The organism is Achromobacter sp. 1L-A-4-B-C2 (genome assembly GCF_057291955.1).
The window spans coordinates 278,726-505,170 of sequence record NZ_JBXAWP010000001.1; the positions used below are offsets into that span (position 1 = coordinate 278,726).

Consider the following 226,445-nt stretch of genomic DNA (forward strand, 5'->3'; position numbering starts at 1 on the left):
CCGCCACGTCTTTGACCGGGATGCGCGTGGACACGACCATGATGGTGGGCGAATCGGCCACCATGCCGATTGGCGTGAAGTCCTTGACGGGGTCGTAGTTCAGTTTCTGCATGGCGGGATTGATGCCGTGCGTGCCGATGTAGCCCAGCATCAGCGTGTAGCCGTCAGCCGGCTGACGCGCCACGTAGTCGGACGCAATGGCCCCTTGCGCGCCGGGCTTGTTCACCACGATGACGGTCTGGCCCAGCAGCTCGCCGATCTTCTGCCCCACCACGCGCGCCAGCACGTCGTTGCCGCCCCCCGCCGCGGTGGGGACGACCAGCGTGATGGCACGCTCGGGAAACTCGGCGTGCGCAAACGCACTGAACGCAAACAGCATGGCGGCCGCGCAGGCGGTCTTGACGTGAGGGTGCTTCATGGTTGTCTCCTGATTCAGGGGTCGTCGCGCGGCACTTCTGTGTCATAGCCACGGGTCGCTTCGACGGTAGGGAAAGATCAAGGGTCCGGGGCGGTTTTGCCCTTTTTGCCGGACCCGATTACCCGTTGACTGGTATCAACGGGCTAAGCCATTGCGTGGGATTCCTCCACGCAGACGGGTGCATCGGTGTACTGGCCGGGCACGTACAACTGCCCTTTCATGATCTTGCGCGCGGTGCGCACCAAGCCCGCCCTGCGCACCACGCCGCTGGCCGGGTCCAGGTCGACATCGATGCTCATCGCGCCCGATGGGTGTTCGATACGCACGCTGCGATACCCCGCCTGTATCGGCGGCCCGCCACAATCGTGGGCCACCGTGCCGGGCATGAGGAAGGCGCTGGCGACGCCCACCGCGCCCGTGGCGGCATGCGCCCGATGGCAGGCGCGCGGCGTGAAATAACGCGATTGCAATGCCAGCCCATCTTGGGTTGGGGACGGCGCCACCAGCACCGGTTTCGGAATGACGCTGTTCGAGACGTCCCCCAGGCCCATGAGCAGGCCGGCTTGCAGCCGGATGCGCTCGATGCGCGGGAGCAGGTCGGCGTTGCCGTCCAGCTGCGCGGCGCTTTCACTGCCCGACAGGCCAAAGTCGGCGGCCTGCATCAGCACCATCGGCATGGCCGCATCGATCAAGGTGACCGCCACGCCATCCACGGTGTCCTGCCGCCGGCCCGTGGGAAACAAGCGGCCGGTGACCGCGCCCCAGGCGTCCAGGAAGTTCAGCCGCACGGGCGCCGCCGACCCGGCCACGCCGTCAATGCGCGCATCGCCTTCGTAAGTCAGGTGGCCGCCCGGGGTTTGCACCACGGCTTCGATGACGGCGCCGGTATTGACGTTGTGCACCCGCACCGAGGTGACGCCGTCCTGCGCCTGGACCAGGCCTTCCTCGATGGCGAACGGCGCCGCGCCCGACAGCATGTTGCCGCAATTGGGGCGGGTGTCCACGCTGGCCTTCTCCACCGACACCTGCGCGAACAGGTAGTCGATATCGCAGTCGGGCCGGGTCGAACGCGACACGATGGCCACCTTGCTGGTCAGCGAGTTGCCGCCGCCCAGGCCGTCGATCTGTAGCGCGTGGGGCGAGCCCATGGCCATCAACAGCAGGCGGTCGCGTTGCACGGGGTCAGCCGGCAACCAGTCGCTCAGGAAGAAGGGGCCGCGCGACGTGCCGCCGCGCATCAGGACGCAAGGGATGATGGTTTCCATGCAAGCCATTCTGCGCGGGCCTGGCTATGATGTGAATTGCAACTTACGGATGGATTAATGCATGGCACGCATCAATTTCGATTTACAGGAATTACAGGCGTTCGTGGCCGTGGCCGAGCGCGCCAGCTTCCGCGCGGCGGCCGATGACTTGCACCTGTCGCAGCCGGCGCTTAGCCGCCGCATCGACAAGCTGGAAAGCATCCTGGGCGCGCGCCTGCTGGAACGCACCACGCGCCGCGTATCGCTGACCCAGGTGGGCCGCATCTTCCTGGAGCGCGCCCGCAGCGCCATCGATGAACTGGAAAGCGCCGTGCTCAGCATCGGCGACCTGGCCGCGCAGCGCGGCGGCCTGGTCACCGTGGCCTGCGTGCCTTCCGTGGCGTATTACTTCCTGCCCTCGGTCATTCGCGACTACACCGAACGCTTCCCGCGCATCCGCGTGCGCATCATCGACGAAACCGCCAACACCGTGCTCAACAGCGTGGTGACGGGCCGCGCCGATTTCGGCATCAGCTTTTTCGGCACGCAGGAACCCGATGTGGACTTCAAGGCGGTGCTGCGCGAAGACTTCGTGCTGGCGGTGCGGCGCGACCATCCGCTGGCGACTCGCCGCAGCGTGTCGTGGGAAGACCTGTCGCAAGAACGCTTCATGACCGTCGCCAAGGAAAGCGGCAACCGCCTGCTGATCGACGATGCGCTGGCCAAGAGCGGCAAGCGCACCGTCAGCGCGTTCGAAGTCAGTCACGTGATGACCCTGCTGGGCCTGGTGGAAGCCGGGCTGGGCGTGGCGGCGGTGCCGCAACTGGCGATGCCGCTGGCCGGCCACGCCACGCTGACCAGCGTCAAGCTGGAGCATCCACGCGTCACGCGCACGCTGGGCCTGATCGCGCGGCGCGGCCGGCCGCTGGCGCCGGCGGCCCAACAGCTCTATAACCTGATTCATCAGACCGGCAAGCTGGCCAAACGCAAAACCCCGACCCCGCCCTGAAATCACCCCGAAGCCCCATGAAGACGTCCCAAGCGCCCCGCGCCCCTGATCATTCCCTGGCCTTGCAGCCCGCCACCGAAGAAGACGTGCCTTTTCTGCTGGCGTTGCGCAAGGCCACCATGCAGGAACACCTGGAACGCGCCGGCGCGCCGACGGCCGACGCCGACCACCTGGCCCGCATCCAGTACCACTTCGACGACGCGCACATCGTCTGGGTGGACGGCCGCCCCGCCGGCCTGTTCAAGCACTACCGCGACCCTGCCGGCTGGCACATCGTGCAGATCCAGATCGCGCCGGACTTCCAGGGCCGTGGCCTGGGCCGGCGCCTGCTGGAAAGCATCCTCGATCAGGCCGATGCGCAAGGCGCGCCCGTGACGCTGAACGTACTCAAGAGCAACCCCGCCCAGCGGCTGTACGCCGCTTTGGGCTTCACCCGCGTCAAGGAGACCGACCTGGAATATGAAATGCGTTACGAACCCGGCGCGGTCCGGCCGGCCGGCTGACCCTTGCAGCAACGACCGATGCAATTTCTTTTTTCCCGCCTGGAATAAAGCCCCGGCGGCAGGCGTCTGTAGTGGGCAGTCACCCCTTCCCCCACATCGTACGAGGCTCAACATGCGCAAACATATCGCCGCCGCCCTGGTTCTTGGCTCCGCCGCCCTGTTCACGGCCGGCGCCCACGCCCAAGCCGTCAAGACGCAAGACGGCATGCTGGTCAACAGCGCGGGCATGACGCTCTACACCTTCGACAAAGACAGCGGGGGCAAAAGCGCCTGCAACGACCAGTGCGCCAAGATCTGGCCGCCCGTCGCCGCGCCCGCCGACGCCAAGCCCATGGGCGATCTGACCGTCATCACCCGCGACGACGGCTCCAAGCAATGGGCGTACAAGGGCAAGCCCGTCTACCTGTACGCCAAGGACACCAAGCCTGGCGACAAGACCGGCGACAACTTCAAGGACGTCTGGCACGTCATCAAGCCCTGACCCGCGCCTGACGCCGCCCCAGCTTGACCATGCGCGCCGACGACGAGGCCCTGATCCTGGCCTGCATCCCCAGCCTGCGGCGTTACGCCCGCGGGCTGACGGGCGACCCGCACCGGGCCGATGACCTGGTGCAGGACACGTTGGAGCGCGCATGGAGCCGCTTTTCCCGCTGGCAAAAACGCGGCGAGCTACGCGCCTGGATGTTCGGCATCATGCACAACCACTTCATCGACGGCGTGCGCGCCACCAACCGGCGGGCCGACCAGACCGCGCCGGGCGACTTGCCCGACGCGCCGGTGCGCGCCACGCAGACCGACCATCTGGAGGTACGTGATCTGGACCGCTGCCTGCAAGCCTTGCCCCCCGAGCAGCGCGAAGTGCTGTTGCTGATTTGCGTGGAAGACCTGTCCTACCAGGACACGGCCCAGGTGCTGGACGTGCCCCTGGGCACCGTCATGTCGCGCCTGTCACGCGCCCGTGAAAAGCTGGGCGCGTTGATGCAGGGTCGCGACACGGTCAACCGGCTGCATCGCGTGAAATGACATGAACGACAAATCCCTTCATCCGGTACCGAACACCGGCAGCCCCATCACCGAAGCCGATCTGCATGCCTATGCGGATGGCCAGCTGCCGCCCGCGCGGCATGCCGAAGTGGACGCTTTCCTGGCCACGCATCCGCAGGACCAGACCCGCGTGTCCGACTGGCAGGCGCAGCGCCGCGCGCTGCACGCGCTGCTGGACCCGGTGCTGGATGAACCCCTGCCCTTGCGGCTGCCCTTGAAGGCGCCCGCGCGGCAGTTCCCATGGCGCGCGCTGGCGGCCAGCGTGTTGATCGCCACCGTGAGCGCCGGCGCGGCCTGGACGGCGCGCGGCGCGATGGACGCGCAGCGCATGCAAACGGTATTGGCCACCGCCAGCCCGGAACGCGCGGCGGGCGGCTATGCCCAACGCGCCGCCATCGCGCACGCGGTGTACGCGCCGGACATGGGCCGCCCTGTTGAAGTGGGCGCCGACAACGAAAAAGGCCTGGTCACGTGGTTGACCAAGCGCATGGGCGCGCCGGTGCGCGCGCCGTCCTTATCGCAGGCGGGTTATGAACTGGTGGGCGGCCGCTTGCTGCCCGGCGGCTCGGGTCCGGTCGCACAATTCATGTACGGCGCGGCCGATGGGCAACGCCTGACGCTGTACGTTACGCGCGAAGCCGCGGGCGGGCAGACCGCCTTCCAGTTCACGCAGGAAGGGCCGGTCCGGGTGTTTTATTGGGTGGAAGGCCAGTTTGGCTATGCCCTGTCCGGTGCGGTCAGCCGCGACGAACTGCAACGGGTATCGCAAGAGGTCTACCGGCAGTTGCAGGGCTAGCCCCCGCCCTGGCGCGCTTCATGCAGCATGTGCAGCGTGATCTTGCGCACTTCCGCCTTGCTCATTTCGATATGCGAACGCAGCATGCGCGCGGCCTCGTCGCCGCGCCTTGCCAGCACCGCGCGCAGGATCGCCGCGTGTTCGTCGTAGGTGGCATCCACCCGAAAATCCTTGGTGAAATCCAGCCGCCGCACGATGCGGATCTTCTCGGTGACGTCGCGGTGTATCTGCGCCATCTCGGGGTTGCCGGCGGCGGCTACCAGCGAACAATGAAACGCCTCGTCCAGCTGCGCCACCAAGCGGCCATCCAGAATGCGCTGCGGCGGCGGCACCAGCCACACGTCTTTCAACGCGCCCAGGATGCCGGAGTCGTCCATCGGCTCGCGCGTGCATAGCTTGTCCACCGCTGCCTGCTCCAGCACCACGCGCACGTCGTACAGCGCCTCGAAGCGTTCGAAATCAAACGGCCGCACCTGCCAGCCGCTGCGCGGGCGCGCCAGCACGAAGCCTTCGCGCTCCAGGCGCGCCAGACCCAGCCGCACCGGCGTGCGGCTGACGCCCAGCCGCGCCACCAGATCGGCTTCGGTAAAGCGTTCGCCCGGCAGCATGCGAAAGTCGAACAGGTCGTCCTTGATGCGCTGGTACACCTGGTCGGCCAGCGATCCGGCCAGCGCCGGCGCGGGCCGGATCGCCGGGCTGACCTGAACGGATTCCAGCCGCATCATCCCGCCACGGTGCAAGCGGCGTCTTCGGCCAGCACCACCAGCGGGTCGCCCGCGTTGACGGGCTTGCCCGGCACGCAGCGTATCGCCGTGACCGTGCCCGCTGCGGGCGCGATGACCGACAGCTCCATCTTCATCGCTTCGACGACCACCAGCGTGTCGCCGGCCGATACGCTCTGCCCCACCTGAACCGGTATCTTCCAGATGTTGCCGCACATGTCGGCGCTGACCAGGCGTTCGCCCTCGCGCAGCGCGGTGTCGGCCTCGGGCTCGGGCGCCGCGGCGGGTTGCTCGGCCGCCACGTCTTCCGTTTTCCACAAGGCCACTTCGGCATCGAACGCACTTTTCTGACGCGTCTGGAACAAGGCGATGCTGTCGGCCTGCTCGGCCAGGAAGCGCTGGTGCGCGGCGAAGTCAAAGACTTCTTCTTCGATGCGCACCGTGGCGCGCCCTTCGCGGAAGTCTTCGCGCAACACGTCCAGCTCTGCTTCGGTCACCGGGTAGAAACGCACCTGGTCGAAAAAGCGCAGCAGCCACGGCTTGCCGTCCTGGAACACGGGGTTTTTCAAGAACTTGTTCCAGATCGGCAAGGTGCGGCCAACCAGCTGATAGCCGCCCGGCGAATCCATGCCGTAGATGCACATGTAGACGCCACCGATGCCCACCGTGCCCTCGGCCGTATGGGTGCGCGCGGGGTTGTACTTGGACGTCAGCAGGCGGTGTCGCGGGTCGATCGGCACGGCGCACGGCGCGCCCAGGTACACGTCGCCCAAGCCCATAATGAGGTAGCTGGCATCGAACACGATGTCGCGCACATCGTTGCGGCTGGCCAGCCCGTTGATGCGCTGGATGAAGTCCACATTGTTCGGCAGCCACGGCGCGTTGGCGCGCACGGTTTCCTGGTAGCGCCGCACGGCGCCCAGCGTGGCCGTATCCTCGAACGCCATCGGCAGGTAGACCACGCGCGTGGGCACTTTCAGCGTGGCCACGTCGGCCAGCCCCGCTTCAATCTTCAGCAGGCGCTCGATTAGCGCGCCTTGCAGGATCTGACGGCTGTCATAACGGATCTGCAACGAGCGCACGCCCGGCGACAGCTCTTCCACCCCGTGAATCGGATCGGCGTTCAGCGCTTCCATCAGCAGGTGGATACGCATGCGCAGCGCCAGGTCCAGCACGTTCTCGCCGTATTCCAGCAGCAAATAGCCGTCGCCTGCCTGGCGGTACGACACTGACGGGCGCGCGCCCTCGGCGGGCAGCGCCGCCACGATGGTCTCGGACACGGTGGCCGGCACGGGGCTGGGCTGGGTCGCGGCGGGCGCCACGCCCGCCAGCGCGGCCACGCTCTGGTCCTGCGCCGATTGCAGCGCCACCGCCCGCGGATAGTCCATGCGCACGAAGCGGATGCGGTCGCCGGGCTTGACCTGCCCCACCTTCCACAGCTCGGCGCTGGCGATGGTCACGGGGCACACGAAGCCGCCCAGGCTGGGGCCGTCGCGCGTCAGGATGACGGGGCTGTCGCCCGTGAAGTTGATGCTGCCGATGGCGTATTCGCAATCGTGGATGTTGGACGGGTGCAAGCCCGCCTCGCCGCCGTTCTCGCGCGCCCAGGTGGGCTTGGGGCCGATCAGGCGCACGCCCAGGCGGTTCGAGTTGTAGTGCACTTCCCAATCCGCCGCGAAGAACGTGTCCATCGCTTCGGGCTGGAAGAAATCCGGCGCGCCATGCGGGCCGTACAACACGCCGATTTCCCAGGTGTTGCCATACGCGGGGATCAAGTCGGCCGGCGCGGCCATGGGTTCGGCCAGCGGCGCAGTGGCCGTCGCATCCAGCTCGGGACGCACGATGGCCAGCATATCGCCCACGCGCAGCGTGCGGCCGGCATGGCCGCCGAACTGACCCAGCGCAAAGGTCGAGCGGCTGCCCAGGTAGACGGGCACGTCCAGGCCGTTGCGCACGGCCAGATAGCTGCGGCAACCGGACAGCGCGCGGCCGGTGGCCAGCACCTGGCCCGAACGCACGGCGATGGGTTGCCACATCGGCACCGGTTCGCCGTCCAGCGTTGCCGCGCACTCGGCGCCCGTCAACGCCACGATGGTGTCGCCATGAAAGCGCAGCGTCGGGCCGACCAGCGTGGCCTCGATGCCCGCCGCGTCCGGCGCGTTGCCGACGATGCGGTTGGCCAGCCGGAACGCGTAGTCGTCCATCGGGCCGGACGGCGGCACGCCGATGTCCCAGTAGCCCGTGCGGCCCGGATAATCCTGCACGCTGGTGTAAGTGCCCGCTTCCAGCACTTCGATGGCGGCGGGCCGATACGCAAAGCTGTCCAGGAAACGCGTAGACAGCTTGCCCGCGCGGAAACGTTCGTCGGCCACGATCTGGCGCAGGTAGTCCAGGTTGGTGGCGATGCCGTGCAGACGCGTGCGCGCCAGCGCGTCGGCCAGCTTGTCCAAGGCCGCCTCGCGCGTGTCCGCATGCACGATCAGCTTGGCCAGCATCGGATCGTAGAACGCGGGCACCTCGGTGCCGGTCGCCACCCAGCCATCGACGCGCACGCCCTCGGGAAAGAACACTTCGGTCAGCACGCCCGGCGACGGTTGAAATTGGCGCAACGGGTCTTCGGCATACAGGCGCACCTCGATGGACGCTCCTTGCGGCGCGCGCGACATCGCGGCGATGTCCAGCGCTTCGCCTGCCGCCACGCGCAGCATGCATTCCACGAGGTCCAGCCCCGTGACGGCTTCGGTGACGGGGTGTTCGACTTGCAGACGCGTGTTCACTTCCAGGAAATAAAAACTGTCGCGCGCCGGGTCGTAGATGAATTCAACCGTGCCGGCGGACCGGTAGTTCACCGACTCGCCCAGCTGCACGGCGGCGGCCAGCAGCGCCGCGCGCGTTGCGGCCGGCAGCAGCGGCGCGGGCGTTTCTTCGATCACTTTCTGATTGCGCCGCTGCACCGAGCAATCGCGTTCGCCCAGCGCCAACACGCGGCCCGCGCCGTCGCCGAAGATCTGCACTTCCACGTGCCGCGCGTTATCCACATAGCGTTCGATAAACGCGCCGCCATCGCGGAAAAAATGTTCGCCCATGCGCTGCACGCTGTCGAACGCCACGGTCAGTTCCGCTTCGTTCTCGCAGCGCGACAAGCCAATGCCGCCACCGCCCGCCGTGCTCTTTAGCATGACGGGGTAGCCGATGCGCTCGGCCTGCGACAAGGCTTCGCCCAAGCTGGCCAGCAAGCCCGTGCCCGGCGTCATCGGCACGCCCGCTTCGGCGGCCAGTTCGCGCGAGCGGTGCTTCAAGCCGAACTCGCGAATCTGCAAGGGCGTGGGGCCCACGAACGCGATACCGGCCGCCTCGCAGGCCTCGGCGAATTCAGCGCTTTCCGACAAGAAGCCATAGCCGGGGTAGATGGCTTGTGCGCCGTGCTCGCGCGCGGCGGCCAGCAGCAGGTCCATGCGCAGGTAGCTGTCGGCGGCTTTCTCCCCACCCAGGGCCACGGCCACGTCGGCTTCGCGCACGTGCGCGGCGTTGCGGTCAGGGTCGGAATACACGGCCACGCTGCGGATGCCCAGGCGCTTCAGGGTGCGGATGGCGCGGACGGCGATTTCGCCTCGGTTGGCAATCAGAACGGTATCGAACACGGTTCGGCTCCCAGTGGCTTGATGGGGTTAGCGGGGGGTGGCGGCGTTGGCGGACAGGCTGGCCAGATACGCGCGCCAACCGCCAAACGCGGTGATGTCACGCGCGCCGTCCAGGCCGCGCGGTTCGCAGATAAAGCCCTTGACCAGCCGGCCGTCTTCCAGCTCCAGCGTGCCGATGCCCAGGGGCGCGGGGATCTCGGCCACGAAGGCGCCGAACGCCGTCACCGGCACGTCCCACAGTTCCACCTCGATGGGGGCACCGGACTCGGACTTCACCAGCCCGGGCTTGGGCGGCGTGGTGTTGGCCAGCGCATACAAGCGGTAGTCGCTTGCGGTGCGCGTCTTTTCCACCAGCACCGCGTGGCGCGAGGTCAGTTGATGGTTCAGCGGCATGCCGGTCAGGTGTGCGCCCACGACCGCCACGCGTACCGTATCGACGGGCGCGCGCGCGGCGTCGATGCCGGCGGGCAGCGGTGCGCCGGTAGCGCCCAGGGGCAGCCCGCGTTGCGCTTGCCACAAGCGGCCAAACTGCGCCAGCGCGCGGTCCTGCCAGGCCAGGCCGATCACGGTAATGCCCGACGGCAAGCCGTCGGCGCGCATGCCGGCGGGCAAGGCCAGCGCCGACAGGTCGGCCAGGTTGGCAAAGTTGGTGTACACGCCCAGACGCGAATTCAGCGTGACGGGGTCGGCCTGCAACTGGGCAATGGTGTAGATCGACGGCGAGGTCGGCACGACCAGCGCGTCGAACCCGGCCAGTGCCTGATGAATCTGCCGCGTCAATTCCGCGCGGCGGTATTCCGCCTTGAACGCATCCAGCGCGGTGTAGTTCGCGGCCTGCTCGACAATGCCGCGCACGACGGGGTTGATCGCGTCGGGCTGCGTTTGCCACAAGTCTTCCACGGCCGCGAAACGTTCCGCCACCCACGGCCCTTGATACAGCAGCGCGGCCAGCTCATTGAAGGGGGCAAAGTCAATGGCCTGCACTTGCGCGCCCGTGTCCTTCAAGGCGCGTACGGCGTCCTCGAACACGGCGGCGGCCTGCGCATCGCCAAAGAACTCCAAGGTGGCGGGCACCGCCAGCTTGGGCGCGCGCGGCCACGGCAGCGAGGCGCCGGCCGGCGTCTGGCGCGAATACGGATCCCGTTCGTCGTAGCCGCCCGCAACCTCGGCAACAAGTTCGGCGTCGGCCACGGTCAGCGCAAAGATCGACACGCAATCCAGCGTGCGGCACGCCGGCACCACGCCCGCCGTGCTGAGCCAGCCCTTGGTGGGTTTGAGGCCCACGATGTTGTTGAACCCGGCCGGCACGCGGCCCGAGCCGGCGGTGTCGGTGCCCAGCGAAAACGCGGCAATGCCGCGCGCCACCACCGAGGCGGACCCTGAGCTGGAACCGCCGCTGACATAGTCGGGGTTGAACGTGTTGGCCACCGCGCCATGCGGCGAGCGCGTGCCCACCAGGCCGGTGGCGAACTGATCCAGGTTGGTCTTGCCGATCAGGATGGCGCCGGCCGCGCGCAGGCGCTGCACCACGGTCGCGTCTTCCAGTGCGGTGTAGGCGAACTCCGGGCAGGCCGCCGTCGTGGGCCAACCCGCCGCATCGATGTTGTCCTTGATGGCGAACGGCACACCGTACAGCGGCAGGCGCGTCATGTCGCCGCCCACGGCGGCCAGCATCAGGCGCAGGCCATCCAGTTGCTCATCCAGCGTGGCGCGGTCCACGCGGCAGATCCAGGCATTGTCCACAGGCCCGTCTTGCGGCGCGGCGTAATCGGCCAGCAGCACGTCGGGCTGCGCGCCGGTGTCGCGGTAGGCGGCCTGCCATTGCGCGATGGTCCAACCAATGGGGCTCGTCTGGGTTGCTGCGGCATTCATGCTGGAATCCTTTCTTGTATACAAGTACGGATTCCCAAGCAATAGCCGTGCCATGTTGGCGGACTGGCGGCGTTTCCCTCTGGCGCGCGGCGCATGGCTCCATGCAATGGCCGTCGCGCGCCCACCGCGCTCGCATCACGCGCACCGCAAGCGGGCAGGACACGCACCTGTTTTGTGCACGCGGCACTGTTTTGATCCGGCCACGACCGCCGAGCCACGCACGCCGGCATTCGCGTAAACACCCCCTCTTCATACAGCGGCCCGACGCGCGCCACGCACTTGGCATGCCTTTTGCTTTGAGGTCCTTGTTGTCAGGTGTTGTTAGAGATCGTTCCTGCCGGTGCGTCCGGCACATTCCATCCAGGAGTCACCATGAAACGCAGACTAGCCTTGAAGCAACTGACCGCCATGAGCCTGTTGGCCATGTCCGGTTGGATGCCGCAGGTATTCGCCGCCGAAGACACCATCAAGGTCGGCATCTTGCATTCCCTGTCGGGCACCATGGCCATCTCGGAGACGTCGCTCAAAGACGTCGCGCTGATGACCATCGACGAAATCAATGCCAACGGCGGCGTGATGGGCAAGAAGCTGGAAGCCGTGGTGGTGGACCCCGCGTCGAACTGGCCGCTGTTCGCCGAGAAGTCGCGCCAGCTGCTGTCGCAGGACAAGGTGGCAGTGGTGTTTGGCTGCTGGACGTCGGTGTCGCGCAAGTCGGTGCTGCCGGTCTTCAAGGAATTGAACGGCCTGTTGTTCTACCCGGTGCAGTACGAAGGCGAAGAGCTTGAGAAGAACGTGTTCTACACCGGCGCCGCGCCCAACCAGCAAGCGATTCCGGCCGTGGAATACCTGATGAGCGAAGACGGCGGCGGCGCCAAGCGCTTCGTGCTGCTGGGCACCGACTACGTCTATCCGCGCACCACCAACAAAATCCTGCGCGCCTTCCTGCATTCCAAGGGCGTCAAGGACAGCGACATCGACGAGGTCTACACGCCGTTCGGCCATTCCGACTACCAGACCATCGTGGCCAACATCAAGAAGTTCGCCACCGGCGGCAAGACGGCCGTCATCTCGACCATCAACGGCGATTCCAACGTGCCCTTCTACAAGGAGCTTGGCAACGCCGGCCTGAAGGCTACCGACGTGCCGGTCGTGGCGTTCTCGGTGGGTGAAGAAGAACTGCGCGGCGTGGACACCAAGCCGCTGGTCGGCCACCTGGCCGCGTGGAACTACTTCCAATCGGTGAAGAACCCGGTCAACGAGGAATTCATCAAGAAGTGGAAGGCCTACGCCAAGGCCAAGAACCTGCCCAACGCCAGCACGGTCGTGACCAATGACCCGATGGAAGCCACCTACGTCGGCATCCACATGTGGAAGCAGGCCGTGGAACAGGCCAAGACCACCGATGTGGACAAGGTGATTGCGGCAATGGGCGGCCAGAAGTTCAACGCGCCCGACGGCTACACCATCGAAATGGACAAGACCAACCACCACCTGCACAAGCCCGTCTACATCGGCGAGATCAAGGCGGACGGCCAGTTCAACGTGGTGTGGAAGAGCAAGGGTCCGATCCGCGCTCAACCCTGGAGCCCGTACATCCCGGGTAACGAAGGCAAGCAAGGCCTCTAAGGGAAACAGCAGCCATGCACATCGCGGCAATCGCACACGTTTTGCGTCGTCTTCTTCTTGCGTGGCTGCTTGCCATGCCGCTGCTGGCCGCCCCCGCGGCGGCAGCGGGCGTGGACCCGGCCCTGCTTGCGCCGCTGGCCGGCGACGACACGGACGCCAAGCTGCAAGCGATTGCCGCGCTGGGCCAGCTGCCCGAACCCGGCGCCGCGGCCGTCTTGCAGGCGCTGGGCAATGACCAGCTTTATGCCACGCCGGATGGACGCGTGCTGATCGGCATCGACAGCGCGCGCGCCACCGATCCGATGACCGGCGCGGCCGTGGACCTGCCTTCGGGTTCCGGCACCGTCAGCATCAACAACCGCCTGCGCCGCGCCATCGAGGCCGCGCTGGCGGGTTCGCGCTTGTTTTCGGACAAGCCCAATGAACGGCTGGACGCCGCGCGCCGCTTGCAGCAGACCGGCGACCCCGCCCGCCTGCCCATGCTTGAAAAGGCGCTGGCCTCCGAAAAGAATGACGCCGTGCGCGACGCGCTGCTGATCGCGCAGGCCAACCTGGAATTGAAAAGCGCCGACCCGGCCAAGCGCCGCCATGCCGTGGAACTGCTGGGCAACACGCGCAACGCCGCGTTCCGCCCGACGCTTGCCGCGCTGACGCAAGAGCGCGACGGCGCATACACCGAACCGGATACCGGCGTGCGCGAGGCCGCGGCCACCGCGCTTAAACAGATCGACCGCCACCTGGCCACGATTGAATGGGCCGGCAACCTGTTCTACGGCATCAGCCTGGGCAGCGTGTTGCTGCTGGCGGCGCTGGGGCTTGCCATCACCTTCGGTTTGATGGGCGTCATCAACATGGCGCACGGCGAATTGCTGATGATCGGCGCGTATGTGACCTACGTGGTGCAGTCGCTGTTTCGTGCCTGGCTGCCGGGCTGGCTGGACTGGTATGTGGTGGCGGCGCTGCCGCTGGCTTTCGTCGTGACGGCGCTGGTCGGGATGGCGCTGGAACGCACCGTGATCCGCTGGCTGTACGGCCGGCCGCTGGAAACGCTGCTGGCCACGTGGGGCATCAGCCTGATGCTGATGCAAGGCGTGCGCACGCTGTTCGGCGCGCAGAACGTGGAAGTCGGCAACCCCAGCTGGATGTCCGGCGGCATCACGGTGCTGGGCGGCCTGGTGCTGACCTACAACCGGCTGGTCATCATCGGCTTTGCCTTCTTTGTGGTGTTCCTGGTGTGGGTGCTGCTGAACCACACGCGCCTCGGGCTGTTCGTGCGCGCCATCACGCAGAACCGGCGCATGGCCGATTGCGTGGGCGTGCCGACCGGACGCGTGGACATGCTGGCCTTCGGCCTGGGCTCGGGCATTGCGGGCCTTGCCGGCGTGGCCTTGTCGCAGCTGGGCAACGTGGGGCCCGACCTGGGGCGCGGCTACATCGTCGACTCTTTCATGGTGGTGGTGCTGGGCGGCGTGGGCCAGTTGGCCGGCACCGTCATCGCGGCCATGGGGCTGGGCGGCGTCAACAAATTCCTGGAGCCCTATGCGGGCGCCGTCATGGCCAAGATCACCATCCTGGTGCTCATCGTGCTGTTTGTCCAAAAGCGGCCGCAAGGCCTGTTCGCCCCTCGCGGCCGGAGCGTTGAATGAAACAGACCGCGCTGACCGATCTGACCCTGCTGACCCGCCGCCCCCTGTTCTCGGGCCGCGCGTGGACGGCCCTGGCCGTGGCGGCCGCACTGCTGGCGCTGCTGCCGCTGCTGAACCTGGTGTTTCCGCCCGGCCATGCGCTGCACGTGTCCGCGTATGCCGTGGCGCTGCTGGGCAAGTTCATGTGCTACGCGATGGCGGCGCTGGCGCTGGACCTGGTGTGGGGCTACGCCGGCATCCTGTCGCTGGGCCACGGCCTGTTCTTTGCACTGGGCGGCTACGCGCACGGCATGTATTTGATGCGCGCCATCGGCCGCGACGGCGTCTACCAAAGCAACCTGCCCGACTTCATGGTGTTCCTGGATTGGAAGAGCTACCCCTGGTACTGGTCCTTCACCGAGCACTTCTGGTACGCGATGCTGCTGGTGGTGCTGGTGCCCGGCGTGCTGGCCTTTGTGTTCGGCTACTTCGCCTTCCGCTCACGCATCAAGGGCGTGTACTTTTCCATCATCACGCAGGCGCTGACATTCGCCGCCATGCTGCTGTTCTTTCGCAACGACACGGGCTTTGGCGGCAATAACGGCTTTACCGATTTCAAGCGCATCCTGGGTTTTGACATCACCGCGCCCGGCACGCGCGCCGCGTTGTACTGGATCACGCTGGCCGCGTTGGCGGGCGCGTTGATCCTGGCGCGCGTAGTCACGCAATCCAAGCTGGGCCGCGTGCTGACCGCCGTGCGCGATGCCGAAAGCCGCCTGCGTTTCATCGGCTACGACCCCTTGGGATTCAAGCTGTTCGTGTGGACCCTGTCGGCCGTGTTGTGCGGCATAGCCGGCGCGCTGTACGTGCCGCAGGTGGGCATCATCAACCCCAGCGAAATGTCGACCGAGACCTCGATTGAAATGGTGATCTGGGTGGCCACCGGCGGGCGCGGCACCTTGATCGGCCCCATCATCGGCGCGGGCGCGGTCAATGGCTTGAAGACCTGGTTCACCAGCGTGCTGCCGGAATTCTGGCTGTATGCGCTGGGCCTGATCTTCGTGCTGGTGACGCTGTTCCTGCCCACTGGCATCGTGGGCCTGGCCCGCCGCATCATGGCACGCTTGCAGGAGAAGAAGGCATGACCAGCACGCACACCGAACAGGCCATGCTGGACGGCGGCCCCAGCGGCGATGCCGGCTACGGCCGCGTCAGCCCCAAGGGCCTGGACACCAGCCACGGCGCCATCCTGTACCTGGAAGGCATCACCGTCAGTTTCGACGGCTTCAAGGCGCTGAACGACCTGACGCTGGACATCGGCGTGGGCGAACTGCGCTGCATCATCGGCCCCAACGGCGCGGGCAAGACCACGATGATGGACGTCATCACCGGCAAGACGCGGCCCACGGCGGGCACCGCGTTTTTTGGCCAGAGCATAGACCTGACAACCTTGAACGAAGCGCAGATTGCGCACGCGGGCATCGGCCGCAAGTTCCAGCGCCCCACGGTCTTCGAGCAGCACAGCGTGTTTGAAAACCTGGAGCTGGCGATGAAGACGGACAAGCGCGTGCGGCCCACGCTGTTCTCGCGCCTGAGCAGCGAGCAGGCCGACAAGATCGGCGAAACGCTGGACCTGATCCGCCTGCGCACGGAAGTGCGGCGCCCGGCCGGCCTGCTGTCGCACGGGCAGAAGCAGTGGCTGGAAATCGGCATGCTGCTGATGCAAGAGCCGCAGCTGCTGTTGCTGGATGAACCCGTGGCGGGCATGACCGATGCCGAAACCGAACGCACCGGCGAACTGCTGAACGAGCTGCGGGGCCGCCATTCATTGATGGTGGTGGAACACGACATGGACTTCGTCAACCAGATCGCGGGCACGGGCAAGGTGACGGTGCTGCACGAAGGCTCGGTGCTGGCCGAAGGGCCGATGAGCAAGGTGCAGGCCGACCCGCGCGTGATCGAAGTCTACCTGGGGCGCTAAAGATGCTGGACGTAAGCACGATCAACCAATACTACGGCGGCAGCCACACGCTGCGCGGCGTATCGATGTCGGTGCGCCAGGGCGAATGCCTGGCGCTGCTGGGCCGCAACGGCGTGGGCAAGACCACCTTGCTGAAATGCGTGATGGGCGTGCTGCCCGTGGCCAGCGGCAACATCGCTTTCGACGGAGCGGACATCACACGGCTGGCGCCGCACCAGCGCGCCGCGCGCGGCATGGCCTATGTGCCGCAGGGCCGCGACATCTTTGCGCGGCTGACGGTGGAAGAGAACATCCTGATGGGCATGGCCACCAAGCCCGCCGTGCGCGCGCGTCGCATCAAGGAAGAAGTGTTTGAACTTTTTCCCGTGCTCAAAAGCATGCTGTCGCGGCGCGGAGGCGACCTGTCGGGCGGGCAGCAGCAACAGCTGGCCATTGCGCGGGCGCTGGTGGCCGAGCCCAAGCTCATCATTCTGGACGAGCCCACCGAAGGCATCCAGCCGTCCATCATCAAGGACATCGCGCGGGTGATCCACATGCTGCGCCAGCGCGGCGACATCGCCATCCTGCTATGCGAGCAGTACTTCGATTTCGCGCGCGAGCTGGCGGATCAGTTCGTGGTGCTGTCGCGCGGCGAAGTGGTGGCCAGCGGCGACCGTAGCGCCATCGACGGCGAGGACGTGCGGCGGCATCTGTCGGTCTGAACCGGCCCCGCGCCGGGCCATGCGGCGGGCCATCCTCCCGGCCATGCACCTGGCCGCGCCGCAGGCAAAGCGCCGGAGCAAAGCGCCGGAGCAAAGCGCGTTGAGATTCTTTTGATTTTGCGCGCGCATCGGAAAACTGCTCCGATATAATCCGGCTCCATGTGCTTCGCTACTTTCCTGACCCGCCCCACCGTGTGGATCGCGCTTGCCGCGATCCTCTGGGCGTCGTTGGCGCCGTCGCTAGCCCATGCCCTGAGCCTGTCTCCGGACGGCCATCACATCCATCGCATCCAGGTCGATGTCTGCGCCGGTGGCGCGGATGACAGCGCCACGATGACGCTGGACGTCGTGCACGATGGCCCGCACGACGCCTCGCAAGACGGTCATGCCGGCGACGGCCATGGTGACAACCACCATTGTCCGCTGTGCCGTAACCCCCATGCCGACGTCGGCATCCTGCCCACGCCCGTGCCGGTGCTGCCCGTTCCCGTGGGCCGCGCCACGACCTACCCGCCGCTGTTCTTCCTGGCGGCAAACCCCCTTCATGCCTGGAGCGCGGTTCAGCCGCGCGCACCGCCCGCCAACTAAGCTGGCGCTGAGTCAACCGCCAACACGTTCGCGGCTTCCTTGGTGGTCCCTTCTTGGCCCCTTGGTGTCCCGTCGTGGCCCCTCGTGGCCCGCTGTGTGCGCAGCACGACCCATCCACCAGCTTGCCGTCCTTAGCCGACCCACCGTCTTCGCGCCTTGATGCGCGAGGCATGGCGACGTCGTCATCCAGACCTTGAGCCTTCCCCGCGCACCGCCTGCATTCCGGCGGCGTGCCGGACGCGCTCGCCCGTTTGCAGGCATGCTTCATGAAACACACTTCTCTGTACACCTTGCTGCTGGGCGTCATGGCCAGCGCTCCCGCCCTGTCCCTGGCAGCCGAACCCGCCGTCACGACCCTGGCGCCCACCACCATTTACGGCGCCGGCCATGTTGAGCCGGCACCCAATGGCCCCATCGACCTGGACATCAAGGACAGCACCGGCAGCCGCCTGGGGCTGACCCTGCGCGAAACGCCGGCCAGCGTCACCGTCATCACGCGCGAGCAGATCGAAGCGCGTGGCTCGCTCAACACGCAGGACATCGCGCGCGGCATTCCGGGCGTGGACAACGCCTCGCCCCCCGGCAATGCCGGCGCGGTCAGCTATCGCGGCTTCGCCGGTGGCCAGGTATCGCAATTGTTCAACGGCATCTCGGTGCAGTACGACGCCATTGCCGGGCGCCCGGTGGACAGCTGGATCTACGACCGCGTCGAAGCCATCGGCGGCCCGTCCACGTTTCTGTTCGGCGCGGGCGCGGTCGGCGGCGCCATCAACGTCGTCACCAAGCTGCCCGAACGCGACACCTTCTACGACAGCCAATTCCGCCTGGGCTCGTTCGACAGCCGCCAATATTCCATCGGCCTGAACCAGCAGTTGGCGGGTGACGCCGGCGGCCAGGGCCATTACCTGCGCATCGACGCCAACACCGGCTCCAGCCACGGTTGGGTGGACGGCAACCACAGCCGGGCCACGCAAGTGGCGGCATCGCTGCTGTCCGACCTGGGCGCGGACCTGACCCAGACCTTCGCCTTTGAATACCAGCGCGAACAGGTCGACCGCCCCTACTGGGGCACGCCGCTAAAAACCAACGCCAACGGCGTGGTGCAAGGCGAAGGCCAGATCATGGATGGCACGCGTTTCAAGAACTACAACGTCAACGACGGCCTGTACGAGCAATCCATTTTTTGGGCGCGGTCGATCACCGAATGGCGCGCGGGCTCGAACCTCACGCTGAAGAACACGCTGTATCACTATCGTGCTGAACGCGATTTTCGTAACCTGGAAAGCTATCGCTTCAATGCCGGCAACAGCTTGGTGCTGCGCTCGGGCGCGTTGCTGCAACGGCACCAGCAGACGCTGACCGGCAACCGCATCGAAGGGCTGTACCGCTCGACGCTTGCCGGGCTGCCCAGCGACTGGTCGTTTGGCGCCGACATCAGCCAGAACAAGGTCACGCGCTTTCCAACCAGCATCAACGGCCAGGTCGATGCCGTGGACCCGTACGATTTTTCGCCCGGCGACTTCTACGATATTCCCGGCATGACGCGCGGCCACAAACCCGACCGCGAGAACCGCATCCGCACCTTTGCCCTGACGGTGGAAAACCGCACGCAGGTGCTGCCCGGCGTGGCCATTGTGTCGGCGCTGCGCAAGGACTTTATCGACCTGGACCTGACCAACCGCCGCGCGGTGACCGCCACGTCGCCCGCCAGCGCGCAGCGCAGCTATTCGCCCTTGACCGGGCGCTTGGGCGTGAACTGGGAAGTCAGCCCCGAAGCCGCGTTGTACGCGCAGTACGCGACGGCGGCCGACCCCCCTTCCGGCTTGCTGGCCACCGCATCCTTCGCCGACGTGCTGAACAACGACAAGCTCACCACCGGCACGCAGGCCGAAGTGGGCGGCAAGTTCAACTTCTGGGACGGGCGCGGCGCGGCCACCGTGGCGGTCTACGAGATCAAGCGCAAGAACATGGCAACGTCCGACCCCGACAACCCCGGCGTCAGCGTGCCGGTGGGCGCGCAGTCCGCGCGCGGCGTGGAACTGGCGGGCGGCCTGCAATTGACGCCCAAGGTGTCCGTGCAAGGCAACGTGGCCTTTGTCGACCCGCGTTACGACGACTTCTCGCAATCCGTGGGTGGCGTGCCGGTATCGCGCAATGGCAACGTGCCGACCAACACGCCACGCCGGTTGGCCAACGTATGGGTCGATTACGCCTTCGTGCCCGACTGGAATGCCAGCGTCGCCGCGCGCTACGTGGGCCGTTCCTACGCGGACGCGGCCAACACCGTGTGGGCGCCGTCCTACACCGTGTTCGATGCGGCCCTGTCGCACCGGATCAACCGCAACGTGAACGCCACCGTGCGCGTGCGCAACCTGACCGACAAGGTCTACGCCGCCAACTCCAGCCCGACCATGTTCTACCTGGGCGCGCCGCGTTCGGTGGAACTGACGCTGCAAATGCGGTTCTGACGAACGCGCGACCAAGGGGGATGCCATGAGCACCACATCCAGCCGCGCGCCCGCGCGCCACGCCGGGCCGCCACTGTCCACGCGCGCCAAGCGTTGGCTGTACCTGATCCATCGCTGGGCCGGCATTGTGCTGTGCCTGTTCTTCGCCATGTGGTTTATTTCCGGCGTGGTGATGATGTACGTGGGCTACCCCAAGCTGACGCCGCACGAGCGGCTGACGCATCTGGCCCCGCTGGACGCGGCCACGCTTGCCGTCACGCCCGCCCAGGCGCTGGCGGCGGCCGGGGCAAGCGATGCCATCGGCCTGAGCCTGGCCGCCACGCGCGCCGGCGCGCCGGTCTATCTGGTGCCCGGCGCGCCGCGCAAGCCGCCCAAGGTGGTGGATGCGGCCACCGGCGCCCTGCTGCCGCCCGCCGATGCGTCGGTGGCGAAGGCATCGGCGCTGGCATGGTTCGGCGGGCAGTACGCCGCGCGCCATCAGGAAACCGTGGACGAAGACGTCTACACGCATTCGGGTTCGCTGGACGTGCACCGTCCGCTGCATCGGGTGGACATGGACGACCCGGCGCGCACGCGCTTGTACGTGTCGTCGGCCACGGGCGCGGTGGTGCTGGACGCCACGCGCAACGAGCGCGCCTGGAACTACGCGGGCGCGTGGATCCACTGGCTGTATCCGCTGCGCGGCAACGTGCTGGACCGCTGGTGGCATGACGTGGTGGTGTGGCTGTCTGTGGCGGGTGTGCTGGTGGCGCTGACGGGCACGGTGGTGGGCATCCTGCGCTGGCGCTTTTCGCGCCCGTACGCCACGGGCAGCCGTTCGCCCTACCGCGAACGCATGATGCGATGGCATCACATCAGCGGGCTGCTGTTTGCCGCCATCACCATCACATGGATCTTCAGCGGCCTGATGTCGATGAACCCGTGGAAGTTGTTTACCAGCACGGCCGCGCCGCTGGCGCACAGCGCGTACGCCGGCCCCGCCGCCGAGACGCCGCTGGCCTCGCCGCGCGCGCTGATTGCCGCGCTGCCTGCCGCCCCGCGCGAACTGACCTGGACGCGCGCCGCCGGCCAGGACGTGGCGTTGGCCCGCAGCAGCGTGGGCGCGCCGCGCGTGCTGTCGGCCACGGCCGCCACGCCCACCGCGTTTGCCGAAGCAGACTTGCGCGAGTCGGCCGCGCGCCTGCTGCCCGACGCGGCGATACGCGAGGTTCAGGTCCTGCACGACTACGATTTCTACTACTACGCGCGAGACGCGCACGCGATGCTGGGCCACGTCGAAAAGCCGCTGCCGATGTGGCGCGTCGTCTACGACAACCCGCAGGCGACCTGGGTGTATCTGGACCCGGCCACCAGCCAGATCGTGGGCCGGCAAGACCGCAGCAATCGCGTCAGCCGCTGGCTGTTCGCCTTCTTGCATAGCTGGGACTGGACCGGCCTGTTGTCGCGCCGGCCGGTGTGGGACGTGCTGCTGATTGTGCTGAGCCTGGGCGGCGCGGCGTTGAGCCTGACCGGCGTGGTAATCGGTTGGCGGCGCTTGGGCAAGAAGCTGAAAGGATGAGGTTTGGCCGAATCAGGCTGCGGCCGGCCTCGCGTGTCCAGAAGTAAAACCCAGCACGGCGCCGCACTTTGTAAGCGGACTGACGGGAAACCCCATTACCATCGCGGCTATTGTTTATTACGCTGCGATGACGTGTCATGGATTTCCTGGACAGCCTGAACCATTCCCTGTTTCTTTCGATCAACGCCGACCCGGCTTCGCCCGCCTGGCGCATCCACGCCGCCATGCTGATCGCCAACCGGCTGATCCTGCTGGTTCCCGGCGCGCTGGCCGCGCTGTGGTTGTGGGGCGGGCAGCCGCAACGCAGCCTGGCGCTGAAGGTGCTGGCCAGCATCGGCGCCGCGCTGTTCATCAGCTATCTGTGCGGGGCGCTGTGGCCGCAGCCGCGTCCGTTCGTGCTGGGGCTGGGCCATGCGTTCTTTCCGCACAAGGCGACCTCTTCCTTCCCCAGCAACCACACCATCATCATTGCCACCTTTGCGTTCGCGCTGATCCTGGACCGGCGCTGGGCGGCCTGGGGCGGGCTTGCGTTGCTGGGCGCCGCCGTCGTCGGTACGGCGCGCGTCTATCTGGGCGTGCATTTCCCCTTGGACATCGCGGGCGGCCTGGTGCTGGCGCCCATCGCCGCGGCGATTACCGCGGCGGTGTGGAATCGCGTCGGCGCACCGCTGACGCTGGCCACGCAAGGCATTTACCGCAAGCTGCTGGCCTTGCCGATTGCACGCGGCTGGTTCCGCGCGTAGACGGTCGGCGGATCAACCCGGCGCAGCGCGCTTGCGGGGTCCGCTTCCCCTGGCGCCCGCGCAAGGCGGATCGCTCAGTTGATCGCAACGTTCGCGTCTTTGACCAGCTTGGCGTAGTTGGTGGTGTCCGCGCCGATACGGGCGCGCATCTGCTCGGGCGTATCGCCGATCGGCACCGCCCCGATCTCGGCCATCCGGCGCGCGAAGTCGGGCGAATGGATGATCTTCACCATCTCGGCGTTCAGCCGCGTCACCACCTCGGCGGGCGCGGCGGCCGGCGCCAACACGCCAAACCACGTCCCCATGTTGAAGGGCTTGATGCCCGCCTCTTGCATCGTCGGCACATTGGGCAACGCGGCCGAACGCTGATCGGTGGTGACGGCCAGCGCGCGCAGCTTGCCGCTTTGGATGTGCGCCAGCACGGGCGTGATGGTGTCGAACGACATATCGATCTGGCCGCCCAGCAAATCGGTGGTCAACGGCCCGCTGCCCTTGTACGGCACGTGCAGCAGCTTGACGTGGCCCTGCTGCTCGAACTGCGCACCGATCAGGTGTTGCCCCGTGCCCATGCCGTTGGACCCATACGTCAGCTTGCCCGGCGCAGCCTGCGCCAGCTTGAGCAGGCCTTGCACGGTGGTGGCGTCCAGCTTGGGGTTGACGACCAGCACGTTGGGCACCAGCGCCACCGTCGTCACCGGCGCGAAGTCCTTCTGAAAGTCGTAGTGCAGGCTCTTGTAGACGCTGGTGGCGATGGTGTGATGCACCGCGCCCATCAGCAGCGTGTAGCCGTCGGGCGCTGCCTTGGCCACGTAGTCGGCGCCCAGCGTCGAGCCCGCGCCCGGCTTGTTTTCCACCACCACGGGCTGGCCCAGGCTCTTGGACAGTTCCTGCCCCAAGGCCCGCGCCAACACGTCGGTGGTGCCGCCCGCCGGAAACGGCACCACCAGGCTGATCGGCCGGGCCGGATACGTCTGCGCCATGGCGGCCCCGCCCATCAAGGGCAGGCCCATCGCGCAGGCGAGCGCCAACGCGCGCACGCGGAATCGTTGCTTGAACATGCTTGTCTCCTTGGAATACGAATGGACTTCGCTTCTTGTTGTATTGCCGGGTCACCGCGTGAAGCTTGCTGCCTCGGGGTCTTGCGCCCTGTCGCGGTGTCCGGGTATCGCCGCGGGCGGCGCGTGCCGCTACGCCGCCTTGACCTGCCTGCCCTGCGCCAGCTGCGCGCAGACGGCCTCGGTGACGTCATCGGTGCGCGCCTGTCCGCCCAGGTCGCGAGTATGCAGCGCCGGGGTGGCCGTGACGCGTTCAATGGCTTGCATCAAACGCGCCGCCGCGTCCGTCTCGCCCAGGTGTTCCAGCAGCATGACCACCGACCAGAACGTGCCCACCGGGTTGGCCAGGCCTTGCCCCATGATGTCGAAGGCCGAACCGTGGATGGGTTCGAACATGGAGGGGTAGCGGCGTTCCGGGTCGATGTTGCCGGTGGGCGCGATGCCCAGGCTGCCGGCCAGCGCGGCGGCCAGGTCGCTGAGGATGTCGGCGTGCAGGTTGGTGGCCACGATGGTGTCCAGCGACGCGGGCCGGTTGACCATGCGCGCGGTGGCGGCGTCGACCAGTTCCTTGTCCCAGGTGACGTCGGGAAACTCGCGGCTGACTTGTAGCGCGATCTCGTCCCACATGACCATGGCGTGGCGCTGCGCGTTGGATTTGGTGATGACGGTCAACAGCTTGCGCGGGCGCGATTGCGCCAGCTTGAAGGCAAAGCGCAGGATGCGTTCAACGCCGGCCCGCGTCATGATGGACACGTCGGTAGCGGCCTCGATCGGATGGCCCTGATGCACGCGGCCCCCCACGCCGGAATATTCGCCTTCGGAATTTTCGCGCACGATGACCCAGTTCAGTTGCTCGGGCGTGCAGCGCTTTAGCGGCGCGTCGATGCCGGGCAGGATGCGCGTGGGACGCACGTTGGCGTACTGGTCAAAGCCCTGGCAGATCTTCAGGCGCAGGCCCCACAGGGTGATGTGGTCGGCAATGTCGGGGTCACCGGCCGAGCCGAACAGGATGGCGTCCTTGTCGCGCAAGGCGTCCAGGCCATCGGCGGGCATCATCACGCCGTGCTGGCGGTAATAGTCGCCGCCCCAATCGAAGTTCTGGAATTCGAATTGCAGGCCGCCTTCGTCGGCAATGGCCTGCATGACGCGCTGGCCGGCCGGAATCACTTCCTTGCCGATGCCGTCGCCGGGGATGGTTGCGATGCGGTAGGTCTTCATAAGCCGACAGGCTCCTTGCGGGTAAGGGTCTGTCGGCAATGTACCGAGCGCTGCGCGCCATGCGCGCAGCGCCGCTCACAACATCTTCAACCTGAAGTTGAAGATGGCGCGGCGGTGATCCGCAGCGATGATCAGCAGCGGTTGACGTTCAGGTTGTTGATCAGGTTGTTGAACGTCTGGCGCAGGCTGTAGGCGTCGTCCACGATGGTGGGGCGCATCATCTTGAAGGCGCCGGTGCGTTCGGCGTCCTGCTTGTAGCGGCCGCTGTCCGTGTTTTCCAGCACCTTGCGGCCGGCGGCCAGGAAGGCGTTGGCCTGCATCATCGTGCTGGCGCAGCCCTTGGGATCGGCCTCGCGGGTCTTCTTGTCAAAGCCCAGCGTCATCTCATTCAGCTTGTCCAGCTGCTGCTTGAACGCGTCCTTCTTGTCGCCCAGGCCGGTGCCTTCGAAAATGCCGGTGGCCTGGTCCAGCGTGGACTTGCCGTAATAGACCATGCCCGCGCGGTAGTAGGCCACGGTGTCCTTCTTGGCCTTCTCGAACGCTTCCTTGGTGTTGGCCGTGTCCTTTACGGAAATGCCATGGTAGAAGGCGCTTTCGGCCTTGGCCACGTCGGTCAGCGCGGCCACGTAGGCCGGGCTTTTCTCGCGTGCCAGCGCGCCGTTATCCGACAGGAAGGTCTTGGCGGCGGCGTAGTTTTGCAGTTCGGTGGACAGCGGGGCCAGCTTGCCCAGCGCGTCGGCAAAGTTCTTGGCGGGCGCGTCGATCTCGGGGATGGCCGGCTTCATGGCCAGCGCCTTTTCCAGCTTTTCCTTGGTGCGCAGCACCATGATGTCGTTGCCGATGACGTAGTCCTTCACGGGCTTCTTGTCGGCCATCTTGGGCACCATGTACTTGTTGTACTGGTCCAGCGTTTCATCAAACGACTGGCTGATGCTGTTGGCCGCGTCAACGTACTGGTTGTACTTGACGATCTCGGCCTGGGCGGTGCTGGCTTCAGGGGCTTTTGCTTGCGGCTTGGCGTTGTCGTCACCGCACGCGGCGAGCATCAACGTGGCGGCCAAAATAGCGGACATGCACAAGGGGCGCGACATAAAAATCTGTTCTCCGAAAAAGGGAACGCATCATATGCCGCCGTGTTGCTTAACACGCTACAAAGTCATTCAGAGCTGTCACAAGGGTTTGCAAAGCGCGACGACTTCTTTACATGCGCGCCCATGCCCGCGCTTTTGGCCAAGCGCAGGCGTGCCGCGCGGTGGATGTGCCGGCGGTTTTAGGACAGCAATATCATCGGCACAACACTGTCCGAAAACCGCTAGATGCCCGCCTGCCGGCGGCGCTAGCATGGCGGCATGAACCTGGACCACGACGCCTGCTACCGCGCCATCAGCGTGCGCGACGCCCGTTACGACGGGCGCTTCTTCACGGCGGTGAAGACCACGCGCATTTATTGCCGCCCGGTGTGCCCGGCGCGCACGCCGCTATCTCGCAACGTCACGTTTTTTAGCAGCGCCGCCGCCGCGCAAGAAGCGGGGTTTCACCCTTGCCTGCGCTGCCGCCCGGAAACCGCGCCCGACCTTGGCCCCCCGCGCGAACTACCGGACAGCGTGGCGCGCGCGCTGGCGCTGATCGAGGCGGGCGCCTTGGACGATGCCGGCGTGGACGCGCTGGCCGCCAGGCTGGGCGTGGGCGACCGGCAACTACGCCGGCTGTTTCGCCAGCATCTGGGTGCGTCGGCGGTGGCCGTGGCGCAAACCCGGCGTGTGCTGCTGGCCAAGCAACTGATCCACGAAACCCAGCTGCCCATGGCCGACATTGCCTTCGCTTCCGGCTTTGGCAGCATTCGCCGCTTTAACGAAACCTTCCTGGCGCTGTTCGGGCGCGCGCCCGGCGCGCTGCGGCGTTCGGCCCGGCCCGATGTGCCCTACGCCGCGCAAGGCGAAATCAAGCTGTTGCTGCGCTACCGGCCGCCTTACGACTGGGCGGCCATGCTGGATTTTCTGCGGATGCGGGCCATACCCGGCATGGAGCGCGTGGATGGCGATGGCTATGCGCGCACGGTCAGCGTGGATGGCATGCAGGGCACGATCAGCGTGCGGCCGGGCACGGGCAACGCGTTGCAGGCCACGGTGCGCGTGGCGCGCGTGAATGCCTTGCCGACGATCATTGCGCGGATCCGGCGGCTGTTCGACCTGGGCAGCGACCCCGTTGCGCTGGCGGCGCAGTTCGCGCATGACCCGGTGATGGCGGCGTTGATCGCCGCGCGCCCTGGCTTGCGCGTGCCGGGCGCCTGGGACGGATTTGAATTGGCGATGCGCGCGGTGCTGGGCCAGCAGATCACCGTGTCGGCGGCTATCCGGCTGGCGGGCAAGCTGGTGGCCGCGCATGGCGCGTGGCTGACGCAGCCCGAGGACGGCCTGACCCATTGTTTTCCCGAGCCGCCAGCGTTGGCCCACGCGGAGCTTGCCGGTCTCGGCATGCCGCGCAGCCGCGCGGCCACGCTGTCGGCGGTGGCGGTTGCGGCGGTGGCGGACCCACGTTTGTTCGATCCGGGCAGCAGTCTGGAAGACGCGGTCAAGCGGCTGCGCGCAATACGCGGCATCGGAGAGTGGACGGCGCAGTACATTGCGTTGCGCCAGTTGCGCGAACCGGATGCGTTTCCCAGCGCGGACATCGGCTTGATCCGTGCGTTGGAGAAATTGGAAGCGCGGCCCTACACGCCCGCGCAGTTGCTGGCGCGGTCCGACTCATGGCGGCCATGGCGCGCGTATGCCGCGCAGCATCTGTGGTCGGCGGGTTGAGCGCGGCGGATTGAGGACCGGGCGGCCTGCTATCTGGTGTCTGCTGCCGGCTGTCTGCTGCCGGCTGTCTGCTGCCGGCTGTCTGCTGCGTGCTGCGTGCTGCGTGCTGCGTGCTGCGTGCTGTCGGTCCAGTCTGCCGCTTGCCACTCACCTGGTTGCTTCTGCGCAGGGCCGCGCATCCTTCCCTACCAGGCCGCCTGTTTATCGCGCTGAAAATAGCCCACCAAAAAATCCACGAAGACGCGGACCTTGGCGGACAGGTGGTGGCGTTCGGGGAACACGGCGTAGATGTCCGCCTGCGGCAACGCGTAGTCTTCCAGCACGTGCACCAGCCGGCCGCTGCGCAGGTAGCGCGCCAGATCCCATTCGGCGCGCTGCAAGATGCCCAGGCCGGCAAGCCCCCAGGTCAGCGTGACTTCCCCATCGTTGCTGCTTAACGTGCCCCGCACCTTCACGGTTTCGCTGCGCCGGCCCTTGGTGAAGCGCCACAGGCTGTAGGCGTCTTCGTTCTGGCGCAGCACGATGCACTGGTGCCGCGTCAGGTCGTGCGGGGTCAGCGGCACGCCATGCGCTTTCAGGTAAGCCGGCGATGCGCACACCAGCCGGCGGTTGGGCGCGATCTTGCGGGCGATCAAGCGCGTGTCGGGCAGGTCGCCGAAGCGCACCGCCACATCGAACGCATCCTGCACGAAGTCGGCGGGGCTGTCGGTCAGCTGCAATTGCAACATCACGTCGGGATACTGCCTGGAAAATTCCGCGATGGCCGGCGCGATGTAGCTGCGGCCAAAACCCAGCGGCGCGTTGACTTTCAAACGGCCGCGCGGGGTGTCCTGGCGGCTGGCGATCAGCGCGTCCAGGTCTTCGATGTCGCCCAGGATGCGGCGGGCGCTTTCCAGGTAGACCTCGCCTTCGGCCGTCAGGCTCAGGCGCCGCGTGCTGCGGTTGAACAGGCGCACGCCCAGCCGCGCTTCGATCTGCGCCAGCCGTTTGCTGACAGCAGCCGGCGTCACATCCAGTTGGCGGGCAGCCGCCGACATGCCGCCGGCACGGGCCAGCTCAACCACCAATTGCAGTTCGCTGGAATGCCCCATGGCGGCGGGCCGGGGCGCTTAGTCGCGGAAGTTTTCGAACTGCAAGGGCAGGTCGACGTCGGTCTTTTTCAACAGTGCGATGGCCGATTGCAGGTCGTCGCGCTTTTTACCGGTGATACGCAGCTTGTCACCGTTGATCTGCGATTCCACCTTGAGCTTGGCGTTCTTGATGGCCGCGATCAGCTTCTTGGCCACGGGCTGTTCGATACCCTGCTTGATGGTGACCTTCTGGCGGGCGCCGCCCAGGTTTTCCAGCGGGTCGGCCACGTCCAGGCAGCGCACGTCGATGCCACGCGCCGACAGGCGGCCGCGCAGGATGTCGAGCATTTGCTTGAGCTGGAACGCGCTGGAGGCCACCTGGGTGACGACAAAGCCTTCCAGTTCGAACTTGGCGTCGCTGCCCTTGAAGTCGAAGCGGGTGGACAGTTCGCGGTTGGCCTGATCGATGGCGTTGGTGAGTTCGTGTTTGTCGACTTCGGAGACGACGTCAAAAGTAGGCATGACACGGGTCCTGTTGGATGATGAAAAATAGGGATGAACGTCAGAGCCGCCTGCATCAGGCGGCGCTTTGGTTAACGCTGGGTATGACTGCCGCGCACGACTGCCGCGTGCGACGGCGCGTACGACGGCCGCTTACCACTGCCGCTTGCCACTGCCGCGTACGACGGCCGCTTATCACTGCTGTCTACGCCCGCAGTGTATGACGCGGTGTACCTCGGCCGCCATTTTACCGGCCCCGCGCCGCCGCGCGCCACCGCACCGAACGGCGCGCGCCGCCCTGCCCGTTACCTCGTCAGGACCAGCAGTCGGTCAGGCTGCAACGGGTGGGCGATCACCTGGGCGTCGATGCCGTAGGCCAGGTGCAGGTTGGCCGCCGTCAGCACCCGGGCGGGGGTGCCTTGCGCGATGGCATGGCCGGCGTTAAGCAGCAACAGGCGGTCGCACCAGCGCGCGGCCAGATTCATGTCGTGCAGAATCAACAGGACGCCTGTATTGCCCTCATGCGCCAGTTCCCAGGCGCGGCGCAGCAGATCGCCCTGGTGCTTCGGGTCCAGGCTGGCGGTGGGTTCGTCCAGCAACAGGTAACGTGCCTCGCCGGGTGCGCGGGCGGCGTGGCATTGCACCAGCACACGCGCGAATTGCACGCGCTGCTGTTCACCGCCCGACAGTTCCGGGTAGCGGCGGCCGGCCAGATGTGCCACATCGGCAAGGCCCAGCGCGTGGGCCACCAGCGCATCGACCTGTGCAGGCGCCAGTTCAGCGAACGGGTAGGCGCCCATTGCCACCACCTCACGCACGCCCAGGTCGAAGGTCAGGCCGGGCTTTTGCGGCAGCACCGCACGGCGTCGCGCCTGCTGGCGCAGCGCCATGCCGGCAAGCGGCGCGCCGTCCAGCGTTATCTGGCCGGCATCGGCCGATAGCTCGGCCGCCAGCGCACCAAGCAAGGTGGATTTGCCCGCGCCGTTGGCACCCAGCAAGCCCACGACCTCGCCGGGACGCACCTCCAGTGACACGTCGGTCAGGATGCGCGCACCGCCGCGAGACAAGCTCAGCGTGTGGGCGGCCAGGGCTTGTCCGCCCGCGGCCTGCCCGGCCGTGCGGGGGGCGGGTTGCATCTGTGCAGCCTTCGTCTGTGCAGCCTGCGTCTGTGCAGCCTGCGCCTTTGCAGCCTGCGCCTGTGTGGTCTGCATCGGTTCCGCCTGCGTCTGTGCGAGCGGCGTCTGTGCAGCCTGCTCCTGTGCGAGCGGCGCCTGGGCGAGTGGCGTCGGCGTGGCCTGCGCCTGTCCGACCGGAACCTGCGTGCGCGATGTCATGCCAGCCTCCGGCCGCGCGCCAGCAGCCACAGGAAGAAGGGGCCGCCGACCAGGCCCGTGACCAGGCCGATCGGCAGTTCGGCCGGCACGACGACGGTGCGCGCCATCCAGTCGGCCAGCACCAGGGCCAGGCCACCGGCCAGCACGGTGGCCGGCAGCAGCCAGCGGTGATTGGCGCCCAGCGTCATGCGCACCAGATGCGGCACCACCAGCCCGACGAAGACGATGGTGCCGGTAGCCGCCACCAGCGGACCGACGATCAGCGCGCTGGCCAGCACCAGTTGCGCGCGCACCCGCTTGAGCGCGTAGCCCAGATGCTGGGCCTCGCGCTCGCCCAGCAGCAAGGCGTTCATCACGCGCCACTGGCAAATCAACCACGCGCTCATCAGCAGCACCCACGGCGCCAGGAAGGCCAGCACGTGCCAGTTGGCGCCGCCCAGGCTGCCCATGTTCCAGAAGGTCAGGTCGCGCAACTGCGCGTCGGTGGCCACAAAGGTGAACAGGCCGATCACACTGAACGACATCGCCGTGATGGCCACGCCGGCCAGCAGCAGGCCCGCCACGCCGGGCACGCGCCGGCCGACGGCATACGCGCACATCGTCGCCAGCAGGCTGCCCACGAAGGCGGACGGCGCGGTGACCCAGAACCCGCCCGAGGTCAGCACGATGGCGGCAACGGCGCCTAGCGCGCCGCCCGCTGAAATACCGATCAGGCCCGGTTCCGCCAAGGGGTTGCGAAACAAGGCCTGCATGGCCGCACCCGCTATCGCCAGCCCCGCCCCCGTCACCACCGCGAACAGCACGCGCGGCAAGCGGATGTCGATCAGCACATTGCGCCACAGGGCATTCTCGGGCGTGGGCGTGCCCCACAGCAGCGCGGGCAATTCGCGCAGCGGGATCGTCACGGCGCCGTGCGCCGTCGCGCCCAGCACGGCCAGCAGCAAGGCCAGGGCCAGCAGCGCCAAGGCCGTCGGCGCGCTAACGCGCCATGACATCGGCCACCTCTTGTTTAAGCTGGGTCAGCGCCAGCGGCAGGCGCGGCCCCATGCCCAGGATCAGCAGGTCGTCCATGACCACCACGCGACGCTTGGCGGCCGCCGGCGAGCCGGCAACGCCCGGCTGCGTCAGGAACTTGTCCATGCCGCCGGTGGCCTCCAGCGACGCTTGCGTCACCACGATGAGGTCAGGCGCCAACGCGCCGATGGCCTCGGCCGACAGGGGCTTGTAGCCCTGCTGGTCATGCAGCACATTGGTCAGGCCGGCCAGCTGCATGACTTCATTGGCAGCGGTGTCGCGGCCCGCGCCCTGCGGCGTGCCCGTGCGGTTCATCAGCAACAGCGCGCGCGCCCGCGTGGGGGCAATGGCCTGGGCACGCGCGAGTTCCTGCGTGACCTTGTCCACCATGCGTTCGCCGGCCGGCGCCACGCCCAGCGCGTCGGCCACGGCGCGGATGCGCGCCTTCAGTGAATCCACCGAGGGCGCATCCGGCACCGTAACGACGCGCACCCCCACGCCTGCCAGACGCTTGAGCGCGTCGGGCGGCCCGGCCTGTTCCGAGGCCAGCACCAGGTCGGGTTTGAGCGACAGCACGCCTTCCACCGGCACGGCGCGGTAATAGCCCACGCGCGGCAGGCGCGTGGCGGCTTCGGGGTACAGGCTGGACAGGTCGTCCCCCACCAGCCGGTCGCCCTCGCCCAGGCCATAGACGATTTCGGTGACGCTGCCGCCCAGGCTTACCACGCGGCTGGGTTCAGCGGCGTGCACGCCTGCCGCTGCGCCGCAGCCCAATGCCATCGTCACCGCCACCGCCTTTGCCAATGCCTTTGCTTTTGCCAATGCCCTTGCCATTGCCTTTGGCATGGCGATTGCCGACCATTTTTTCATCGCACGTCCTCAGACTGCCAGCGGCGCATCGCACAGGCCGACCAGCAACTCGCGCCAGCCGGCCAGCTCCGGCTTGCCGGGCTTGCGTTCACCGAAGAACTGCACGATCAGGTCGCCCGTGTCGGCATAGACCTCCAGCGACGTGACCCACCCATCGGAGGTCGGCTTGTTCACCACCCATGCCGAGGCGATGGCGGTGGTGTCCAGGTGCAGGTTGAACTTCGGGTCCAGCACGTTGTACCAAGGGCCCGTGCGGCGCAATTCCCGCACCGGGCCGGTATGGATCTGGATCATGCCGCGGTTGCCCACAAAGCACATGATGGGCAGCGCCGACTCCGCCGCCGACTGCAACATGCGTTCCACGGATTCGGCCGGCACGGGCTGCGCCAGGTCTTCACCCACCGCCGCCAACGCCGCCAGCCGCGTCACCTTGAACTTGCGCAGCAAGGGGAAGAATTCGTGCGTGTCCTGCATGGCCAGCCAGGCTTGCCGGAAGGCGGCCGCGTCGTCGACCTGAGCGGCGTCGGTGGCGGGCGCATAGGCTTGCGTGTCGGGCCATTGCGCCTGGCCCGCGAACTTGGCGACCAGCGCGTCATAGGCGGCGGCGTTGGTGGCGTCGGTGCGATACACCTTGTGCACCGCCACGCCCGCGCCGTCGAAGAATTGCAGGCTGTGGCGGCCATCCTGCTGAACGGCCCAGGCCGATTTCCAGGCGGTAAAGAACACGCGCAAGTCGATGTCGGGCCCCAACACCAGACCCACCGGGCCGTCGGCCTGAATGTCCCGATATTCGCCGTGGCGTTCGTGCACGCACCAGTCGTTGCGCGTCAGTGCCATCACTTCGCCCAGCGTGCCCAGTTCGCGAAAGATCTCTTGCGGTGAACCATGCAGCGCGGTGGATTGAACGCCGCCACAGCCGGCGGCAATCCATTCGGCCTCGGACACATTCAGCGCCTGTGCCAGATTGCGCGCGCGCAGCTTCGGTTGCGTGGCGGACAGGGCTTCGTTGCGGGCGCGCAGTTCGTTGGCGCGGGTCGTGAAATCTTGATTCGTCATCGTAGGCCTCCAGCCCAAGGGTTCCGTTTAGCGTCGCCGCCCGGCGGATGCCCGGCGGCGACGCGTGATCAATATCAATACTGGTACGTCAGGGACACGCGCACGCTGCGTCCGGGTTCGGTGTACCAGTCCACCGTGCGCGGCAAGGCCAGCGACCCGGCCGTCGGCACGTTGATGGCTTCCCAGTACTTCTTGTCGAACAGGTTGAACACGCCAGCCTGCACCTGCAATCCCTTCACGGCGGTGGGCCGCCAGTAACCCATCAAGTCCACCACACCATAGCCCGGCGCCTGGAAGTCGGCGTTGGGGGTAGTGGCCGATGCCTCGGGGTATTCGACCTTGTCGCGCTTGAGCGCGGTAGTCAGCATGGCGTCCACGCCCCATACGTCGCGTCCGTAGCCCACACCCAGAATGGCCTTTAACGGCGCGACCGAGTTCAGGTACTGGCCCGTGCCTTCGTCCTTGCCCACGGCCCAGGCCAGCGAGCCCCAGGTGCGCCAGCCCGGCGAAAACTTCCAGTGCGCGCTGGCTTCGGCGCCATAGATGCGCACCTTGCCCCGGTTGACGTTGCCGGTCACGCCCAGCGGATACTGCCCTGCCCAACCGGTTTGCCATTGCGGCGAGCTGGCGTCCAGCGGCTGATTGGTATCGATGAAGTTCTGATAACGATTATCAAAGAACGATACCGCACCGCCCAGGTCGTCGGAACCGATCTTGGCGCCCAGTTCCCAGCCCTTGCTGGTTTCGGGTTTCAGGTACGGATTGCCCACGCGCAAGTAGGTGCCGGGGCCGCCGTAGTTGGTATAGAGCTGGCTGGCGCTGGGCGCCTTGAAGCCGTAGGCGTACTGCGCGTACAGGCTCAGGTCGTCCCGGGCCTTCCATGTGCCCAGCAGCTTGGGCGAGAAGCGGCTGCCGCTGTTGGACGGTGGCAGCGCGGCCGCGTTCGGGTTGCTGGCGTAGCTGTCGGTGGATTGCGGCTTTTGTTCGTAGTGGTCGTAGCGCAGGGCCGGCATGACGGTGTAGCGGCCGTCGGCAAAGCTGAATTCGTCCTGCACCCACAGCGCCCATTGGTTGCCCTTGGACTGCGGCACGTCGGCCTGGTTGGTGTGCAGCATGTCGCACGAACGCGGGCCGAACGGCGCGGGCAACCCGGGGCGTATGGCCGGGCAATTGTCGTAGCCGCTGGAATTCTGCTCGGTCTTGTTGCCGTACCACTCGCCGCCCAGGGTCCATAGCTGCGACACGGACGTGCCGGCCAGCCGCTTGGTCAATTCGCCGTTCACGCCAAAGAGCGTCTGCTGGATGGAATTGCTGCGCCCGTATGGGCCGCTGGGAAAGCCGTAACGGAACGGGTCGCCCGGGATGATGCGCGCGCGGGAATCCACGCTGCGCATGCCGTCCAGCGAATTGTCCAGCCGCACGCGCTGCCAGTAGACGACGGCGGTGGCCGAATCGATCAGGCCGCCGGCGCCGGGCGCCTGGTACGAATAGTCGAACGACACGCGCTCGCGCTCGGTCTCTTTCTTTGTGCTGTTCTCGCCGTACAGATAACTGGTGCCCGCCCCCTGTTCGAACATGTTGTCGATGTCGGCCTTGCGCTTGAAGGTTTCGCCGGTCAGGCCGAAGCGGTGGCCGCCTTCGACGCGTTGTTGCAGCTTCAAGAGGAAGCTGCGCTGGTCGTAGTCTTCAGGGCTGGGTTCGCTGCGCTTGGGGCCGTAGCCGCCCACGTCGCCCCGGTTGTCCAAGGCATGGCCGTTGCGCACGCCGGCCTGCACCAGCCAGAACGTGTTGCTGTGGATCTGGCCGGCCAGCGCGGCGTTGGCGCCCCAGCTGGAATCGGCGGAGTCGTAGTCGGTCTTGGCCAATGCGCCAAAGGTCTTGCCGTCCGTCAACAGGTCGGACGGGTCCAGCGTGCGCAGGTCGGCAATGCCCGAGATGGCGCCGGAGCCGCCCGCGCTGGCGTCCGCGCCGCGCACGATGTCCAGGCGCGACAGGCTGTTGAAGTCCACCGCTTCCAGCCCGCCCTTCACGCCGCGCGCGCCGTCATCCAGCCAGGGCAGCCGGATGCCGTCCACGCGGGTCAGTACGCGGTCTTGATCCAGGCCGCGAATGTTGATGCTGTTGTTGGACCGGTTAAAGCTCACGCCCGGTTCGGCGCGCTTGCCCAGGTCGCTCCAGTTTTTGATTTGCAGCTCGTCCATGCGCTTGCGGTCGGTGCTGGTTTCCCAGGCGGGCGTGGCGACCGCGCCCTCGCCTTCTACCTTGACGGGCGCCAGCTGTGTGATGCCGGGCATGGCCGCTTGCAGCACGAACACGTTGCGGCTGCGTTCCTGTACGGCCAGGCCGCTGCCGTCCAGCAGGCGCGCAAAGCCGTCCGCCACGGTGTAGGTCCCCGTCAGCCCGGGCGTGCGGCGTTGCCCCACCAGCGCGGCATCGAACAGCACCGTCACACCCGCGCTGTCGGCAAAGCGCGGCAGCGCGTCGGCCAGCGTGCCGGCGGCGATGCGATAGGCGCGTGCATCGCGTGCGGCGGCGACCGTGGGCGCGCTGGCCGACGCGGCAAGGCCCTGCGCGGCGGCCTGGGGCGGCAGCGCGGCGGCAGCGGCGGCCAGCGCCAGCGCGGCGCGCACGGCGTGGCGCAGGCGCGTCTGTCGCGTCTGGCGCGGCGGCGCGTCCGCTAAGGTTCGGAAGCCGCTTGCGCGGCTGGCGGGAAGATAAGCCATGGTCGTCCTTTCGATCCAACGGGTATCGGCATTCGTTTGCCTATACAGACCATGACCCGCGTGATCGGCGAACCGGACAGCGCATCCGCGGGTAATTTGTAACGGCGGCGATCATGCCGCCGAATCGCGCGGCCCGATGGTCACCCAATAGGGCGTGCGGTAGCGCACTTGCACCGGCAAGGTGGCGGGCAAGGCGGCCAGCACGGCGTCGGTATCGGCCAGCTGGAACGCGCCCGAAATGCGCAGATGAGCCACGTCCGGGTCGCAGCGCAACACGCCCTGCCGATAGCGGCCCAGCTCACGCGCGAAGGCGTCCAGGCGCATCTGGCCGGCATGCAGCACGCCGCGGGTCCAGTCGCCGGCATGCGGATCGGCGGGCGCGGGGCCAAGCGCGCCGGTCGGGGTCAGAGTGCCCTGCTGGCCCGCCGCGATATCGACCATGCGGCCGGCCCGGCCCGCACGTACCCGGCCTTCCTGCACGCTGATCTGGCATTGCACGCCATCCTGGCGGACGCAAAAGCGCGACGGCGGCGCCTCGATATCGCCCAGCGCCGTGCGCACGACGAACGGGCGCGCGCCGGGCTGCGCATCGGCCACCGCGTGCACGGCCATTTCACCCGCTCGCAGTCTCACCAAGCGGGTGGTGGCGTCGAGAGCCACGTCCACCGCGCTGGCCGTATTCAGTTGCAGCGTGGACCCATCGGCCAGCGTGATGTCGCGCCGCTGCCCCGCGCCGCTGCGGTAGTCGGCCGTCCAGTCCAGCGGGTCGGCGCGCCATGCGGCCCAACCCACCGGGCCAGCCACGATCAACGCCACCAGCGTTTTCAGTGCCGCGCGGCGCGGCTTGAGCTCGGGTCGATTCAAGGTGGCCATGCCCAACGCGGACGGGATCAGGCCAAAACGTTCGTTGACGCGCTGTGCGCGCTGCCAGGCGTGTTCGTGTTCCGCCTTGCTGGCGCGCCATTGATCGCAGGCGCGCACGTCGGCGTCGGTGGCGCGGCCCGAACCCAGGCGCAGCAGCCAGCGCGCGGCCTCGCGCGCCACCTGGCGTTCGACGGCGGGCAGCTCGCCGCCCGCGCTGTTCAACTGACCGCCATGATGCATTGCTCGAACCCCCGGGCGATATAGCGGTGCACCGATCGCAGCGACACATTCAGGCGCTGCGCGATGTCGGCATGGCTAAGTTCTTCCAGCTGCGCCATCAGAAAAGCCTGCCGCGCGCGCAGCGGCAGGCCGGCCAGCATTTCGTCGATGTCTTGCAGGGTTTCCAGGATGATCAGACGCTGTTCGGCCGGCGGCGCCAGCCGTTCGGGCATCAACGCCAGCGCTTCCAGGTAGGCGGCTTCGATGGAGCGACGCCGATGGTGATTCAGCATCAGGCGCTTGGCGATGGTCGTCAGATACGCGCGCGGTTCACGCAGCGCGTCCAGTTCGTGGCGGTGGCGCAGCACGCGGACAAACGTGTCCTGCGCCAGGTCGGCCGCGTCGAAGGCGTTGCCCAGCTTCGCGCGCAGCCAATTTTGCAGCCACCCATGGTGGCTGCGGTACAAGCATTGGACAGTGTCGCCAGAGGCGAGCACGGGGTTAGGCACGAGGGGCTCCCAGAACGCTAGATTACAAATACAAATCAATCTCATTCTAATTGCAAAGACTGCGTTTCCGTCAAGTAGGGTGAAACGCGGGCGGGGAGATATCATCGGCACACCTCTGCCGCGCCCCGCGGCCGCATAACGACTCGGGCTGACTCCATGTTCTATAGCGTCTTGACATTCATCCACGTGATGGCCGTGATCCTGTGGGTAGGCGGCATGCTGTTCGCGCACTGTTTTCTGCGGCCGGCGGCCGCGAAGTGGGAACCTAAAGCGCGCCTGCCGCTGATGGCCTCGGTGCTGGGACCGTTCCTGAATACCGTGCTGGTGGCCATCGTGCTGATCTTGCTGACCGGGATGTCGATGATCGGGCAGGCGGCCAGCCAGGCCGCCCAGACCGGCGGCAAGTTCTTCATGCCGCTGAACTGGACGCTGATGGCAACCGGTGGGCTGGTGATGATGGCCATCTTCGGCCACATCCGCTTTGTGCTGTACAAGCGGCTGGCCGGCGCCGTGGCCGCGTCCGACTGGCCGCGCGGCGGCCAGGCCATGGCCGCCATCCGCCGCTGGGTGGGCGTGAACCTGGTGTTGGGCATCGTTGTGGTGGGCACCGCTTTCCTGGCTTGATAAGCGGGCAACTCGAACCTATCGAAACGGCCGCACCCGCTATCGGGATTCTTTCGCTTGGTGCAATACCCCGTACATCACCGAGGGCCACACTGCCGGAAGACTCTCGCGGGTCACGTCAACAACGATAGGGAAACCCCATGATCAAACGTGCATTGCACCTGGCCGCCGCCGGCCTGTTCGCCACCTCGCTGGCCGCCACCTTTTCCGCGCATGCCGCCGACACTATCGACAACAGCGCGCTGGACAAGCCGGAATTTCGCGACCACAAGGCCACCTACGGCGTGGTCTACCGCCTGCCGCAAGAGGTCAACGCCGTGCTGGACGCCAAGGTCAATGGCGTGCTCAAGCAAGACCTGCTGGCGCTGGGCCTGAAGACCGAGGCCGACACGCCCAACCTGCCGCACGTGACGGTTGTGCACATCCATAGTGCCGACCCGGCCACCCCGGCCCGCATGCTCAAAGCCTTGCCCAAGCCGCCCGCGCCGCTGGCCGTGACGTTGAAAACGTTCTACCCGACCGAAGCCGCCAAGGGCGCCGGGCATCCGTGGTGGCTGGACCTGGGCGTGGTCAAAAGCGGCCAGGGTTTTGAAGACATGATGCGCTACAACACCGTGGCCACCGCCGCCCTGGCCCCGCTGCGCGACGGCCCGCTGCCGCGCGTGACCGGCCCCGTCTACGCCAAGATGAGCGAGGCCGGCCGCGAGCTGGTCAAGACGCTGGGCGTCAGCGGCGTCAACAGCATGCAGGACGGCAAGGAAGTGCGCGCTCACAACCCGCACACCACGCTGGTCTACAGCATGGCGCGCTACGACACCCGCCTGCAAGACGCCATGAAGCAGGAATCGGACAAGTTCAACGCCGTGCTGCCCGACGGCATCGCCACCACGTTCAAGGACGTGTCGATCGTGGAAATCGGCTTCGCCGGCAACGTGGTGCGCGAGATCTATCGCGTCAGCCTGGAAGACGGTTCGGTCATCGACGTAGCCACCGGCAAGAAGATCGGCAGCTGATCGCCGGCTGATCGCGCGCGGGCGGGCGCGGACCGGCGCCGACCGGTGCGGGCGGCGCGGGCAACATGCGCCCGCCGCTGCCATTTCATGGCAGCATTACGCCGTTACCGCCACGCGCCCTTTTTTCATGTCCCGCACCGAACGCCTTCTGGACCTGCTTCAGACCCTGCGCCGCCACCGCCTGCCGGTCAGCGGCCAACGCCTGGCCAGCGAAATGGGCATCAGCCTGCGCACGCTGTATCGCGACATTGCCACGCTGCAATGCCAGGGCGCGGAAATTGAAGGCGAGCCCGGCGTGGGCTATGTGCTGCGGCCCGGCTTCATGCTGCCGCCGCTGATGTTCAGCACCGAAGAGATCGAAGCGCTGGTGCTGGGCACGCGCTGGGTGGCGGGCCGATCCGACGAACGGTTGGTCTTGGCGGCGCGCAACGCGCTTGCCAAGATCGGCGCCGTGCTGCCGCAGGAACTGCGTGACGAACTGGATGCCATTCCGCTCTTGGTCGGCCCCAGCGCCGCCACGGTGGTCGACCGGGTCGACGTGGCGCTGATCCGTCAGGCAATACGCGCCGAACACCGGCTGCACATCACCTATCGCGACGACAAGGGCCTGGATTCCGCGCGCGTGATCTGGCCATTCGCGCTGGGGTTTTTCGATAGCGTGCGCATCGTCATGGCCTGGTGCGAACTGCGCCAGGACTTCCGCCATTTCCGCACCGACCGCATCGCCACGCTGACCCCGGGCGAACGCTATCCGCGTCGTCGCCACGTCCTGTTGAAAGAGTGGCGCGCAATTGCGCATGGGTCACAAGACTGCTGATGCACACTACTGCCAAAATCTGACAGTACCCCTGCCTACCATGAGCGCATCAACCCCAAGGAGCGCCTCATGACCGACAGCAACTACGTCCTTTTCTACGTCGAAAAACCCCAGGCCAGCGCCGCGTTCTACAGCGCGCTGCTGCAACGCCAGCCCGTCGAAAATTCGCCCACCTTTGCCCTGTTCGTGCTGGACTCCGGCTTGAAGCTGGGCCTGTGGTCGCGCTACACCGTCGAGCCCGCCGCCGCCGGACGCGGCGGCGCGTCTGAACTGGCTTTTTGCGTGGCCGACGCCGACGCGCTTAACCAGCGCCATCGTGAATGGAGCCTGCGCGGCCTGCCCATTCTGCAAGCGCCCACCGACATGGATTTTGGCCGCACCTTCGTGGCGCTGGACCCCGACGGCCACCGCCTGCGCGTGTTTTCACCCTTGGCGCAAACGGCGGCCCCGGCACAAGCCGCGCAGGTGGCCGAGGCCCCCACCGGCGGCTGAACCCGCAAGGCCGGCTGCCGGGCCGGCCCGGGTTCAGCCGCGCTGCTCGCCAGCTTGAAGCGCGACCGATTCGGCGCGCTTCTTGAACAGCACCCCGTACAACACGGCCAGGATCACCAGGAACGGCACGCCGAACACCAGCGTCATCTTGAAGACGTTGGTGTAGTAGGTGGTGACCAGGATGGCCAGCATCGCCACCGCGCCCAACAACGTCAGCACCGGAAAGCCGGGCATGCGGAACGACAGCGCACCGCCCCCTTCCCTGGCCCAGCGGCGGCGAAAGAAGTAGTGCGTGATGAAGATCATCATCCAGGTGAACAGCGCGCCGAACATCGAAATGGCCATCATCAAGGTAAAGGCCGTGTCGGGGACCATGACCTTGAGCACCACGGCAATGGCGATGCCGCTGGTGGACAGCAGCAGCGCGTTCAGCGGCGTGCCGCTACGCGTGAGCCGGCCGAACAACGACGGCGCGTGACCGGCGCGCGACAGGCTGAACATCATGCGCGTGGTGATGTACAGCTGGCTGTTCATGGCCGATAACGCCGCCACCAGCACGATGAAGTTGATGACGCCCGCGGCGCCGGGGATGTCCAGCGCCAGCATCACCTTCACAAACGGGCTGCCTGCCTTGCCGGCTTCGTTCCAGGGCACGATGGCCAGGATCAGCGCCAGCGTCAGCAGGTAGAACACCACCAGCCGCACGATAGTGGCGCGAAACGCCTTCTTCACGGCGCGCTCGGGGTCTTCGGCCTCGCCGGCCGCCACGGCGATCATTTCGACGCTCAGGTAGCTGAAGATCGAAATCACCACCGCGACCCACATGCCCCACAGCCCGTTGGGAAAGAAGCCGCCGTGCGCCGTGTATTGCGCCACGCCGTACTGCGGGTTGCCCCACACCACGTACGCGCCCAGGATGATGAAGGCCACGATGGCCGTGATCTTGATGGTGGAAAACCAATATTCAATGGTGCCGAACGCCTTGACGCTCATGGCGTTGACCAGGATCAGCGCCCCGGAAAACACGCACACCCACAGCCACCCGGGCACATCGGGAAACCAGAAGTGCATGTATTCGGCCACCGCCGTGACCTCGGTGCCCACCGCCAGCACGACGCAGGACCAGTACGCGTAGCGCACCAGGAAGCCGGCCAACGGGCCGATGTAGTGCTCGGCGTAGGCGCCGAACGACCCCGAGGTGGAATGCGCCACCGTCATTTCGGCCAGGCAACCCATCAGCAGCAACGTGATCAGCCCGCCGATGGCGTAGCTGATGATGACGCTGGGTCCGGCGAAACCAATGGCGAATTTACTGCCCAGAAACAGGCCCGTGCCCACGGCCCCACCGATGGCGATCATGCTCATCTGGCCCGAGGTCAGGCGCCGCTTGAGGCCTTGTTCGCGTTCGGCGATCTGGCCGAATCCTTGTGGTTTTTTCATTGTCTCCTGCCTTGTTGTCTTGTCCGTTGCCGCCTTGCTTTATCGGCGGGGCCGGCGTTGCGCCGGCCCCGCAAGGTCGGGCACGCTCTATGGCGTTCAGGTCACGGTCGAACGTTGCTGGTATTCCGGCTTGTCCCAGGCGCGGGTGTCGAGCATGTCTTTCAGGATGTCCACCGCGTCCCACACGTCGGCATAGCCGAAGTACAGCGGCGTCAGGCCGAAACGCAGGACCTCGGGTTCGCGGTAATCGCCGATCAGGCCGCGCGCGATCAGCGCCTGCATGACTTCGTAGCCGTTGGGATGCAGGAAGCTGACGTGGCTGCCGCGCAGCGCGTGATCGCGCGGGGTGACGAGCTTGAGCGGATGGGCGGCGCAGCGTTCTTCGACCAGCTTGATGAACAGGTCGCCCAATGCCAGCGACTTTTCGCGCACCTGCGCCATGTCGGCCGCCTTGGCCACGTCCAGGCCGCATTCCACCAGGGACAACGACACGATCGGCTGCGTGCCGCACAGGTAGCGGCGGATGCCGCCGGCCGGTTCGTAGGCCACGGCCATGTCGAACGGGCGCGTGTGGCCCCACCAGCCGGACAGCGGCTGCCAGAAGTCCTGGGTGTGGCGCGGCGCCACCCAGATGAAGGCCGGAGAACCCGGGCCGCCGTTCAGGTACTTATAGGTGCAGCCAACGGCGAAGTCGGCATTGGCGCCGTTCAGGTCCACCGGCACCGCGCCGGCGGCATGGGCCAGGTCCCAGATGGTCAGCGCGCCGCGCTGGTGCGCCAGCGCGGTCACGCTGGCCATGTCGTGCATCTGGCCGCTGCGGTAGTTCACGTGCGACAGCAGCATCACGGCAACCGAGTCGTCCAGCGCCTTGTCCAGCGGCAGGTCGGCGTCGATCAGGCGCATTTCATAGCCCTGCTCAAGCAGGTCGATCATGCCCTGGATCATGTACAGGTCGGTGGGGAAATTGTCGCGCTCGGACAGGATGACGCGGCGCGACGGCTGCTTTTGCTGCTGGATGCGCAGCGCGGCGGCCAGCGCCTTGAAGATGTTCAGCGAGGTGGTGTCGGTAACGACCAGTTCGCCTTCGCGCGCGCCCAGCAGGCTGCCCAGCTTGTCGCCCAGGCGCACGGGCAGTTCAAACCAGCCGGCGGTGTTCCAGCTGCGGATCAGGTCTTTGCCCCATTCCTGGGTGATGACGCCGGCGGCGCGGGCGGCAGCGCCCTTGGGCATGACGCCCAGCGAGTTGCCGTCCATGTAGAGCACGCCGGGCGGCAGCTCGAAGCGGTCTTTCAGGGGGGCCAGGGGGTCTTTCCGGTCTGCGGCGACGCAGTCTTCGCGAGTCGTCATGCGATGCTCCTTCGGGCAATATGCTGGGAACAGGATAGCAGCGCGGTGGTGCCGAAAAATTGCAAACCCGGGCGTGGCTTACCCTAGAATTCCGCATTAAATTGCACGCATAGCCCGTTTTTAGAATTGGATTGCACCATGCACCTAGACGCCATTGACCAGCGCATCCTGTACCGTTTGCAAGAGAACGGCCAGCTCAGCAACCAGGACCTGGCCGAGCAGGTGGCGCTGTCGCCGTCGGCCTGCCTGCGCCGCGTGCGCGCGCTGGAAGAAGGCGGTTTCATCCGCAACTACCGCGCGGTGCTGGATGCCGACAAGCTGGGGTTCGAGCTTGAAGCCATTGTCCATGTGTCGCTGGACCAGTCGCGCCCCGGGTGGCACGAGGCCTTTCTGGCCGGCATCGCGGCGCATGACGAGATCACGGAAGCCAGCATCGTGACGGGCGCGTCCAACTACATCTTGTTGGTGCGCACGCGCAATCTGGCGGCGTTTTCGCAGTTTGTCGAAGACAAGCTGAGCAAGATCGCCGGGGTGCGCGACCTGTGTTCGCATATCGTCATGCGCAAGGTCAAAGACCGGGGCGGCATGCTGCCGCTGGCGGCGTGGCGCTAGGCCGCCCCAAACTTCAGAAAGCCGAATACCGTAACGAAATGGCAGGCCGAGCCGCCCATGACGAACAAGTGCCAGATGCCGTGGGCATGACGCCAGCGCTTGTCATTGACGTAGAACAGCGTGCCGACGGTGTAAGCAGCCGCCCCCGCGAGCAACCAGGCCAGGCCCGCTGACGACAAGGCGCCCGCGATGGGCGCGGCAAAAATCACGCCCAGCCAGCCCATGGCCAGGTATAGCGGCAAGGCCGGCGCCGCCCCGCGCGCCCACCATAGCTCGCGGCTGATGCCCACGGCGGCCAGCAGCCAGATCGCCACCCCCATGGCCGCGCCCCAGGCATGCTGCACCGGCCCGAACGCCAGCGGCGTGTAAGTGCCGGCAATCAACAGATAGATGGCGCAATGATCGGCCTTGGCCCAGCGCGCCTTGTAGCGGCCGCGCGTGCAGTGATACAGCACCGACGACGCATAGACCGCGATCATCGACGCCGCGAATACCGCGCTGCTGATGACCTGCCGCGCGTCCACCTTCAATTCGGTGGCGCGCGAAATCAGCGCGCCGGATGCCGCCACCGCCAGCGCCAGGCCCGCCAGATGCGTGGCGCCATTGAATCGTTCGCCTTTGTACATGGGTGTCCTCTCGCAACGCCGAACCCGCATCAGCGCCCCGTCATGATCGACCCGCGATGTGACAGATTGACGTCACCGGGGTCGGGCAGCGGACAGCGAGTAGCCGGCCACGGACGGCGAACAGCGGACAGCAGGCCACGGACAGCGGCCGGGCCGGCCACGCCGGCCGGCGCCATGCGGGCAACCATCAAGCGACGAAGTCCACGGCGGCGGGAAACCCTTCAACGGCACGCGCCGCCAGGATGGCGCGCTGCACGGCGATGGCCATGGCCTCGGCGGCCATGACGCCCAGCAGCATCACGTTGCCGGGCTTGCCGGACGTGCCGGTGCCCAGTGCGAAGATCGTGTCGCCATCCAGCATGGTGTGGATCGGGTTGATGCTGCGGGCCAGGCCGTCATGCGCCATGCCCGCGATTTTCTGCGCCTGCGCCTTGGTCAGCGTGGCGTCGGTGGCCACCACGCCGATGGTGGTGGCCGTGCCGGGGCGCATGGATCGCGGCAAGTCGCCGGCCAGGATGGCCGCCCGCGTATCCAGCAGCTGTTTGCCGTCGGCCGTGCGCGCGCCCGCCAGGATGCGGCCGGTGGCCGGGTCCAGCACGTCGCCCACCGCATTGACCGCCACGATGGCGCCCACGGTCACGCCCGCTACTGTCAGCGACGCGCTGCCCAGCCCGCCCTTCATGGCGCGCTGCGGCCCGTACAACTTGCCGACGGTGGCGCCCGCGCCCGCGCCGACGTTGCCTTCTTCGGGCGCCTCGGTGGACGCCGATTTGCACGCCTGGTAGCCCGCCGCCGCATCCGGCCGTATCGAGGCGTCGCCCACGCCCAGGTCAAACAGAATGGCCGACGGCACAATCGGCACATGGGCCACGCCCACGTCGAAGCCGATCTTCTTTTCTTCCAGATAGCGCATCACGCCGGAGGCCGCATCCAGGCCGAAGGCGCTGCCGCCGGACAGCACGATGGCATGTACTTTTTCCACCATGTTGACGGGATTGAGCAGGTCGGTTTCGCGAGTACCCGGCGCGGCGCCCCGCACATCGACCCCGCCCGTGGCGCCCGCCTCGGCAATGATGACCGTGCAGCCGGTGGGGCGGCGCGTGTCGGTGTAGTGACCCACGCGCAGGCCCGCGACGTCGGTGATGCTGCCCGACCCGGGCATCCGCGCCGAAGTCTTCGCGCCCTGCGCCTGCACGCCCCCGGCAAATGCCGCCGCGCCCGCGGCCGCCGCCATGAATGCCCGCCTGTTCCATCGCTGTTGCACGCCGATCTCCGTTCAGATACCGATAGCTGGAAAAATGCCGACCGCTGACGGGCGATCGGACACCTGTTAATGACTCGTGGCTATATTTTTACTATTCCTTATGCTTTGTGGAAAAATAGACGCGTTGCTAGAGTGCGGCTACGACGGAGGGCATACAACTTGCGGTGCCCTCCCCAATGACACCGATCTTCCGGAGCATTGCCATGAAACTCTTCCGCTCACTGTTCATCGCCGGCCTTATCCAGGCCGCCGCCTTGGCCCCCGCCCACGCCCAATCCGGCCTGGACCAGATCAAGTCCGCGGGCACCTTCAAGATTGGCACCGAAGGCACCTACGCCCCGTTCACCTTCCACGATGCATCGGGGCAGCTTACCGGTTTTGACGTGGACATTGGGCGCGCCATCGCCGAACGCCTGGGGGTGAAGGCGCAGTTTGTGGAAGGCAAATGGGACGGCCTGATCGCGGGCCTGGACGCCAAGCGCTATGACGCGGTGATCAATCAGGTGGGCATCACCGATGCGCGCAAAGCAAAATACGACTTTTCCGATCCGTACATCTCGTCGGCCGCCGTGCTGATCGTGCGCGACGACAACACCACCATCAAGTCGTTCGACGACCTGAAGGGCAAGAAGTCCGCCAACACGCTGACCAGCAATTTCGGCAAACTGGCGCAAAGCCATGGCGCGCAAGTGGTGGCGGTGCAAGGCTTTAACGAAGCCATCGACCTGTTGACCTCGGGCCGCGTGGAAGCCACCGTTAACGACAACCTGTCGTTCCTGGACTTCAAGAAGCAAAAGCCGAACGCCAAGGTCAAGATCGCGGCCACCGACAAGACCGCCGAATTCAGCAATTCAGGCGTGCTGATCCGCAAGGGCAACCCCGAGCTGCAAGCCGCCATCAACAAGGCGCTGGCGGACATCAAGGCCGACGGCACCTACAAGACCATTTCGGTCAAATACTTCGGCACGGACCTGTCGGCGCAGTAAGCCGCGCGCACGCTCATGACGCTACCTACCTGGCTACAGGCGGTGATGCCGGATTGGCTGCTGGCGCAGATCGGATCCTGGACCGTGCCCGCCTGGGTGCAGCTGATGGCCGATTCGTTCTGGCCGTTGCTGCATGCCGGGCTGGTGTTCACCGTTCCGCTGACCTTGATGTCGTTCGCGCTGGGCCTGGCGCTGGCCTTCGTGGTGGCGTTGATCCGCCTGTTCGGGCCCGCGCCGCTGGTGGCGCTGGTGCGCTTTTATGTCTGGCTGATCCGGGGCACGCCGCTGTTGGTGCAGTTGTTCGTCATCTTCTACGGCCTGCCCAGCGTGGGCATCGTGCTGGACCCCTTGCCCGCCGCGCTGATCGGCTTCACGCTGAACGTGGGCGCGTACAACTCCGAAGTGATACGCGGCGCTATTGAATCCATCACCAAGGGCCAATGGGAAGCCGCGTATTCGCTAAGCATGACGCGCGGCCAGGCACTGCGCCGCACGATCCTGCCGCAGGCCGCGCGCGTGGCGGTGCCGCCGCTGTCGAACTCGTTCATTGCGCTGGTCAAGGACACGTCGCTGGCGGCGGTGCTGACCGTGCCCGAGATTTTTCAGGCAGCGCAGCGCATCGCGGCGGTCACCTATGAACCGTTGATCCTGTACACCGAAGCCGCGCTGATCTACCTGGTGTTCAGTTCCGTGTTGTCGGCCGCGCAGGTTCGGCTGGAGCGGCGCTTCGGCCAGCATGCGGTGTTTTCCGAGAAGACGCGATGATACGGCTGCAAAAGATCGAAAAAGCATTTGGCGGCAATCCGGTGCTCAAAGCGGTGGACGTGTCCATCGCCGAAGGCAGCGTGACCGCGCTGATCGGCCCGTCCGGCAGCGGCAAGAGCACGCTGCTGCGCTGCGTGAATCTGCTGGAAGTGCCGGACCGAGGCACGCTCACCCTGGGGCCGGAAACGGTGCAGTTCGAGCCGGGCGTGAAGCTGGCGCGCGACCAGGTGCAACGCGTGCGCAAGCAGACCGGCATGGTGTTCCAGAACTTTCAGCTGTTTCCGCACCAGACGGTGATCGGCAATGTGATGGAAGGTCTGCTGACAGTACAGAAGTGGCCGCTGGACAAGGCCCGCGCCCGCGCCGAAGAACTGCTGAAAAAAGTGGGCATGGCCGAAAAGGCCGACGCGTGGCCGGCCAATTTATCGGGTGGGCAACAGCAACGCGTAGCGATTGCACGCGCCCTGGCGCCAGCGCCGCGCGTGTTGCTGTGCGACGAGCCCACATCCGCGCTGGACCCGGGCCTGGCGGCCGAAGTCGTGGACGTGTTGCGGCAGCTGGCTGCCGAGGGCATGACGATGTTGATGGCCACGCACGACCTGCGCCTGGCGGCCAGCGTATCGCGCGAGGTGGTGTTTCTGCTGGATGGCGTGGTGGTTGAAGCAGGCGAATCCCGCACGATCTTCTCGCGCCCCGAAGACCCGCGCACCGCCACGTTCATTTCCACGCTGACACAGGACGCCGGCGCGTAGAAGGCGGCGCTCGGCCAGCGGCGCGCGGCTAGCGGCGCGCGGCTAGCGGCGGACGGCTAGCAGGTGTACGGCTGGCAGAGTTGCGGCGATCAGACGCAAGGCCGCCCGAAATACGGGCGGGTCCCGCCCTTCGCCGTCGCCCTGATCCACTATCGCGGAGGCAGATTCCCCGCCGGGTCCACCGCCTGGCCGTCGTAGCGCAGTTCAAAGTACAGCCCGACCTGCTTGCTGTCGCTATTGCCCATTTCGGCAATCTTCTGCCCCTGCTTCACGCTTTGCCCTTCCTTGACCAGCAGCTTGCTGTTGTGCGCGTAGATGCTCAGGAAGCTGGCGTTGTGCTTGACGATCACCAGATGCCCGTAGCCCCGCAAGCCGCTGCCCGAATACGCAACGGTGCCACCCGCCGCCGCCACCACGGGCGTACCCGAGGAATTTGAAATCACGATGCCGTTCGAGCCGCCGCCGTCATAGCCGCGCGTGACCTTGCCCTGCGCCGGCCACACCAGCGAAATTGCCCCCGGTGGCGCCGTGCGGCGTTTGCCGCCCGATGGGGAAGACCGCGACGTGGACGCCGGCTTCGATGCCGACTTGCTGGGCGTGGACGTGCGCGCCTGCCCGGCCGGAGGCTCGACGCGCAGCACTTGTCCGACTTCGATGTTGTTGGAATTGGACAGGCTGTTCCAGCGCACCAGATTGCTGACGGAGGTGCCCTGCTTGCGCGCGATCTGCGTCAGCGTGTCGCCCGATTGCACGCGGTAGTAGCCCGGCTGGACCTTGGTGGTGCCGCAGGCCGACAACAGCGCAGCCAGCAGCACAACACACAGGCCCATCCATATACGGTTGCGCGACCACGTTCGCGTGGCGCGCGCAGAAGGCGGCGAGGCGGTCGCAAGAACGGGCACGGACAGAGTCGGGGCGGACAAGGAAAGCACTGAAACCTGGGGCACTGAGGTAGGGGTTCAACAGGGTTTGAGGGTCGGGATGGCGCAACTGCGTTCAAGGGTACCAAGATTTTTAAACGGCCGGTGGCGGCGCTATGGTGCAGAGGGCACCGTGGTCGCGGGCGGGCACATCCCCATGCCCTGGCGCGCTCGGCCAAGCGCCCGCCGCATCCGATGATCCCCGCAGCCATCGACTAGAATGCCCGCTATGTCCGAAATGTCCCGCCTCTTACGCTTCTCGGGCGCCACGCGCGCCCGGGTTGTGTTGTGGCTGGCGCTTTTGGCGCTGACGCTGCGCGCGTTGGTGCCCACCGGGTACATGCCGGACACGCGCGCCTTGCACGAAGGCCGCTTCGAAGTCACGTTCTGCTCCGCAGCAGGCGAGCTGTCCACGCTGGACCTCAAACTGGAATCGCCGGGCAACGACGGCTCGGCGCGGCACGACGCCACTGAGACCGGCGCGCAATGTCCCTTCGGCCTGCTGGCGCACGTGGCGCCCGCGCCCACGCCCACCGTATCCCCAATCGTCGTGCCCACGGGCCGCCCGGCCCCGCCCGCGATTGCGTACCGGGCGCTGCCCCCGCTGGCCGCGCACGGCCCGCCGCTAGGGTCGCGCGCCCCACCCTCGCTGGTCTGATCCCGCCTGGTTCGCGCGGCTAATTGCCGCGCGCCCCGCCGACACGACCATCTTCGAGGTTTACATGCGTTTCCCCTTCTCGCGCGCGCCCCATGGCGCGGCGCCTTCTGTTGCGCTCTCTGTTGCATCTCCCGGCACATCCGGCCTCGCGGCCGCCGACGCGTCCTCTCGCCACCTCGGCCAGGCCCCCGACTCCCGCCGTCGCCTGCTGCTGTCTTGCCTGCCCCTTGCGGCCTTGACCCTGGCCGGCTGCGGGCCGGACGCCCCCAAGCTGCTGGGCATGGACCTGTCCGGCATGCCAACGGGCGACTTCCAATTGCAGGACGTCAACGGCCAATCGCGCACCCTGGCCGACTACCGCGGCCACCCCATCCTGCTGTTCTTCGGCTTTACCCAATGCCCCGACATCTGCCCCACGGCGCTGACCCGCGCCCTGGAGATCAAGGAACTGCTGGGCGCCGACGCCGACAAGCTGCGCGTGCTGTTCATCACCGTGGACCCGGAACGCGACACGCCAGAAATTCTGGGCGCATACACCAGCGCCTTCGACCCCGGCTTTGTGGGCCTGCGCGGCACCGCCGAACAGACGCGCGCCGCCGCCCAGTCCTTCAAGGTGTTCTATCAGAAGGTGCCGACCGGCTCGTCCTACACCATGGACCACACAGCGCTGACCTATGTGATTGACGCCAAGGGCAAGCTGCGTATCGCCCTGCGCCATGCGCAGTCCGCCGCCGAATGCGTGCAAGACCTGCGCACGGTGCTGTAAGGCCGCGCTTCGCAAGACGACCCCGGTTGGAAAGCCGGGAAATCTATATAAATTCTTAAAAGAAGAGACCCCATCATGAAGAACTTTTCGCTTCGCACGTTTGCCACCGCCCTGTCCCTTTCCGTGCTGGCCGGCGTTGCCGCCACCGCCCATGCCGCCGACGCCAGCAAGGCGACCGGCGCCACCAATGCCACCAATGCCACCAACGCGACAAGCAACGCCCCCGTAAAAGTCGAAGACGCCTGGGTGCGCGCCACCGTGCCCAACCAGCACGCCACGGGCGTCTTCATGCGCCTGACCTCGCCCGAGGCCGGCCGCCTGATCGCCGTGGAGTCGGACGCCGCCAAGCACGTGGAAGTGCACGAAATGGCAATGCAGGACGACGTCATGAAAATGCGCCAGGTCCCCGCCATCGCCTTGCCCGCCGGCCAGCCGGTGGAACTGAAGCCCGGCGGCTATCACGTCATGCTCATCGACCTGGCCCGCCAGATCACCCCCGGCGACCACATCGACGTGACCCTGATCGTGGAAGACGCCAAGCAGCAACAACACCGCGTGCCGGTGTCGGTTGAGGCCCGCGCGCTGAACGCCAAGGCCGGCGAGGCGCCCGCCAAGCACGGCCACTGAGGCGCCACGCACGGCGATTGACGCTCTATATATAGCGGTACGGACGACGCCCGGTTTTATTGGGGACGCACATGCCACCCCGCCGTCAGCGTCGGCCGCTGAATCGCCATACAATGCCAGCACATCCACCGTCGGCGCCTGTCTCCAGGGCCGGCGGCAGCCGGCTTTCTACGCCGCGCGCCGGATGCCTGCGTTCCGCGCCGCCGGGCGCTTGACCCGCCGGCGGGCCCGCCGGCAACTCTGTGTCTGGATATGCCCGGTAGTTCCGCCTTTTCATTCCTGCGTACCCTTTGCAGCCTGCGCTGGCTCGCCATCGCAGGCCAAGCCGCCACCATCCTGCTGGCCAGCAGCGTGCTGGGCCTTGCCCTGCCGCTGGAGCCCCTGTGGATCGGCGTCGGTGTCCTGATCGGCTTTAACGCCTACGCCAGCCTGCGGCTGCGCCATCCCCGCGACCTGTCCCACGCCACGGCGTTCGGCCATTTGCTGGTGGACATGGCCGCGCTGTCCTGGATGATCGGCTGGAGCGGCGGCATCAGCAATCCGTTCGGCATGATGTTCCTGATCCTGACCGCGCTGGCGGCCCTGGCGCTGCCGCGCAACTGGGCATTGGCCGCGGCGCTGGCGGGTATTTCAGGCTATGCGGCGGCGGCCATCTTCGGCCAGCCCCTGCGCGGCGACGTCGATACGCACACCCTGCTGCTGTGGGGCCTGGGCGCCAACTTCCTGATTTCGGTGGTGGTCGTGCTGGTGTTTTCCACCCGCCTGGCTTCCGACCTGCGCGCCCGCGAGCGCGAGCTGGCCCGCCTGCGTGAACGCTTCACGCGCAACGAAGGCATTGTGGCCCTGGCCACCCACGCCGCCGCCATGGCCCACGAACTGAACACTCCGCTGGCCACCATGACCCTGCTGGCCGACGAAATCGCCGCCGAGGTCAAGGACGACGACCTGCGCGAAGACGTGTCCACCCTGAGTCAATTACTGGCCCTTTGCCGGGAACGCATCCGCAATCTGGCTGTCCCAACCGCCGTGGACCTGGTGCGCGTGGTGGGTCAATGGCGGCTGATCCGTCCGACGATCGACCTGAACCGTTCGGGCTCGTTGCCCCCCAGCCTGCGGGTGGACCCGGCGATTGCTCACCTGTTGCAGGCGCTGTTGAACAACGCGGCGGACGCCGGCGAGGCCGCCGACACGCCGCGCGTGGATTTGCATCTGGAATATGGCTATGGCGCCCTGCGTGGCGAAGTGCGGGATTACGGCCGGGGCTTCGACCCCGACCAGACCCTGCTGCCCGCAACCAGCCTGTTCAACAGCGGCAAGCCGGGAGGGTTGGGCGTCGGCCTGGCCCTGTCGCATGCCACCGTGGAACAGCTGGGTGGCGAAATGACCATGACCGCCGCCGTTGGGGGAGGCACCCGCATCCGCTTTTACCTGCCCCTGGGCAACCCCGGAACTTGAAGTGATGAACCCTACCGACCTTGGCCTTCTGATCGACGACGACGAGTTGTACGTGCGCACCTTGCAGCGCAGCCTGTCGCGTCGCGGCCTGGAAACCCGAACCGCCACCGGCATCGCCGAGGCCCTGCGCGTGGCCGAGGAAATCCGCCCGGCCTTCGCGCTGGTGGACCTGCGCCTGGGCGAGGACTCCGGCCTGACGCTGATCCGCCCCTTGCGCGCGCTGCGGCCCGACATGCGCATCCTGCTGGTCACCGGTTACGCCAGCGTGGCCACCGCCGTCGAGGCCATCAAGCGCGGCGCGGACGACTACCTGCCCAAGCCCGCCACCGCGCCGATGATCCTGCGCACGCTGGGTTTGGTGAAGCCAGAATCCGTTACGATCGAAACGACCATGACACCGTTGCACCGCCTAGAATGGGAGCACATCCATCAGGCCCTGCACGAAACCGGCGGCAACGTTTCGGCTGCGGCGCGCCTCTTGGGCATGCACCGCCGGTCGCTCCAGCGCAAGCTGGCAAAAAAACCAGGGCCGGAACGCGAAGTCCTCGTCGACTGATTTGTGCGGGTGCGACACATCTTTACAACACCTCATGTGCGGGTGCGACATATCGTCGCACCCCCTGCATCCCCTCCGGGACGACTGCGCCCCTAGGAAAACCCTGAATCTGGCCCCTTCGGGACAGATTCCTCCCAGGCAATGCGACCATGTGTCGCATGCTTGATGGATATCAAGCCGATAGGATGGACGTTGCTGCTTGGCAGCATTCCAGTCTGCTGCTTTGCAGCATTTCCCACCTTCCATCCAAGGCTGTACGTGAAACACCCCCTCCTTGCGACCCTTACGCGCATTTTTGGCGTCGGCGCGGTCATGCTGCTTGGCGGCTGCAACATGGAAATCCTCTCCCCCAAGGGAGATATTGGCGCCCAAGAAAAGACTTTGCTGTTCACGGCGACCGGGCTGATGCTCATCGTTGTGATTCCAGTACTGTTCATGATTGTGGCTTTTGCCTGGAAATACCGCGCATCCAATACCAAAGCCGACTACCAGCCCAAGTGGGCCCATTCCACGGCGATTGAAGTCGTAGTCTGGACCGTTCCTTGTATCATCGTGGCGATTCTTGCCGTGATCACCTGGCGCTCCACGCACGCGCTGGACCCTTACAAGCCGCTCGTATCCGAACACAAGCCCGTCACCATCGAGGTGGTGTCGCTGGATTGGAAGTGGCTGTTCATCTACCCCGACTACGACATCGCCACGGTCAACGAGATCGCGTTCCCCGTGGACGTTCCGGTCAACTTCCGCATCACGTCGGCCTCGGTGATGAATTCGTTCTTCATTCCCCAGCTGGGTAGCCAGATCTACTCGATGGCCGGCATGGAAACGAAGTTGCACCTGAACGCGCGCGAAGCCGGTACGTACGCCGGCATCTCGGCCAACTACAGCGGCGCCGGTTTCTCCGGCATGCGCTTCAAGGCCATCGCCACGTCGCAAGAAGGGTTCGACAACTGGGTCAAGGAAGCCAAGGCTTCGCCCACGGCCCTGACCCCCGAGGTTTATGCCGAGCTGACCAAGCGCAGCGAACGCAACCCGGTGGTCAAGTATTCGTCGGCGCCTCCCGCCATGTTTGATTTCGTCTTGGGCAGCACGATGTCCAAGATGGCCGGTGTGGACTCCGCCACGTGCACGTCCACGTCGAACAATCTGATCGCAGGAATTAACTAACAATGCTCGGGAAACTCACCCTCGAGGCCATTCCGTACCATGAACCTATCGTCATGGTTACGCTGGCCGCCGTGTGCCTGGGAGGCCTAGCGGTCTTCGGCGCCATCACTTACTTCGGCAAGTGGAAGTACCTCTGGACGGAATGGTTGACCTCCGTCGACCACAAGCGCATCGGCGTGATGTACATCATCGTCGCGCTGATCATGTTGTTGCGCGGCTTTGCCGACGCCATCATGATGCGTACGCAGCTGGCGGTAGCCTCCGCCGACTCGGCCGGCTTCCTGCCACCGCACCACTACGACCAGATTTTCACCGCCCACGGCGTCATCATGATTTTCTTCATGGCGATGCCCTTCATTACCGGGCTGATGAACATCGTGGTGCCGTTGCAGATCGGCGCCCGCGACGTGGCCTACCCGTTCCTGAACTCGCTGAGCTTCTGGCTGTTCGGCGCCGGCGTCGCGCTGATGATGATCTCGCTGTTCGTGGGCGAATTCGCCGCGACCGGCTGGCTTGCCTATCCGCCGCTGTCAGGGCTCGATTACAGCCCAAGCGTCGGGGTGGACTACTACATCTGGGCGCTCCAGATATCCGGGTTGGGCACCACGCTTAGCGGTATCAACTTCATCGTGACCATCCTGCGCATGCGCGCACCGGGCATGAGCCTGATGAAGATGCCGATTTTCACGTGGACCTCGCTGGTCACCAACGTGCTGATCGTCGCCGCCTTCCCCGTCCTGGCCGCCACGCTGGCGCTCTTGACGATGGACCGCTACCTGGGCACGCACTTCTTCACGAACGACATGGGCGGCAACGTCATGATGTACGTGAACCTGATCTGGATCTGGGGTCACCCCGAGGTCTACATCCTGGTGCTGCCGGCGTTTGGCGTGTATTCGGAAGTGGTTGCCACCTTTGCCCGCAAGACGCTGTTCGGCTACAAGTCCATGGTCTACGCCACGGCCGCCATCGGCGTGCTGTCGTTCCTGGTCTGGCTGCACCACTTCTTCACCATGGGTGCGGGGGCCAACGTCAATGCCTTCTTCGGCATTGCGACAATGATTATCTCGATCCCGACGGGCGCGAAGATTTTCAACTGGCTGTTCACCATCTACCGCGGCCGCCTGCGCATCACGACGCCGGTGCTGTGGACGCTGGGCTTCATGATCGTCTTCGTCATCGGCGGCATGACCGGCGTGATGCTGGCCATCCCCGGCGTGTCCTTCGTGCTGCACAACAGCTTGTTCCTGATCGCCCACTTCCACAACACCATCATCGGTGGCGTGGTGTTCGGTTGTATCGCGGGCATGACCTACTGGTTCCCGAAGGCGTTCGGCTTCACGCTGAACGAGCGCCTGGGCCGCTACTCGTTCTACTGCTGGTTCGTCGGTTTCTTCATGGCCTTCATGCCCCTGTACATCCTGGGCTTCAAGGGCATGACGCGTCGCCTGAACCACTACGACAACCCGGAATGGCAGCCGTACCTGCTGGTCGCGCTGGCTGGCGCCGCGCTGATCATGCTGGGCATCTGGTTCCTGTTGCAGCAAGTGTTCGTGTCGGTACGCCAACGCAAGCAAAACCAGGATGTCACTGGCGATCCCTGGGATGGCCGCACCCTGGAATGGTCGATTTCGTCGCCCGCTCCTTTCTACAACTTTGCCCACGTTCCTCACGTTGATGAGCTGGACCAGTTCTGGGAAGACAAGCAAAGCGGCAAGGCCTACAAGCGCCCGGCCAAGTACGAAGACATCCACATGCCGAAGAACACCGGCGCGGGCGTCTACATCGGCTTGTTCGGTCTGGTCATGTGCTTTGCGCTGATCTGGCACATCTGGTGGCTCGCCGCCGCTGGTTTCGTCGGCATGATCGGTTCGTTCATCGCCCGTGCCTACGACCGCGACGTCGATTACTGGGTCCCGGCCGCGGAAGTCGAACGCATCGAAAACGCTCACTTTGACAAAATGCAAAAGGCCGCCTGAGCCATGATTCAAGCCGTAGCCACTCACCCCCACGCGGGTCACGACGATCACGCGCATCATGACGATGGATCCAAGACCGTTTTCGGTTTCTGGGTCTATCTGATGAGCGACTTGCTGATCTTTTCGGTGCTGTTCGCCACGTTCGCGGTGTTGTCCAACGCCACCGCGGGCGGCCCCACGGGCAAGGAATTGTTCGACCTGAAGTTCGTGCTGGTCGAAACGCTGTTGCTGTTGTTCTCCAGCTTCACCTTCGGCATGGCCAACCTGAACGTGCACGCCAACAACAAGTCCCGCGCAATGGGCTGGTTGATGGTCACGTTCGTGTTCGGCGCGGGCTTTATCGCGATGGAAGTCTGGGAATTCCATCACCTGATCACGGAAGGCGCCGGCCCGGGCCGCAGCGCTTACCTGTCGGCGTTCTTCACGCTGATCGGTACGCACGGCCTGCACGTCACCTTCGGCCTGATCTGGATCATCGTCCTGCTGGACATGATCCGCCGCCATGGCCTGGACTCGATCAACAAGCGTCGTCTGGCGTGCCTGAGCTTGTTCTGGCACTTCCTGGACATCGTCTGGATCTGCGTCTTCACCTTCGTCTATCTCATGGGAGCCATCTGATGTCGCACTCCGCTGCGGCCGCACACGGCCACGACGATCACGCCGCCGACCAAGGCAGCCTGAAGTCCTACATCATCGGTTTCGTGCTTTCGTTGCTGCTCACCTTCGGCTCGTTCGGCCTGGTGATGCACGGCGCGCTGTCGCACACCATCACCATCGTCGGCGTCGTTGCCCTGTGCGTGCTCCAGTTGCTGGTGCAACTGGTGTACTTCCTGCACATGGGCGCGTCGAAGTCGGCACGCGACAACCTGGCCGCGTTCGTCTTCACCGTGATGATCATCGCCATCATCGTCGGCGGGTCGGCATGGGTGCTGTACAACATGAACGTCAACATGGGCCACGCCATGTAAGGACGGTTTGCCGATGACGCTGCCCGTCAGCGTTCACGCAAAAAAAGCAGGCGCCTTCGGGCGCCTGTTTTGTTTTGAAAGTGCGGTGTGGAAAATGCAGACCGGCGGCGGCAGCGCCCTGGCTACCGAGGCTCGGGCGCCCTGGCTACCGGGGTTGGGGCGCCTTTACCGCCAGCGTCACGTTGGCGCGCGCGGCCAGGTCGCGGGCGCTGATTCCCACGAACGGCTGTACGCGCGACGTCTGGTTCAAGTCGCAACTGGCCGCGCCTTGCGCCCCTTCCAAGACCTGCCGCACCGCGCGTGCACCCGTCGGGCTGATCGGGCCGCTATTGCCCAGCTGCCACGCCAGCACATCGGCCACCGCCATGCCGCAGCGCCACTGGGTGCGATACAGGCCGGCGTCGTGGTCCATCAGCATCCTGGCCTTGGCCTCGTTGCCTGCGCGCAGCATGATGACCAGCGGCAGCGCATCGGCATCCGCAACGCCATCGATGCGCGTGTTCGGGTCGCTTCTGTCCGACGCGTCGGCGCCCTTTTCCAGCCATTGTTGATACAGGTCGTCAGGCAGCCAGGGCAGCCCAAGCGGCGCGATGTTGTTGTTGGCGATGCCCGTGGCGTCATCGGGGCGCGTCAACGGCACGCCGGCGGCCAGCAAGCGGTCAGCGGTGGCGCGCAGCTTGGCGCGCTGGCCGTCCCAGTCGGGGCTGTTCTGCTTGATGGCCGCGCGGATCTCCAGTTGATTCCACACGCCCAACAGGCGCGACAGCGGCTCCGGCGTCAGTGCTTGATACGGCGGCTTGGCCGCTGGCGCCAGCTGGTCGACCAGCGTCGGCTGCATCGTGCGCGCGGCCAGCGCCAGCGCCTCGTCCATGCCGTTGCGATCCGGCGTCTTGTTGGCGCTGTAGCCGCCCACGGCCGGGTCCGCCCCGTGCGCCAGCGCAAAGCGCAACCGTTCAGGAATCGGATACACCACCGTCGGGGTGACCTCGCCGCTGATAGCGTCGCGCAGCGCTTCCAGCAAGGGCGTTTCCCACATACCGCGATTGCCGTAGTACATGCGCACATAGGCCGCGTTGATGTCGGCGCCCTTGGCCAGCAGCGCCTCGGCAAACCACAAGGTCTTGGGGCTTTGCATCGCGGCGTGCAGCACCGACCGGCCGCTTTTGTCGCGCGCGTTCGGGTTGGCGCCCTTGGCCAGCAGGTAGCTAAGCGTTTCCTTGTCTTCGCTGGAATACGACACGCGGCGCATCAGCAATGGCATGCCGCTGGAGTCGGGCACATCCAGCGGCGCGCCCGCCGCGATCAGCGCGTCGGCCAGCGCATAGCGCTGCTCGGCCGGGCGGGTGTCGCGGGCGTCGGGCAACGCGGACGCCAGCAGGACATAGCCATTGTTCGGCCCATCGGCACGCGCCCCCGCCGCCAGCAGCGCCCGCACAATGTCCAGCTGCTTTTGCGAGACGGCCACCGCCAGCGCGGACCGGCCGTGTTCGTTCTCGCCGTTCGGGTCCTGGCCGGCCGCCAATTCGGCGCGCACCGCGTCCAGATCTTCGGCCTGGATCGCCTTGAAGATCGCCAGGCGGGGCCGGCAGCTCTTTGCGTCAAGCGGCGCCGTTTCCTTCAGCGCCGCGCTGATGCGGGCGGCGATGTTGGCGGGAATGGCGTCGTTGGCCGCCAACCGGCGCGAGCAATACAGGCGGTAGTCCTCGCGCGCAAGCGCTTCGAAATAGTCGCGCCGGTCGCGCGCTTTGGTGCTTTGTTTCCAGCGCGCATCGGCACGGTTCAGATAGGCCGCCGTGCGCGCCGGATCACGCCGCAAGACCTCGGACAAAATGCGATCGGCCTGTTCGGTGTCGCCGGATTCGGCCAGCCAGAAACCGTAGTCGTTCAGCGCCGTCAGCATCTCGGCGTCTTCATTGTTGGGGTCGATTTCGCGGGGGTCCTGTTCCATGACAAAACGGCGCAGGTCGGCCAACGCGCGGTTGAACTCCGCCGTCTTGGCGCGCGGGATGGCGCGCGCCACTTGATGCAGTGTGCGAAACGTAGCGGTCACGTCCACCGGCGCGCGGTATTCAAACCGCAGGTCGGCCGGAAACGCCTTCATGCGTACGGGATAGTCGGTCAGGGCGGGCCGCAGCGTGGCCAGGGCCTGCGCGCGGCGTTCGTCTGTCCAGGGGCGGTCGGCCGTTACCACGGCCAGCCTGGCATCGGCCTGCACCGACGCGGCCACGCCGCTTGCATCGACCAGGAAGCCCTGGGCTTGCGAGTCGTCATCACCGTTATAGGACACGCCTACCCAGTACAGGGTTTCCGCGTTGCGCGGTGACCGGACCACCACGTTTTCCTGTCGCGATGCGCTCCATCTGGATGGATCGATCACCAGCGGCTGGGACCGAAATTCCAGGCTGAATGTCTTGGCGTCCGGCCGCAAATACCGATACAGATAGAGCCGGTTTTCCATCTGCCCGACCAGTACCGCGTCCTTTACGTTTTCTGTTCCCCAGACGCGGCGTTCCGGGTCGCGCAGCGGATAGCGCGACAGGCGCACGGCGTCGATGACCGCGCCGATGTCGTAGGCAGCGGCCGGTGGCGGCGCTGCCGACAGGCCCGCCAGCGCGATCAGGACGGCGCCAAACAATCGGGAAACAGCGGGACGGAAGCGGCTCGGCATGCTAGGGGAAACCCGGAAAGTGCAAGGACGCCGATGATACTCGCGAGTGCCACTTTGCCTCTGGGCAAGTGCGTCTTATTGATCACTTGGCGTCTGCACCGTTCGGGTATGTCCTGAGACCATTTTGTCCACAATATCGCCGGGCTGTCATGGCTTTCGATATATATTTCGCAACATAACGACTTCATTAACATCAGAATTACTTTAGCGATTACCGCTACCCCCGCCATGGACGCTGTGCTGACTTCTTCCCCCGCCCAGGCCGACATTTCCGTGTCGGTGCAGCGGTTCGCGCGCGCCCTCCTGCATCACGCGCCACCCGGCCATCCCGACGCCGGCTTTTTCGCCACCGTCATCGGTACCAGCCTGGCGCACCACGATCTGGCGCGCAGCGGCCTGAGCCCGGACGAGATCGCGGACCTGACGGACCATCTTTTTCCGGGCGCGCTGCAATCCGAAGACGCCCGGCTGGCCGCGTTTGTCGAGCAATACGCCGTGTACGCGGTCCACGGCCGGGGCGATCCGCAACCCGGCTTCACCTTGCTGATGCGCGTGTTGCTTGAGGCCTATCGCGCCCCCGACCTGGGCACCACGGCCTGGGTCACCGGCGTGCTGGCGCACGCCTGCCTGCGGCCCGACCACCTGTGGCGCGACCTGGGTCTGGCCGGCCGCGAAGATGTCACCTTTCTGCTGGCACGCCATTACCCGGGCCTGGTGATGCGCAATACGCGCAACCTGCGCTGGAAAAAATTCCTGGCCTATTCGGCCTGCGAGCATGCGGGCCTGCCGCCGTCGGCCGCGCCCGGCTGCCCGCAATGTGAAGACCACGGCATCTGCTATTCAAGCGCGCCTGACTGACGCCGCGCCACGGCTGCGCGGCATCGTCAGAAGCGATACGTTGCGCCGAGCCCCATGCCCACGCTGCGCCCGGCGGCCGGCTCGTAATAGCGGCCATTGCTTTCGTTGACAATCACCGACCCGACGTACTTTTTGTCGAACAGGTTGTCCACACGCGCGTAGGCATTCAGTTCCCAGGCGTTGATTTTCTTCACGTAGCCCGCGCTGATGGCGGCAACGAAATAGCCTGGCGCGTCCTGATCATTGGCGTCGTTCACGTAGATCTTGCTTAACACGCGCCCTTCCACCGACGCCTGCCAGCCTTGCGGCGGCGCCCACGCCAAGGACGCAAACAAGGCTTGCCGCGCGATGCCCGGTATCTTGTTGCCCGCGCGGATGCCGCCCGTGCCGTCGTCGGCGTAACGCGCGTTCAGCCAGGTATAGGCCAGCTGCGTGCGCCAGTGCGGCGCATGTTCGCCGGTCCAACCCAGTTCCACGCCGTCGCGCCGTGTGCGGCCCGCATTCTGATAGCTGGTGCGCCCGCCGCTGCTGCCAGCCGACACGATCTCGTCTTCCGTGCCCGTGTGAAACACCGCGGCTGTCGCCAGCCCCCCTGCCACGCGCGCCTTCACGCCCGCCTCCAGGTTGGTGCTAAGCGACGGCGCCAACCCGAAGTTCAAGCCGGGCTGGCCACCGGGGCGGTACGAGATTTCGTTCAGCGTGGGCGTTTCAAATCCGCGCCCGTAAGACGCGTACAGGCTGACATCGTCACTGGCTGCATAACGCACCGCCGCCATGGGCAGGGCCTTGCGATAGCGCGCGTCGCCGCTGTCGTCGCCATTGCCGGGGGCAAGGTAGTGGTCGTTGGAGTCGAAGCTGACCGTGCTGTAGCGCAGGCCCGCGTCCAAGGTCCAGCGCGGCGCCACCTTCCACGACGCCTGCACATAGGGGTCGGCGTTGTACACGGTGTTGGTTTCGTTGCGCCGCAACGCGCCTTGCACGCCCAGGGTCGGGTTGGCCACCGAGCCGGTGAAGTTCTGATAGCCCTTGCGGTCTTCCTGCATGGCATCGTAGGCAAAGCCGCCAACCAAGGTCAGCGCCCGGCCGCCGACATCAAGCTCGGACGTCCAGCGCACATCCGCGCCGCCGTATTCGCGAGCCAGGTCGATGACGCCGCCCGCCTGCGTGGGCGCCAGTTGTACGGCGGGGGGAATTGACTGGTACTGCCTCGTGTCGCGTTGGCCGTAATACGCCATCACGCGCAACGTATTGCGTCCGTCCACCTGCCGCTCGTAGACCACGCCGCCCTGGGTCTGGCGCACCGTTTTCCGGGTGTCGTACTGCTCGGCCAAGGGCGCGGCGCGGGGGTCATCCTGAAACTGCTGCCAGGTCAGGCCCAAGGGGTCCTGTGCTTTCAGGTCGACGCTGTTCAGCACGATGGTCAGCCGGCTGGCGTCGTCCAGCTGCAAGCCCAGCTTGGCGTTGGCCAGGTTTTTCCGCGCCGCGCTGTGGTCGCGATAGCCATCGGTGGTGAAGCGGCTGACGCTCACCACGTAGTCCACGGCGCCCACGCCGTCGCCCTCGCCCTCGCCCCCGCCAGTGACCCCGCTGGCCAATGCGCCATAACGCCATGTGCCAAAGCTGGCCCCCCACCCATTGGCCGACAGGGACGGCGGCGCCGCGCCATCTTCGGTGTACGCCTGGATCACCCCGCCCGACGAATTGCCGTACAACGCCGAGAACGGCCCGCGCATGACTTCAACACGGGCCAGCGACGCGATGTCGATGTTGGACGTCTGCCCTTGGCCATCGGGCATCGTGGCCGGGATCCCGTCTACGTAAAGGCGCACGCCGCGCACGCCAAACGTGGACCGCGCGCCGAAGCCTCGGCTGGATATCTGCAAGTCCTGGGCATAATTCTGGCGGTTCTGGATTTGCAGACCGGGCACGCCCGCCAGCCCTTCCGACAGGTTGATGCCGGGTTGGCGCTGGCGCATCACCGCGCCGTCGACCACATCCACCGACGCCGGCGTGTCCAGCACGGACGTGCCCAGGCGTGTGCCTGTCACGACCACCGGCGCCAGGGTCACGTCCACCGTCTGTCCCCAGGCGGTGTTGACCATGCCCGCCACCAGCGAGCCCTGCATCAGCCACTGCAAGCCCCGCCGCAGCCCGCGCTGCCCGTGCCCGCGCGTAGCGCCTTTTGCTTGCCGCCATGTGCAACGCCCCGCCTGGTCCGTCACCGATGTCTCCCTGTATAAAAGCCTGAAAGATCCCGTGTTCCGTTGGAAATCCGCGGCAGGAAAGGGTCTAATAGCCGCCATGGAACCCATGCAAGACATAGAACGCCGCCTGCAAGAGCTGGAAATCAAGTCCAGCTTTGCGGATGATCTGTTGGAACAACTGAACCAGATTATCGTCCGCCAACAACAGCAAATAGAGCGCCTGCAGCGCGAGGTGGCCGACCTGCGCCAACAAGCCCCGGAAGGCGCCGCGCCCTTTCGCAGCCTGCGCGACGAGCTACCGCCGCACTACTGATCGGTACTGCCGGAAGCCATTGCGCGCCTTTGCGCGCCTTCGCGCCCCTGCACGCCCTGCACGCCCCTGCACGCCTCAGTAACCGTAACGCAGCAACCTGCCCAGCTTGCGCAGCAGCGGCACACGCCGCATCAGCCACACGCCCACGCGTGCAGGCCCACTGAACCGCGCCCATTGTGCGCCGGCCTCTTCGTACACCCACTGTTCGGTGCGCAATCGCAGACCCGGCACCTGCGCTTCGAGCATCTGCGCGTCCTCCAGGTTCCACCGCATCGGCGCGCCGGTCGCGCGGAACATGGGGTTGCGCGAGGCCAGCGCCAGCCCCAGCCGCGAGTAGGCGTCGAATACGATCTCGCCCGAGGGAAACTGCGTGGTGATCACCCGCAGCAAGTTCAGTACCTGCGCTTCGTGCAAATACAGCAGCAGCCCTTCGGCCACCACCAGCGTTGGCTTGTCCGTGGGAATGCGCGCCAGCCAGTCCAGTTCGGCCAACGACGTACCCAGCAATACGCAGCCCGGCCGGTCGGGATAGACGGCGCGCCGCAGCGCGATCACATCGGGGTAGTCCACATCGAACCACCCCACGCCGGGTGACGGGTCCACCCGAAATACCCGGCTGTCCAGCCCGCATCCCAGATGCAGCACCGTGGCGTCGGGGTGCGCGGCCAGGAATTCCCGCACCCAGGCATCCAGCGTGTACGCGCGCATGGACAGCCCGATCATGGCGTCGCGGCTCATGCGCAGCGCGGCGAAATCATGGTCGATACGCGCCACGGCCTCGGCCGCGTACCGGTCCTGCAACAACGATCCAGGCAGGCGGCTTTCCGCTGCCTTGGCGTACAGCGTAATCAAGAGCGTGGCTCGTACACCGGTAAGCCGGACCTGTTCCATGCGGGCTCCTCTAAGACGCCTGGGGGGACGCTATGGCTTCCATAAATGGAATAAATCGGAAAATCGAACGATATTCTTCCATTGATGGAAATATCTTTTACGGATATCCGGGTTTATCCCTACCCGGGATCGGCGCAGAATTCAGTCATCGGGAAACAGCAACGAACCACGACGGATAGGCCGCCTGATTCGCACCCAAGGCTCTTGAAATCGGAGATTTACCATGAAGAAGACCCTAGCTACCGCATTGATGTTGTCCTTTGCCGCCCTGAGCGCCGGCGCCTACGCATCGCAAAACATCGAACCCAACAACGTGCCGTTCCAAGGCGTTTACGGCACGCAGTACGAAGGCCCGACCCGCGCGCAAGTGCAGGCCGAACTGGCCGCCGCCAAATCCGCTGGCCTGGTGACCAACGTGGAACCGAACAACGTGCCCTTCCAGGGCGTTTACGGTGCCCCGCAATCGGGCAAGACCCGCGCGGACGTCCAAGCCGAACTGGCTACCGCCAAGGCTGCCGGCCTGGTCTCCAACGTTGAGCCCAACGACATGCCCTTCGCCGGCGTCTACCACGGCAACTGATCTGGCTGACAACGCCTGACCACGCCTGACCACGATTACCCCCTCCCTGTTGTACCTTGGCCGCCTTGAACCAGGCGGCCTTTTTTTGGGGCGGCAACGTGCGTGGCAAACGCAACGCGTTCGCGTACTATCGGCTCCAGTGCCAGCAAGAAAATCTGACTCATCAGACAGGGAGCCTATCTTGAGATACACCCGCGTTCTCGCCGCCTTGCTCATCGCAAGCGGCATGTCGGCAGCCGCCGTCGCCGCACCGCCGGTGATGCTGAATAATTCTCTCATCACGCAGATTCCCAACGGCGACCGCACCTCGTTCCACGAAGCCGTCGCCCAGGCGCTGAACCAATCGGCCGACGGCCAGCGCACCGAATGGACCAGCAAGACCCAGCCCAAGCGCGCCGCGCCAATCACCGTACAACTGACGCCCACGCAAACCAGCAAGATCAAGGACGACCGCGTCTGCCGCTTCCTGGTCGCCGACTTCGCCCGCAGCAGCACCACCGAGAAATGGCAATTCTGGTTCTGCAAGCAACCGGACGGCACCTGGAAGGCCAGCAGTACTTGATGCGGGGATAGGCGGAATCCGAGCCGACCCGATAGCGAAAGACCTGCTACACCGCAGCCTCCTGCTTTACAGCTGGGGGCTGTTCTTATTCGGTCGCCCCATGCGCCGATGCCCACCGGCCGATTTCGCCACACCTGACATGCTCTGACGTCCCCGCGCGGCGGGCAGCTTGTCCCTGTCGGCATCGGATCAATTCCGAATCCGCTCGTAGTAGTCCGATTTTTCCCATTAGATCGTCTGGCCCGTTGCAAATTCAATAGACTCGAAGCCAGTCTAATTTGCGTGGGAGGGCGTATGTCAGCCAGACCAATCAAGATCATTGGACCAACGGCCCGTGGCCGGCCAGCGCGGACGATGTGCCGGACCACATTTCAATCAAACTGGGATGCGATCTCTATGCCGCCGCCAAGCCTCACGAACTGACCTCGGCTACGCTGTTGAAACGAATTTCCGCCGTACCGTTGCCTTGGGGAATCGCAGAGCATCGGGCTAAGGAACGCCATGAATGCAGCCGTTGAAAGCACGCAAGCATGCGATTCGTAGCGCGCCTGCTTTGCGCCATCCTGGGATTGCTGGCATGCATCTGGGTATTTTCCGCCGCCTGGGGTGCGTTTTCGCCCGTGGTGGTGGTGCATTACTCGGAACATGCCACCGGCCGCGTCAGCGTCTTTTTCAACGACAACGACGACACGCGCAAGCTTGGCATGAGCCCCGGCCAGACCTTGAGATTTCGCACGGCCATGTTTCCCGAGCCCGGCATGTGGATCTTGATCACTTTTCCGGGCCACAGCGCTGACCATATCGAGCTGACGCAGCCGTTCAGCCGTGTCGACGTGTTTGTCGGGGATGGGGCAAAGGTCGAACGCACCGAAATACGCGATCGATTCCTTGCCCGCCTGTTTGCAGGAAACCCCGACCGAACTTCTACCTACCTCACTCCCGCACCCCACACCATTGCGCAATGAACAGCGCGATGGTCTTGGTGATAAGGCGTACCGATTCCAGGTGCACGCGTTCGTCGAAGCCGTGGATGTCCAGGGACTTGGGGCCGTAGACCAGGGTGGGCATGTCGCCGTAGATGACGAAGACGCGGGCGTCCAGGTAGCCGGGCGTGGTGAAGCTTTGCAGCTCGCTTTGGAAGGCCTGGCGGTGGCATTCGCGCAGGGTGTTTTCCGCGTCGGAGCCTTCTTCCAGCACGTAGCCTTCGGCGTAGAAGCCGGTGTAGGTGACCGCTGGCGGTGTTCCGCCCAGGCGGGGGTCGGACACGGCGTCGCGCAGGCAGGCGTCGATTTCGGCGCGGGCTTCGTCCGCTGTCGTGCCGGGGTAGATGGCGGCGCGCACGTCGAATTCGCACCAGGGCGGCACGGTGGATGGCCAGTCGCCGCCTTCGATCTTGCCGATGTTGAAGTTGATGGGGTGGTCCAGGTGTTCAAAATGGCGGTGGCAATGATGCTGCCCGTTCCACTTGGTTTCCAGCTTGCGCAGCGCTTCGATAGTGGCGTAGGCGGCGTCGATGGCGTTGAAGCCGTTGGCCATTTCGCGCGTGTGGGTGGGGTGGCCTTGCACGCGGACCTTGAACCACAACACGCCCACGTTGGCGCGCACCAGCATGTTTTCTTCGGGCTCGGGGATGATGACGGCGTCGGCCTTGTAGCCGCGCAATAACGCAGCCAGCGCGCCGTTGCCCGTGCATTCCTCTTCCACCACGGACTGGAAGTAGATCGGCGCCGCGGGTGCGTAGCCGGCCGCGCGCAAAGCGTCGTAGGCGAACAGGTTGGCGGCCAGGCCGGCCTTCATGTCGGCGGCGCCGCGTCCGTACATCCAGCCGTCGATGATGGCCGGGTCCCAAGGGGATCGGCTCCACATGTCCTGCGGGCCCGTGGGCACCACGTCCACGTGGCCGTTCAAGATCAGCGAGCGGCCCGTCTGCACGTCGGGCCGGTAGGTGCCGACCACGTTGAAGGCGTTTTCGTACGAGACGGTGACGGGCCCGAAGCCCGGATGCGATTCGATGTCCTTGACGTCGATCTTCCAGCGGTCCATCGCAAAGCCGCGTTGGCGCATCGCCTCGTACAGGAAGTCCTGTGCCGTGTGCTCTTGCTCGCGCAAGGACGGAAAGCGCACCAGTTCCTGCGTGAAGGCCAGTTGCGCATCAAAGCGGTCATCGACCGCCTGCAGAATGCGGCGCGTCTGTTCGGCCGTCAACGCGGCGGGGGCTTGGGTGGTGTCCATGAAGTCTCCTTGAAGAGGAATGTTGAGCGCCCGGCTTACGCGGCCGGCGTGACGGTGCGAGCGCTGGCCGCGCGGCGCGGCTGGTGGTTGGCCAAGCCCCAAATCGACACGAGCGTAATGGCCGACAGCGCGGAATAGAACAGCGCCAGCGGCAGCCACTGGCCGGGATATTGGTGCGACAGCCAGGTGCCAATCAACGGCGTGAACCCGCCGGCAACGGCCCCGCACAATTGGTACGACAGCGAGATTCCCGAATAACGCACATGGGTCTCGAAGGCCGCGCTGATGAAGCCGGCCATTGCCGAATAGATGGTTGCCATGAACACCAGCACGATGGCGATGCCGGCCACGATGCTGAGCGGCGTGGCCTGGCTGACCAGCATGAACATCGGGTACGGCGCCAACACCGAACACGCTGCCGCGATCATCAGCACGCGCGATGTGCCCAGCGATTCGGCGAACCAGGCGGCCAGCGGCTGCACGATCAGCTGGATGATGGCGACGGCGAACAGGCAGTCCAGGATCATCGCGCGGTCCAGGCCCAGCGTTTGCGTGGTGTAGGCCAGCATGAACGTGTTGGTGAAATAGATGCCGCCGATGGCGACGGTGCACACGCCCATGCACAGCAGCACGGTGCGCCACGCAGTGCGCAGCACTTCGCGCGCGGGCACTTCGGAGGTTTCCTGCTGCGCCAGCACCTTCGCGAAGTCGGGCGATTCGCTGACCCCGATGCGGATGAAGTAGCCCACTACCAGCAGCACGGCGCTGACCAGGAACGGGATGCGCCAGCCCCAGGCCAGGAAGTCGGCCTCGTCCAGCGTCGTGATCAGGCGGAACGCCACCAGCGACAGGATCAAGCCTGCCGGGCTACCCAGCTGCGCGAAGGATGCCGCGAAGGTGCGCCGCCGTTGCGAGGCGTGTTCGCCTGCCATCAACACCGCGCCGCCCCACTCGCCGCCCACCGCCAGGCCCTGCGCCAGGCGCAACACCAACAGCAGCGCGGGCGCGAGCATGCCGGCCTGCGTGTAGCTGGGCAGCAGGCCGATGCCCACGGTTGCCACGCCCATGATGACCAGCGTGGCCATCAGCGCGTTCTTGCGGCCGACGCGGTCGCCCAGGTGGCCGAACACCAGCCCGCCCAGCGGCCGCGCCAGAAAGCCCGCCGCGAAGGTGCCAAAGGACGCCATCGTGCTGACGAAGGGGTCGGCGGTGGGAAAGAACACTTTGCCGAACACCAGCGCGGCGGCGGTGGCGTAGATGTAGAAGTCGTACCACTCGATGGTGGTGCCGATGAAAGCCGCGGCGGCGGCGCGCACCGGTTGCCTGGCGGCGGATGGATGGGCGGGGGCCGTCATGATTTCTCCTTGGGATTTTTTGGATTTGATGGCGGCTTTATCGCCCGCGCCCGTGGGAGCGGTCAATTTCTGATTTCTTATCATTGACTTAAGCAGGATTAATGTTCGGATATCATGTCCGGGCATTGCGCCTTCGCCTCCACCGCGCCCCACCAAATCGTTACCGATCAATGTGTTATGAAAGATAAATCGATTCTTCCCACGACGATTACGCGCGTGGGCGATCGCCTGGACTGGAACCTGCTGCGGACTTTTCTGGTCATCGCGCAAGAGCGCAGCATTAGCGGCGCTGCTATCAAACTGCACCTGACGCAGTCAGCGGTCAGCCAGGCGTTGCGCCGGCTGGAACAGCAGCTGGATCGCCGCCTGATCGAACGGCATCACTCCAAATTTGCCATCACGCGGGCCGGCGAAGAGGTGCGCCAGGCTGCGCTGGCCATTCACGGCAACGTGTCGCAACTGGTCAGCGACGTGGCGCAGGCCGAGGAACAAACCGTGGGCCGCATCCATCTGCTGGTGGCCAGCCGCATTCATTCGGCGGTGTATGACGAGTTCTGGGTGCGCTTTCATCGGGCGCACCCGCGCATAGAAGTTCAGCTGGACGTGTTGCCCAGCAGCGAAATCGTGAACGTGTTGCAGCAGCGGGGCGCGACGGCGGGCATCGCGCTATGCCGACAGATTCCCAAGCGGCTGGACCACAAACTGTTCCTGCAACAGCGCTACGCGATGTTCTGCGGCAAACACCATCCGCTGTTCGGGCGCACGGACATCCGCATGGAAGATCTGCTGAACGAGAATTTTGTCTCGTTTGCCAGCGACGCCCTGGGCGACAGCCTGTCTCCGCTGACGATCTTTCGTGACCAGCGCGGGTTCTCGGGCAGCATCATTGCAACGTCGTCACAGCATGACGAGGTCAAGCGTCTGCTGGTGGCGGGCTTTGGCATCGGCTGCCTGCCGGAACACAGCGTGCAGGCCGATCTTGCCGAGGGCCGCTTGTGGCGGCTGCCACCGGGCGAAGGCGTGTGCGCGGCGGACCTGCATCTGCTTTGGCACGGGGACGCGCACCGCAGCGCGGCCGAAGACCTGTTCATTGCGGCGTTCCGCGACCATATCGACAACTATTCGCTGCCGCAGCGGCTGTTGCCGCATCTGCCTTGAGCCTTGGCGTGGGGGTAGCGCGGGGTAGCGTCAGGGGTGGCGGCCAGCTTGCCTTCGGGGTGACGTCCGCCAGCTGCCGGCGCGCCGTTGAAGGCATGAAAAAAAACGCCCCGAGCCGCCGCGCGTAAGGCGGGGGGTCGGGGCGTTGGTTGCTGGCGTTGGTGCCGGCAAGGGTCGCTAGCGTTGATTGACGGCGTTGACGATGGCGTTAATTGCAGCCACGCGCGAAACGCCTCAGCCTCAGGCCGACGTTTCGACGCGGTTGGCGTCCAGCACGGTCATTGCCGTCATGTTGATGATGCGGCGCACCGTGGAGCTGGACGTCAGGATGTGCACCGGAGCGTTCGCGCCCAACAGGATCGGGCCAACCGCCACGTTGCCGCCCGCGGCCGTCTTGAGCAGGTTGTAGGCGATGTTGCCGGAATCCACGTTCGGGCACACCAGCAGGTTGGCTTCACCTTTCAGCGTGGACGACGGCAGGATGCGCATGCGCAGCGCTTCGTCCAGCGCGCAATCGCCGTGCATTTCGCCGTCGATTTCGATCTCGGGCGCGGCGTCGCGCACCAGCTCCAGCGCGCGGCGCATCTTGGCGCCCGACGCGGAACTGCCCGTGCCGAAATTCGACCGCGACAGCAGCGCCACCTTGGGCGCCAGATTCATGCGGGCCATTTCCTGCGCCGCCATCACCGTGAACTCGGCGATCTGCTCGGCCGTGGGCTCATCGTTGACATGCGTGTCCACCAACACCACCGTGCGCTCGTTGAGCAGCAGGATGTTCATCGCGGCATACACGTTGGCGCCCGGACGGCGGCCGATCACTTCGTCCACAAAACGCAGGTGGTCGTGGTAGGCGCCCACCGTGCCGCAGACCATGCCGTCGGCATCGCCCAGGTGCACCATCATTGCGCCGATCAAGGTCAGGCGGCGGCGCATTTCCACGCGCGCCATTTCCTTGGTGATACCGCGCCGGCACATCAGTTCCCAGTACGTCGTCCAGTACTGATGGAAGCGTTCGTCGTATTCGGGGTTGGTCACTTCAACGTCTTCGCCCAGGCGCAGGCGCAGGCCGAATTTCTCGATGCGCGACAGCAGCACGGCGGGGCGGCCCACCAGAATCGGACGGGCCAGGCCTTCGTCAACCACGACCTGCACCGCGCGCAGCACGCGTTCGTCTTCACCTTCGGTGAACACGATGCGCGCCTTGCCGCCGCCGCGCACGATGCGCTTGGCGGCCGAGAACAGCGGCTTCATGAACGCGCCCGAGTGATACACGAACTGCTGCAACTGTTCTTCGTAGGCTTCCAGGTCGGCCAGCGGGCGCGTGGCCACGCCGCCGTCCATCGCGGCCTTGGCCACGGCCGGCGCGATGCGCACGATCAAACGCGGGTCGAACGGCTTGGGGATCAGGTATTCCGGGCCGAACGAGATGTCATAGGTGCCATAGGCGGCCGCAACGACTTCGTTCTGCTCTTCTTCCGCCAACTGGGCAATGGCGTACACGGCGGCCATTTCCATTTCACGGGTAATGGTGGTGGCGCCCACGTCCAGCGCGCCCCGGAAAATGTACGGGAAGCACAGGACGTTGTTGACCTGGTTCGGGTAGTCGGAACGACCGGTGGCCATGACCACGTCATCGCGAACGGAATGCGCCACTTCCGGCAGGATTTCCGGCGTGGGATTGGCCAGCGCCAGGATCAGCGGGCGCGTGCCCATGGCCGCAACCATCTCGGGCTTGAGCACGCCGCCGGCGGACAGGCCCAGGAACACGTCGGCGTCCTGAATCACTTCAGCCAGCTTGCGGGCATCGGTCTTTTGCGCGAAGCGCGCCTTGTCCGGGTCCATGAGTTCGACACGGCCTTCGTAGACCACGCCTTCAATGTCGGTGACCCAGATGTTTTCCAGCGGCAGGCCCAGGTCCACCATCAAATCCAGGCACGCCAGGGCAGCAGCGCCGGCGCCCGAGGTCACGACCTTGACCTTCTTGATGTCCTTGCCCACGACCTTCAAGCCGTTGATGAACGCGGCCGATACCGTGATGGCGGTGCCGTGCTGGTCGTCGTGGAACACGGGAATCTTCATGCGTTCGCGCAGCTTGCGCTCGACGGTGAAGCATTCGGGCGCCTTGATGTCTTCCAGGTTGATGCCGCCGAAAGTGGCTTCCAGCCCGGCAATGATCTCGACCAGCTTGTCCGGATCGGTTTCGTTGATTTCGATGTCGAACACATCCAGGCCGGCAAACTTCTTGAACAGCACCGCCTTGCCTTCCATGACGGGCTTGGAGGCCAGCGCGCCGATGTTGCCCAGGCCCAGCACGGCCGTGCCGTTGGTGATCACGCCCACCAGGTTGCCGCGTGCGGTGTAGCGGTAGACGTTGGCCGGGTCGGCCACGATTTCTTCACAGGCAGAGGCAACGCCCGGCGAGTACGCCAACGCCAGATCGCGTTGGTTGACGAGCGGCTTGGACGCCACCACTGAAATCTTTCCCGGGGTGGGAAACTCGTGATAGTCCAATGCTGCCTGGCGGTCGGAGGGCGAATTCATGCGGCGGTAGCCTCGTGTGGCGAAATAAAAGGGTGGCGTGAATATGGGAAAAATTCTAGGCGGGCAGACATAAGGTGTTGATTCGGATTTAATATCGTCCCATTACCTTTACCTTATGACGTGTCTATGACGGCCTTTGACCCGGATGCGGTAATCCGGAAACTGACCTCGCGGCTGAAGATGCGCCACCTGATGCTGCTGTTACAGATCGAGCAGCACGGATCGCTGACCCGCGTGGCCGAACACATGGCCACCAGCCAGCCCGCCGTGACCAACGCGCTGGCTGAACTGGAAAGCATGTTCGACGTGCCGCTGTTCGACCGCTCGGTGCGCGGCATGACGCCCACGCCGCTGGGCGCCGTGGTGCTGGCGCGGGCGCGTGGGCTGGTTCACGACCTGGGCCATCTGGTGCAGGAAATGGAGGCGGTGGCGGCGGGCCATGCCGCCCATCTGCACATTGGCGTCATTCCGTTTGTGTCGGGCCAGATGCTGTCGGCGGCCATTGGCCGCACCTTGCCGCAAGGCCGGCGCATTACCGCAACCATCCACGAAGGCCAGGGCCCCGCGCTGCTGCGCCAGCTGCGCGACCACACGCTGGATGTGGTGGTGGGCTGGGCCACGCCGTCGGTCGACCTGAGCAATATCGATTTTGAAGTGCTGTACCACCAGCAGCCCCGCCTGATCGCCAGCCGGCGCCTGGCGGCGCGGCTGGGGCGGTCGCGGCTGGAATGGGAGCGGTTGGCCGACCTGGACTGGATTCTGGGCACGCCGGGCAGCCCCATCCGGGACCAGGTGGCGGAGATTTTCCTGCGTGCGGGGGTGGCGCCGCCGCCGCCATCGGTGCAAAGCGATTCGTCCAAGCTGATCGGCGAAATGATTGTGGCCAGCGACCGCGCCGTGTCGATCCTGCCGGCCGATATCGCCGACGAATTGGTGCGGATTGCGGGCGCGGCCATCGTGCCGTATTCGTTTGACTGGACGCTGCCGCCGATCTCGCTGTTCACGCGGGCCGATGGCCTGCGGCGCAACGTGGACGCGCTGTTCGCGTCAAAGCTGCGCGAGGTCTACACCAAGGGCGCGCGGCCGGGGAATTGACGGGAGGCCTTGAAGCGGGCGTTTGTCGACAAAATTGTCAACCAATGCAAACGTTGGCCCGTGCGCGGCCACCCCGATCCTATACTTGCGGCGCCAAGATTCATGCAGGAGGCCGCCGCTTGTTCCCCACCCCGCCCTCACGCGCGCCGCGCCGCGCGTTTGCCCTTGCCTTGATCGGCCTTGCCGCATCCGCCGCGCTGTCCGGCTGCAATTCGATGCTTAACGAAGGCACCGGCGCGGCCGCCGGTATCGCGGGCACGGCCATTGCCAACAAAGTTACCGACAACGCCACCGTGGCCACCGGCATCGGCCTGGGCGTACAGGCCGGGGCGAAAGCGGCCCTGGCCTACGCGCAGCGCAAGACGCGCGGCGAAGAGCAAGACGCCATCGCCACAGCCGCCGGCGCGCTGGACGTAGGCGCCGTGGGCCCGTGGCGCGTCAAGCACCAGATTCCCATCGAAAGCGACGCGCAGGGGCAGGTTGCCGTCAGCCGCTTGATCGGCGGCGTCGGGCTGCAATGCAAGGAAGTCGTGTTTTCTATCGACACGCCAGCCGATAAGCCTGCCGATAAATCGCCCGACAAGTCCGCCGACAAGGCCGCCAACAAGGCCACCCACAAGCCCTCCAACAAGGCCGAGGACGAACTCGCGCGCGAGTTCTACGTCACCACCATCTGCCGCGACGGCGCGCAGTGGCGCTGGGCCAGCGCCGAGCCGGCCACGGCGCGTTGGGGGTCGTTGCAGTGATCCCGCGTGTTTGTGTGTTGGCGCTGATGGCCGGCGCCCTGTTGTCCGGCTGCCAGAGCTCGTCAATCGGCGGGGCCACGGGCGCCGTGGTCGGCACCGTCAGCGGCGCGGCCACGGCCAACCCGGTTGCGGGCTACGCCATCGGCGTGACCGTGCAGGCCGCCGTGGACGCCACGGTGAAATACGTGCTGCGCGAATGGAAGAACGATCAACAGAACGTGATGGCCAACGCGGCGGGCGACCTGCCGATCGGCCAGATCCGCCACTGGCAGATCCGGCATGCGCTGCCCGTGGGTAACGAGAACGGCGGCATCCAGGTGGTGCGCGATATCGACACGCCACTGACCCGCTGCCGCGAAGTGCTGTTCACGGTCGAGCAGGAAGACGCGCCCGCCCCCGCCTACACCAGCCTGATCTGCCGCCAGCAAAACGGCCAGTGGAAATGGGCGGCGGCCGAGCCGTCGGTGGCGCGCTGGAACGGCTTGCAATAGGCTTGATCGCGTCGGGATCGGCAAGCGATACTGGGCCACCGCCACGCGCCCAGCCCCACCCTATCCGTCCATGCCTTCCGGTCAATTCCAGATGCAGCGCAGCGTGCTTGCCGGCGTGCAGGCCGTTGCCGCGCGCAGCCGCCATGCGTTCACGCGGCATACGCATGATCAGTTCGGTATCGGCGTGATGCGCCAGGGCGCGCAGGTGTCCCACAGCGGCCGGGGCCAGGTCACGGCCGGCCCAGGCCACGTCATTACCGTCAACCCCGGCGAAGTGCACGACGGCGCGCCCATCGGAGACACGCCGCGCGCCTGGCAGATGCTGTACCTGGACCCGGACGTGGTGATGGACGCCGCCGGCCAGCTTGCCGAAGCCGGCGGCCTGGCCGCCGCCTACGAATTCGTCTACCCGGCACGCGACCAGCCCCACCTTGCCCGCGACGTGTTGCGCTTGTACGCGCACGCCATCGGCAGCCCTGCCCCGCTGGCTAGCGACGCGTTATTGCTGCGCATCCTGATGCAGGCGCACGGCGAGCGCGCGCCCGATTTGGCGCCGGATGCGCGCGCGGGTGTTCCCGCTTGCATCCGCCATGCGCAGGGCCTGATCGACGACACCCCCGCCGCCGTGCTGTCGTTGGCCGACCTTGCCGCCGCCAGCGGACTCAGCCGCTATCAAGCGCTGCGCGCCTTCACACGCGCCACCGGCATGACGCCGCACGCCTATCAGATACAACGTCGGCTGCTGTTGGCGCGGCAGCTGATCCGGCGCGGCATGCCGCTGGCCGACGTCGCCGCCGCCAGCGGCTTTGCCGATCAAAGCCACATGACGCGGCTGTTCGCGCGCGCCTACGGCGTGTCGCCCGGCCATTACGCATCAGCGGCCCGCGCCGCCTGAGGCGGCAGTGGCGTTTCATTCCATGGAATTGGACTCAAGGGCGGGCACTGTCGCGCGATGCGGTGGCGCAATCCTCCTCACGGCGGACCACTGCTGCCCGATGCGGCAATGCACGCTCGTTCAAGGCAGACCTCTGCCGCCGATACCGCCCTCCTACTGACCCAGCCCTGCAATTTCATTCAAGACCGCGTGCGCGCGTCGGCCCATGCTGCGGCTTTCTTCAGCAAGGACGGGGCAATGAACGCAAGGGACAGGTTCCAAGGCTATGGCTTTCTGGCGGGGGCCATGGTGCTGGTGGGCAGCACGGTGGTGGCCAGCAAGATCATCGGCGCCGGCATGCCGCCTTTTACCGCCACCGCCTTGCGCTTTGCCCTGGCGCTGCCGTGCTTTGCGGTGTTGATGGCCGCCACCGGCGCCCGCGTGCCGCGCCTGGGCCGACGCGACTGGATGCTGCTGGCCGCACAAGCCATTGCCGGCAGCGTGGGCTATACGACATTGCTGATCGCCGGCTTGCAGCGCGCGTCGGCGGTGGACGGCGGCGTCATCCTGGGCACGCTGCCGCTGGTGTCCGCGGGCATCGCGATGCTGCTGCTGGGCGAGCGGCCGGGCAAGGCGACATTGGGCGCGATTGCCGTGGCCGCTGCGGGCGTCGCGCTGATGGCGCGGGGCGGTGGTGACGCGGACACGCCCGCGTCATGGACCGGCAACGCCCTGATTCTGGGCGCGGTCGTGTGCGAAGGGCTGTTCATCCTGCTGAACAAACGCTTGCACGTGCCCGTGCCGCCGCTGGCGTTGTCGACGGTGATGGCCGGGTTTGGACTGGCGTTTTCGGCGCTGGCCAGCGTGACCGAAGCCCCGTGGTCGCTCACCTTTTCAAGCGGCGCGATGATGGCCGTGGGCTACTACGCGCTGGTGCCCACGGTGGGCGGCTTCCTGCTTTGGTATGCGGGCGCGGCGCGCGTGCGCGGCGCGGAAGCGGCGTTGTTCACTGCGTTGGCGCCGACGTGCGCCGTGCTGCTGGCGGCAACGGTACTGGGCGAAACGGTGACGGCGGCGCGAGCGTTGGGCATGGGCTGTGTGCTGGCCGGCGTGCTGTGGCAGGCGGTGGCCGCGCGCGCTAGCCCCGGCTGAAGGCCAGGGCGAAGTCCTCGGAAAAAATATCCGCCAAGGCATGCCGCAATGCGGCCGCGCGTTCGGTGCCGTAGGCCGCTTCAAAACGGCGCTGCGCATCCTTCCACAAGCGTTTGGATTCCGCCAGCTTGGCACGGCCCGCGTCGGTCAGCGCCACCCGGCGGCTGCGGCCATCGCGTTCGTCGCGCGAGGTTTCTACATAGCCGTCGCGCTCCAGCGGTTTCAGGTTGTGCGCCAGCGCGGACCGGTCCAGCACCAGCGCGCGCGCCAGGTCGGTCATGGACGGGGTGCCGGCACGGGCGATGTGCACCAGGATGGAATGCTGCGACACCTTCAAGCCGCAAGGCGCCAGCACCGTGTCATACAGCTGCGAGACGCGCCGGGTCGCCTTGCGCAAGGCGGCGCCGTTGCAGACGAGCGGGTCGGGGATCGGGCCGGAGGTTGGGCCGGACGTGGCGGGTTCAGCGTCGGACATGTGCGTGGCAAACGGGCAGGCAAAGTGGATCGGGCAAGCTCAATACGCTACTGCCGGGAACGGCCGGCGTCCAGCGCATTGTTGACAGATATTGGCATATGCACGTAAATTTTATCCCACCTCGTGACGCGCCGAGGCAGCGCCTTTGCCGTGTCTTCGTAGCGCCTTTGCCGTGTCTTCGTAGCGCCTTTGCCGTGCCTTTCGTAGTGCCTTTGCCGTGCCTTTCGTAGCGCCTTTGCCGTGCCTTTCGTAGCGCCTTTTACCGTGTCCTTCGCAGTGCCTTTGCAGCGCCCCCTTTCGCCCCCGACTCCGCCCTAGCCATCGCCCCCCCTTCCGGCCGCCAACCATGTCAGCGATTCCCCCGCCACGCCCCGCCAACGCGCGCCTGCAAGCGATGCTTCATGCGCCCATTGCCCCCACGCTGGCCCGCCTGGCCTGGCCGAATATCCTGATGATGTCGGCCCAGTCCGCCACCGGCCTGATCGAAACCTGGTTCCTGGCGCGGCTGGGCACATCGGTGCTGGCGGGCGTGGCGCTGGTCGTGCCGGTGCTGTTCCTGATGGGCAACATGTCGCAAGGCGCGATGGGCGGCGGCATCTCGGCCGCCGTGGCGCGCGCGCTGGGCGGTGGGCGCCAGGAAGAGGCCAACCAGTTGGTGCTGCACGCCGTCGTGCTGAACGCGCTGCTGGGCCTGCTGTTCTGTGTACTGTTGCTGGTCTTCGGCCCGCAACTGTATCGCGCACTGGGCGCGCAGGGCGAAGCGCTGGACGCGGCGCTGGCGTACTCCAATGTCATCTTTGGCGGCATCATCCTGATGTGGTTGATGAACGCCTTTGCCAGCGTCATACGCGGCACCGGCAACATGCTGGTGCCGGGCGCGGTGATCTGCGGCGGCGCGCTGTTGCTGGTGCCCTTGTCGCCCTGCCTGATCTTCGGATGGGGGCCGTTTCCCGCGCTGGGCGTGGCGGGTGGCGGCTGGGCGCTGGTCATCTACTACGGCGTGGGCGCGCTGGTCCTGGGCGTCTACTGCGCCAGCGGCCGCAACCCCGCGCGGCTGGTCATCAGCCGACTGCACCTGTCCCTGATGCGCAGCATTCTTAACGTGGGCGCGCTGGCCACGTTGAATCCACTGCTGACAAACGCTCAGGTAGCGCTGATTGCCGCGTTGGTCGGCGCCTATGCCGGCACGGCGGCGGTGGCCGGCTACGGCATTGCCGTGCGGCTGGAATACCTGCTGATGCCCATCGCGTTCGGGCTGGGCGCGCCCATGGTGGCGATGGTGGCCTCCAACATCGGCGCGGGGCAGCCCGAGCGCGCCGTGCGCATCGCGTTGACGGGCGGCGCGATGGCGTTCGTGCTGGCCGAATCCATCGGCCTGGCAGCGGCGTTTTTCCCGGAAGCCTGGCTGCGATTGTTCGGCGCCGAAGACCACATGCTGCAAGCCGGCGCCCTTTACCTGCAAACGGTCGGGCCGGTGTATGGATTCTTTGCGTTGGGGTTTTCGATGTACTTTGCCTCGCAGGGCGCGGGCCGGTTGAAGTGGCCGCTGTTGGCCGGTTGCCTGCGCCTGGTCACCGCCGTGGGCGCGGGCGGCCTCGCGCTGCACCTGACGGGGTCACTGACGGTTTTCTTCCTGGTGGCGGCCGTGGCAATGTGCCTGTACGGGCTGATCATCCTGGTCGCGATCGCGTCAGGCTCCTGGTTTCAGCGCGGCCATCTGCCAAAGGCTCGCCCGCTGGCGGGGTCTTGACCGGCGCATCGCGCAACGCGTAGGACACCAGCGCATCCGCGTACGCCGGCAGGGTGTCGCGCACGCACAGCACCAGATCGCGCGTGGCCCAATCGTCCGCCAGCGCCACGCGTTGCACGCCGGCCGTCCTGCCCAGGCGCACGGCGGCGGCCCGCGGCACAATGGCAATGCCCACGCCCCGCCCCACCATCTTGCACACGTCGTCAACGCCGCGCAGGCGCACGCGGTACGACAGCATCTTGCCGCCACGGCGCGCGTGATGCGCCAAATGTTCTTGCAGCGCGCTGCCTTCAATCAGCCCCACGAAATCCGCGTCAGCCACCTCGGCCAGCGTGACCGAACGCCGGTTCGCCAGCGCATGGCCGCGCGGCACCACCAAGGTCAGCGGATCGTGGCGGAAGACGCGCGTGTGCAGGCCCTGCAAGTCAGCCGAATCGGCCAGCACGCCGATGTCGCAAGCGCCCGCGCGCAGCGCATCGGCAATTTCCACGCTGGTGCGTTCTTGCAGGTCCACCGAGACACGCGGATGGTCGCGCAGAAAATCGCCCAGCACCGGCGGCAGGTGCTCGGTAAGCGCCGTGGTATTGCACAGCACGCGCACGTGCCCTTTCAAGCCCTGGCCGTAGTGGTCAAGTTCGCCCCGCATGCGGTCGATTTGCCCCAGCACGACACGCGCGTGATGCGCCAGCGTGCGTCCGGCGGGCGTGGACTCGACCCCGCGATGCGCGCGCAGCAACAGGGCGACGCCCAACGTGCCTTCCATGCCACGAATGCGCTCGCTGGCCGACGCCAGCGTCATATGCGTACGCTGCGCGCCGGCGGTAATGGAGCCGGTTTCGTATACGTTCAGGAATAGACGAAGGTCGGTCAGGTCGAATCGCATTCGGGCAGCGTAGCACGCACTGCCTATGGTGCAGCCATAGGCAGGCTATGCAATTTCCCGATCGCGTCGCGGTGCGTGGCGGCGCAAAATCGAAGCCTGCTTACCTCGCCGCTTACGCTGCCTTCGACTCCAATGCCGACCGTTACACCATGACTTCCCGCCGTATCAATCGCCTCGTTCCAGCGTCCCTGCCCGCGCGTTTCTTTTCGGCTGATCGGAGGCTGCGCATCAGGGCCAGCCATGGCCATGGCCATAGCCACAGTCATAGCCACAGTCATAGCCACAGTCATAGCCATAGCCACAGGCATAGCCACAGCCATAGGACCAGCCATAGCCTGGACGCCAACGGAGTAACGCCATGACCCCCGCCGACCTGGTGCCCGGCGGCACCCCGGCGATGCTGACCGCCGTCATCGCGGTGTTCGTCCTGGCCGGCGTGGTGAAGGGCGTCGTGGGCTTGGGCCTGCCCACCATTTCGATGGCGATGCTGGCATTGGTGATGGCGCCGGCGCAGGCGGCCGCCTTGCTGATCGTGCCGTCACTGGTGACCAATCTTTGGCAAGCGCGCCCCTGGCCCACACTGCCGCACAGCTTGCGCCGCATCGGCGCCATGCAGGTCGGCATCTGCGTGGGTACGGTGGCCGGCGCGCTGTGGCTGGGCGCGCCCAGCGGGCAGTGGGCCGGCGTCGCCCTGGGGCTGGCGCTGATCGCCTATGCCGCGTGGGGCCTGTTCGGCACGCCGCCGAGCGTGCCACGCCGCCACGAGCACGCGCTGGGCGCGCTGGTGGGCGCGGTGACCGGCGTCATCACGGCGGCTACCGGCGTGTTCGTCATCCCGGCCGTGCCGTTCCTGCAAGCGTTGAACCTGGGCAAGGACGGGCTGATCCAGGCCATGGGCATCTCTTTCACGGTGTCCACCGTGGCGTTGGCGCTTGGCCTGTGGATCAACGGCGGCTACAGCCCGAACGCGGCCGGGTCGTCGGTAATGATGCTGTTGCCCGCGCTGGCGGGCATGGCGCTGGGGCAGTGGCTGCGCAACAAGCTGTCGGCGCGGATGTTCAAGCTGTGCTTCATGATCAGCCTTGCCGTGCTGGGCGCCTGGCAGGTTGCGCGCGGCTGGGGCGGATGACGGGTACGCGAACGGGCGGGCAATCAAGTCCGCCTTGCCGCCGCAGCGCTCATGCGGCCAGACGCCGTTCGTCGACAAAGCCGATGGACACCGACATCTCGCGCCATCGCGCCAGTTCCTGCTGCACCGACTGGATCTTGCCGCGCGCCTGATCGAAGGCGTCGCGGCCCAGGAACAGGTGCAGGGGCGCGTATTGCGCGTGGGCCGCCTGGATCAGCGCCTGCGCGGCCTTGGCCACGTCGCCCCCCTCTTGCGCGTGCGCCCCACGCGCGGCACGTTCCGGCGAACCGCCGCCGTCTTGCGGCGAGCCTGCCCGCATCGCGCCCGGGTACACCAGCGACACGCGCACGCCCCACGAGGCAGCCTCGGCGGCCAGCGCCTCGGTCAGGCCACATACCGCGAACTTCGCCGCGCTGTATGCGCCCCATTCGGCATGGCCACCATCAAAGCCCAGAATCGACGACACGTTGATAATGTGGCCGCCTGCCTGCGCCCGCATGCGCGGCAGCACGGCGCGTATCACGTTCAGCGTGCCGAAGACGTTGATGTCGAAGGCGGCCCGCACCTGCGCATCGGACAGCTCGGCCAACGACCCCGGGCAGGCCGCCCGCGCATTGTTCACCACCACATCAACGCGGCCAAACGCGGCCACCGTCGCGTCCACCGCGCGGCGCACATTGCGATCGTTGGCCAGATCCACCGTCAACGGCAGGAACTGGCCCTCAAGCTTGGCCCCGACCGCATCCAACAACGCATCGCCATCGCGCGACGTTGCCGCCACCTTGTGACCTTGGCCCAGCAGCATCTTCACCAACACCAGGCCCAAGCCCGTGGATGCGCCCGTCACCAGCCAGATTTTTTCGGAGTTCATGCGATTTTCTTCCCTTGCTTGCGTGCTTGTTTGCGTGCTTGCGGCCCCCGGCAAGATGCCTGGCGGCCGGCTCCGAGCGCCGCGCTTTCCGTGAAAAGCACCGCCCCTGAGCCTGAAGAGAATGTTAGAAATCGAGCGCCCGTGCGTACAGGCTCGTTCTTGCGTGAAACCTGCCTATTTCTACGTTGATGACCTGTCCGGCCGCATCGGGCGGCCTGCGCCCGGTGACATCGCCTTCCGCTCGCCGCGCCCGGCTCGCTGCGCTTGCAGCAGCCCCAGGAAGGCCCGGTCTGGGCATCCCGACGCGGAATGTCGGATAATTCGGGTGTTTCCCGCCGCTGCATGCGGCGGATTTTTGTGGGCGCGCGTCGCCCGCCAGCATTCGGAGTCAACTATGCATCGCGGTATTCAGGCGATTGAACAATTCATGGAATCCATCGGCCTGACCTGGCGCCCCGGCTCGACAGAAAGCGCCGAGCTGCGCGTCAGCTATCGCATTGGCAACACGCGTCCGCTGGGCATCGACCGCACGCTGGTTGAATTCCACTGCGACGCCAAGCGCCCCAAAGTCTGGGTGCCCGAGTTCTCGCGCACCAGCTTTCACCAATGGTTTGAAGTGCCGTTTCAGGAATTCGAGTTCACCCCCGGTGGCTCGATGCTGAAGATCAAAGCCCCCGCCCGCGGCAACGCGCCCCCGTACAGCGTGGGTATCAAGCCGCTGGCTTGATGGCATAACGCCCCTTCCTGCGGTAAGCGGCCAGGCTAGCGGGCCAGATTTGACTCGACCGGGTCAAATCTGGCCCGTTTTTATTGTGGACCTTCTTGCGTTTCTACCGCGATTGGGCTGACAGGTACCGCAGCGACCTTGCCAGCCCAAAAGGGAAGCGGTGGGCGCCATTGTGAGCGCCCGCAAAAATCCTCTCGTCGGTCTTGATAGGGATCCCGGAAAGCCTCGCCGAATTCATCGAATACAGCGTGCCCTACACCTCGTTCCCCAAAGAGATCGACGAACTCCGCGGCTTTGCCGAGCCCGTCAAACCCGCTTGTACATGATCGTTGTCGCGTCCAGCTTGCCTGGATCGTGCGGGTCGCGGCTGAAGCCGGGGATCTGGCCTACCGTGGCGTAGCCCAGCGATGCGTATAGCGGTTCGGCGCTGTCGCCGCTGCGGGTGTCCAGGGTAAGCAGGGTGCGGCCCAGGTGGATGGCATGGGCTTCCGCGGCTCGCATCAGGTCGCGGGCGATGCCGCGGCGGCGGAAGTCGGGGTGGACCAGCAGTTTGCGGATCTCGGCGCGGTGCGGTTGGTTGGGCGGGGTGTCGGTATCCAGTTGCACCGATCCGGCGATGCGGCCGTTCTGGCGGGCGACCCACAGCGACAGACGGCCGCCTTCTACCGCCGGCAGCACCTTGTTGCGCCAGAATGCTTGGGCGTCGTCGGTGGAATACGGCAGGACGAAGCTGACGCTGGCGCCGCCGTGCACGCAGGCATGCAGCATGTCGCCCAGCTCGTTCAGGCAGGCGCGGGCGGCGTCAGCCGTCAACAGGGTTACGTCGGCATTGGCGCGGTCTAGTGTCATGGGTGACATGGGTGTCATGGGTGGCATGGACTTCATGGCGGGCTCAGACGATGAACAACAGGTAGCGGGCGCCGCGTTGCGGCGGGGTCACGAACAGGCTGGCGCCGAACAGTTGGTAGCGCAGGCAGTCGCCCGGCGCCAACGTGTACGTTTGCCCGTCGACGGTGATGGCCAGTTCGCCCTCCAGCATCAACAGGTGGTGCTCCAGGCCCGGCCGGGGCGATTGGTCGTAGGCGATGCGGGCGCCGGGCGCCAGTTCGCAGGCCAGCACTTCGCCGGCCAGTTGCTGCGCGGGCGGGGACACCGAGCGCCGGCGAAATCCCGCGCTGTCGTCCACCCACACCGCCTGGGCGCTTTCTGGGACGAGCGGCGCGAAGTCGTCTTCCACCATCATCATCAGGCGCGACATAGTCATGCCGTGCGCGGCGCACAGCTTGCCCAGCACAGACGCCGTGGGGCTGACCTCGGCGTTTTCCAGGCGTGAGAGCGTGGCGCGGCTGACGCCCGCCAGGCCGGCAAGCTCGTCCAGCGACCAGCCGCGTTCCTGCCTCAGTGCGCGCAGCCGGTGGGCGATGCGGCGGTCCAAATCAAGATCGTTGCTTGCATTTTCCATATCCGGGAATTTATCCCAGATACGGAAACACCACAAGGCGCCGAGCGCGTGAGGAAATTCGGCACAATACGGCATGCTTTTGGCCCGAACCCTACTCATGCCCCTCCTTTGCCTATCGTTTCTGGGTGGTTGCAGCCTGCCCCCGCTGGACAAGCGTCACGAATCACAGGCGCTGACGCCCGAGGACGCAGCGGCCACCGCGCTGGGCCGTGGCATCACGCCGCTGGCCGCCGCGCACCCCGGCAAGTCGGGCATCCACCCCTTGGGCGATGCGCATGACGCTTTCGCCGCCCGGATGATGCTGGCCCGCGCCGCCGAGCGCAGCCTGGATGTGCAGTACTACATCTGGCACAACGACATGACGGGCACCATGCTGCTGGAAGCGCTGCACGCCGCGGCAGACCGGGGCGTACGCGTGCGCCTGCTGCTGGACGACAACGGCACGGCCGGGCTGGACAAAGTGTTGGCCGCGCTGGACGCCCACCCGATGATCGAGGTGCGGCTGTACAACCCGTTTGTGTTGCGCTGGCCCAAGCCATTGGGCTACGTCACGGATTTCAGCCGCCTGAACCGGCGCATGCACAACAAGTCGTTCACCGCCGACAACCAGGCCACCATCATCGGCGGCCGCAACATCGGCGACGAGTACTTTGGGGCCACCAGCGGCGTGCTGTTCACCGATCTGGACGTGTTGGCAATCGGCGCGGCGGTGAACGACGTGTCCAAGGATTTTGACCGCTACTGGAGCAGCGATTCGGCTTACCCGGTCGACCGGATACTGAAACCGGCCGGCCCCGGCGAGCTGGACGCGCTGGAAGAGCAGGCCAGCAAAGTCGAGGGCTCGCCCGAGGCGGCGGCGTACGCGCGTGCCATGAAGCGGCTGCCTTTCATCCGGCAGTTGCTGGCCGGCGATCTGACGCTGGAATGGGCCGATACCCGGATGGTCAGCGACGACCCGCGCAAGACACTGGGCACCGCGCCACCCGAAGCCATGCTGCCGCATCAGTTGCACGACATCATCGGCGCGCCCACGCAGGATCTGTACTTGGTGTCGCCCTACTTCGTGCCCACCGCCCGTGGCACGGAGGCATTCGGAAAGCTGGCGCAAAGCGGGGTCAAGGTGCAGGTGCTGACCAACGCGCTGGAAGCAACCGACGTGGCGGTGGTGCATTCCGGTTATGCCCGGCGCCGCAAGGACTTGCTGGCCAGTGGCGTGGAACTGTTCGAGATGAAGCGGCAGGCGCGCGGCGCGGATCGCAACAAAAGCATGGGGCCCTTTGGCAGCTCGGGTTCCAGCTTGCATGCCAAGACCTTTGCCGTGGATGGCCGGCGCGTGTTCGTCGGATCGTTCAACTTTGATCCGCGATCCGCCACCCTGAATACCGAGCTGGGCTTTGTCATCGACAGCCCCACGCTCGCGGCCGGCATCGCCAACGCCTTCCAGCAAGAGTTGCCCAAGCTGGCCTACCGCGTATGCCTGAACGAGCAGGGCGACGTGATCTGGGAGGAGCAACGCGATGGCAAGAGGGTGCGCCACGATACCGAGCCCGGCACGTCGGCGTGGAAGCGGTTCTCGGTATGGTTCGTTTCCCTGCTGCCACTGGAATCGCTGCTGTGACGGGTGACTTGCGGCGGCGATTGGTGGCTGTAGCCCCGCACCCTGGCCCGCTGCCCTGGCACGCTGCCTTTGCACGCTGCCTTTGCCCGCTGCCTTTGCACGCTGCCTTTGCACGCTGCCTTTGCCCGCTGCCTTTGCCCCCGCCCCCGGCCCACTCCCGTGGCACGCGGCTGTGGCAGGTCTTGAGACGCGCTGCTATAACGTTCGTAATGTCCCATTTGCCGGGCTTATCGCCATCGCAACAAGCGGAGTTCGCCGCCACCCCTGCCGGACGTAGATTCACGGTTTTGTTTCACCGCACTTGCCGATCGCCATGGATGCCCCGCCCTGCCCCGCTTTTCCCGACCTGGACTGGACCGCCATCACGCACTCGTTGGACGCGCACGGCAATGCCATCGTGCCCGGCTTGTTGACGCCCGCGCAATGCGACGAATTTGCAAACCGGTACGACGAACCCGACCGCTACCGCAGCCGTATCGTGATGGCGCGGCATGGCTTCGGGCGGGGCGAATACAAGTATTTTTCCTACCCTTTGCCGCCCTTGCTGCATGAGCTGCGTACCGCGCTGTATCCGCGCCTGGCTCCCATTGCCAACCGCTGGAACCGGCAGTTGGGCATTGCGGTGCAATACCCCGACAACCACGCCGCCTTCCTGCAACGTTGCCACGACGCCGGCCAGCGCCGCCCCACGCCCTTGATCCTGCAATACGGCCCGGGCGACTACAACTGCCTGCATCAGGACTTGTATGGCGAACACGTGTTCCCGCTGCAAGTGGCCATCCTGTTGTCGCGCCCCGGCCACGATTTCACGGGCGGAGAATTCGTCATGCAGGAGACCAGCAGCCGCGAGCAACGCATCGACGTGCTGCCCTTGCAACAGGGCGACGCGCTGATCTTCACCGTGAACCTGCGTCCCGTGCCGGGCGTGCGCGGCTGGCGCAAGACGGCAATGCGGCACGGCGTCAGCGCGCTGCACACGGGCCGACGCCACACGCTGGGGCTGATCTTTCATGACGCACAATAGGCCGCCGCACGATAGGCCGCCGCACCATGGGTCGCCGCGCAACAGGCCGCCGCACCATTGGCCACCCCACAATAGGCCGCAACACAATAGGCCCACCGCGCATTAGGCCCGCCACACGATAGCCCCCGCCATGACCCTGAACCTGTTCGACGACGAAGACACCGCGCAGCACGGCCGTGACCAGATCGGCCCTCAGTCCTATGTGCTGCGTGGCTTTGCGCTGGCGCACGCCGACGCGCTGCTGCAAGGCGTGGACGCCGTGACCGCGCAATCGCCCTTTCGCCACATGCGCACGCCGGGCGGCTACACCATGTCGGTAGCGCTGACCAATTGCGGCGAATGGGGGTGGACGACGGACGCGCACGGGTACCGCTATACGCGCGTTGATCCGCTGTCCGGCCAACCCTGGCCGGCGCTGCCCGCCGCGTTTTTGCACCTGGCGCACGATGCCGCGCTGGAAGCCGGCTTTCCCGGCTTTACGCCCGACGCCTGCCTGGTAAACCGCTACGAACCGGGGTCTCGCTTGTCCTTGCATCAGGACAAGAATGAACGCGATTTCGACGCGCCCATCGTGTCGGTGTCGTTGGGCATGCCCGCGCTGTTCCTCTTCGGCGGCAACGACCGCGCCGACAAGGCGGCGCGCGTGCCCTTGTTTCATGGCGACGTGGTGGTGTGGGGCGGCGTGGATCGCCTGCGCTATCACGGCGTGATGCCGATGAAGGAAGCCCCGCACCCCCGGCTGGGCAGCCGACGCATCAACTTCACGCTGCGCAAGGCAGGCTGACAGCGCTAGCCGACAGCCAAGAGCCGAGAGCCGAGAGCCGAGAGCCGAGAGCCGACACTAGGGTTGACCGCGTCTGGCCGTGCCCGAACGGCCGCCCTACACTTTCGCACCCCTGCCCGCGCCCCCGTCGGGCGCACTTCGCCCCCGCCCTATTGCGCCCCTTGCGCCTTCTTGCGCCTATGCCGCCGACAATCATGCGTACCCGCCTTCGCCCGCTACTTGCCCGCCTGCTGTCACCCTGTCTGCTGTCACCCTGTCTGCTGTCACCCTGCCTGCTGTCACCCCGCCTGCTGTCACCCCGCCTGCCCCTTGCCGTCCTGTGCCTGGCCGGCGCGGCGCTGTCCTTGCCCGCAGCGGCGGCCGAGCCGCCCGCGCTGCTCGTCAATTCGCTGGACATGACATTCGTGGCCATACCCGCCGGCACGTTCCAGATGGGCAGCGACGAATCGGCCGAGACGCTCGCCCGTGACTACCCCCAATATCCCAAAGACCGTTTCACCCAGCTGTTCGACGAAGCGCCCGTGCACACGGTGCGCATCACCCGGCCCTTCTACCTGGAACGCACCGAGGTCACGGTCGGGCAGTTCAGACGTTTTATCGAGGCATCCGGCTACGTGCCCGAGTCCGAGGCGGACGGCACGGGAGGCTACGGCTACAACGCCGCGTATGACCCCGACAAATCCGAACGCGGCGACGCCTTTGAAGGCCGCGACCGCCGCTATTCCTGGCGCAACCCCGGCTTTGCGCAGACCGACGAGCACCCGGTGGTGAACATCAGCTGGAACGACGCCACCGCCCTGGCGCGCTGGCTGACCCAGCAAGAAGGCCACGTCTACCGCCTGCCCACCGAAGCGGAATGGGAATACGCCTGCCGCGCCGGCACCCGCACGCGCTATCAGAATGGCGACGACCCGGCCGGCATGGCGGACGTGGGCAACGGCTTTGACGCCGACACCGCGCCCCTGTGGCCAAAATGGCACGCATTTGCCAACCCACGCCACGACGGCAACGCCTTTACCGCGCCGGTGGCCAGCTATGCGCCCAACGCCTTCGGCTTGTATGACATGCACGGCAACGCCTGGGAATGGGTGTCGGACTGGTATGGCGAAGACTATTACGCGCAGTCGCCCACCGACGACCCCACCGGCCCGGCCAGCGGCAACGTACGCGTGCGCCGGGGCGGGTCCTGGCATACCTGGGCGCTGTACACGCGTTCGTCGTATCGCAACTGGAATACGCAGGAAACGCGCTACCCCCTGGTCGGCCTGCGGCTCGTGCGCGAGGCCGATTAAACAAAAAAGGGGCCTGGGCGGGTTAGCATAGCCGCACGCTTAACCTCAAAGAGAGTCCTGACATGCATTCGCTGGGCCGTCTCGTCCTTCTCGTGAACGACTACGACACCGCCATTTCCTTCTATCAAGACAAGCTGGGCATGGAGGTATTCGCAGATATGCCCGTGGGCCAGCAGCGCTACGTGCACCTGCGCCTGCCCGCCCAACCGGCGGTGGGTGTCTGGCTGCTGCAAGCGCTGACGCAGGCGCAACGCGACCGCGTCGGAGACCAGACCGGCGGCCAGCCGGTGGGCGTGTTCTACACCGACGACGTCATGCGCGACCACGGCAGCTTTGTCGCGCGCGGGGTGCGCTTCACCAAAGAACCCGTCCATGACGACAGCACCGTCTACGCTCACTTCATCGACCTGTACGGCAACGAGTTCGTACTGGTGCAGGTGAAGGCGTAACCCCCCTGACCTAGCCATTACGCTAGCCCAGCCTTAACCCCAAGGCAGGCCGCCATGACCCGCGCCACACCGACTCAGGACTGGATCCTTCGCGCCGCCGACACCGGCCACGTGGAGCGCATCGAAGCCTACTTCGGGGGTCATGGTTACGACATGCACCGCCACGACACCTACGCCATCGGCCGTACGCTGGCGGGCGTGCAGAGCTTTCACTACCGCCGCGCCGTTCGGCACAGCCTGCCCGGCGGCACCATCGTGCTGCACCCCGACGAAGCGCATGACGGCCAAGCGGGCACCGAAGCCGGCTTTCATTACCGCATGCTTTATGTCGAGCCCGCGCTGATCCAGCAGATTCTGGGCGGGCGGCCCTTGCCGTTCATCCCGGGCGGCATCTCGGCCGACGCCCGGCTGTACGCCGCCAGCGGCGCGCTGCTGCAAGACACGCACGCGGCGCTTGACCCCTTGCAGGAAGACGACGCGCTATACGACCTGGCGCATGCACTGTGCGCCGCCGCGGGCAGGCCGCGCGGCCGCCGCTGCGCCGACTACGTCGCCACCGAGCGCGCGCGCCAGTACATCCACGCGTCGCTGGACACCACGATCACGCTGGACGCGCTAGCCCAGGCCGCGGGCAAAGACCGCTGGAGCCTGTCGCGCGATTTTCGGGCCCTGTTCGGCACCAGCCCCTACCGCTACGTCATGCTGCGCCGGCTGGACTTGGCGCGCCGCCTGATCGCGGCCGGTGCGTCGTTGGCCGACGCCTCGGCCGGCGCCGGCTTTACCGACCAAAGCCACCTGACACGCCGCCATGCGCTGACCTACGGCATGACGCCCGACCGTTGGCGCCGCATGCTGCACCGCTAGTGCGCGCGGCGGCCAAAGAAAATTACAACAGCCGGCAACGGCCCGGGAACCCTCCCACCCACCTGCAAAACCTGCAAGAACGTACAAGACGCCCAGCCGGCCCAAGCCCTAAGCTTGCGGGGTCATCATTCATCCAGGCTTTCAAAATGCCCCCCATTCCCGCCATCAACATTGCCGGCAAGCTTGCCCTGTTCAACGAACACTGGCGGCCCAAGGTCATCGCGCAGATGAACGACTACCAGTTCAAGGTGGTCAAGGTGCAAGGCGAATTCGTCTGGCACAGCCATGCCGACACCGACGAAACCTTCATCGTGATCAGCGGCCGCCTGCGCATCGACCTGCGTGATGGGCAGACCGACCTGGGCCACATCGACCTGGGTCCGGGCGACATGACCGTCATCCCCAAAGGCGTGGAGCACAAACCCTGCGCCACCGAAGAGGCCCACCTGATGCTGGTGGAACCGTGTGGCGTACCCAATACCGGCGACCACGGCGGCGAGCGCAGCGCGCCCAACGACGTCTGGATTTGACGCCCCCGGTTCTGCTACCGTGAATCGCATCCAGGAGAACACCATGCCGAAAGTCATACTCGTTACCGGCGGCAGCCGGGGTATCGGCGCCGCCGTCGCCAAGCTGGCCGCGCGCCGGGGCTACGCAGTAGGCATCAATTACCGCACCCATTCCGACGCCGCCGACGCCGTGGTGGCCGACATCCAACAAGACGGCGGCACCGCGCTGGCCATCCAGGCGGACGTGTCGCAAGAGGATGACGTGCTGCACATGTTCCGCACGCTGGACGAGCGCCTGGGCCGCATCGATGCGCTGGTCAACAACGCGGGCATTCTGGAAACGCAGATGCGGCTGGACGAAATGGAAGCCGACCGCCTGCTGCGCGTGCTGTCCACGAACGTCATCGGCGCTTTTCTGTGCGCGCGCGAAGCCGTGCGCCGGATGTCGACGCGGCACGGCGGCCAGGGCGGCGCCATCGTCAACGTGTCCTCGGCCGCCGCGCGCCTGGGCTCGCCCAACGAATACGTGGACTATGCGGCATCCAAGGGCGCGCTGGACACGATGACCATCGGCCTGTCCAAGGAAGTGGCGCCCGAAGGCATCCGCGTCAATGGCGTGCGCCCGGGCACCATCTACACCGACATGCACGCCAGCGGCGGCGAACCCGGCCGCGTCGACCGCCTGAAAAGCGTCATCCCGTTACGGCGCGGCGGCTCGGTCGAGGAAGTAGCCGGCGCCGTCATGTGGCTGTGTTCCGAAGAAGCCGGCTACACCAGCGGTTCGTTCATCGACGTGTCCGGCGGCAGCTGAACGCCGTTGTCAACCGTTGTTCAAACGTTACGCGCCGGCTTGTCGTCGGTGGCGATCACGCTATTTTTGTCCTTGCGTTCCCAGATGCGGGCCTCGACGCGGCGCAGCACGGCCAGGACGAACAGCGCCAGCAAGGTGCTGACCAGCGCCGTGGCCTCGCGTCCCATCCCCGCCGCCACGCCGATGGCAGCCGTCATCCAGATGCTGGCCGAGGTGGTCAGCCCATGGATTTCTCGTTCATCGCTGAGCTTGATGATCGCGCCCGCGCCAAGGAAGCCGATGCCGGCGATCACGCCTTGCAGCACCCGGCTGATGTCGCCCACTTCCATGCCGCCTTGCAAGGGCACCAGCACGAAGATTGCCGCGCCCAGCGCCACCAGCATGTGCGTGCGCAGGCCTGCGGCCTTGCCGCTGCGTTCGCGTTCATAGCCCAGCAGCCCGCCCAGGAACACCGCCATCCCCAAGCGCAGCACAATGCGCGTGGCTTCGCCGACGTCGGGGATATCCGCGAATTCGCTGCGTACCGTGGACCAGATTTCCAGCCAGACTTGCGCCATCTTTCGCTTCCTGCAAGACAAGGGTGAAGCAGCATAGCAGGCGCGCCGGTGCCCGCGCCATGCTGCGTTTTCTTACTGGTTTGGGCCGCGCAACTGGTTTACAACCATGGCTTGCGCCGCGTGTGCGGGCGCGAATTCACAGGAGGCAGACATGGACTTGCAGCTGGCCGGAAAACGCGTGCTGATCACGGGCGCGTCAAAGGGTATCGGCCTGGCGTGCGCCGTGGCGTTCGCGCGCGAAGGCGCGGACCCGATCCTGGTGGCGCGCGACGATGCGGCGCTGCATGCGGCCACCGCGTCCATCCGCGAGCAGACCGGGCGCGCGGCCCAGGCCGTGACGCTGGACCTGGCACAGCCCGGTGCGGCGCAACGGCTGGCGCAAGACACCGGCCCCATCGACATCCTGGTGAACAACGCGGGCGCGGTGCCTGGCGGCGCGCTGGACCAGGTGCAGGACGAACGCTGGCGCGCGGGCTGGGAATTGAAGGTGCATGGCTACATCAGCCTGGCGCGCTGCTATTACCCGCACATGCGCGAGGCGGGCGCGGGGGTCATCGCCAACATCATCGGCATGGCGGGCGCCGCGCCGCGTGCCGACTACATTTGCGGCGCGGCGGCCAATGCGTCGCTGATCGCCTTTACCCGCGCGCTGGGAGGTGACGCGCCGCGCCACGGGGTGCGCGTCTTTGGCGTGAACCCGTCGCGCACGCGGACCGACCGCGTGCTGACCCTGGCGCGGCAACGCGCGCAAGCCCGCTGGGGCGACGAGGAACGGTGGCAGGAAACGCTATCGGACCTGCCGTTCAACCGGCTGATGGAGCCGGCCGAAGTGGCCGACATGATCGTGTTCGGCGCATCGCCGCGCGCGGGCTACCTGAGCGGCACCGTCATCGACCTGGACGGCGGCGAGCAGTACGCGAATTACGGGAAATAGCCGGCGCAGGCAGGACTGCGGCAAGGCCGGTCAGCGTGCCCCGGCCTGCCAGCCCGCCAGTAGCGCGGGCAACTGGTTCATGTCCGTGAACACGTGGGCCACGCCCACATTGCGCAAGGCCTCGGCGCCGCTGTGGCCGTTGGCGTCGGGGCTGTAGCCGAACACCGTGGCGCCCGCGGCCACGCCAGCCGTGGCGCCGGTGACCGTGTCTTCCACGATGGCGCAACGCTTGGGGTCCACGCCCAGCGCCTGCGCGGCGGCCAGATAGACGTCGGGAAACGGCTTGCTGCGCGGCATTTCGTGGCCACTGAAAACGCGTCCATCAAAGCAGTCCGCAATGCCGACCTTGACCAGTTGCAGTTCGACCTTGCGGCGGTCGGCGCCGGACGCCACGGCGATGCGGCCGTCCAGCGTGCGGTGCAGGGCGCGCACGGCGTCGGGCGCGCCGGGAATTTCAAGCAGGTCGCGGTCCAGGGCGGCGTTGCGACGCTGGCGGAATTCGTCAAACCATTGCGGCCCCAGCTTGGCGCCGGTGCGCGCTTCGATCAGCGGCAGCTCGTCCCGCACGGCCTTGCCGGTGAAGATGCGCATGGCTTCTTCGTGGGTGATGTCCCAGCCCAGTTCGTTCAACATCTGGGTCAGCACATGGCTGGTGATGGGTTCGGAATCGACCAGCACGCCGTCACAGTCGAACAACACGGCGTCAAAGGGAAAATCAGTCATTGCGGGCGGGATGGGGCGGTTCATGAAGCGGGTAAGCATACTGCATGGCCCGCAAAGCAAACTTCGGAGTGACGCCGGCCGGCGCGCGAGCCTATGCTGAGCCACGCACAAAACACCCGCCACGCCACGATGCCCGACCCGACACCGCCAGAACGCTTCACCGACGCCCGGCCCGACACCCGACCTGATAGCCGGCAAGCCCTGCACCGCCCCCTGGACCACACGGACTGGGCACAGGTATTCCGGGACCTGGACGCGCAAGGCTGGGCGCTGTTGCCCGGCTTGTTCGCGCCGGACGCCGCGCGTCGACTGGGCGGCGCCACAGTGCCCCCCGCGCTGGCTGCCATGCGGCCGGTTCTGTACCGGCATCTGCTGCCCATCGCGCGCGCGTGGGCAGCCGCCTTGCAGTTGCCCGATGCCGACCCCAACGTCCACCCCAACGTCCAACCCAACGTCCCCCCCGACGCCTACCCCGACGCCTACCCCGACGACTTCACGGCATGGACCCAGCGCAACCGCGACGCGGGCCAGACGCGGCCGCTGTCCGCCGTGCGCACGCTGACGCAGGGCGACTATCAAGCGTTGACGCATCACGACAACGGGCAAGCCGTGTTCGGGCTGCAACTGGTCGCGCTATTGTCCGAGCCCGATGTGGATTTCACGGGCGGGGAATTCGTGATGACCGAGCAGCGCCCGCGCATGCAGTCCCGCCCCATGGTGCTGCCCTTGAAGTTGGGCGACGCGGCGGTGATCGCGGTGTCGCACCGGCCGGTACAAGGCGCACAAGGGATCTACCGCGTGACCGCCCGGCACGCCATCAGCCGGGTGCGGTCGGGACAGCGCGTGGGGTTGGAACTGCTGCTGCACGACGCGAGCCAGGGCTAGTTGTCCGCCGTGATATTGCCGTCCGCCACCACCTTGGCGAACACCGCTGTCTGCGCCTTGATGAAGGCGCGGAATTCGTCCTGGCTCATCGGTTGCACCTCGCCGCCCAGGTCGCGGATGCTGGCCACGAATTTTTCGTCACGCAGGCTGCGGTCGATGGCGGCGGCCAACTTCTGCTGCACGGCTGGCGGGGTGCCGGCCACCACGAACACGCCGAACCAGTTTTCCAGCGCATAGTCCTTCAGGGATGGCGTTTCAGCCACGGCCGGAATGTCCGGCGCGAACGAGGCCCGCTTGGCCGACGTGACGGCCAGCGGCTTGACCTTGCCGCTCTTGATGAAAGGCAAGGCGCCCGCCAGGCTGACAAACGTCAGGTCCACGCTGCCGGCCGCCACGTCCACCAGCTGTGCCGACGCGCCCTTGTACGGCACGTGCACCATCTTGATTCCGGCCAGCGATTGCAACAGTTCACCGTTCAGGTGCTGCGGATTGCCTACGCCGCTGGTGGCGTACGTCAGCTTGTCGGGATGCGCACGGCCATACGCGACCAGCTGCTCCACATTACTGACGGGCAGCTTGGGGTTGGCCACCAGCACATTGGGCACCCGCGCGATCAGCGCGATCGGCACCAGGTCCTTTTCCGGCTGATATTGCATCTTGCTCTTGAACACCAGCGGGTTGATGGCGGTTTCGCCCGCCGACCCCAGCAGCAAGGTGGTGCCGTCCGGGGCGGAACGCACCACCGTCTGCGCGCCCAGCATGCCGCTGGCGCCGGGCTTGTTTTCCACCACGACGCCCTGCGGCATTTCGCTGCGCAGGCGTTCGGCCAGCAAACGGCCCATGCCGTCGACGCCGCCCCCTGCCGCAAACGGCACGATCAGGCTGATGGGCCGGCCGGTATCGGCCGCCACGGCCGAGGCGGCGGGCAGGACGGCGGCGCCCAGGCCGAAGGCCAGGGGCAGCAAGAGCGCCGGCCGCAAAGCCGTCCGTAAGGCTGCCCGTAAAGCCGTCCGCAAAGTCAGCCTCAAAGGCAGACGCAATGGCAGACGCAAAGGCAGACGCAAAGGCAGACGCAAAGGCAGCCGCAATGGCAGGGCGCGCGCCGTCGCGGCGGCGGGCAGTCGAATGGGGGGCATGGCAAGTCTCCTGTTTGGCCTTCCGCTTGCTGGGCGTTCGGCCGTTTCGGCCTGTTCGAAACGACGGCCGGGTTTTTACTTAATTGCATTTTATATGTTCAATATGCAAAACTTGCAGCTATGGAAAACACCAATGCCTTGCCGCCGCGCCACGCTCGCTTCACGCTGAACGGCGTCGCGCACACCTGCCTGGACCTGCCCGCGATGGTCGGCGCGGACTACTGGCGCTTGCCCGTGGTGCTGCGCCTGCTGCTGGAAAACGCGCTGCGCAACATGCAGGGCAACGAACGCGACGCCGCCGTGTCCGCCCTGCTGCGCTGGCTGGACCAGGGCACCAGCGATGCCGAGATTGCCTTTCAGCCCGGCCGCGTACTGATGCACGACACCACCAGCACCCCCGCGCTGGTCGACATCGCCGCCATGCGCGACGCCTTGGCCGAAGCCGGCACCGACCCCGCCGTGCTCAATCCCGTGTTGCCCGTGGACGTGTCGGTGGACCATTCGCTGGCCGTCGAGGCCTATGCGCGGGTGGACGCCGCCGCGCTGAACCTGGACCTGGAATTGCGCCGCAACGCCGAGCGCTACCGCTTTCTGCGCTGGGCGTCCAAGGCCTTGTCCAACGTGCGCATCCACCCGCCGGGCACCGGCATCATGCACACCATCAACCTGGAACAGCTGGCCACCGTGGTCTGCCAGGGCGATGACGGCCTGCTGTTTCCGGACATGATGATCGGCACCGACAGCCACACGCCCATGATCAACGGCATCGGCGTGCTGGGCTGGGGCGTGGGCGGGCTGGAGGCGCAGACGGTGATGTTCGGCATGCCGACATTGCTGCGCATTCCCGATGTGATCGGCGTGCGCCTGACCGGCGCGCTGGCCCCCGGCGTTACCGCCACCGATCTGGCCCTGACCGTAACGCAACGGCTGCGCGCCATCGAGGTGTCGGGCGAATTCGTGGAATTCTTCGGCCCGGGCGTCAGCGGCCTGTCGGCGGGCAGCCGTTGCGTGGTGGCCAACATGGCGCCCGAATACGGCGCCACCACCGGCTACTTTCCCATCGATGCCGCCACGCTGGACTACCTGCGCCAGACCGGCCGCACCGAGGCGCACATCGCGCGCGTGGCCGCCTACGCCGAACACGCCGGCATCGCGCTGGACCCGCACGCCAGCCCGCGCTACACGCGCGTGATCGAGATCGCGCTGGACCAGGTCGGCATGCACGTGGCCGGCCCGAAGCGGCCGCAGGACCTGCACCCTTACGGCCACACCAAGCCCATCCTGGCCGCGCTGAATTTCCAACCCGCGGCGCCCGCCGTGGGCGGCTTGCCGCGCTACCCGGTCGCCATCGCGGCCATCACCAGTTGCACCAACACGTCCGACCCGCGCCTGTTGATGGCGGCCGGGCTGCTGGCCCGCAAGGCGCGCCAGGCCGGCCTGCGCGTGCCGGCCTGGGTGAAGACGTCGCTGGGCCCGGGCTCGCCCGCCGCCGCCGACTACCTGGCGCGCGCCGGCCTGCTGGACGATCTGGCGGCGGTGGGTTTCGACATCGTGGGGTATGGCTGCACCACCTGCATCGGCAATTCCGGGTCGCTGCCCGGCCCCGTGCGCGACGCCATGGCCGTCGGCGCGGTCCACCCCGTTGCCGTGCTGTCGGGCAATCGCAACTTCACCGGCCGCATCCACCCGGACCTGGACCTGGGCTTCCTGATGTCGCCACCGCTGGTCATTGCCTTTGCGCTGGCCGGCGATGCCGAACGCGACCTGTCGCAAGAGCCCGTACAGACCGCAGCGGACGGGCGCCCCGTGCCCTTGCACGAGCTTTGGCCCAGCGATGCCGACATCGACGCCGCGATGGCGCGGGGTTTGCAGCCGGACGACTACCGCGCCGCGTTCAAGATCGCCAGCGCCAACCCGGCGTGGCAGGCGCTGCAATCGCCGGACACGGCGCGTTTTCCGTGGGACCCCGCGTCGACCGCGCTGCGCCGCCCGCCCTTTGCCGCAACCGAACAGGCTGGGCAGTTGGGCCACTACGTCGCCCACCCGCTGCTGGTGCTGGGCGACGACATCACCACCGACCACCTGTCGCCCGCCAGTGCCATCCCGCCCGACAGCCTGGTGGCCGACTTCCTGGTGGCGCGCGGCGACAACCGCCACGACCTGAACGTGTTCGCCTCGCGCCGGGGCAATTGGGAAGTGATGATGCGCGCGGCGTTCTACAGCAAAAGCCTGGTCAACCGGCTATGCCCGGATGCCCCCGTCGGCCACACGCGCCACGCGCCCAGCGGGCGCGTCGAACCCATCTGGGAAGCGGCCGAACACTACCGCCGGGACGGGCAGCCCGTGGTGCTGTTGGCCGGCGCGCGCTTTGGCACGGGCTCATCGCGCGACTGGGCCGCCAAGGGCCAGCGGCTGCTGGGCATCCGCGCCGTGCTGGCCGTGAGTTTTGAACGCATCCACCGGTCCAACCTGATCGGCATGGGCATCCTGCCGCTGCGGCTGCCGGACGGGGTGACGCCGGACACGCTGGCCATGCAGTCCGGCGACCGGATTGAAATCGATGCGCCGGCCGCCAGGCTGGCCCCGCGCCTGTCGGTGCCGGTGCGCATCTTGCGCGCCAATGGCGCCGTGCAAGCGTTGCACGCCACGGCGGCCGTCGAGACCCAGTTGGACGTGCGTTTGTTGCGGATGGGCGGCGTCATTCCCGCTATCCTAGCGGACACACTCCGACCCGCCACGACCCCATGAGCGCGCAAACCAATACCGTCACCAAAATCCTTGAAGTCATCCGGCAAGACCGCCTGCCGGGCGGCGCGCACCTGACCGCGCAAAAGCTGGCTGACCGGCTGCGCCTGTCGCGTTCGCCCGTCAACGACGCGCTGGGCGTGCTGGAGCGCCACGGCATCGTGGCGCGCAAACCCAACCGTGGCTACTTCTTGCAGCAGGACTTCGACGCCCTGCCCGACGACCCGGACCATCTGGCCGAACTGGCGCCGCCCTCGGCTAACGACATCGTCACGCAAAGCTATTTCAAGCTGGCCGATGACCTGTTGCGTGGCCAGTTGCCCATGCAATGCAGCGAAGCGCAGTTGCGGGTGCGCTATGCGCTGACCAACGCGCAAACGCAGGCGTTGCTGGCGCGCGTGTCGCAAGAAGGCTGGGCGCAGCGCCGGCCCGGCTATGGCTGGGAATTCTCGTCCATGATGACCACGCCGGACAGCCTGTTGCAGTCGTACCGGCTGCGTCTTGCGCTGGAACCGGCCGCGTTGCTGGAGCCCACGTTCCGCATCGAAAAAAGTGTCCTCGAACGCTGCCGCGCCGCCGAGAAACACCTGCTGGACGGCGGCATCGCCACCGACACGGCCGACCAGCTGCACGAGCGCGGCGTGCGCTTTCATGAATCGCTGGTTGAAGCCTCGGGCAACCCGTTTTTTATCGACACCATCAAGCGCGTGAACCGCGTGCGCCGCTTGCTGTCGTACCGGTCCATGCAGGACCGCAGCCGCTACCAACAGCACTGCGATCAGCACCTGGCCATACTTGATTTGCTGGAACGCGAGCGCAACGATGAAGCCGCCGCCGCGCTGTCCAGCCACCTGCGCAGCACGCTGGACAACCTGTCGCGCATCAGCGGCATCCTGACTTCCCCGGCCTGACGCGCGATGACGTGCCCGGCCGCCTGTTGTTTTGTAAAGAAGGCAAGCCCATGCACGTCTATATCGGCTCGCGCACCACGCGCGAACGCAATGCCCGCGGCGATGGCATCAGCGTCTTTGACTACGCCCCCGACACCGGCGCCTTGACGTTGACACAGGTAGTGGGGGGCCTGCTGAACCCCTCTTATCTGCTGCCGCATCCCGCGCTGCCCGTGCTGTACACCGTGCACGGCGACAGCCACGAAGTCAGCGCGCTGCATCGCGACCCGCGTCAAGGCGCGCTGACCCCCTGGCACCAGCAGGACTGCCAGGGCCGCAACCCCGTGCACCTGGCGCTGGCGCCGTCGGGCCGCTTCCTGATGGTGTCCAACCACCTGAGCGGCACGCTGGCCGTGTTGCCCGTGGCGGATGACGGCGCCCTGGGTCCGGTGGCGCAACGCATCGCCATGCCCGGCCAGCCCGGCCCGCACCGCAAAGAGCAGCCCTTTGCCAAGCCGCACTACAACGTGGTCGATCCGTCGGGACACTTCGTTGCCGTGCCCGACAAGGGGCTGGATCGCGTGTTCGTCTTCGCGCTGGACCAACACGGCGCGGGCGATGCGCCCCACAGCGTGGCCGATACGCGCGAAGGCGCCGGCCCGCGGCATGCCGCGTTTCATCCCACCGGCCGCTGGCTGTATGTGGTGAACGAGCTGGACAACACCGTGGCGGCCTACACGGTCACGGCAGGCGCGTTGCAGCCCTTCCAAGTGCTGCCGTCATTGCCGGACACCTGTACCGGCAACAGCCGCGCCGCCGGCATCGCGGTGAACGCCCACGGCCGCCACCTGTACGTGTCCAACCGGGGCGACGACAGCATCGCCGTGTTTCGGGTGGACGCGTCCAGTGGCCGCCTGGCGCCCGTGCAGCACGTGCCGTCCGGCGGCAAGACGCCCCGCTTCTTTACGCTATCGCCCGACGGCCGCTTCTGCTTCGTGCTGAACGAAGACAGCGACACGCTGGTGCGCATGCGCGTCAACGCGCATGACGGCACGCTGGCGCACGACGGCACGCTGGCGCACGACGGCTACGAGGTGCGCGTGGGCAGCCCGGTGTGCATGGTGTTCGCGCGCAGCCGGGCTTGAGGCTTGAGGTCAGCAGCAACCGGCATGCACGGGCAGGAACGTGCCTGCTCCGCGCATGGGCCTTACTGTGGGCCCGCCGATCTGTGGACACGCCGATCAAAAATCCATCGACGCCGACAGCATCAGCGTGCGCGGCACGCCTTGCGAAATCGTGCCATAGGACGCCACGCCGGACCAGTACGCGCGGTTGGTCACGTTGACCACATTGGCGCGCAACGTCACGTCCTTGCCCTGCACGCGCATCGCATAACGCGCGCCCACGTCGAACGTGGTCCACGACGGCACTGACTGCGTGTTGGCCTGATTGATGTATTCGCGCCCGGTATAGACCATGCCGCCGGTCAGCGTCAGCCCGGCGACCCACGGCGTGTCCCATTCCGCGCCCAGGTTGGCCGAGAATGTCGGCACGCCCACCGGCCGGTTGCCGACCGTGGCGGCGCTATTGGTGCGCGTCAGCTCGGCGTCCAGCCAGGTCACCCCGCCCAACAGGCGCAAGCCGCGCAGCGGTTCGCCGGACAAGCCCAGTTCCAGTCCGCGATTGCGTTGTTCGCTGTCCGCGCCGTACACGCCGTTGGTCAACTGACCGCTGGGCTTGGTGATTTCAAACGCGCTCAAGGTCAGCATCGCGTTGTCCAGCTCCACCTTTACGCCCACTTCCTTTTGCTTGGCCTTGTAGGGCTTGAACACCTGCCCGGCGTTGGACGCAGTGGCCGGCGCCACGTCGCCTTTGCTCAAGCCTTCGATGTAGTTGGCATACAGCGACACGTTGCTCCACGGTTTCACGACCAGGCCCGCCAGCGGCGTGGTGGCGCTTTCGTCATAGCTGACGGTGCGCACGCCGGTCGTGGCGTTGAAGTTGCGCGATTCGATGCGCTGCTGGCGCACGCCCAGCGTCAACTGCGCGCGCTCGTCCAGGATGCTCATCGTGTCGGCCAGAGCCAGCCCGGTGAGGTCGGACGAAGACACCTTGGGCACGTTGCGCGGCGCGGGTATGTTCTGCTCGGGGCGTGTGATGGGGTGATAGATGTTGGACGTCAGCGGGGTGCCCGACACGCTGGCCTGAAGGTTGCGGTCGCTGTACAGGCTGCCCATGAAGCTGATGGCGTGGCGCACCGGCCCGGTGTCCAGCTTGGCGCGCAGGCCGGCGTTGTAGGTGCTGCGCTCGACCTTGAAGCGGAAGTTGTTGGGCGTGACCAGCGTGTCGCCCGCGCTGTTGACGATGGTGGGCGTCTGGTCGGACAGGCGCGACACGTCGGTGTCCGATCCCCCCGCATCGGCGAACACGGTCAGGCGGTCGCTGATGTCGTATTCCACTCGCAGCAGCGCGGATTGGCCGTCGGACTTCCACCAGCCCCAGGGCTGCGTGGCGTTGCGGCGGCCATCGGCGGCATGCGGCACGTCGATGCCGGAAGCCACCAGGAACGGGCGCGTGGGCGCGTCGACTTTTTCATGTTGGGTCAACAGGTCCAGCGAGGCGCGCAGGCGTTCGCCCTGATAGTCCAGCGACAAGGCGCCGATGTCGGTGCGCGATGACAGGTTGTCCAGCGGCGTGTCGCCCTGGCGATGCATGCCGTTGACACGCACGCCCCATTCGCCGTCATTGCCGAAGCGGCGGCTCAGGTCCACGCGGCCGCCAAACTGCGAATCGCCAACGTAGTCGGCCGACAGGCGCGTCAGGTCTTGCGGCAGCGAGCGCTTGGGCACCATGTTGATCACGCCCCCCACGCCGCTATTGGGCGACATGCCGTACAGCAACGCGGCCGGGCCTTTCAACACTTCGACGCGTTCGATGTAGTCGGTGAAGACGTGATAGTTGGGGGCCACGCCGTACACGCCGTCGAACGCGATTTCGCCCAGGTTGCCTTCGCCGATGGGAAAGCCGCGGATATAAAAAGAATCGGTCACGCCGCCGATCTGCCCGGTAAAGCGTACCGAGGGCTCGGCGTTCAGCGCGTCGGCCAGCGTGACGGACTGGCGGTTGGTCAACATTTCAGAGGTGTAGCTGGTGACGTTGAACGGCGTGTCCATGACGTCGCGATTGCCCAGCAGGCCCATGCGCGCGCCGCGTGCCACCTGGCCGCCCGCGAACTCGGGCGGCAGGGCTGACGGGGTCACGCCCGATCCGGCCACGGTGATGCTGGGCAGCAGCGTCGCCGCGCCGGCGTCGCCGGCCGGCAGCTTGCGCAGCGAATAGGCGCCCGCGCCCTGCTCGGCCACGGTATAGCCGGACCCGTCCAGCAAGCGCGCAAAGCCTTCGCGCACGGTGTAGGCGCCCACGATGCCGCGGCTTTGCTGTCCGGCCAGCAAGGTCGAGTCAAACGACAGCGGCACGCCCGCCGCCGCCGCGTACTGCGCCAGCACGTCGCCCAGCGGACCGGCGCCTATGGCGTAAGACTGGCGCAGCGCCGGAGCGGCTGCGGAAGGCGCGACGGCGCCCGACGCAGCGGCGCCCGACGCAACGGCGCTTGCCTCCGGCGCTGCCGTCGCGGCCACCGGCGCGCCCGCCACGGCCAGCAGCATCAGGCCCGTACCGGTGGTTTGCCTCATCGTCGCCCAGGACGACGGGGTGGCGATGCCACGGTGCAGGCGCGGCGTACGGGTATTTCGGAAAACCATGAAACGATCCTTCGTAAGGGACGGGGTGGCGCTCGCGTGTCGCGACGATTCACCCGGTACACCGGACGAAGCGAAAAAAAGGCTCAGCCAAAACGCAATTAGTTTGTAACGTCGGGGCGGCCGGCCACCGTGATCCAGAACGGCGTGACGCGGCTGATGCGCACCGGCAGGGTTTTTTCCAGCAGGCGCAGGCTGCCGTCGGTATCGGCCAAGGGAAAGGCGCCCGATACCCGCAGCCCCGCCACGGCCGGATCGCAACGCAACACGCCGCGCCGGTACCGGCCCAGTTCGTCCACCAGATCGGCCAGGCGCCAGTCGCGCACGGTCAACATGCCCCGCTCCCAAGAGGCAGACGCGGTATCGGCGGCGGACGCGGGCGCCACGTCGTCGGCAGTGAACACGGTTTGCTGCCCCGCGTGCAGAAGCATCGAAGCCGGCTCCGAATGCCCGCCGCGACCTTGCGGCTGTATCCGCACCGAGCCATCGAACACCGCCACGCGTATGCCCGCGCCGTCATCGCGCACCATGAAGCGCGTGCCCAGCGCGCGTATCGTCCCCTGCGCCGTGCGCACGATAAAAGGGCGGTACACGGGCGAGGGATCGCGCCCGGTGGTCAGCAGGATTTCGCCGGCGCGCAGCCACAGCACGCGCTCATCGGCCGTGTACTGGATGTCGACGGCGGTGGCCGTGTTCAACACCAGCTGCGTCCCGTCGGCCAGGTCCAGCCGGCGGCGTTCGCCCGTGGCGGTGCGCGCATCGGCCACCCATTCGCGCCAGGACAGACCGCGCCAGGGCAGGCCGCGCCAACCGGCCACGGCAGCCGGGCCCAGCACCAGCAGCGCGCCCAGCGCGCGTATCGCCTGGCGTCGGCCGGGCCGGTCCAGTCGGCGCAGCGTGTGGCTGCCAATGGCGGGCGGCACCTGGCCGAAACCGCGCAACATGTCCTCCACCCGCGCCCACGCCGCGCGATGCGACGCGCTGCGGTCGCGCCACCGATCAAAGGCGGCGCGGTCAGCGGCGGACAGGGTTTCGGACTGCAAGCGCACCAGCCAGCCGGCGGCTTCTTGCAGGATGGCGGGATCGATGGCGCCGCCCGTGTTGCCGCCCGTGTTGCTTCCCGTGTTGCCTCCCGTGTTGCCGCCCACGACGCCGCTCATGGCGCGTGCCCGGCAAAGGCGATCAGGCAGGCCGTCAGCGCCCGCTGCATGTGGCGTTTGACGGTGGCCAGCGACACGCGCTCGCGCGTGGCGATGTCGGCATACGTCATGCCATCGAATTGCGACAACAAAAAAACCTCGCGGGTCTTGGCCGGCAAGGTGCGTAGCGTGGTGTCGATGGCGTGCAACGTTTCAAGGATCTGCGCGCTCTGCTCCGGCGATGGCGCCTCGCGCGGGGGCAGTTGCGCCACCACGGCCAGGTAGGCGTCCTCGATCGCGCGGCGGCGCCAGTGGTCCACGACCAGGCCCTTGGCAATGTGCGTCAACAGCGCGCGCGGCTCGGGACCGGCGCCGTCATGGCGGCGCCCCGACATCAAGCGCACAAAGGTGTCGTGCGCCAGATCGGCCGCGTCAAAGGAATTGCCGAGCTTTTTGCGCAGCCACATTGACAGCCAGCCGTGATGATCACGATAGAGCTTCGTGACGTTGTCAAAGGTGGATAAGTGGGAAGCAGGCAAGGCGCACCTGACGCGATATCGCAAATGGGAACGATTTTTATTTTATATCAATCGCCGTTGTACCGCGCACACGACTACCGGAAATGGGGTGCGCGAACTTTGATATTGAGCAAGGCGCGCGGCTTAACTTCACCCATGCCGTCAGATAGAATCAAGCACCCGTTCTCTCGCCAATACCACCATGCAGAACCTTCCGACGTTCCCCTCTTTTCTTGCCGGCGGCGGCGAGATGGGCAGGAAGGTGGCTGACTTCGATTGGGCCGCCACGCCGCTGGGCTCCATCAGCGAATGGCCCACGGCGCTGCGCGTGGCGGCGGGCATGGTGCTGTCGTCCCGCTTTCCGTCTTGCCTGGTCTGGGGCCAGGAACTCATCACCATCTACAACGACGCGTTCCGGCCCATCCTGGGCGCCAAGCCCGAGGCGCTGGGCCGCTCGTTCAGCGATGTCTGGAGCGAAGCCTGGGCCATGATCGGCCCCATTGCCGACCGCGCCTTCGCCGGCGAAGCCACCTTTATCGAAGATTACCCGCTGGTCATCGAACGATTCGGCCAGGCCGAGGAAGCCGCCTTCACCTTCTGCTACAGCCCCGTTCGCGACGAAACCGGCGCGGTGGTCGGCATGATCGACACCGTGATCGAAACCACGTCGCGGGTACAGGCCGAACGCGCGCAGGCCGAAGCCCTGCGGCAAGCTGAAGACACCTTGCGCCAAAGCCAGAAGATGGAAGCCGTGGGCCAACTGGCCGGCGGACTGGCGCACGATTTCAACAATTTGCTGATGGGCATCGCGGGCAGCCTGGAGCTGATCAGCCTGCGGCTGGCGCAGCGACGGTTGGGCGAGCTTGAACGCCACATTGAAGTGGCGCAGCGTGGCACCGAACGGGCCGCCGCGCTAACGCACCGGCTGCTGGTGTTTTCGCGCAACCAGCCCCTGTCGCCGCAAGCGGTGGATGTGAACCACCTGGTGCGCGGCATGGAAGACCTGATCCGCCGCAGCGTGGGCCCCGGCATTGCGCTGGACCTGGCGTGCGAGCCCAAGCTGTGGGCGGCCTGGGTTGACCCGCACCAATTTGAAAACGCGCTGCTGAACCTGTGCCTGAACGCGCGCGACGCCATGGAAGGGCAAGGCCGGCTGGGCATCGAAACGGCCAAGGTCACGCTGAGCGAGCAGACCTCGCGCGAACGCGGCCTGCCCATGGGCGATTACCTGCGCCTGACGGTCACGGACACCGGCTGCGGCATGACGCCGCAAACCATGCAGCGCATTTTTGAACCGTTCTACACCACCAAGTCGCCCGGTCAGGGCACGGGGCTGGGCCTGTCGATGCTGTATGGCTTCGTGCGGCAATCCGGCGGTCAGGTGCAAGTCAATTCGCGGCCGGGCCAAGGCACGGCCATGAGCCTGTACTTCCCGCGTTTTGACGGGGCGCTGGCGCCCGTCGAAATGTCCGCGCGCCTGGAACCGCCGCGCGCCTCCACCGGCGCGACGGTGCTGGTCGCCGAGGACGACGTCTCGGTGCGCGCCGTGGTCGTGGAAACGCTGTCCGAACTGGGCTACGCCGTGATCCAGGCCAACGACGGTTCCAGCGCGTTGCGCGCGCTATCGGCGCCAGGCCAGATCGATCTGCTGATTTGCGACCTGGGCCTGCCCGGCCGCATGGACGGGCGCCAGGTGGTCGACGCCGGCCGGATGTTGCGGCCCGGCCTGAAGGTGCTTTTCATCACCGGTTCGGGTTCACAGACGCTGGCCGAATCGGGCGCTCCCACGCTGGCGAAACCTTTTGCGCTGGATGAGCTGGCGCGCAAGGTGCATGCATTGATGGGGGCCTAGCGCCGGCCGCCGGAGCGCCGGCCGCCGGAACGCCGGCCGCCGGAGCGCCGGCCGCCAGTCCTGACCGGGTTCCCTTACAGCTTGGGCGCGTAGCGGAACGTCAGCATGACGTTGCGCGGCTGGCCGTAGTAGTTGTTGCTATTCAACGTGTTGTAGGACGGCACGTAGTATTTCTTGTCGAACACGTTATTGACGTTCAGGCCGATGCTCATTTCCGGCGTGGCCTGATAACCCACGCGCGCATTCCAGATGGTGAAGCCGGCCAGCTTGAAGGCGCGGTCCGAACTGACGGTGTCGGTCTGCGTGTTGACGCCCGCGCCCACGCTCAGGCGGTTCATCATGCCTGGCAGCTTGTAGTTGGCCCACAGGCGCAGCATGTGCTTGGGCGTCCACGTGTTGAAGACCTGACCCTTGTTGTCGGGGTCTTCCAGGTACTTGGTGGTGTTGTAGGTGTACCCCGCATACAGCTCCAGCCCGCGCAGCACTTCACCCGACACCTCCGCTTCCACGCCCTGACTGCGCACCTTGCCCGACGCGCGCGAGCAGTACCAGCCGTCGCACGCGAAGCCGGCAGCGTAATCGTTGACGGCGCGGTTCTTGTGGTCGTAGCGGAATAGCGCCAGCAGCGTGTTGATGCGGCCGTCCGCCAGTTCGCCCTTGATGCCGACTTCGTAGTTGTTGCCTTCGATGGGCTTGAGCAGGCTGCCTTCCTGCGTGCGCTGCGTCTGCGGTTCGAACACCGTGGTGTAGCTGGTGTAGGCGGACCAGTTATCCGTCAGCGAATAGACGATGCCGGCGTACGGGATGAATTTGCCGGATGTGCTGGACGTGGTGGTGCCGCCGCCGCCGCTGTAGGAATAGTCATACCAGCCGACGCGGCCGCCGCCGATCAGCGCCAGCGACTCGGTGGGCTTGACGCGCCAGGTGCCATAGATGCCCTTTTGGCGGATGTCGTAGCTGCTGCGCGAGTCATAGCCGCTGGCCGCCGCGATCGAATCGATGTCCTGCCAGGGGCGATGGTGGTCCAGGTCGAAGATATTGCCGTTCTCTTCCCACACCCGCGTGAAGCGGTCGTTCGTGGTCAGCTTGGAATAGTTGGCGCCCAGCACCACTTCCTGCTCCATGCCCAGCGCGTTGAAGCTGCCGCTGATGGACATGTCCGCGCCGCGCTGCTTGCTGTTGAAGTCCACGCCGAAATCGCCATACGACAAGCCACTGCCGTCGCGCTGCACGGCGTCGGCCACGCGCTGGTGCACCGTGGTGTTCTTTTCATTCATGGCCACGCCGGCAAGCTTGAATCGCCAGGCGTCGTTCAAGCGATGCGTGACGTCGGCGTTGAAGATCGTCTGGTCGTTCTTGGCGCGGTTCCAGGTGGACCCGGTAAACGTCGAACGCGGCAGATCGATGGCGCCGCCGTCCTGGTAGCGCGGGTAGCCCACAATCATCGGGCGCGAACGGCTGTAGCGGTTGCTGATGCCGATGCCGACCGTGGTGTCCTCGGTCACGTCGACGTCCAACGCGGCGTACAGGTTGCGCGTCTTGTCCCACACGTAGTCGATATACGAATGGCTTTGGTCTTCGTCCACCACCACGCGGCCGCGCAGCGTGCCCGCGGCGTTCAGCGGCCCGCCCGCATCCAGCGTCAGGCCGTAGTGGTCCCACGAGCCGGCCTTGCCGGACAGCACCACCGACGGCTCGGCGTCGCCGCGCTTGCGCACCAGGTTGATCGCCCCGCCCGGGCTGCCCGCGCCTTGCAGCAGGCCGGCCGCGCCGCGCAGGATCTCCACGCGGTCGTAGAACACCAGCGAGTCCTGCTCCCAGTTGCCCAGGCTGTAGCTGTTGCGCAGCAGGGACACACCGTCGTATTGCAGCAGGTCGACCGGAAAGCCCCGCGAATTGATCGCCACGCCCGCCCCCACGCCTTGCACGCCGACCATGCCGGCTGTGTTGTTGATGGCGTCCGGCAGGCTGGTCATCACCTGGTCGTCCATGCGCTGGCGGGTCAACACGGTGATGGACTGTGGAATGTCCTTGAGCGCCTGTGTGGTTTTGCCGATGGTGACGGCGGGCGTGGTGTACGACCCCGTGCCGTCCGTCGTGGGGTTGTAGCTGCCCGTCACCGTCACGGGCGCCAGCGTTGCCGCCTGCCCGGCGGCCGGCGCGGGTTGCAGACGGTAGCCGCCACCGGCGCGGCCCACGGCCTGCAAACCGGTGCCCGCCAGCAGTTCGGACAACGCCGTGTCCACGGCAAGCGTGCCAGACACGCCGCGTGTACGGGCGTTGGCGGTCAGCGCCGGGTCCGAGGCCACCATCACGCCCGCCTGCACGCCAAACGCGCCCAACGCCGTGCTTAACGGTCCGGCCGGTATGTTGAGGTTCACGGTGCGCGGCTTCGACGCCGACGCGTCCTGCGCGTCCTGCGCATACACCGCGGATGGCCACGGAGCCGCAAGCGCGATGGCGGGCAACGCCAGATGCAGGGCAACGCTGAGACGAGTGCGCGGCAAACGTTGGCGACGCGGCGTGGACAAGTGGGCGGCGGTGGCCACGCGGGCAGGACGAGAAGACATGAAGGGGGATTCCTGGCTCATGAAGGACGGGCGCAGCGTGCCGCGCGAGAGCGCGATGGGGCTGCTTTCCTTACATGACGCGCGGGAGGATGCGTTACGCCGTTCCGGTTACAACTTTCTATGCCAAGCCCACCGACACCCAATAACGGGTATAGCGGCGCACGCGCACGGGCAGCACGTCTTGCAGCATGTCCAGCACGCGCTCGGTGTCGGCCAGCGGAAACGCGCCAACCACGCGCAGCGCGGCCGCCTCGGTCGAGCAGGCCAGCCGACCCGGGCGATAGCGGCCAAGCTCTTGCAGGAACTGCGCCAGCGGCAGTTCGTCGGCGATCAGCATGCCGTGGGTCCAGGCCGATGCCGCCGCTTCAAGCGGGCGCGGCGCATAGCCGCCCGCCGTTGAAAATTCTGCCTGGTTGCCCGCCTGCACGCGACGCGGCGCATCGGCGGCGTTCAGGCTGCGCACATCGACCGCGCCTTGCAGCACCGCCACGCGCAGCGCGCGGCCATCGTCCAGATCGCGCACGACAAAGCGTGTGCCGACCGGCGTGAGGATGCCGCTGCGCGTGCGCACCTGAAACGGCCGGCCCTTTGCGTCTTGCGCCGTCGTCACCAGGATTTCGCCTTCGTGCAGCACGACCTCGCGCAAGGTCGCGGTGTAGCGCAGGTCCACCGCGCTGGCCGTGTTCAGTTCCAGCCGCGTGCCGTCGGGCAAAGTCAGCGCGCGGCGTTCGCCGGTGCCGGTGGAAAGGTCGGCCGTTATCCGGCGCACCGTGCCGGCCTCGCCCATGGCCCACGCGCCCAGCCCCACCCCCGCCGCCGTCACCATCCAGCGAATGGCGTTGCGGCGCGACTGGATCAAGGGCGCCTGGCGCAGCGTGTGGGCGGCCACATCATGGCCGGCCTGCGCCACGCCCGAGGCCACATCGCGCGTCAACGCGGTCAAGCGTTGCCAGGCCAGTTCATGCGCGGGCTGCGCGCGCCGCCATTGTTCGAAGCGCGCGCGGTCGGCATCGCTGGCGTCTTCGCGCAACCGCGTCCACCAGTCGGCCGCTTGCCGCAAGACCTTGGGATCGACACGCCCGGCCTCGGGCGCGTGCGGGCGCAGCAGCTTGGCGCCGTCCATCACGCCCCGGCTCATCCGTAGACCGTCGTGTAGCAATGCACCAATGCGCGCGCCAGCGACTTTTGCACGGCATTGGGCGTCAGGCCCAATTGCTGCGCGATCTCGGCATACGACAAGCCATCCACCTGCGCCATCAGGAAGATGCGGCGGCTGTTCATGGGCAGCGTGTCCAGCAGTTCGCAGAGTTGTTCCAGCGCTTCCAGGATCAGCGCGCGATGCTCCACCGACGGTTCGACCGCCACGGGTTGCAGCGCCAGGGATTCGGCATAGGCGGCTTCGAGCGCGGCGCGGCGCGCACGCCCGATGACCAGGCGCGTGGCGATGGTGCGCAGATAGGCGCGCGGCTCGGACAAGGGTTCGCGCACATTGGCGCGGATCAGGCGTTCAAACGTATCGTGCGCCACATCCGCCGCGTCGCACGCATTGCCCAGCTTGCGCTGGAGCACATTGCGCAACCACTGGTGGTGAGCCTGGTAGACCGATTGCACTTCGGCGTGGGCCGCGAAGGAAGAGGATGGCATGGCGGAGCGCCCCGGCGTCGCCGCCAGATCCTAAACAAAATGAAAATGATTCGCAATTATAAATATCTTTGAATCGTTTTCAAGACGGGATTTGCCGGGGCCCCCGATCAGAACTTGGCGGTCAGGTTGACGAACACGCTGCGGGGTTCGCCGTAATACACCTGGCTGGCGACGCCGCCCATATAGTATTTTTTGTCGAACAGGTTGTTCACGTTCAACTGGGCCGACAAGGCCGAGCTGAAGTCGTAGCGCGCCATCAGGTTGTAGATGGCGTAGGCCTTCTGCTTGGCCGTCACGGTATCGTCGCCCGCGCTGACCTGGCTATAGGTCGAGATCTGCCAGTTGACGCCGCCGCCCACGGTCAGGCGGCTCCAGTCGCCCGGCAAGCGGTACGTGGTGAACAGCTTGGCCATGGCGCGTGGCCGTTCGGTGTTGACGGACACCCCTTCGGCATCGCGGCTGGTGTAGTACGTGCCGCCCGCGTAGGCGTTCCAGCCCGGCGCCAACTGGCCACTGACTTCCAGTTCCACGCCCTTGGTCGTGACGCCGTCGGCCGTGGTGTAGGCCTGGTCCATCGAGCCCGGCACCAGCGCGTCGCCATCCAGCACCGCCAGCTTGCTTTGCTTGACCTTGAACAGCGCAATCGACGTGTTCAAGCGGCCGTCCAGGTATTCGCCCTTGACGCCCACTTCGTAGTTCTTGCCTTGCACCGGGTCCAGGTAATTGCCGTTGCGGTCGCGGTTATCCTGCGGCTGGAAGATGTCGGTGTAGCTGACGTAGGTGGAATACGTGTCGTTGATGTCGTAGACCACGCCCGCGTAGGGAATGAACTGCGAGTCCTTCTGGTCGCGCGTGTCGGACTTGGATTCCCACGTGGCGTAGCGGCCGCCCGTGATGGCGGTCAGGCGGTCGGTCAGCGACCAGCGCGCCGCGGCGTACGCGCCCTGCTGATGCGTGACCGTGTCGCGCAACGTGGCGTCCGTCCAGGTCGGCTGCGCGAATGAACCGTCCCATTGATAGAAGTTGCCGGTGCTGGCCAGCGACGCGCTTTCAAAGCCGTAGCGATAGAAGTCTTCGCCATAACGGCTGCGCATGGCGCCCACCACCACTTCGTGCTTGCGGCCCAGCAAAGTGAACGGCCCCTTGGCCTGCACATCCAACGAGGTCTGGTCGGCGTACGAATTCCAGTAGCCCGGCAACGCGCGCAGGCCCGTGCCGGTTTCGCGGTCCAGGTCGCCATACAGGTACAGCAGCTTGGCGTCGTACTTGCTCTTGCGATGGGACCAGTCGGCGCGCACTTCCCAGTCGTTCTGGAAGCGGTGCGACAGCGTGGCGAACATGGTTTCGTTGGTGGTGTGCCAATACGTCCAGTCGGCCGCCGTGGTCTTGGAGCGCCGCCAGCTCGTGTCCGTGCCGTCGCTGAACACCACGGGCAGGCTGCCCCAGGTGGAGCCGCGTGGACGCTTGTCCTGATAGTCGGCCCCGATGCTCAAGGTGGTGTTGGGCGTGAGGTCGGCGTCGATCACGCCGTAGAACACCTTCTTGTTGGCGTGGTACAGGTCGATATAGGAATCGCGGCCCTGGTACACGGCGACCATGCGGGCGCGCACCGTGCCGGCTTCGTTTAACGGCGTGGACATATCCAGCGTGCCGCGATACTGGTTCCACGAGCCAAAGCCCGCGCTGACCGAACCGGTAAAGGTCTTGCTGTTGGCGTGCTTGCGCACCAGGTTGATGGAGGCGCCGGGATTGCCCGCGCCCGACATCAGGCCGGTGGCGCCGCGCACAACCTCAATGCGGTCATAGATGAAGGAATCGTTATCGGATTCGCCATACATGGACAGGCCGATGGTGGTGGGCACGCCGTCGTATTGCAGGCTGTCGATGTAGAAGCCGCGTGACCAGAAATCGGTGCGGTCCGAATCCTCGCTGACCACCTGCACACCGACCACGTTGCCCATCACTTCGTCCAGCGACCGCAGGTTCTGGTCGTCGATGCGCTGGCGCGTCACCACGCTGACGGACTGCGGCGTTTCGCGCAGCGACAGCGTCAGCCCGGTTGCCGCCGCGGATGCGGGCGTGGTGTAAGAGCCCGTGCCTTCGGTTACGGCCGGGTCCGAATTGCCCAGCACGGTCACGGGCGCCAGGCTGGCCACGCCGCCATCACGCGTCAGGATGATGCTGTCGCCCTGCCAGCGGTACACCACGCCCGTACCTTGCAGCAAACCGCGCAGCGCTTCTTCGGGTGTCATGCTGCCGGAGAAACCACGGGTGGACAGGCCGGCCACCACGTCGGGCGCGTAGAACACGCGCACTTTGGTCTGCGCCGCCCATTGCAGCAGCGCATCGCCCAGCGGCTGGGCGCCGATGTTGATCGACACGCCGGCGTTCTGGGCGCGCGCCGCGCCGGGCGCGGCGGCCAGACTCAAGGCCACACCCAGGGCCAGGCCCATGGCCAGCGTCAAGGAAGAAGGCGTGAAGCGCGGGGTGGCGCGGGCGCGGCGCGATGCCGGCAATGAATTTCGGTGTGCGAAGAAGGTCACGACTACCTGCTGTTTCGGTTCGACGAGGGGGGTGGCAAGGGCCGGGCTATGAAGCTCGGCCCAACGCCTTCCTTCGTAGAACGTTTCAAACGCAGATAAACCTGAATCTCATTCCCATTTATTTTGTAACGGCGCCCGCCGCGTCCGCCCGCGTGTAGACGTCGATGGGGCCGCCGGGGCGTGGCGCAAGGCGCACCGGCGCAATGGCAGGCAAGGCATCGATCAAGGCTTCGGGGCGGTCAAGCGGGAACGAGGCGGACACGCGCAAGCGCCCCACCTTGTCGTCGGCCAGGCGCAGCGGCGTGGCCAGATAGCGGTTCATGTCGCGCACGACGTCTGCCAGCGGCGCGTTCTTGAACACCACGCGCCCTTCCCGCCAGGCGGTCGCCCCCGACACGTCGGCGGGCGCGGGCACGCCGATGGCGCCGCTGCCGGGCACGCGGAGGCCATGGCCCGCGCGCAGCACGGCGCGGCCCAGGTTCCACCAATGCCCGCCCGACACCTGCACCGTGCCGGACTCCACCAGCACGGTCACCTGGTCGGCGTCGCGGCGTACGTCGAACACCGTGCCCGTTACGCGCACCACGCCGCTGCCGGCGTCCACGGTGAACGGGCGTGTGGCATCCGCCGCCACGGTAAAGGTGATTTCGCCGCTGTCCAACGCCACGTCACGGCGTTCGGCATACAGCTTGACCGTGGCGCGCGTGCCGCCGTTGATCTCAAGCACGGAACCGTCGGGCAGGCTCAGTTGGCGGCGTTCGCCGCGTTCGGTGCTAACCGTGGTGGTGAAGGACGGCGCGGGCACCGGTAGGTTCCACCACACGCCCAGCGCGACAACCACCGCGGCCGCACAGGCCAGCGCGACTCGCAGGGTCAAGAAGCGGTCAGGCCGTGGGAGGCGGGGCCGCGCCGGCACCGGGCCGCCCAACAGGGCATGCACCTGATCGCGCGGCAAGCCCGCCGCCGCCGCGCCCAGCTGCTGCATGCGGTCGAACTGCCGGGCGCGCTCGGGGTGGTCGCGCCGCCAGCGCGCAAACGCGCGCCGGTCACGCCGCGTGAGGTCACCCGAATGCCAGCGCGCGAACCACCACGCCGCGGTGGCGGCGTCGCGCGGATCATCGCGCGGATCATCGTGATCAGGGGTAGGAGACATCGTCATGGAGTGTATTCGCGCAGGCGGTCGCGGGCATGCTCGATGGCGCGCATGACATAGCGTTCGATCATGTTCTTGGACAGGCCCATGTGCTGGGCGACTTCCGCCTGGGTCCAGCCTTCGATGCGGTTCAGCACGAATGCCTGGCGGCACTTGGGCGGCAATTCCGCCAGCACTTTGGCCAGATCGTCGGCCAGGCGCGCGGCCCGCAACGGCGCATCGGGGTCTTGCACGATCAACTGATCGGCGTCGTTCAATTCGTCCAGCGGCACGTGTTCGGCGCGATCCTGCCGCCGCCACCGATCGATCAAGCGATGGCTTGCCGCCTGGAACAGATACCCGCGCGCCTTCAGCGCCACGCTGGCGTCCGCCTTCAGCAAGCGTTCGACGGCGTCATGCGCCGCGTCTTCGGCGTCGTGCCGGTTGCCCGTGCGGCGGCTCCATACGCCCACCAGCTCGTCGTAATACGCGAGCCAGCCGGTGCGGGTCGGAGGTGAGCGGGACATGGGCCGAACGGATTACGCAGCGAAACAGGGTGGCGAATTTTACAAATAATTCTCATTATCGCAACTGCTGTTTTTAGCGCCCGGCCAGATGCGGCGCTTTTTGCCGCTAGTAATCCATGGGGATATGCGCCTGCGCCGCGCGCAGTTCCTGGATGTGGCGTTCGGCCTCTTGCCGTTCAGCCGCCGGCGGCAAGGGCCGCCAACCCACCATGTTGCCCGGCGTTTTCACGGGCATCCAACCCAGCACGCTGTATAGCGAAATGGCGGTATCGCCCGTGTCCAGGCGCGTTTCGTAATAGCCCTGCCGATCCGGCGCGGTGTCGCCGGACGTCCAATCCAACTGCGACATCCATGTCTCCTTGTGCAAGCCTCTTGGGCAAGCGCGCCGCCCGCGTGCGGCCTTCGCTTGCCTGATCGTAAAGCGGGCGTTGTACGCCGGTGCGCCTACCTTGCGCCCGCTTTGCAATTCTTGACAGAGGGGAATCCCTAGGATGCCGGCCGCGCTGCGCGTTACTTGATGCCGATGAACGGCAGCGCGGCACCGGGCACCTGCGTGGCCGGCAGCACGCCGTCCCACTTTTCAACAGCGTTCAGGCTGACCAGGTTGGTGTTGGCGGCCAGCGCTTCGGCCTTGGCGCGGATGGACGCGGCTTCGGCTTCGCCGCGCATGCGGATGCCGTCGGCTTCAGCGGTGAACTGCTGGCGGCGTGCATCGGCTTCGGCCTTGGCCTTCACCACCTGGATCTCGGCGTTGATCATCGCCGTTTCCTTTTGCTGGCGCGTCGTTTCAATCTGCACCTGCGCCAACATGCGCTGTTCAATCGAATGCTCGTAGGCTTGCGAGAAACCCACTTCTTCGATCTGCACGCCCACCACTTGCACCGGCGCGCCTTCCATCGTCTTGAGCACCGCGTTGTTCACATCCAGGCCCAGCTTCTGGCGTTCCTGAATGGCGCGCACGGCGGTGTACTGGCCGAACACGTTCTTCACGGCGTCGGGCGTCTTGCGTTCCAGCACGCGCATCTGCAAATTGTTGATGGTGCCGTATTCCGAATACAGCTCGGCCACGTGCTCGGGCGGCACGCGGTACGTGACCGACACGCGCAAGTGCGCGGGCTGTTGGTCGTACGAATACGCTTCCAGCTTTTCAAACACGAACGTGTGGTCGCGCACCGACACGGTCATCACGTTGTCGATGAACGGCGTCTTGAAGTCCAGGCCCGGTTCCGACACGCGCACCAGCTTGCCGTTACGCAGCACCACGCCGCGCTCGCCCTGGTCCACCTGAAACCACGAACCGAACGCCAGGAACAGGATCAGGAAAAACAGAATCACGGCCCCTGCGGCGACCTTAATGTTGCGCGGTTTGACCGCGCCGATCGTCTTGACCATCTGGATATCCGTCGGCTTCACTTTGAGTCCCTGTCTGATTTTGTACGTTTACGGTCCGAGAACACGGCCGCGATGCCACGAGCGAGCAAATAGGCGACCACGGCCGCCCCCACCAAGATCAGGAAATAACGCATCGCGAGCCCCCCCCCGGGAAAGAAGCACCGGATTCTATCCCGTGATCGGAACCGAATCCGCATTCAAAAGACCACCATTGTTGCCAGACATTTCCGAACGTTGCCAGGCATGCAAATGGGGCGGTTTTCAGGCGCCGTAATGCCGTAAACCCAGCCGCGACAAGGCATCGGGATAGTCCCAGAACGCGTGGTCCAGGCTGTCCATTTCCTGCTGCTCGGCCTCGGTCATCGCGCCGTAGATGTCGTTCAATTCGATGACGCCGGGCGACGCCTCAAAGCGGTCGATCAGGCCACGCATGCGCGACAGCACGGCGAGCATGTGCGTGGCGCCCAGCTTCTTTAACGCCTGCAACGCGAGCTGGCACGTGGGGTCGCCCCAGTTGCACAGAAACTGCATGAAGCCGCCATTGTTGATGTCGGCCTCCATGCGCCACAGCGCCACCAGTTCCTGTTCGATCAGCGGCAAGCGCTCAAGCGTCCAGTCGGCCGCCTGCAACGCGGCCAGCGCTTTTTCATAGCGCTGGTCCCACAGGATGTCGTACACATTCAGCATGCCTCGCGGCGCGGGTTCCCACAGCTGCGGCCACACCAGGCCGTGGCCGTCGTCGACCAATTGCCATTGCAGGCGTTCGTCTGGCGTCGCCTTCTCAAGACGGATGTAGCGCTTGATGGGTTCAGACAGCGTCTGGCCATTAGCCAGCGTCAATTGCAGATGTGTGGGCGTGAAGGCAAGGGCCGCGATGCGGTAGTCGGGCATTGGCGAATCGGGCATTGGCGAATCGGGCATTGGCGAATCGGGCGTCGGCAATTCAGAAGTCGGCATGGCGGCATGTGGCGGGGAAAACGACAGGCAAAGTACCGGAACGCCGTGGTGCTGTCGAGGCACGCGCTTTCCCGTCGCATCAGGCGGCAGACTGTTACGCCATCGGTCATCGGGCATCTGCTACCGTGGCATTTCGCCCCGCCGGCATTGCGCCCGGCGCTGAAAGACGGAGACCCGAATGCCACGTCCTTCCGAGTCCACCCCCTTGATCGGCGTGATCCCCCCGTATGTGCTGGACCGCCTGGCGCAGCATACCGACGCCCGCGTCAGCATGCCCGCCGTCAAGACGTTGATCATCGACCAGCAGCAGCGCAGCCTGCGCGACATGGCTACGCAACCGCCCCGCGCCACGCTTGCGCCAAACGCGCCGCCTTCTCGCCCAGGCGCGCCGCAGCGCGCCATTCACGATGCGCACAACGACACCACGCTACCGGGCACGCTGGTGCGCACCGAAGGCCGGCCCGCCAGCGGCGACGTGGCGGTGGACGAAGCCTATGCGCATCTGGGCGCCACCTACAAACTGTTCTGGGACGTCTACAAACGCCACTCCATCGACGGCCACGGCCTGCCGCTGGTGGGCACCGTGCATTACGGCGAAGACTACGACAACGCCTTCTGGAACGGCGCGCAGATGGTGTTTGGCGATGGCGACGGCGAAGTCTTCAACCGCTTCACCGTCGCCGTCGACATCATCGGGCACGAGCTGGCGCACGGCGTCATCGATTCCGAGGCCGCCCTGCTCTATCAAGGCCAGTCCGGCGCGCTGAACGAATCGTTGTGCGACGTCTTTGGCGCGCTGGTCAAGCAATACGCTCTGGGGCAAACGGCGCGGCAGGCCGATTGGCTGGTGGGCGCCGGGCTCTTCACCGAAAAGATCAACGCCCGCGCGCTGCGTTCAATGTCGGAACCGGGCAGCGCGTACGACGACCCGGCGCTGGGCCGCGACCCGCAACCCGCGCACATGCGCGACTACGTCGATACGCCGCGCGACAACGGCGGCGTCCACATCAATTCCGGCATACCCAACCGCGCGTTCTTCCTGGCGGCCACCGCGCTGGATGGCCCCGCGTGGAAAGGCGCGGGCGGCGTCTGGTACGACACCTTGTGCGACAAGCGGCTGCGCCACGACGCCGACTTCAAAACCTTTGCCGCATTGACGGTGACGGTCGCTGCCGAACGCTTTGACGCCGCCGTGCAGCGCGCCGTGGCACAAGCCTGGGCGACCGTAGGAGTCTTGACATGATCGAACTGCCTTCCTTGGACCTGGCGCTGCTGGTGCGGCTCACGCGTGAAGGCGGCGTGGCCTACCTGCCCGCGCTGACGCAGCCGCGCAGTATCAACCTGGCCACCTGCCCGCCCGGCGTGCGCCAGGAAGTGTGCGACACCTTGCAACGCGCGGCGCCGCTGGCCGTGCCCGAATACGGGCAGGCGGGCGGCGACCAGCGCTACTTTCATATTGAAATCGTGCTGGACCGCGACGAAGACTCGGCGGTGACGTTCGATGTGCCGGAAGCCCAGGCGCCCGACACGCTGGTGCAACTATGGAAGACGCACGCCCAGCCGCTTGACTGACGCGCCAGCGCCATCACGCATCACGGCGCCGGCTGGGACCGGGGCATGCCGGCGCGGTAGCCGCCGATCTGAATGGCGCGGCCCGCGTACGTGCCGATGATGGCCATGGCCACGCACAGCGCCGCGCAAACGCCCAACGCCACGCCCCAGCCGCCCAGGCGGTCGTGCGTGGCGCCCACCAGCGCGGGGCCGGTGGCGGCGAACAGATAGCCGACGCATTGCGCCATGCCCGACAAGGCAGCCGCCTGCTGCGCATGACTGGCGCGCAGGCCCACGAAGGCCAGGCCCAGAATGATGCCGCCGCCCGTACCCAGGCCCAGCAACACGATCCACAACGTGGCCCAGTGCGGCGCGGCGATCAGCCCGGCAAACGCCACGAACGATGCGGCAGCCGAGCAGAACGCGGCCGCGCGCTGATCCTTCATGCGCCGCACGACGGGCGCCAGGAACAGGGCCGGACCCGCCGACATCAGTTGCAGCAGCCCATGCAATGACCCCGCGCGTTCGGCGGAATAGCCCGCGTCGCGCAAGATGGCGGGCAGCCAGCTCACGCCCACATAGAACACGAAAGAATTGATGCCCAGATACAGCGTGACCTGCCACGCCAGCGGCGAATGCCACAGCCGCCCACCGTGCGGGGCGTGCGCGGTGGTGGACGCGGGCGCGGTATGCCCGCCCAATTGCGGCAACCACAACAGCAAGCCCAGCAGCGGCACCACCAACAGGCACAGCGTTGAAAAGCGCCAGCCATCGGCCGACAGATTGGCCAGGGGAATGGCGACGGCCGACGCCGCGCCCGCCGCGATGCTCATCGTCAACACATAGGCCGACGTCAGGCCGGCCACGCGTTGCGGGAAGTCGCGCTTGACCAGGCTGGGCAGCAATACATTGCCGATGGCGATGCCCGCGCCGATGATGGCCGTGCCCGCATACAAGCCCCAGGCCGCGCCATACGGACGCACCAGGATGCCGGCGCAAATCAGCAACAGCGCGCCGAACAGCGTGCGCTCCAGTCCGAAGCGGCGGGCCAGCGCCGCCGAGAACAGCGACACCACGGCGAATGCCAGCAGCGGCAAGGTGATCAACATGCCGGCAGCCGTGGACGACAGGCCCAACTGTTCGCGGATCATGCCAATCAGCGGCGGAACACCGGTAATGGGCGCGCGCAGCGCCATGGCAATGCAGAGGATGCCCAGGATGAGCCAGGCCGCGCGGCGGCCGGCGGGGGGAAATGCAGAGGGAATTTTCATCATGCCGACAGCTTATCCACACGCAAGCCTGCCGAATTTCGAGACAATGACAAGCTATCCTTCATTCCTGCCAAAGCGATCCGGGCGGTGTGGTCCGGGCGGTGTGGTCCGGCCAAGCCAGGTTTATCGACCCCTGTCACCCCGACCGCGCGGCCTGCCATGCGACTGAACCTGCCAGCCCCCTTCGACCTCGACTCGCCCACCCAGTGCACCTTCGCCATGCCGGTGGACCCGGCGGACCGGGACGACGAATCCCCCACCCATCGCCACCCCATGGGCCAGTTGGTGCTGGCGCTGCGAGGCGGCGTCACGTGTTCCGTGCCGCAAGGGCTGTGGATGGTGCCGCCGCAGTGCGCCGTGTGGATACCGGGCGGCATGTCGCATAGCAATCGCGTCACGGCCAACGGGCTTGTGTACTTTCTGTTTGTGCCGGCCGATGTTGCCGGCCTGCCGACCAACTGCTGCACCCTGACGATCACGCCGCTGCTGCGCGAGCTGATCGTGCACCTGTCCGCGCAACCCGCCGCCGATCTGGACGCGCCCGTCAACCGCCAGCTGTCGGACGTGCTGATCGAGCAGTTGCGGCGCATGCCGGCCGAGCATCTGCACTTGCCGCTATCCGACCACCCTCGCCTGCGCGACATCGCCAGCGCGCTGAACGCCGACCCGTCCGACCGCAGCACCGTCGCGCAGTGGGGCAAGCGCGTCGCCATGAGCGAACGCACGCTGGCGCGGCTGGTGCAGCAGGAAGTCGGCATGAGTTTTGGGCGCTGGCGCCGGCAGCTGCACATCATCCTGGCGCTGCAACGCCTGTCGGCGGGCGTGTCGGTGCAGCGCACCGCCGATGACCTGGGCTACGAATCGGTCAGCGCCTTCATCACGATGTTCAAGAAAACGCTGGGCAAGACGCCCGCGCGCTACTTCGCGGACAAGTCGGCGGGTCCGGCGGCGGGGTGACGATGCGCCGCTGTTACCTCGGCTTGGGACCTGCCACGATGAACAGGCGCGGAAACGGCAGCAGCACGGTGCCATCGGCCAGCGCGGGGTAAGCCTCGGCAATCAAGGCCTGATAGCGCGCCAGGAAGCTGGCCTGTTCCGCGGCGTCCAGCTTGTCCAGGTACGGACGCAGCGCGGTGCCCTTGAACCATTCCACCACCGCCGCCGCGCCTGCCAGCGGATGGTGATAAGTGGTGCGCCACACATCCAGCACGCCGCAATGCGGTTTCAGCAATTCGTAGTACCAGGCGGCGCTGTGGCGCGGCGGGTGCTTCACGTTGCCCGTCTTCGCCGCCCACGGCGCTTCGCCCGCCACCTGACGCGCGAGGCGATGTGCGGGTTCTTCCATGTTGTCAGGCGTTTGCACGGCCAGCAGGCCGCCCGGCGCCAGCTTGCCCACCAGGCGCGGATACAGCGTGGCGTGGTCGGGCACCCATTGCAGCGCGGCGTTCGCCAGGATGACGTCGTATTGCTCGGGGGGATTCCAGGTGGCGATGTCGGCCAGGTCGAATTGCAGGGCGGGCAAGCGCTTGCGCGCGGCATCCACCATGTCTTGCGAGCTGTCCATGCCGGTGACGACGGCGTCGGGGTAGCGCTGGGCCAGCACCTCGGTGGAATTGCCCGGGCCGCAACCCAGGTCCACCGCCCGTTGCACCGCCTGGTCAGGCAGGGCGGCGACCAGATCGCGCACGGGGCGGGTGCGTTCGTTTTCAAACGCGGAATATTGCTTGGCGGACCAACTGTTGTTGCTCATGGCGGCTCCTGGTAGCGGCATAACGGCGCATCACGCGTCCATAACGTTCACATACGGCCGACTCTACGCCCGGGATCGCCATATTACAAATAGGGAAATTTGCAGTTTTTCATATCGGCGACATATCGCAACGACGAAAAAAACCCGCCGGGGTAACCGGCGGGTTGTTGCTGGAACGGCTCGATTACTGCGTCGACATCGTGTCCGAGCGGGTTTTCCACAAGGAGAACAACACGCCGCCCAGGATCAGGCTGAACGTCACGCCCAGCGATACTGCCGCAGGCACCTTGCCGATGAAGCCGACCAGGAAAATCTTCGTGCCGATAAACACCAGAACCAGGGCCAACGCGTACTTCAGGTAATGGAAACGATGGATCATGGCGGCCAGGGCAAAGTACAGCGCACGCAAGCCCAGGATGGCGAAAATGTTGCTGGTGTAGACAATGAACGGGTCGGTCGTGATGGCGAAGATGGCAGGCACCGAATCCACCGCGAACACCAGGTCAACGAACTCGATCAGTACCAGGGCCAAGAGCAGCGGCGTGGCATAACGCACCTTCTTGGACGTGGCCGGATCCGTCTCGGTCACCATGAACGCATTGCCGCGCAGGCCTTCCGTGACACGCATGTGGCGCTTCAGGAACTTCAGGATCGGGTTGGTGGCGATGTCCGGCGTCTGGTCGGCAATCATCCACATCTTGATGCCCGTGAACACCAGGAACGCGCCGAACAAATACAGCAGCCAACCAAAATTACTGACCAGCGCGGCACCCAGGCCAATCATGATGGCGCGCAACACGATCACGCCCAAGATGCCCCAGAACAATACGCGATGCTGGTACTGGCGCGGAATCGCGAAGAAGCTGAAGATCAGCGCAATCACGAACACGTTATCCATGGACAACGATTTTTCGATCATGAAGCCCGTGTAATAGGCCATGCCGCTGGTCGCGCCCATTTGCCACCACACCCAGCCGCCGAACAGCAGCGCCGCGGTGATGTAGCCGGCCGACAACAGCAGGCTTTCACGCACACCGATCTCGCGGTCTTCCTTGTGCAGCACGCCCAGGTCAAAGGCCAGCAGGCTGACGACGATGCCAACGAACAGCAACCAGCTCCAGGTCGGTGTCCCTAAAAAATCGTTGGTGAAGAATGTGATCAAAGTGTCCATGATTGCCCCGCTGTGTTCGAAGGTGCCCATCATCCGGATATGAGACCAACCGAGAAATCAGCCTGAAAGTGAGTTAAGGTTCGAAAAAACCGAAGAGTCCAAGCGCATGCTGAATTACCGTCACCTGTATTACTTCTGGATGGTCGCCAAGGAAGGCGGCTTTTCGCGCGCCGCCGAACGGCTCGACATGGCCATCCAGACCATCAGCGCGCAGGTGCGCGAACTGGAAAAAAACCTGGGCCACCAACTGCTCAAACCGGCCGGCCGGGGCGTGGCGCTGACGGACGCCGGCAAGGCCGCCTTCGCGCGCGCCGAAGAAATCTTCCAGATCGGCCATACCTTGCCGCAGGAAGTGCGCGCGGCCGCCACCAAGCCGGTCATCCGGCTGTCGGTCGGCCTGTCGGACGGCATTTCCAAGCTTGCCGCGCACGCGCTGCTGGGCCCCGTGCTGGAAACGCCCGACCTGCGGCTGACCTGCCACGAAGGCGAAGTTCAAGAGCTGCTAGGCGAACTGGCCCAACACCATCTGGACCTGGTGCTGGCCGGCCAGGGCGCACCCGCCAACCCCAACCTGCGCCTGACCAGCGATCGGCTGGTGTCTTCGCCCGTGGACTGGTACGGCCCTGCCCGCCTGGTGCGCAAGGCCGACACGCTGGACTTTCCACGCTGCCTGGCGCGGCTGCCCGTGCTGCTGCCCACCGGCCATTCCGTGCTGCGCCAGACGCTGGACCGCTGGTTCAGCGAACAGGGCGTGCTGCCCAACGTCGTCGGCGAATTCGAAGACAGCGCGCTGATGTCGGTGTTTGCCGCGCGCGGCCTGGGCGTGTTCCCGCTAAGCCGCCTGGGCGGCGATGACATCGGCCTGCTGCGCGGACTGCGTCCGCTGGCCCGCTGCGACGATGTCCACGAAGAAATCCACGCCATCCGCAATCGGCGCGGCCAGCATCATCCGCTGGTCCAGGCGGTGCTGGCGCATGCCAAGACTTCGGTTTTTTCGTAATGTTTGTCACACGCACTCTGGTTTTTTAGAAATAGAATCCGCTTTATCGTGGCCCCTCTTTTGAATCGGAGTACCACTGCAATGAAGAAAATCATCTGGCTCACCTTCGCCGTCCTGGCCGCGCTTTGGACGGGGCTGGTGGCGCTGACCCTGCAACTGACCGACTGGGTGTTGGCCACCATCGCCACCGCCCAGGTGCCGGGCACGGCGCTGGACACGTCCCAATGGGTGGCGCCGGCGTGGGCGGCGGGCTGGCTGGACCCGGCCTGGTTGCAGACGCTGCAAGGCGGTCTGGTGTGGGCCGCGCAGGGCCTGAACCAGGTCTTGCCCGTGGCGGGCAGCCTAGGCACGCTGATCGCGGTGGTCGGCTGGATCTTCTGGGGCTTCATCATCGCCGGCCTGCTGGTGTTGGCGTTGATCCTGCACTGGCTCGCGGGCAAGCGTCAGCAAGCCAATGCGGCCCAAAGCCGTCAAGTGGTGTAATAAGCGCGGCAACGCGCCGCCCGGCACGCTGCCTTTCATGAGGAGCGTGCCGTGCCCACCCGATCGGTCCCACCCGTCTCACCCTCGAACAAGCCAGGCCTGCCTGGCTTGTCCGCCTGGTTGACCGTGGTTTGCCTGCTGCCAGCCGTGGCGCTGGCCGACGCCGCCGCGCCGCCCAAGCCGAACCCGCTGGGCGTGGACGTCTGCATCACCACCGGCACCTCGGGCCAATACAGCGTGCGCGTGCGCAATGTGGGCGATGCGCCGCTGCTGCGCGTGGATGTCTCCGGCGTGCGCCTGGACGCGGCGGGCCACGCGACCGAGCCGCTCAATCTGAGCCTGGCCGACATCGCGCCCGGCAAATACAAAACCGCCATCCTGGCGCGGCACGACGAATCGGCCGCGCTGGACCGCATCGTCACCTACACCCTGGTCGACGGCAAACCGAAGCCGCAACACGAGCTGTTCGCGGGCAAGGTGGCCCACGTATCGCCGGGCTCGGCCCTGCAATACACCTTGGCGCCACTGGCCGTGCGCGGTTGGACGGTGGCATATGGGTCGCCCGCCTCGGCGCGGCTGGAAGCCGGCAGCGCGGTGATCCTGGGCTATCCGGTCAGGCAAAGCGGCAAGCCGGCCACGCGCCCCGAAGCGGGCCGCTCTCCGTCGGCGGTGGTACCGCTGGCGCCGTGCAAGGCGTCGTGATCAGGCGTCGTGATCAGGCGTCTTGATCAGGTGCCGCTGAGCAGGTCGCGCTCGTTCAGCAGCGCGTAGACAATTTCAGGTTTGTTATCGAAGCCGCGCCGGATGGCGGCGGGCAGCGCGGTGCGCGTCTTGCGGCACAGCCCGGGCGCCTCTTGCAGCTGGATAGAGATCCCGCGTGACGTACGCACCTCGTTATCGCTGGGCGTGATGACGATCACGATGCCCAGCTGCGCCTGGATACGTCCCTGCATGGCACGCAGGTCTTCCAGGCTGGTGATGTTTTCCAGGCGCGCGACCAGGCGTTTTTCTTCTTCCTTGGTCAGCCGCAGGATGCGGATATCGGCCGCCGGATCCGCCAACAGGGCGTCGCGGTCGCACATACAGGCGCCCGGCGGACATTCTTGGCGGATGGGAAAGGCAACGTTCATGGCGGACAGGCACGCGTGGGCCGATAAGACCGGCAGCAACTCCAGACGGTCAATTCTACTCAAGATGGCAAGCCGGCTTGCGCCGCGCGCTGATCGTTTTCCCGCACGGCGCTGCGGTATATTCCCCCCCTTGTTCCAGGTGGGGAGAGGCGCGTGAAACGGATTTTGCTGGCGGCCTCACTGGCCACGATGGCGGTACAGCCGCAGGCCGGGGCCTGGGCACAGACCCAGGTTCAGGACCAAACGCGTACCCAGCCGCAGATTCTTGCCCAGGCCGCGTCCGGGACTTCTTCCCCGGCCGCCCGGCGAGACTTTCCCATTGTCATCAAGCCCGGGCTGGCGGCCGTGATCACCCTGCGCAATGGCGATACGCAGCAAGCGAGCGTACGCGTGGGCGACGGCCCCCTCCAGCCGCTGGCCACCTTCGATGACGACACCGTGGACCAGGTGCAGGCCGTGGACATCAACCACGACGGCTACCGCGACCTGATCCTGGGGCAAAGCGGCGGCAGCACGCAGCTTTTCGCCCGCCTGTTCCTGTACCAGCCGGATCGCCGCGGCTACCAGGAAATTGCCCACCCCGACAACGCCAGCCCCTGCAAAGGCTTCGTCAACCCGGTCATTGACGACAAGCAGCCTGTGATTCACGTGGCCTGCCGCTACGGCGCCGCCAGCAATGGCTTTGAAGACTACGTGCTCCGCCCCGACGGCACCGTGCGCGCCACATCGTGGGGCACCCAGGCGCTGTTCGCGCTGGAGAGCGAGGCTGCCGAACTGACCTACCGTTTTCGCGAAGACGGCGCCATCGACCGCATCGACATCGAGGGCGAAGGATCGCCGCTGGAGGGCGGCACGGTGCCGGTCAGCCGGCTGGACCTGTACGACACGCCGGACGTCAACGCCCGGCCCGGCACAACCGCCGCTGAAGGCGAACACCTGGACGTCGTCGCGCTGCGCCCGCCCGACTGGCTGCAAGTGCGCTACGCCGACAAGACGGCGGGCACGGTGCTGAAATGGGTGCGCTACGGCGATCTGCGCGTCGACAAGCATCGGCTGGCAACGCCGTCGCCGAAAGACAGGCTGACGCTTGAGCTTGCCGACACGCTGGCCGATTGGAATGGCGAAGACGGCGGGCAGTTCATGGTCAGCGTGGCCAACCATGGCGACGGGCCCGTTGCCCTGAACGCGCCGCGCGTGTGGCTGCTGTTGACCAACGCGCAGGGCGAGCGCATCGTGCACCCGCTGTACCAGCGTGAGGGCGACACGCTGCCCCCCGCCAACCCGCTGGGCTTGGCGCGCGACCCGGTCGTGTGGGCCGCCGGTGAAGATGGAAAACCGGCTTATCAGGTGAACGACAACGGCTATAGCAGCGTGCCGTTCCTGCCCGCCCTTGCGCCCGGCAAGTACCGCGCCGCCGCCGTCCTGACCGACCCGGGCAATCTTGCCGCGCCCATCGTGTCCAACGACGTCCGCTTTGATTACCCCCTGCCGAAACGGCCGCCCGCCGCGCAGTAGCCGCACGTTCATCATCCACCACGGCGTCCCGACTCGTGACCTTTCCTCGCGCTGATCGCGGCCATTCGGGCGATAAGCCGGCCCCGGCTTCGGACCGGACTTCGAAGCCGGCAATGCGCCGCCGCGCCGGCCGCGTGGCCGCCTTATTGCTTGCCGTCGCTCTGCTTGCCACCGTTCTGCTGGCCGCCGCCCTGGCCGCAACCGGCCTGCTTACTGGCCTGCTTACTGGCCTGTCCACCCATGCCCGCCCCGCCGATGTGGCCATCGTGCTGGGCAACACCGTGCTGCCCAACGGCCAGCCCTCGCCACGGCTAGCGGCCCGACTGGATCGCGCTTATGACTGCTACGCGGCCGGGCAATGCCACACCCTGTTCGTCAGCGGCGGCATAGACCCGGCCGGGGCCGACGAGGCCGCCGTGATGCGCGGCTACCTGTTGGCACGCGGTGTGCCCGGCGACCGCATCGTGACGGACAGCGCGGGAAACAATTCCTGGGCCACCGCGCGCCATGCCGGCGCCTACATGCGCGAACACGGCTATACCCGCGCGCTGGTCGTGACGCAGTATTTCCACGTCCCCCGCACCATGCTGGCCTTGCGCCGCCATGGCGTGGCGGACGTCAGCGGCGGCTATCCGCGCTTCTTCGAATGGCGCGATATTCATTCCCTATTTCGAGAACTGCCGGCCGTGGCGTGGTATGCGCTGCGCCCGCTATAGTGACAACCGCCACCTGTCATTGCCCCGCCATTCAAGGACCGACCCCGTGCTGATTTTCCACAACCCCGTCCATGACCAACACGCCGGTCGCCACGAAATGTTCCGGGGCAAGCTGGTGCCCTGCCACGAAACGCCGGCCCGACTGACCTTTGTGCTGGACGCGCTGCGCCAGCGTGGCATCGGCGAACTGCGTGCGCCGTCCGCGCCCGACATGGACCTGATCAAGCGCGTGCACACGCCGCGCTACGTGGATTTTCTGGCCCGAGCCTGGCAAGACTGGGTGGCGCTGGATCCGGCCAACGCGGACATCGACATCCTGCCTTCCGTCTGGCCGGTGCGCGGCTTTCGCCACGATATCGAACCCACCAATTTCGCCGCCCGCGTCGGGCTGTTTTCGTTTGATAGCGGCTGTCCGTTGACGGCGGGCACCTGGGTGGCGGCCACCGCCGGCGCGGCTTGCGCCATCGACGCCGCGCGCGCCGTCACCCCCGCTGGCGGCCCGCGTGCCGCCATGGCCTTGACGCGCCCGCCCGGCCACCATGCCGGCGCTGATTTCTTCGGCGGTTACTGCTTCCTGAACAACGCCGCACTGGCCGCGCAAGCCCTGCGCGAAGCCGGCGCCGCGCGCGTGGCGATTCTGGATGTGGACTACCACCACGGCAACGGCACGCAAAGCATCTTCTACGAACGCGGCGACGTGTTGACGGTGTCGATCCATGGCGACCCAACCACCGAATACCCCTTCTTTCTGGGCTATGCCGACGAAGCAGGCGAAGGCGCGGGCTTTGGGGCCAACCTGAATTTGCCGCTGCCCGCCGGCACCGACTTCGCCACCTGGATGCAAGCGCTGCAACAAGGGCTTGCCGCCGTGCAAGCGTTCAAGGCCGACGCGGTCGTGGTCGCGCTAGGCGTGGACACCTACGAAGGTGATCCGATCTCGACATTCAAGCTGAAAAGCGCGGACTATCTGGCCGTCGGCCAGGCGCTGGCCAGCCTGGGCCTGCCAACCGTTTTCACGATGGAAGGCGGCTATGCCGTGGCCGACGTAGGCATCAACGTGGCGAACGTGCTGGAAGGATTCGGGGGCTGAAAAAAACCCGGCCGAAGGATCAATCCCGCGTTTCCAGCACCTTGTTGATGCGCAATGCCAGCAAGGTGCATGCCGCGCCCGACAGCAGGTAGACGCTGACGGCCACCAGGCCGAAGCGGGCCGACAAGCCCAGCGCAACCACCGGCGCGAATGCCGCGCCGACCAGCCACGCCATGTCCGACGTAAGCGCGGCGCCCGTGTAGCGGAAGCGGCGCGTGAAGTTGGCCGTGACGGTGCCGGACGCCTGTCCATACGACAAGCCCAGCAACGCGAAGCCGATTAGGATGAAGGCGTCCTGCCCCACCGGCCCGCCGCCCAGCAGCCACGGTGCGAACAGCGCAAAGATGCCGATCGCCACCGCCAGCATGCCCAGCGTGGTGCGCCGGCCGATGCGGTCGGCCAACCAGCCGGAAGCCACCGTGCCCAGGATGCCCAGCACCGCGCCAAAGATCTGGACAATCAGCACGTCGGTAATCTGTTGCGTGGCACTGATCGCAATCCACGACAGCGGGAACACGGTGACAAGGTGGAACAGCGCATAGCTGGCCAGCGCCGCGAACGCGCCGATGAACAGGTTGTAGCCTTGTGAACGCAGCATCTCGGTAATGCTGATGGGTTCCAGTTCGCCTTCTTCAAGCAGCTGCGTGTATTCCTCGGTGACGACCAGGCGCAGTCGCGCGAACAGCGCCACCACGTTGATGGCGAACGCCACGAAGAACGGATAGCGCCAGCCCCATTCGATGAAGTCGGCCTGCGTCAGCGTGACGTGCAAATACAGGAACAACGCGCTGGCGACCAGGAAGCCGACCGGTGCGCCCAACTGCCCCATCATCGAATACCAGCCACGCCGATTGGGCGGCGCGTTCAACGCCAGCAACGACGGCAGCCCATCCCACGAGCCACCGAAGGCCAACCCTTGCAGGCAGCGAAATACGGCAAGCAAGGTGATGGCGTGCGCGCCGATGGTTTCGTAGCTGGGCAGAAACGCCATGCCTACCGTGGCCGTGCCCAACACAAACAGCGCAACCGTCAATTTTGTGGCGCGGCCCCAACGCCGCTGCACCGCCATCGACAGCGCCGTGCCGATGGGCCGCATGATGAACGCAAACGAGAAGATCACGAAGGACCACAGCGTGCCTTCAAGCGGTGCTTCAAAGGGGAAGAAGACTCGGGGAAAGACCAGCACGCAAGCGATGCCGAACACGAAAAAATCGAAGTATTCGGATGCGCGCCCCACCACCACGCCGACGGCGATTTCGCCAGGAGCCACCTTGGCATGGCTGGCCCCGCCGGACGGTGCCCCCGGGCCGGGAACGGAAGGGGCATGACCGGGATACTGCGTGGAGGTCGACATGGATGTGCTCACTGTAGGAAGTTCGAAACCGCCTTGTCTACGATCTTGCAACATGCCAGTGCAACGCAACGTTGCTGCCCGCCAAGCCGCGCCCGCATTGGGATAGCGCCCTGCCGCGCACGCCTTGCCGCGCACACTTTTGTTCTTTTTACCCTAGATTTTTCGCGGCTTCCAGCGTAGTGTTGCGTTTACCTCCCACGGTTACGTTTCGAGGTATGGCTATGTTGTCCATCACCAGGCTCCGCGGATTGATCCTGATTACCGCCCTGCCATTGCTCGCTGGATGCAATGCAGTGCTGCTGTCGCCCTCGGGCGATGTCGCGCTTCAACAGCGTAATCTGATCATCATTTCAACCGGCTTGATGCTGCTGATCATCGTGCCGGTGATCTTCCTGACCTTTCTGTTTGCGTGGCGCTATCGGGCCAGCAACAAAGAGGCTCACTACGATCCGGAATGGAACCACTCCACCATGCTGGAGCTTCTGATCTGGGCGGCGCCGCTGCTCATCATCATCGCGCTGGGCGCGTTGACCTGGGTCAGTACCCACCAGCTGGATCCCTACCGCCCGCTTGCCCGCCTGTCCGAAGGCCGCGAGGTGCCCACGGGCACCAAGCCGCTGGTGGTCGAAGTGGTGGCGCTGGACTGGAAGTGGCTGTTCCTGTACCCCGAACAAGGCATCGCCGCCGTCAACGAAATGGCGGCGCCCGTTGACCGCCCCATCCAGTTCAAGATCACCTCGTCGTCGGTGATGAATTCATTCTTCGTGCCCGCGCTGGCCGGCCAGATCTACGCCATGCCCGGCATGCAGACGACCTTGCACGCGGTCATCAACCACCCCGGCGAATACGAAGGGCTGTCGGCCAACTACAGCGGCTCGGGCTTCTCGGGCATGCGCTTCAAGTTCCATGGGCTGGACCAGCAGGGCTTTGACAAGTGGGTGGCCGACACGCGCGCCTCTACCCAGCGGCTGACGCGCGATGCCTACCTGAAGCTTGAGCAGCCCAGCGAACGCAACCCCATCCAACACTACGCCTCGGTCGCCCCCGGCCTGTTCGACGCCATTGTGAACCGCTGCGTCGAAGGCAACCGCATGTGCATGAAAGACGCCATGGCCATCGACGCGCAAGGCGGCATGGGCATACCGGGCGCGCTCAACGTCACCACGCTGGACGCGCAAACGCGCGAACGGCTGGGCCTGACCGACACCAAGCCGCGCAAGTATGTGGGCGCCATGTGCACGTCCACCGAAGGGCTGGTGTTGTAGCGGCATGCGCGCGGTCCGCACCGCACATCGGATGACGCAGGGTTTCATGAAATCGTGGTTTTTACGCTGGAATCAAGATGCCTGATCAACCAGACCTCACCAAGCTGATCTTCGGTCGCCTGACCTGGGACGCCATCCCCTACCACGAGCCCATCCTGATCGCCACGTTTTTCATGGTGGCCATCGTGGGCATCGTGGTGCTTGGGTCCATCACCTACTACAAGAAGTGGGGCTACCTGTGGCATGAATGGTTCACCAGCATCGACCACAAGAAAATCGGGATCATGTATGTGATCCTGGGCATCGTCATGCTGCTGCGCGGCTTTGCCGACGCCATCATGATGCGCTTGCAGCAGGCTGTGGCGTTCGGCGATTCCACCGGTTATCTGCCGCCGCACCACTACGACCAGATCTTTACCGCGCACGGCGTGATCATGATTTTCTTCGTGGCCATGCCGCTGGTCACGGGCCTGATGAACTACATCGTGCCGCTACAGATCGGCGCGCGCGACGTGGCTTTTCCGTTCTTGAACAACTTCAGTTTCTGGATGACGACGGGCGGCGTGATCCTGGTGATGATGTCGCTGTTCGTGGGGGAATTCGCGCGCACCGGCTGGCTGGCGTATCCCCCGCTGTCCGGCATCCTGCACAGTCCGGATGTCGGGGTCGATTACTACATATGGGCGTTGCAGATTGCCGGGGTGGGAACCCTGCTATCCGGCGTGAACCTGCTGGTCACCATCGTGAAAATGCGCGCGCCCGGCATGAAGATGATGCGCATGCCCATCTTCACGTGGACCGCGCTGTGCACCAACGTGCTGATCGTGGCGGCCTTCCCCGTGCTGACGGCGGTGCTGGCGCTGCTGTCCATGGACCGCTACGTGGGCACCAACTTTTTCACGGCGGACTTCGGCGGCAACGCCATGATGTACGTGAACCTGATCTGGATCTGGGGCCACCCCGAGGTCTACATCCTGATCCTGCCGGCCTTCGGCATCTTCTCTGAAGTGGTGGCCACGTTCTGCCGCAAGCGCCTGTTCGGCTATGCGTCCATGGTGTACGCCACCGTCGTGATCACGGTGCTGTCGTACCTGGTTTGGCTGCACCACTTCTTCACCATGGGGTCCGGGGCCAGCGTGAACTCGTTCTTCGGGATCACCACCATGATCATCTCGATCCCGACCGGGGCCAAGATCTTCAACTGGCTGTTCACCATGTATCGCGGCCGCATCCGCTTCGAAGTCCCCATGCTGTGGACGCTGGGCTTCATGGTCACCTTCGTGATCGGCGGCATGACGGGCGTGCTGCTGGCGGTGCCGCCCGCTGACTTCGCGCTGCACAACAGCCTGTTCCTGATCGCGCACTTTCATAACGTGATCATCGGCGGCGTGCTGTTCGGCTTGATGGCCGGCATCACCTACTGGTTCCCGAAAGCCTTCGGCTACAAGCTGGACCCGTTCTGGGGCAAGTGCTCGTTCTGGTTCTGGCTGGTGGGCTTCTACGTAGCCTTCATGCCGCTGTATGTGCTGGGCCTGATGGGGGTGACGCGCCGCGTGAATCACTTTGAAGACATGTCGCTGCAAATCTGGTTTCAGATCGCGGCGGTCGGCGCCTTGCTGATTGCCTGCGGCATCGCCAGCTTCATCATCCAACTGATCGTCAGCTATCGCCGCCGCGACCAGCTGCGCGACTTCACCGGCGACCCCTGGGACGGCCGCACGCTGGAATGGTCCACGTCGTCGCCGCCGCCGCAATACAACTTTGCCTTCACACCGCGCGTGCATGACCTGGACGCCTGGTGGCAGATGAAACAGCACGGCTACGAACGGCCGCAGCAAGGCTTCATCCCCATCCACATGCCCAAGAACACCTGGGCCGGCATCGTGCTGGCGGGCATCAGCGTGGTGATGGGCTTTGCGCTGATCTGGCACATGTGGCCGCTGGCCGTGCTGTCTTTCGTGGCGCTGATCCTGGTGTCCATCATTCATACCTTCAACTACAAGCGCGACTACTACGTGCCGGCCGATGAGGTCGTGCGCGAAGAGGCCGCCCGCACGAGGTTGTTAGCGAATCATGTCTGATACCTTGGCCCCCACCCTGCAAGGCGGCGCAGCGCCGCCGCAAGAGCCCGTGTTCTACGTGCCGGGCGAACATCATCCCAAGAACGGCACGCTGCTTGGGTTCTGGGTCTACCTGATGAGCGATTGCCTCATCTTCGCGTGCCTGTTCGCCACGTACGGCGTGCTGGGGCGCAGCTACGCGGCGGGGCCATCCGGCGCCGACCTGTTCGACCTGCCGCTGGTGGCGGTGAACACCTCGCTGCTGCTGTTGTCGTCCATTACCTACGGCTTTGCCATGCTGGAGATGCGGCGCAACCGCATCGGCGCCACGCAGCTGTGGCTGGCGGTGACGGGCCTGCTTGGGCTGGGCTTTCTGTCGCTGGAAATCTACGAATTCGCGCACCTGATCCACCAGGGCGCGGGGCCGCAGCGCAGCGCCTTCCTGTCGGCGTTCTTCACACTGGTGGGCACGCACGGGCTGCACGTCACGTTCGGCATCGTGTGGCTGGTGACGATGATGATCCAGGTGCGGATGCATGGCCTGATCCCCGAGAACCGCCGCCGCCTGATGTGCCTGTCGATGTTCTGGCACTTCCTGGACCTGATCTGGGTGGGCGTGTTCACCTTCGTGTACCTGATGGGAGTGCTGCCATGACGACGTCGCACATGGACAACCTGGCTGATCGTGGGCTGCATGGCCACGGCCACGGGCATGACCACGGCCATGGCCACGGCGGCGGCCATGACCACCACGACGACGATGACGGCGCCGGCCATGGCACGCTGAAAAGCTATGTCACCGGCTTCATCCTGGCGGCCATCCTGACCGCCATTCCGTTCTGGCTGGTCATGAACCGCGTATTTCCCAGTTCGCGCACGACGGCGCTGGTGATCCTGGCATTTGCCGTGGTGCAGATCGTGGTCCACATCATCTACTTCCTGCACATGGACACCAAGTCCGAAAGCGGCTGGAACATGTTGGCGTTAATATTCACGCTGGTGCTGGTCGTAATCACGCTCAGCGGATCAATCTGGATCATGTATCACTTGAACTCCAATATGATGCCCATGTCCACACACGACATGCGGAATATGCCCTGATGGCAGCAGTAAAAGACACCACTATCCGCGACACCCCCCGTAAACCGCGCAGCAAAACCACCCTGGTCATCCTGGGCGTGGTTGCTGCCGGCCTGTTCGCCGGCCTTTGCGCGCTGGGCACCTGGCAGGTGCACCGGCTGGCCTGGAAACAAGAGCTGATCTCGCAGGTGAAGCAGCGCGCGCACGCGCCCACCGCCCCCGCGCCGGGCAAGCAGGAATGGCGCGGCCTGACGTCAAGCAATGCCGAATACCGCCACGTCACCGCCACCGGCACGTATCAGTACGACCGCCAGACGCTGGTGCAGGCCGCCACCGAACTGGGCAGCGGCTACTGGGTCATGACGCCCTTGCAAATGGCCGATGGCGGCACGGTGCTGGTCAATCGCGGGTTTGTGCTGCCGCAATGGCGCAAGACAGAAGGCGCCAACCCGCCGCCGCCCGCCGAAGGCCGCGTGACGGGCCTGCTGCGCATGGGCGAACCCGGCAGCGGCTTTTTGCGCAACAACGATCCGGCCGCCAACCTCTGGTATTCGCGTGACCTGCCCGCCATTGCCGCCGCGCGCGGCCTGACGGACGTGGCGCCCTACTTCATCGATGCCGACGCGGCGTCCAGCCCGGGGCGCGATCCGGCCAAGGCCCCCGTCGGCGGGCTGACCGTGCTGGAATTTCCGAACAACCACCTCGTCTATGCCATTACCTGGTACGCGCTGGCGCTGATGATCATCGTGGGCGTGGTGATTTTCGTGCGTGAAGACAAGCGCGCGCGGGCCAAGGCCTGACGAACGACTCTTCAGGCAATAAAAAAGCCGCACTGCCCGAATCGGGCGTGCGGCTTTTTTCATGGGCGACGCTATCGGCTCAGCGCGAGGCCCACGCAATGCTGCCGGCTTCCGGGCATACCCACGACGTTTGCAGCCGCTGCCGGATCTGGGCCAGGTCCTGTTCCACCAGCAGCTGGCCGTCGCGAAACACCGGCACCAGCGCGCCGCCCGCCGCTTGTTCAGGCGTCTGCTGGTCGTGCAGTTCATAACCCGTGGCGGTCTCGTCCACGCGCAGCAGGCCCTTGGCCGAACGCTTCACGCCGGAATCCGTGACCGGGTCCTTGACCAGTTCCTCGGGTTCGCCGTTCACTTCGGCGTACGTGGCTTTCAGTGCCCAGCCGAAGGTGTCGCGCGTCAGGTACTGGTACGTGTACGAGCCAATGCCCAGCACCACGTTGCCGGAGGCGTAGCCCTTCTTTTCCAGGCGCACAAGAATGTCGCGGCCGCGTGCCAGCGTGATCGAATCGCCGTAGATCAGGCCAACGTGCGGGTCCAGCAGCTTGTAGCCACGGTCCGTCACCACACCACCGAAAATGTCCCACAGGCACTGCACCGCGCCCTTGACCTCGGCTTCGCGCAGCGGCTGGACGGCGCGGGCGTCATCGTCCAGCAGCCAGTACTTGCCGGTGGCGGCATCGCGCACCGCCTCGAAGCCTTCGCGCCGCGCGGCGGCCAGCGCCGTCGCATCCTGGACGGCCGGCACGTCGGTGCAGAAATAGCCCGTCAGGATCTTCACCGGGTCGCCGGAATCCGGGCGGAACACCACCTTGGCATTGCCGTACGGGTCGGGCGTGCGCGCCAGAATTTCCGACTTGAGCGCAGCGGCGAAATCGGTCACCACCTGCCAGAAGTCCCAGGTGTCGGACACCACCGACACGATGCCGCCGGGATACACCTGGGTGACCAGGCGGCGGATGGTTTCGATCTCGCCTTCCTTGCTGCCCAGGCACATCACCGAGTGTTCCGTCGCGGGCACCGACCCACCGACCAGTTCCCGATCGGAATCCGCGCCGTAGATGTCTTCCAGGTAGTCGATGGCGGGAATCGTGTCCGTGCCGGTGAACGACAGCAAGTGGCCCGCGCCGCTCTTGCGTGCGTCGTACAGGCCGGACATGCCGCGCATGGAAAAGTCGTGCCCCTGCCAGTTCACGAAGTCCATGGGGCTGCCCGTGGTGCGCGCGAAATAGGTCAGCAGCTTGCGGTATTCAAAGGCAATGGTGGCCACCGTGGACGGCTTCCACGATTCGCAGCTGAACAGGGTTTCGATGTAGGTGACCAGCCACGCAAAGTCGGGGTGCGTGTTGATGAAGGTGACGGGCGGCACGCGGATGTCGACGCGGGCGCCTTCGGGCACCGAGCGGATTTCCAGCGGCAGGTAGCCCAGTTCATACAGCGCTTGCAGGTGGTCGACGGTGACGGCGCCCTTGCCCAGCGCATTGTCCACGCGACGTTGGTATTGGCGCACCGCGCTGCCGGCCGGCTTGCCGAAGAATTCGCGGTTGAACAGGTCGATCAAGATTTCCTTGATAAAGCCTTGCAGGCCGAACCAGACGATCTTGTCGTCGAACAATTCGGGCAGCACCGGCGCCAGCCGCGCCGAGCGTGGCGTGAAGTTGGCCAGGATCTTGTTGGTGCCCTTGGGGTACTGGAAGGGGTGGCCAGTCTTGTAGAAATCCGCTTGCAGGAAGGGGTTGATGCCGTTCTTGGCGATCAGGGTGTCGGGAGCATTCATGGCAGTTTCCTTCTTAGTTCACAAGCGCGGGGATGGCGCACGCCTGGGCGTTGGGCGCCAAAGACGGCGATGCAGGCGTTGGGCGGTCCGGGCCTACGCAGACCGGGGCGCCGTCGCCATCGGTCAACGTCCAGTCGTAGGCGGTGAACACGCCGGCATAGCGTTCATTCAAAGCCGTCAAGCCATGGCTGAAGATGCCATGCGTGACGTACAGGTAAAGCGGCTGGCGCGTCTTGTCGGCAAGCGCCAACGCCAGTTCCAGAAAGGTGCGGCCGCCGTCGCAGATGTCGTCCACCACCAGGATGGGCTGGTCGGGAACGTCGTCGGGCACGCGGGTTTCGGTGATGCGGCCCGTTTGCGGGTCGCGCACTTTTTCGGCGTAGCGCACGTCGGCCACGCCCAGCTTCTTGGCCAGGGCCTGCACCCGCTTGCGGGCGCCGGCGTCGGGCGCCATCAACGTCACGCCCTTGGCAAAGGCCGGTGCCGCCAGCGTCCGGCCGACAAACGCGGCGGCGTCCACCACGCGCACCCGCTGCAACAGCGCGGGGGTAACGTCGCTGTGCGGTTCGGTGATGGTGACGGTGGCGTATTGCTGGTCGTTGATCAGCTTGCAGAAGACGGCCGCGCCCAGGGCCTCGCCCGGATTGCACACCCGGTCTTGCCGGGCATAGGGCACGTAAGGCATGTCCAGATGCACCGGCACGGCGGGATTCAGGCGGCGCAAGGCGTCGGTCAGCATCAGCAGCTGCATGACGTCATTGGCGGACTTGAGCAGCGCGTGGATACGGAACTCGGTGGCGGCCTCGGCCGCCGCGCGCAAGCCGGCGGGCACCGTGACCTGGCTTTCGCCGCCGGGAAACACAAACGCGGTCGGCGTTTCGGTTTGGCGTTGTCCTTCTACTACGGCAGTGATGGTGAACATGATCGGCCCTTAGTGGCGTTTCAAAACTAAGTGAGGCAAGTATATGCGCACTTATTGTTAGAGTGCAACTATCTCGTTGAAAGTCCGCGTTGCGTGGCGGGTGTTGGCGTGCAGGGTCATCCGACTGTGCGGTCGAACAGGGCGAAGTCTTTCAGGCGGTACAGGCGCGCGGGGCGCTGCGCCCCGGTGACGAAATCGCCCGTCGGTTCCAGCACCCCCCAGGCGTCCATCTTCCTGCGGAAGTTCGATTTTTCCAGCCGCGTCTGCAAGATGGCTTCGTAGGTGTGCTGGAGCTCGGTCAGGGTGAAGCGTTCTGGCAGCAGGAAGAAGGGCAAGGTCGAGTAGCTGGATTTGCCGCGCAGGCGGGCCACGGCGGCGGCCACGATGGCGGCGTGGTCGAACGCCAGCGCGGGCAACGCGTCCACGCTGACAAAGCGCAGGCCCTGCCCCGCCGCCGCTTCCAGTTCGGCCACCGGCACCAAGGCCACGTATGACACGGACAAGGACCACTGGCGGGGGTCACGCTGGGGGCCTGAGAACACCTGTAGCTGTTCCAGGTAACGCGGTTCAAAGCCGGTTTTTTCGCGCAGGACCCGGCGGATGCTCGCTTCGGTGCTGTCGTCTTCGTCCGCATGCACCACGCCGCCCGGCAGCGCCATGGCGCCCTTGAAGGGCGCGCGGTCGCGCTGGTGCAGGGCAATTTCAAGGCCGCCGGCCCGCAAGGTCAGCAGGACGGCGTCAACGGTCACAAGGGGCTGTGGATAGTCCACGGGGCAGTTTCCAGATCAAGGCTTCGGGGCAAGATGCCACTATGACGGCGCGCGGTCAATCGGCGGGCGACATAGGCGCCAGCATCAGGCCGCAGTATGAGCCGCCAGCAGGGCCGCCCGATTAGACGAAATAGCCGGAACATCCCAGGCAATCAAAGGTAAATAGCGTAAATGTTCTACACTTGCGCCCGGGAACACCGCTGGGTTTGATGCCTGGCGTGGTGTTCCCTTTGTTTTTTCCCCTCAAAAATCCCAGGAGATTCCCGGATGAAAAAGACGCTGCTCGCCGCTGCGATGCTGACCGCTTTCACAGGCATTGCACAGGCAGAACCGTCAGTCACCCTCTATGGTGTCATCGACACCGGCATTGGCTACAACAAGATCAAGGGCGACGGCTACAGCGGTAGCAAGCTTGGCATGATCAACGGCATCCAGGCCGGCTCCCGTTGGGGCGTGCGCGGATCCGAAGATCTGGGCGACGGCCTGCGCGCCGTGTTCAAGCTGGAAAGCGGCTTTGATTCCGCCAATGGCCAACGCGGCCAGTCCGGCCGCCTGTTCGGCCGCCAAGCCACCATCGGCCTGGCCAACGACGCCTGGGGCCAGCTGGACTTCGGCCGCCAAGCCACGATCGGCTCGAACTACCTGGCCGACATCGACCCCTTCTACACCAGCTACACCCAGTCGAACCTGGGCCTGGGTTTCAGCGCCGCCAACACCATGCGCTGGGACAACATGGTCATGTACCGCACCCCGTCGGTGAACGGCTTTGAATTCGGCATCGGCTATTCGTTCAACGCTGACGACACCACCGCCGACCAGACCGGTTTCCGCACCGCCGACAACACGCGCGGCATCACGGCCGGCCTGCGCTACGTGCAGGGCCCGCTGAACGTGGCGCTGACGTACGACCAGTTGAACGGCTCGAACCGTGGCAACATCGACAGCAACGCCACGCCGCGCCAATACGCGTTGGGCGTGTCGTACGACCTGGAAGTGGTGAAGCTGGCCGCCGCCTATGGCCGCACCACCGACGGCTGGTTCGTCGGCCAGGACCTGCCGGCCGACACCCCGTTCAGCGATGAATTCGGCACCAACCGCTTCGTCAACGGCTTCAAGGCCAACGCCTACATGCTGGGCGCGACCCTGCCCGTGGGCGGCGCCAGCAGCGTGTTCGCCTCGTGGCAGCACGTGGCCCCGTCCAACGACAAGCTGACCGGCGGCGACGCCAACATGAACGTGTACAGCGTGGGCTACACCTACGACCTGTCCAAGCGCACCAACCTGTATGCCTATGGTTCGTACGGCACGGACTACGCGTTCATCGACGGCCTGAAGAGCACGGCCGCCGGCGTGGGCGTGCGCCATCAGTTCTAAGGCACGCATGACACGGCCAGGCGAAAGGCGATAGCGCGATAGCGCGATAACACGCCAGTTCGCCAGCCCGATAAAAAGCGGGGCGAGTCCGATGGGACGCGCCCCGCTTTTTGCGTTGGCCTGGCAGGCGCTGCCTGCGTTTCGCCTGCCGCGCCCCCCGGCGCTTCATCCGCCTATCGCGCCCCCGCGCGTTCCAGCTGGGCAACGATTTCGGCCTGCCCCTTCTGACGCGCGTGCCGCAACGGCGTCACGCCCTCCCGATCCGCCAGGTTCACGTCGGCGCCCGCCCCGATCAGCATGGCCACGATCGCCTGATGCCGGGGGCCGCCGTCACCCAGAATGATGGCTTCCAGCAGGCCCGTCCATCCCAGCCGATTGACGTGATCGGGCTTGGCGCCCGCTTGTAGCAGCGTCCTGACCACTTCCACATGCCCGCGTTCGCAGGCGGGAATCAACGCGGTGCCGCCGTAGCGGTTGGTGCTTTGCAAGTCCGCGCCGTAGCGCAAAGTCAGTTCAAGAATTTCCCGATAGCCTTGCGCGCCCGCCAGCAGGTAGGCGCTGTCCTGCATGCCGTTTTGCGCGTTCACGTCCGCGCCGGCTTCGATCAGCACGCGCGCCGCCTCCACGTGGTTGCCCTGCGTGGCGCGCAGCAACGCCGTGTTGCCTTGCGCGTCGCGCCCGTCCGGCGGCACGCCTTGGTCCAACAATTCCCGCACGCGCGCTGCCTGGCCCAAGGCGGCGGCCTCGCGCAATTGCGCCGTCGGGTCCACCGCGGCGCGCGCCTCGCCGCTGGCCGCGCCCATCGCCCCAACGGCGCCCAACGTGCTTAGCGCCAATACGAAACAGGCCCGCCAGTGTTTGATCGTTGCCATTGCCGGTATCCTCCCGTCTGAATCGAGGACCGATTATGGACAAGCCCCTGGCGAATGGGAAATCGATGGCGTGTCATGGCCGGTGCAATACGGGGGAAACACGCCGCCGTCATGATTGGATACCTTTAGATCGCCGCAATACGGCCCGCCCATGACCCTCGAATTTGCTTCCCGCCTGCCCTTGAAACCTCTTGCTCGCCTGCTGGCCGTGGCATTGCTGCCGCTGGCCCTGGCCGCCTGCAACGGCAGCGACGACGCGCCCGCCTCGCCCATCGTCAGCGCGCCGCCCGCTGTCGACCCGGCGCCCGTCGTCGACCCCACCCCGGACCCCGACGTCCCCGCGCGCAACACCGCCTACCTGAACGCCAAGGCCGGCGACGTCATCCAGGTCACCATCGACGCCCTGCGCCCTACGCAGGCTGCCATCGGCTACGACCAGATCTACTACAAGCTGGGCCGTTGGCAAGGCGACTTCAACCGCTCGTGGGCCGGCGACGACGCCCGCCAGCTGGACTACCTGGATCGCACCGTCGGCAAGAAGTTTGACGACTACTGCGAGGACATGGGCGGTGTGGAACGCGCCGAAAAATTCGCCGACCTGGCTGCGGCCCGCGCCGCGCGGCTGGATCAGCCCGCCACTTTCGCGTGCAAGGACGCACCGGGCACGCATCCGGAAAACCTGAAAACCGTGGTGGTGGGCTGGGACGGCAACCTGTACCTGACCGACGGCCATCACACGTTCTCGTCATTGCGCGAGATATTCGATGGCGGCCCGAAGCTGCCTGTCTGGGTCAAGGTGGATGCCAACTACAGCAGCCTGCCGACCGCCGCCGCATTCTGGCAACGCATGGTCGACGAACGCCGGGCGTGGCTGCGCGATGGCGAGAACCAGCCCATCACCGTCGACCAATTACCCAGCCGCCTGGGTCTGGCCAGCGCCGACGAAGCCGGCGGCATGCAGGAAGACCGCTATCGCTCGCTGGTGTACTTCACCCGCGACATCGCCTACCAGAACGGCAACCTGCCCGAGTTCGCGGAGTTTCTGTGGGGCGACTGGCTGCGTCGCCAGGTAGCGGCCGGGCAACTGCCGGCGCTGGACCAATACAAGATGGCCACGCCCGCCACGCCCGCGCAGATCCTGGCGGTCAGCACGCTGAGTTCGACGCTGGTTCCCGGCGGCGCCAACGACAGCTATGCCGCCGCCGTTCGCGACGCCTCGTTGAAAATGGGCGCGCTGGCCGACACCGATATTGTGTTCGACGACCGGCAAGCGCAGACGCTGGGGCGCATCCCCTTGGCCGCCAACGTGGCCGCGGGCGTCTCCATCAAGAGCCAACGCGACACGCTGGAAGAACTGCCGCGCGTAGACGTCAAGACCGACGGCTCGCCGCGCAACGCCGGCAAGCTGTGGTTTGCGGTGAATTACCGCAATTGCGGCAAACCGGCGGCCGGCACGTGCTGGGGCTGGTAGGCTTTTTTTGCGCGATTCGAGTATCTTGTGCGTCTTCTACGACCTTTCCGAGACCCCGTTATGTCCAACGAGCCCACCACCAGCGCCAACACGGCCCCCCACGCCGACGCCTTCCTGCAATTTTTGGTCAACCTGGTCAACAACGGCGGCCAGCTTGAAAGCATTGGTGTGACGCTGCAAATGGGCGGCATGCTGGTGTCGGGGTCCATCGTGTCGGGCGCGGAATATTTCGACCGGTTCGCCGCCAGCTTCACGGGTTCGCTCGACATGCTGGATGCCGACGCCCGTGATGCGGTGCATCGGTCGCTGGCTGAACTGGGGGATGTGTTCCGCGTGCCGCAGCCGGCCGACCCGCTGCCCAACTACATCCACCTGACCGACGCGCTGTTCTTCACGGCCGACGGCACGCCCATTGCCGGGCAGCCCACGTTGTGGCGCGGCCGGACGAGTTCGGTGGATGGGTTTATCCTGGGCCGCCTGCAATCCGAAACCGGCAACTGAGCTAGCAACTCAGCTGACAACTACACTAGCTTTCCGCCACGCCGGCGAAGCGCGTGGTGGATGCATTGAATGAGCGCCACGCGTTGCTGTCGGCGTCTAGCCAGATGCCCAGGCATTCGGCGCTGAGCGGGGCGGATAAGGCCGCCCCGCGAAACAGAAGATCGCTGTGCAGGCGCATCCACGCAAAGTCGCGGATGTCTTCCACGCCCCCCGCCACCACTTGCAGGTTGGCGCACCAGGCGCGCTCCATCAGGGTGAAGAAGCGGCCCTGCAAGGTGCGGTTTTCGGACAGGCCCAGCGGCACCTGCACATGCAGGCCGTCGGCGCGCAAGGCGCCATGGCCGGTGTCCTTGCCGCGCAAGACGGCGGGAAGCAATCGCGCGCGCAACCGCGCCTGGAATTCCGGATACCGCGACAGCACATCGGCGTGGTCCGACAGGCGGTCCGTCAATGGCAGGGTGAAGGTGATGCGCTTTGCCGGCATCAAGAGGGGCGCGGCATCGTCGTAGCGCGCGTACTTGTTGACCCAGATGGCGTTTTCCAGCACGCCAATGCCCAACTCGGAGCACAGGCGCTCGGCCAGATCGCCATGGCCACGCACATCAAGCGCGTGTTCGAATGACAATTCGATTGGGGTTTTGAATTTCTTGAAGAACGCCACGCCGGCCATCAGGCTGGCGCCCAGGCCCACGGGGTTCAGGCTGCTCCAGGGTGACGGCCGGCAACGGCCCATCACTGCGTATTCGTGGACTTGCCCCTGTGCCGTGAACACGGGCTGGAAGCGCAGCACGACGGACTCTTCGGACAGAGCCCAGGAACGGGCGTCGTCTTTCATGGCAAGACCCGAACGATGGGGTGCGCGGGGGGGCAGAGCCGGGTCAATATCATGCTGTTCTCGATTAACGTCTAAGCGCCGTGCTGAGGCATGCCGCCGGTGTGAAAATGCGCCGGTAGGCAGCTTCTTGGCGAAGTCGGAATCCCACAGATAGTGCCCAACGCTGCCGGGTAAAAGAACAAGAAATTTCTCAAATTCCGGGATTGCGCGGCGCATACCAAAGGGCCTTTTGCTTCGGCCCTTTTCTTCCCCCTTTCTTCCCTTTTTTTTGCGCGCCCCACTTTGAGATTCTTCTTATTCACTGGGTAAGCAGGTGTTTCTACCATGCGTCAAATGCTGGTAGAAGACCATGGCGCTCCCGCCCTAGAACCCCTTGCCGCGCCGCGCGCCGCCTCGCTGTTACTGCACTTTCTTGCAGTGGCGCTGCTCGTCTGTATCGCGGCGGGCGCTACCCTGTACCTGTACTGGGCGTTCAGCAACGTGGTGTCCAACTACCGGCGCCACATGAACGCCGCCGCCTACGAAGCCCAGCATTTTTTCGACCAGCGCGAATCCCTGCTGCGCTCGATATCCGCGTCGGCGGTGCGCAACACCAACCAAGAACCCATCAGCAAGACCCCGTCGCATTTCGGCAAGACGGGGCAAATCGAAGTGCTGCCGCTTCAAGAAGGCCCGGACGCCTACGATTGGGCGCTGGTCCTGACCCCGCGCGACCTGCGCCGCGTGGCACAGGCCAACACGCGCATCGTCTACAGCGCGGTGCGCCACGCCAGCACGGTGCCCATCGCCTCGCACGACCAGCCGGGCACGCCGGCCATTCCCGCGTCCATCCAGCAGTGGCTGGCGCTGACGCTGGCCGACGTGCAGACCCGTGCGCCCACCAACGGCCTGCCGCCCATCGTCTGGCTGCATCCGCCGCAGGACACGGTCAAGCGCCTGTTCCTGTTCACGCCGCTTGATGCGGTACACCCCGAGGCCGCCTGGATCGGCCTGGAAGTCCATGGCGTGGATTCGGCCGTGAACGCGCCGCGCATCGGCGCGGGCGACTACGTGCTGTTCGACGAACTGAGCCGGCCGGTGCTGCGCAGTGCCGGCGCGGGCGCCACCAGCCAGGCCTTGCCGCATACCACCCGCGAAGATGCCTTCGGCCTGCAAGGCCAGGGCTGGCTGCCCGAATACCTGGTGCTGAGCAAATCCGTGGGCGATGACGGGTGGCGCCTGGTTTATTACGCCCCCATGCGCCACGTGCTGCGCGACAACGCCATAGCCTTTCAGACGGCGGCCATTGCCTCGCTGCTGCTGATCATCACCGTGATCCTGCGCGTGCGCTATATCCGCCGGCGCCTGGTGCTGCCCGCGTTGCGCCAATACGAAGCCCTGGCCGATAGCGTGTCGCTTAACCGCAAGCTGATCGAAGTGGCGCCGGTGGGGCTATGCCTGCTGCGGCGTTCGGATCGCGCGGTGGTGTTGTCCAACGACATGGCGCGCCGCTGGTTCCAGGGCACACCGGGCTGGCGCACCGAAATCCTGTCCGCGCAGGGCGATGAAGCCGGCCGCGAACATCGGCTGAACGATGGCCGCACCGCCTATCTCAGCTTTGCGCCCACCACGTACCGGGGCGAAGCGGTGGTGCTGTGCGGCATCAGCGACATTTCTGCGTTAAAGCGCATTGAACATTCCTTGCTGCAAGCCAAGCGCGACGCCGAAGCCGCCAACCAGGCCAAGACGGTCTTCCTGACCACGATGAGCCACGAAATCCGCACCCCGCTCTACGGCATTCTTGGCACGCTGGAACTGTTTTCATTGACCCGCGTCAGCGGCCAACAGGCGCAGTACCTGGAAACCATCCAGCAATCGTCCGCCACGCTGCTGCGTACCATCAACGACACGCTGGACCTTTCCCGCATCGAGGCTGGCCACACTGTGCTGGAACGCGCGCCTTTTTCTCCCGTTGAACTCTTGAACAACGTCGTGGCCAGCTTCGCGGCGCGTGCGCATGCCAAGGGCGTGCGCAGCTATGCCGTAGCTGACCCGGACACCCCCGCCGCCGTCATCGGCGATGCCACGCGCATCCGCCAGATTCTCGACAATCTTGCCAATAATGCGATCAAGTTCACGGATTCCGGGCAAATCGTCCTGCGCCTGAAGGTCAACAGCCGCACCCGCGACAGCGTCGACCTGTGCTTTCAGATCGCCGACACCGGCGCGGGCATCGCCCCCGAACACCAGGCGCGGCTGTTCGAACCCTACTACCAGGTGGACGCCGACAACTGCGTCACGTTGCCGGGCACGGGGCTGGGCCTGTCCATCTGCCGCAGCCTGTCGGACATGATGAACGGCCGCCTTAACGCCGTCAGCGAACCCGGCCTGGGCACCAGCATTACCTTTGAAATCCGGCTGCCGCTTGCACCCGAGGCGCTGGACGCGCCGTCGCTCGAGCTCGCGGGCACGCTGGTCTACGTCCAGGGCGCCGTACCCGAAATCGTTCATAACCTGTGCGACTGGCTGCGCCGCTGGGGCGCGGTCGGCCTGCCCTACCCCGCCGGCGGCGTCACGTCGGGCGAGCCAGCAGTGCTGGTGCAAGCGTGGCCGCACGCGCAAAAGATCGGTAACTGGATCGGGCCGCAGGTCATTTTGCATCCGCCCGGCCTGCGCCCCCGCGTGGAAGACAGCCACCGCAACTGGTTCGCCAGCGCCTACAGCCTGGGCAGCTTCAACCATGCGGTGCGTCTGGCGCAAGGCGGCGCGGCGCGCAGCACCGCTTTCGATCCCAAGGCGCCGCTTGAAGTCCTGGGCCTGCGGATACTGGTCACGGAAGACAACCCCATCAGCCAATTGATCCTGCGCGAACAACTTGAGCACATGGGTTGCACGGTGGTGCTGGCCGGCAACGGCCAGGAAGCGCTGAACCTGCCCGACCTGATGACGTTTGACGCCGTCCTGACTGACTTGAACATGCCGCTGGTCGACGGCTACGAGCTAACCCGCATTCTGCGCAAGCGCGGCTTTGACAAGCCCGTGCTTGGGGTCACGGCCAACGCGTTTCCCGACGAGCAGCGTCGCGGCATCAATGCCGGCATGACCAGCCTGCTGGTCAAGCCGCTGCCGCTGACGGTCCTGCGCCAAACGCTGCAATCGGTTAAAGAACTCCGGAGTTGACGATGTTATCCGTGTACAAGGTCTTGGTCCTGGACGACCATGCTTTCCAATGCGCGCAAATGCGTGGCCTGTTCCTTGAGGCCGGCTTCGACCATGTGGACATGGCGAATTCGGCGCAAGAGGCCCTGGAGAAATTTCGGACGCATTCTTACCAGTTGGTGTTGATGGACCTGAACATGCCCGGCATGGATGGCGTGCAGTTCATCCATGAGCTGGCTCGCCTCCAATGCAACCCGATGCTGGCCATCACCACCGCCTGCTCGCGCCGCATCATGAATAGCGTCAGCCTGATGGCCAAGGAAAAGGGCCTGTCGGTGATTGCCGCCTATACCAAGCCCGTCACGCGTGAACACGCGCTGGCCTTGGCCAAGCGGCTGCGCAACCCGCAACAGGGCGGCGTAGCGTCGCCCACGCTGTGCGCGCCACCCGCCCCGCTATTCGACCGGCGCACGCTGGAAAAGGCCTTGGCTGCCGGCCAGATCCAGGCGTGGTTCCAGCCCAAGAAAGCGCTGGCCACCGGCAACATCGTCGGCGCCGAGGCGCTGGCCCGATGGCATCACCAGGAATTCGGCTTCATGCTGCCCGCGTCATTCCTGGGCGCGGTGCGGCATCACGGCCTGGACCACGCCCTGCTTATCCGGATGCTGGACGACGCCTTGACGGCCTATATCGGATGGCGAGACCAGGGCTTCCGAATGCCGGTTTCCGTCAATTTGCCTACCCGGCTGCTGGACGAACCGGACTTGCCCGACCAGCTTTACAATCTGGTCGCGGATCGGGGTGTGCCGTTCGAAGACGTGACGTTCGAACTGCTGGAAGACGAAACCACCTCGATCCCGGGCCACTACTATATGGGCGCCAGCCGGTTGCGCCTGAAAGGTTTCGGTCTGGCGCAGGATGACTTCGGCAAAGGCTACAACTCGATGTACACCTTGATTTCCACGCCGTTCACCGAACTGAAGATCGACCGCGCCTTTGTCAACGGCGCCGCACAAGACCATGTGCGGGCCGCCGCCTTGCTCTCTTCGGTGCAATTGGGCCGCCAATTAGGCCTGCAAGTCACCGCCGAAGGCGTCGAAAGCACGAAAGACCTGGAGTTTTTACGCGAAATCGGCTGTGATTTCGCCCAAGGCTTCCTGATATCCGCCGCCGTCAACGCCCATGACTTCACCGATCTGCTGGCGGACGAGCCCAGGCCGTATGCCACTCACCCGCTTTAGGACTCTTACCCGCGTATGCAGGAAACGCCGTTTAGCAGGATTGCACGCACTTCACGACGGCTGAATATCGCGCTGTTCGGCATCCTGCCCATTGCCCTTATCTTGATCGGCGCCCTGCTGTGGGGCGCCCAGCGCATCATCAAGCAGGAAGAAGACCGCCTCTTGATGGATTTCGCCGTGCTGGTGGGCTACATCCACGAACAAGAGCTGTTCCTGAAGCAGTTCAGCAAAGAAAGCCAACGGCTGGATGGCCGGCCGCCGGTCGACAACACCGAGTTGTCCACGCCCCTGGATTCCACCCGACCGGGCATGCGCGTCTATCGCGGCCAGCACGCCCTGGTCGCCATGCCCTTTTCGCTGTTTTGCGCCTATCCCGCCGAATGCCCGGTGGCCGACAGCCCCGTGCCCGCGGCGGCGGGCTACTTCGCGGACTTCTACAGCACGTTCTGGGCCAACTCGTACTTTCCGGCCGCCGCGGCGTTTCTCGTCAACCGCACCGACAGCGTGGGCGTCGCCGTGCCCGCCATCAACGTCAAGCCGGGCTACGGCGAACCGCTGGTCGAAGACACCCTGCTGCTGGTCAACGACGCCGTCCGCACGCAGCTTGCCAAGGGCGGTGACGACCAGGCATCCGCAACCTTGAACGCGCCGGCCTCCGGCGTGGGCACGGCACACGCCGAAATTCGCTGGTTTCCGCCGGCCGGGCTGCCTGATCGCATGGTGGGCATCATGCCGGCGGGCCTGACCGGTTCGGCCTGGGCCAACCGCGCGGGCGGGGAGCCCGACCTGTATGTGGCCACCCTGTTCAGCCGCCGCCGCATCAACATCTACGATCGCGCGCTGCCGTCTATCCAATACGACGGGTTCTGGCTGTCGCATCGGGACATCGGCCTGATGATCGGCGACGGCCCGGTGCCCAACGTCGAGCACAGCGGCCTGCGCGCCACGGCGGGCGGGCTGATCCTGCAAGTGTCGGACCCGACCGGCATCTGGACGGCGCGCTACCGCGTCACCTACCGCAATTTCTTCGAAGACAACCTGTGGCTGCCCGTCAGCGCCGCGCTGATGTTGCTGTTGAGCCTGGCGGGCGGCATCGGTTATCAGCGCTGGTACACGCGGCGCGTGATCGAGCCGGCGCAAAGCGCCCACCGCGACATCGCCGAAAGCGAGGAATTCAACCGCACGCTGATCCAGACGGCGCCCATCGCCCTATGCGTGCTGGCGCGCGCCAATGGCGACGTGCTGTTCGCCAACAGCCTGGCGCTGGAATGGCTGGGCGCGGCCACCGGCCAGGGCCTGCGCGATTCGCCCGCCGCCCGCCCCTTGCTGGACCAGGTGCTCAACGCGTCCCAGCCCGGCAATATCGAAACCTTTCACGCCGACGACGGCCGGCCGCTGTACGTGGCCTATTCGCCCACGCGCTACAAAAAGCAGGACGTGGTGCTGTGCGCCTTTGCGGACATCAGCGCGCGAGCGGAAATCGAACGCGCGCTGGCGCAGGCCAAACGCGACGCCGACAAGGCCAGCGAAGCCAAATCCACCTTTCTTGCCACCATGAGCCACGAGATCCGCACGCCGCTGTATGGCGTGCTGGGCACGTTGGAACTGATGGGCATGACCGAGCTGAACGCCGAGCAGCGCCAGCACCTTGAGCGCATCCAGAATTCGTCGGTGATCCTGTTGCAGCTGATCAGCGACATCCTGGACATCACCAAGATCGAATCCGGCCAGTTGGCGCTGGAATCCACCCTGTTCCGCCCGCGTGAACTGGTGGAAAGCTGCACCCGGTCATTTGCGGCACTGGCCCGCCAGAAAGGGCTGCTGCTGTTTGCCAGCGTGGACGATTCGGTGGCGCCCTGGGTCACCGGCGACCCGGTGCGCATCCGGCAGATCCTCAGCAACCTGCTCAGCAACGCCATCAAATTCACCGAATCGGGCCATGTCATCGTGCGCCTGCGCGGCGCCGAGCGTGCCGACGGCGCGCAAGTGCTGACGCTGCAAGTGGTGGACACCGGCATCGGCATCGACAAGGAAGACCAGGCCCAGCTTTTCAGCCCCTTCTACCAGATCGACAGCGCCAGCCACACCGTGCGCGGCGCGGGCATCGGGCTGTCAATCTGTGCGCGCCTGGCCAAGCTGATGGACAGCGATATCCGCCTGACCAGCGAACTGGGCCTGGGCAGCAGCTTCTCGCTGGACCTGGCCCTACAGCCGGCCGACGGCCCACCCATCGACGAACCCGACCTGCACGGCATCCGCGTCGTGGTGCGCAGCCCGCATCGCGAACTAAGCGACAACGTCTGCCAATGGCTGACCCGCTGGGGCGCGGCCGCCCAGCCCGCGTCGACGCCTTTGGGCCCCGGCGAGGCCGACGACGTGCTGCTCGACATCCTGGGCGACTCGGAAGCGCCGCCCGCCAACTGGATCGGCCATTTCCTGTCGGCCGGCGACCCGCGCGAATCCGCGACGGGCATGCCGGTGCAGGTTGACGGGCACGACCTGGACAGCATCGGCTTCGGCATTTCGCGCTTGTTGCGCGGCGACCCGCCGGTGCCGGCCGAATCCCCCGCCAACGCGCCGCTGGAGCCCCTGAACCTGCGCGTGCTGGTCGCCGAGGACAACCCTATCAACCAAGCCACCTTGCGCCATCAGCTGGAGCAGCTGGGTTGCACCGTGACGGTGGCGGGCAACGGCGCCGAAGCGCTGTCGATGTGGAACATGGCGTATTACGACGTGCTGCTGACCGACGTCAACATGCCCAAAATGAACGGCTACGAGCTGACGGGCGAACTGCGCATGCGCGGCTTTGCGCAGCCCATCATCGGCGTCACCGCCAACGCGATGCGCGATGAAGAAGCGCGTTGCATGGCCGCGGGCATGAATTCGTGGCTGGTCAAACCCATTGAACTGAGCGCGCTGCGCCGCCATCTGGGCGGCATCACGCCGGTGCAACCGGACACCGACGCCCCCGCGCCCCCGCCCTCGCCCGTCGACGCCCCCGAAGCCCCTGCCCCCGCCGACGCCTTGCCCCCCGAACCGCTGGTGCCCGCCAAGTACCGCCGCCTGTTCCTGGACACCATGGACAGCGACCTGAATAATCTGGACCAGGCCATTGCCCGCCGCGACGTGCCCGCCGCGTTGCAGACCATGCACCGGATGCGTGGCGCGTTGGTGATGGTCAAAATGACAACACTGTCATCGGATTTTCAAGCCATCGAAGTCAAGCTCAGGCGCGACGGCGGTGACGACGCCGTGTTCCAGGAAACGGTCAAGCTGACACAAGCGCTCAGGATCCTGCTGGCTCAAGTCTGAGTCTTGGTACAGAATGAGCCCGATTACCCCCACGTTCACCCCACGGCGCCCCAGAATGGAACGACTCCGAATTGTCCTGGCCGACGATCACCCGCTGGTGCTCGCAGGCATGCGGGATCTGCTGGAAAAGGATCTTAGCGTTGAAGTCACCGGGCTGCTCGACAACCCGACGGCGCTGGTCGACCACCTGACCCACGACCTTCCCCATGTTGTCATCACCGACTATTCCATGCCGGGCGACGAAACCTATGGCGACGGCATACGCCTGGTCAAGTTCCTGACGCGGCGGTTTCCCAAGACGCAGGTGGTGGTGCTGACCATGGTGTCCAACCCCATGATCATCTCGGCCATGTACGACGCGGGCGTTGCCGCCGTGGTGCTCAAGCGCGACAACCTGGCTGAAATTGTCACCGCGCTACGCACGCTGCAAGCGGGGCGCAAGTACTATCCTCCTGGATTCCAGCGCGATGGCACGGTGGATTCGCGCAGCAAATTCATCGGCGAACGCATCAACAGCCTGTCGCCCAAAGAGTTCGAGGTGCTGCGCCATTTCATCCGTGGGGAATCCATGATGCAGGTGGCCGAAACGCTCAAGCGCAGCGTCAAGACCGTCAGCGGCCAGAAAATATCCGCCATGCGCAAGCTGAACGTGCAGACCGACCAGGAACTGGTTGCGTTCTGCGTGGAAAGCGAAATCTTCCAGTAGGCAAACCCGAGACAACACGCATGACGCAAGACCTGCTTCACACCACGACCGGCCAGGACGTGGACCGCAACACCCTGCTGGCACTGATCGATCACGCGGCGGGCCAGCCGCTGTCATTCGAAGACTGCGATTTTCAACACGCTGATTTTTCCCGCCTGGACTTGCGCGGGGCGCGCTTCACGGGCTGCGCCATCGCCGGTGCGTCGTTTCAGGGCGCCACGCTGGCCGACACCACGTGGCTGCGTTGCCGGGGCGGCCAGGCCAACTTTGCGTCGGCGGACGCCAGCGATGCGGTCTTTCAACATTGCGACCTGAACAACGCCAACTGGCGACGCGCACGCCTGGCCGCCGCCCGCTTCCAGGGTTGCAAACTGACCGGGTCGGACTTCGACGGCATCGCGTGCCTGGGCTGGAGCCTGGAAGAATGCCTGCTGGTTGGCGCGCTGCTGCGGGGCGTGTCGTTTCGCAAATCGAACATCATGCAGCTGGACTTTTCCGACGCGGATCTGGCCGGCAGTGATTTTCGCGACACCGTCTTTCATGGCGGCAGCTTGCGCAACGCCAACCTGAAAAACGTGCGCTTCGAGGGCGCGGACCTGCGCGAAGTGGATCTGAACGGAATCGACCTGACCGCCGCCGCGCGGCTGGCAGGCGCCACCATTTCCAAGACGCAGGCGGCGGCGTTGCTGGCGGAATTGCGCATCAGCGTGATCTGAGGCGCGATCTGAGGCGCGATCTAAGGGGCGATCTACGCCGTGATCCAGCGGGCAAGCTAAACCGGCGGCCCCCCCCGCAACACCCGCCCCCCGCGCAACACCCGCATCACGGCCGGCGGCGCGCAAAGCGCTGTTCCACCACCACGCTGCCCCACTGCCGACCTTCCTGTTCGTGCGTCAGCACAAAGCCCGCCGCTTCGTACAGGTGGCGCGCGGCGTCCAGCCCCTTGAAGGTCCACAAATACGTCTCGCGGTAGTGCGCGTCGGCAAACGCCAGCGCGCGCGCCAACAGCGCCCGCCCCACGCCCATGCCGCGCAGCGCATCGTCCACGATGAACCAACGCAGATGCGCCTGGCCCGCCGCCATGTCGCCGTCGATGACGATGGACGCCAGCGTGCGCCCGCCCGGCTCGGCTTCCGCGTACCGCCACATACCCTTGCCGCGATCGGGCAAGGTTTCGGCAAACGCCGCCAGCTCCGTCGCCACCTTGCGTTCAAAGTAGACGCCAAAGCCCGAGGCCTGCGCGTAGTAGCGCGCGTGCAGGCTGGCGATGTCGCCGATGCAACCCGGGCCGTAGCCGTCGACGATCTGCTCGTCGATGGCAAAGGCGGCCGGCGCCACGTTCGGGTTTTCGCGCGACAACGCATCCGCATACAGCGACATGAAACGAATCAGGGACTGCTGGTCGTCAGGCGTCATCCGGCGCAGCGCGTGCGACACCTGATCGGTGGCGAATTGGTCAATGCGCGCGCGCAGCGCCAGCCCGGCATCCGTCAGTGTCAGCTTCGATGAACGCGCATCGGCGCTATCGACCTCGCGGGCCACCAGCCCGGCGGATTCCAGCTTGGCCAGTTGCCGGCTGGTGTTGGACTTGTCCAGCCGCAGGATGACCGCAAGATCGCGCGCCTGAATACCCGGCTGCAAGCCGATTTCGATGATGGCGTGCACGGCGGACGGGGCCAGCTCGCTGCCCGCCAGCGACGTGCGCATGAAGCCGAGTTCGCGCACCAGCTTGCGGGAAAACTCGCGCAGGTCGCGGATGGTCTGCTCGCGGGATTGAGGGGGAAAGTCGATCAGATCCATGGCGTGCCCACTTAAAAGTTGCGGTTCGCAACCAATATAATTGCGGATCGCAACCAAATCAATGGGGAATTTCAGGGGTGCTTGCGCGGCGGCGGCGCCGTCACCTCGCCGGCCGGCGCGGGCGGCTTGCGATGAAACGGCACCTTCAACAGGAACAGCCGCAACGCCTGCCAATGGATCCGCCACACCACGCCCAGCGTCATGAACGGCATTGCCGCCACCGCTTGCAGCAACGCCGCCGTGGTCAATGGCACGCTCTGGCCCCGAATGGCGGTGTGCAGCAGCGGCTGCGGCTGGGCGGGGTCGTCGTGGTAGTCAATGATGGCAGCGTGCGCGCCATCGCGACGTTCAACCCGAAACCGGTAGATGCCGCTTACTTCGCAGAACGGCGACACGTGAAACGCCTTGTCGCTTTGCAGCACCTGGCCGTCCTGGATGACGCCGCCGTCGGGCGCGCGCAGCACGTACTGGTGGCGCTCGCCAAAGGTGTTGTTGACCTCGGCCACCAGCACCCGCAAATCCCCCCGTGTGTCGTGCACGTGCCAGAAGCTGACGGGGTTGAAGACGTGACCGAACAGGCGCGGAAAACACTGCAACCACACCGCGCCTACGTCAATGTCCGCGCCTGCAATGGTCAGCCGCGATTGCAACCATGCCATCGGATCACCGCCATCGCGCGCGCCATGGTCGGCAAAGTGAAATGCCACCGGGCGCCGACGATTCACGCCGAACAACCACGACGCGCGGCCGTCAACACGCGGCGCCTGATCGATGCGCAGGCGCAGGCAGAACACCGGGTAGGTGAAACGGTGCGCCACCGGTCGCGTGCGTGCGTGCAACACGCGCGCACGCATCAGTTCGATCAGGCCGTCCGCGTTCATGGCGCGGCGCCCCATGGCGGCGTCACGCCAAAGTCCGCCGCCACGCGGATGGCGGACGCCAGCCCGTCTTCGTGAAAGCCGTAGCCCGTCCAGGCGCCGCAGAACCACACGCGCGCACGGCCCTGGATCTCCGGCAGGCGCGCCTGCGCCAGCACTGCGTCGGCGTCCAGAATGGGATGTTCGTAATCGTAGCGACCCAGCACCGTGTCGGGCGCCGGCTCCTGCTGCGGGTTCAGCGTGACGATCACGGGCTGCTTGAACGGCAGCGGCTGCAAATGGTTAAGCAGATAGCTGACCGACATGGGCGCATCCGGCGACGGGCCGGCCAGATAATTCCAGGCCGACCACACCGCCCGGCGGCGCGGCAGCAGCGCGGTGTCGGTGTGCAGCACGGCCAGATTGGGCTGATAGCGCACGCGCGACAGCACATCGCGCTCGGCCTCGGTGGCATCCAGCATCGCCAAGGATGTGGGCGCGTGGCACGCCAGCACCACGGCATCAAAGTCGTCAACGTGGCCCGCCGTGCGCACCTGCACGCCGCCTCCCACGCGCTTGACGGTGTGCACCGGGCTGGCCACGCGCACCTGCTTGATGCGTGGCAGCATCGCTTGCACGTACCGCTGCGCGCCACCGTCAACCGTTTTCCATTGCGGCCGCCCCGCCACCTGCAACAAGCGGTGGTTCAGGCAGAACGACAGGAACGTGCGGGCCGGCTGCGCCAGCACCATGCTGGGCGGCGTGGACCAGATGGCGCCCGCCATGGGCAGCAGATACCAGTCGCGCATCGCCAGGCCGTAGCCCTCGGCATCCAGCAGGTCGCCCAAGAGCGCATGCGGCCCGCTGCGCGCCAGGTAAGCGGCGGCGTGGCGGTTGAAACGCAGAATGTCTCGCAGCATGCCCAGAAAGGCCGGACGCAGCAGGTTGCGGCGCTGTGCGAAGACGGTGTTGAGATTGGTGCCGGCCCATTCCAGGTCGGGCTGCGACAGCGACACACTGAACGTCATGTCGCTGGCATGCACCGGAATCGACAGATGCTTGAACAAACGGATCAGGTGCGGGTATGTCAGGTCGTTGTGCACCAGGAACCCGGTGTCCACCGGATGGGTGATGTCGCCCACCCGGGCGTTGACGGTATTGGTGTGGCCGCCGACGCGTTCCTGCGCTTCGAACAAGGTCACCGAGAATTTCTCGGACAGCAACCATGCCGCGCTCAGGCCCGCCACGCCGCCGCCGATGACGGCGATGCGGCTGCCCGGGGCAAGCGGAGCAATGGTGCGCGGCGCCGGCTGGGCATCCGCGGCCGTCGACGTAAGGGTCACCATGGCGCCGCCTTGTTGGGATCCGTTGAGGCCCGATTAAACCATCAAGACGACCGATTGGGATGATGTCCGCAAAGGAAAAAACCGGCCCCCTGGCCAGGCCCACGCCAGGCCCAGGCTACGGCCTTTGGAATTGTGCGCGCGCGGCCTGGACGGCGGCGTGGCATACGCAGCCGCTCATGTGGTCGTTGACCATGCCCACGGCTTGCATGAAGGCGTACATCGTGGTCGGCCCCACGAACGTCCAGCCACGCTTTTTCAGGGCCTTCGATAGCGAGACCGATGCGGCCGAGGTCGGGTTGCCGTTCCAGTACGCCAGGTCCACCGTCTTCGGCCGCTCGGTGGCTGCCGGCTCATGCCGCCACAGCCAGGCCGCCAGGGACCCGGTTTCAAGCGCCAGGTCCACGGCGCGACGGGCGTTGTTGATGGTGGATACGATCTTGGCGCGGTTGCGCACGATGCCCGGGTTGGCCATCAGCCGGTCTACGTCCTGGTCGGTGTAGCGCGCCACGCGTTCGAAGTCGAAATCGTCGAACGCCTCGCGAAAGGCCTCGCGCTTGCGCAAGATGGTGATCCAGGCCATGCCCGCTTGAAAGCCTTCCAGGCAGATCTTTTCGTACAGCCGGCGGTCGCTGCCCACGGGGCGGCCCCATTCGTGGTCGTGGTAGTCAGGCATGGACGGCTGCCAGAAACAGCGCGGTGCGCCATGGGCGTCCACAATCAGGCCGGCGGCATCTTGCTCGGCGGCGCTACGCTGGGCGGCATCCCGTTGGGCGGCATCCCGTTGGGCGGCATCCCGCTGGGCGGCACTCCGTTGGGCGGCGGTAGCCGTCATTGTGCGCCGGGCACCGGGCAACTGGTGTCGCCTTCCTTGCACTTGAGGTAGGCGCGCAGTTCTTTGGTGCGTGCCTGCGTCAGCTTGTCCAGGCACTGGCTCAAGACCATGGGGTAGATGCTGCCGCCGGTGGCGCCACCCGACGAGAACGCGCATTCCGCATCGCGAAAAAACAGCCATGCCTTTTGCGCGGCCTGCAATTGGGTCGTCTTGGTGCTGTCGTCTTTCAGGCGGTCGATGACGCTGCGGTAGGCCGCGTTCAGATCTTTGTCGGACTGGCGATAGGCCTGGTCGGCACACAAGTTCATGTCGGTCTGCGTGGAGCCTTTGCCGCATTTGAGCGGCATGGGTTGCGGCTGCGGCTGCGCGTGGGCGCTGGCGGCCAGCAGCAGCGCGGCGGCCGTGGCGATCGCGATACGCATGGGCGTTCTCCTGTTTGTCTGTGGCGAGTCAATGGGAAAGTGTCGCATGGATGGGCCCTTGCGCGCATGTCAGCCCCCGGCCAGGTGGCCTAAGATATTGCTCATGAAAATTCAATTGCTCTCCGACCTGCACCTGGAAACCGACCCGACTTTCGTGGCAAGTCCCATACCCGGGGCCGACCTGCTGGTTCTGGCCGGCGACATCGGTTCGTACCGCCAGGGGTCCAAGCTGGCCAGCAACGATTTCGGCCTGGGCAACTACGCCCCGCGCAACGGCTGGCCCACGCCCGTAGTGTTCGTGCCCGGCAACCATGAATACGACAACCTGGATTTCGACGAGGCCCATGAACGGCTGCGCGAGCTCTGCCACGCGCTGGACATACAGTGGCTGGAACGCGAAACCTGTGTGATTGACGGCGTGCGCCTGGTGGGCACCACGTTATGGACGGACTTTGACGCGCTGGCCGCCGACACCGACACGCTGGGCGTGGCCCTGGCCAAGCGCGCCAAGGCATTTCGCGCCGCCGACTTCTATCTGGAAAAGGCGCAAATGCGCCGCAACGGCGCCCCCTTCATGGCCGAGCAAATGCGTGAACAGGGCCTGGCCTGCCAGCAGTGGCTGACCGACGCGCTGCGCACGCCGTTCGACGGCCCCACCCTGGCCATCACGCACTTCGCCCCCACGCTGGCCAGCGCCGACCCGCGCTATGGCGTCACGCCCGGCACCGCCGGGTTCTGCAACGCGCTGGACGCGCTGCTGCCCCTGGCCGATTGCTGGATGCACGGCCACCTGCACTGCGCGCACGACTACATCAAAGACGGCTGCCGCGTCGTGGCCAACCCGCTGGGCTACGCCAAGAAAGGCGAACAAGCCGACTTCCAGCCCGATCGCCTGTGGGAAGTGCCCACTAGAGCTTGAGGCTGGCGCTAAGGCCGTACGCGCGAGGGAAGTAGCGGCATCGTTAGCGACAAGAATGCCGTCTCTCAGACTACAACACGGCGCCATAAAGCTATATAGCTTTATGGCTATAATCCCGACACGCCAGCGGAGCGCGAATGTTCAGCATAAATTGGTGCAAGAAGGCGGTAAGGCAGTTGGCGAAGGTCGAGGGTCCCGATCGTAGACGCATTGCCAATGCCGTGACTACGCTGGCCGATCTTCCCAACGTCCCAAACGTTATGGCCCTGACAAACCACCAGTATGGTTACCGTCTTCGGGTCGGCAACTACCGGGTCCTGTTCGATGCAGATGTCGTCATTCGCATCATCGACATTCAGGAAGTTAAAAAGCGCGACGACAATACGTACTAAATGGAGTCGGCCATGAAGCTGCATCCCACTATCCTGAAGGCTAACGGCAAACCGGCCTTTGTCGTCCTGCCCTATTCCGAATACCTTGAACTCACGCAAGCGCAGTCCGCGCCAGCCCGACGAGATGTGCGCATTCCCGGCGACGGGACGACTCCACACGAGGTCATCTTGCTGATGACTCGAAATGACTGGAGCATCATTCGTGCATGGCGCGAATACCTGGGAGTCACCCAAAATGAAATGGCTTCCCGCTTGAGCATCCGTCAACCCAGCTACGCAGCAATGGAAGCCACTGCCGCGCGCCCGCGCAAGGCCACGCGCGAGCGCATCGCGGCTGCGTTAGGCCTGCAATGGGATCAGGTGGATGCCTGAGCCGGCTGGCAGCCTGTGAACCCGTAAGTCGGCGCAACGTGGGGGCAGTTCGTCCCCCATCAGCCGTCGCCCCCTATGGCTCCAGCCCTGCCACAGGCAACGCGAACAACACCACGGCCGGGTTCGCCAATACGAAGCCCGTGCCCGCCACGATCGCAACGGGTGACAGCAGCCGCATTGCGTCGGCGCTGGCTTGCGAATCCTGCACGGTCACGCGATAGGTCTGGTCCAGTGCAGTGGAAGTGGCCGCGCCGGCCTGCGCCACGCCAGGGGTGCCCGGCCGCGCCACGTAGCGCTTGCCCTTCTGGTGATGCGTGAAATAGACCAGCCCGTCTTTGGTGGTGCCAAAGTGCATGGCCAGCGCCTGCTCGCGGTCACGCGGGGTGGCGGCGGCCGTCACAATCAAGGCGCCGGGTTCGGGTAGCGCACGTGGATGGCGTCGATCGCCTTCAACAGTTCCGGCGACAGCGTCACATCCGCGCTGTCGATGTTTTCCTTGAGCTGTTCAAGCGAGGTCGCGCCGATCAGGTTGCTGGTGACGAACGGGCGCTGGTTCACCCAGGCCAGGGCCAGGTGCGTGGGCGACACGCCGTGCTCGCGCGCCAACGCCACGTATTCGGCGGTGGCCGCTTCGGCCTGCGGATTGCTGTAGCGCGTGAAACGCGTGTAGCGCGTCAGGCGCGCGCCTTCGGGCCGGGCGCCATTCAGGTACTTCCCGCAAAGCATGCCCATCGCCAAGGGCGAGTACGCCAGCAGGCCCACGCCTTCGTGGTGCGTGAATTCCGACAGGCCGATTTCAAACACGCGGTTCAAGAGGCTGTACGCGTTCTGGATCGACACGACACGCGGCAGGTTCTGCGTGTCCGCATGACGCAGGAACTGCGACAGGCCCCAGGGCGTTTCATTGGACACGCCCACGTGGCGCACCTTGCCGGCGCGCACGAAGTCCTGAAGCACGGACAGGGTTTCCTCGATCGGCACGGTGTGCTCGTCCTGAACCCACGGGTAGTTCAGCTGGCCGAAGGTGGCCGTCGTGCGGTCGGGCCAATGCAGCTGGTACAGATCCAGGTAGTCCGTCTGCAAGCGCTTCAGGCTGGCGTCCAGCGCTTCGGTCAAGTTCTTGCGGTCCAGAAAGGTCTTGCCGTCGCGGATGTGACCGGGGCGCTTGGGGTCACGCACCGGGCCCGCCACCTTGCTGGCCAGCACGATGTCCTGCCGGCGCTTGGTGCGCGCCAGCCAGGTGCCGATATAGGTTTCGGTCAGGCCTTGCGTTTCGGGCTTGGGCGGCACCGGGTACATTTCGGCCACGTCCACCAGGTTCACGCCGCGCGACAGCGCGTAGTCCAGTTGTTGATGGGCGTCGGCCTCGGAATTTTGTTCGCCCCAGGTCATGGTGCCCAATCCAATCAGGCTGACATCCAGGTCGGTACGGCCGAGTTTGCGGGTTTTCAAGTTCTGCTCCGTGCGGGTCTTGATAGGGGAAAGTCGACACCTTACCCCAAGATGTTGGCGTTTCGCTGACAGGCACCCGGGCATGTCAGATCTTGCCGCGGCCAGGCAATCCGCATACGCTGGCGACTGTCCGACGGGGAGCGCCATGCTGCGGAATTTCAACGAGTCCTATCTCTTCTTCATCGGCGTCATCGTATTCCTGGGCGTGATCGAACTTTGCTTCCGGCTGGGCCGCAAGCAACGCAAGCCGGCGGACGAGGCGCACAAGACGCACATCAGCGCACTGCAAACCGCCCTGCTGGGCTTGCTGGCCCTGCTGCTGGGCTTTACGTTCGCGATGTCGGTGACGCGCTTCGAGGCGCGCAAGAACCTGGTGCTGGAAGAGGCCAACGCCATCGGCAACGCGTACTGGCGGTCTCAGTTGATCGCGCCGGCCGCGCGCGAAAAGGTCCCACCGCTGCTGTTGGAATACATACGCGCCGCGCTGGAACTGCACGATGCCGAGAACGACGCGCAGCGCTTTGACGCCGCCAACGTCACCACCCGCCGGATCGAACGCGAGATCCGCGCCATCACCGCCGCCAGCGCCGACAACCCGCCCGCCATCGCCACCATCATGTTCATCCAGGCCATCAACGAGATGGCCCAGGTGAACGAAAAGCGCCGCGTCGCCCTGGAAAACCACGTGCCCGAACCGGTGTTCTACCTGCTGTTCATCGTCAGCATCGGCGCCGTCGGTTTCATTGCCTACGGCACCGGCCTGCACAACCGCAGGCGGCTGGTATCCACTGGCCTGTTCGCCGCGCTGATCTCACTGGTGCTGACCTTCATCGTCGACATCGACCAACCCGGCACCGGCGTGATCCAGGTCAGCCAGGAAAGCATGGAACGCATGCAGAAGACGCTGGAAAGCGAGTTGTAGCGCACAGGCTCACCGGGGTTCCCCCAAGTCAACCGCCCGCCAGCACCCGTTTCAGGAACGGCGCCGTGGCGCCCTTGCCTGCCCGGCTGACCTGCGCCGGGGCGCCTTCGGCCACGATGCGGCCGCCTTCGTCGCCCGCGCCGGGGCCCACGTCGATCATCCAGTCGCTGTTGGCGACCACGCGCAGGTCGTGTTCCACCACCACGACCGTGTTGCCGGCATCCACCAGGCCGTGCAGTTGCGCCATCAGCTTGTCCACATCGGCCGCGTGCAGGCCGGTGGTGGGTTCGTCCAGCACGTAGAGCGTGTTGCCGCGCTGGCTGCGTTGCAGTTCGGTGGCCAGCTTGATGCGTTGCGCTTCGCCGCCGGACAGCTCGGTGGCGGGTTGCCCCAGGCGCAGATAGCCCAGGCCGATCTCGTGCAGCAGGGACAGCGGACGTTGGACCGCGGGTTCGTCCTTGAAGAACGCCAGCGCTTCGTCCACCGTCATCGCCAACACCTGGGCGATGTTGCGGCCGTTCCATTCGATTTCCAGCGTCTTGGCGTTGTAGCGGCTGCCGTGGCAGACGGGACATGGCGCGTACACGCTGGGCATGAACAGCAGTTCAACGTGCACGAAGCCTTCGCCTTCGCAGGTGTCGCAGCGGCCTTGCGCCACGTTGAACGAAAATCGGCCTGCCCCATAACGCCGCGACTTGGCGGCGCGGGTGTCGGCAAACAGCTTGCGCACGTGGTCGAACAGCCCGGTGTAGGTCGCCAGGTTGGATCGGGGCGTGCGGCCGATGGGCTTCTGGTCCACGTTGACCAGCCGCTTGATGGCGTCGGCCCCTGCGTCGATGCGGCCGGTCGTGCGCGGCGGGCCATCGGCCCGCGGCAGATCGCCATCGGGTTCTTCAGCGACCGGTTCCTGGCCCAGGTGCTCGCCAATCAATTCGACCAGCGCCTGGCTGACCAGGCTGGACTTGCCCGAGCCCGACACCCCCGTCACCGCCGTGAACGCGCCCAGCGGAAAACGCGCGTCGATGCCGTGCAGGTTGTTGCGATGGATGCCGCGCAAGGACAGCCAGCCGGCGGGCTCGCGCACGGCGACCCTGGCGGCCGGCGCGGCGTTGAACAGGTGGCGCGCCGTCAACGAATCAGGCACCTTCTTCAAGCCTGCCGGCGGGCCGCTGTACAGCACCTGCCCGCCATGCTGGCCCGCGCCCGGGCCTACGTCCACCAGCCAGTCGGCGCGGCGCAGGGTGTCCAGGTCATGCTCGACCACGAATAGGGTATTGCCCGCGTCTTTGAGTTGGTCCAGCGCGCGATGCAGCGCCTGGCCGTCGGCGGGATGCAGGCCGGCCGACGGTTCGTCCAGCACGTACACCACGCCGAACAGATTGGAGCGGATCTGCGTGGCCAGGCGCAGCCGTTGCAGCTCGCCCGGCGACAGCGTGGGCGTGGCGCGGTCCATCGCCAGGTAGCCCAGGCCCAGCGCCTGCAAGGTGCCGATGCGCTCGACCAGGTCATGCGCGATGCGCTGCGCGGCGATGCGCTTTTCCGGAGACAGGTCTGGCGTGCGGCGTACATCGGTGCTGCCCGCGTGCGCCAGGCCCCCGGCCGCGACGCGGCGCGCGTTGTCCTTGCGGGTGGTGGCGCGGCTGCGCGCACCGGCGGTGGCGGGCGCGTCGAACTGGCCGCGTGCGGCGGGCGTAAGCACCTCGGCGATGCGCGCCAGCGGCAGGCGCGACAAGCTGCCGATATCCATGCCCGCAAACGTCACGGACAGCGCCTCGGGCTTCAGGCGGCGGCCATCGCAGGCCGGGCACGCCGCGCCCGTCATGAAGCGGGCCACGCGTTTTTTCATCATCGCGCTTTGCGTGGTGGCGAACGTGTGCATCACGTAGCGGCGCGCGCCGGTGTAGGTGCCCATGTAGCTGGGCTCCTGCTTGGCGCGCAAGGCGGCGCGGGTCTCGGCCGGCGTGAAGCCCGCGTAGACCGGCACCGTGGGTTGCTCATCGGTGTACAGGATCCAGTCGCGGTCTTTCTTTTTCAGCTCGCGCCACGGGATGTCGACGTCGTAGCCCAGCGTGACCAGGATGTCGCGCAGGTTCTGGCCGTGCCAGGCCGGGGGCCAGGATGCAATGGCGCGCTCTCGGATGGTCAACGACGGGTCGGGCACCATGGACGCTTCGGTCACGTCGTACACGTAGCCCAGGCCATGGCAATTGGGGCAGGCACCCTGCGGCGTGTTCGGCGAGAAGTCCTCGGCGTACAGCATGGGCTGGTTTGCCGGGTAGGTGCCGGCGCGCGAATACAGCATGCGCAACATGCTGGACAGCGTTGTCACGCTGCCCACCGTGGAACGCACATTGGGCGTGCCGCGCTGCTGTTGCAGTGCCACCGCCGGCGGCAGCCCCTCGATGGCGTCCACGTCCGGCACGCCCACCTGGTCGATCAGGCGGCGCGCATAGGGCGACAAGGATTCCAGATAACGCCGCTGCGCTTCGGCGTACAGCGTGCCGAAGGCCAGCGACGATTTGCCCGATCCGGACACCCCGGAAAACACGACCAGCGCGTCTCTCGGGATATCCACATCGACGTTCTTCAGATTGTGTTCACGCGCGCCGCGAACGCGGATGCAGGCGTCGGCGCGGGGTTTGGCGGGTGTCTTTCGTGGGCTCATGCAGCCATAGTAAAGGACACCTTGCGCGCCGATCCAGACGCGGAATCGATCACCCCAGGCGCAAGTCGGCCGCCTGATGCGCCAGGTCCAGGTACTTGCGGCGCAGGATCTCTTCGGCCTGGTCACGCGGCATCATCGGATCGTTCTCGGTTTCGTCCAGCTTCGCGGCCTGCACCAGCGACATCAGGTTGCGCGAGTTCGATTCGGACGACGGCATGAACGATTGGTCCAGCAGCTTGCCCTTGATGTACTTGGACACCTGCGTGCTTTGCGTGCGCGCTTCGTTCAGCGTTGCGGTCGCCAGCACGCCTTCCTGGTAGGCCACGTCCGTCTTGCTGCTGGTCGTGTCATGAATCTGGAAGTACAGGTAGTTCTGCGTCTTCTCATCGTCGGTCAGCGCCAACTGCACGTCCGGCGAGAACGACCGGTGATAACTGGCGGTCAACGTGGACTGCTGCGTTTGCGACACCGCCAGGTCCCAACCGGCCTTGCCCGACACCTGGCTGCTTTGCGAGGCCTGGAAAGAAAAGCCGTCGATTTCCTTTGGCTTGGCCGGGTTGATGGCGTTGCGCACCTGCTCGATAGACGCCGAGAAATCCGCCAGGCCCGACAACAGGCTGCGATGCGCGTCGACGGCCGGCAAGCGGCGCGTGGTGGTGTCGGCCGCCGGAACCTGCGCGGCGCCATAGCTGCCGTGCATGGACGAGAACACATCCTTGAACGTGCTCATCAGCGCCTCGTCGCCCGAGCCCCGGCGCTGGGCGCGGTCGAACTGCTGCAAGTACTTGGCGACGGCGGCCGACTGTTGCTGGGCCGAACCCAGGGCAACGGGCTGGGTCAGGTCCACATCCACCTTGACCACGCCCATCACGCTGGACACGGTCAGACTCTTTTGCTTGGCGTCCGCCTGGAAATCCACGGTCTGCTCGGCGCCGTCGACCAGGCGCGTCTCGCGCAGGCTGATCGAGGACAGCAATGGCGAGCTGCCGTTGGCCAGCTTGGTCAGCGACCAGCGCGGCGGCACCTCGGCCAGGCCGTCCAGCGCATCCTGGAACGCACCGGACAGCGCGGCGATGGCGCGGCGTTCGTCTTCGTTCAATTCGCCTTCGGCCACGTCGATCTGCACCGACATGCCTTCCTTGCCGCTTTGCAAGGTGACCTGCACCTTGACGCCGCTGGCGGTGTCGATGCGCAAGGACACCGCGTTGTCGGCCCGCAGATCGGCTTCGGACAAGGGGCCGGCGTCGGCAGCGGCCGAGGCCGACGCCGCGATGCGCGTGGACGGCATCCACTGGGTATGGTTGGCGCCGTCGGTGCGCAAGCGATTAAGCACCGCCGCGCCCACCTCGGCGAACGGGCTGATACGGGTGCGCGCGTCCACGGACTTGGACATGGCAACGGCCAGCGCGTCCGGCACGGTGCCGGTCTCGTCGTAGACCGAGCCGGCGGCGGTGGAGACGCCCTGGCCCAGCATCACGACAGACGACCGGGAGGACGCCGTGGCGTCAGCCGACGTCGCGACCGGGGCGATGGTCTGCCCCGCGCGGATCACCGTAACGGGAGTACTGAGCGGGGCGACGCCGGTCGCGCCTGCCAACGAGCTGATTAGGGTCATGGGGCGTCCGCAGTGGGCAGTGCCTGCCCGGGTTTTTGTCTGAATTCTTGTTGGAACTGCTAACGCGTTAACGGCAGGCGCCTAGAGAAATTAACCGCGCCGGGGGCTGAAGGGGCGGCGCAAGGCCGGCGCAAGTCCGGCAAGACGGGCGAACGGGCCGCGACAAATCCGGCCGAACGCCTGGAACTATCCGCGCGGCGACCCGCGCCGCTTCAGCCGGTCAGAGCTTGTGCCGGGCCAGGAAGGACTGCACGGCTTCCAGCACCACCGCTTCGTTTTCACGATGCGGCACGTGGCCGCAGCCGGCCAGCGCCAGCATCCGCGAGGGTCCGCCGGCCAAGGCTACGAATTTGTCCGGATGGCGCATCGACCCGTACTCGTCGTTTTCGCCGTGGATGGCCAAGAACGGCGCCTGCACGCGCGGCAGGGTGTCGTCCAGATTCCAATCGGCGAATTCGGCCGATTGCCACGTATGCACCCAGGCGTCCAGCACCCATTGCGCCTTGTCGCCGTGGTAGCGCTTCAGGCGTTCCAGCTGGGCGGGGTCGCGAAATTGTTCGCCGGCCTCGCGGATGCCGGCCAGCGTGCGGTCTTCGACGAATTGCTGGGCGGATTCGGTGATGACGCCCGCGCAGGCCTGCGGATACGCGGCGGCGATGGCAACCGCCATGCCCCCGCCCACGCTATGGCCGAACGCGATGAAGCGCGACAGTTCAAAGTGCCGGGCCAGCGCGGCAAAGGCGTCATGCGCTTCGTCGAAAACGAAGTCGGCGTTCAACTTGCCGGGGTGCGGGTCCGACTCGCCAAAGCCCAGGCGGTCGTAGGCGATGACGGTGCGGCCGGTGGCGGCGGCAAGGTTCGCGGGGAAGTCGCGCCACAGGCCGACGCTGCCCAGGGAATCATGCAACAGGACGATTGGCGTGGCGCGGTCCGACGCGGCGGCGCCCGACGCAGCGGCGCCCGACGTATCGACGCCCGACGCACCGGCGCCCGACGCATCGGCGCCCGACCAAACCCTGGCGTGGATGCGGCCATGGGCGGTGGGAATCATCACATCCTGCGGCGTTACGGCGGTGGCGGCGGCCATCATTCATCCATCCCTTGTTCGATCACGGTATGACGGATTCTGCTGCCAACCGCGCCGCCGGGCAACTCCCCGGCGCAATTCGAACCGGGCTTACCCGGCGCGAACCTGCCGGGTTGCCTGCCGGGATGCCCGCCGGGACGCTTGCCGGGACGCCTGCCGGGACGCCTGCCAAGCGCCAGCCGCCGCAGGCTTGCCGGCGCTGCCCAGCCCTGCCCGTCCTACGCCGCGCGCGGCAGCGCCAGCATTGTGCCGGGCTGGCCACCGTGCGCGTCGCCGCGCAGCTTGAACAGTCCCACCGTGTCGGCCAGCGCGCGCGCCTGGTCGCTCAGCATCGCCGAGGCCGCGGCGGATTCTTCCACCAGGGCCGCGTTCTGCTGGGTGGCTTGATCCATGTCGGCCACGCTGCGGTCAATCTGGCTGATGCCGACGGCTTGCTCGGTCATCGCGCCGTGGATCTCGTTGACCAGGCGTTGCACGCGGGCAATGCCGTCCACGATTTCGCTCATGGTCGAGCCCGCCGCCTGCACGCGCTCGGTGCCGCTCTTGACGTTTTCAACCGACGCCTGGATCAGCGTGCGGATTTCCTGTGCCGACGCGGCGCTGCGTTGCGCCAGCGTGCGCACTTCGCCCGCCACCACCGCAAAGCCGCGCCCCTGCTCGCCCGCGCGCGCCGCTTCCACGGCCGCGTTCAGCGCCAGGATGTTCGTCTGGAACGCAATGCTGTCGATCACGCTGATGATTTCGGTAATGCGTTGCGACGACTGCGAAATCGCGCTCATCGTCGTCACCGCGTCCGTCACCACCTTGCCGCCGCGCTCGGCCGCCACGCTGGCTTCCGTGGCCAGGCGCTTGGCGTGTTCGGCGGCCTCTTCGGTCTGGCGCACGCTGGAGGTCATCTGCGTCAACGCCGACGACGTTTCCTGCAACGAGCCGGCCGACGTTTCCGTGCGCTGCGACAAGTCGCGGTTGCCCATGTCGATCTCGCGCGTGGCGGCCGACATCGAATGTACGCCCGTGCGCACGTCCAGCATCACATGGCTGATTTTGTCGACAAACGCGTTGAACGAGGCCGAGATCTGCGCCACCTCGTCGTGCCCGACCACGTCCAGCCGATGCGTCATGTCGCCGTCGCCCGAGCCGATGGTGTCCATGGCGTCGCGCACGGCCGACAGGCGCTTGAAGGCGCGGGATGTCACCACACTGGCAATGCCCACGGCCACCAGGGTCAGCACCACCAGCGAAATCAGCGTGGCGTTCAGCACCTGGGTCAAGCCCGCCGTGGCTTCGGCGCTGTCCAGCGCAATCACCAGCGACCAGTCGGTGCCGGGAATGCGGCGTGCCTTCAGCAGCTTTTTCTGGCCGTCCAGGCTGACCGTGATGGGGTCGGCGCCCTCCTGCGCCATGGCCGTGAGCGCGGCCGGGGTCAGTTCCGGGGCCACGTCGGTGGACGGCTTCAACGCCAGCTTGTCATTCACGTGCGAGATGACCTGGCCGTCGGTCGCCACCACGAATGCCAGGCTGGACGGCGTGGGACGGATCGCGCGGATGATGCTCTGGATGCCATCGAGCGGCACCGCGCCGCTCAGCACGCCCACCGTCTGCCCGCTGCGTACCATCGGCGCGGTGAACGCCACGTACAGCTTGCCGGTGCCGGAATCGCCGTACGGCTTGGTCACGGTCAGCTTGCCCGCCGCGACCGCGCTCTTGTACCAGGGCCGCGCGGTGGGGTCGTAGTCGGCGGCGGTTTGCGTCGTCGAGAAAAACGTCTTGTCGGACCAGCCTATCGTCGAAATGGGAAAGCCGTTGGTCTCACCCATCAGCTTGGTCAGGCCGCGCGGGTCGCCCTTTTCCACCACGGCGGCAGTGGCGGAAACCGCTTGCGCCTTGTCCGCCGACCAGCGCTCGATGGCGCTGGCGTTGCCGGCTGCAATGGCGTCCAGGTTGCCCGAGATGGTTGCCATCATGTTGCTGCGCACGATCTGGTAGGTGGTGATGCCCGACAAAACCAGGGCGCCTACGACGGTAAAGCAGGTGATCAATAAAATACGGTTGCGCAACGAGGTGATTTTCATTCTTGCCTTCTTACTGCCACAGCCCATGCCGGACGGCACGGGTACGCAGCCCCCCCCACGAAACAGGCGGCCACGTTTGGGCTTACGGCAGGCACGGCGGAACCTTTAGCCGGGCGCGATGCAATCGGTCTAAAATCCGCCGGTGCAGCCCACCCCAGGTCACTCCCCTTCCGCCACCGCGTCCACCTCCAGCTACGGCGCCCGTATCCAGCAGGTGCAGATCGACGCCTTGCGCCGCAGCTTTCCCTTCGCGCTGGCGGGGTCCCTGATCACGGCCTGCTTCTCGGCTTACGCCTTGCACAACGTCTTGCCGCTGCACGAAGTGCTGTGGTGGATCGGCGCCACATTAGTGGTCGGCGTGCTGCGCCTGGCCGCCGTCATCGCCTACGACCACCATCGCGCCGACCCCGGCGCCGCCCAACGCTGGCTGCGGCGCATGCTGGTGGGCAACCTGACGTCCGGCCTGCTGTGGGGCCTGCCCTTTGCCTACTGGACGCTGTTCGTTCCGCTGGAATACCAGCTGTTCTTCATCGTCATCCTGTTCGGGCTGGGCACCGGCGCCATCTACTCGAACTACATGCTGCTGCCGGTGATGTACGCGTTCGAGGTGCCGGCATTCGCGCCCATGTTCATCGCCCTGGCCGCGCAGCCCTCGGCCATCCACCTGGCGCTGGTCACGGGCGGCCTGGCCTATCTGGTCGCCACGCTGGCATTCATCCACCGCATGAACCGCACGCATCTGGACGCGCTGCGGCTGGGGTATGAAAATTTGGCGCTGCTGGAACAGGTACGCCAGGAAAAGATTGCCGCCGAACGCAGCGACCTGGAAAAATCGCGTTTCCTGGCAGCCGCCAGCCACGACCTGCGCCAGCCCGTGCACGCGGTCAACCTGTTCCTGGGCTTGCTGACAAACGAACCGCTGTCACGTCACGGTCACTATCTGGTGGACAACATCGGCAGCGCCATGGCGGCAATGGGGCAGTTGTTCGATGCCTTGCTGAACCTGTCGCGGCTGGATGCCGGCGTGATCGAACCGCGTTGGCAGGGCTTTGCGCTGAACCCGCTGCTGGATCGGTTACGCGCCGAATACGCCCCGCAAGCGCGCGAAAAAGGCATGTCGCTGCGCGTGCGCGCGTGTTCCGCCTGCATCTGGTCCGACCCGGTGCTGCTGGAACGCATCCTGCGCAACCTGATCAGCAACGCCATCACCCACACCACCGGCGGGCGCGTGCTGATCGGCTGCCGCCGCGTGGCGGGCCAGCTGCGCATTGAAGTGTGGGACAACGGCGTCGGCATTCCGGCGGCCGAGCAAGAACGGGTGTTCTGGGAATTCCACCAGCTGGGCAATCCCGAACGAGACCGCAGCAAGGGCCTGGGGCTGGGGCTGGCCATCGTGCGCCGCACCGCCACGCTGCTGGGGCATCCGCTGGCGCTGCGTTCGCAGGCGGGTCGTGGCACCGCGTTCATGTTGACGACGCCCATCGCGGACCCCGCCCAAGCGGGCCTGTCCAACGTCAGCGCCGCGCCCTCCGATGCGCGCGCGATGGCCGGGGAATCCGTCTTGCCCGGACAGCTGGTGCTGTTGGTGGACGACGATGCGCAAAACCTGGCCGGCTTGACGATGCTGTTTGAAAGCTGGGGCTGCCGCGTCATTGGCGCCACCAGCGGTAACGCCCTGTTTGAACGCGTGCTGCCGCTGGCCGAACGCCCATCGCTGATCGTCAGCGACTATCGCCTGCGTGACCACGAGACCGGCATCCACGTCATCGAGCGGCTGCGCGAGGAATACAACGACCCGGACTTGCCCGCCCTGCTGGTCAGCGGCGACACGGACCCCGCCCGCCTGGCCGAAGCCGCCGACCGTGGCATCCCCCTGCTGCACAAGCCCGTTGCGGTGCAGGCGCTGCGCGAACGCGTGGCCGCGCTGCTGCAAGCGACGCACGCCACCGCGTCCTCTGGAGATACCGAATGACGGCCGTACTGCTGGTCGACGACCACGCCATGTTCCGCGAAGCCCTCGCCCTGGCCTTGGCCAACGCGGTACCCACGTTGACGCTGCATCCGGCCGCCAATGGCCGGGACGCACTGGAGGTGCTGGCCCGCCATGACGACATCACCAATGTAATCATGGACTACTACCTACCGGATATCGCCGGCGCGGAATTGCTGCGGCGCATGCGACAACGTCGTTCGCAATTGCGCGTACTGGTGCTATCCGCTTCGGAAGACCCCGAAGACCGGCGCCGCGCGATGGAAGCCGGCGCGCAGGCCTTCATGAACAAGTCGGCCAGTTGCCAGGAACTGGTGGCCGCGCTGGATGCCATCAACGATGCCTCCCCGCCCCTGCACCGGTCAGCGGCCGGCGGCGACGCGCCCCCCACGCAAGACGAAGCGGCGCTGCTGCGCACGCTGACGCCGCGTCAGCAGGAAGTGTTGCGGCTGATGTGCGATGGCCTGCGCAACAAAGAAATTTCCGAGCGCTTGAGCATGACGGAAAAAACCGTGAAGACGCACGTGTCGGCCATCCTGGCCGCACTCGGCGTGCTTAATCGCACACAGGCGACGCTAGTGGCTCGGCGCGGCGGCGTGTTCGGCCGGCCGGCGTAGCGCTGCGCCGCCCGCTGTCGGCGGCGATCTTTCCCTCCACCAGCGATATCTCGCGGCCCGCGGCGGCGATGGTGTCCGGGCGATGCGCAACGATGACGCGCGTCATGGCCAGCCGCGCAATCGCCGTGTTGACCACGCGTTCACGGTCGATGTCCAGATGGCTGGTGGCCTCGTCCAGGAACAGCACGGACGGCTGCTTGTACAGCGCCCGCGCCAGCAGCACGCGCTGCTTCTGGCCGCCCGACAGCACCGTGCCCATATCGCCCACCAGCGTGTTGTAGCCCATGGGCATGGCAACGATATCGTCGTGAATGGCGGCGATGCGGGCGCAGCGCTGCGCGCGATCGGCATTGAAACGCGGATCGAAAAAACTGATGTTCTCGCCGATGGAACCCGCAAACAGCACATCGTCCTGCAACACCGTGCCCGCCATCTTGCGCAGCGACGCCGCGCCCGGGCCGCGCACCGGTGCGCCATCCACCAGCACTTCGCCATCGGTGGGCGTAAGAATGCCCAGCAGGATATTGACCAGCGTGGTCTTGCCGCCGCCCGATGGCCCGGTGATGGCCACGGATTCGCCCGACTCGATCCGCAGGCTCACGCCGTCCAGCACATAGGGTTCATGCGGGCTGTAACGAAAGCGCAGGTTGCGCACCTCGATCACGGGCGGGCGCACGCCTGCGCCGGCGCCAGGGTCTGCGGTGTCGCGCGGCGTTTCATCGATGGCCTCGGGCGCTTCGCGCACGATATCGGCCAGGCGCTCGCCTTGCAGCCGCAACATCTTCACGTCCACCAGCTTGTCCAGCAACGCCGCCACGCGCTTGTCGAACAGCGTCTTGTAAACAATGAACGCCAGCAAGGCGCCGACGGTGAACTGGCCGTTCAGCACCAGCCGCGCGCCCGACCACAGAATGGCAATGGACGACAGCCCGAACAGCAAGCCATTGAACGTGCGAAAAAACAGCGTCCATTTCTGTACACGCAGATCGGCGTTGATTTCATTGACAAGCAAGGCCAGCCACCGTGATCGGCGGTCGTCCTGATGCTGGAACAGCTTGATGGCCTTGACGCCGCGCACCGTTTCCAGAAAGTGCGAATGTTCTTTCGCGGCGTGCACGATGTGCTCTTCGGTGGCGTAGCGCAGCGACGCATAGCCGGCCCGCCGCGCAAGCCCATACAGCGCCATTGCCCCCAACGCGATCCACGCCAGCGGCGGGCTGTACAGGAACATCAGCACCAGCGTAATCACCATCACCATGCCGTCCAGCAGGGCTTCCAGGAACGACGTGGTCACGGTGCGCTGGATGGCGTCGATGGCGCCGAAGCGCGACACGATATCGCCCAGGTGACGCCGTTCGAAATAGCCGACCGGCAAGCGCAGCAGATGCGTGAAGACGTTGGTGCGCCATTGCAGATTCAGCGTCGTGCCCAGGTACAGCAGCATCCAGCTGCGCGCGACCGAGGTCAGTTGCAGCATCACCATCAACAGCCCGAAAGCCAGCGCCAAGGTGGTCAGCAGGTCGCGGTCGCCGGTGTTCAGTACATGGTCCACCACCCATTGCAGAAAGAAGGGCTGCACCACCGTCAGCACTTCCAGCGCCAGCGCCAACAGCAGCACTTGTGAAAACGCCGCACCCAGGCCCGAGATGCGCCCGGTCAGTTCACGCAGCCGCACGGGCCGCGCCTCGTGCGCGGTGACGAAATCCGGCGTGGGCCAAAGCTCCAGGGCCACGCCGGTGTACGACGCCGACAACTCGCTGATGGCGACCTTGCGGGTGCCGCGCGCCGGATCGATCAGCGTGGCCCACCGCCCATTGATGGCGGTCAGCACCACAAAGTGGTTGAACTCCCAGTGCAGGATGCACGGCAGCGCCAGCTTGCCCAACGCGCCCAACCCCGCCTTGACGGGACGCGATGCCAGCCCCAGCTGGCTGGCCACATGGATCAGCGTCGCCAGGGTCGAGCCTGACAGCGACACCGGAAAGCGGCCGCGCAGGCTGGCCAGGCTTTGGTGATGCCCATGAAAGCCGGCGATCATGCCCACGCAGGCCAGCCCGCATTCGGCCGCCTCGGTCTGCAACAGGCGCGGCACGCGGCGTTTGACGCCCAGCGTCAGGCGTTCAAGCATCGTCATAGTTTTCCCGCCAGTTGGTGGGCCGGGTCGATGGCCCATTGATAGAGCCGCCGCGTCTGTTGCAGCAGGTCGGCGTCCAGGCGCATGCCGGGGCGCAGGGTCAGCGACTGCCCATCGGGTCCGCGCACCGGTGTTTGCAGCAACACGGTGATGCGGTATATCGGCTCTCCCGGGGCGCCCGCGTTGGCGTTGTTGCCGCCAGGGCCGTCGGGGGGGTTGGCATCGGCGCTTGCCCCGTCGTGCAACTGCCATTCCGGCAAGGCGCTTTGCGTGACGTTCTGCACCACGCCCGCTTGCTGGCCGTACGTTTGGTAGGGGTAGGCGGCAAAGCGCATCAGCACCGCATCGCCCGGCGCCACGAAGCCCACCGCGCGGCTGGGCGCATACAGTTCGGCCACCAGCTTCGCGCCGTCCGGCACGATGGTGGCCAGCGGCCGCGCCGTGTCCACCGCCTGGCCCACGTCGGCCATCACGGCCGTCAGCACGCCCGCTTGCGGGGCGGTGACCAGCATCTGGCGCCGCGCTTCGCTTTGCGTCAATTCCACTTCCACGCCCGCCAGGTCGCGGTCCAGTTGCGCCAGCTGATTTTGCTGTCGCAAGCCCAGGTCGGCCAAGCCGGCCTGCCGTGTGGACAGGTCCAGTCCCAGGCCGATGCGATCGCGCAGCAACGCCTGCAACTGGTTGCGTTGCTCTAGCAGTTCGGCACGCTTCGCGTCGGATTCCTCGGGCGACAGATAGCCCTTGTCCATCAGGTTGCGATAGCGCTGCGCGCTGTCTTCGGCCAGCTTGATGCGGGCGCGCTGGCCGTCGATCTGGCTATCGATGGCCGTCAGCTGCGCGCGCAGGCTCGCCACGCCGGCCGTCAACAGATCGCGTTCGCCCTGTTGCAGCAACAACGTTTTCTGGCGCGCGACGCGCAGGCTGTCCTGCCGCTGACGGATCTGCCCGCTGATGACTTGCTGCGTGTCGCCCATGGCGCTTTGCCGGTCGCCGGACACCACGTACAGCACGTCGCCCGCGTTCACATGCTGGCCTTCCCGCACCCGCCTTTCAAGCACCACGCCGGCGTCGCGCACATACAGCTTCAGCAGGCCCGTATCCGGAGCAAGCCGGCCGCTGACCGTGGCACGCTTGGTGTAGGTGCCGAAGGCCAGGAACAGGCAGACCAGCAACACAAAGCCGCCCAGCGCCGCCGTGACCAGCGCAAACGACACCGGTCGGATCAGGACGATATCGCCCAGCGGCGCGGTGCGTTGCGCGGCCAGGGCTTGTTTGCGATAGAGCGACACGGCAGGTCAGGCCAGAAGGAGTGCGCGGCGATGGCATCGCCGCGCCCCCCTGCATCAGCGCGTGAAAAAGGTCTTGCCGGACGTCGGGGTTACCGACCCCTGGCCGGGGACGCTACGCTGCGGCACGACGACGCCGAAAGAGCGGTTCTGGCCGTAGCCGCCGCTGACCTGCTGGATTTCTTGTGCCGTCAGGGCCTGGACCTGGGCGTCTTGCGCCTGGCTGGCCGTGGACGGTTGATGGTTGGTCTTCATGCGATTCTCCTGCTGCTTGCCGACGAAGAAAACCGCGTCGGCATCGGCTGAGCAGCAGCCACCGCACGGCACGTGCCGCGTGACGATGCAATCGGAAAGCGCCGTGGCCGGCAATGCCGATCTGCTCCGGGCGGACAGTAGCAGCGGGGCGCGACCGGCGCATCGGTCTTTAGTCGTAGAGGATGGCGTTCTTGCGCCCTGCCGCGCCTGCGCGGCACCGCGTCAGGGTGCAAGATATTGCCGGCCTCGGCCGCCGCCCCTACGGCACGGTCGGTACGCCCGGCGCGACCGGTGCGACCGGTGCGCTTGGCGCGCTGGCCACCACCGGCGCGGCGTCGTCCTGGACAACAGCCACGACCGGCGCGCGTTCGGCCAACTGCTCCAGCAATTGCGCCGACGGCACGAAGAACAGCCCGCCCGTCACCGCCTGGCTGTAATCCAGCAAGCGGTCGTAGTTGCCCGCCGGGCGGCCCACGAACATGTTTTCAAGCATCTGCTCGATGGGCGCGGGCGAACGCGCGTAGCCGATGAAGTACGTACCGAACTCGCCCATGCCCGCGCGGCCGAAGGGCATGTTGTCGCGCAGGATCTTGATCTCTTGGCCGTTCTCTTCCAGCGTGGTCAGCGCGCTGTGCGAGGACGCCGGCTTGATGTCGTCGTCCAGTTCAACGTTGGATAGCTTGTGGCGCCCGATGACGCCTTCCTGGCTTTCAACCGTCAGCGCGTTCCAGGCCGCCATGTCGTGCAGGTACTTTTGCACCAGCACGTAGCTGCCGCCGGCAAACTCGGCGTCTTCGTCGCCGATGACGGTGAAGTTCACGGCTTCGCGGCCTTCGGGGTTTTCGGTGCCGTCCACAAAGCCGATGATGGCGCGGCGGTCGAAATAGCGGAAGCCGTGCACCTCGTCCACCACCGTCACGGCGTCGCCCAGGCCTTGCATCAGCAGCGTTGCCACTTCAAAGCACAGGTCCATGGAATCGGCGCGGATGTGCAGCAGGATATCGCCGGGCGTGGCCACTGCCACGCGCGCGCCTTCGCCGAACACCCGGAACGGATGCAGGCTGGCCGGACGCGGCTGGCCGAACAGCGCGTCCCACGCGTCGGAGCCGAACGCGCACACACAGGACAGGTTTTGCTCCGGCGAGCGCGTGTTGACGGTGCGCACGCGCGTGGCCACGTCTTCGCACCACGACCGCACCGTTTGCGCGGCGTCGGCGCCGGGGTTGATCGTGGCCACGATAAAGATCGCGTGCCGCGTCGTCGGGCTGTGCACGGCTTGGGGTTCGGGCGGAAGGGCGGGCGAAGTGGCGGGCATGGCGGGGCTCAAGGGAATGAGGGAATGGGAAAACGAGGAAGCGAGGAAACATCCGGGATTTCGCGCGGAAATTGTATCCGGCACCCGGTGCGTTTTCTTGAACAAAATAACGCTGCGGGTTGCGCCTTGTTTGTTGCGCGCTGCGCGTTGCCCGGCCGCCCGCTGCCGGGAAGCCGGCTGCCGCCAAGCCCGCTGCCCCGCCGTCCCGCCGTCCCGCCGTCCCGCCTTAGAAGCGATACATGACGCCCACCGACCCAAACATATTCGTCTTGCGCTCAGTCAGCGGGCTGTCACGCGCATCGCCCAGCAAGGTGCTTACGCCCAGGGTGGACACGGTGCTCCAACTGGGGTCGATGCGATAGGTCCAGGTGGTGTACAGCGCCGCCGACTTGAAGCCCGACGACGGCGAATAGGTGGACAAGCCTTCGCGGCTGCGCGCCGCTTGCGAGGACGTCACGCCGAACCAGGTCTGCATGGCGTCGTGGTTGGCCCATTCGGTCCTGACGCCAACCTGCACCACGTTCCGCTCGGTCATCAGCGCTGCGTACGAGGCGCGCAGTTCCAGCGTGCCGCCATAGCCGCTGCGCGCCGCCTGCTTGTAACCCGCGCCCAGCGAATACCGGCCCGGCCGCCATTCCACGTAGGCGCCGTAGGCGCCATGGAACTTGATGTCGTCCAGCCCTTTGGTGCGGTCGGCGTCGTCCGCCTTGCGGCCCAGGCTCAGCCCCACGAAAACGCCCGCGTCCAGGTCGGTGGCCAGCGACGTCTTCAGCCCCATCGCGGGCAAACCCATGCGCGGCGTGATGAAAAAGTTGCCGGAGTGGTAGTTGATCAGCGGCACGGGCAAGGCGCGATATTCGCTGGACCCTTCATAGACCGGTATGGCTCCGACCCCTAAACCTATGCCGTTGGCGCCCTGCGCCTGGGCCACGCCGGCCCCGCCAAGCACCGCGCCCGCCATCAGGCCGCTTGCTACTATACCCATCCGCATCAGGGCTTCCTTTTCATTCGTGTCGTTGGCCGCGGGCGGCCGCCCACGGGATCGGCCCGAATTGTCTTCTGCAACTTTTAAAATTTCTTTAAGACCCGCCGCCCGCCTGGCGCGGGTCCCGGTCTGGAGTGTGTTTGCGTATCCTGCTTGTTGAAGACGACCCCATGCTGGGCGACGCGCTGCACGCGGGCCTGGCCGATGACGGCGCCAGCGTCCACTGGGTGCGCACCCTGCCCGACGCGCAACTGGCGCTGGTGGACCACGGCTACCACGCCGTGCTGCTGGACCTGGGCCTGCCTGAAGGCAGCGGCCTGGCGCTGCTCAAGACGTTGCGCGGCCGTTTCGACACCACCCCCGTTCTGATCATCACGGCGCGCGACCGCCTCAGTGAACGCATCCAGGGCCTGGATGCGGGCGCCGACGATTACCTGGTAAAGCCGTTTCAGCTGGACGAGCTGCAGGCCCGGCTGCGCGCGGTGCTTCGGCGCAGCAGCAACAGTGTGGTGTCGGCGCTGCGCTGCCGCGACGTGGTGCTGGAACCGGCCGGCCGCCGGGTCAGGCAACGCGGCCGCGACGTCAGCTTGAGCGCGCATGAATACCACACGCTGCTGGCGCTGATGCAGCGCATGGGCCACACGGTCAGCCGGGATCAGCTTGAAGCGGCGGTGTACGGCAGCAGCGGCACGATCGAAAGCAACACGGTGGCGGTGTACATCCACCAGCTGCGGCGCAAGCTGGGCGACGGGCTGATCGAAACCCAGCACGGCATGGGCTATCGCATCGTGGCGGACACCGCGCCATGATGACGCTGCGCCGACGGGTGGCCATCACCCTGCTGCTTGCCATGCTGGCCACGGGGTTGATCGTGTTTGCGCTGATCTACGTGCAGCAGACGCGCGCTGAAACCGGCATGTTCGACCAGGGCCTGCGCTACGGCGCGCAAAAGGCGCTGGTGTCCATTCCCACCAGCCTGCTGGAAGCGGAGCCGTCGCGCGAAGACCGTTTTGAATTGTCCGCGCCCGCCCGGATGGACGGCGAAACCGCCAACTTCCAGGCGTGGTCGCTGGCCGACAAGCGGCTGGTCCTGCAATCGCCCTGGGCGCCCGCCGAGCCCTTGGTGCCGGACTACCAAGACGGTTATCGCAACATCATCCTGCAAGGTGAACCGTGGCGCGCGTACGCGGTGTCGGACGCCGACGGCCGCGTGCAGGTGCAGTTTGCCAAGTCGGTTAAAGAGCTGCGGCAGAAAACCGCCGACCGCATGTGGAGCAGTCTGTGGTTTCTAAGCGTGCTGTTCCCGACGCTGATGGCGCTGACGTGGCTGGTGATCCGGCGCGCGTTTCGTCCCGTGGACCACGCGCGCGACGCCATCCTGCACCGCACCGGCGTGGACCTGACGCCGGTGCCCACGGCGGGCATGCCGGGCGAATTGCGCCCCTTTGTCGGCGCCATCAACGACCTGCTGCAACGCCTGTCGGCCTCTTTGGACCGCGAGCGCCGCTTCGTGGCCGACGCGGCGCACGAGCTGCGCACCCCGCTGGCGGCGTTAAGCACGTATGCCGAACTGGCGCTGCGCAGCGAAAGCGAGGCGGCGCGCGCGCAGGCGGTCGGGCAATTGCGGCAGGTGGCCACGCGTACGGCGCGGCTGGCCGAACAGTTGCTGGAACAGGCGCGCACGCAGGCGCAGGACGAAAGCGCAATCGAACCCGTGCCGCTGGATCGGCTGGCGGAAATGATCGCGCGCGACAGCGAAATGCCGGCCGCATCGCGACAGCAGCGCATTGCCCTGGACACCGAAGCCGTGTCCGTGCCGGGCAATGTAGACGCCCTGGGCGTGCTGGTGCGCAACCTGGTGGACAACGCGTTGCGCTATACGCCGGCCGGCGGCCGCATTCAGATTCGTTGCGGGCCGCTGGTTGCGGGCGGCGCCTACCTTAGCGTGTCGGACGACGGGCCGGGCATCGCACCGGCCGAACGCGAACGCGTGTTCGACCGCTTCTACCGGCCGCCCGGCACGGCGGAACACGGCAGCGGCATCGGTTTGTCGCTGGTAGCGCAGATTGCCAAGGCGCACGGCGCGCGAATCGAATGGGGAACCGGGCTGGGGCCGGCGGGACGCGGCGTGAGCTTGACGATCGCATTTGACCAGCGGGTGTAGTGCTGCCAGCGCAGCACTGCAAGCGCTGTCGTGGCGCTATCTGACATACCGTTGCAGCGTTGCCGCCAGCGAGGCGGGCAGCATCGCGCCGTGCCCCAGGCCGGGAAACACCTGCAAGTCTGCGCGCACATGCGTAATCCGCGACAGGGCGCGCACGACGCTTTCGGGGCTGCCCGGCGCGTCGTCCTGGCCTTTGGCTTCGGCGCCGGCCATGACCGTTACGTCGATGCCGGCCGGCAGTACCGGCGCAGGCGAGGCCAGCGCTTGCAGGATGGTGTGGTCGTTCCACCAGATCGACGGGCTGGCCGCCACATAGCGCTGAAACGCCTGCGGCCGCGTCAGCGCCGCGTGCAGCACGAACAGCCCGCCATACGAATGGCCGTACAGATTGCGGTTGCCCGGGTCCACGGGATAACGCGCCTGCACCAGCGGCAGCACCTGTTGCAGCAGCAGGTCCAGGAAATGATCCGCGCCCCCGCCCCGCTTGGCCCAGCCCACGGCGTCGGGGTTGTTGGGCGCGCCGCGGGGCGCGTCCGCACCGGGCGATGGCGGCGTGTAGTCGTAGGACCGCGCCGCCAGATTGGCCTTGGGATCAAACGGCTTGGCATCGTCATGGTCCACACCCACCACCACCGCTTGCAGCGACCGCCCGGGCGGCAATGCCGCCTGCGTGCGCGTCAAGCTGTCGAACACCGCCGCGCCATCCAGCATCAGCAGCAGCGGGTAGCCGGTGGGCGGCGCCGGGTCAAGCGGCGGCGTCCAGACCGACAGGCGATACACGCGCTTGCCATCCGGCGCGGTGACAAGGTGATGGTGGATATCGCCGGCCGCCACGCCGATGGCGATCTCGGCGGGTTGCGGCGGCAGGGCGGGGAAATTGTGCTGGCCCATGGCGGTGCGCTCTTCATCGAAACAGGATGGCTTTATTCAGCCATAAACGGCGGCGGGCGGCAACGTGGCCGGCCGTCTTGCAGACGCTGTTTTCAAGTCGCCTTCGGGTATAGTCTGGAACTCTTCGCGCCCCCCAGGAAAGCCCCTTCTTCACCATGACCAGCGCCCGCGATCTTGTCTATGCAGAACTGCGCCGACGCCTGATGTCCGGCGTGTTCCTGCCTGGCGAACGGCTGCGCGAAGAACACATCGCGGCCGAACTCTCCGTCAGCCGCACACCGGTGCGCAGCGCCATCGAACGGCTGGTTGCCGATGGCCTGGTCAAGCGCGAAGGCCGGCGCGGCGCCGAGGTGCTGGGCTGGGTGGACCGCGACATCAACGAAGCGTTCGAACTGCGCCTGCTGCTGGAACCCTATGCCGCGCGCAGCGCCGCCGAACGGGCCACGCCGCAGCAGATCGACCATCTTGAACAGATCAACCAGCGCATGCTGGACGCCATCCTGTCCGACGATGCCGACAAGGTGGCGCGGGTGCAGCATTGCAATAACCTTTTTCACCATGCGCTGCTGGACGCGGCCCAATCGGCGCGCGTGCGCACGATGGTGGAAAACCTGCTGGACATGCCGATCATCATCGGCTCGTTCTATTTCTATACGCACGACGACATGCTGCGCAGCGTGGAACACCACCGCCAGATCATCGCCGCCTTGCGCGCGCGCGATGCGGCCTGCGCCGACATCGCCATGCGTTTTCACCTGACCAGCACGCACCTGTTGTTTCGCAGCCAGCGCAAGCCGCCGGCCGATGCAACAGCCGCATGATGGGCTTTACCGATATTTATGAATTCGCCTCAGATCCTGGTTGCCCTTTTTGTCCTGCTGCTGGCGGTCGCCATCCCGCTTGCCACCCTCGTGGTGCAGTTGTTCCGCCTGATGCAGTGGATGTCGCGCGGCAATGACCCCACGCGCGGCGAGCGCCCGCATTTCACGGGGCCGGTGCTGGCGCTGCTGTTCAGCACGCTGGCCGCCAGCGACTTCACGAACTACGAGCCGCTGCGCACCATCGCGCAGATCAACCCCGTGCCGCTGGCCGCGCGCGCGTACTTCACGGTGACCATGCTGGTGCTGGCGGTGCTGTCCTGGGCGTACGCGGGCGGGCTGAAGGACCGGCTGCTGCGCCGCCTGGGTATCGGCCGGGGCTAAGACGGCTGCCCGCTACGGCTTCCAGCCCTGCGCCTTCATGCGCGCGTCGATCCACGATGTGTCCAGCGTGCCGGCGGCAATCTGGGCCAGCATCTTTTCTTCCACCGCGTGCTTGGCCGAGGCGGCCTCGTACAGCGCGGGCACCTGGTCGTAGGGCAACGCCAGCAGGCCATCTTCGTCGCCCAGGATCAAATCGCCCGGCTCGATCGTCATGCCGTCCAGCGAGATCACCACGTTGATTTCACCCGGCCCGTCCTTGTACGGCCCGCGATGCGTGACGCCCGCCGCGTATACCGGAAACGAGCCGCGCCGGATGGTGCCGCAGTCGCGAATGGCGCCGTTGATCACGATGCCGGCCAGCCCGCGCGTCTGCGCGTAGGTCGTCATGATTTCGCCGATGATGGCGTTGGTCAGGTCGCCGCCCGCGTCCACCACCACCACGTCGCCCGGCTGGGCCAGATCCAATGCCTTGTGCACCAGCAGGTTGTCGCCGGGGCGCGTGCGCACCGTCACGGCCGGGCCGGCCAGCAAGGTGCCGTCATGCATGGGGCGCAGGCGTGCGCCGCCCGCCGTCATGCGCCACATGCAATCGCTGATGTTGGCCACCGGGATGTGGCGGAATTTCTCGACGAAATCGCTGCTGACCGCGCGTTGGCGCGGGCGGATATCAAAGCCGATCATGGGGTGCTCCTGTTGCGTTCGATGTTGGGGTTCATTGCTTCGGGATGCCGGCTTCCTGCACGACCTTGCCGAAGACGTCGTGGTCGGCGCGATGGCGCTTGGCCAGGTCCGCGGGCGTGCCCGTCATGACGCTGTAGCCCGAGTCCTCCAACTTCTTCACCAGTTCCGGCTTGGCCTGCGATGCGTTCAGCGCCTGGTTCAGCGTGGCGACGACGTCGTCCGGCGTCTTGCCCGGCGCCATCAAGCCCCACCAGATGGTCTGGTTGATGGTCTTGAAACCGCTTTCGGCAAAGGTCGGCACGTCGGGCAAGGCGGGCGAACGCGCGTCCGCCACCACCGCCAGCGCGCGCACCTTGCCGCCCCGGATCTGCGGCAGCAACGAAGCCACCGAACCGGTGTAGAGGTCGATGCGGCCGCTGGCCAGATCCGGAAACGCCTGCGACCAGCCGCGATACGGCACGTGCATCAACTCCATGCCCGCGGCCTTGCGCCATAGGTGGCCGATCAGGTCGCCGCTGCCGCCGATGCCGGGGATGCCCAGCGAGATTTGGCCGGGCCGCGCCTTGGCGGCTTTCACCACATCGTCCAGCGTTTTGTAGGGCGACTCGGGCACCACCACGAACACGCTGGGCGACGAGGCCACCAGGCCGACCGGCTTGAAGTCCTTGAACGTGTCGTAGCTAAGCTTGTTGTACAGCCACGGGTTGAGCACGATGTTGTCCGTCTGGGCCATGACCAACGTATGGCCGTCGGGCTTGGCACGCGCCGTGGCGTCCAGCGCCAGGTTGCCGCCGGCGCCCGGCTTGTTTTCCACAACGATGTTCCAGCCGGTGTCCTGGGCGATGGCCGACCCGATCATGCGGGTCAGTGTGTCGGTGCCGCCACCCGGCGGAAAGGGCGAAATCAGCGTGATCGGGGCCGTGCCCATGTCGGCGGCGCCGGCGGCGGCCGACGAGATAAGCAGCGTGGCCGCCAGCAAAGTCTTCAGGGACGTCATTGTCTTCCTCTCCAGGTTTTGTTGATGCCAGCGGCCCTCTGCGGGGCCGCTTTGTCAGAAATCAGGATTGCCGGGCCAGCGGCGTCAGCCAGGCCAGCCGCGCGTCGACCGAATCGGGCACGTTGAACGAGCCTGCCTCGCGCGCCGCTTCAATCCCCTTGGCAGTGCGCGCGAACAGGCGTTCCACGCCGTCCAGCACCAGCGGTTGCAAGCCGGCTTCGACCAGTTGTTCGCGGGCCTCGCGCACTTCGGCCAGGCGGCGCGGCGCGTGCAACACGTGCGAACGCACGAACGAATCGACGAACGTGGTGAGCGGCGTGCGGTCCATGTCCGACAGCACGTCGTACAACGAGGCGCGCAGGCCCATGCTTTCGGCGGCAACCAGGCATTCCACGGCCAGGCTTTCCATGCCCTTGGTCAGGATGCTGCGCAGCAATTTCAAGCGCACGGCATCGCCGGCCTGGCCATCGATGGCTTGTGCGGGCGCGCCGCAATCGGCGGTAAAGGCCGCCACTTTTTCAGCGCCCGTGCCGGCGCACAGCAGCGGCGTGCGCGCGCCCAACAACGCGATGGCGCCCATGATGGCCACGTCGGTGAACGGCACGCCGTGCTGCGCCGCCACCTGGGCCGCGGCGCGCATGTCGCCCGAGCTGGCGGTGGTGAAGTCGGCATACGCCGCGTCCTGGCGCAAGTGCGGCAAAGCCGCCGTGGCGACGGCCAGCGCGGCGTGGCCGAACACGGCCGAGGCGACGATGTCGGCCTCTTGCAGCCACGCGCCGGGGGTGGCATGCAACGGGGCGCCATGCGCCTGGGCGCGCTGCTGCATCTCTGCGTCTTGCCTTAGCTCACAGATCCCCACGATCTGGTGTCCGCCCGCCCGCCACGCCTCGGCGTAGCAATGGCCCACTTCCCCACAACCCAACAATGCGATTTTCATTTGCACCCGAACCGTAAAAATACATAAAAAATACATACTGGGTTATAGCGCAACGAAAAACGGCAGATATACCCCGTACAAACCCCAGGTTTAGTGAATTCTGGATACATTAAAAGTACAAAATACCAGCGGGAACGAACGCCATCAATTGCTGGTAGTCTTGCCGCAGCCGCGCAGGGAATTTCCCGCGCCCGCCTACCCTTATTCCAGCGAGCCCCCATGACCCAACCCCTGTACGACGCCTCCGTTCCCGTCATCAAGCAGATGCTGTCCGCCCTGTCGGACGTGCTGAAGAAAGCCGAAGCGCACGCCACGGCCAAGAACATCGACGCGTCCGCCTACCTGGGCGCCCGCCTGTACCCGGACATGTTCCCGCTGTCGCGCCAGGTGCAGATCGCCTGCGACTTCGCCAAGGGCATCGCCTCGCGCCTGGCCGGCGCCGAGGTGCCGTCCTGGCCCGAAGGCGAAGCCACCTTTGCCGAGCTGCAAGCGTTGATCAACAAGACGCTGGCGCACGTCGGCGCGTTCACGCCGGAACAGTTCGAGAAAGCCGCCACGCTGGAAATCGTGCTGCGTCCGGGCACGCCCAAGGAAAAGAAGCTGTCGGGCAGCGCCTACCTGCTGCACTACGGCCTGCCGCAGTTCTTCTTCCACGTCACCACGGCCTACGCCCTGCTGCGCCACAACGGCATCGAAGTCGGCAAGCGCGACTACATGGGCGCGTACTGATACCGACGCACCGGTAAGCCGGCCCTCGCCCATCAGGCAAGGGCCGCTTTCATTGACGCTTTCCCTCGGCTTGCTCTAATTTCGCCAGACGCCCACGCATGGGCGGCGCGGGCCGACTGGAGAAAGCTTGATGATCGCGACGACCGTTCTGATCGTGGGCGCCGGCCCCGCCGGCCTGCTCACCGCCTCGGAGCTTTTTCGACGCGGCGTCGATTGCCTGCTGATCGACGCGCACGAACGGCCGCTGGACTGGGACCGCGCCACCGTGGTCCACCCTCGCACCATCGAAATCCTGGACGCTTTGGGCATCGCCGCGCCGTTGCTGGATGCCGGCGTCAAGCAGCGCCGCGCGCGCATCCACGCCGCCGGCAACGTGCTGGGCGACATCGATCTGGCGCTGTGCGGCAGCCGCTACCCCTTCAATATCGGTATTTCGGAAGAAGTCACCGAAGCCATCCTGACCGACCATCTGCAAGCCCTGGGCGGCAGCGTCACTCGCGCCACCAAGCTGGTCGGGCTGCAAGAGCGCCCCGACGGCGTGCTGGCAACCCTTGAGCAAGGCGGCGTCCGGTCCAAGGTGTTTACCCAATGGGTCGTCGGCTGCGACGGCCACCACAGCACCGTGCGCACGCTGATGGGTATCGGCCAGGACGGGCACGACATCCACCAGCCCTGGGCGGTATTCGACGCCGCCATCACCGGATGGCCCGATTCGTTCGAGGCCAACTACGCCTACCTGGATCCGACGCCCGTGATCCTGACCGCACTGCCCGAGCGTCGGTGGCGCGTCTATCTGCGGCCCAGTTCGCCGCAGTCGGACCTGGTGAACGACGCTCTGGAGACCTTGCGCCGTTACCTGCCCGACGCGCGCTTCGAAGGCGTGTCGCACCCGACCCGCTTTGATTGCCACACGAAGGTCGCGCAGCGCTTTCGCCTGGGCCGCACGCTGCTGGCCGGCGACGCGGCGCACACGTGCAGCCCCGCGCAGGGCCACGGCATGAACAGCGGCATGCAGGACGCCTACAACCTGGGCTGGAAGCTGGCGCTGGTTTGCCAGGGGCATTGCTCGGACGCCTTGCTGGACAGCTACCACGCCGAGCGCCGGCCGGTGGCGGACCAGGTCATGGCATCGGGCGACGCCGCCGAAAACGCCCAAATGGTCATGGATCCCGAGGCCCGCCGCGAGCGCGACGCCGCGATCCGCGCCGCGTTCTCCGACCCCGCCACGCGCCATCACGAAGCCGTGGCCGAGGCAGAGCTGGACATCGATTACGCCGGCTCGCCCATCGTCATGGGCGATGCGCAACCCAGCGTGTCGCCCGGGCAACGCCTGCCCGACCACCTGCCCGTCGAATTCGCGTCAGGCGGCGCGGGCAAGCTGCACGACTACACCAAGCGGCTGGGCCACACCGCGCTGTTGATCGGGGGCAGCGCCACGCCGCAAGACGAGCTGGCGCAGGTCCACCGCGACACGGCGGCGCTGTCGGACGGCCCCATCATTGAAGTGGTTGTTGCACTGACGGCCAACGCCGAGGTGTCCAATGTGGACGCCTACCTGTCGCCCGACACCGCCCGCCAGCTGGGCGTGAACAAGATCGTGCTGCTGGTGGTACGGGCGGACGGCCACGTCGGCCTGCGCGCGGACGAGCGCCACGCGCAAGCCTTGTCGGCGTATGTGGACCGGTTGCGTTCTCAGGGTTTTTCCTAGGAAGATCCCTGTCGATGTTGGCGCGGCCGGTTCGTCGTATCAGTACGACCCACTCTTCTCAAGGCGATCCACCATGACTACCGGCACCGTGAATTTCCACCGCGTCCTGCGCGCCACCCCCGACCGCATCTACCGCGCCTTCCTGGAGGCCGACGCCGTCGCCAAATGGCTGCCCCCGTACGGCTTTACCTGCCAGGTCCACCAACTGGACGCAAAGGTAGGCGGCACCTACAAGATGTCGTTCCGCAATTTTGGATCGAACCAGATCCATGCGTTCGGCGGCGAATACCTGGAACTGGTCCCCGGCGAAAGGCTGCGCTATTCCGACCGCTTCGACGACCCCGGCATGCCCGGCGAAATGATGACGACCATCCAGCTGCGCAAGGTGTCGTGCGGCACGGAAATCACCATCGAGCAAAGCGGCATCCCGGCCGCCATCCCCACCGAAATGTGCTACCTGGGCTGGCAGGAATCCCTGCTGCAACTGGCCCGGCTGGTCGAGCCGGAAGTGGCGGAGTAGGCCGGCTGGGACGTCACGCGCCGGGCTTGCCCTGGAAGTAGACAGGCGCTTGCACGGAATCGCTGCCCTGCTGCCATTCGGCCCGCATCCTGCCCAGGAAATCGGCGTCGACGCGGTGCTTTTCATCTTCCAGCACCTCGTGCATCGCCGTGGCAATCCGGTCGATAACCGTTTCCGGCCTGGCAACGCCACACACCGTGCGGCCAAACTGAAGCAGCGTTTTCCTGCTGGGATACTCGCGGCTTTTGTTCAGCTTGAGCGCCAGCGTCCGGTCAGACAGCTTGCGGCCGGATTGCGGGTCATCGATCTCGTACACGCTGGTCGTCACCACGTCCGGCATCAACACCTTGGGTTGCAAGCCTGAAATGCCCGAGGTCAGGTAGGCGCTGACCAGGTGGTCAAAAAGCTCGACACTGGCGCCACTGCGCGTACACCGATCCGGCCCACAAATGTAAGCCAAAGCCGACTTTTTCTGAAAATTTGGCAAAAATGTCGGCTATGACTTACATATCCACGATAGGACGCGCCAGGATCAGCCCCCTACCCCCGACGCCCCGCCTCGACCTGGATCTTCAGTTCGACTTCGGGCTTGAAGCCCATGTCCAGGCCGAAGTCCAGGCCGAAATCCTTGCGGCTGAATTCGGTGGAGGCGTCCGCGCCGCAGACCTCGCGCTTTTCCATGGGGTGCTGGATGCACTTGAAGTCGTCGATGTCCAGCTTGACGCGGCGGGTCACGCCGCGCAGCGTCAGGTCGCCGGTGGCCTCTTCGGGGCGGTCGCCGTCGAACTTGGTGAATTTGCCCTTGAAGGTGGCGGTGGGGTAGCGGGCGGCGTCGAAGATGTCGGGCGCCAGCGCGTGCTTGTTCATCTCGTCGTGGCCGAAGTCCACCGAGTTGATGTCGACGGTGACCTCGACGGTGCCGGTGCGGGCCTGGCGGTCCAGCACCACCACGCCTTGGGACTTGTTGAATTTGCCGCGCCACGTGGACAGGCCGCCGAAGTGGTCGGCCTCAAAGCTGGGATAGGTGTGCGAGGGGTCGATGTCGTAGGTGACCGGCTCGGCGACGACCTGGGCGGACAACGCCAGCACGGCGGCGCCCAGCATCAGGGTCGGGATGCGCTTCATCGAAGTCAGCTTCATCAAGGCTCCTTATGGTGAATGGACCGTGCGCGGACGGGCCGGGCACGGCGGACAAACCAGACAGACCTATTCCGCGTAGCCGGGGTTGCGTCGATCCAGCCGACGCAACAGGCCCGGCCAGGCCAACGAGGCCTTGTAGGCACGGTCGGCGGGCGATTCAACGGCGGCGCGCGCCAGGACCTCGGGCGGGATGAAGATCAATTCGCCGCCGCCGGCCTGCGCCCGCACCTGCGCCATGCAGGCGGCTTCCAGGCGGTGCATGGCCTGGAACGCCTCGGCCATGGTCTGGCCCACCGTCAGCAAGCCGTGGTTGCGCAGGATCAGGTAATTGTTGCTGCCCAGGTCGCGCACCAGGCGCGGTTGTTCTTCGGGGTTCAGCGCCAGCCCTTCGTAGTCGTGATAGCTCAGCGATCGCAGCGCGATGAAGGCAAATTGCGACAAGGGCAGCAGGCCGTCTTTTTGCGCCGACACGGCCACGCCGTTGATGGAGTGCGTGTGCAGCACGCACATCGCGTCCTTGCGGGCCGCATGGATACAGCTGTGGATGGTGAAGCCGGCCGGGTTGATGTCGTATTCCGAATCCATCACCTTGTTGCCGTGCAGGTCGATCTTGACCAGGCTGGACGCCGTGATCTCGTCGAACATCATGCCGTAGGGATTGATCAGGAAGTGTTCGGTGCCAGGCACCTTGGCGGTGATGTGCGTGAAGATCAGATCGTCCCAGCCAAATAGCGCCACCAGCCGATACAGGGCCGCGAGGTCCGTGCGGACCTGCCATTCCGTTGCGCTGACTTGTTCGCGCACGCCGGCGCCCTGTTTGCTTACCGTGTCCATCCCGTCTCCAGTTTTATTAATGCGTCTTGGGGTCCATTCCGAAGGCGCTTGCGGCCATGACGCCGCCGGCCCGTGGAACACTGTATTGGTTTTAAACCGATCCGGCATGGCCGTGGGCGCTGCCGTCCGTCAGATGAAAAACAATTTTCGTCGCACCGCGCCGGGCGTGGCCCCGGCCCCGGTTCCGCTTGCATAATAAGGGCCGCCCCCTCTAAGGGGCCGCCCCCACGGAGACCCCACCATGCCGCAAGGCCCGCACCGCCGCCTACAGGCTTTTTTCCAGTCGCATCTGGAATCGCTGTCGGGCGTGGGTCTGCTGCTGGGCACGCTGTTCTTCGCCGCGTCGCTGACGCCCACGCTGGTGCCGCGCACCTACCTGACGCAGGGCGTGCTGGGCGGCACCTGCCTGGCCGCCGGCTATGGGCTGGGCGTGTTGTGGCATTGGCTGTGGGCTTACCTGGAACTGCCCGAGCCCCGTGGGCGCGCGGCGCGCATCGTCAACGGCACGATCACGCTGGTGTGCGCGGCGGTGCTGCTGGCCTTTCTGTGGCGCGCGGCCGACTGGCAGAACACGATCCGCGCGCTGATGGAAATGCCGCCCGTGCCCAGCGCGCATCCCTTCAAGGTCAGCCTTACCGCGTTGGCCACCTTCGCCGTGCTGTTGGCGCTGGGCCGTTTGTTCAAGCTGGTGACGCGGTGGGTGGCCGCGCGGGTGCGCCGCGTCGTGCCCCGCCGTGTGGCCAACGTGACGGGCGCCGCAATCGCCATCCTGATCTTCTGGTCGCTGGCCAACAACGTGTTCTTTCGGGCGGCGCTGCATGTGCTGGACGCCTCGTTCCGCGAATACGATGCGCTGCTTGAACCCGAGCGCCCGCGCCCCACCGCCCCCGGCAAAACGGGCAGCCCCGATTCCCTGATCGCCTGGCAACAACTCGGCCGCGCCGGCCGCGAATTCATTGCATCCGGCGCCAGCGCCCAGGACATCCGGGCGCAGACCGGGCATGACGCGCTGGAACCGATCCGCGTCTACGTCGGCCTGCCCGGCGCCGACACGCCGGCCGCCCGCGCCAAGCTGGCGCTGGCCGAGATGAAACGCGTGGGCGCGTTTGAACGGTCGGCGCTGGTGGTGGTGACGCCCACCGGCACGGGGTGGATCGACCCGGCCGCGATGGACGCGCTGGAATACCTGCTGCATGGCGACGTGGCCAGCGTGGCATTGCAGTATTCCTACCTGTCCAGCCCACTATCCTTGCTGGCCCAGCCCGAGTACGGATCAGAGGCGGCGCGCGCGCTGTTCGCCGAGGTCTACGGCTACTGGACCACGCTGCCGAAAGACAAGCGGCCCAAGCTCTATTTGCACGGTTTAAGCCTGGGCGCGCTGAATTCCGCGCGGTCGGCCGAACTGTTCGAGATGATCGGCGACCCGATCCAGGGCGCCCTCTGGAGCGGTCCACCGTTTGAAAGCCGGGTGTGGCGCGCCATTACCGACGCGCGCAACCCCGGTTCGCCCGCCTGGCTGCCGCAATTGCGCGACGGCGCTTTCGTGCGCTTCATGAACCAGCACGGTTCGCCCGTGCCCGCCGATGCGCCATGGGGCCCGATGCGCATTGTGTTCTTGCAGTACGCCAGCGACGCCATCACGTTCTTCGACTTTCGCGACCTGTACCGCCGCCCCGCGTGGATGGAGCCCCCCTACGGCCCCGACGTATCGCCGCAGCTGCGCTGGGTGCCGGTGGTGACGATGTTGCAGCTGGCGCTGGATATGTCGGTCAGCACCGAGACGCCCATCGGTTACGGCCACGTCTACGCGCCGCAGCACTACGTGGATGCGTGGCTGGCGGTGACGGGCGTGCCGGGCTGGACGCCGGACGCGCTGACGCGGCTGAAGCAGCACCTGATGGAACGCGCGCGCGCCGCCACGGTGGATGGCGAGGCCACGCAGGCCGCGTACGAGCATCGCGGGGGCTGAACGATATGACCGATCTGCTGACCGCCTTTTATTTCAGCGGCGACGCCATCCGCAGCCGCAGCGTCAGCCCGACGGTGCTGCGCGCCACCCTGGACATTCCCGCCCCCGCCCCACACGTCGTCGCCGACTGGCAACGCGAAATCACCACACGCCTGATGCTGGAGCCCGGCGATGTGGAACCCCTGCCGCTGGCCCGCGCGCAACGCCGCTGGCCCGACTACAAGCGCTGCGTGCAGGCCATGCACGCCTGGACGCGCGACGCAGGCCTGGACAACGTGCTGGCCGACAGCGACATGGCGCTGATGGCCTGCCGGGGCGCCCACTACCACCATGACGGCGGGCAATATGCCGGCGCGGCCTTTTGCAACCTTTTCGTAAGCGAAGACAAGGGGCTGGACGTGCATTTCCCGCATTCCGGCCAGCGCATCCCCCTGACACGCGGCACCGCCATCGTGTTCGACACCTGCCAGCCACATGCCGTTGTGCCGCGCGGCGGCCATCGCTTTGACGCCCGGGACTTTCCCGCCGATGCCGACCTGTCGCAGTGGTTCCTTACCTGGGAATTGCCCGTCGAAGCGCCCTGCGTAGCAAGCGCGCTGGGCATCGCGTTCGACGTCGCGCCGCAGGCGGCAACGGGCCTGGACGACGAGCAGGTGCGGGTGAACGGCGCGCCTGCCCGACTCGATCCTGAATGGGGACAGTGGCAGCGTATTAGGTGACGGTTCTCCACCCGGCCCGGCGGTAAATTGCAGTCTGACACCCTATCCAACACTCTGTACGGCCAGAGGCATGGACGCCTGCATACGCGCCGGTATACTTTTCCGAGCTGTTTTTGCAGCCCGAGTTTTTGCAGTCTTTCTTCCAACCTAAGCTTCTTGCCGCGCGGCCCCTTGGCCGCGCCCTTCTATGCCCGCCTTGATGGACATGCTGCGCCCGCTACGCCGGGCGCTTTGCTGCACGGCCGCCGCTTTGGCCGCCACCCTCACTTCCCTTCCCGCATTGGCCGCTCCGCCCACGCTGGCAGAGTGTCACGGCATCAAGGACCTGGCGTTCGTCGCGCATCTGGACGACGACCTGCTGTTCATGAACCCGGACATTGCCTCCAACGTTGAAGCGGGCGGCTGCGTGCGCGTGGTCTACCTGACCGCCAGCGACGCGGGCGAAGGCGATACCTACATGCTGGGCCGCGAGCGCGGCGTGCGCGCCGCCTACGCCTACATGGCGCACAAACCGGACGTCTGGAAAGCCGATACCGGCATCGCGGCAAGCCGCCAGATCGCGCGCTTTACCTTGCAGGACAATCCGCGCGTGCAGCTGTGGCACATGCGCCTGAAGGACCCGTGGCTGGGCAAGGGCTGGGGCAGCCTGACCCCGCTTAGCCGCACGGAATCCGAACCGGGCCAAAGCGTCGACACGCTGGGCCCCTACCCCGAGACGTACACGCGCGAACAGCTGATCGACACGCTGGCTGAACTCATCCGCCAATACGGCCCGACCACCGTGCGCCACCTGGACGACACCATCACCGTGCCGTACACGCAGCTGTGCTGGCGCTGCGCCGGCCATGGCCATCCCGACCACATCGCCAGCGCGCGGCTGGCGCGCGAAGCCATGTTGCGCGTGCCCGGCAACTACGCCGAAACCGGCTACATCGACTACCCCAGCCAGGAACGCGCCACCAACCTGACCGAATCCGAAATCGCCAGCAAGTCGGTGATCTTCCAGCACTACGCCTGGAACGACTACCACTACTGCGCCGGCCCCAGCGGCTGCAAGGAACCGGCCGGCCCCGCCGCCGCCTGGGTGCAGCGCGCCTATTACGTATCGCGCCAGGACATCGCGCCACAGCTGTATCCGGACGGGCGCGGCGGCCTGGTCGTCTTTGCGGCGGGCGAAACCAACGCCGCCGTCAACCGCTGGGATTCGGGCCAGCGCCGCTGGCAAAGCTTGGGCGGCCGCACCACCGGCCCGTTGGTATCGTTTACGCATGCCGACGGCACGGCCGGCCTGATGGCGCGCGATCCGCTGGGCGGCGTGTGGGCCAACAAGCAACGCCACGACGGCACCTGGCAAGGCTGGCAAGCGCTGGGCGGCTTGCGCGTGACGCAGATTCCCGCCGTGGCGCCGCGTGGCGAAGCCGCTGCCGTGGCCCTGGGCTATGACGGCCTGCTGCACTGGATTGCACCGTCGGGCATCGACGGCAGCTGGAGCCCCTGGCAAGACCTGCCCGCCCTGGACGGCGCCACCGGCGCGCCAGCCGCCGCGCGCGGGGCCGATGGCCGCTACGTGATCTTCGCCAATACGTCCGAAGGCAAACTTTTCTACACCCGCCAGTTGCCCGCCGACAAAGGCAAGCGCCCCGAATGGCAGGCATGGCGCCACGTGCCCGCGCCCGTGGCGGCCGGTGGCCTGGCCGCAATCCGCAACCACGAAGACCGCGTCGAGCTGTATTTCCGCCAGCGCGGCAACAACCACCTGACCAAGCTGATCGAAGCCGGCGACACCACCGACATGGATATGGACTGGAGCGCGCCCGCCGATCTGGGCGTGCCCTTCATCGGCCGCCCGGCCATCCACGCCGATGCCAAGGGCAACGTCATCCTGGCGCTGCTGGAACGTTCCGGCGGGCCGCTGTGGCTGGTGGAACACGGCAAGCCCACGCGCCTGGACGCCGACGCCGCCTCGCCGCCCGCGCTCAATGTCATCGACGGCGCCGTGTACATCGTGGCCCGCAGCGCCGGCGGCCCGCAACGCTATCAGGTACTGTCGCGCCGCGACGGCGTGTGGGCGGACCGGCTGACGCTGGACGGGGTGCCGGGCAATGGCGGTGGCCCCTTTGCCACCATGGCCACCGCGCGTCCGGCCGACCTGCCCAACCTGGGCACGCCCGCCGCGACCAACACGGTGGTGGTGCGCCCGTCGCCCAGCGATCCCGCCGCGCTGACGGTGGAACGCATGCCGACGCAGGCCTCGCGCACCGCCACGCCCACGACCACCACGGCGGCCAGCGGCGCGCCCGCCGCGCCGCCCGCCAAGACCGTCACGCAGTAGGCCCGTCGGGGCCTCCTGCGTTGTGGCGTCCTGCGTTGTGGCCACCCGCGTTGTGGCGTCCTGCGTTGTGGCCACCCGCGTCATGGCCTCCCGCGTCATGGCCTCCTGCGTCATGGCCTCCTGCGTCATGGCCTCCCCCGTCAGAACGTCCTTCCAGCAGATAGCCGGCCAGGTCCTCCACTTCCCGGGCCACTTCCTGCCAGATCCACCGGATGACGCCGATCGCCTGCTTCTCGGCGGCGTCGCAATCTGGCCAATGCAACGCCTCTTCGATGGCTGCATCCAGCGCCGACAAGGCCGACGCCGGGACGTGGCACGGTTGCGTGTAGGCTTTCTCGCGCAGCGCTTCCGTCAGGCAGCCGATCTGTTCTTTGAGCGCGGCGGCCACGTCGTGCAGCGGCGGCCCCAGGGCGTGGCAAGTCCGTTCGGACAACACGAAGCTTCCCGCCCGCTCCATGATCGGGGCGGTGCGCCACAAGCCTTCAATGCGTTCATTCAATTGATAGACGGACAGGTGTGAACTGAGCTTGTCCAGCGGAAACGCGCCGGCCTGGGTCACCATGTCGCGCGCACGCCAACGCGCCCGTTCCATGATGGGCCGGTCATGCAGGCGTGGGCGCTGCCGCGCTTCATTGAACGCCGCCGCCCAATCGACCAGCATGTCGCCATAGGCGTCAATGGACGCGGCCAGGTTCCAGCGCGCGCTGTACCGTGCCGACAAGGGCAACACGGCCAGCGCGGCCAGAATGCCCGAGGCCGAGCCCACCGCAATGGCCAGTGTCTTGTCCAGCGCGCCGCCCAGGATGTCGCCGTCGGGCGTGACGGTCAGGATCGTGACGGTGACCAGGCTGTAGCTCAGCATGGGCCAGCGCATCGACAGATACGCCGCGCACGCCACCCCCACCACGATGGCCCACACCGGGCTGGCGCCCGCCGCGTCCGCCGCCAGCACCATCGACACCCCCAGCACCACGCCGATCAGGGCGCCCAGCACGCGGGCCGACGCTTCGCCCACCGTGCCCTCCACGCTGGCGCGCACGACGAACAGGGCGGAAAATGCGCCCCATGAAATCTCGGGCATCTGGCGCCATCGCATCCAGACAAACGCAAGCAGCACGGCGGCCACCGTTTGCACTGGCAGGCGGAAGGCGTCCTCCGCCATCCGAGCCCGGCAAAAAGCCGTGGTGTTGCGCAGCCGCAAGGCCAGGGTGGGCCGCAGGGGTTGGGATTGGGATTGGGCTTTGGCTTGGGGTCGGGATTGAGTTGGCACGGATAAATCGCAAAACGGGTGCATCGGAGCCCGATGCACCAGCAAGCGTCATGCCGCCCGGTCAGTCAAACACATTGACCAGAATGTCCGCGACCACGGCGGTGGCAATCGCCACCAGCACCAGGTCCGATCCCGCCACGCGCCATTCATAGCCGGGATATACGGGCAGCCTGGCCAGCATGGGGCCGGGCACCATCTTCTTGGCGATCCCGGGCGGCAGCGGCTTGCCGCGAGCCAGGTTCTTACGAATGCCCGGCGGCAGCGGCGCATAGCCGGTGACGTGATATTCGGTGGCGTAGCCGCGCGCGGTGGTCACCGAAATGCCGGCCTGCCGCAGCGAGTCATCGCCGCCGTTGCCCTTGCCCTTGCCGTTGCCATTGCCATTGCCATTGCCATTGCCATTGCCGGAATTCGACTTGCCATTCTTGTCACCGGAATCGCCTTGGCCCTGGCCTTTATTCTTGCCCTGCCCTTGTCCCTGCCCCTGGCCTTGATCCGATTTGTCGGGCTTGCCCTTGCCTTCCGGAGGGGCCGCGAACGCATGCGCCCCCAGGGCGAGGCTACAGGCAATGGTCAACAAGCGAACGGTGGTGCGCATGGAAGGCTCCAGGCTGGTCGGTAACACCGCCGTTTTACTCCCGCCGTCGGAAAAACGGGAATCTATCGTGTATCCGCACTGGTGCGCCTGTAACCGTCCTTGAAGTTTTTGCGCTGCCCCGACCCTGGCGCAGGCATCCCCCCGGGGGCCCACATTTTCGCTGACACTTTTTCCATTGACGCCATTTGACGGACGGTGGAATGATCGTTTGCTCAATGGCGCAAGCCCGGACGCTGCCGTCGTTGACGTGCTTTAGCTTCATGTAGGCCACCCCCGACCGCGAGGTCATTCACGCCCCCACGGTCGATTCAACGATCTATTGATGGAGTGTTGAACATGGCGACACAGCAAAGTTTCTCAACCGGCCTTGCCGCCCTATTGATGGCGACAGCGGCGATCAGCGCGCCCGCCGTGGCGCAAGAAGCCCGCAAACCCAACATCATTCTTATCGTGTCCGACGACACGGGCTACGGCGACCTGGGGCCCTACGGCGGCGGTGCGGGGCGCGGCATGCCCACGCCCAACATCGACCGGCTCTCCAACGAAGGCATGACGTTCTTTTCGTTCTACGCGCAGCCCAGCTGCACCCCCGGGCGCGCGGCCATGCAGACCGGCCGGATCCCCAACCGCAGCGGCATGACCACCGTTGCGTTCCAGGGCCAGGGCGGCGGCTTGCCCAAGGAAGAATGGACGCTGGCGTCCGTGCTGAAGACGGGCGGATACAAAACGTTCTTCAGCGGCAAATGGCACTTGGGCGAAGCAGATTATTCCCTGCCGAACGCGCAAGGCTATGACGAAATGAAGTACGCCGGCCTGTATCACCTGAACGCCTACACATACGCCGATCCCACCTGGTTCCCCGACATGGACCCCGAACTGCGCGCCATGTTCCAGAAGGTCACGCGCGGTGCGCTCTCGGGCAATGCCGGCGAAACGGCGCGCGAGGAATTCAAGATCAACGGGCAGTACGTCGACACCCCTGAGGTCAACGGCAAGGAAGGCGTGGTCGGCATTCCGTTCTTTGACCGCTACGTTGAAAAAGCCTCGGTGGACTACCTGGAGCGCAATGCAAAAAGCGAAACGCCCTTCTTCATGAACATCAACTTCATGAAGGTGCACCAACCCAACATGCCCGACCCGGACTACGTCGGCAAATCCCTATCGAAAAGCAAGTACGCCGATTCCGTCGTCGAACTGGACGCCCGCATCGGACGCATCATGGACAAGGTCCGAGAGCTGGGCCTGGACAAGAACACGCTGGTCTTCTACACCACCGACAACGGCGCCTGGCAAGACGTTTACCCCGACGCGGGCTACACCCCGTTCCGGGGCACCAAGGGCACCGTGCGCGAAGGCGGCAACCGCGTACCCGCCATTGCGTGGATGCCGGGCAAGATTGCACCCGCCACCAAAGACCACAGCATCCTGGGCGGGCTGGATTTGATGGCCACCTTTGCCTCGGTCGCCGGCGTCAAGCTGCCCGTCAACGACCGTGCCGACAAGCCGATCATCTTCGACAGCTATGACATGTCGCCGGTACTGTTCGGCACGGGCAAGTCGGAACGCAAGTCGTGGTTCTATTTCACGGAAAACGAACTGTCGCCCGGCGCGATTCGGGTTGGCAACTACAAGGCCGTGTTCAACCTGCGGGGCGACGACGGCGTCAAGACAGGGGGGCTGGCGGTGGATACCAACCTGGGCTGGAAGGGTCCGGAGTCCTATGTCGCCGGGGTGCCCCAGGTGTTCGACCTGTGGGCCGACCCGCAGGAACGCTACGACATTTTCATGAGCAACGTCACGGAAAGAACGTGGACGCTGCCCACCATGAACGCGGCGGCGGCGGACCTGATGAAGACCTACGTGAAGTACCCGCCCAGAAAGGCGCAAGGCGATGCCTATACCGGCCCCGTCACGCTGTCGCAGTACGAGCGCCTGCAATACATTCGTGAAAGCCTGGCCAAGGACGGCTTCAAGCTGCCCATGCCGTCGGGCAATTGACGGCGGCTGGTCAGTGCGCGCCGGAATAGTCGCTTAGCGACGCGGCAGGAGACAGCGCGAACGACGCGCGCATGTCTCTTGCTTCGTCCACCGGCGTGCGGCCGAAAAACCGTTTGAACTCGCGGGAGAACTGCGACGGGCTTTCGTAGCCGACGCGGGCCGATGCCGAGGCGGCCGTCAGCCCGTCGCGGATCATCATCAGCCGCGCCTGATGCAAGCGTGTCGACTTGATGTATTGAATGGGCGACGTCTGCGTCACGCTACGGAAGTTGGCGTGAAAGGCGGGAATGCTCATGCCCGCTTCCTGCGCCAGGCTGCCCACGTCCAGCGGCTGCGCAAAGTCGACGTGGATCTTGCGCAGCGCCCGCGCCACCCGACCAAAGCGCCCTTGGTGCACCAGCGCCGCCTTCATGGCCTCGCCCTGCGTGCCGCTCAATACCCGAAATAGAATCTCGCGCCGTAGCGCCGGGCCCAGCACGCGCGCTTCCACGGGCGTACACAGCGCGCGCAACAAACGCAGCGTGGCATCGGCCAGGTCAGCATCCAGCGGCGTGGAAACAATGCCCAGCGGCGCGGCTTGCGAGGGCGGCGTGTCGTCCATCGCCAGAATCAGTTCGGTCAGCTCGGTCAGGTCCAGCCGCAGCGAAACCGCCAGCATCGGCTCGGCTTCGCTGGCTTCGGTTTCAGTTGAAAAAGGCAAGGGTACGGACAGCACCAGATAGTGCTGCGCGTCGTACACATAGACCTCGTCCCCCAGAAAACCCACCTTGCGCCCCTGGCACACGATCACGATGCCGGGCTCGTACAGCACGGGCGTGCGGCCCAGCGGTCGGTTCGACCGCATGAAGCGCACGCCTTCCAGCGCCGACTGCGTATAGCCCTCGTTGGGCGCCAGCCGCTCAAGCAGGCCGGCCATTTTCTGCGAAGCCAGCTTCCGATCGATATCCACGGTGCCGTCCTTTGCCGGGGGTTCACGTGCACGGATTCTACAACCGCGCCCGCCTCCGTTCACCCCCTGTTCGATAGGAATAGGCAATACCGGCATCGTTACAGGTATTCGCCGCCCGCCCCCCCAAAACCTAAGATTTCATCAACGCGTTTCGTTGGTTCAACGCCCCTTGTTCACCCCCCTTGTTCACCCCCGGAGATAAGCCCATGGACTCCCCGCAATCGAAAGTCGTCTTGATCACCGGCGCCAGCAGCGGCATCGGCGAAGCCACCGTGCGCATGCTGGCCGCGCAAGGCCACCGCCTGCTTATCGGCGCACGCCGCACCGACCGCCTGGCCGCGCTGGCCACCGCGCTGGACGCCGGCGGCAACAACGTCATCTACCAGTCGCTTGATGTGACCTCGGCCGACAGCGTCAACGCCTTCGCCCGCTTCGCGCTGGAGCGCTTCGGCAAGATCGACGTCATCGTCAACAACGCGGGGATCATGCCGCTGTCGCCGCTGCGCGCCGTGAAAGTCGATGAATGGGACCGCATGATCGACGTGAACATCCGCGGCGTGCTTCACGGCATTGCGGCCGTGCTGCCCACGATGGAGGCGCAGGGCTATGGCCAGGTCATCAACATCTCGTCTATCGGCGGGCTGTCGGTGTCGCCCACCGCCGCCGTCTATTGCGCCACGAAGTACGCGGTGCGCGCCATTTCCGACGGGTTGCGCCAGGAATCCGACCGCATCCGCGTAACGGTGATCTGCCCCGGCGTGGTCGAGTCCGAACTGGCGAACACCATCACCGACGACACCGCGCGCCAGGCCATGAACGAGTTCCGCCGCATTGCGATGACGCCCGACGCCATCGCCCGCGCCGTGGCCTACGCCATTGCACAGCCCGCCGATGTGGACGTCAGCGAGATCGTGTTGCGTCCCACCGCCAGCCCCTACTGAATTTCTTTCCAGGAGTGAATCCCATGAATAGCACCACAACGGAATCCAGAACCTTTTCCGGCAAGGTCGCCATCGTGACCGGCGCCGCCAGCGGCATCGGGCTGGCCACCACCGAACTGCTGCACGCGCAAGGCGCCAGCGTCATCGCCGTGGACCGTGGCGACAACGTGCAGGCGCTGGCGCGCCCAGGCATCGTCCCGCTGGTGGCGGACGTGGCGCGGGAAGCCAGCGCGTCGCAGGCCGTGGCGGCCGCCATCGATCACTTCGGCAAGCTGGACATCCTGGTGAACAACGCGGGCATCATCATCAACAAGCCCGTCGTCGACATGAGCCTGGACGACTGGAACGGCATCCAGGCAGTGAACGCCACCGGCGCGTTCCTGTTCTCGCGCGAGGCCTTGCGCGCCATGATGCCGAACGGGTCGGGCGCCATTGTCAACGTGGGGTCCTACGCCTGCTACCAGGCCTTTCCGACCATTGCGGCCTATGCCGCGTCCAAGGGCGCGTTGGCGCAACTGACTCGCGCGATGTCGCTGGAAGCTATCGACCACGGCATCCGCGTCAACGCGGTGGGTTCCGGTGACGCGGTCACCAACATCACCAACCACATCCACAAGGACGGGCCGGCGTTTCTGGCGGAACACGGCAAAAGCGCGCCCATCAAGCGCGCGGCGCATCCCAGTGAAATCGCCGAGGTCATCGCGTTCCTGGCGTCGGACAAGGCCAGCTACATCGTCGGCGCGGTGGTCATGGCGGATGGCGGCATGAGCGTGGCGTTGAAGTAGGCAGCCCGCCCAAGCCTGTCTATGCCCCGCCCGAGCCGGCCTGAGGCCGCAGCGCGCGCAACGCCGTCGCCACCTCGTCCAGCACCGGCCCCCACGCGCCCGGGCCGGGCTGACGAAACAGCCGCATCGACGGATACCACGGCGTATCGGCGCGTTCCTGCAACCAACGCCAGTCCGGCACGTACGGCAGCAGGGTCCACACCCGGCAGCCCAATGCGCCGGCCAGGTGCGTGGGCGACGAGTCCACCGAGACCAGCACATCAAGCAGCGTAATCAGGGCGGCGGTGTCGTCGAAGTCATTGATGTCCTGGCTTGGCGACACCATCGCCATGCCGGTGGGCGGCGTGTCCGCCTGCGCTGCCGCCTCGCCTTTTTGCAGGCTGATGAAGCTAACACCCGGTTGCGCCAGGGGCGCCAGATCGGCCAGTGTCAACGAGCGCTGCGCATCATTCGGATGGCTGGGCCGCCCCGCCCACACCAGCCCGACCCAGGGCCGTGGCAAGCCCGCCAAGCGTGCGCGCCATCGCTCCACACGCAACGGGTCGGCGCGCAGGTACGCCGTGCTGGCCGGCAAGTCCGCCAGACGCAGCCCCAACGCCAGCGGCAGGCTCATCAACTCGCAATGCAAGTCGAACGCGGGCGGTATCGTGCCGGCGCGGATGATCTGGTCGAAGCCGCCACTGCGTTCGGCTAGGTCGTGGCAGGCATCGTTGATTTCCAGAATGATGCGCGCGCCGCTACGCTGACGCGCCCACGCCACCAGTTGCAAGAACTGGAAGGTGTCGCCGTAGCCTTGCTCGTCATGAATCAGCAAGGTCTTGCCCGCAATGGGTTGCCCATCCCAGCGCGGCTTTTGCACATGGCGGCTGCGCATCGCGGTGTGCGGCATGCGATAGCGAAAGCGGTATTCGCGCCAGCCCGCGTCATAGTCCCCTTGCAACAGCAGCAGCTCGGCCAGATCAAAGCGCGCGCCTGCATCCGTGGGCGTGGCGCGCACGATGCTTTCAAGTATCGCGCGGGCTTCGTCGGTGTGGCCCAACGGCCGAATGGCTTGCGCCAGCTGGCGCAGCAGCATGATGTTGTTCGCATCGTTCGCCAGTGCGTGTCGCAGCAACGATTCGGCCTCGGCGTAGCGGCCGGCAAGCTCGGCTCGCGCCGCTTCAATGCGCGCCAGATGCCGATGCCATTCCGGCGTCAACGGGTCGATCTCGATGGCGCGCAGAATGGCGGCCAGCGCTTCATCGTGGCGGGCCTGGTCATGCAAGGCCAGCGCCAGGTTCCCCAGCGCCTGCGCGTAATCGGGGTCCAGTTCCAGCGCGCGCGCGTAGTGCTTCAGGGCCTGCGCGTTATCGTCCAGGCGCTTGCACGTGTTGCCTAGATTGTTGTGCGCCTGTGGGCTGTCGGGCATCAACGCGGCTACCCGTTGCAGGCATTCCAGGCTGGCGGCAAGCTGCCCCTGCTCTTGCAAGACTATGCCCAGGTTGTTCCACCCTTCGGCGCCGTGCGGCTCCAGCGCCACCGCGCGCCGCGCCGCGTGTTCGGCTTCGTCCAGCAAGCCTTGCTGGCGGCATATTTCAGCCAGGTTGCTGTGGTAGGCGGCCGGCGCCAGCGGGGACCGGCATGCGGCGCGCAGGTGCTCAACCGCCACGTCCGCCCGCCCATACGCATGGGCGATCAGCCCCAGCAGATGGCGCGCGTCAGGCTGGTCCGGCACCGTGCCCAGCACCCGCAAGCAAAGCTGTTCGGCTTGCATCGCCTGGCCCGCCTGCCAATGCGCATAGGCCTGGTTCAGCGCGGCGGAGACGGTCAGGACGGGGACGTCGGCAGGGGTGTTCTGGTCCACGCGTTCAGGCCCACAGGGACAAGGTTGGGAAAGCAACATTATCTACGCCGACAGCCAAACGTTAAGCGTGAATGTCGTAAAGCGCGCCGCAGCGCCGCGCCGGGCTTGGGTGTACGTGTGACACCGCAGAAATGCGCACAAAAATCCTTTGTTTTCCCCCGATTGGCGGGCTGGAACATCGAGTATTTATTGACCCGAAATTTCCCTACCCATCCCTGATCATTCCAAAAAACCCACGCATGGCCCGGCGCCGTGCGACGGGATTGCGCGCGTGAACGCGGCGGTCGCGCTTGAAGGAATGCACGCCCCAAGAGCCCCGGAGGACCGCATTTTGAATCACATCTACCGATTGGTATGGAACCGCAAATTGCGCGTCTGGCAGGCCGCATCGGAACTGGCCTCGCAATCGCGCGGTGGCAGCTCGTCCGCGACCCGCAGCATCGCGACCAGCGCGCCGCCTTATGCGGCCGCCGCCGCCGTTGCGCTGGCGCTTGGATTGTCCAGCGTCAGCACGGCGGTTCAGGCCGAGTGCATTGAAGACCTCATCATCGTGACTTGCGAAGGCCTGGATCTGTCCAGCGACCCGGGTTATGCAAGCGCCTCGAACGTGCTGCATGTGCGGGTGGAGGAGAACGCCACCGTAGGCGTCGACCCGGCCCTGGGCGGCACGGCCATGCGGCTGAGCGGCGACAAAATCACGGTGAGCAATAAAGGCCGGATCGACGCCAATCTGTTCGGCCCCGCCGCGACAGCATCGTCGGGCCTGGTGATCGGCAACAGCAGTGGCAGGGGCAACGCGATCAGCGTCAGTAACCTGGCGACCGGGATACTGGGCGGCGTGGTCAGCGCGTCTGTTCCGTTTCCCACCGTGCAAGGCATGGCGCTGGCCGTGCAAAACGGAACCGGTGGGGTAAGCCAACTGAGCAACGCCGGCATGATCCGTAGCGTTCCGAGAAGCGGCCAGATCACGGAAACCTCCAACTTGCCGGTAATCGCGGCGTATGGGGGTGGTCAAGTGCGCTTCGTCAACGAAAGCACGGGCGTCATCATCGGGCGCGTCGGGTTCCAGGCCTCCGGCACACCGGGCCAAGGACACCTGTTCGACAACGCGGGAACGATCGTGGGCGGCGTATCGCTGGGTCAGGGTGGCAACAACACCTACACCGCGGTAACGGGATCGCTGGTGCTGCGTGGCCCGAACGCCGCGACCGCCGATTTGGCCGTGGACGACACCCCCGGCCTGAGCTTTGCGCCCCCCGGCAAGATCGACGGCGGCACGGGCGCGGGCGACACGCTGGTGCTGCAAAACGTCTTGCCATCGGCCGGCACCGAGAGCGGCAATGGCGGCGTGGGCACCGCATCGGGCGACACCTACATCAACTTCGACAAGCTGCGCGTCAATAGCGGCAACTGGACATTAAGCGGCGCGTTTCTGCCCAATGGCGGCAACGTGGAACTCAATGGGGGCCTGGCCACCCTTCAAGACGGCGGCGTGTTCGGCTCGGCGTCGATCGTGGCAAATGGCGGCGCACTGGCCGTGGGCACCGCCAACCAGACGATGAGCAACAACGTCGAGCTTGGCAATGCCGGGCTGCGCATCACGGCGGGCCAAGCCCTGACGCTGGCGGGCGACGTCTCGGGCGCGGGCGCGCTGAACGTCCAGGGCACCAGCTCTATCACGCTTGGCGGCACCAGCACCTACACCGGTGGCACCGCCATCGGCGCATCCGCCAGCCTGCAAGGCGACACGCGCAACCTGCAAGGCAACATCGCCAACGATGGCGCGCTGACGTTCCAGCAAGCCACCGCCGGCACCTATTCCGGTGTGCTGTCCGGCGCGGGCACATTGACCAAGGCAGGCGCGGGCAAGCTGACGCTGACCGGCGCAAACACCTATACCGGCGCCACCACCGTTGCCGCCGGCACCTTGGCGGTGGGCGCGGGCGGCACCCTGGGCAGCAGCGCCATCACCCTGGCCTCCGGAACCACGCTGGACCTGAGCAACGGCGGCAACCAGACGTTGACCACGCTTGCGGGCTCCGGCGCATTCGTGCAGTTGGGATCGGCAACGCTGACGCTGGACAGCCCCAACGACGCCGACTTTGGCGGCGTGATCGCCGGCGCGGGCGCGCTGGTCAAAGCGGGTTCGGGCAGGCAGACCCTTAGCGGCGCCAGCACCTTTACCGGCGGCCTGACCGTCAACGGCGGAACGATGGCCTTGGGACCCGGGGGCAGCCTGCTTCCGGACTCCGCCGTCACGGTCAACACCGGCGCAACGCTGGATCTGGCATCGGCGGCAGGCCAGCAACTGGCCTCGCTGAACGGCAACGGCGGCAACGTGCTGCTGGGTATGAGCGCGATGGTGAATTCGGGTTCCTACGCCGGCTCGATCCAGGGCGCCGGCGGACTCGTCAAGGACGGGCCGGCAAGTCTCAACCTGAATGGCGTCAACACCTACACCGGCGACACGCTGGTCAACGGTGGCACGCTGATGGTCGGCTCCAGCGCGGCCAACAGCAGCGCCGCCGTCACCAGCAACATCACCGTGGGCAACACCGCTACGCTGGGCGGATTCGGTCAGGTCACCGGCAACGTAACGGTGGAATCCGGCGGCCGCCTGGCTCCGGGCGCGCTTGCCGGCGTGTTCACCGTCAACGGCAACCTGTCGATGGCGCAGGGGTCTCAGGCGCAATTCAGCCTGGGTGCGCCGGGCGTCAGCCATAGCGTCAGCGTCAACGGCGACCTGCAATTGAACGGCGCGCAGTTGAGCGTGCTGGATGCCGGCGGATTGGGCCTGGGCTTGTACCACTTGTTCGACTACACCGGCACATTGACCTTGAGTCATGGCGGCCTGGTCACTTCCACTGGCATGACGCTGCAAGCCCTTTCCGGTGCCAAGCAGATCAACCTGATCAACGCCACCGGCTTGTCGCTGAACCTCTGGAACGCCAACGGCTTGGCCAGCCCCACCCAGATGGGCGGCGGGTCGGGCGTCTGGTCGACCACCAGCGCCGTCTGGACGGACGCCACGGGCAGCCTGACCGCCGCGCGCTATCCGGCCGACGCCTTCGCCATCTTTGGCGGGGCTGCCGGCACGGTGACGGTCGATGACACCGGCGGTGCCATCACCGCCCAAGGCATTCAGTTCGCCAGCGACGGCTATCGGCTGACCGGTTCGTCGTTGGCGGTGACCGGCTCCACGCCCAGCGCGCCGGGCGAGATACGCGTGGGTAATGGCAGCCCGGCGTCGGCGGCGTGGACGGCCACCATCGACAACACCTTGACGGGCGTGGGCATCAACAAGACGGGCTTGGGCACCCTGGTGCTGAACGGCGTCAACACCTACACGCAACGCACGCAATTGACGGCCGGCACGCTGGAGGTTTCCACCGATGCCAACCTGGGCGCGCCCGGGGCAGGCCTGGACTTCCAGGGCGGCACGCTGCGCGTGACCGGCACCGCTTTTCAGAACACCGCGCGCAACATCACGCTGGGCACGGCGGGCGGCGGCTTCGATATCGCCGACGCGGGCAACACGTTTGCCCTGAACCAGGCATTGACCGGCAACGGCAGCCTGGCCAAGCTGGGCGCGGGCACGCTGGTGCTGGGCGGCAGCAATACCTATGTCGGCGGCACCTCGGTGCAAGCGGGCACCTTGCAGGTGGGCGACGGAGCGGCAGCGGGCAGCATCGCCGGCAACGTCGCGGTGGCAAGCGGCGCAACGCTTATGTTCAAGCGCAGCGACCGCTTGGCCTTCAATGGCGACATCACCGGCGCGGGCCAGTTACGCCAAAGCGGCACGGGCACGCTGGTGCTGACCGGCCAACACTCGCTGGCAGGCGGCGCCTACATTGACGCCGGCACGCTGCAAGTGGGCGACGGCGGCACCACCGGCTGGGTCACCGGCAACATCGCCAACCAGGGCAGCCTGGTGTTCAACCGGTCGGACGACACGGTCTACAGCGGCACGCTATCCGGTGCGGGCGAGACCCGCAAACTGGGCGCGGGCACGCTGGCCATGGCGGGCGACAGCAGTGCCTACACCGGCGCCCTGCAACTGTCTGCCGGCGCCTTGCAGGTGGACGGCAAGCTAGGTGGCCGCGTGCAGGCCTTGGCGGGCACCACGCTGTCGGGCACCGGCACCTTGAACAACGTCACGATCGGATCGGGCGCCACGCTGTCGCCCGGCAACGCAGCCACCCCGCTGGGCAGCATGAACGTCGCGGGCGACCTTACCTTCAAGCCGGGCGCGACCTACCGCGTGGCGACCGCCGCCAACGGCCAGAGCAGCAGCGTGCGTGTCGCGGGCACGGCCACGTTGAACGGCTCAGTCGTGCAAGTGGGTGAAAACGGCAACTACGCGCCCTCCACCACCTACACCATTCTTGCCGCCAACAATGGCGTGCAGGGGCGCTTTGACACCGTCTCCAGCAACCTGGCCTTTCTGACGCCGTCCTTGTCTTACGACGCGAATCGCGTGGACCTGGTGGTGAAGCTGAAGGAAGTGCCGTCCGAAGGCGGGGGTGGCGACAACGGCAGCGGCGGGGGCACGCGCCCCATCGAATTCGCCGATGCCGCCGTCACCGGCAATCAGCGTGGCGTGGCGCGTGCGTTGCAAAGCCTGCCGGCCAACAGCGCGCTGTATCAGCACATTCTCAACCTGCCCAACGGCGCGCCGCCCGCGGCTTTCAACGCGCTGTCCGGCGAAGCGCATGCCAGCACGGTGTCGGTGCTGCAAAACGTGACGGGCGCGTTCACGCAGATGCCGATGGCGCGGCTGCACGCCAACCTCAATGCCGGGCAGATTCCCGGCGCGCCCACTGCTCAGTTGGGCCTGGGCGACGCCGCCTCGCTGCCGCAGTCCGCCGCGCAACCGCTGTGGGCACAGGTGTTCGGCACATGGACCACGCTGGACGGTGACGGCAATGCGGCCAAGACCACGCAATCCGATGCCGGCGTGACCATCGGCGGGGACGCGGCGGTAGGCGGCGGCTGGCGCCTGGGCGGCGCGGTCGGCTACACGAACAGCGACAGCCGCACCCGCGACCGTGCGTCCAGTGCCGACACCGACAGCTACAGCATCGCGGTCTATGGCGGCAAGGCGTTCGAGGCCGGGGCCGGCAAGATCAATCTGAGTCTGGGCGCCGCCTATACCTGGCACGAGGTGGACACGCGCCGCAGCACCGCCGCCGCCGGACTGAACCAGACGCTAAAGGCCAACTACGGCGCCAGCACCGGCCAGGTCTTCACGGAACTGGGCTACGCCGTGCCGGTGCACGACCGTCTGACGCTGGAGCCTTTCGTGGCCGCCAACTACAGCGACCTGCACACGCGCGGCTTTTCGGAATCGGGCGGGGACGCGGCGCTGCGCGGCCAGAGCAGCCGCAACGACGTCACCACCACCACCGTCGGGCTGCACGCGTTGACGACGTTCGATAGCGCGGGCGCACGCGGCTACGCGCGCGGCACGCTGGGCTGGCGCCATGCGTTCGGCGACCTGAACCCGGCCAGCGTGCTGGCGTTTGCCCAAGGCGGCGACACGTTCACGGCGACCGGCGCGCCCGTGGCCCGCGACGCGGCCGTGGTGGAAGTGGGCGTGGGAATTGACGTCAGCAAGCGCACCACGGTGGGCGTCAGCTACGGCGGTCAATTCGGGGACGGCAACCGGCAGAACACCGGCACGCTGGATGTGCGCTACCGGTTTTAAAAAACGACCGGCGTTACGCGAAGTACGCGGCCGATCCGTGCGAGGCGCCGGCCGTGTTTTGGCGCAGCGGGGCGCCAAGGTCGTCCGCGTCGCTGCGCAGACGCGCCGGGCGCGCGGGCGCGGCGGCTACCGTGGGCGCCGCCGGCGCGGGGGCCAGGCGGCGTACGGCTGCCACCACCTCGGTCGGCTCGGCCGGCTTGCGCAGGTAGACGGCATAGCCTTCGCAGGCCTGGTCTACCTCGTATTCCGGCCGGCCGCTCAACACGACCACGGGGGTGTCGCACAGGTAGGCGTTTTCGCGCATGGCGGTTAGCAACGCGCCGCCGTGCATGCCGGGCATGGAAAAGTCGGTGATGACCACGTCGGGACGCACGGCCAGCATCTGTTGCAGCGCAGTCAGTCCGTCGGTGTGGCCCGTTACGTCGTAGCCTTCGTCGCCAAGGAATTCGCTCAACAGCTCGATCAGCGTCGGCTGATCATCGACAACAAGAATCTTCGTCATGGTGTTCAATGCCGCCTGGCGCGGCGTTCGTATGTTTGGCCGCCCAGGCTGGTTCGCCGGCGCCCATTGTTGGGGCGGCATGGCGATAAGGGGCGGGAAATGTGCCTCGCGTCGTTTCTCGACTTTCGGCGCTTTCAAGCGTACGCAAAAGAGGATGGCGGGCTGTATAAGGCGGAATCCTAGGGCATGCCGCTCGTTCATGTATGAAGGAATTGTATCGGGACGAAACGACGCTCGGTCGGCACCCCGGCCGCGCGGCTTTTCCCAAACGCGGCGTAAGCCCGGCGCGCGCCCTTGGTAGCATTCCACCCTTGGCCGGCGCCTTGCACGCACGCGCGGGTTCTTCAGGATGCTTATATGGTTGGTGCCCAGGTTCGAATCACCCTGTCGTTGATTGCCCCTACCCTGGTGGTGGTTTTCGCCATTACATTTGTTGGCATTTGGTGCGCCTTCCGGCATCGCACCTATCTTCTGTATCTGGCGGCGGGCTGCGGGCTGTTCGCCGCCGGCGCAATGTCGCAGATCCTGTACCTGCCGCGCGACTCGGGCGCCAACGCGCTGGTGTCCGGCATGCTCTACATCACCGCCGTGTGCGCGGCCACGCAGGGCATCCTGAACCGCGTCGGCCGGGGGCTGCCCTGGCGTGCGTACCTGGCCTTTTGCGCCGCCATCCTGACGGCGCTTTGGTACTTCTTTTATATCGACCGCAACCTGCTGGTGCGCGTCTATGTCCTGAACATCGGCATCGGCGCCCTGCTGACCGTGGCCGCATTGCGCATGCGCCGCGCGTCAGCCGGACGCCGCATCGACACCGCCTTGTTCGTGGTGCTGCTGGCGTTCGGCCTGCATTTTTTTCCGCGCACGTTGCTCAGCATCGGCACGCACGCGCCCAACGGCCCGCTGGCGTTTGCGGATTCTCCGTTCTGGCAGTGGTTGCAGTTGTCGCTGGCCGTCTTCAGCGTAGGGCTGGCAATCACGCTATTGCTGGCGGTGGCCGCCGACACCATCGACGAAGTGCGGCACGAAGGCGAGAAAGACTGGCTGACGGGTTTGCTCAACCGCCGAGGCTTTGAAACCCGCATGCGTCCCTTCGAACAGGGCCGCCACGAACCGGCCGCATTGGTGGTTGGCGATGTCGATCACTTCAAGCGCATCAACGACCAATACGGCCACAGCGGCGGGGACGCGGTGTTGAAAGACGTGGCGCGGGCGCTGACGTTGTCCGTGCGCAAGCGCGACCTGCTGGGGCGCATCGGCGGCGAAGAGTTCGCCATTTATTTGCCGGCCACCGACTTCCAGGAAGCGGTGCATTGCGCGGAGCGGCTGCGGGCCTTTGTCGCGGACACCGTACGCGCGCCGGACGGGGCGTCGCCTGTGACGATGAGCCTGGGCGTGGCGGCGGCGACCGCGGCCGACAACTGGCAGTCGCTATTCCAGCGCGCGGACGAAAAGCTGTATGCCGCCAAAAGAGCAGGCCGCAACCAGGTCGCCGCTTGACGGTACGGCTTGGTTCGGACGCGTGCCGTGACGCACGCTTTTATGTCGTCGCCCGGGCGCCGCGCCGCCGCTTTGGGCACGATGCTTGCTGACAGCCGCGCGCGTCATTGCCACCGCACAAGGAACCACCATGCCCCGCCTACGTCCCGGCGCTGAAATTCAAAAAATGCTGAACGGCGATCTCTACGATCCCACGGACCCCGACATCCAGGCCGAGCAGGCCGCCACCAAAGCCTGGATGGCGGCTTACAACGCCGCCCTGGCCGCGCCCGCCGCCCAGCGCCACGCGCTACTGTGCGAACGCTTTGGCACCGTAGGACGCGGCGCGGTGGTACGGCCGCCGTTTCATTGCGACTACGGATGCAACATCCACCTGGGCGCCAACGTCTTCATGAATTTCAACTGCGTCATCCTGGATGTGGCCGAGGTCCACATCGGTGACGGCACGCAGATCGGCCCCGCCGTACAGATCATGACGGCGGACCACCCGCGCGAGGCGGACGCGCGCGCGGCCGGCCTGGAATTCGGGCGGCCCATCCGCATCGGCGGCAATGTGTGGATCGGCGCCGGCGCTATCCTGCTGCCCGGCATCACGGTGGGCGACAACGCAATCATCGGCGCGGGCAGCGTCGTCACGCGTGACGTGCCCGCGTCGGCCACGGTGGCGGGCAACCCGGCGCGGCCCATCGGCCGTTAAGCCTGCCCGATTGATCCTGCGACGCGGCCCATCGGCCGTTAAGCCTGCCCGCTTAGTCCTGCGGCGCGTCGCGGAACGATCGCTGGTGCGCCGGCCCGCCCGCCGCGCTCAGGTTGTAGGCGGTATTGACCAGCCCGATATGGGAAAACCCCTGCGGGAAATTGCCGACCAGCCGCTTGCGCGCGACGTCGTATTCCTCGGCCAGCAAGCCCAGGTCATTGCGCAACGACAGCAGGTGATCGAACAAACGATGCGCGTCATCGAGCCGGCCCTGCATGATGTAGGCGTCGGCCAGCCAGAAACTGCATGCCAGAAACGCGCCTTCATCGCCCGGCAGGCCGTCGTCGCTATGCTCGGTGGAATATCGCAGTACCAAGCCGCCGCGCAGCAGTTCCTGCTCGATGGCCTGCACGGTGCCGGTCACTCGCGGATCGTCCGGCGGCAGGAAACCCACCTGCGGAATCAGCAGCAGGCTCGCGTCCAGCGCCGTGCCGCCGTAGTACTGCACAAACGTATTGCGCTGGGCGTCGTAGCCGTTCGTGCAGATGTCTTCGCGGATCTCGGCCGCCAGCGTGCGCCACCGATCCACCGGCCCTTCCAGCCCGAAGCGTTCGCACGACTTCAACGTGCGGTCCAGCGCCACCCAGCACATCAGCCGCGAATGCGTGAACGCGCGCGGGGGCCCGCGCATTTCCCAGATGCCGTGATCGGGCTCGCGCCACAATTGCTCCAGCGGTTTGAGCAGCACCTTTTGCATGCGCCATGCTTCGGCCAGCGGCGCCAGTTCCGCCACCCGCGCGGCGTGCAGCGTTTCGATCAGTTCGCCATAAACGTCCAGCTGCATCTGCCCCGCCGCCGCATTGCCCAGCCGCACCGGCGCGCTGTTCTCGTAGCCCGGCAACCACGGAATATCGTGTTCGGGCAACCAGCGTTCGCCCGCAATGCCATACATGATCTGCAACTGGTTCGGATGCCCGGCCGCCGCGCGCAACAGCCATTGCCGCCACGCCTCGGCTTCTTCGCGATAGCCGGCATTGAGCAGCGCATACAACGTCAGCGCGGAATCGCGCAGCCAGCAATGGCGATAGTCCCAATTACGGGTACCGCCCAGTTGCTCGGGCAGCGACGTGGTGGGCGCGGCCACAATGCCGCCCGTGGGTTGGAACGTCAACAGCTTCAGCGTGATCAGCGATCTGACCACCGCATCGCGCCGCCGCCCCGGCCCGTTTTCCCAGTGGCAGCGCTTGGCCCACTCCTGCCACCAGGCAATCGTGCGGTCCATGCTTTCCATGCGGTCGGGCACAAAATGCGGCGTCTTGTGCGAGCGGTGGTAAGACAGTGTGAACGGCACCGTCTCGCCCTGGCGCACCCGGAATTCGGCCACGCTTTTCATGTCGCGCCCTTGCAGCGGCACAGCCGTGTGCAGCTCGACGGCATCCGGCCCCGCGATGGCGCTAAGACCGTAATCGCGCCGCCGCACCCACGGCACCGCCTGCCCGTAGTTAAAGCGCAGCGTCAGCTCCATGAGCATGTCCACCTGCCCGGACTCGCACTGGACAATGCGCACCACGTCCACCCGCTCTTCCTCGTCGCTAAGCGGCATGAAGTCGTACACGCGCACCACCCCGTCCGGGGTTTCGTGACGCGTTTCCAGTACGGCGGTGTCGGGCAGGTAGCGGCGCGTGCTGGTGTGGCCCGCGCCCTCTGGCGCCAGCAACCAGCGCCCGTGGCTGTCGTCCCCCAGCAAGGCGGCAAAGCAGGCCGGGGAATCGAAATGCGGCAAACATAACCAGTCGATGGAGCCGTCGCGCGCCACCAGCGCGGCCGACAGCATATTGCCGATCAGGCCATAGTCCTCGATGCGTTTGGACATGGCCTAGCCCGCCCCGCGAAAGCCGGGGTATAGCGTCATGCCACCATCGACGAACAAGGTCGAACCCGTGACGTAATCGGAGTCGTCGCTGGCCAGCCACGCCACGGCGCGCGCCACGTCCTCGGGTTCGCCGATGCGCCCGTAAGGAATCAGCTTCAGCAACGATTCCAGGGCTTGCGGCGTGTTCCACGCGGGCGCGTTGATGGGGGTGCGGATGGCGCCCGGCGCCACGGAATTGACGCGTATCTTCATCGGCGCCAACTCTTGCGCCAGCGACTGCATCAGCAACGACACGCCGCCCTTGGACGCCGCGTAGTTCGCCTGAAAGGCCCACGGAATCACTTCGTGTACCGAACTGATGAAGACGATTTTCCCTGCGGCCTCACCCGGCGCCGGAGCAGGCTGGCGGCTCAGGAACGCGCGCGCCGCCGCGCGGGCGCACAGGAACTGGCCGGTCAGGTTGGTGTCGATCACCTTCTGCCACTGCGCCAGCGTCATGTCCTGGATGGCGGCCGGCTGCTCGATGCCGGCGTTGTTGACCAGGATGTCGACCCGCTGAAAATGTTCTGCCGCGACGCTGAACAAGTGGTCGACATCGTCTTCGCGGCTGATGTCGGCCGCCGCCGCCACCGCCAGACCGCCCGCGTCGACGATCTGGTGCACGACATCCAGGCCGCGCCGCTCGGAGTCTTCGTTGGGCCGATGGTTGACCACCACCCGCGCCCCCGCCGCCGCCAGTTCCAGCGCAATACCGCGCCCGATCCCTGAATTGGCGCCGGTGACAATTGCCACGCGCCCGGACAGATCTACCGCATGCCGCATGCTGCTCTCCTTGAGGCGGGCAGGTTCGGGCCGATGCCGGATGAACCCGCTTGCGCCGCTGTCGATAGCCAGACGCCAGCTTAGTCCCGGAGCGGCGTGCGCATCAACCGCCCCGAATAACCGCCGCCCGATAGCCGTCCGTCACGTGGCGTCGCGCGCCACGAACTCGCGCAGCCATTGACGGATGATGGTCGTGTGCCGCGCCTCGGCCGCTTCGGCTTCGCGCGATTGGGCCGCCAGGTCGTCATGGCCCTGCTGCTCGGCTAGCTCTGTCAGCAGTTCCCATGAGGCGTGGTCCGTCAGTTCAGCGGTCAGCAACGCTTCCAGGCCCTGCGAAATGCTGGTGCGCGGGTCGGTCAACACCTGCACCAGGCCCAGCGACGCCATCGCGCTGGCATCGGCGCCGGGCGTTTGCGCGGTGGGGTCCGCGCCCAATTTTTCGATGATGTCGACCAGCATGTGAAAGTGCGCCTCTTCCTCGTCACGAATCTTGATCAGGTCGGTGCGCAGGCCGGTGTTGCGGTCATCGCGGTCGGCCTCGACCTTGACCAGCATGGCTTCGTACAGACGCACGCCCGACCGCTCGTACGCCGCGCGCTGCCCCAGCTTGTCGATCAGCACCTCCGGATTGCGGCCGGTCAGCTTGCCGGCAACCGTGGTCAGCACGCCCTTGCCCGTGGCGGGCACCGGCACCGACCCCAACTGCCCGGCCGATACGATAGCCGCGGTGCGCTGCGCGACGGCCGCCTGCATGCCGCCGGGCGAGGGGCCCTGATCGAGCGCGAACTTCACTTGCATCGGCCCCTGCACGGGCGCCATCTGCATGCCGGTGCGATTCATCCCGGTCTTGGTGGCTTTGTCCATGGTTGGCTCCTTATTGCCGCGGGCGTTCGGCACGCTGGTTCAGTTCGGTGCCCGGCGTCCACACGTAGCCGGCGGACACCATGCTGCTGGGCGACCCCGCCGCATTCAGAATGCCGCGCGCTTGGATCGACGCCTGGCTTTCCTGGTCGCCCGGCACGTAGGCCGTGCCCTTGGCGCGCAAGCCCGTTTCCTTGGCCAGCACGGCGCGCACAAAGTCGCGCTGCGGCGCAAACTTCAACGGCGACGGAATGACCGACCCCAGCACCTCTTCCGGGTCGCGCCGCTCGATGTCCTTGAACAGGTTTTTCACCATCGACAGATGGCCCAGTTCGTAGTCCAGGAAGCGTTCCCAGATCGCCTTGATCCTGGGATTCGTTTCCTGCTCGACACAGCTGTAATAGGTGAAGACTTCCGTGGCTTCGTGGATGAGTAATTTTTCCAACAACGATTCATCCGGGTCCTGCAACGACCCATACTGCGTCACGTGCTGCTCTTCCACTGACGCGATCTCGGCGTACAGCTGGCGCGCCAGCGGGTCGGCAAACAAGGGCCCGATGTTCATGTAGTAGTCGTGCGTCTGGTATTCCGCCGCCGTGATCAACGTGGCGTGCATCTTGGTCAACAGCGCCGCCTGCTGGCGCTGATACGAATGCCTGACGTCGTCCTCGGGCGCGCGATGCTCGTCGATGGTGGGCCGGCCCGGCACGATATCGGTATAGCCCTGAAGAATGTTGTTGGCGTCCTTGCCTTCCAGCCGGTCCAGCATCGCGCTATAGCGGTACAGGTGGTCAAAGTCTTCCAGCAGGCCGTAGCGATAGCTTTGCGCCTGATACGGGTCCGGCTCGGCTTGCGCCACCGCCGCCGTCACTTCAATGGCCACCTGCTCGTACGCGATGGTGGTCTCAAGCGGCGAATGGTCGGCCGACAGCAGCCAGTTGATCATCGTGGCCTGATGCTGCTCAACCCGCCGCAACTGCGCCAGCGGCACGCGCAGCGGCTCGTTGAAGCGGCTGGCAATATGCTTGAGCCGCAACGCGTCCAGCTCCAGCCCGTTCAGCAAGATGATCCGCACGCGCGTGAACGCATCATCGTCCAACTTGCTGATCGGCTTGCCGGCCATTTCCGCCCAGGTAAATCGCTGCTTGTCCAGCGGCACCCCGGCGTTGTCCCATAAGTTGTTGATCATGCCCATATCGGCCTCCACGAAAACCACAAGGGGCAGCAAACTGCGTGCCCGCACGGCCATTTTTTTAAGGCTGCGGCGCGGTCGGCGGGAACGGTGATTGCTGTAGGTGCAGCCCCAGGCAACGCTCTGCCTGACACCTTTTTCGGAGAACGACATGGAAACGACCTCCCGGCCATCCAACGACCACTTGAACGACTGGCTGCGCGACGCGCACGCGATGGAAGAACAGGCAGAGACCATGCTGTCCAGCATGCTGTCGCGCATCAAGAGCTACCCGGAACTCAGCCAGCGCATTTCGCAGCACATCGAAGAAACTCGCGGCCAGCAGGCGGTGGTCAAGCGCTGCCTGGAACGGCGCGGACAGGACAACTCCACGATGAAAGACATGGCCGGCAAGGCGATGGCAACGTTTCAGGGTTTCTCGGGCGCGCTGGCCTCGGATGAAATCGTCAAGGGTTCGATGTTCAGCTTTTCCTTCGAGAATCTGGAAATCGCCGCCTACAAGAACATCATCGAAGCCGCGCGTTACGTGGGCGACACGGAAACCGCCGTCGAATGCGAACGCATCTTGCAGGAAGAGATCGCAATGGCGCAGTGGCTGGAAAAAAATACCGGCGCGGTGGTGCGGCATTTCCTGATGCTGGCCGACGAACCCGACGCCACGGCCAAGCGCTAGCGCCGGACCGCCACGGACATGGACGCCCGCTCTGCCCCGCGCATGACGCGCATGACGCGTATGTCGATGTTCAGGCGCTGCATGTGGACGTTCCTGGCGGTGGCGGGTATTGCCGCCTTCTACCAGGGCTGGTTGCTGTTGCATGCGCACCATCCGCTGGTGGGCGACGCCCTGCTGGGCGGCCTGGCCGCCGCCGCCGCGACCGCGTTGGGCACCTTGCCCATCTTGTTCTGCAAGACGCTTTCCGAGCGGACGCAAGACACCATGCTGGGCTTTGGCGCGGGCATCATGCTGGCCGCCAGCGCCTTTTCGCTGGTGCTGCCCGCGCTGGGCGCGGCGGCTGACCTGGGCCTGGGGCGCTGGGCCGCCGGCCTGACGGTCGGCGCCGCCATTTTGCTGGGCGCGGGCGCGCTGATGCTGGCGGACCAGCGCATCCCGCACGAACATTTCATCAAAGGCAAGGAAGGCAAGGACGCACGCGCCATGCGCCGCGCCTGGCTGTTCGCCTTCGCCATCACCTTGCACAACCTGCCCGAAGGGCTGGCGATTGGCGTGGGCTACGCGGGCAACGACGCCATGCGCGCCAGCGCCCTGGCGATAGGCATCGCCATCCAGGACGTGCCCGAAGGCCTGGTCATCGCCATCGCGCTGCGGGCGGCGGGTTATTCGCGCGCGTTCTCGGCGGCGCTGGGCGCGGCATCCGGCCTGGTCGAACCGGTGGGCGCCGTGCTGGGCGCGGCGCTGGTCGGCGGATCAGCGCAGCTGCTGCCCTGGGGCCTGGGCTTCGCGGCAGGCGCGATGCTGTTCGTCATCAGCCACGAAATCATTCCGGAATCCCACCGCAAGGGCCACGAAGCCTGGGCCACGGGCGGGCTGATGCTGGGCTTTGTGCTGATGACGTTGCTGGATACGGCGCTGGGCTAGTGCCACGGCACGCTGCCGGCGCATCGACGTGGCCGCCGGACCGATCACTCCGGCATCCGCGGATAGGCATCGAAGGTGTCTTTCACCAATTCGCGCAGCCACACAATTGCCGGGTCCTGGTGAAAGCGCGGGTGCCAATGCTGGCGCAATGCGAAAGACGGCAACGGCATCGGCGGCTCCAATACCCGGACGGAGCCATAGCCGGCAAACACATTGCCCAGTTCCTGCGGCACGGTCGCGATCAGGTCGGGATGCTGGTCGATCAGCAACGGCACCACGACAAAGTGCGGGGTCGACAAAAAAATGTGCCGGGTGATGCCTTGCTCTTCAATGGCGCTGTCATAAGCTTCGGACGATCGCCCTGCCAGCGTCACGACGATTTGCGGCATGCGTTGAAACTGCTCCAACGTCATGACATCGCCCACCTCGGTGTTCTTGACGCTGACCAACGTGACGAACCGATGCATGAACAGCTGCTGCTGAAACAGGCCAGACGGCGCGGCGCGCAGCGAGCCCAGCACCAGGTCCACTTCGCCCGAAGCAAGCAAGGGTTCTATCTGCGCGACCGGCACCTGTCGCGAGCGCAGCGTGCAGTGCGGCGCCAGCTTTCGCAGCCGCTTGATCAGCGGCGGCAGGAACACCAATTCGCCCATGTCCGTCATGCATAGCGTGAACGCACGCCGCGCCACGGCAGGGTCGAACTGTGCTTGCGACAACACCTGCGAGCGAATGGTGGCCATCAGGTCCAGCATCGTGGGCGCCAGGCTCTCGGCCTTGGGCGTGGGCAGCATCCCCTGCCCTGTCTTGACGAATAGGGGGTCGTCAAAGAAGGCGCGCAGCCGATTCACCGCGTGACTCATTGCGCTTTGCGATAACCCCAGTTGCTCGGCTGCGCGTGTCACGCTGCGCTCGCGTAGCAGGCCGTCGAATACCGCCAGCAGATTCAGGTCCAACTTTTCGTTATGCATGACGTGCATTCTCACTATTCGAGCAATGACATTGACGCATATTCCGCGCCTGCCTATCTTGATGTCAAGCGCCGCGCAGATCGGCGTTCCACACCAAGGAGACAAATCTTGATAACCCGCTTACGCCTCACAACCGGGGCGCTGCTTTCTTGCGCCTTGCTTTCCAGTGGCCCTGCCCTGGCCGACATCAACGTCGGGGTAGTGCTGTCGCTGACCGGCCCCGCCGCATCGCTGGGTGGCCCCGCCAAAAACGCGGTTGACCTGTTGCCCCGCGATCTGGATGGCGAACCCATCCGCTACATCGTCCTGGACGATGCATCCGACACCACACAGGCCGCGCGTGCGTTCCGTCGGCTGGTCGACGAGCACAAGGTGGACGTCATTCTGGGCACGTCCGTTACGCCATCGACACTGGCGCTTGTGCCCATCGCGCAGGAAAAAGAAGTGCCGTTGCTGAGCCTGGCGGCCAGCGTGAAGATCGTGGAACCGATGGACGCGCAGCGGCGCTGGGTGTTCAAAGTGATCCAGAACGAAAACCTGATGGTCGCCGCCACCCTTGCCCACATGAAGGCCAATGGCTTGAAGACGCTGGGCTACATCGGCTTTGCCGACGCCTATGGCGACAGTTGGCTGGCCGAGGCCCGCAAGCAGGCGGCGCCGGCCGGCATCGAGGTGGTCGCCAGCGAACGCTATGTAAAAACCGACACCAGTGTCACTGCGCAGACCTTGAAATTGATGGGCGTGCGACCCGACGCGGTGCTGGTGGCGGCATCCGGCACGCCCGGTGCGTTGCCGCAAAAGTCCCTGCGCGAACGCGGCTACCAAGGCGCCATCTACCAGACTTACGGCATTGCCAACCGCGAATTCCTGCGCATCGCGGGCAAGGAGGCTGAAGGCGCCTTGTTCGCCGTCGGCCCGGTAGTGGTGGCAAGCCAGCTGGACCCGGCCAACCCGATACGAGCGGTTGCCATGGATCTGACCCAACGCTATGAAACCGCTTATGGCAAGGATTCCATGTCGGTTTTCGCGGCCAATGCATGGGACGCCGGCCTGGTACTGCAACCCGCGTTAAAGACCGCGCTACGCAGCGCCAAACCTGGCACGGCTCAGTTCCGCATGGCGCTGCGCGACGCGTTGGAAAGCACGCGGGACGTGGTCACTTCGCAAGGCATAGCCACCATGTCGCCGAGCGATCACGTGGGCTACGACGCACGCGCCGCCGTCATGGTGCAGATCAAGAACGGCGCATGGCGCTACGTGCAATAGGAGATTGCGATGTTCGTGAAAAATACCTGGTATGTGGCGGCGTGGGACAAGGAAGTCACGGCGGACGGCCTGTTCTCGCGCACGTTGATCGGCGTGCCCGTGTTGATGTATCGCGACAGCACCGGCACGTTGGTGGCGCTGGAAGACCGCTGCTGCCACCGCGGCGCGCCGCTATCCATGGGGCGGCGCGAGGGAGACTGCGTGCGCTGCATGTATCACGGGTTGAAGTTCGACGCGTCGGGCGCCTGTGTCGACGCCCCGGCCCAAGCGCGCATACCGCCACAAGCCCGCGTCAATACCTTTCCCGTCGTCGAGCGCAACCGATGGATATGGATCTGGATGGGCGACCCCGAGCGCGCGGACGCTACGCTTATTCCCGACACCCAATGGCTGGATCACCCCGACTGGCGCAGCCTGGACGGCTACATCCACTACGACGTCAACTATCTGCTGATCGCCGATAACTTGCTGGACTTTTCGCATCTGCCCTTCGTGCATCCGACCACGTTGGGCGGCGGTGAAGACTACGCGGCGGTAGCGCCCAAGGTGGAACGCCTGCCGGACGGCGTGCGCATTACGCGTTGGACGATGAACACCGAAGCGCCCCCGTTTGCGGCCAAGGTCAAGAACTGGCCCGGCCGGGTCGACCGATGGAACATCTATAACTTCACCGTTCCCGGCATTCTCATCATGGACTCGGGCATGGCGCCCACCGGAACGGGCGCACAGGAAGGCCAGCGGGTAGACGCCGCCGAGTTTCGCGGGTGCCAGGCGCTGACCCCGGAAACGGCAACGTCCACGCACTATTTCTTCGCGCATCCGCATAACTTCGCCATCGACCGCCCGGAGGTCACGGCGTCCATCCACCAAAGCGTGGTCACCGCCTTTGACGAAGACCGCGAGATCATCACCGCGCAGCAGCGATCATTGTCCCTGGCGCCGGACTTCAAGATGGTGCCGTTGGCCATTGATGCGGCGCTGTCGCAATTTCGCTGGGTGGTATCGCGGCGGGTGCAGGAAGAGCAACAGCTTGCCCCCACCGTGATTCCGATCGCGACCGCGCCGGAGGCCGCCTGACATGCAGCCGCTGATTGTCTGCCGCATTACGCCCGAAGCGCAGGGCGTTGTCAGCCTGTTGCTGCGCGATAAAGACGGCGCCAATCTGCCCGCCTACGAGCCCGGCGCCCATATCGACGTGGATCTGGGCAACGGGATGACGCGTCAATATTCCCTGTGCGGCGATCCGGCGCAATGCGACGAGTACCGCCTGGGGGTCGGGCTGGCCGTTGACTCCCGGGGCGGATCGCGCCGCATCCATGACACGCTACGCGAGGGCGACACCTTGCACGTGGGTGCGCCGCGCCAACTATTCGGTCTACATGCGCAGGCGACGTCGCACGTGTTTATCGCCGGCGGGATCGGCATCACCCCTTTCCTTGGCATGATCCTTGCCTGCGAGCGGCGCAAAGAGCCCTGGACCTTGCTTTACTGCGCCCGCGGCCGGGCGCACGCCGCCTTCTTGCACGAGCTGGCCGAATACGGCGACCGGGTCACCCTGCACATGGACGACGAACGGGCCGCGCGCTGCGATGCGCCCTCCTATGTTGAAAAAGTCGCCCGGCCCGGGTCCCATGTGTATTGCTGTGGGCCATCCTCTTTGATGGATGCCGTGGGCCAGGCCTGCGTGCAGTTGGGAATTGCCCCGTCGAATTTCCACACCGAGCGATTCTCGGCATCGCCCACGCCCACGCCCGAGCCTGGCCCAGCGCAACCCGGCGCCGATGCCTTCACCGTGGTGCTGGCCAAATCCGGTGGCCGCTATGTGGTTCCCGCCGGCAAGTCACTGCTGGAAGTGCTGGAAGAAGCAGGCATCGCGTGGCCGAGCTCGTGCCGCGAAGGGCTGTGCGGCAGTTGCGAAGCGCCGGTGCTGTCCGGGGCTGTCGATCATCGCGATTACGTCCTGAGCGATGCGCAACGCGCCGAGCATCGCTGCATGATGGTCTGTGTGTCGCGGGCGGCCGGCACGGTCGAACTGGATATCTGACGGCGGCATCGACACAACCGAACCGTCGCAGGCCTCCCGGGCCGTGCCGCTTGCCCATGCCATAACGCTTATGGCGGCCTCAGCTTTATTCATTGGGCGCTAATGCCGTCCCTGCCCATAATCGTCGACAAGTTCCATGGCGTTGCCTGCCTGGGCCCTGTTCGACGATGCACGGGCCGGCTTGGCGTGGGCAACGCATCAATCTTCTGCACAAGGACCCGCAGCATGCCCAAACTGACCAAGGCTGTCTGGCAATACCGGCTGGACAAGATGACCGCGATGATGGACGACCTGGCGGTTGACGCCATTGTTTTCACGTCGGCAGATTTTTTTCAGTTCGCCACCAACTTCCATACCGACGTCCTGCCCTGGGAACGCCCGATCTTTGCCGTGGTGCCGCGTAACGGCACACCGTTTTTGGTGATGAACGAGCTGTCCACGCATCACATGCGCTTTTCGCAAGACCAGGGCAAGGTCTGGATCACCGATATCACTTACTACGCCGAGCACCCGCGCGTGACCAACCGGCTGGCGCTCATCACGCAATTGCCCGAGGTGCTGGCGGCGCGTCTGAAATCGGCCGGGCTGGCGCGTTCACGCATCGCCGTTGAGGGCGGCAGCCCGGTACTGGCGGCGGTCGGCCGGTTGCTGCCCGAGCTGGTGCTGCGCCCCGCCACGCCCGAATGCCGGTCGCTGCGCTGGCAAAAGCACGAAGAAGAACTGGCCGTCATGGCGGCGGCGGCGTCCATCTCGGACTGGATTCAGGACCGTTACCGCGAGAACATTCGCCCGGGCCGTCTGGTCCAAGAACTGGACTTCGCCATGGCGTCGCTGTTCGTGCAGGAAGCGGCCGAACGCTTTCCCGGCGAACATTTCGAGGTGATTCGCTGCTGGACGTTGAGCGGCCCGGCGTCCGCGTCCCCGCATGGTGACGGCGCGTCCTGCGGCGCGCGTATCAAGGAAGGCGACGTGCTGGTCAACATCGTCATCCCGCGTCTGAATGGTTTGACCATCGAAAACGAACGCACCTGGTTCTGCGGCACACCCTCGGCCGAACAGACCCGGCTGTGGTCGGCGGCCAAGGCGGCCAACGAGGCAGCCATCGACGCCGCGCGCACCGGCAACCCGGTCTGCATGATCGACGCGGCCGCGCAAGCCGAAATCGAAAAGGCCGGCTACGCCGACTTCATCCGCCATCGCACGGGGCATGCGGTGGGCATCATCCATCATGAATATCCCGAAGACATGGCGTTCTGCCAGCGCCCGCTGCTGGACAACGAGGTGTACTCGGCCGAACCCGGCATCTACGCTTATGGCATCGGCGGCTTCCGGCTGGATGACACGGTGGTCGTGGGCGACACCCCGCGCGTCTTGACGCATACGCCCAAGACGCTGGAGTACGCCACCGTCAGGTAGCGCTTGCGCCGCCATTCCCCGTTTCAACCAGACTGCCGGCTTCTTCGCGCAAGGTATCGCGCAAGGCCGGCAGCACGATGCTGGGGGAATCCGCTGCCCACAACATGCCGATGGGGCCGAACTCCAATCGCGACGGCACGCGGATGATGCGGATCAGGTTCAGCTGTTCGTACATGTGCGCCACGGAACTTGCCAGGGTAGCGATGTAGTCCCGCCCTTGCAGCATGGACAGCAGCGCCACCAGCGAACTGGTCTCGACGGCCGGCCTGGGCGGCGGCATGCCCGCGTCCGCCACCGCCTGATCCAGCCGCATCCGTGACAAGGTGCCGGGTGGCGGCAAGACCCACGGGTACGCGCCGGTATCTTCCCACCGCGGCGCGTCCAGTTCCGCCAGCGGATGGCCGCGTCGTGCCACCACGCTGAAGGTGTCCGTCATCAGCCATTCCGTACACAGGCCCGAGCGGCTGGCGCGCACGTCCAACGGCCCGATGATCAAATCGATTTCGCGGCGTTCAACCCGTTCCATCAAGGGTTCCAGCAGGCCTTCCACCAATTCGATCTGCACCTTGGGAGACCGCTGGTGCAGCGCCGCGATGGCGCGCGGCAGGAGCACGGGCGCGGCGGACAGAATCGTGCCGATATGCAGATGGCCCGCCACGCCGCCTTTCACGGCCTCGATCTCTTCGCCCGTGCGCGCGGTATCGCCCAGCACGCGGCACGCATAGCGCCATAGCGCGCGCCCTGCTTCGGTCAATTCCAGCTTGCGGCCCCGCAAGAAGAGCGCCGTGCCGACCAGGTCTTCCATATCGCTGAGCCAATGCGACAACGCAGGCTGGGTCATGTGCATGGCTTTGGCGGCGGCGGTGACGCTGCCCGCGCTTTCCAATGCCGCCAGCACCTGTAGGTGTCGAAGCTTCAGGCGGCGAGTCCAGGCAAGGTCGGTCGAGGCGGTTTCCATGCGGAAATGGTAATGGATATCTCAGCTTTATTCATTAGCTTGGTATGGCCTTTGGCGGCCAAAATGGCTTTCCACCACAGATGGAAACCAGGCCGTGACGATTTCAACAAACCTTACGCCGCAAGCGGTTGCGCTCAGCGCGATGGCGCGCGCACTGGCTGACGGCCCGCAGCCGCACACCGGGCTGCAAGGGCTGGCCACGGCCTTGGCGGCACGCATCGGTTATCGCTTGTTCACCGTCCTGGTCCTTGACCGGCAGGCGGGCTTGAGCCGCCGCTACTTCTCCAGCCGGCCGGACGCCTATCCGCCTGGCGGCGCCAAGCCGATACGCGAAGACAGCGATTTTTTTGCCCGCGTCGTGCAAGACGGCAAGGCCAGGATCTGCGCCGACCGCGCCGCCTGCGTAGCGGCGTTTCCGGATCATGAACTGATCCGGTCGCTGGGCTGCGAAAGCGCGGTCAACGTGCCCGTGCGCTGGAACGGCCAGACCATTGCATCGCTCAACCTTTTGCATGAGGCCGGCTGGTACCGAGCCGACATGCTGACCGAGCTGGACTGGTATGGCGCGCTTGCCATTCCGGTCGTTCAGAACATCATTCAAACAGTACGACAACAAGGGGAACAACCATGAAACGCCTGTGCACTTACCTTGCCGCGCTGCTGCTGCCTTGCAGCATGGCGCAAGCCGCCTCCGCCGACGCCTACCCGGCCAAGGCTATCACCATCGTCTATCCCTATGCGCCGGGGTCGGCGTCGGACACCATGACCCGGCTGCTGGCCGAGTCCATGTCCAAGCGCCTGGGCCAGCCCATCATCGTGGACAGCAAGCCGGGCGCGGGCGGATCCATCGCCACCGAACACGTCGTGCGGGCGGCTCCGGACGGCTACACGCTGCTGCTGAGCGCCAGCGGAACCATCTCGGTCAACCCGCACATCTACAAGCTGCGGTACAGCACGCTGGACGACCTGGCGCATATTTCCATCGCCGTCGAAGTGCCGTTCGTCTTCGTGGTCAACAAGACGTTCCCGGCGCAGACCTATGCGGCCTTCAAGGCGCTGGATGGCTCCAAGCCGGGCGGCCTGACGTCGGCCAATGCGGGCCTGGGCACGCAGGCGCATCTGACGCAGGCGGCCTTCGCCAAGCTGGCGGGGCTGAACCTCAGCATCATCGGCTACAAGGGCGCGGCCCCGGCCGTCAACGACATTCTGGGCGGGCACGTGGACTCCATGATGGACAACGCGGCGTCCCAGATTCCGTATGTCACCGCCGGCAAGACGACGGCGCTGTTCGTGACCAGCGACTATCGTTTCAGCGGCTACCCCCAGGTGCCGACCGCCAAGGAAGTGGGCGTGACAGGCTTGGTTCCGGCTGGGTGGTTTGGGCTGGCGGCGCCCAAGGGCACGCCCCCCGCCATCGTCGACAAGCTTCATGACGCGCTGGCGGCCAGCCTGAAAGAGCCCGACATGCAGCGCAAGT

The 226,445-nt window shown here is 66.1% G+C and carries 204 protein-coding genes (2 of these 204 running past the window's edge); 112 read left to right on the forward strand and 92 right to left on the reverse strand.

What is annotated here, in order from left to right:
- Both AC0Z35_RS01360 and AC0Z35_RS01365 read right to left on the reverse strand, forming a co-directional pair.
- On the reverse strand, positions 1–418 hold the 5' portion of the coding sequence (locus tag AC0Z35_RS01360) for a Bug family tripartite tricarboxylate transporter substrate binding protein (protein WP_104145581.1). Its footprint begins 551 nt before the window's first position; 418 of the gene's 969 nt are visible here — the first part of the coding sequence; it begins with the start codon at positions 416–418; the stop codon falls past the left edge of the window.
- A gap of 143 nt (positions 419–561) precedes the next feature.
- Positions 562–1,683 (reverse strand): 4-oxalomesaconate tautomerase, encoded by a 1,122-nt coding sequence (locus AC0Z35_RS01365; RefSeq protein ID WP_219990939.1) that lies wholly within the window; start codon positions 1,681–1,683, stop codon positions 562–564.
- A 61-nt stretch (positions 1,684–1,744) separates the two neighbouring features.
- Here AC0Z35_RS01365 and AC0Z35_RS01370 point away from each other — a divergent pair, with 61 nt between their 5' ends.
- From AC0Z35_RS01370 to AC0Z35_RS01390, 5 genes are all read left to right on the forward strand, one after another.
- The gene (locus AC0Z35_RS01370) at positions 1,745–2,671 is read left to right on the forward strand and encodes a LysR family transcriptional regulator (RefSeq protein WP_104145583.1); all 927 of its coding nucleotides are present in this window, start codon (positions 1,745–1,747) and stop codon (positions 2,669–2,671) included.
- A gap of 17 nt (positions 2,672–2,688) precedes the next feature.
- A complete protein-coding gene (locus AC0Z35_RS01375; protein WP_314365015.1) occupies positions 2,689–3,174 on the forward strand; it encodes a GNAT family N-acetyltransferase in 486 nt (161 codons plus the stop codon).
- Between the two features lie 112 nt (positions 3,175–3,286).
- Positions 3,287–3,655 carry a COG4315 family predicted lipoprotein gene (locus AC0Z35_RS01380; protein ID WP_046805203.1) on the forward strand — a complete coding sequence of 123 codons (369 nt, stop codon included), beginning with the start codon at positions 3,287–3,289 and terminating at the stop codon, positions 3,653–3,655.
- Between the two features lie 29 nt (positions 3,656–3,684).
- Entirely contained in the window at positions 3,685–4,197 is a 513-nt protein-coding gene (locus AC0Z35_RS01385) for an RNA polymerase sigma factor (protein ID WP_046805248.1), read from the forward strand.
- 1 nt (position 4,198) lies between these two features.
- A complete protein-coding gene (locus tag AC0Z35_RS01390; protein ID WP_120156771.1) occupies positions 4,199–5,014 on the forward strand; it encodes an anti-sigma factor family protein in 816 nt (271 codons plus the stop codon).
- Here the strand turns inward: AC0Z35_RS01390 and AC0Z35_RS01395 are convergent.
- Genes AC0Z35_RS01395 through atzF form a run of 3 tightly spaced genes read right to left on the reverse strand, consistent with a single transcriptional unit; the run spans position 5,011 to position 11,249 of the window.
- Complete coding sequence (locus tag AC0Z35_RS01395) at positions 5,011–5,739, reverse strand: GntR family transcriptional regulator (RefSeq protein ID WP_319308743.1); 729 nt, start codon at positions 5,737–5,739, stop codon at positions 5,011–5,013. The two genes, AC0Z35_RS01390 and AC0Z35_RS01395, sit on opposite strands and share 4 nt — an antisense overlap.
- Positions 5,736–9,377 carry an urea carboxylase gene (gene uca / locus AC0Z35_RS01400; protein ID WP_485131545.1) on the reverse strand — a complete coding sequence of 1,214 codons (3,642 nt, stop codon included), beginning with the start codon at positions 9,375–9,377 and terminating at the stop codon, positions 5,736–5,738. The genes AC0Z35_RS01395 and uca overlap by 4 nt, the downstream gene beginning before the upstream one ends.
- Positions 9,378–9,404: 27 nt before the next feature.
- A complete protein-coding gene (atzF, locus tag AC0Z35_RS01405; RefSeq protein ID WP_485131544.1) occupies positions 9,405–11,249 on the reverse strand; it encodes an allophanate hydrolase in 1,845 nt (614 codons plus the stop codon).
- Positions 11,250–11,621: 372 nt separating this feature from the next.
- Between atzF and urtA the strand changes: the two genes are divergently transcribed.
- The 9 genes from urtA to AC0Z35_RS01450 all read left to right on the forward strand — a co-directional run bounded on the left by urtA (position 11,622) and on the right by AC0Z35_RS01450 (position 22,539).
- Complete coding sequence (gene urtA, locus AC0Z35_RS01410) at positions 11,622–12,875, forward strand: urea ABC transporter substrate-binding protein (protein ID WP_046805198.1); 1,254 nt, start codon at positions 11,622–11,624, stop codon at positions 12,873–12,875.
- A 14-nt stretch (positions 12,876–12,889) separates the two neighbouring features.
- Positions 12,890–14,521: an urea ABC transporter permease subunit UrtB gene (gene urtB / locus AC0Z35_RS01415; protein WP_485131543.1), complete on the forward strand. Its 1,632-nt coding sequence runs from the start codon at positions 12,890–12,892 to the stop codon at positions 14,519–14,521.
- Positions 14,518–15,645 (forward strand): urea ABC transporter permease subunit UrtC, encoded by a 1,128-nt coding sequence (urtC, locus tag AC0Z35_RS01420; RefSeq protein WP_046805196.1) that lies wholly within the window; start codon positions 14,518–14,520, stop codon positions 15,643–15,645. The genes urtB and urtC overlap by 4 nt, the downstream gene beginning before the upstream one ends.
- Positions 15,642–16,481: an urea ABC transporter ATP-binding protein UrtD gene (urtD, locus tag AC0Z35_RS01425; RefSeq protein WP_046805195.1), complete on the forward strand. Its 840-nt coding sequence runs from the start codon at positions 15,642–15,644 to the stop codon at positions 16,479–16,481. Before urtC ends, urtD begins: the two co-directional genes overlap by 4 nt.
- 2 nt (positions 16,482–16,483) lie before the next feature.
- Positions 16,484–17,182 carry an urea ABC transporter ATP-binding subunit UrtE gene (gene urtE / locus AC0Z35_RS01430; RefSeq protein WP_485131542.1) on the forward strand — a complete coding sequence of 233 codons (699 nt, stop codon included), beginning with the start codon at positions 16,484–16,486 and terminating at the stop codon, positions 17,180–17,182.
- A gap of 159 nt (positions 17,183–17,341) precedes the next feature.
- Positions 17,342–17,770, forward strand: coding sequence for a DUF2946 family protein (locus AC0Z35_RS01435; protein ID WP_104145589.1), 429 nt, complete (start codon positions 17,342–17,344; stop codon positions 17,768–17,770).
- A gap of 266 nt (positions 17,771–18,036) precedes the next feature.
- The gene (locus AC0Z35_RS01440) at positions 18,037–20,238 is read left to right on the forward strand and encodes a TonB-dependent receptor (RefSeq protein WP_485131541.1); all 2,202 of its coding nucleotides are present in this window, start codon (positions 18,037–18,039) and stop codon (positions 20,236–20,238) included.
- 25 nt (positions 20,239–20,263) lie between these two features.
- A complete protein-coding gene (locus tag AC0Z35_RS01445) occupies positions 20,264–21,796 on the forward strand; it encodes a PepSY domain-containing protein (RefSeq protein ID WP_485131540.1) in 1,533 nt (510 codons plus the stop codon).
- Between the two features lie 137 nt (positions 21,797–21,933).
- Positions 21,934–22,539 (forward strand): phosphatase PAP2 family protein, encoded by a 606-nt coding sequence (locus tag AC0Z35_RS01450; protein WP_046805190.1) that lies wholly within the window; start codon positions 21,934–21,936, stop codon positions 22,537–22,539.
- A gap of 74 nt (positions 22,540–22,613) precedes the next feature.
- On the opposite strand, the gene AC0Z35_RS01455 is transcribed toward AC0Z35_RS01450, so the two are convergent.
- The 3 genes from AC0Z35_RS01455 to AC0Z35_RS01465 form a co-directional block, all read right to left on the reverse strand.
- Complete coding sequence (locus AC0Z35_RS01455) at positions 22,614–23,597, reverse strand: Bug family tripartite tricarboxylate transporter substrate binding protein (RefSeq protein ID WP_219990947.1); 984 nt, start codon at positions 23,595–23,597, stop codon at positions 22,614–22,616.
- A 129-nt stretch (positions 23,598–23,726) separates the two neighbouring features.
- On the reverse strand, positions 23,727–24,812 hold the full coding sequence (locus AC0Z35_RS01460; protein WP_104145592.1) for a tartrate dehydrogenase: 1,086 nt from the start codon (positions 24,810–24,812) through the stop codon (positions 23,727–23,729).
- A gap of 131 nt (positions 24,813–24,943) precedes the next feature.
- Complete coding sequence (locus AC0Z35_RS01465) at positions 24,944–25,885, reverse strand: DUF3829 domain-containing protein (RefSeq protein ID WP_255444541.1); 942 nt, start codon at positions 25,883–25,885, stop codon at positions 24,944–24,946.
- Between the two features lie 276 nt (positions 25,886–26,161).
- On the opposite strand from AC0Z35_RS01465, the gene AC0Z35_RS01470 reads away from it, so the two are divergent.
- Positions 26,162–27,610, forward strand: coding sequence for an AlkA N-terminal domain-containing protein (locus AC0Z35_RS01470; protein WP_485131539.1), 1,449 nt, complete (start codon positions 26,162–26,164; stop codon positions 27,608–27,610).
- A 185-nt stretch (positions 27,611–27,795) separates the two neighbouring features.
- On the opposite strand, the gene AC0Z35_RS01475 is transcribed toward AC0Z35_RS01470, so the two are convergent.
- From AC0Z35_RS01475 to AC0Z35_RS01515, 9 genes are all read right to left on the reverse strand, one after another.
- The gene (locus tag AC0Z35_RS01475) at positions 27,796–28,701 is read right to left on the reverse strand and encodes a LysR family transcriptional regulator (protein WP_046805185.1); all 906 of its coding nucleotides are present in this window, start codon (positions 28,699–28,701) and stop codon (positions 27,796–27,798) included.
- Positions 28,702–28,719: 18 nt separating this feature from the next.
- Positions 28,720–29,202 (reverse strand): YajQ family cyclic di-GMP-binding protein, encoded by a 483-nt coding sequence (locus AC0Z35_RS01480; protein ID WP_046805184.1) that lies wholly within the window; start codon positions 29,200–29,202, stop codon positions 28,720–28,722.
- 284 nt (positions 29,203–29,486) lie between these two features.
- Positions 29,487–30,317 carry a heme ABC transporter ATP-binding protein gene (locus AC0Z35_RS01485; RefSeq protein WP_485131661.1) on the reverse strand — a complete coding sequence of 277 codons (831 nt, stop codon included), beginning with the start codon at positions 30,315–30,317 and terminating at the stop codon, positions 29,487–29,489.
- A gap of 194 nt (positions 30,318–30,511) precedes the next feature.
- Positions 30,512–31,510, reverse strand: a complete 999-nt coding sequence (locus tag AC0Z35_RS01490; protein ID WP_162941268.1) for a FecCD family ABC transporter permease — start codon at positions 31,508–31,510, stop codon at positions 30,512–30,514.
- Positions 31,494–32,309, reverse strand: a complete 816-nt coding sequence (locus AC0Z35_RS01495; RefSeq protein ID WP_046805247.1) for a heme/hemin ABC transporter substrate-binding protein — start codon at positions 32,307–32,309, stop codon at positions 31,494–31,496. The genes AC0Z35_RS01490 and AC0Z35_RS01495 overlap by 17 nt, the downstream gene beginning before the upstream one ends.
- A gap of 99 nt (positions 32,310–32,408) precedes the next feature.
- Positions 32,409–33,455, reverse strand: a complete 1,047-nt coding sequence (locus tag AC0Z35_RS01500) for a hemin-degrading factor (protein WP_485131538.1) — start codon at positions 33,453–33,455, stop codon at positions 32,409–32,411.
- Positions 33,456–33,529: 74 nt separating this feature from the next.
- Positions 33,530–36,178: a TonB-dependent receptor gene (locus tag AC0Z35_RS01505; protein ID WP_485131537.1), complete on the reverse strand. Its 2,649-nt coding sequence runs from the start codon at positions 36,176–36,178 to the stop codon at positions 33,530–33,532.
- A gap of 111 nt (positions 36,179–36,289) precedes the next feature.
- The gene (locus AC0Z35_RS01510; RefSeq protein ID WP_485131536.1) at positions 36,290–37,282 is read right to left on the reverse strand and encodes a FecR domain-containing protein; all 993 of its coding nucleotides are present in this window, start codon (positions 37,280–37,282) and stop codon (positions 36,290–36,292) included.
- Positions 37,261–37,770 carry a sigma-70 family RNA polymerase sigma factor gene (locus AC0Z35_RS01515; RefSeq protein WP_319301498.1) on the reverse strand — a complete coding sequence of 170 codons (510 nt, stop codon included), beginning with the start codon at positions 37,768–37,770 and terminating at the stop codon, positions 37,261–37,263. Before AC0Z35_RS01515 ends, AC0Z35_RS01510 begins: the two co-directional genes overlap by 22 nt.
- A gap of 156 nt (positions 37,771–37,926) precedes the next feature.
- On the opposite strand from AC0Z35_RS01515, the gene AC0Z35_RS01520 reads away from it, so the two are divergent.
- From AC0Z35_RS01520 to AC0Z35_RS01535, 4 genes are all read left to right on the forward strand, one after another.
- A complete protein-coding gene (locus AC0Z35_RS01520) occupies positions 37,927–38,394 on the forward strand; it encodes a CopD family protein (protein WP_104145601.1) in 468 nt (155 codons plus the stop codon).
- 140 nt (positions 38,395–38,534) lie between these two features.
- Entirely contained in the window at positions 38,535–39,407 is an 873-nt protein-coding gene (locus AC0Z35_RS01525; protein WP_485131535.1) for a hypothetical protein, read from the forward strand.
- 127 nt (positions 39,408–39,534) lie between these two features.
- Positions 39,535–40,224, forward strand: coding sequence for a helix-turn-helix transcriptional regulator (locus AC0Z35_RS01530; protein ID WP_046805246.1), 690 nt, complete (start codon positions 39,535–39,537; stop codon positions 40,222–40,224).
- 69 nt (positions 40,225–40,293) lie between these two features.
- Complete coding sequence (locus tag AC0Z35_RS01535) at positions 40,294–40,716, forward strand: VOC family protein (RefSeq protein ID WP_046805175.1); 423 nt, start codon at positions 40,294–40,296, stop codon at positions 40,714–40,716.
- Between the two features lie 33 nt (positions 40,717–40,749).
- Here the strand turns inward: AC0Z35_RS01535 and AC0Z35_RS01540 are convergent, their stop codons facing one another.
- On the reverse strand, positions 40,750–42,156 hold the full coding sequence (locus AC0Z35_RS01540) for an amino acid permease (RefSeq protein ID WP_046805174.1): 1,407 nt from the start codon (positions 42,154–42,156) through the stop codon (positions 40,750–40,752).
- Positions 42,157–42,252: 96 nt separating this feature from the next.
- The gene (gene kynU / locus AC0Z35_RS01545; protein WP_485131534.1) at positions 42,253–43,503 is read right to left on the reverse strand and encodes a kynureninase; all 1,251 of its coding nucleotides are present in this window, start codon (positions 43,501–43,503) and stop codon (positions 42,253–42,255) included.
- Positions 43,504–43,641: 138 nt separating this feature from the next.
- On the opposite strand from kynU, the gene AC0Z35_RS01550 reads away from it, so the two are divergent.
- Entirely contained in the window at positions 43,642–44,115 is a 474-nt protein-coding gene (locus AC0Z35_RS01550) for an Lrp/AsnC family transcriptional regulator (RefSeq protein WP_120156789.1), read from the forward strand.
- Here AC0Z35_RS01550 and trhA read toward each other — a convergent pair.
- Entirely contained in the window at positions 44,112–44,741 is a 630-nt protein-coding gene (gene trhA / locus AC0Z35_RS01555) for a PAQR family membrane homeostasis protein TrhA (RefSeq protein ID WP_485131533.1), read from the reverse strand. The two genes, AC0Z35_RS01550 and trhA, sit on opposite strands and share 4 nt — an antisense overlap.
- 187 nt (positions 44,742–44,928) lie before the next feature.
- The gene (locus tag AC0Z35_RS01560; RefSeq protein ID WP_046805170.1) at positions 44,929–45,975 is read right to left on the reverse strand and encodes a P1 family peptidase; all 1,047 of its coding nucleotides are present in this window, start codon (positions 45,973–45,975) and stop codon (positions 44,929–44,931) included.
- Between the two features lie 233 nt (positions 45,976–46,208).
- On the opposite strand from AC0Z35_RS01560, the gene AC0Z35_RS01565 reads away from it, so the two are divergent.
- The 3 genes from AC0Z35_RS01565 to AC0Z35_RS01575 all read left to right on the forward strand — a co-directional run bounded on the left by AC0Z35_RS01565 (position 46,209) and on the right by AC0Z35_RS01575 (position 48,508).
- Positions 46,209–46,991, forward strand: a complete 783-nt coding sequence (locus tag AC0Z35_RS01565) for an amino acid ABC transporter substrate-binding protein (RefSeq protein ID WP_046805169.1) — start codon at positions 46,209–46,211, stop codon at positions 46,989–46,991.
- An 84-nt stretch (positions 46,992–47,075) separates the two neighbouring features.
- Entirely contained in the window at positions 47,076–47,756 is a 681-nt protein-coding gene (locus AC0Z35_RS01570) for an ABC transporter permease subunit (RefSeq protein ID WP_039884473.1), read from the forward strand.
- A complete protein-coding gene (locus AC0Z35_RS01575) occupies positions 47,753–48,508 on the forward strand; it encodes an amino acid ABC transporter ATP-binding protein (protein ID WP_046805168.1) in 756 nt (251 codons plus the stop codon). The genes AC0Z35_RS01570 and AC0Z35_RS01575 overlap by 4 nt, the downstream gene beginning before the upstream one ends.
- Positions 48,509–48,657: 149 nt before the next feature.
- On the opposite strand, the gene AC0Z35_RS01580 is transcribed toward AC0Z35_RS01575, so the two are convergent.
- Entirely contained in the window at positions 48,658–49,338 is a 681-nt protein-coding gene (locus AC0Z35_RS01580; RefSeq protein WP_046805167.1) for a peptidoglycan DD-metalloendopeptidase family protein, read from the reverse strand.
- 319 nt (positions 49,339–49,657) lie between these two features.
- Here AC0Z35_RS01580 and AC0Z35_RS01585 point away from each other — a divergent pair, with 319 nt between their 5' ends.
- From AC0Z35_RS01585 to cyoD (AC0Z35_RS01625), 9 genes are all read left to right on the forward strand, one after another.
- Positions 49,658–50,086 carry a DUF2946 family protein gene (locus AC0Z35_RS01585; protein WP_319301484.1) on the forward strand — a complete coding sequence of 143 codons (429 nt, stop codon included), beginning with the start codon at positions 49,658–49,660 and terminating at the stop codon, positions 50,084–50,086.
- Between the two features lie 64 nt (positions 50,087–50,150).
- Positions 50,151–50,852 carry an SCO family protein gene (locus AC0Z35_RS01590; protein ID WP_485131532.1) on the forward strand — a complete coding sequence of 234 codons (702 nt, stop codon included), beginning with the start codon at positions 50,151–50,153 and terminating at the stop codon, positions 50,850–50,852.
- A 75-nt stretch (positions 50,853–50,927) separates the two neighbouring features.
- Entirely contained in the window at positions 50,928–51,479 is a 552-nt protein-coding gene (locus AC0Z35_RS01595; RefSeq protein WP_485131531.1) for a copper chaperone PCu(A)C, read from the forward strand.
- 252 nt (positions 51,480–51,731) lie between these two features.
- Positions 51,732–52,934: an ATP-binding protein gene (locus tag AC0Z35_RS01600; RefSeq protein ID WP_104145612.1), complete on the forward strand. Its 1,203-nt coding sequence runs from the start codon at positions 51,732–51,734 to the stop codon at positions 52,932–52,934.
- A 4-nt stretch (positions 52,935–52,938) separates the two neighbouring features.
- The gene (locus AC0Z35_RS01605; protein ID WP_043544500.1) at positions 52,939–53,490 is read left to right on the forward strand and encodes a response regulator transcription factor; all 552 of its coding nucleotides are present in this window, start codon (positions 52,939–52,941) and stop codon (positions 53,488–53,490) included.
- A 258-nt stretch (positions 53,491–53,748) separates the two neighbouring features.
- A complete protein-coding gene (gene cyoA / locus AC0Z35_RS01610) occupies positions 53,749–54,657 on the forward strand; it encodes a ubiquinol oxidase subunit II (RefSeq protein ID WP_046805243.1) in 909 nt (302 codons plus the stop codon).
- 2 nt (positions 54,658–54,659) lie between these two features.
- The gene (gene cyoB, locus AC0Z35_RS01615; protein WP_046805163.1) at positions 54,660–56,636 is read left to right on the forward strand and encodes a cytochrome o ubiquinol oxidase subunit I; all 1,977 of its coding nucleotides are present in this window, start codon (positions 54,660–54,662) and stop codon (positions 56,634–56,636) included.
- A 3-nt stretch (positions 56,637–56,639) separates the two neighbouring features.
- Positions 56,640–57,254: a cytochrome o ubiquinol oxidase subunit III gene (gene cyoC / locus AC0Z35_RS01620; protein ID WP_485131530.1), complete on the forward strand. Its 615-nt coding sequence runs from the start codon at positions 56,640–56,642 to the stop codon at positions 57,252–57,254.
- On the forward strand, positions 57,254–57,604 hold the full coding sequence (gene cyoD, locus AC0Z35_RS01625; protein ID WP_485131529.1) for a cytochrome o ubiquinol oxidase subunit IV: 351 nt from the start codon (positions 57,254–57,256) through the stop codon (positions 57,602–57,604). The genes cyoC (AC0Z35_RS01620) and cyoD (AC0Z35_RS01625) overlap by 1 nt, the downstream gene beginning before the upstream one ends.
- A 145-nt stretch (positions 57,605–57,749) precedes the next feature.
- On the opposite strand, the gene AC0Z35_RS01630 is transcribed toward cyoD (AC0Z35_RS01625), so the two are convergent.
- Positions 57,750–60,272 (reverse strand): ankyrin repeat domain-containing protein, encoded by a 2,523-nt coding sequence (locus AC0Z35_RS01630; RefSeq protein ID WP_485131528.1) that lies wholly within the window; start codon positions 60,270–60,272, stop codon positions 57,750–57,752.
- Positions 60,273–60,500: 228 nt separating this feature from the next.
- Between AC0Z35_RS01630 and AC0Z35_RS01635 the strand changes: the two genes are divergently transcribed.
- Positions 60,501–61,130: a nitrogen fixation protein NifQ gene (locus AC0Z35_RS01635; RefSeq protein ID WP_120156794.1), complete on the forward strand. Its 630-nt coding sequence runs from the start codon at positions 60,501–60,503 to the stop codon at positions 61,128–61,130.
- A gap of 26 nt (positions 61,131–61,156) precedes the next feature.
- On the opposite strand, the gene AC0Z35_RS01640 is transcribed toward AC0Z35_RS01635, so the two are convergent.
- Positions 61,157–63,232 carry a TonB-dependent receptor domain-containing protein gene (locus AC0Z35_RS01640; protein ID WP_485131660.1) on the reverse strand — a complete coding sequence of 692 codons (2,076 nt, stop codon included), beginning with the start codon at positions 63,230–63,232 and terminating at the stop codon, positions 61,157–61,159.
- Positions 63,233–63,431: 199 nt separating this feature from the next.
- On the opposite strand from AC0Z35_RS01640, the gene AC0Z35_RS01645 reads away from it, so the two are divergent.
- Positions 63,432–63,647, forward strand: coding sequence for a SlyX family protein (locus AC0Z35_RS01645; protein ID WP_120156796.1), 216 nt, complete (start codon positions 63,432–63,434; stop codon positions 63,645–63,647).
- Positions 63,648–63,722: 75 nt separating this feature from the next.
- Here AC0Z35_RS01645 and AC0Z35_RS01650 read toward each other — a convergent pair whose 3' ends face one another.
- Positions 63,723–64,538, reverse strand: a complete 816-nt coding sequence (locus AC0Z35_RS01650; protein ID WP_485131527.1) for a class I SAM-dependent methyltransferase — start codon at positions 64,536–64,538, stop codon at positions 63,723–63,725.
- 223 nt (positions 64,539–64,761) lie between these two features.
- Between AC0Z35_RS01650 and AC0Z35_RS01655 the strand changes: the two genes are divergently transcribed.
- The 3 genes from AC0Z35_RS01655 (at position 64,762) to AC0Z35_RS01665 (ending at position 66,645) form a co-directional block, all read left to right on the forward strand.
- On the forward strand, positions 64,762–65,118 hold the full coding sequence (locus AC0Z35_RS01655; protein WP_046805157.1) for a DUF4148 domain-containing protein: 357 nt from the start codon (positions 64,762–64,764) through the stop codon (positions 65,116–65,118).
- 181 nt (positions 65,119–65,299) lie between these two features.
- Entirely contained in the window at positions 65,300–65,680 is a 381-nt protein-coding gene (locus AC0Z35_RS01660; protein WP_052946030.1) for a hypothetical protein, read from the forward strand.
- 530 nt (positions 65,681–66,210) lie between these two features.
- Positions 66,211–66,645 carry a hypothetical protein gene (locus AC0Z35_RS01665; protein WP_485131526.1) on the forward strand — a complete coding sequence of 145 codons (435 nt, stop codon included), beginning with the start codon at positions 66,211–66,213 and terminating at the stop codon, positions 66,643–66,645.
- Here the strand turns inward: AC0Z35_RS01665 and AC0Z35_RS01670 are convergent.
- Positions 66,614–67,912: an ArgE/DapE family deacylase gene (locus tag AC0Z35_RS01670; RefSeq protein WP_046805156.1), complete on the reverse strand. Its 1,299-nt coding sequence runs from the start codon at positions 67,910–67,912 to the stop codon at positions 66,614–66,616. The genes AC0Z35_RS01665 and AC0Z35_RS01670 overlap by 32 nt on opposite strands.
- Before the next feature lie 35 nt (positions 67,913–67,947).
- On the reverse strand, positions 67,948–69,267 hold the full coding sequence (locus tag AC0Z35_RS01675; protein ID WP_485131525.1) for an MFS transporter: 1,320 nt from the start codon (positions 69,265–69,267) through the stop codon (positions 67,948–67,950).
- Between the two features lie 177 nt (positions 69,268–69,444).
- Here AC0Z35_RS01675 and AC0Z35_RS01680 point away from each other — a divergent pair, with 177 nt between their 5' ends.
- Positions 69,445–70,425: a LysR family transcriptional regulator gene (locus AC0Z35_RS01680; protein ID WP_046805154.1), complete on the forward strand. Its 981-nt coding sequence runs from the start codon at positions 69,445–69,447 to the stop codon at positions 70,423–70,425.
- Positions 70,426–70,665: 240 nt separating this feature from the next.
- Here AC0Z35_RS01680 and AC0Z35_RS01685 read toward each other — a convergent pair whose 3' ends face one another.
- Positions 70,666–72,966, reverse strand: coding sequence for an NADP-dependent malic enzyme (locus tag AC0Z35_RS01685; protein WP_485131524.1), 2,301 nt, complete (start codon positions 72,964–72,966; stop codon positions 70,666–70,668).
- Positions 72,967–73,092: 126 nt separating this feature from the next.
- Between AC0Z35_RS01685 and AC0Z35_RS01690 the strand changes: the two genes are divergently transcribed.
- The 5 genes from AC0Z35_RS01690 to AC0Z35_RS01710 all read left to right on the forward strand — a co-directional run bounded on the left by AC0Z35_RS01690 (position 73,093) and on the right by AC0Z35_RS01710 (position 77,324).
- Positions 73,093–74,061, forward strand: coding sequence for a LysR substrate-binding domain-containing protein (locus AC0Z35_RS01690; RefSeq protein WP_046805149.1), 969 nt, complete (start codon positions 73,093–73,095; stop codon positions 74,059–74,061).
- Positions 74,062–74,180: 119 nt separating this feature from the next.
- On the forward strand, positions 74,181–74,807 hold the full coding sequence (locus tag AC0Z35_RS01695; protein WP_485131523.1) for a hypothetical protein: 627 nt from the start codon (positions 74,181–74,183) through the stop codon (positions 74,805–74,807).
- Complete coding sequence (locus tag AC0Z35_RS01700) at positions 74,804–75,298, forward strand: hypothetical protein (RefSeq protein WP_314365489.1); 495 nt, start codon at positions 74,804–74,806, stop codon at positions 75,296–75,298. Before AC0Z35_RS01695 ends, AC0Z35_RS01700 begins: the two co-directional genes overlap by 4 nt.
- A gap of 70 nt (positions 75,299–75,368) precedes the next feature.
- Positions 75,369–76,193 (forward strand): helix-turn-helix transcriptional regulator, encoded by an 825-nt coding sequence (locus AC0Z35_RS01705; protein WP_485131522.1) that lies wholly within the window; start codon positions 75,369–75,371, stop codon positions 76,191–76,193.
- A gap of 237 nt (positions 76,194–76,430) precedes the next feature.
- A complete protein-coding gene (locus AC0Z35_RS01710) occupies positions 76,431–77,324 on the forward strand; it encodes a DMT family transporter (RefSeq protein ID WP_485131521.1) in 894 nt (297 codons plus the stop codon).
- On the opposite strand, the gene AC0Z35_RS01715 is transcribed toward AC0Z35_RS01710, so the two are convergent.
- Positions 77,311–77,799, reverse strand: a complete 489-nt coding sequence (locus AC0Z35_RS01715; RefSeq protein ID WP_485131520.1) for a MarR family winged helix-turn-helix transcriptional regulator — start codon at positions 77,797–77,799, stop codon at positions 77,311–77,313. The two genes, AC0Z35_RS01710 and AC0Z35_RS01715, sit on opposite strands and share 14 nt — an antisense overlap.
- Positions 77,800–78,145: 346 nt before the next feature.
- On the opposite strand from AC0Z35_RS01715, the gene AC0Z35_RS01720 reads away from it, so the two are divergent.
- Positions 78,146–79,549: an MATE family efflux transporter gene (locus AC0Z35_RS01720; RefSeq protein ID WP_485131519.1), complete on the forward strand. Its 1,404-nt coding sequence runs from the start codon at positions 78,146–78,148 to the stop codon at positions 79,547–79,549.
- On the opposite strand, the gene AC0Z35_RS01725 is transcribed toward AC0Z35_RS01720, so the two are convergent.
- Positions 79,470–80,432 (reverse strand): LysR substrate-binding domain-containing protein, encoded by a 963-nt coding sequence (locus tag AC0Z35_RS01725; RefSeq protein ID WP_485131518.1) that lies wholly within the window; start codon positions 80,430–80,432, stop codon positions 79,470–79,472. The genes AC0Z35_RS01720 and AC0Z35_RS01725 overlap by 80 nt on opposite strands.
- A 358-nt stretch (positions 80,433–80,790) precedes the next feature.
- Here AC0Z35_RS01725 and AC0Z35_RS01730 point away from each other — a divergent pair, with 358 nt between their 5' ends.
- Complete coding sequence (locus AC0Z35_RS01730; RefSeq protein ID WP_219990972.1) at positions 80,791–81,561, forward strand: sulfite exporter TauE/SafE family protein; 771 nt, start codon at positions 80,791–80,793, stop codon at positions 81,559–81,561.
- A gap of 49 nt (positions 81,562–81,610) precedes the next feature.
- On the opposite strand, the gene AC0Z35_RS01735 is transcribed toward AC0Z35_RS01730, so the two are convergent.
- The gene (locus AC0Z35_RS01735; RefSeq protein ID WP_485131517.1) at positions 81,611–82,432 is read right to left on the reverse strand and encodes an SDR family NAD(P)-dependent oxidoreductase; all 822 of its coding nucleotides are present in this window, start codon (positions 82,430–82,432) and stop codon (positions 81,611–81,613) included.
- A 394-nt stretch (positions 82,433–82,826) separates the two neighbouring features.
- Between AC0Z35_RS01735 and AC0Z35_RS01740 the strand changes: the two genes are divergently transcribed.
- Positions 82,827–83,159: a hypothetical protein gene (locus AC0Z35_RS01740; RefSeq protein WP_006221349.1), complete on the forward strand. Its 333-nt coding sequence runs from the start codon at positions 82,827–82,829 to the stop codon at positions 83,157–83,159.
- Positions 83,160–83,465: 306 nt separating this feature from the next.
- Here the strand turns inward: AC0Z35_RS01740 and AC0Z35_RS01745 are convergent, their stop codons facing one another.
- Positions 83,466–84,035 (reverse strand): GNAT family N-acetyltransferase, encoded by a 570-nt coding sequence (locus AC0Z35_RS01745; protein ID WP_485131659.1) that lies wholly within the window; start codon positions 84,033–84,035, stop codon positions 83,466–83,468.
- Between the two features lie 16 nt (positions 84,036–84,051).
- The gene (locus tag AC0Z35_RS01750; protein WP_120156806.1) at positions 84,052–84,621 is read right to left on the reverse strand and encodes a helix-turn-helix domain-containing protein; all 570 of its coding nucleotides are present in this window, start codon (positions 84,619–84,621) and stop codon (positions 84,052–84,054) included.
- A gap of 73 nt (positions 84,622–84,694) precedes the next feature.
- Here AC0Z35_RS01750 and AC0Z35_RS01755 point away from each other — a divergent pair, with 73 nt between their 5' ends.
- The 8 genes from AC0Z35_RS01755 (at position 84,695) to AC0Z35_RS01790 (ending at position 91,972) form a co-directional block, all read left to right on the forward strand.
- Positions 84,695–86,239: a phospholipase D family protein gene (locus tag AC0Z35_RS01755; RefSeq protein ID WP_240433960.1), complete on the forward strand. Its 1,545-nt coding sequence runs from the start codon at positions 84,695–84,697 to the stop codon at positions 86,237–86,239.
- A 313-nt stretch (positions 86,240–86,552) separates the two neighbouring features.
- Entirely contained in the window at positions 86,553–87,263 is a 711-nt protein-coding gene (locus tag AC0Z35_RS01760; protein WP_485131516.1) for a 2OG-Fe(II) oxygenase, read from the forward strand.
- A 130-nt stretch (positions 87,264–87,393) separates the two neighbouring features.
- Positions 87,394–88,047, forward strand: coding sequence for a DNA oxidative demethylase AlkB (gene alkB, locus AC0Z35_RS01765; RefSeq protein WP_485131515.1), 654 nt, complete (start codon positions 87,394–87,396; stop codon positions 88,045–88,047).
- A gap of 194 nt (positions 88,048–88,241) precedes the next feature.
- Complete coding sequence (locus AC0Z35_RS01770) at positions 88,242–89,339, forward strand: formylglycine-generating enzyme family protein (protein ID WP_485131514.1); 1,098 nt, start codon at positions 88,242–88,244, stop codon at positions 89,337–89,339.
- A gap of 62 nt (positions 89,340–89,401) precedes the next feature.
- Positions 89,402–89,788 (forward strand): VOC family protein, encoded by a 387-nt coding sequence (locus AC0Z35_RS01775; RefSeq protein WP_046806761.1) that lies wholly within the window; start codon positions 89,402–89,404, stop codon positions 89,786–89,788.
- A gap of 54 nt (positions 89,789–89,842) precedes the next feature.
- Entirely contained in the window at positions 89,843–90,652 is an 810-nt protein-coding gene (locus AC0Z35_RS01780) for an AraC family transcriptional regulator (RefSeq protein WP_485131513.1), read from the forward strand.
- A gap of 146 nt (positions 90,653–90,798) precedes the next feature.
- Positions 90,799–91,182 carry a cupin domain-containing protein gene (locus tag AC0Z35_RS01785; protein WP_104142261.1) on the forward strand — a complete coding sequence of 128 codons (384 nt, stop codon included), beginning with the start codon at positions 90,799–90,801 and terminating at the stop codon, positions 91,180–91,182.
- Between the two features lie 43 nt (positions 91,183–91,225).
- The gene (locus AC0Z35_RS01790; RefSeq protein WP_046806762.1) at positions 91,226–91,972 is read left to right on the forward strand and encodes an SDR family oxidoreductase; all 747 of its coding nucleotides are present in this window, start codon (positions 91,226–91,228) and stop codon (positions 91,970–91,972) included.
- 20 nt (positions 91,973–91,992) lie between these two features.
- Here the strand turns inward: AC0Z35_RS01790 and AC0Z35_RS01795 are convergent, their stop codons facing one another.
- A complete protein-coding gene (locus tag AC0Z35_RS01795; RefSeq protein ID WP_104142260.1) occupies positions 91,993–92,529 on the reverse strand; it encodes an MgtC/SapB family protein in 537 nt (178 codons plus the stop codon).
- A gap of 151 nt (positions 92,530–92,680) precedes the next feature.
- Here AC0Z35_RS01795 and AC0Z35_RS01800 point away from each other — a divergent pair, with 151 nt between their 5' ends.
- On the forward strand, positions 92,681–93,463 hold the full coding sequence (locus AC0Z35_RS01800; RefSeq protein ID WP_314365446.1) for a short-chain dehydrogenase/reductase: 783 nt from the start codon (positions 92,681–92,683) through the stop codon (positions 93,461–93,463).
- Positions 93,464–93,493: 30 nt separating this feature from the next.
- Here the strand turns inward: AC0Z35_RS01800 and AC0Z35_RS01805 are convergent, their stop codons facing one another.
- The gene (locus AC0Z35_RS01805; RefSeq protein ID WP_104142258.1) at positions 93,494–94,186 is read right to left on the reverse strand and encodes an HAD family hydrolase; all 693 of its coding nucleotides are present in this window, start codon (positions 94,184–94,186) and stop codon (positions 93,494–93,496) included.
- Between the two features lie 93 nt (positions 94,187–94,279).
- Between AC0Z35_RS01805 and AC0Z35_RS01810 the strand changes: the two genes are divergently transcribed.
- On the forward strand, positions 94,280–95,071 hold the full coding sequence (locus tag AC0Z35_RS01810; RefSeq protein WP_485131512.1) for a 2OG-Fe(II) oxygenase: 792 nt from the start codon (positions 94,280–94,282) through the stop codon (positions 95,069–95,071).
- Here AC0Z35_RS01810 and AC0Z35_RS01815 read toward each other — a convergent pair.
- A complete protein-coding gene (locus AC0Z35_RS01815; RefSeq protein ID WP_485131511.1) occupies positions 95,068–96,036 on the reverse strand; it encodes a Bug family tripartite tricarboxylate transporter substrate binding protein in 969 nt (322 codons plus the stop codon). The genes AC0Z35_RS01810 and AC0Z35_RS01815 overlap by 4 nt on opposite strands.
- A 291-nt stretch (positions 96,037–96,327) precedes the next feature.
- On the opposite strand from AC0Z35_RS01815, the gene acnA reads away from it, so the two are divergent.
- The 3 genes from acnA to AC0Z35_RS01830 are packed head-to-tail and all read left to right on the forward strand — an operon-like array spanning position 96,328 to position 100,987.
- The gene (acnA, locus tag AC0Z35_RS01820; RefSeq protein ID WP_485131510.1) at positions 96,328–98,955 is read left to right on the forward strand and encodes an aconitate hydratase AcnA; all 2,628 of its coding nucleotides are present in this window, start codon (positions 96,328–96,330) and stop codon (positions 98,953–98,955) included.
- Positions 98,952–99,863 carry a GntR family transcriptional regulator gene (locus AC0Z35_RS01825; RefSeq protein WP_120156813.1) on the forward strand — a complete coding sequence of 304 codons (912 nt, stop codon included), beginning with the start codon at positions 98,952–98,954 and terminating at the stop codon, positions 99,861–99,863. The genes acnA and AC0Z35_RS01825 overlap by 4 nt, the downstream gene beginning before the upstream one ends.
- 50 nt (positions 99,864–99,913) lie before the next feature.
- On the forward strand, positions 99,914–100,987 hold the full coding sequence (locus tag AC0Z35_RS01830) for a lactonase family protein (RefSeq protein WP_485131509.1): 1,074 nt from the start codon (positions 99,914–99,916) through the stop codon (positions 100,985–100,987).
- Between the two features lie 96 nt (positions 100,988–101,083).
- On the opposite strand, the gene AC0Z35_RS01835 is transcribed toward AC0Z35_RS01830, so the two are convergent.
- The 3 genes from AC0Z35_RS01835 to AC0Z35_RS01845 form a co-directional block, all read right to left on the reverse strand.
- Positions 101,084–103,603, reverse strand: a complete 2,520-nt coding sequence (locus tag AC0Z35_RS01835; protein WP_485131508.1) for a TonB-dependent siderophore receptor — start codon at positions 103,601–103,603, stop codon at positions 101,084–101,086.
- A 98-nt stretch (positions 103,604–103,701) separates the two neighbouring features.
- On the reverse strand, positions 103,702–104,760 hold the full coding sequence (locus AC0Z35_RS01840) for a FecR domain-containing protein (protein WP_485131507.1): 1,059 nt from the start codon (positions 104,758–104,760) through the stop codon (positions 103,702–103,704).
- Positions 104,757–105,278 carry a sigma-70 family RNA polymerase sigma factor gene (locus AC0Z35_RS01845; protein ID WP_104142249.1) on the reverse strand — a complete coding sequence of 174 codons (522 nt, stop codon included), beginning with the start codon at positions 105,276–105,278 and terminating at the stop codon, positions 104,757–104,759. Before AC0Z35_RS01845 ends, AC0Z35_RS01840 begins: the two co-directional genes overlap by 4 nt.
- Positions 105,279–105,459: 181 nt before the next feature.
- Between AC0Z35_RS01845 and AC0Z35_RS01850 the strand changes: the two genes are divergently transcribed.
- Positions 105,460–107,109, forward strand: a complete 1,650-nt coding sequence (locus tag AC0Z35_RS01850) for an ATP-binding protein (protein ID WP_485131506.1) — start codon at positions 105,460–105,462, stop codon at positions 107,107–107,109.
- Between the two features lie 74 nt (positions 107,110–107,183).
- On the opposite strand, the gene AC0Z35_RS01855 is transcribed toward AC0Z35_RS01850, so the two are convergent.
- The 9 genes from AC0Z35_RS01855 to AC0Z35_RS01895 form a co-directional block, all read right to left on the reverse strand.
- Positions 107,184–109,679, reverse strand: coding sequence for a TonB-dependent siderophore receptor (locus AC0Z35_RS01855; protein WP_485131505.1), 2,496 nt, complete (start codon positions 109,677–109,679; stop codon positions 107,184–107,186).
- Positions 109,680–109,797: 118 nt separating this feature from the next.
- Complete coding sequence (locus AC0Z35_RS01860; protein WP_046806772.1) at positions 109,798–110,802, reverse strand: FecR domain-containing protein; 1,005 nt, start codon at positions 110,800–110,802, stop codon at positions 109,798–109,800.
- Positions 110,803–110,813: 11 nt separating this feature from the next.
- Entirely contained in the window at positions 110,814–111,323 is a 510-nt protein-coding gene (locus tag AC0Z35_RS01865; protein ID WP_046806773.1) for a sigma-70 family RNA polymerase sigma factor, read from the reverse strand.
- 107 nt (positions 111,324–111,430) lie between these two features.
- Positions 111,431–113,776, reverse strand: a complete 2,346-nt coding sequence (gene fhuE / locus AC0Z35_RS01870) for a ferric-rhodotorulic acid/ferric-coprogen receptor FhuE (RefSeq protein WP_485131658.1) — start codon at positions 113,774–113,776, stop codon at positions 111,431–111,433.
- Between the two features lie 208 nt (positions 113,777–113,984).
- A complete protein-coding gene (locus tag AC0Z35_RS01875) occupies positions 113,985–115,025 on the reverse strand; it encodes a FecR family protein (protein ID WP_485131504.1) in 1,041 nt (346 codons plus the stop codon).
- Complete coding sequence (locus AC0Z35_RS01880) at positions 115,022–115,525, reverse strand: RNA polymerase sigma factor (RefSeq protein WP_046806776.1); 504 nt, start codon at positions 115,523–115,525, stop codon at positions 115,022–115,024. The genes AC0Z35_RS01875 and AC0Z35_RS01880 overlap by 4 nt, the downstream gene beginning before the upstream one ends.
- 106 nt (positions 115,526–115,631) lie before the next feature.
- The gene (locus AC0Z35_RS01885; protein ID WP_046806777.1) at positions 115,632–115,874 is read right to left on the reverse strand and encodes a hypothetical protein; all 243 of its coding nucleotides are present in this window, start codon (positions 115,872–115,874) and stop codon (positions 115,632–115,634) included.
- Positions 115,875–116,035: 161 nt separating this feature from the next.
- A complete protein-coding gene (locus AC0Z35_RS01890; protein ID WP_104142243.1) occupies positions 116,036–116,917 on the reverse strand; it encodes a prohibitin family protein in 882 nt (293 codons plus the stop codon).
- Positions 116,918–117,178: 261 nt separating this feature from the next.
- A complete protein-coding gene (locus tag AC0Z35_RS01895; protein ID WP_485131503.1) occupies positions 117,179–117,823 on the reverse strand; it encodes a DMP19 family protein in 645 nt (214 codons plus the stop codon).
- A gap of 229 nt (positions 117,824–118,052) precedes the next feature.
- Between AC0Z35_RS01895 and AC0Z35_RS01900 the strand changes: the two genes are divergently transcribed.
- Positions 118,053–119,117 (forward strand): M4 family metallopeptidase, encoded by a 1,065-nt coding sequence (locus AC0Z35_RS01900; RefSeq protein WP_120156821.1) that lies wholly within the window; start codon positions 118,053–118,055, stop codon positions 119,115–119,117.
- Positions 119,114–119,446: a protealysin inhibitor emfourin gene (locus tag AC0Z35_RS01905; protein ID WP_046806781.1), complete on the forward strand. Its 333-nt coding sequence runs from the start codon at positions 119,114–119,116 to the stop codon at positions 119,444–119,446. Before AC0Z35_RS01900 ends, AC0Z35_RS01905 begins: the two co-directional genes overlap by 4 nt.
- A 20-nt stretch (positions 119,447–119,466) precedes the next feature.
- On the opposite strand, the gene AC0Z35_RS01910 is transcribed toward AC0Z35_RS01905, so the two are convergent.
- Positions 119,467–120,696, reverse strand: coding sequence for an MFS transporter (locus AC0Z35_RS01910; protein ID WP_146073886.1), 1,230 nt, complete (start codon positions 120,694–120,696; stop codon positions 119,467–119,469).
- 159 nt (positions 120,697–120,855) lie between these two features.
- On the opposite strand from AC0Z35_RS01910, the gene AC0Z35_RS01915 reads away from it, so the two are divergent.
- Positions 120,856–121,653, forward strand: a complete 798-nt coding sequence (locus AC0Z35_RS01915) for an AraC family transcriptional regulator (RefSeq protein ID WP_046806783.1) — start codon at positions 120,856–120,858, stop codon at positions 121,651–121,653.
- 13 nt (positions 121,654–121,666) lie between these two features.
- Here AC0Z35_RS01915 and tam read toward each other — a convergent pair whose 3' ends face one another.
- Positions 121,667–122,446: a trans-aconitate 2-methyltransferase gene (tam, locus tag AC0Z35_RS01920; protein WP_046806784.1), complete on the reverse strand. Its 780-nt coding sequence runs from the start codon at positions 122,444–122,446 to the stop codon at positions 121,667–121,669.
- 184 nt (positions 122,447–122,630) lie between these two features.
- Positions 122,631–123,617: a TerC family protein gene (locus AC0Z35_RS01925; protein ID WP_046806807.1), complete on the reverse strand. Its 987-nt coding sequence runs from the start codon at positions 123,615–123,617 to the stop codon at positions 122,631–122,633.
- Positions 123,618–123,723: 106 nt separating this feature from the next.
- Here AC0Z35_RS01925 and AC0Z35_RS01930 point away from each other — a divergent pair, with 106 nt between their 5' ends.
- The 3 genes from AC0Z35_RS01930 (at position 123,724) to AC0Z35_RS01940 (ending at position 125,802) form a co-directional block, all read left to right on the forward strand.
- Entirely contained in the window at positions 123,724–124,617 is an 894-nt protein-coding gene (locus AC0Z35_RS01930) for a LysR substrate-binding domain-containing protein (RefSeq protein WP_046806785.1), read from the forward strand.
- An 81-nt stretch (positions 124,618–124,698) separates the two neighbouring features.
- Positions 124,699–125,100, forward strand: coding sequence for a hypothetical protein (locus AC0Z35_RS01935; RefSeq protein WP_046806786.1), 402 nt, complete (start codon positions 124,699–124,701; stop codon positions 125,098–125,100).
- Positions 125,101–125,151: 51 nt separating this feature from the next.
- Positions 125,152–125,802: a hypothetical protein gene (locus tag AC0Z35_RS01940; RefSeq protein WP_485131502.1), complete on the forward strand. Its 651-nt coding sequence runs from the start codon at positions 125,152–125,154 to the stop codon at positions 125,800–125,802.
- 26 nt (positions 125,803–125,828) lie between these two features.
- Here the strand turns inward: AC0Z35_RS01940 and AC0Z35_RS01945 are convergent, their stop codons facing one another.
- Positions 125,829–126,230 (reverse strand): hypothetical protein, encoded by a 402-nt coding sequence (locus tag AC0Z35_RS01945; RefSeq protein WP_104142344.1) that lies wholly within the window; start codon positions 126,228–126,230, stop codon positions 125,829–125,831.
- Positions 126,231–126,383: 153 nt separating this feature from the next.
- Here AC0Z35_RS01945 and AC0Z35_RS01950 point away from each other — a divergent pair, with 153 nt between their 5' ends.
- The 3 genes from AC0Z35_RS01950 (at position 126,384) to AC0Z35_RS01960 (ending at position 129,551) form a co-directional block, all read left to right on the forward strand.
- Complete coding sequence (locus AC0Z35_RS01950; protein ID WP_485131501.1) at positions 126,384–127,745, forward strand: XAC2610-related protein; 1,362 nt, start codon at positions 126,384–126,386, stop codon at positions 127,743–127,745.
- Positions 127,746–127,858: 113 nt separating this feature from the next.
- Positions 127,859–128,461 carry a YdcF family protein gene (locus AC0Z35_RS01955; RefSeq protein WP_485131500.1) on the forward strand — a complete coding sequence of 201 codons (603 nt, stop codon included), beginning with the start codon at positions 127,859–127,861 and terminating at the stop codon, positions 128,459–128,461.
- Positions 128,462–128,507: 46 nt separating this feature from the next.
- On the forward strand, positions 128,508–129,551 hold the full coding sequence (locus AC0Z35_RS01960; RefSeq protein ID WP_104142341.1) for a histone deacetylase family protein: 1,044 nt from the start codon (positions 128,508–128,510) through the stop codon (positions 129,549–129,551).
- A 19-nt stretch (positions 129,552–129,570) separates the two neighbouring features.
- On the opposite strand, the gene AC0Z35_RS01965 is transcribed toward AC0Z35_RS01960, so the two are convergent.
- Positions 129,571–130,905 (reverse strand): MFS transporter, encoded by a 1,335-nt coding sequence (locus AC0Z35_RS01965; protein WP_046806790.1) that lies wholly within the window; start codon positions 130,903–130,905, stop codon positions 129,571–129,573.
- A 221-nt stretch (positions 130,906–131,126) separates the two neighbouring features.
- On the opposite strand from AC0Z35_RS01965, the gene cyoA (AC0Z35_RS01970) reads away from it, so the two are divergent.
- From cyoA (AC0Z35_RS01970) to AC0Z35_RS01990, 5 genes are all read left to right on the forward strand, one after another.
- Positions 131,127–132,170 (forward strand): ubiquinol oxidase subunit II, encoded by a 1,044-nt coding sequence (gene cyoA / locus AC0Z35_RS01970; protein ID WP_046806791.1) that lies wholly within the window; start codon positions 131,127–131,129, stop codon positions 132,168–132,170.
- Between the two features lie 77 nt (positions 132,171–132,247).
- The gene (gene cyoB, locus AC0Z35_RS01975) at positions 132,248–134,251 is read left to right on the forward strand and encodes a cytochrome o ubiquinol oxidase subunit I (RefSeq protein WP_046806792.1); all 2,004 of its coding nucleotides are present in this window, start codon (positions 132,248–132,250) and stop codon (positions 134,249–134,251) included.
- Complete coding sequence (gene cyoC / locus AC0Z35_RS01980; RefSeq protein WP_046806793.1) at positions 134,244–134,885, forward strand: cytochrome o ubiquinol oxidase subunit III; 642 nt, start codon at positions 134,244–134,246, stop codon at positions 134,883–134,885. The genes cyoB (AC0Z35_RS01975) and cyoC (AC0Z35_RS01980) overlap by 8 nt, the downstream gene beginning before the upstream one ends.
- A complete protein-coding gene (cyoD, locus tag AC0Z35_RS01985) occupies positions 134,882–135,331 on the forward strand; it encodes a cytochrome o ubiquinol oxidase subunit IV (RefSeq protein WP_255444709.1) in 450 nt (149 codons plus the stop codon). The genes cyoC (AC0Z35_RS01980) and cyoD (AC0Z35_RS01985) overlap by 4 nt, the downstream gene beginning before the upstream one ends.
- A complete protein-coding gene (locus tag AC0Z35_RS01990; protein WP_104142233.1) occupies positions 135,331–136,110 on the forward strand; it encodes an SURF1 family protein in 780 nt (259 codons plus the stop codon). The genes cyoD (AC0Z35_RS01985) and AC0Z35_RS01990 overlap by 1 nt, the downstream gene beginning before the upstream one ends.
- Positions 136,111–136,189: 79 nt before the next feature.
- Here AC0Z35_RS01990 and AC0Z35_RS01995 read toward each other — a convergent pair whose 3' ends face one another.
- The 3 genes from AC0Z35_RS01995 to AC0Z35_RS02005 form a co-directional block, all read right to left on the reverse strand.
- Complete coding sequence (locus tag AC0Z35_RS01995; protein ID WP_104142231.1) at positions 136,190–137,884, reverse strand: nicotinate phosphoribosyltransferase; 1,695 nt, start codon at positions 137,882–137,884, stop codon at positions 136,190–136,192.
- A gap of 13 nt (positions 137,885–137,897) precedes the next feature.
- Positions 137,898–138,806, reverse strand: a complete 909-nt coding sequence (locus AC0Z35_RS02000) for a phosphoribosyltransferase family protein (RefSeq protein ID WP_485131499.1) — start codon at positions 138,804–138,806, stop codon at positions 137,898–137,900.
- Positions 138,807–138,922: 116 nt separating this feature from the next.
- Positions 138,923–139,576 carry an NUDIX hydrolase gene (locus AC0Z35_RS02005; RefSeq protein WP_314361896.1) on the reverse strand — a complete coding sequence of 218 codons (654 nt, stop codon included), beginning with the start codon at positions 139,574–139,576 and terminating at the stop codon, positions 138,923–138,925.
- A 267-nt stretch (positions 139,577–139,843) separates the two neighbouring features.
- On the opposite strand from AC0Z35_RS02005, the gene AC0Z35_RS02010 reads away from it, so the two are divergent.
- The gene (locus tag AC0Z35_RS02010; RefSeq protein WP_314361897.1) at positions 139,844–140,950 is read left to right on the forward strand and encodes a porin; all 1,107 of its coding nucleotides are present in this window, start codon (positions 139,844–139,846) and stop codon (positions 140,948–140,950) included.
- A gap of 173 nt (positions 140,951–141,123) precedes the next feature.
- On the opposite strand, the gene AC0Z35_RS02015 is transcribed toward AC0Z35_RS02010, so the two are convergent.
- The gene (locus AC0Z35_RS02015) at positions 141,124–141,753 is read right to left on the reverse strand and encodes an ankyrin repeat domain-containing protein (RefSeq protein ID WP_485131657.1); all 630 of its coding nucleotides are present in this window, start codon (positions 141,751–141,753) and stop codon (positions 141,124–141,126) included.
- Positions 141,754–141,973: 220 nt separating this feature from the next.
- Between AC0Z35_RS02015 and AC0Z35_RS02020 the strand changes: the two genes are divergently transcribed.
- Both AC0Z35_RS02020 and gvpU read left to right on the forward strand, forming a co-directional pair.
- Complete coding sequence (locus AC0Z35_RS02020) at positions 141,974–143,293, forward strand: ParB/Srx family N-terminal domain-containing protein (RefSeq protein ID WP_485131498.1); 1,320 nt, start codon at positions 141,974–141,976, stop codon at positions 143,291–143,293.
- 60 nt (positions 143,294–143,353) lie between these two features.
- Entirely contained in the window at positions 143,354–143,794 is a 441-nt protein-coding gene (gene gvpU / locus AC0Z35_RS02025) for a gas vesicle accessory protein GvpU (RefSeq protein WP_185975435.1), read from the forward strand.
- 25 nt (positions 143,795–143,819) lie between these two features.
- On the opposite strand, the gene AC0Z35_RS02030 is transcribed toward gvpU, so the two are convergent.
- Positions 143,820–144,629, reverse strand: coding sequence for a hypothetical protein (locus tag AC0Z35_RS02030; RefSeq protein ID WP_046807908.1), 810 nt, complete (start codon positions 144,627–144,629; stop codon positions 143,820–143,822).
- Positions 144,630–144,953: 324 nt separating this feature from the next.
- On the opposite strand from AC0Z35_RS02030, the gene AC0Z35_RS02035 reads away from it, so the two are divergent.
- From AC0Z35_RS02035 to AC0Z35_RS02055, 5 genes are read left to right on the forward strand one after another with little or no spacing between them, the layout of a single operon-like run.
- Positions 144,954–147,788, forward strand: a complete 2,835-nt coding sequence (locus AC0Z35_RS02035; RefSeq protein WP_370638731.1) for an ATP-binding protein — start codon at positions 144,954–144,956, stop codon at positions 147,786–147,788.
- Between the two features lie 2 nt (positions 147,789–147,790).
- A complete protein-coding gene (locus tag AC0Z35_RS02040; protein WP_104142221.1) occupies positions 147,791–149,008 on the forward strand; it encodes an EAL domain-containing response regulator in 1,218 nt (405 codons plus the stop codon).
- A 15-nt stretch (positions 149,009–149,023) separates the two neighbouring features.
- Positions 149,024–152,320 carry a hybrid sensor histidine kinase/response regulator gene (locus AC0Z35_RS02045; RefSeq protein WP_485131497.1) on the forward strand — a complete coding sequence of 1,099 codons (3,297 nt, stop codon included), beginning with the start codon at positions 149,024–149,026 and terminating at the stop codon, positions 152,318–152,320.
- Between the two features lie 55 nt (positions 152,321–152,375).
- Positions 152,376–153,026 carry a response regulator gene (locus AC0Z35_RS02050; RefSeq protein ID WP_046807966.1) on the forward strand — a complete coding sequence of 217 codons (651 nt, stop codon included), beginning with the start codon at positions 152,376–152,378 and terminating at the stop codon, positions 153,024–153,026.
- A gap of 20 nt (positions 153,027–153,046) precedes the next feature.
- Complete coding sequence (locus tag AC0Z35_RS02055) at positions 153,047–153,742, forward strand: pentapeptide repeat-containing protein (protein ID WP_046807965.1); 696 nt, start codon at positions 153,047–153,049, stop codon at positions 153,740–153,742.
- A 106-nt stretch (positions 153,743–153,848) separates the two neighbouring features.
- On the opposite strand, the gene AC0Z35_RS02060 is transcribed toward AC0Z35_RS02055, so the two are convergent.
- The 5 genes from AC0Z35_RS02060 to AC0Z35_RS02080 all read right to left on the reverse strand — a co-directional run bounded on the left by AC0Z35_RS02060 (position 153,849) and on the right by AC0Z35_RS02080 (position 158,283).
- Positions 153,849–154,826: a GNAT family N-acetyltransferase gene (locus tag AC0Z35_RS02060; protein WP_485131496.1), complete on the reverse strand. Its 978-nt coding sequence runs from the start codon at positions 154,824–154,826 to the stop codon at positions 153,849–153,851.
- Between the two features lie 71 nt (positions 154,827–154,897).
- Positions 154,898–155,707, reverse strand: coding sequence for a DUF1365 domain-containing protein (locus AC0Z35_RS02065; RefSeq protein WP_485131495.1), 810 nt, complete (start codon positions 155,705–155,707; stop codon positions 154,898–154,900).
- Positions 155,704–157,029 carry an NAD(P)/FAD-dependent oxidoreductase gene (locus tag AC0Z35_RS02070; protein ID WP_485131494.1) on the reverse strand — a complete coding sequence of 442 codons (1,326 nt, stop codon included), beginning with the start codon at positions 157,027–157,029 and terminating at the stop codon, positions 155,704–155,706. The genes AC0Z35_RS02065 and AC0Z35_RS02070 overlap by 4 nt, the downstream gene beginning before the upstream one ends.
- A gap of 115 nt (positions 157,030–157,144) precedes the next feature.
- Positions 157,145–157,702 carry a DNA-3-methyladenine glycosylase I gene (locus tag AC0Z35_RS02075; RefSeq protein WP_485131656.1) on the reverse strand — a complete coding sequence of 186 codons (558 nt, stop codon included), beginning with the start codon at positions 157,700–157,702 and terminating at the stop codon, positions 157,145–157,147.
- A gap of 155 nt (positions 157,703–157,857) precedes the next feature.
- Complete coding sequence (locus tag AC0Z35_RS02080) at positions 157,858–158,283, reverse strand: lysozyme inhibitor LprI family protein (RefSeq protein ID WP_046807107.1); 426 nt, start codon at positions 158,281–158,283, stop codon at positions 157,858–157,860.
- Between the two features lie 103 nt (positions 158,284–158,386).
- Between AC0Z35_RS02080 and AC0Z35_RS02085 the strand changes: the two genes are divergently transcribed.
- The 3 genes from AC0Z35_RS02085 (at position 158,387) to AC0Z35_RS02095 (ending at position 159,966) form a co-directional block, all read left to right on the forward strand.
- Positions 158,387–159,202 (forward strand): metallophosphoesterase, encoded by an 816-nt coding sequence (locus AC0Z35_RS02085; RefSeq protein ID WP_485131493.1) that lies wholly within the window; start codon positions 158,387–158,389, stop codon positions 159,200–159,202.
- A gap of 137 nt (positions 159,203–159,339) precedes the next feature.
- On the forward strand, positions 159,340–159,594 hold the full coding sequence (locus AC0Z35_RS02090; protein WP_485131492.1) for a type II toxin-antitoxin system RelE family toxin: 255 nt from the start codon (positions 159,340–159,342) through the stop codon (positions 159,592–159,594).
- Positions 159,595–159,606: 12 nt separating this feature from the next.
- Positions 159,607–159,966, forward strand: coding sequence for a helix-turn-helix domain-containing protein (locus tag AC0Z35_RS02095; protein WP_104142211.1), 360 nt, complete (start codon positions 159,607–159,609; stop codon positions 159,964–159,966).
- A 73-nt stretch (positions 159,967–160,039) separates the two neighbouring features.
- Here the strand turns inward: AC0Z35_RS02095 and AC0Z35_RS02100 are convergent, their stop codons facing one another.
- On the reverse strand, positions 160,040–160,366 hold the full coding sequence (locus AC0Z35_RS02100) for a hypothetical protein (RefSeq protein WP_485131491.1): 327 nt from the start codon (positions 160,364–160,366) through the stop codon (positions 160,040–160,042).
- 2 nt (positions 160,367–160,368) lie between these two features.
- Positions 160,369–161,418: an NADP(H)-dependent aldo-keto reductase gene (locus AC0Z35_RS02105; protein ID WP_120156835.1), complete on the reverse strand. Its 1,050-nt coding sequence runs from the start codon at positions 161,416–161,418 to the stop codon at positions 160,369–160,371.
- A 145-nt stretch (positions 161,419–161,563) separates the two neighbouring features.
- On the opposite strand from AC0Z35_RS02105, the gene AC0Z35_RS02110 reads away from it, so the two are divergent.
- Positions 161,564–162,340 carry a bestrophin-like domain gene (locus AC0Z35_RS02110; protein WP_104142208.1) on the forward strand — a complete coding sequence of 259 codons (777 nt, stop codon included), beginning with the start codon at positions 161,564–161,566 and terminating at the stop codon, positions 162,338–162,340.
- 28 nt (positions 162,341–162,368) lie between these two features.
- On the opposite strand, the gene AC0Z35_RS02115 is transcribed toward AC0Z35_RS02110, so the two are convergent.
- The 4 genes from AC0Z35_RS02115 to AC0Z35_RS02130 all read right to left on the reverse strand — a co-directional run bounded on the left by AC0Z35_RS02115 (position 162,369) and on the right by AC0Z35_RS02130 (position 169,779).
- Entirely contained in the window at positions 162,369–165,005 is a 2,637-nt protein-coding gene (locus AC0Z35_RS02115) for an excinuclease ABC subunit UvrA (protein ID WP_485131490.1), read from the reverse strand.
- Positions 165,006–165,054: 49 nt separating this feature from the next.
- Positions 165,055–166,620 carry a hypothetical protein gene (locus AC0Z35_RS02120; RefSeq protein WP_485131489.1) on the reverse strand — a complete coding sequence of 522 codons (1,566 nt, stop codon included), beginning with the start codon at positions 166,618–166,620 and terminating at the stop codon, positions 165,055–165,057.
- Positions 166,621–166,840: 220 nt separating this feature from the next.
- Positions 166,841–167,710 (reverse strand): alpha/beta fold hydrolase, encoded by an 870-nt coding sequence (locus AC0Z35_RS02125; protein WP_485131488.1) that lies wholly within the window; start codon positions 167,708–167,710, stop codon positions 166,841–166,843.
- 215 nt (positions 167,711–167,925) lie between these two features.
- Positions 167,926–169,779 (reverse strand): methyl-accepting chemotaxis protein, encoded by a 1,854-nt coding sequence (locus tag AC0Z35_RS02130; RefSeq protein ID WP_104142203.1) that lies wholly within the window; start codon positions 169,777–169,779, stop codon positions 167,926–167,928.
- A 142-nt stretch (positions 169,780–169,921) separates the two neighbouring features.
- Between AC0Z35_RS02130 and AC0Z35_RS02135 the strand changes: the two genes are divergently transcribed.
- Both AC0Z35_RS02135 and AC0Z35_RS02140 read left to right on the forward strand, forming a co-directional pair.
- The gene (locus tag AC0Z35_RS02135; protein ID WP_485131487.1) at positions 169,922–171,751 is read left to right on the forward strand and encodes an ATP-binding response regulator; all 1,830 of its coding nucleotides are present in this window, start codon (positions 169,922–169,924) and stop codon (positions 171,749–171,751) included.
- Positions 171,748–172,386, forward strand: coding sequence for a response regulator (locus AC0Z35_RS02140; RefSeq protein WP_485131486.1), 639 nt, complete (start codon positions 171,748–171,750; stop codon positions 172,384–172,386). The genes AC0Z35_RS02135 and AC0Z35_RS02140 overlap by 4 nt, the downstream gene beginning before the upstream one ends.
- Here the strand turns inward: AC0Z35_RS02140 and AC0Z35_RS02145 are convergent.
- The 5 genes from AC0Z35_RS02145 to AC0Z35_RS02165 all read right to left on the reverse strand — a co-directional run bounded on the left by AC0Z35_RS02145 (position 172,325) and on the right by AC0Z35_RS02165 (position 178,361).
- Positions 172,325–174,520 (reverse strand): peptidase domain-containing ABC transporter, encoded by a 2,196-nt coding sequence (locus AC0Z35_RS02145; RefSeq protein WP_485131485.1) that lies wholly within the window; start codon positions 174,518–174,520, stop codon positions 172,325–172,327. The two genes, AC0Z35_RS02140 and AC0Z35_RS02145, sit on opposite strands and share 62 nt — an antisense overlap.
- Complete coding sequence (locus AC0Z35_RS02150; protein WP_485131484.1) at positions 174,517–175,809, reverse strand: HlyD family secretion protein; 1,293 nt, start codon at positions 175,807–175,809, stop codon at positions 174,517–174,519. Before AC0Z35_RS02150 ends, AC0Z35_RS02145 begins: the two co-directional genes overlap by 4 nt.
- Positions 175,810–175,863: 54 nt before the next feature.
- Positions 175,864–176,061: a hypothetical protein gene (locus tag AC0Z35_RS02155; protein WP_146073884.1), complete on the reverse strand. Its 198-nt coding sequence runs from the start codon at positions 176,059–176,061 to the stop codon at positions 175,864–175,866.
- 259 nt (positions 176,062–176,320) lie between these two features.
- A complete protein-coding gene (locus AC0Z35_RS02160) occupies positions 176,321–177,376 on the reverse strand; it encodes a Dyp-type peroxidase (RefSeq protein WP_485131483.1) in 1,056 nt (351 codons plus the stop codon).
- A gap of 226 nt (positions 177,377–177,602) precedes the next feature.
- Positions 177,603–178,361 (reverse strand): MipA/OmpV family protein, encoded by a 759-nt coding sequence (locus AC0Z35_RS02165; RefSeq protein WP_370512780.1) that lies wholly within the window; start codon positions 178,359–178,361, stop codon positions 177,603–177,605.
- A 140-nt stretch (positions 178,362–178,501) separates the two neighbouring features.
- Between AC0Z35_RS02165 and AC0Z35_RS02170 the strand changes: the two genes are divergently transcribed.
- Together AC0Z35_RS02170 and AC0Z35_RS02175 are read left to right on the forward strand one after the other, a co-directional pair.
- Positions 178,502–179,170: a response regulator transcription factor gene (locus tag AC0Z35_RS02170; RefSeq protein ID WP_485131482.1), complete on the forward strand. Its 669-nt coding sequence runs from the start codon at positions 178,502–178,504 to the stop codon at positions 179,168–179,170.
- Positions 179,167–180,525, forward strand: a complete 1,359-nt coding sequence (locus AC0Z35_RS02175) for an ATP-binding protein (RefSeq protein WP_485131481.1) — start codon at positions 179,167–179,169, stop codon at positions 180,523–180,525. The genes AC0Z35_RS02170 and AC0Z35_RS02175 overlap by 4 nt, the downstream gene beginning before the upstream one ends.
- A 36-nt stretch (positions 180,526–180,561) precedes the next feature.
- Here AC0Z35_RS02175 and AC0Z35_RS02180 read toward each other — a convergent pair whose 3' ends face one another.
- Positions 180,562–181,416, reverse strand: a complete 855-nt coding sequence (locus AC0Z35_RS02180) for an alpha/beta hydrolase (RefSeq protein ID WP_485131480.1) — start codon at positions 181,414–181,416, stop codon at positions 180,562–180,564.
- 155 nt (positions 181,417–181,571) lie between these two features.
- Between AC0Z35_RS02180 and AC0Z35_RS02185 the strand changes: the two genes are divergently transcribed.
- Both AC0Z35_RS02185 and AC0Z35_RS02190 read left to right on the forward strand, forming a co-directional pair.
- On the forward strand, positions 181,572–182,237 hold the full coding sequence (locus AC0Z35_RS02185) for a GntR family transcriptional regulator (RefSeq protein WP_046807092.1): 666 nt from the start codon (positions 181,572–181,574) through the stop codon (positions 182,235–182,237).
- 18 nt (positions 182,238–182,255) lie between these two features.
- A complete protein-coding gene (locus AC0Z35_RS02190) occupies positions 182,256–182,618 on the forward strand; it encodes a hypothetical protein (protein WP_120156847.1) in 363 nt (120 codons plus the stop codon).
- Between the two features lie 12 nt (positions 182,619–182,630).
- On the opposite strand, the gene AC0Z35_RS02195 is transcribed toward AC0Z35_RS02190, so the two are convergent.
- The 3 genes from AC0Z35_RS02195 to AC0Z35_RS02205 form a co-directional block, all read right to left on the reverse strand.
- Complete coding sequence (locus AC0Z35_RS02195) at positions 182,631–183,299, reverse strand: RraA family protein (protein WP_046807090.1); 669 nt, start codon at positions 183,297–183,299, stop codon at positions 182,631–182,633.
- A gap of 31 nt (positions 183,300–183,330) precedes the next feature.
- Complete coding sequence (locus tag AC0Z35_RS02200) at positions 183,331–184,296, reverse strand: Bug family tripartite tricarboxylate transporter substrate binding protein (RefSeq protein ID WP_046807089.1); 966 nt, start codon at positions 184,294–184,296, stop codon at positions 183,331–183,333.
- A gap of 61 nt (positions 184,297–184,357) precedes the next feature.
- Positions 184,358–185,233 (reverse strand): NAD(P)-dependent oxidoreductase, encoded by an 876-nt coding sequence (locus tag AC0Z35_RS02205; RefSeq protein WP_046807113.1) that lies wholly within the window; start codon positions 185,231–185,233, stop codon positions 184,358–184,360.
- A 219-nt stretch (positions 185,234–185,452) separates the two neighbouring features.
- Here AC0Z35_RS02205 and AC0Z35_RS02210 point away from each other — a divergent pair, with 219 nt between their 5' ends.
- The 3 genes from AC0Z35_RS02210 (at position 185,453) to AC0Z35_RS02220 (ending at position 188,190) form a co-directional block, all read left to right on the forward strand.
- A complete protein-coding gene (locus AC0Z35_RS02210) occupies positions 185,453–185,962 on the forward strand; it encodes a DUF1993 domain-containing protein (RefSeq protein ID WP_104142189.1) in 510 nt (169 codons plus the stop codon).
- 130 nt (positions 185,963–186,092) lie between these two features.
- Positions 186,093–187,670, forward strand: a complete 1,578-nt coding sequence (locus AC0Z35_RS02215) for an FAD-dependent monooxygenase (RefSeq protein WP_223264713.1) — start codon at positions 186,093–186,095, stop codon at positions 187,668–187,670.
- A 73-nt stretch (positions 187,671–187,743) separates the two neighbouring features.
- The gene (locus tag AC0Z35_RS02220) at positions 187,744–188,190 is read left to right on the forward strand and encodes an SRPBCC family protein (RefSeq protein ID WP_104142186.1); all 447 of its coding nucleotides are present in this window, start codon (positions 187,744–187,746) and stop codon (positions 188,188–188,190) included.
- A 13-nt stretch (positions 188,191–188,203) separates the two neighbouring features.
- Here AC0Z35_RS02220 and AC0Z35_RS02225 read toward each other — a convergent pair whose 3' ends face one another.
- The 3 genes from AC0Z35_RS02225 to AC0Z35_RS02235 all read right to left on the reverse strand — a co-directional run bounded on the left by AC0Z35_RS02225 (position 188,204) and on the right by AC0Z35_RS02235 (position 190,164).
- A complete protein-coding gene (locus tag AC0Z35_RS02225) occupies positions 188,204–188,650 on the reverse strand; it encodes a hypothetical protein (protein ID WP_485131479.1) in 447 nt (148 codons plus the stop codon).
- Positions 188,651–188,730: 80 nt separating this feature from the next.
- Positions 188,731–189,315 (reverse strand): YceI family protein, encoded by a 585-nt coding sequence (locus AC0Z35_RS02230; protein ID WP_046807111.1) that lies wholly within the window; start codon positions 189,313–189,315, stop codon positions 188,731–188,733.
- An 81-nt stretch (positions 189,316–189,396) separates the two neighbouring features.
- On the reverse strand, positions 189,397–190,164 hold the full coding sequence (locus AC0Z35_RS02235) for a class II aldolase/adducin family protein (protein ID WP_046807085.1): 768 nt from the start codon (positions 190,162–190,164) through the stop codon (positions 189,397–189,399).
- A gap of 241 nt (positions 190,165–190,405) precedes the next feature.
- Here AC0Z35_RS02235 and AC0Z35_RS02240 point away from each other — a divergent pair, with 241 nt between their 5' ends.
- The 3 genes from AC0Z35_RS02240 (at position 190,406) to AC0Z35_RS02250 (ending at position 195,184) form a co-directional block, all read left to right on the forward strand.
- Positions 190,406–192,133, forward strand: a complete 1,728-nt coding sequence (locus tag AC0Z35_RS02240) for an alpha/beta hydrolase (RefSeq protein ID WP_485131478.1) — start codon at positions 190,406–190,408, stop codon at positions 192,131–192,133.
- A gap of 5 nt (positions 192,134–192,138) precedes the next feature.
- Positions 192,139–192,852 (forward strand): hypothetical protein, encoded by a 714-nt coding sequence (locus AC0Z35_RS02245; protein WP_485131477.1) that lies wholly within the window; start codon positions 192,139–192,141, stop codon positions 192,850–192,852.
- Between the two features lie 187 nt (positions 192,853–193,039).
- Complete coding sequence (locus AC0Z35_RS02250; protein ID WP_485131476.1) at positions 193,040–195,184, forward strand: DUF8189 domain-containing protein; 2,145 nt, start codon at positions 193,040–193,042, stop codon at positions 195,182–195,184.
- On the opposite strand, the gene AC0Z35_RS02255 is transcribed toward AC0Z35_RS02250, so the two are convergent.
- Positions 195,174–196,346, reverse strand: a complete 1,173-nt coding sequence (locus AC0Z35_RS02255) for an FUSC family protein (protein WP_485131475.1) — start codon at positions 196,344–196,346, stop codon at positions 195,174–195,176. The genes AC0Z35_RS02250 and AC0Z35_RS02255 overlap by 11 nt on opposite strands.
- Before the next feature lie 169 nt (positions 196,347–196,515).
- On the reverse strand, positions 196,516–197,052 hold the full coding sequence (locus tag AC0Z35_RS02260; protein ID WP_485131474.1) for an anti-virulence regulator CigR family protein: 537 nt from the start codon (positions 197,050–197,052) through the stop codon (positions 196,516–196,518).
- Between the two features lie 336 nt (positions 197,053–197,388).
- Here AC0Z35_RS02260 and AC0Z35_RS02265 point away from each other — a divergent pair, with 336 nt between their 5' ends.
- A complete protein-coding gene (locus AC0Z35_RS02265) occupies positions 197,389–199,050 on the forward strand; it encodes an arylsulfatase (protein WP_319301413.1) in 1,662 nt (553 codons plus the stop codon).
- Between the two features lie 10 nt (positions 199,051–199,060).
- Here the strand turns inward: AC0Z35_RS02265 and AC0Z35_RS02270 are convergent, their stop codons facing one another.
- Positions 199,061–199,966, reverse strand: a complete 906-nt coding sequence (locus tag AC0Z35_RS02270) for an AraC family transcriptional regulator N-terminal domain-containing protein (protein ID WP_314361975.1) — start codon at positions 199,964–199,966, stop codon at positions 199,061–199,063.
- A gap of 239 nt (positions 199,967–200,205) precedes the next feature.
- Here AC0Z35_RS02270 and AC0Z35_RS02275 point away from each other — a divergent pair, with 239 nt between their 5' ends.
- Positions 200,206–200,940: an SDR family NAD(P)-dependent oxidoreductase gene (locus AC0Z35_RS02275; RefSeq protein WP_314361962.1), complete on the forward strand. Its 735-nt coding sequence runs from the start codon at positions 200,206–200,208 to the stop codon at positions 200,938–200,940.
- A 23-nt stretch (positions 200,941–200,963) separates the two neighbouring features.
- The gene (locus AC0Z35_RS02280) at positions 200,964–201,725 is read left to right on the forward strand and encodes an SDR family NAD(P)-dependent oxidoreductase (RefSeq protein WP_485131473.1); all 762 of its coding nucleotides are present in this window, start codon (positions 200,964–200,966) and stop codon (positions 201,723–201,725) included.
- Between the two features lie 19 nt (positions 201,726–201,744).
- Here AC0Z35_RS02280 and AC0Z35_RS02285 read toward each other — a convergent pair whose 3' ends face one another.
- Positions 201,745–203,568, reverse strand: coding sequence for a tetratricopeptide repeat protein (locus tag AC0Z35_RS02285; RefSeq protein ID WP_485131472.1), 1,824 nt, complete (start codon positions 203,566–203,568; stop codon positions 201,745–201,747).
- A gap of 331 nt (positions 203,569–203,899) precedes the next feature.
- Between AC0Z35_RS02285 and AC0Z35_RS02290 the strand changes: the two genes are divergently transcribed.
- Positions 203,900–209,275 (forward strand): autotransporter domain-containing protein, encoded by a 5,376-nt coding sequence (locus AC0Z35_RS02290; protein WP_485131471.1) that lies wholly within the window; start codon positions 203,900–203,902, stop codon positions 209,273–209,275.
- Between the two features lie 13 nt (positions 209,276–209,288).
- Here the strand turns inward: AC0Z35_RS02290 and AC0Z35_RS02295 are convergent, their stop codons facing one another.
- Positions 209,289–209,777: a response regulator gene (locus AC0Z35_RS02295; RefSeq protein ID WP_485131470.1), complete on the reverse strand. Its 489-nt coding sequence runs from the start codon at positions 209,775–209,777 to the stop codon at positions 209,289–209,291.
- A gap of 357 nt (positions 209,778–210,134) precedes the next feature.
- Between AC0Z35_RS02295 and AC0Z35_RS02300 the strand changes: the two genes are divergently transcribed.
- Entirely contained in the window at positions 210,135–211,274 is a 1,140-nt protein-coding gene (locus tag AC0Z35_RS02300) for a GGDEF domain-containing protein (RefSeq protein WP_485131469.1), read from the forward strand.
- Positions 211,275–211,404: 130 nt separating this feature from the next.
- Positions 211,405–211,971, forward strand: a complete 567-nt coding sequence (locus AC0Z35_RS02305; RefSeq protein WP_120156863.1) for a sugar O-acetyltransferase — start codon at positions 211,405–211,407, stop codon at positions 211,969–211,971.
- A gap of 52 nt (positions 211,972–212,023) precedes the next feature.
- Here the strand turns inward: AC0Z35_RS02305 and AC0Z35_RS02310 are convergent, their stop codons facing one another.
- The 4 genes from AC0Z35_RS02310 to AC0Z35_RS02325 all read right to left on the reverse strand — a co-directional run bounded on the left by AC0Z35_RS02310 (position 212,024) and on the right by AC0Z35_RS02325 (position 216,716).
- On the reverse strand, positions 212,024–213,844 hold the full coding sequence (locus tag AC0Z35_RS02310) for a glycoside hydrolase family 15 protein (protein WP_485131468.1): 1,821 nt from the start codon (positions 213,842–213,844) through the stop codon (positions 212,024–212,026).
- Positions 213,845–213,847: 3 nt separating this feature from the next.
- Positions 213,848–214,666, reverse strand: a complete 819-nt coding sequence (locus AC0Z35_RS02315; RefSeq protein WP_485131467.1) for a glucose 1-dehydrogenase — start codon at positions 214,664–214,666, stop codon at positions 213,848–213,850.
- A gap of 141 nt (positions 214,667–214,807) precedes the next feature.
- The gene (locus tag AC0Z35_RS02320) at positions 214,808–215,530 is read right to left on the reverse strand and encodes a ferritin-like domain-containing protein (RefSeq protein ID WP_046807532.1); all 723 of its coding nucleotides are present in this window, start codon (positions 215,528–215,530) and stop codon (positions 214,808–214,810) included.
- A gap of 10 nt (positions 215,531–215,540) precedes the next feature.
- Complete coding sequence (locus AC0Z35_RS02325) at positions 215,541–216,716, reverse strand: hypothetical protein (RefSeq protein WP_485131466.1); 1,176 nt, start codon at positions 216,714–216,716, stop codon at positions 215,541–215,543.
- Between the two features lie 154 nt (positions 216,717–216,870).
- On the opposite strand from AC0Z35_RS02325, the gene AC0Z35_RS02330 reads away from it, so the two are divergent.
- Both AC0Z35_RS02330 and AC0Z35_RS02335 read left to right on the forward strand, forming a co-directional pair.
- Complete coding sequence (locus AC0Z35_RS02330; protein WP_485131465.1) at positions 216,871–217,392, forward strand: ferritin-like domain-containing protein; 522 nt, start codon at positions 216,871–216,873, stop codon at positions 217,390–217,392.
- Positions 217,393–217,434: 42 nt separating this feature from the next.
- On the forward strand, positions 217,435–218,316 hold the full coding sequence (locus tag AC0Z35_RS02335) for a ZIP family metal transporter (protein WP_371683147.1): 882 nt from the start codon (positions 217,435–217,437) through the stop codon (positions 218,314–218,316).
- Between the two features lie 44 nt (positions 218,317–218,360).
- On the opposite strand, the gene AC0Z35_RS02340 is transcribed toward AC0Z35_RS02335, so the two are convergent.
- Positions 218,361–219,284: a LysR family transcriptional regulator gene (locus AC0Z35_RS02340; protein WP_120156869.1), complete on the reverse strand. Its 924-nt coding sequence runs from the start codon at positions 219,282–219,284 to the stop codon at positions 218,361–218,363.
- 108 nt (positions 219,285–219,392) lie between these two features.
- On the opposite strand from AC0Z35_RS02340, the gene AC0Z35_RS02345 reads away from it, so the two are divergent.
- From AC0Z35_RS02345 to AC0Z35_RS02360, 4 genes are all read left to right on the forward strand, one after another.
- On the forward strand, positions 219,393–220,550 hold the full coding sequence (locus AC0Z35_RS02345) for an ABC transporter substrate-binding protein (protein ID WP_485131464.1): 1,158 nt from the start codon (positions 219,393–219,395) through the stop codon (positions 220,548–220,550).
- A gap of 9 nt (positions 220,551–220,559) precedes the next feature.
- Positions 220,560–221,627 (forward strand): aromatic ring-hydroxylating dioxygenase subunit alpha, encoded by a 1,068-nt coding sequence (locus AC0Z35_RS02350; protein WP_485131463.1) that lies wholly within the window; start codon positions 220,560–220,562, stop codon positions 221,625–221,627.
- 1 nt (position 221,628) lies between these two features.
- Complete coding sequence (locus AC0Z35_RS02355) at positions 221,629–222,594, forward strand: PDR/VanB family oxidoreductase (protein ID WP_485131462.1); 966 nt, start codon at positions 221,629–221,631, stop codon at positions 222,592–222,594.
- Positions 222,595–222,819: 225 nt separating this feature from the next.
- Complete coding sequence (locus tag AC0Z35_RS02360; RefSeq protein WP_485131461.1) at positions 222,820–224,010, forward strand: M24 family metallopeptidase; 1,191 nt, start codon at positions 222,820–222,822, stop codon at positions 224,008–224,010.
- On the opposite strand, the gene AC0Z35_RS02365 is transcribed toward AC0Z35_RS02360, so the two are convergent.
- Positions 224,003–224,968, reverse strand: a complete 966-nt coding sequence (locus AC0Z35_RS02365; protein WP_046807539.1) for a LysR substrate-binding domain-containing protein — start codon at positions 224,966–224,968, stop codon at positions 224,003–224,005. The genes AC0Z35_RS02360 and AC0Z35_RS02365 overlap by 8 nt on opposite strands.
- Before the next feature lie 94 nt (positions 224,969–225,062).
- On the opposite strand from AC0Z35_RS02365, the gene AC0Z35_RS02370 reads away from it, so the two are divergent.
- Both AC0Z35_RS02370 and AC0Z35_RS02375 read left to right on the forward strand, forming a co-directional pair.
- Positions 225,063–225,599 (forward strand): GAF domain-containing protein, encoded by a 537-nt coding sequence (locus AC0Z35_RS02370; protein ID WP_485131460.1) that lies wholly within the window; start codon positions 225,063–225,065, stop codon positions 225,597–225,599.
- Positions 225,596–226,445 carry the 5' portion of a Bug family tripartite tricarboxylate transporter substrate binding protein gene (locus AC0Z35_RS02375; protein WP_485131459.1) on the forward strand. It continues 119 nt past the right edge of the window, so only the first 850 of its 969 coding nucleotides appear in the window; its start codon is at positions 225,596–225,598; the stop codon falls past the right edge of the window. Before AC0Z35_RS02370 ends, AC0Z35_RS02375 begins: the two co-directional genes overlap by 4 nt.

Bases quoted from the DNA above. Each gene is read 5' to 3' on its own strand.
- trhA (WP_485131533.1), bottom strand. From the start codon at position 44,741: ATGTACAAAGGCGAACGATTCAATGGCGCCACGCATCTGGCGGGCCTG.
- AC0Z35_RS01840 (WP_485131507.1), bottom strand. From the start codon at position 104,760: ATGAGCGGCGTCGTGGGCGGCAACACGGGAGGCAACACGGGAAGCAAC.
- AC0Z35_RS02240 (WP_485131478.1), top strand. From the start codon at position 190,406: ATGCCGCAAGGCCCGCACCGCCGCCTACAGGCTTTTTTCCAGTCGCAT.
- AC0Z35_RS02200 (WP_046807089.1), bottom strand. From the start codon at position 184,296: ATGACGTCCCTGAAGACTTTGCTGGCGGCCACGCTGCTTATCTCGTCG.
- acnA (WP_485131510.1), top strand. From the start codon at position 96,328: ATGGAAAACACCAATGCCTTGCCGCCGCGCCACGCTCGCTTCACGCTG.
- AC0Z35_RS02050 (WP_046807966.1), top strand. From the start codon at position 152,376: ATGGAACGACTCCGAATTGTCCTGGCCGACGATCACCCGCTGGTGCTC.
- AC0Z35_RS01505 (WP_485131537.1), bottom strand. From the start codon at position 36,178: ATGGCTTATCTTCCCGCCAGCCGCGCAAGCGGCTTCCGAACCTTAGCG.
- AC0Z35_RS02335 (WP_371683147.1), top strand. From the start codon at position 217,435: ATGACGCGCATGACGCGTATGTCGATGTTCAGGCGCTGCATGTGGACG.
- AC0Z35_RS01635 (WP_120156794.1), top strand. From the start codon at position 60,501: ATGGACGCTGTGCTGACTTCTTCCCCCGCCCAGGCCGACATTTCCGTG.
- AC0Z35_RS01575 (WP_046805168.1), top strand. From the start codon at position 47,753: ATGATACGGCTGCAAAAGATCGAAAAAGCATTTGGCGGCAATCCGGTG.
- AC0Z35_RS02350 (WP_485131463.1), top strand. From the start codon at position 220,560: ATGTTCGTGAAAAATACCTGGTATGTGGCGGCGTGGGACAAGGAAGTC.
- AC0Z35_RS01800 (WP_314365446.1), top strand. From the start codon at position 92,681: ATGGACTTGCAGCTGGCCGGAAAACGCGTGCTGATCACGGGCGCGTCA.
- AC0Z35_RS02255 (WP_485131475.1), bottom strand. From the start codon at position 196,346: ATGGCGGAGGACGCCTTCCGCCTGCCAGTGCAAACGGTGGCCGCCGTG.
- AC0Z35_RS02250 (WP_485131476.1), top strand. From the start codon at position 193,040: ATGCCCGCCTTGATGGACATGCTGCGCCCGCTACGCCGGGCGCTTTGC.
- AC0Z35_RS02320 (WP_046807532.1), bottom strand. From the start codon at position 215,530: ATGGACAAAGCCACCAAGACCGGGATGAATCGCACCGGCATGCAGATG.
- AC0Z35_RS02110 (WP_104142208.1), top strand. From the start codon at position 161,564: ATGCTGCGGAATTTCAACGAGTCCTATCTCTTCTTCATCGGCGTCATC.
- AC0Z35_RS01775 (WP_046806761.1), top strand. From the start codon at position 89,402: ATGCATTCGCTGGGCCGTCTCGTCCTTCTCGTGAACGACTACGACACC.
- AC0Z35_RS01790 (WP_046806762.1), top strand. From the start codon at position 91,226: ATGCCGAAAGTCATACTCGTTACCGGCGGCAGCCGGGGTATCGGCGCC.
- AC0Z35_RS02310 (WP_485131468.1), bottom strand. From the start codon at position 213,844: ATGTCCAAACGCATCGAGGACTATGGCCTGATCGGCAATATGCTGTCG.
- AC0Z35_RS01865 (WP_046806773.1), bottom strand. From the start codon at position 111,323: ATGCCATCCTCTTCCTTCGCGGCCCACGCCGAAGTGCAATCGGTCTAC.
- AC0Z35_RS01560 (WP_046805170.1), bottom strand. From the start codon at position 45,975: ATGGCGGCGGCCGCGGGCGCGGCGGCATTTGCCGGGGGCGTGCAGGCG.
- fhuE (WP_485131658.1), bottom strand. From the start codon at position 113,776: ATGGGCCTGGCCCTGGGTGTGGCCTTGAGTCTGGCCGCCGCGCCCGGC.
- cyoA (WP_046806791.1), top strand. From the start codon at position 131,127: ATGTTGTCCATCACCAGGCTCCGCGGATTGATCCTGATTACCGCCCTG.
- AC0Z35_RS02185 (WP_046807092.1), top strand. From the start codon at position 181,572: ATGACCAGCGCCCGCGATCTTGTCTATGCAGAACTGCGCCGACGCCTG.
- AC0Z35_RS01470 (WP_485131539.1), top strand. From the start codon at position 26,162: ATGAACCTGGACCACGACGCCTGCTACCGCGCCATCAGCGTGCGCGAC.
- AC0Z35_RS01475 (WP_046805185.1), bottom strand. From the start codon at position 28,701: ATGGGGCATTCCAGCGAACTGCAATTGGTGGTTGAGCTGGCCCGTGCC.
- AC0Z35_RS01740 (WP_006221349.1), top strand. From the start codon at position 82,827: ATGCATCGCGGTATTCAGGCGATTGAACAATTCATGGAATCCATCGGC.
- AC0Z35_RS02075 (WP_485131656.1), bottom strand. From the start codon at position 157,702: ATGCCTGACTACCACGACCACGAATGGGGCCGCCCCGTGGGCAGCGAC.
- AC0Z35_RS01480 (WP_046805184.1), bottom strand. From the start codon at position 29,202: ATGCCTACTTTTGACGTCGTCTCCGAAGTCGACAAACACGAACTCACC.
- AC0Z35_RS01580 (WP_046805167.1), bottom strand. From the start codon at position 49,338: ATGGGCCTGTGTGTTGTGCTGCTGGCTGCGCTGTTGTCGGCCTGCGGC.
- AC0Z35_RS01780 (WP_485131513.1), top strand. From the start codon at position 89,843: ATGACCCGCGCCACACCGACTCAGGACTGGATCCTTCGCGCCGCCGAC.
- cyoB (WP_046805163.1), top strand. From the start codon at position 54,660: ATGCTCGGGAAACTCACCCTCGAGGCCATTCCGTACCATGAACCTATC.
- AC0Z35_RS01445 (WP_485131540.1), top strand. From the start codon at position 20,264: ATGAGCACCACATCCAGCCGCGCGCCCGCGCGCCACGCCGGGCCGCCA.
- AC0Z35_RS01965 (WP_046806790.1), bottom strand. From the start codon at position 130,905: ATGTCGACCTCCACGCAGTATCCCGGTCATGCCCCTTCCGTTCCCGGC.
- AC0Z35_RS02085 (WP_485131493.1), top strand. From the start codon at position 158,387: ATGAAAATTCAATTGCTCTCCGACCTGCACCTGGAAACCGACCCGACT.
- AC0Z35_RS01760 (WP_485131516.1), top strand. From the start codon at position 86,553: ATGGATGCCCCGCCCTGCCCCGCTTTTCCCGACCTGGACTGGACCGCC.
- AC0Z35_RS02260 (WP_485131474.1), bottom strand. From the start codon at position 197,052: ATGCGCACCACCGTTCGCTTGTTGACCATTGCCTGTAGCCTCGCCCTG.
- urtE (WP_485131542.1), top strand. From the start codon at position 16,484: ATGCTGGACGTAAGCACGATCAACCAATACTACGGCGGCAGCCACACG.
- AC0Z35_RS01460 (WP_104145592.1), bottom strand. From the start codon at position 24,812: ATGAAGACCTACCGCATCGCAACCATCCCCGGCGACGGCATCGGCAAG.
- AC0Z35_RS02020 (WP_485131498.1), top strand. From the start codon at position 141,974: ATGACCCTCGAATTTGCTTCCCGCCTGCCCTTGAAACCTCTTGCTCGC.
- AC0Z35_RS01835 (WP_485131508.1), bottom strand. From the start codon at position 103,603: ATGGTTTTCCGAAATACCCGTACGCCGCGCCTGCACCGTGGCATCGCC.
- AC0Z35_RS02215 (WP_223264713.1), top strand. From the start codon at position 186,093: ATGATCGCGACGACCGTTCTGATCGTGGGCGCCGGCCCCGCCGGCCTG.
- AC0Z35_RS01730 (WP_219990972.1), top strand. From the start codon at position 80,791: ATGACCCCCGCCGACCTGGTGCCCGGCGGCACCCCGGCGATGCTGACC.
- AC0Z35_RS02265 (WP_319301413.1), top strand. From the start codon at position 197,389: ATGGCGACACAGCAAAGTTTCTCAACCGGCCTTGCCGCCCTATTGATG.
- AC0Z35_RS01540 (WP_046805174.1), bottom strand. From the start codon at position 42,156: ATGAAAAAACCACAAGGATTCGGCCAGATCGCCGAACGCGAACAAGGC.
- AC0Z35_RS01655 (WP_046805157.1), top strand. From the start codon at position 64,762: ATGAAGAAGACCCTAGCTACCGCATTGATGTTGTCCTTTGCCGCCCTG.
- AC0Z35_RS01995 (WP_104142231.1), bottom strand. From the start codon at position 137,884: ATGAATGCTCCCGACACCCTGATCGCCAAGAACGGCATCAACCCCTTC.
- AC0Z35_RS01685 (WP_485131524.1), bottom strand. From the start codon at position 72,966: ATGAATTCGCCCTCCGACCGCCAGGCAGCATTGGACTATCACGAGTTT.
- AC0Z35_RS01490 (WP_162941268.1), bottom strand. From the start codon at position 31,510: ATGTCATGGCGCGTTAGCGCGCCGACGGCCTTGGCGCTGCTGGCCCTG.
- AC0Z35_RS01875 (WP_485131504.1), bottom strand. From the start codon at position 115,025: ATGACGATGTCTCCTACCCCTGATCACGATGATCCGCGCGATGATCCG.
- tam (WP_046806784.1), bottom strand. From the start codon at position 122,446: ATGAGCAACAACAGTTGGTCCGCCAAGCAATATTCCGCGTTTGAAAAC.
- AC0Z35_RS02155 (WP_146073884.1), bottom strand. From the start codon at position 176,061: ATGAAGACCAACCATCAACCGTCCACGGCCAGCCAGGCGCAAGACGCC.
- AC0Z35_RS01510 (WP_485131536.1), bottom strand. From the start codon at position 37,282: ATGCATCATGGCGGTCAGTTGAACAGCGCGGGCGGCGAGCTGCCCGCC.
- AC0Z35_RS02280 (WP_485131473.1), top strand. From the start codon at position 200,964: ATGAATAGCACCACAACGGAATCCAGAACCTTTTCCGGCAAGGTCGCC.
- AC0Z35_RS01900 (WP_120156821.1), top strand. From the start codon at position 118,053: ATGCCACGTCCTTCCGAGTCCACCCCCTTGATCGGCGTGATCCCCCCG.
- AC0Z35_RS02070 (WP_485131494.1), bottom strand. From the start codon at position 157,029: ATGGTGACCCTTACGTCGACGGCCGCGGATGCCCAGCCGGCGCCGCGC.
- AC0Z35_RS01955 (WP_485131500.1), top strand. From the start codon at position 127,859: ATGCGCCGCCGCGCCGGCCGCGTGGCCGCCTTATTGCTTGCCGTCGCT.
- AC0Z35_RS01750 (WP_120156806.1), bottom strand. From the start codon at position 84,621: ATGGAAAATGCAAGCAACGATCTTGATTTGGACCGCCGCATCGCCCAC.
- AC0Z35_RS02295 (WP_485131470.1), bottom strand. From the start codon at position 209,777: ATGACGAAGATTCTTGTTGTCGATGATCAGCCGACGCTGATCGAGCTG.
- AC0Z35_RS01585 (WP_319301484.1), top strand. From the start codon at position 49,658: ATGTCCGAAATGTCCCGCCTCTTACGCTTCTCGGGCGCCACGCGCGCC.
- AC0Z35_RS02145 (WP_485131485.1), bottom strand. From the start codon at position 174,520: ATGACGATGCTTGAACGCCTGACGCTGGGCGTCAAACGCCGCGTGCCG.
- AC0Z35_RS01645 (WP_120156796.1), top strand. From the start codon at position 63,432: ATGGAACCCATGCAAGACATAGAACGCCGCCTGCAAGAGCTGGAAATC.
- AC0Z35_RS01715 (WP_485131520.1), bottom strand. From the start codon at position 77,799: ATGTCCGACGCTGAACCCGCCACGTCCGGCCCAACCTCCGGCCCGATC.
- AC0Z35_RS01720 (WP_485131519.1), top strand. From the start codon at position 78,146: ATGTCAGCGATTCCCCCGCCACGCCCCGCCAACGCGCGCCTGCAAGCG.
- AC0Z35_RS01680 (WP_046805154.1), top strand. From the start codon at position 69,445: ATGAAAGATAAATCGATTCTTCCCACGACGATTACGCGCGTGGGCGAT.
- AC0Z35_RS01370 (WP_104145583.1), top strand. From the start codon at position 1,745: ATGGCACGCATCAATTTCGATTTACAGGAATTACAGGCGTTCGTGGCC.
- AC0Z35_RS01690 (WP_046805149.1), top strand. From the start codon at position 73,093: ATGACGGCCTTTGACCCGGATGCGGTAATCCGGAAACTGACCTCGCGG.
- AC0Z35_RS01825 (WP_120156813.1), top strand. From the start codon at position 98,952: ATGAGCGCGCAAACCAATACCGTCACCAAAATCCTTGAAGTCATCCGG.
- AC0Z35_RS02030 (WP_046807908.1), bottom strand. From the start codon at position 144,629: ATGAAAGACGACGCCCGTTCCTGGGCTCTGTCCGAAGAGTCCGTCGTG.
- AC0Z35_RS01670 (WP_046805156.1), bottom strand. From the start codon at position 67,912: ATGGACACCACCCAAGCCCCCGCCGCGTTGACGGCCGAACAGACGCGC.
- kynU (WP_485131534.1), bottom strand. From the start codon at position 43,503: ATGACGACTCGCGAAGACTGCGTCGCCGCAGACCGGAAAGACCCCCTG.
- AC0Z35_RS02060 (WP_485131496.1), bottom strand. From the start codon at position 154,826: ATGGATCTGATCGACTTTCCCCCTCAATCCCGCGAGCAGACCATCCGC.
- AC0Z35_RS01915 (WP_046806783.1), top strand. From the start codon at position 120,856: ATGCGACTGAACCTGCCAGCCCCCTTCGACCTCGACTCGCCCACCCAG.
- AC0Z35_RS02115 (WP_485131490.1), bottom strand. From the start codon at position 165,005: ATGAGCCCACGAAAGACACCCGCCAAACCCCGCGCCGACGCCTGCATC.
- AC0Z35_RS01380 (WP_046805203.1), top strand. From the start codon at position 3,287: ATGCGCAAACATATCGCCGCCGCCCTGGTTCTTGGCTCCGCCGCCCTG.
- AC0Z35_RS01810 (WP_485131512.1), top strand. From the start codon at position 94,280: ATGCTGAGCCACGCACAAAACACCCGCCACGCCACGATGCCCGACCCG.
- AC0Z35_RS02175 (WP_485131481.1), top strand. From the start codon at position 179,167: ATGATGACGCTGCGCCGACGGGTGGCCATCACCCTGCTGCTTGCCATG.
- AC0Z35_RS02315 (WP_485131467.1), bottom strand. From the start codon at position 214,666: ATGCGGCATGCGGTAGATCTGTCCGGGCGCGTGGCAATTGTCACCGGC.
- AC0Z35_RS02035 (WP_370638731.1), top strand. From the start codon at position 144,954: ATGCGTCAAATGCTGGTAGAAGACCATGGCGCTCCCGCCCTAGAACCC.
- AC0Z35_RS01600 (WP_104145612.1), top strand. From the start codon at position 51,732: ATGCCCGGTAGTTCCGCCTTTTCATTCCTGCGTACCCTTTGCAGCCTG.
- AC0Z35_RS01395 (WP_319308743.1), bottom strand. From the start codon at position 5,739: ATGATGCGGCTGGAATCCGTTCAGGTCAGCCCGGCGATCCGGCCCGCG.
- AC0Z35_RS02010 (WP_314361897.1), top strand. From the start codon at position 139,844: ATGAAAAAGACGCTGCTCGCCGCTGCGATGCTGACCGCTTTCACAGGC.
- cyoB (WP_046806792.1), top strand. From the start codon at position 132,248: ATGCCTGATCAACCAGACCTCACCAAGCTGATCTTCGGTCGCCTGACC.
- alkB (WP_485131515.1), top strand. From the start codon at position 87,394: ATGACCCTGAACCTGTTCGACGACGAAGACACCGCGCAGCACGGCCGT.
- AC0Z35_RS02090 (WP_485131492.1), top strand. From the start codon at position 159,340: ATGTTCAGCATAAATTGGTGCAAGAAGGCGGTAAGGCAGTTGGCGAAG.
- AC0Z35_RS02205 (WP_046807113.1), bottom strand. From the start codon at position 185,233: ATGAAAATCGCATTGTTGGGTTGTGGGGAAGTGGGCCATTGCTACGCC.
- AC0Z35_RS02055 (WP_046807965.1), top strand. From the start codon at position 153,047: ATGACGCAAGACCTGCTTCACACCACGACCGGCCAGGACGTGGACCGC.
- AC0Z35_RS02140 (WP_485131486.1), top strand. From the start codon at position 171,748: ATGACGGCCGTACTGCTGGTCGACGACCACGCCATGTTCCGCGAAGCC.
- AC0Z35_RS02245 (WP_485131477.1), top strand. From the start codon at position 192,139: ATGACCGATCTGCTGACCGCCTTTTATTTCAGCGGCGACGCCATCCGC.
- AC0Z35_RS02230 (WP_046807111.1), bottom strand. From the start codon at position 189,315: ATGAAGCGCATCCCGACCCTGATGCTGGGCGCCGCCGTGCTGGCGTTG.
- AC0Z35_RS02065 (WP_485131495.1), bottom strand. From the start codon at position 155,707: ATGAACGCGGACGGCCTGATCGAACTGATGCGTGCGCGCGTGTTGCAC.
- urtD (WP_046805195.1), top strand. From the start codon at position 15,642: ATGACCAGCACGCACACCGAACAGGCCATGCTGGACGGCGGCCCCAGC.
- AC0Z35_RS02210 (WP_104142189.1), top strand. From the start codon at position 185,453: ATGACCCAACCCCTGTACGACGCCTCCGTTCCCGTCATCAAGCAGATG.
- AC0Z35_RS01990 (WP_104142233.1), top strand. From the start codon at position 135,331: ATGGCAGCAGTAAAAGACACCACTATCCGCGACACCCCCCGTAAACCG.
- AC0Z35_RS01525 (WP_485131535.1), top strand. From the start codon at position 38,535: ATGATCAAACGTGCATTGCACCTGGCCGCCGCCGGCCTGTTCGCCACC.
- cyoC (WP_046806793.1), top strand. From the start codon at position 134,244: ATGTCTGATACCTTGGCCCCCACCCTGCAAGGCGGCGCAGCGCCGCCG.
- AC0Z35_RS01850 (WP_485131506.1), top strand. From the start codon at position 105,460: ATGCAGAACCTTCCGACGTTCCCCTCTTTTCTTGCCGGCGGCGGCGAG.
- AC0Z35_RS02130 (WP_104142203.1), bottom strand. From the start codon at position 169,779: ATGAAAATCACCTCGTTGCGCAACCGTATTTTATTGATCACCTGCTTT.
- AC0Z35_RS01725 (WP_485131518.1), bottom strand. From the start codon at position 80,432: ATGCGATTCGACCTGACCGACCTTCGTCTATTCCTGAACGTATACGAA.
- AC0Z35_RS02330 (WP_485131465.1), top strand. From the start codon at position 216,871: ATGGAAACGACCTCCCGGCCATCCAACGACCACTTGAACGACTGGCTG.
- AC0Z35_RS01910 (WP_146073886.1), bottom strand. From the start codon at position 120,696: ATGAAAATTCCCTCTGCATTTCCCCCCGCCGGCCGCCGCGCGGCCTGG.
- AC0Z35_RS01905 (WP_046806781.1), top strand. From the start codon at position 119,114: ATGATCGAACTGCCTTCCTTGGACCTGGCGCTGCTGGTGCGGCTCACG.
- AC0Z35_RS02045 (WP_485131497.1), top strand. From the start codon at position 149,024: ATGCAGGAAACGCCGTTTAGCAGGATTGCACGCACTTCACGACGGCTG.
- AC0Z35_RS01745 (WP_485131659.1), bottom strand. From the start codon at position 84,035: ATGCCACCCATGACACCCATGTCACCCATGACACTAGACCGCGCCAAT.
- AC0Z35_RS02095 (WP_104142211.1), top strand. From the start codon at position 159,607: ATGAAGCTGCATCCCACTATCCTGAAGGCTAACGGCAAACCGGCCTTT.
- AC0Z35_RS01675 (WP_485131525.1), bottom strand. From the start codon at position 69,267: ATGACGGCCCCCGCCCATCCATCCGCCGCCAGGCAACCGGTGCGCGCC.
- AC0Z35_RS01785 (WP_104142261.1), top strand. From the start codon at position 90,799: ATGCCCCCCATTCCCGCCATCAACATTGCCGGCAAGCTTGCCCTGTTC.
- cyoD (WP_255444709.1), top strand. From the start codon at position 134,882: ATGACGACGTCGCACATGGACAACCTGGCTGATCGTGGGCTGCATGGC.
- AC0Z35_RS02040 (WP_104142221.1), top strand. From the start codon at position 147,791: ATGTTATCCGTGTACAAGGTCTTGGTCCTGGACGACCATGCTTTCCAA.
- atzF (WP_485131544.1), bottom strand. From the start codon at position 11,249: ATGAATGCCGCAGCAACCCAGACGAGCCCCATTGGTTGGACCATCGCG.
- AC0Z35_RS02120 (WP_485131489.1), bottom strand. From the start codon at position 166,620: ATGACCCTAATCAGCTCGTTGGCAGGCGCGACCGGCGTCGCCCCGCTC.
- AC0Z35_RS01605 (WP_043544500.1), top strand. From the start codon at position 52,939: ATGAACCCTACCGACCTTGGCCTTCTGATCGACGACGACGAGTTGTAC.
- AC0Z35_RS01440 (WP_485131541.1), top strand. From the start codon at position 18,037: ATGAAACACACTTCTCTGTACACCTTGCTGCTGGGCGTCATGGCCAGC.
- AC0Z35_RS01365 (WP_219990939.1), bottom strand. From the start codon at position 1,683: ATGGAAACCATCATCCCTTGCGTCCTGATGCGCGGCGGCACGTCGCGC.
- AC0Z35_RS01495 (WP_046805247.1), bottom strand. From the start codon at position 32,309: ATGGCATTGGGCTGCGGCGCAGCGGCAGGCGTGCACGCCGCTGAACCC.
- AC0Z35_RS02270 (WP_314361975.1), bottom strand. From the start codon at position 199,966: ATGGCCGGCCTGCTTGAGCGGCTGGCGCCCAACGAGGGCTATACGCAG.
- urtA (WP_046805198.1), top strand. From the start codon at position 11,622: ATGAAACGCAGACTAGCCTTGAAGCAACTGACCGCCATGAGCCTGTTG.
- AC0Z35_RS01930 (WP_046806785.1), top strand. From the start codon at position 123,724: ATGCTGAATTACCGTCACCTGTATTACTTCTGGATGGTCGCCAAGGAA.
- urtC (WP_046805196.1), top strand. From the start codon at position 14,518: ATGAAACAGACCGCGCTGACCGATCTGACCCTGCTGACCCGCCGCCCC.
- gvpU (WP_185975435.1), top strand. From the start codon at position 143,354: ATGTCCAACGAGCCCACCACCAGCGCCAACACGGCCCCCCACGCCGAC.
- AC0Z35_RS01710 (WP_485131521.1), top strand. From the start codon at position 76,431: ATGAACGCAAGGGACAGGTTCCAAGGCTATGGCTTTCTGGCGGGGGCC.
- AC0Z35_RS01595 (WP_485131531.1), top strand. From the start codon at position 50,928: ATGAAGAACTTTTCGCTTCGCACGTTTGCCACCGCCCTGTCCCTTTCC.
- AC0Z35_RS01935 (WP_046806786.1), top strand. From the start codon at position 124,699: ATGAAGAAAATCATCTGGCTCACCTTCGCCGTCCTGGCCGCGCTTTGG.
- AC0Z35_RS01590 (WP_485131532.1), top strand. From the start codon at position 50,151: ATGCGTTTCCCCTTCTCGCGCGCGCCCCATGGCGCGGCGCCTTCTGTT.
- AC0Z35_RS01520 (WP_104145601.1), top strand. From the start codon at position 37,927: ATGTTCTATAGCGTCTTGACATTCATCCACGTGATGGCCGTGATCCTG.
- AC0Z35_RS01805 (WP_104142258.1), bottom strand. From the start codon at position 94,186: ATGACTGATTTTCCCTTTGACGCCGTGTTGTTCGACTGTGACGGCGTG.
- AC0Z35_RS02360 (WP_485131461.1), top strand. From the start codon at position 222,820: ATGCCCAAACTGACCAAGGCTGTCTGGCAATACCGGCTGGACAAGATG.
- AC0Z35_RS01770 (WP_485131514.1), top strand. From the start codon at position 88,242: ATGCGTACCCGCCTTCGCCCGCTACTTGCCCGCCTGCTGTCACCCTGT.
- AC0Z35_RS01755 (WP_240433960.1), top strand. From the start codon at position 84,695: ATGCTTTTGGCCCGAACCCTACTCATGCCCCTCCTTTGCCTATCGTTT.
- AC0Z35_RS02235 (WP_046807085.1), bottom strand. From the start codon at position 190,164: ATGGACACGGTAAGCAAACAGGGCGCCGGCGTGCGCGAACAAGTCAGC.
- AC0Z35_RS02190 (WP_120156847.1), top strand. From the start codon at position 182,256: ATGAATTCGCCTCAGATCCTGGTTGCCCTTTTTGTCCTGCTGCTGGCG.
- AC0Z35_RS02300 (WP_485131469.1), top strand. From the start codon at position 210,135: ATGGTTGGTGCCCAGGTTCGAATCACCCTGTCGTTGATTGCCCCTACC.
- cyoD (WP_485131529.1), top strand. From the start codon at position 57,254: ATGTCGCACTCCGCTGCGGCCGCACACGGCCACGACGATCACGCCGCC.
- AC0Z35_RS01735 (WP_485131517.1), bottom strand. From the start codon at position 82,432: ATGAACTCCGAAAAAATCTGGCTGGTGACGGGCGCATCCACGGGCTTG.
- AC0Z35_RS02000 (WP_485131499.1), bottom strand. From the start codon at position 138,806: ATGTTCACCATCACTGCCGTAGTAGAAGGACAACGCCAAACCGAAACG.
- AC0Z35_RS01860 (WP_046806772.1), bottom strand. From the start codon at position 110,802: ATGGACGGCGCCAAGCTGCTGCGCCCGCACGCGCCCGAGGCCGGGCGT.
- AC0Z35_RS01665 (WP_485131526.1), top strand. From the start codon at position 66,211: ATGCGATTCGTAGCGCGCCTGCTTTGCGCCATCCTGGGATTGCTGGCA.
- AC0Z35_RS01390 (WP_120156771.1), top strand. From the start codon at position 4,199: ATGAACGACAAATCCCTTCATCCGGTACCGAACACCGGCAGCCCCATC.
- AC0Z35_RS01640 (WP_485131660.1), bottom strand. From the start codon at position 63,232: ATGGTCAACACCGCCTGGGGACAGACGGTGGACGTGACCCTGGCGCCG.
- AC0Z35_RS02340 (WP_120156869.1), bottom strand. From the start codon at position 219,284: ATGCATAACGAAAAGTTGGACCTGAATCTGCTGGCGGTATTCGACGGC.
- AC0Z35_RS02125 (WP_485131488.1), bottom strand. From the start codon at position 167,710: ATGATGGCCGCCGCCACCGCCGTAACGCCGCAGGATGTGATGATTCCC.
- AC0Z35_RS01550 (WP_120156789.1), top strand. From the start codon at position 43,642: ATGCACCTAGACGCCATTGACCAGCGCATCCTGTACCGTTTGCAAGAG.
- AC0Z35_RS02195 (WP_046807090.1), bottom strand. From the start codon at position 183,299: ATGATCGGCTTTGATATCCGCCCGCGCCAACGCGCGGTCAGCAGCGAT.
- AC0Z35_RS01500 (WP_485131538.1), bottom strand. From the start codon at position 33,455: ATGACGAATCAAGATTTCACGACCCGCGCCAACGAACTGCGCGCCCGC.
- AC0Z35_RS01385 (WP_046805248.1), top strand. From the start codon at position 3,685: ATGCGCGCCGACGACGAGGCCCTGATCCTGGCCTGCATCCCCAGCCTG.
- AC0Z35_RS02180 (WP_485131480.1), bottom strand. From the start codon at position 181,416: ATGGGCCAGCACAATTTCCCCGCCCTGCCGCCGCAACCCGCCGAGATC.
- AC0Z35_RS01535 (WP_046805175.1), top strand. From the start codon at position 40,294: ATGACCGACAGCAACTACGTCCTTTTCTACGTCGAAAAACCCCAGGCC.
- AC0Z35_RS02220 (WP_104142186.1), top strand. From the start codon at position 187,744: ATGACTACCGGCACCGTGAATTTCCACCGCGTCCTGCGCGCCACCCCC.
- AC0Z35_RS01465 (WP_255444541.1), bottom strand. From the start codon at position 25,885: ATGTCCGCTATTTTGGCCGCCACGTTGATGCTCGCCGCGTGCGGTGAC.
- AC0Z35_RS02355 (WP_485131462.1), top strand. From the start codon at position 221,629: ATGCAGCCGCTGATTGTCTGCCGCATTACGCCCGAAGCGCAGGGCGTT.
- urtB (WP_485131543.1), top strand. From the start codon at position 12,890: ATGCACATCGCGGCAATCGCACACGTTTTGCGTCGTCTTCTTCTTGCG.
- AC0Z35_RS01705 (WP_485131522.1), top strand. From the start codon at position 75,369: ATGCCTTCCGGTCAATTCCAGATGCAGCGCAGCGTGCTTGCCGGCGTG.
- AC0Z35_RS01565 (WP_046805169.1), top strand. From the start codon at position 46,209: ATGAAACTCTTCCGCTCACTGTTCATCGCCGGCCTTATCCAGGCCGCC.
- AC0Z35_RS01450 (WP_046805190.1), top strand. From the start codon at position 21,934: ATGGATTTCCTGGACAGCCTGAACCATTCCCTGTTTCTTTCGATCAAC.
- AC0Z35_RS02325 (WP_485131466.1), bottom strand. From the start codon at position 216,716: ATGATCAACAACTTATGGGACAACGCCGGGGTGCCGCTGGACAAGCAG.
- AC0Z35_RS01880 (WP_046806776.1), bottom strand. From the start codon at position 115,525: ATGTCCCGCTCACCTCCGACCCGCACCGGCTGGCTCGCGTATTACGAC.
- AC0Z35_RS01530 (WP_046805246.1), top strand. From the start codon at position 39,535: ATGTCCCGCACCGAACGCCTTCTGGACCTGCTTCAGACCCTGCGCCGC.
- AC0Z35_RS01945 (WP_104142344.1), bottom strand. From the start codon at position 126,230: ATGAACGTTGCCTTTCCCATCCGCCAAGAATGTCCGCCGGGCGCCTGT.
- AC0Z35_RS02165 (WP_370512780.1), bottom strand. From the start codon at position 178,361: ATGGGTATAGTAGCAAGCGGCCTGATGGCGGGCGCGGTGCTTGGCGGG.
- AC0Z35_RS02015 (WP_485131657.1), bottom strand. From the start codon at position 141,753: ATGGGCGCGGCCAGCGGCGAGGCGCGCGCCGCGGTGGACCCGACGGCG.
- AC0Z35_RS01890 (WP_104142243.1), bottom strand. From the start codon at position 116,917: ATGGTCAAGACGATCGGCGCGGTCAAACCGCGCAACATTAAGGTCGCC.
- AC0Z35_RS01455 (WP_219990947.1), bottom strand. From the start codon at position 23,597: ATGTTCAAGCAACGATTCCGCGTGCGCGCGTTGGCGCTCGCCTGCGCG.
- AC0Z35_RS01830 (WP_485131509.1), top strand. From the start codon at position 99,914: ATGCACGTCTATATCGGCTCGCGCACCACGCGCGAACGCAATGCCCGC.
- AC0Z35_RS01795 (WP_104142260.1), bottom strand. From the start codon at position 92,529: ATGGCGCAAGTCTGGCTGGAAATCTGGTCCACGGTACGCAGCGAATTC.
- AC0Z35_RS01630 (WP_485131528.1), bottom strand. From the start codon at position 60,272: ATGCCGAGCCGCTTCCGTCCCGCTGTTTCCCGATTGTTTGGCGCCGTC.
- AC0Z35_RS02365 (WP_046807539.1), bottom strand. From the start codon at position 224,968: ATGGAAACCGCCTCGACCGACCTTGCCTGGACTCGCCGCCTGAAGCTT.
- AC0Z35_RS02080 (WP_046807107.1), bottom strand. From the start codon at position 158,283: ATGCGTATCGCGATCGCCACGGCCGCCGCGCTGCTGCTGGCCGCCAGC.
- AC0Z35_RS01650 (WP_485131527.1), bottom strand. From the start codon at position 64,538: ATGGAACAGGTCCGGCTTACCGGTGTACGAGCCACGCTCTTGATTACG.
- AC0Z35_RS01885 (WP_046806777.1), bottom strand. From the start codon at position 115,874: ATGTCGCAGTTGGATTGGACGTCCGGCGACACCGCGCCGGATCGGCAG.
- AC0Z35_RS01375 (WP_314365015.1), top strand. From the start codon at position 2,689: ATGAAGACGTCCCAAGCGCCCCGCGCCCCTGATCATTCCCTGGCCTTG.
- cyoC (WP_485131530.1), top strand. From the start codon at position 56,640: ATGATTCAAGCCGTAGCCACTCACCCCCACGCGGGTCACGACGATCAC.
- AC0Z35_RS02160 (WP_485131483.1), bottom strand. From the start codon at position 177,376: ATGCCCGCCACTTCGCCCGCCCTTCCGCCCGAACCCCAAGCCGTGCAC.
- AC0Z35_RS02305 (WP_120156863.1), top strand. From the start codon at position 211,405: ATGCCCCGCCTACGTCCCGGCGCTGAAATTCAAAAAATGCTGAACGGC.
- AC0Z35_RS01925 (WP_046806807.1), bottom strand. From the start codon at position 123,617: ATGGACACTTTGATCACATTCTTCACCAACGATTTTTTAGGGACACCG.
- AC0Z35_RS01485 (WP_485131661.1), bottom strand. From the start codon at position 30,317: ATGCAACCCGCCCCCCGCACGGCCGGGCAGGCCGCGGGCGGACAAGCC.
- AC0Z35_RS01855 (WP_485131505.1), bottom strand. From the start codon at position 109,679: ATGTCTTCTCGTCCTGCCCGCGTGGCCACCGCCGCCCACTTGTCCACG.
- AC0Z35_RS01895 (WP_485131503.1), bottom strand. From the start codon at position 117,823: ATGCCCGATTCGCCAATGCCCGACTACCGCATCGCGGCCCTTGCCTTC.
- AC0Z35_RS01435 (WP_104145589.1), top strand. From the start codon at position 17,342: ATGTGCTTCGCTACTTTCCTGACCCGCCCCACCGTGTGGATCGCGCTT.
- AC0Z35_RS02275 (WP_314361962.1), top strand. From the start codon at position 200,206: ATGGACTCCCCGCAATCGAAAGTCGTCTTGATCACCGGCGCCAGCAGC.